This is a genomic window from Sulfitobacter sp. S223 (assembly GCF_025143825.1).
Taxonomy (GTDB): Bacteria; Pseudomonadota; Alphaproteobacteria; order Rhodobacterales; family Rhodobacteraceae; genus Sulfitobacter.
In genome coordinates this window covers 115,343-343,611 of record NZ_CP083560.1, presented here as the reverse complement: position 1 = coordinate 343,611, position 228,269 = coordinate 115,343, and the positions used below count along the sequence as shown (strand labels likewise).

Annotated in this window: 222 protein-coding genes, 3 tRNA genes and 2 riboswitches (2 of these 227 running past the window's edge); of the genes, 108 read left to right on the top strand and 117 right to left on the bottom strand. The window is 55.6% G+C overall.

The genetic code is table 11. The annotated features are described in order from the left end of the window. From K3757_RS01665 to K3757_RS01620, 10 genes are all read right to left on the bottom strand, one after another. A protein-coding gene (locus K3757_RS01665) for an MlaD family protein (protein WP_259998704.1) crosses the window boundary here: on the bottom strand, positions 1–2,073 show its 5' portion. 12 nt of this gene lie to the left of the window's left edge; the window shows 2,073 of its 2,085 coding nt (coding positions 1–2,073); its start codon is at positions 2,071–2,073; its stop codon lies off the left edge, out of view. Further along, positions 2,066–2,716 carry a paraquat-inducible protein A gene (locus tag K3757_RS01660; protein WP_259998702.1) on the bottom strand — a complete coding sequence of 217 codons (651 nt, stop codon included), beginning with the start codon at positions 2,714–2,716 and terminating at the stop codon, positions 2,066–2,068. Before K3757_RS01660 ends, K3757_RS01665 begins: the two co-directional genes overlap by 8 nt. Further along, complete coding sequence (locus K3757_RS01655; protein WP_260001161.1) at positions 2,683–3,327, bottom strand: paraquat-inducible protein A; 645 nt, start codon at positions 3,325–3,327, stop codon at positions 2,683–2,685. The genes K3757_RS01660 and K3757_RS01655 overlap by 34 nt, the downstream gene beginning before the upstream one ends. A gap of 71 nt (positions 3,328–3,398) precedes the next feature. After that, on the bottom strand, positions 3,399–4,502 hold the full coding sequence (locus K3757_RS01650; RefSeq protein ID WP_259998701.1) for a CaiB/BaiF CoA-transferase family protein: 1,104 nt from the start codon (positions 4,500–4,502) through the stop codon (positions 3,399–3,401). Beyond that, positions 4,502–5,473, bottom strand: a complete 972-nt coding sequence (locus K3757_RS01645) for a C45 family autoproteolytic acyltransferase/hydolase (protein ID WP_259998699.1) — start codon at positions 5,471–5,473, stop codon at positions 4,502–4,504. The genes K3757_RS01650 and K3757_RS01645 overlap by 1 nt, the downstream gene beginning before the upstream one ends. Before the next feature lie 24 nt (positions 5,474–5,497). Beyond that, a complete protein-coding gene (locus K3757_RS01640; RefSeq protein WP_259998697.1) occupies positions 5,498–6,955 on the bottom strand; it encodes a biotin carboxylase in 1,458 nt (485 codons plus the stop codon). Positions 6,956–6,978: 23 nt separating this feature from the next. Next, entirely contained in the window at positions 6,979–9,726 is a 2,748-nt protein-coding gene (locus K3757_RS01635; protein WP_259998695.1) for an aminotransferase class I/II-fold pyridoxal phosphate-dependent enzyme, read from the bottom strand. Between the two features lie 83 nt (positions 9,727–9,809). After that, on the bottom strand, positions 9,810–10,931 hold the full coding sequence (locus K3757_RS01630; protein ID WP_259998693.1) for a carbon-nitrogen hydrolase family protein: 1,122 nt from the start codon (positions 10,929–10,931) through the stop codon (positions 9,810–9,812). Between the two features lie 138 nt (positions 10,932–11,069). Then, positions 11,070–13,814: a TRAP transporter permease gene (locus tag K3757_RS01625; protein WP_259998691.1), complete on the bottom strand. Its 2,745-nt coding sequence runs from the start codon at positions 13,812–13,814 to the stop codon at positions 11,070–11,072. Between the two features lie 123 nt (positions 13,815–13,937). Then, positions 13,938–14,903 (bottom strand): TAXI family TRAP transporter solute-binding subunit, encoded by a 966-nt coding sequence (locus K3757_RS01620; RefSeq protein WP_409202574.1) that lies wholly within the window; start codon positions 14,901–14,903, stop codon positions 13,938–13,940. Between the two features lie 415 nt (positions 14,904–15,318). Between K3757_RS01620 and K3757_RS01615 the strand changes: the two genes are divergently transcribed. Beyond that, positions 15,319–16,941, top strand: coding sequence for an FMN-binding glutamate synthase family protein (locus tag K3757_RS01615; protein ID WP_259998688.1), 1,623 nt, complete (start codon positions 15,319–15,321; stop codon positions 16,939–16,941). Here K3757_RS01615 and K3757_RS01610 read toward each other — a convergent pair. Both K3757_RS01610 and gabT read right to left on the bottom strand, forming a co-directional pair. Next, on the bottom strand, positions 16,919–17,764 hold the full coding sequence (locus K3757_RS01610; protein WP_259998686.1) for a hypothetical protein: 846 nt from the start codon (positions 17,762–17,764) through the stop codon (positions 16,919–16,921). The two genes, K3757_RS01615 and K3757_RS01610, sit on opposite strands and share 23 nt — an antisense overlap. Before the next feature lie 105 nt (positions 17,765–17,869). Beyond that, positions 17,870–19,252 carry a 4-aminobutyrate--2-oxoglutarate transaminase gene (gene gabT / locus K3757_RS01605; protein WP_259998684.1) on the bottom strand — a complete coding sequence of 461 codons (1,383 nt, stop codon included), beginning with the start codon at positions 19,250–19,252 and terminating at the stop codon, positions 17,870–17,872. A gap of 184 nt (positions 19,253–19,436) precedes the next feature. Between gabT and K3757_RS01600 the strand changes: the two genes are divergently transcribed. Beyond that, on the top strand, positions 19,437–19,988 hold the full coding sequence (locus K3757_RS01600) for a cupin domain-containing protein (protein ID WP_259998682.1): 552 nt from the start codon (positions 19,437–19,439) through the stop codon (positions 19,986–19,988). Positions 19,989–20,076: 88 nt separating this feature from the next. Here K3757_RS01600 and K3757_RS01595 read toward each other — a convergent pair whose 3' ends face one another. The 4 genes from K3757_RS01595 to K3757_RS01580 all read right to left on the bottom strand — a co-directional run bounded on the left by K3757_RS01595 (position 20,077) and on the right by K3757_RS01580 (position 22,821). Beyond that, entirely contained in the window at positions 20,077–20,241 is a 165-nt protein-coding gene (locus K3757_RS01595) for a hypothetical protein (protein WP_259998680.1), read from the bottom strand. Positions 20,242–20,383: 142 nt separating this feature from the next. Then, positions 20,384–22,105, bottom strand: coding sequence for a histidine kinase dimerization/phosphoacceptor domain -containing protein (locus K3757_RS01590; RefSeq protein WP_259998677.1), 1,722 nt, complete (start codon positions 22,103–22,105; stop codon positions 20,384–20,386). 3 nt (positions 22,106–22,108) lie between these two features. Further along, a complete protein-coding gene (locus tag K3757_RS01585; RefSeq protein ID WP_259998675.1) occupies positions 22,109–22,666 on the bottom strand; it encodes an RNA polymerase sigma factor in 558 nt (185 codons plus the stop codon). Next, complete coding sequence (locus tag K3757_RS01580; RefSeq protein ID WP_259998673.1) at positions 22,663–22,821, bottom strand: NepR family anti-sigma factor; 159 nt, start codon at positions 22,819–22,821, stop codon at positions 22,663–22,665. Before K3757_RS01580 ends, K3757_RS01585 begins: the two co-directional genes overlap by 4 nt. 105 nt (positions 22,822–22,926) lie before the next feature. Between K3757_RS01580 and K3757_RS01575 the strand changes: the two genes are divergently transcribed. The 3 genes from K3757_RS01575 (at position 22,927) to K3757_RS01565 (ending at position 24,507) form a co-directional block, all read left to right on the top strand. Further along, positions 22,927–23,736 (top strand): response regulator, encoded by an 810-nt coding sequence (locus K3757_RS01575; protein ID WP_259998671.1) that lies wholly within the window; start codon positions 22,927–22,929, stop codon positions 23,734–23,736. A 116-nt stretch (positions 23,737–23,852) separates the two neighbouring features. Continuing rightward, positions 23,853–24,161: a YqjD family protein gene (locus K3757_RS01570; protein ID WP_259998669.1), complete on the top strand. Its 309-nt coding sequence runs from the start codon at positions 23,853–23,855 to the stop codon at positions 24,159–24,161. 1 nt (position 24,162) lies between these two features. Further along, positions 24,163–24,507, top strand: coding sequence for a hypothetical protein (locus tag K3757_RS01565; RefSeq protein ID WP_259998667.1), 345 nt, complete (start codon positions 24,163–24,165; stop codon positions 24,505–24,507). Here the strand turns inward: K3757_RS01565 and K3757_RS01560 are convergent. Beyond that, positions 24,467–24,850 (bottom strand): hypothetical protein, encoded by a 384-nt coding sequence (locus tag K3757_RS01560; protein WP_259998665.1) that lies wholly within the window; start codon positions 24,848–24,850, stop codon positions 24,467–24,469. The genes K3757_RS01565 and K3757_RS01560 overlap by 41 nt on opposite strands. A 66-nt stretch (positions 24,851–24,916) precedes the next feature. On the opposite strand from K3757_RS01560, the gene K3757_RS01555 reads away from it, so the two are divergent. Next, the gene (locus K3757_RS01555) at positions 24,917–25,645 is read left to right on the top strand and encodes a Crp/Fnr family transcriptional regulator (RefSeq protein WP_259998663.1); all 729 of its coding nucleotides are present in this window, start codon (positions 24,917–24,919) and stop codon (positions 25,643–25,645) included. Positions 25,646–25,649: 4 nt separating this feature from the next. Here K3757_RS01555 and K3757_RS01550 read toward each other — a convergent pair whose 3' ends face one another. Together K3757_RS01550 and K3757_RS01545 are read right to left on the bottom strand one after the other, a co-directional pair. Next, positions 25,650–26,603, bottom strand: a complete 954-nt coding sequence (locus tag K3757_RS01550) for a YihY/virulence factor BrkB family protein (protein WP_259998661.1) — start codon at positions 26,601–26,603, stop codon at positions 25,650–25,652. 16 nt (positions 26,604–26,619) lie between these two features. Then, positions 26,620–27,456 (bottom strand): formate/nitrite transporter family protein, encoded by an 837-nt coding sequence (locus K3757_RS01545; protein WP_259998659.1) that lies wholly within the window; start codon positions 27,454–27,456, stop codon positions 26,620–26,622. A 146-nt stretch (positions 27,457–27,602) separates the two neighbouring features. Here K3757_RS01545 and K3757_RS01540 point away from each other — a divergent pair, with 146 nt between their 5' ends. After that, on the top strand, positions 27,603–28,886 hold the full coding sequence (locus K3757_RS01540; protein WP_259998657.1) for an acetylornithine deacetylase/succinyl-diaminopimelate desuccinylase family protein: 1,284 nt from the start codon (positions 27,603–27,605) through the stop codon (positions 28,884–28,886). Positions 28,887–28,891: 5 nt separating this feature from the next. Here the strand turns inward: K3757_RS01540 and K3757_RS01535 are convergent, their stop codons facing one another. Continuing rightward, positions 28,892–30,130 carry an Hsp70 family protein gene (locus K3757_RS01535; RefSeq protein ID WP_259998654.1) on the bottom strand — a complete coding sequence of 413 codons (1,239 nt, stop codon included), beginning with the start codon at positions 30,128–30,130 and terminating at the stop codon, positions 28,892–28,894. Positions 30,131–30,256: 126 nt separating this feature from the next. On the opposite strand from K3757_RS01535, the gene K3757_RS01530 reads away from it, so the two are divergent. Together K3757_RS01530 and K3757_RS01525 are read left to right on the top strand one after the other, a co-directional pair. Continuing rightward, the gene (locus K3757_RS01530) at positions 30,257–31,735 is read left to right on the top strand and encodes an ABC transporter substrate-binding protein (RefSeq protein ID WP_259998652.1); all 1,479 of its coding nucleotides are present in this window, start codon (positions 30,257–30,259) and stop codon (positions 31,733–31,735) included. A 95-nt stretch (positions 31,736–31,830) separates the two neighbouring features. Next, positions 31,831–32,250, top strand: coding sequence for a DUF1294 domain-containing protein (locus tag K3757_RS01525; RefSeq protein ID WP_259998650.1), 420 nt, complete (start codon positions 31,831–31,833; stop codon positions 32,248–32,250). Here the strand turns inward: K3757_RS01525 and K3757_RS01520 are convergent. Both K3757_RS01520 and K3757_RS01515 read right to left on the bottom strand, forming a co-directional pair. After that, positions 32,144–33,280: an acetoin utilization protein AcuC gene (locus K3757_RS01520; protein WP_259998648.1), complete on the bottom strand. Its 1,137-nt coding sequence runs from the start codon at positions 33,278–33,280 to the stop codon at positions 32,144–32,146. The two genes, K3757_RS01525 and K3757_RS01520, sit on opposite strands and share 107 nt — an antisense overlap. A gap of 108 nt (positions 33,281–33,388) precedes the next feature. Then, entirely contained in the window at positions 33,389–33,826 is a 438-nt protein-coding gene (locus tag K3757_RS01515) for an HdeA family protein (RefSeq protein ID WP_259998646.1), read from the bottom strand. A gap of 192 nt (positions 33,827–34,018) precedes the next feature. Here K3757_RS01515 and K3757_RS01510 point away from each other — a divergent pair, with 192 nt between their 5' ends. From K3757_RS01510 to K3757_RS01475, 8 genes are all read left to right on the top strand, one after another. Further along, positions 34,019–34,966, top strand: a complete 948-nt coding sequence (locus K3757_RS01510) for an ABC transporter permease (protein WP_259998644.1) — start codon at positions 34,019–34,021, stop codon at positions 34,964–34,966. Beyond that, positions 34,963–35,778, top strand: coding sequence for an ABC transporter permease (locus tag K3757_RS01505; RefSeq protein ID WP_259998642.1), 816 nt, complete (start codon positions 34,963–34,965; stop codon positions 35,776–35,778). Before K3757_RS01510 ends, K3757_RS01505 begins: the two co-directional genes overlap by 4 nt. Continuing rightward, complete coding sequence (locus tag K3757_RS01500; RefSeq protein ID WP_259998640.1) at positions 35,775–37,373, top strand: ABC transporter ATP-binding protein; 1,599 nt, start codon at positions 35,775–35,777, stop codon at positions 37,371–37,373. The genes K3757_RS01505 and K3757_RS01500 overlap by 4 nt, the downstream gene beginning before the upstream one ends. Continuing rightward, positions 37,370–37,720 carry a cupin domain-containing protein gene (locus K3757_RS01495; protein WP_259998638.1) on the top strand — a complete coding sequence of 117 codons (351 nt, stop codon included), beginning with the start codon at positions 37,370–37,372 and terminating at the stop codon, positions 37,718–37,720. The genes K3757_RS01500 and K3757_RS01495 overlap by 4 nt, the downstream gene beginning before the upstream one ends. 3 nt (positions 37,721–37,723) lie before the next feature. After that, positions 37,724–38,719 (top strand): P1 family peptidase, encoded by a 996-nt coding sequence (locus tag K3757_RS01490; RefSeq protein WP_259998636.1) that lies wholly within the window; start codon positions 37,724–37,726, stop codon positions 38,717–38,719. After that, positions 38,706–39,506 carry an alpha/beta fold hydrolase gene (locus K3757_RS01485; RefSeq protein ID WP_259998634.1) on the top strand — a complete coding sequence of 267 codons (801 nt, stop codon included), beginning with the start codon at positions 38,706–38,708 and terminating at the stop codon, positions 39,504–39,506. The genes K3757_RS01490 and K3757_RS01485 overlap by 14 nt, the downstream gene beginning before the upstream one ends. Continuing rightward, positions 39,503–40,882 carry a tetratricopeptide repeat protein gene (locus K3757_RS01480; RefSeq protein ID WP_259998632.1) on the top strand — a complete coding sequence of 460 codons (1,380 nt, stop codon included), beginning with the start codon at positions 39,503–39,505 and terminating at the stop codon, positions 40,880–40,882. Before K3757_RS01485 ends, K3757_RS01480 begins: the two co-directional genes overlap by 4 nt. A 69-nt stretch (positions 40,883–40,951) precedes the next feature. Beyond that, positions 40,952–41,542, top strand: coding sequence for a DUF805 domain-containing protein (locus tag K3757_RS01475; RefSeq protein ID WP_259998630.1), 591 nt, complete (start codon positions 40,952–40,954; stop codon positions 41,540–41,542). Between the two features lie 20 nt (positions 41,543–41,562). Here the strand turns inward: K3757_RS01475 and K3757_RS01470 are convergent, their stop codons facing one another. Together K3757_RS01470 and K3757_RS01465 are read right to left on the bottom strand one after the other, a co-directional pair. Continuing rightward, the gene (locus K3757_RS01470; protein WP_259998628.1) at positions 41,563–42,258 is read right to left on the bottom strand and encodes a fumarylacetoacetate hydrolase family protein; all 696 of its coding nucleotides are present in this window, start codon (positions 42,256–42,258) and stop codon (positions 41,563–41,565) included. Positions 42,259–42,401: 143 nt separating this feature from the next. Next, a complete protein-coding gene (locus tag K3757_RS01465) occupies positions 42,402–43,220 on the bottom strand; it encodes a sulfotransferase family protein (RefSeq protein ID WP_259998625.1) in 819 nt (272 codons plus the stop codon). A gap of 144 nt (positions 43,221–43,364) precedes the next feature. Between K3757_RS01465 and K3757_RS01460 the strand changes: the two genes are divergently transcribed. Together K3757_RS01460 and K3757_RS01455 are read left to right on the top strand one after the other, a co-directional pair. Beyond that, positions 43,365–44,942: a beta-1,6-N-acetylglucosaminyltransferase gene (locus tag K3757_RS01460; protein ID WP_259998623.1), complete on the top strand. Its 1,578-nt coding sequence runs from the start codon at positions 43,365–43,367 to the stop codon at positions 44,940–44,942. Positions 44,943–44,954: 12 nt separating this feature from the next. Continuing rightward, entirely contained in the window at positions 44,955–45,335 is a 381-nt protein-coding gene (locus K3757_RS01455; protein WP_259998621.1) for an HIT domain-containing protein, read from the top strand. 39 nt (positions 45,336–45,374) lie between these two features. Here the strand turns inward: K3757_RS01455 and K3757_RS01450 are convergent, their stop codons facing one another. From K3757_RS01450 to K3757_RS01415, 8 genes are all read right to left on the bottom strand, one after another. Next, positions 45,375–46,007: a DUF1523 family protein gene (locus K3757_RS01450; protein ID WP_259998619.1), complete on the bottom strand. Its 633-nt coding sequence runs from the start codon at positions 46,005–46,007 to the stop codon at positions 45,375–45,377. An 11-nt stretch (positions 46,008–46,018) separates the two neighbouring features. Further along, positions 46,019–46,285, bottom strand: a complete 267-nt coding sequence (locus K3757_RS01445) for a hypothetical protein (protein WP_259998618.1) — start codon at positions 46,283–46,285, stop codon at positions 46,019–46,021. Positions 46,286–46,288: 3 nt separating this feature from the next. Further along, positions 46,289–47,656 (bottom strand): DUF6638 family protein, encoded by a 1,368-nt coding sequence (locus K3757_RS01440; protein ID WP_259998616.1) that lies wholly within the window; start codon positions 47,654–47,656, stop codon positions 46,289–46,291. After that, positions 47,653–48,048, bottom strand: coding sequence for a hypothetical protein (locus K3757_RS01435; protein ID WP_259998615.1), 396 nt, complete (start codon positions 48,046–48,048; stop codon positions 47,653–47,655). The genes K3757_RS01440 and K3757_RS01435 overlap by 4 nt, the downstream gene beginning before the upstream one ends. A gap of 106 nt (positions 48,049–48,154) precedes the next feature. Further along, on the bottom strand, positions 48,155–50,092 hold the full coding sequence (locus tag K3757_RS01430) for an ATP-binding protein (RefSeq protein WP_259998613.1): 1,938 nt from the start codon (positions 50,090–50,092) through the stop codon (positions 48,155–48,157). Positions 50,093–50,176: 84 nt separating this feature from the next. After that, the gene (locus tag K3757_RS01425) at positions 50,177–51,295 is read right to left on the bottom strand and encodes a hypothetical protein (RefSeq protein ID WP_259998611.1); all 1,119 of its coding nucleotides are present in this window, start codon (positions 51,293–51,295) and stop codon (positions 50,177–50,179) included. A gap of 243 nt (positions 51,296–51,538) precedes the next feature. Further along, the gene (locus K3757_RS01420) at positions 51,539–52,615 is read right to left on the bottom strand and encodes a hypothetical protein (RefSeq protein ID WP_259998609.1); all 1,077 of its coding nucleotides are present in this window, start codon (positions 52,613–52,615) and stop codon (positions 51,539–51,541) included. A gap of 146 nt (positions 52,616–52,761) precedes the next feature. Further along, a complete protein-coding gene (locus tag K3757_RS01415; RefSeq protein WP_259998607.1) occupies positions 52,762–53,553 on the bottom strand; it encodes an alpha/beta hydrolase in 792 nt (263 codons plus the stop codon). A gap of 83 nt (positions 53,554–53,636) precedes the next feature. On the opposite strand from K3757_RS01415, the gene K3757_RS01410 reads away from it, so the two are divergent. The 8 genes from K3757_RS01410 to K3757_RS01375 all read left to right on the top strand — a co-directional run bounded on the left by K3757_RS01410 (position 53,637) and on the right by K3757_RS01375 (position 61,877). Further along, positions 53,637–55,109 (top strand): NAD-dependent succinate-semialdehyde dehydrogenase, encoded by a 1,473-nt coding sequence (locus tag K3757_RS01410; RefSeq protein WP_259998605.1) that lies wholly within the window; start codon positions 53,637–53,639, stop codon positions 55,107–55,109. Between the two features lie 269 nt (positions 55,110–55,378). Next, positions 55,379–56,206, top strand: coding sequence for a 3-methyl-2-oxobutanoate hydroxymethyltransferase (gene panB / locus K3757_RS01405; RefSeq protein WP_259998603.1), 828 nt, complete (start codon positions 55,379–55,381; stop codon positions 56,204–56,206). Then, positions 56,203–57,048 (top strand): pantoate--beta-alanine ligase, encoded by an 846-nt coding sequence (gene panC / locus K3757_RS01400; RefSeq protein WP_259998601.1) that lies wholly within the window; start codon positions 56,203–56,205, stop codon positions 57,046–57,048. Before panB ends, panC begins: the two co-directional genes overlap by 4 nt. 190 nt (positions 57,049–57,238) lie before the next feature. After that, on the top strand, positions 57,239–58,042 hold the full coding sequence (gene phnC / locus K3757_RS01395) for a phosphonate ABC transporter ATP-binding protein (RefSeq protein WP_259998599.1): 804 nt from the start codon (positions 57,239–57,241) through the stop codon (positions 58,040–58,042). Between the two features lie 56 nt (positions 58,043–58,098). Next, positions 58,099–59,007, top strand: coding sequence for a phosphonate ABC transporter substrate-binding protein (phnD, locus tag K3757_RS01390; protein WP_259998597.1), 909 nt, complete (start codon positions 58,099–58,101; stop codon positions 59,005–59,007). 73 nt (positions 59,008–59,080) lie between these two features. Then, positions 59,081–59,965 carry a phosphonate ABC transporter, permease protein PhnE gene (gene phnE, locus K3757_RS01385; protein ID WP_259998594.1) on the top strand — a complete coding sequence of 295 codons (885 nt, stop codon included), beginning with the start codon at positions 59,081–59,083 and terminating at the stop codon, positions 59,963–59,965. Beyond that, entirely contained in the window at positions 59,962–61,263 is a 1,302-nt protein-coding gene (phnE, locus tag K3757_RS01380; RefSeq protein ID WP_259998592.1) for a phosphonate ABC transporter, permease protein PhnE, read from the top strand. The genes phnE (K3757_RS01385) and phnE (K3757_RS01380) overlap by 4 nt, the downstream gene beginning before the upstream one ends. Beyond that, a complete protein-coding gene (locus K3757_RS01375) occupies positions 61,263–61,877 on the top strand; it encodes a chloramphenicol acetyltransferase (RefSeq protein WP_259998590.1) in 615 nt (204 codons plus the stop codon). The genes phnE (K3757_RS01380) and K3757_RS01375 overlap by 1 nt, the downstream gene beginning before the upstream one ends. Positions 61,878–61,971: 94 nt before the next feature. On the opposite strand, the gene phnF is transcribed toward K3757_RS01375, so the two are convergent. Further along, positions 61,972–62,685: a phosphonate metabolism transcriptional regulator PhnF gene (phnF, locus tag K3757_RS01370; protein ID WP_259998588.1), complete on the bottom strand. Its 714-nt coding sequence runs from the start codon at positions 62,683–62,685 to the stop codon at positions 61,972–61,974. A gap of 93 nt (positions 62,686–62,778) precedes the next feature. On the opposite strand from phnF, the gene phnG reads away from it, so the two are divergent. From phnG to phnN, 7 genes are read left to right on the top strand one after another with little or no spacing between them, the layout of a single operon-like run. Then, the gene (gene phnG, locus K3757_RS01365) at positions 62,779–63,234 is read left to right on the top strand and encodes a phosphonate C-P lyase system protein PhnG (RefSeq protein ID WP_259998586.1); all 456 of its coding nucleotides are present in this window, start codon (positions 62,779–62,781) and stop codon (positions 63,232–63,234) included. Continuing rightward, complete coding sequence (gene phnH, locus K3757_RS01360; protein WP_259998584.1) at positions 63,234–63,794, top strand: phosphonate C-P lyase system protein PhnH; 561 nt, start codon at positions 63,234–63,236, stop codon at positions 63,792–63,794. The genes phnG and phnH overlap by 1 nt, the downstream gene beginning before the upstream one ends. Then, positions 63,794–64,897: a carbon-phosphorus lyase complex subunit PhnI gene (locus K3757_RS01355; RefSeq protein ID WP_259998582.1), complete on the top strand. Its 1,104-nt coding sequence runs from the start codon at positions 63,794–63,796 to the stop codon at positions 64,895–64,897. The genes phnH and K3757_RS01355 overlap by 1 nt, the downstream gene beginning before the upstream one ends. Beyond that, complete coding sequence (locus K3757_RS01350; protein ID WP_259998580.1) at positions 64,894–65,763, top strand: alpha-D-ribose 1-methylphosphonate 5-phosphate C-P-lyase PhnJ; 870 nt, start codon at positions 64,894–64,896, stop codon at positions 65,761–65,763. Before K3757_RS01355 ends, K3757_RS01350 begins: the two co-directional genes overlap by 4 nt. Beyond that, complete coding sequence (gene phnK, locus K3757_RS01345; RefSeq protein WP_259998578.1) at positions 65,760–66,530, top strand: phosphonate C-P lyase system protein PhnK; 771 nt, start codon at positions 65,760–65,762, stop codon at positions 66,528–66,530. The genes K3757_RS01350 and phnK overlap by 4 nt, the downstream gene beginning before the upstream one ends. A gap of 4 nt (positions 66,531–66,534) precedes the next feature. Then, positions 66,535–67,218, top strand: coding sequence for a phosphonate C-P lyase system protein PhnL (phnL, locus tag K3757_RS01340; protein ID WP_259998576.1), 684 nt, complete (start codon positions 66,535–66,537; stop codon positions 67,216–67,218). Next, a complete protein-coding gene (phnN, locus tag K3757_RS01335) occupies positions 67,215–67,757 on the top strand; it encodes a phosphonate metabolism protein/1,5-bisphosphokinase (PRPP-forming) PhnN (RefSeq protein ID WP_259998574.1) in 543 nt (180 codons plus the stop codon). The genes phnL and phnN overlap by 4 nt, the downstream gene beginning before the upstream one ends. Here phnN and K3757_RS01330 read toward each other — a convergent pair. Continuing rightward, a complete protein-coding gene (locus tag K3757_RS01330) occupies positions 67,739–68,413 on the bottom strand; it encodes a DUF1045 domain-containing protein (protein WP_259998572.1) in 675 nt (224 codons plus the stop codon). The two genes, phnN and K3757_RS01330, sit on opposite strands and share 19 nt — an antisense overlap. 50 nt (positions 68,414–68,463) lie before the next feature. Here K3757_RS01330 and K3757_RS01325 point away from each other — a divergent pair, with 50 nt between their 5' ends. Then, positions 68,464–69,609: an alpha-D-ribose 1-methylphosphonate 5-triphosphate diphosphatase gene (locus K3757_RS01325; protein WP_259998570.1), complete on the top strand. Its 1,146-nt coding sequence runs from the start codon at positions 68,464–68,466 to the stop codon at positions 69,607–69,609. A 134-nt stretch (positions 69,610–69,743) separates the two neighbouring features. Then, positions 69,744–70,016, top strand: coding sequence for a hypothetical protein (locus K3757_RS01320; RefSeq protein WP_259998568.1), 273 nt, complete (start codon positions 69,744–69,746; stop codon positions 70,014–70,016). Between the two features lie 58 nt (positions 70,017–70,074). On the opposite strand, the gene K3757_RS01315 is transcribed toward K3757_RS01320, so the two are convergent. From K3757_RS01315 to K3757_RS01290, 6 genes are all read right to left on the bottom strand, one after another. Beyond that, positions 70,075–70,545, bottom strand: coding sequence for an Hsp20 family protein (locus K3757_RS01315; protein ID WP_259998566.1), 471 nt, complete (start codon positions 70,543–70,545; stop codon positions 70,075–70,077). Positions 70,546–70,693: 148 nt separating this feature from the next. Further along, positions 70,694–71,491: a serine protease gene (locus tag K3757_RS01310; RefSeq protein WP_259998564.1), complete on the bottom strand. Its 798-nt coding sequence runs from the start codon at positions 71,489–71,491 to the stop codon at positions 70,694–70,696. A 91-nt stretch (positions 71,492–71,582) separates the two neighbouring features. Continuing rightward, the gene (gene glcF, locus K3757_RS01305) at positions 71,583–72,974 is read right to left on the bottom strand and encodes a glycolate oxidase subunit GlcF (RefSeq protein ID WP_259998562.1); all 1,392 of its coding nucleotides are present in this window, start codon (positions 72,972–72,974) and stop codon (positions 71,583–71,585) included. A gap of 9 nt (positions 72,975–72,983) precedes the next feature. After that, on the bottom strand, positions 72,984–73,349 hold the full coding sequence (locus K3757_RS01300; RefSeq protein WP_259998560.1) for a hypothetical protein: 366 nt from the start codon (positions 73,347–73,349) through the stop codon (positions 72,984–72,986). Further along, positions 73,346–74,428, bottom strand: coding sequence for an FAD-binding protein (locus K3757_RS01295; RefSeq protein ID WP_259998558.1), 1,083 nt, complete (start codon positions 74,426–74,428; stop codon positions 73,346–73,348). The genes K3757_RS01300 and K3757_RS01295 overlap by 4 nt, the downstream gene beginning before the upstream one ends. A gap of 57 nt (positions 74,429–74,485) precedes the next feature. Beyond that, positions 74,486–75,934 carry an FAD-linked oxidase C-terminal domain-containing protein gene (locus K3757_RS01290; protein ID WP_259998556.1) on the bottom strand — a complete coding sequence of 483 codons (1,449 nt, stop codon included), beginning with the start codon at positions 75,932–75,934 and terminating at the stop codon, positions 74,486–74,488. Positions 75,935–76,232: 298 nt separating this feature from the next. On the opposite strand from K3757_RS01290, the gene K3757_RS01285 reads away from it, so the two are divergent. Together K3757_RS01285 and K3757_RS01280 are read left to right on the top strand one after the other, a co-directional pair. Continuing rightward, positions 76,233–76,931 carry a DUF599 domain-containing protein gene (locus K3757_RS01285; RefSeq protein ID WP_259998554.1) on the top strand — a complete coding sequence of 233 codons (699 nt, stop codon included), beginning with the start codon at positions 76,233–76,235 and terminating at the stop codon, positions 76,929–76,931. Positions 76,932–76,966: 35 nt separating this feature from the next. Beyond that, on the top strand, positions 76,967–77,320 hold the full coding sequence (locus tag K3757_RS01280) for a hypothetical protein (RefSeq protein ID WP_259998552.1): 354 nt from the start codon (positions 76,967–76,969) through the stop codon (positions 77,318–77,320). Between the two features lie 10 nt (positions 77,321–77,330). On the opposite strand, the gene rlmH is transcribed toward K3757_RS01280, so the two are convergent. From rlmH to K3757_RS01260, 4 genes are all read right to left on the bottom strand, one after another. Further along, the gene (gene rlmH, locus K3757_RS01275; protein ID WP_259998550.1) at positions 77,331–77,801 is read right to left on the bottom strand and encodes a 23S rRNA (pseudouridine(1915)-N(3))-methyltransferase RlmH; all 471 of its coding nucleotides are present in this window, start codon (positions 77,799–77,801) and stop codon (positions 77,331–77,333) included. An 8-nt stretch (positions 77,802–77,809) separates the two neighbouring features. Further along, positions 77,810–78,166 (bottom strand): ribosome silencing factor, encoded by a 357-nt coding sequence (gene rsfS, locus K3757_RS01270; RefSeq protein ID WP_259998548.1) that lies wholly within the window; start codon positions 78,164–78,166, stop codon positions 77,810–77,812. A 155-nt stretch (positions 78,167–78,321) separates the two neighbouring features. Then, entirely contained in the window at positions 78,322–78,990 is a 669-nt protein-coding gene (locus K3757_RS01265; protein WP_259998546.1) for an FAD-binding oxidoreductase, read from the bottom strand. 49 nt (positions 78,991–79,039) lie between these two features. Further along, a complete protein-coding gene (locus K3757_RS01260; RefSeq protein ID WP_409202565.1) occupies positions 79,040–80,350 on the bottom strand; it encodes a mechanosensitive ion channel family protein in 1,311 nt (436 codons plus the stop codon). Positions 80,351–80,599: 249 nt separating this feature from the next. On the opposite strand from K3757_RS01260, the gene leuC reads away from it, so the two are divergent. From leuC to K3757_RS01225, 7 genes are all read left to right on the top strand, one after another. After that, entirely contained in the window at positions 80,600–82,006 is a 1,407-nt protein-coding gene (gene leuC, locus K3757_RS01255; RefSeq protein WP_259998544.1) for a 3-isopropylmalate dehydratase large subunit, read from the top strand. Between the two features lie 483 nt (positions 82,007–82,489). Further along, positions 82,490–83,095 carry a 3-isopropylmalate dehydratase small subunit gene (gene leuD, locus K3757_RS01250; RefSeq protein WP_260001159.1) on the top strand — a complete coding sequence of 202 codons (606 nt, stop codon included), beginning with the start codon at positions 82,490–82,492 and terminating at the stop codon, positions 83,093–83,095. Positions 83,096–83,388: 293 nt separating this feature from the next. Further along, positions 83,389–84,237, top strand: a complete 849-nt coding sequence (locus tag K3757_RS01245; protein WP_259998542.1) for a hypothetical protein — start codon at positions 83,389–83,391, stop codon at positions 84,235–84,237. Positions 84,238–84,362: 125 nt separating this feature from the next. Continuing rightward, entirely contained in the window at positions 84,363–85,235 is an 873-nt protein-coding gene (locus tag K3757_RS01240) for an endonuclease/exonuclease/phosphatase family protein (RefSeq protein WP_259998540.1), read from the top strand. A 54-nt stretch (positions 85,236–85,289) separates the two neighbouring features. After that, on the top strand, positions 85,290–86,396 hold the full coding sequence (gene leuB / locus K3757_RS01235; RefSeq protein ID WP_259998538.1) for a 3-isopropylmalate dehydrogenase: 1,107 nt from the start codon (positions 85,290–85,292) through the stop codon (positions 86,394–86,396). 113 nt (positions 86,397–86,509) lie between these two features. Then, positions 86,510–87,505 (top strand): DMT family transporter, encoded by a 996-nt coding sequence (locus K3757_RS01230; RefSeq protein ID WP_259998536.1) that lies wholly within the window; start codon positions 86,510–86,512, stop codon positions 87,503–87,505. A 41-nt stretch (positions 87,506–87,546) separates the two neighbouring features. Next, on the top strand, positions 87,547–88,635 hold the full coding sequence (locus tag K3757_RS01225) for a cupin domain-containing protein (RefSeq protein ID WP_259998534.1): 1,089 nt from the start codon (positions 87,547–87,549) through the stop codon (positions 88,633–88,635). A 190-nt stretch (positions 88,636–88,825) separates the two neighbouring features. Here the strand turns inward: K3757_RS01225 and K3757_RS01220 are convergent, their stop codons facing one another. Continuing rightward, positions 88,826–89,920 carry a tyrosine-type recombinase/integrase gene (locus K3757_RS01220; protein WP_259998532.1) on the bottom strand — a complete coding sequence of 365 codons (1,095 nt, stop codon included), beginning with the start codon at positions 89,918–89,920 and terminating at the stop codon, positions 88,826–88,828. Positions 89,921–90,287: 367 nt separating this feature from the next. Here K3757_RS01220 and K3757_RS01215 point away from each other — a divergent pair, with 367 nt between their 5' ends. From K3757_RS01215 to K3757_RS01190, 6 genes are all read left to right on the top strand, one after another. Then, entirely contained in the window at positions 90,288–90,710 is a 423-nt protein-coding gene (locus tag K3757_RS01215; protein ID WP_259998530.1) for a helix-turn-helix domain-containing protein, read from the top strand. Positions 90,711–90,714: 4 nt separating this feature from the next. Continuing rightward, positions 90,715–91,011: a hypothetical protein gene (locus tag K3757_RS01210; RefSeq protein ID WP_259998529.1), complete on the top strand. Its 297-nt coding sequence runs from the start codon at positions 90,715–90,717 to the stop codon at positions 91,009–91,011. Between the two features lie 102 nt (positions 91,012–91,113). Then, positions 91,114–92,013, top strand: coding sequence for an HNH endonuclease (locus tag K3757_RS01205; RefSeq protein ID WP_259998527.1), 900 nt, complete (start codon positions 91,114–91,116; stop codon positions 92,011–92,013). A gap of 174 nt (positions 92,014–92,187) precedes the next feature. Continuing rightward, a complete protein-coding gene (locus K3757_RS01200; protein WP_259998525.1) occupies positions 92,188–92,901 on the top strand; it encodes a hypothetical protein in 714 nt (237 codons plus the stop codon). Continuing rightward, positions 92,898–95,069 (top strand): ATP-binding protein, encoded by a 2,172-nt coding sequence (locus K3757_RS01195; RefSeq protein WP_259998524.1) that lies wholly within the window; start codon positions 92,898–92,900, stop codon positions 95,067–95,069. Before K3757_RS01200 ends, K3757_RS01195 begins: the two co-directional genes overlap by 4 nt. 132 nt (positions 95,070–95,201) lie before the next feature. Beyond that, positions 95,202–95,492, top strand: coding sequence for a HigA family addiction module antitoxin (locus K3757_RS01190; RefSeq protein ID WP_259998522.1), 291 nt, complete (start codon positions 95,202–95,204; stop codon positions 95,490–95,492). A 124-nt stretch (positions 95,493–95,616) separates the two neighbouring features. Here K3757_RS01190 and K3757_RS01185 read toward each other — a convergent pair whose 3' ends face one another. The 5 genes from K3757_RS01185 to K3757_RS01165 all read right to left on the bottom strand — a co-directional run bounded on the left by K3757_RS01185 (position 95,617) and on the right by K3757_RS01165 (position 99,993). Beyond that, on the bottom strand, positions 95,617–96,747 hold the full coding sequence (locus tag K3757_RS01185) for a Fic family protein (protein ID WP_259998520.1): 1,131 nt from the start codon (positions 96,745–96,747) through the stop codon (positions 95,617–95,619). A 172-nt stretch (positions 96,748–96,919) separates the two neighbouring features. Next, entirely contained in the window at positions 96,920–98,443 is a 1,524-nt protein-coding gene (locus K3757_RS01180) for a relaxase/mobilization nuclease domain-containing protein (RefSeq protein ID WP_259998518.1), read from the bottom strand. Beyond that, on the bottom strand, positions 98,437–98,910 hold the full coding sequence (locus K3757_RS01175; protein ID WP_259998516.1) for a MobC family plasmid mobilization relaxosome protein: 474 nt from the start codon (positions 98,908–98,910) through the stop codon (positions 98,437–98,439). Before K3757_RS01175 ends, K3757_RS01180 begins: the two co-directional genes overlap by 7 nt. Continuing rightward, entirely contained in the window at positions 98,907–99,761 is an 855-nt protein-coding gene (locus K3757_RS01170; protein WP_259998514.1) for a hypothetical protein, read from the bottom strand. The genes K3757_RS01175 and K3757_RS01170 overlap by 4 nt, the downstream gene beginning before the upstream one ends. A 155-nt stretch (positions 99,762–99,916) precedes the next feature. Next, positions 99,917–99,993, bottom strand: a tRNA-Arg gene (locus K3757_RS01165). 198 nt (positions 99,994–100,191) lie between these two features. Here K3757_RS01165 and K3757_RS01160 point away from each other — a divergent pair. After that, positions 100,192–101,229, top strand: coding sequence for a LacI family DNA-binding transcriptional regulator (locus tag K3757_RS01160; RefSeq protein WP_259998512.1), 1,038 nt, complete (start codon positions 100,192–100,194; stop codon positions 101,227–101,229). Further along, on the top strand, positions 101,226–102,455 hold the full coding sequence (locus K3757_RS01155; RefSeq protein ID WP_259998510.1) for a winged helix-turn-helix domain-containing protein: 1,230 nt from the start codon (positions 101,226–101,228) through the stop codon (positions 102,453–102,455). The genes K3757_RS01160 and K3757_RS01155 overlap by 4 nt, the downstream gene beginning before the upstream one ends. Here the strand turns inward: K3757_RS01155 and K3757_RS01150 are convergent. Further along, positions 102,432–103,208, bottom strand: a complete 777-nt coding sequence (locus K3757_RS01150) for an IclR family transcriptional regulator (protein WP_259998508.1) — start codon at positions 103,206–103,208, stop codon at positions 102,432–102,434. The two genes, K3757_RS01155 and K3757_RS01150, sit on opposite strands and share 24 nt — an antisense overlap. A gap of 534 nt (positions 103,209–103,742) precedes the next feature. Between K3757_RS01150 and K3757_RS01145 the strand changes: the two genes are divergently transcribed. Genes K3757_RS01145 through K3757_RS01130 form a run of 4 tightly spaced genes read left to right on the top strand, consistent with a single transcriptional unit; the run spans position 103,743 to position 107,197 of the window. Beyond that, the gene (locus K3757_RS01145) at positions 103,743–104,678 is read left to right on the top strand and encodes a hypothetical protein (RefSeq protein ID WP_259998506.1); all 936 of its coding nucleotides are present in this window, start codon (positions 103,743–103,745) and stop codon (positions 104,676–104,678) included. Continuing rightward, positions 104,671–105,408 carry an allophanate hydrolase subunit 1 gene (locus tag K3757_RS01140; protein WP_259998504.1) on the top strand — a complete coding sequence of 246 codons (738 nt, stop codon included), beginning with the start codon at positions 104,671–104,673 and terminating at the stop codon, positions 105,406–105,408. Before K3757_RS01145 ends, K3757_RS01140 begins: the two co-directional genes overlap by 8 nt. Next, a complete protein-coding gene (locus tag K3757_RS01135; protein WP_259998502.1) occupies positions 105,405–106,433 on the top strand; it encodes a biotin-dependent carboxyltransferase family protein in 1,029 nt (342 codons plus the stop codon). The genes K3757_RS01140 and K3757_RS01135 overlap by 4 nt, the downstream gene beginning before the upstream one ends. Continuing rightward, positions 106,430–107,197 carry a LamB/YcsF family protein gene (locus tag K3757_RS01130; protein ID WP_259998500.1) on the top strand — a complete coding sequence of 256 codons (768 nt, stop codon included), beginning with the start codon at positions 106,430–106,432 and terminating at the stop codon, positions 107,195–107,197. The genes K3757_RS01135 and K3757_RS01130 overlap by 4 nt, the downstream gene beginning before the upstream one ends. Before the next feature lie 62 nt (positions 107,198–107,259). Here K3757_RS01130 and K3757_RS01125 read toward each other — a convergent pair whose 3' ends face one another. Continuing rightward, complete coding sequence (locus K3757_RS01125; protein ID WP_259998498.1) at positions 107,260–108,030, bottom strand: SDR family oxidoreductase; 771 nt, start codon at positions 108,028–108,030, stop codon at positions 107,260–107,262. Between the two features lie 162 nt (positions 108,031–108,192). Here K3757_RS01125 and K3757_RS01120 point away from each other — a divergent pair, with 162 nt between their 5' ends. After that, on the top strand, positions 108,193–109,107 hold the full coding sequence (locus tag K3757_RS01120; protein WP_259998497.1) for an SMP-30/gluconolactonase/LRE family protein: 915 nt from the start codon (positions 108,193–108,195) through the stop codon (positions 109,105–109,107). Positions 109,108–109,179: 72 nt separating this feature from the next. Here K3757_RS01120 and K3757_RS01115 read toward each other — a convergent pair. After that, a tRNA-Lys gene (locus tag K3757_RS01115) sits at positions 109,180–109,255 on the bottom strand. A gap of 96 nt (positions 109,256–109,351) precedes the next feature. On the opposite strand from K3757_RS01115, the gene dapF reads away from it, so the two are divergent. The 3 genes from dapF to K3757_RS01100 are packed head-to-tail and all read left to right on the top strand — an operon-like array spanning position 109,352 to position 112,140. Then, the gene (dapF, locus tag K3757_RS01110; protein WP_259998496.1) at positions 109,352–110,194 is read left to right on the top strand and encodes a diaminopimelate epimerase; all 843 of its coding nucleotides are present in this window, start codon (positions 109,352–109,354) and stop codon (positions 110,192–110,194) included. Beyond that, positions 110,191–111,444 carry a tRNA (N(6)-L-threonylcarbamoyladenosine(37)-C(2))-methylthiotransferase MtaB gene (gene mtaB, locus K3757_RS01105; protein WP_259998495.1) on the top strand — a complete coding sequence of 418 codons (1,254 nt, stop codon included), beginning with the start codon at positions 110,191–110,193 and terminating at the stop codon, positions 111,442–111,444. The genes dapF and mtaB overlap by 4 nt, the downstream gene beginning before the upstream one ends. A gap of 33 nt (positions 111,445–111,477) precedes the next feature. Next, a complete protein-coding gene (locus K3757_RS01100; RefSeq protein ID WP_259998492.1) occupies positions 111,478–112,140 on the top strand; it encodes a Crp/Fnr family transcriptional regulator in 663 nt (220 codons plus the stop codon). 402 nt (positions 112,141–112,542) lie between these two features. Here the strand turns inward: K3757_RS01100 and K3757_RS01095 are convergent, their stop codons facing one another. From K3757_RS01095 to K3757_RS01075, 5 genes are all read right to left on the bottom strand, one after another. Next, on the bottom strand, positions 112,543–113,331 hold the full coding sequence (locus tag K3757_RS01095; RefSeq protein WP_259998490.1) for a cytochrome c1: 789 nt from the start codon (positions 113,329–113,331) through the stop codon (positions 112,543–112,545). Between the two features lie 5 nt (positions 113,332–113,336). Further along, on the bottom strand, positions 113,337–114,680 hold the full coding sequence (gene petB / locus K3757_RS01090; protein ID WP_259998488.1) for a cytochrome b: 1,344 nt from the start codon (positions 114,678–114,680) through the stop codon (positions 113,337–113,339). 12 nt (positions 114,681–114,692) lie between these two features. After that, a complete protein-coding gene (gene petA / locus K3757_RS01085) occupies positions 114,693–115,253 on the bottom strand; it encodes a ubiquinol-cytochrome c reductase iron-sulfur subunit (protein ID WP_259998486.1) in 561 nt (186 codons plus the stop codon). Positions 115,254–115,432: 179 nt separating this feature from the next. Beyond that, positions 115,433–116,044 carry a glutathione S-transferase gene (locus tag K3757_RS01080; RefSeq protein ID WP_259998484.1) on the bottom strand — a complete coding sequence of 204 codons (612 nt, stop codon included), beginning with the start codon at positions 116,042–116,044 and terminating at the stop codon, positions 115,433–115,435. Positions 116,045–116,113: 69 nt separating this feature from the next. After that, the gene (locus K3757_RS01075) at positions 116,114–116,737 is read right to left on the bottom strand and encodes an FMN-binding negative transcriptional regulator (RefSeq protein WP_259998482.1); all 624 of its coding nucleotides are present in this window, start codon (positions 116,735–116,737) and stop codon (positions 116,114–116,116) included. Between the two features lie 64 nt (positions 116,738–116,801). After that, positions 116,802–116,958, top strand: a riboswitch (FMN riboswitch). An 82-nt stretch (positions 116,959–117,040) separates the two neighbouring features. Here K3757_RS01075 and K3757_RS01070 point away from each other — a divergent pair. Then, entirely contained in the window at positions 117,041–117,472 is a 432-nt protein-coding gene (locus K3757_RS01070) for a 6,7-dimethyl-8-ribityllumazine synthase (RefSeq protein WP_259998480.1), read from the top strand. 2 nt (positions 117,473–117,474) lie between these two features. Here K3757_RS01070 and K3757_RS01065 read toward each other — a convergent pair whose 3' ends face one another. From K3757_RS01065 to thiB, 3 genes are read right to left on the bottom strand one after another with little or no spacing between them, the layout of a single operon-like run. After that, on the bottom strand, positions 117,475–118,173 hold the full coding sequence (locus tag K3757_RS01065; RefSeq protein ID WP_259998477.1) for an ATP-binding cassette domain-containing protein: 699 nt from the start codon (positions 118,171–118,173) through the stop codon (positions 117,475–117,477). Continuing rightward, complete coding sequence (locus K3757_RS01060) at positions 118,160–119,731, bottom strand: thiamine/thiamine pyrophosphate ABC transporter permease ThiP (protein WP_409202564.1); 1,572 nt, start codon at positions 119,729–119,731, stop codon at positions 118,160–118,162. Before K3757_RS01060 ends, K3757_RS01065 begins: the two co-directional genes overlap by 14 nt. Next, the gene (thiB, locus tag K3757_RS01055; RefSeq protein ID WP_259998475.1) at positions 119,707–120,684 is read right to left on the bottom strand and encodes a thiamine ABC transporter substrate binding subunit; all 978 of its coding nucleotides are present in this window, start codon (positions 120,682–120,684) and stop codon (positions 119,707–119,709) included. The genes K3757_RS01060 and thiB overlap by 25 nt, the downstream gene beginning before the upstream one ends. A 34-nt stretch (positions 120,685–120,718) precedes the next feature. Beyond that, positions 120,719–120,818: riboswitch (TPP riboswitch) on the bottom strand. Positions 120,819–120,908: 90 nt separating this feature from the next. Between thiB and aroC the strand changes: the two genes are divergently transcribed. The 3 genes from aroC (at position 120,909) to cobO (ending at position 123,679) form a co-directional block, all read left to right on the top strand. Further along, complete coding sequence (gene aroC, locus K3757_RS01050; protein ID WP_259998473.1) at positions 120,909–122,012, top strand: chorismate synthase; 1,104 nt, start codon at positions 120,909–120,911, stop codon at positions 122,010–122,012. Between the two features lie 76 nt (positions 122,013–122,088). Further along, a complete protein-coding gene (locus K3757_RS01045; RefSeq protein ID WP_259998471.1) occupies positions 122,089–123,066 on the top strand; it encodes a DMT family transporter in 978 nt (325 codons plus the stop codon). Positions 123,067–123,079: 13 nt separating this feature from the next. After that, positions 123,080–123,679 carry a cob(I)yrinic acid a,c-diamide adenosyltransferase gene (gene cobO, locus K3757_RS01040; protein WP_259998469.1) on the top strand — a complete coding sequence of 200 codons (600 nt, stop codon included), beginning with the start codon at positions 123,080–123,082 and terminating at the stop codon, positions 123,677–123,679. Positions 123,680–123,700: 21 nt separating this feature from the next. Here the strand turns inward: cobO and K3757_RS01035 are convergent, their stop codons facing one another. Beyond that, positions 123,701–124,852 carry an amidohydrolase gene (locus tag K3757_RS01035; RefSeq protein ID WP_259998467.1) on the bottom strand — a complete coding sequence of 384 codons (1,152 nt, stop codon included), beginning with the start codon at positions 124,850–124,852 and terminating at the stop codon, positions 123,701–123,703. A 223-nt stretch (positions 124,853–125,075) separates the two neighbouring features. Here K3757_RS01035 and K3757_RS01030 point away from each other — a divergent pair, with 223 nt between their 5' ends. Then, positions 125,076–126,023 (top strand): cyclase family protein, encoded by a 948-nt coding sequence (locus K3757_RS01030; RefSeq protein ID WP_259998465.1) that lies wholly within the window; start codon positions 125,076–125,078, stop codon positions 126,021–126,023. A gap of 78 nt (positions 126,024–126,101) precedes the next feature. Here the strand turns inward: K3757_RS01030 and K3757_RS01025 are convergent, their stop codons facing one another. After that, positions 126,102–126,971, bottom strand: a complete 870-nt coding sequence (locus tag K3757_RS01025; RefSeq protein ID WP_259998463.1) for a branched-chain amino acid aminotransferase — start codon at positions 126,969–126,971, stop codon at positions 126,102–126,104. Positions 126,972–127,134: 163 nt separating this feature from the next. On the opposite strand from K3757_RS01025, the gene K3757_RS01020 reads away from it, so the two are divergent. From K3757_RS01020 to dxs, 5 genes are all read left to right on the top strand, one after another. After that, a complete protein-coding gene (locus K3757_RS01020) occupies positions 127,135–127,644 on the top strand; it encodes a MarR family winged helix-turn-helix transcriptional regulator (protein WP_259998461.1) in 510 nt (169 codons plus the stop codon). After that, on the top strand, positions 127,641–128,342 hold the full coding sequence (locus tag K3757_RS01015) for a response regulator (RefSeq protein ID WP_259998459.1): 702 nt from the start codon (positions 127,641–127,643) through the stop codon (positions 128,340–128,342). Before K3757_RS01020 ends, K3757_RS01015 begins: the two co-directional genes overlap by 4 nt. A 160-nt stretch (positions 128,343–128,502) precedes the next feature. Then, positions 128,503–128,745 carry an exodeoxyribonuclease VII small subunit gene (locus K3757_RS01010; protein WP_259998457.1) on the top strand — a complete coding sequence of 81 codons (243 nt, stop codon included), beginning with the start codon at positions 128,503–128,505 and terminating at the stop codon, positions 128,743–128,745. Between the two features lie 2 nt (positions 128,746–128,747). Then, positions 128,748–129,614, top strand: coding sequence for a polyprenyl synthetase family protein (locus K3757_RS01005; RefSeq protein WP_259998455.1), 867 nt, complete (start codon positions 128,748–128,750; stop codon positions 129,612–129,614). Between the two features lie 10 nt (positions 129,615–129,624). Then, positions 129,625–131,553, top strand: coding sequence for a 1-deoxy-D-xylulose-5-phosphate synthase (gene dxs / locus K3757_RS01000; RefSeq protein WP_259998451.1), 1,929 nt, complete (start codon positions 129,625–129,627; stop codon positions 131,551–131,553). Here dxs and K3757_RS00995 read toward each other — a convergent pair. From K3757_RS00995 to K3757_RS00960, 8 genes are all read right to left on the bottom strand, one after another. Beyond that, positions 131,550–132,338: an ion transporter gene (locus K3757_RS00995; RefSeq protein ID WP_259998448.1), complete on the bottom strand. Its 789-nt coding sequence runs from the start codon at positions 132,336–132,338 to the stop codon at positions 131,550–131,552. The two genes, dxs and K3757_RS00995, sit on opposite strands and share 4 nt — an antisense overlap. 65 nt (positions 132,339–132,403) lie before the next feature. Next, the gene (locus K3757_RS00990; protein ID WP_259998446.1) at positions 132,404–132,991 is read right to left on the bottom strand and encodes an exopolysaccharide biosynthesis protein; all 588 of its coding nucleotides are present in this window, start codon (positions 132,989–132,991) and stop codon (positions 132,404–132,406) included. Beyond that, positions 132,992–133,858, bottom strand: a complete 867-nt coding sequence (locus tag K3757_RS00985) for an SDR family oxidoreductase (protein ID WP_259998444.1) — start codon at positions 133,856–133,858, stop codon at positions 132,992–132,994. It abuts the gene before it with no gap. Positions 133,859–133,960: 102 nt separating this feature from the next. Beyond that, a complete protein-coding gene (locus K3757_RS00980) occupies positions 133,961–134,197 on the bottom strand; it encodes a hypothetical protein (RefSeq protein WP_259998443.1) in 237 nt (78 codons plus the stop codon). 137 nt (positions 134,198–134,334) lie between these two features. Further along, positions 134,335–135,045, bottom strand: a complete 711-nt coding sequence (locus tag K3757_RS00975) for a YjbF family lipoprotein (RefSeq protein ID WP_259998440.1) — start codon at positions 135,043–135,045, stop codon at positions 134,335–134,337. Then, complete coding sequence (locus K3757_RS00970; protein ID WP_259998438.1) at positions 135,042–137,204, bottom strand: YjbH domain-containing protein; 2,163 nt, start codon at positions 137,202–137,204, stop codon at positions 135,042–135,044. The genes K3757_RS00975 and K3757_RS00970 overlap by 4 nt, the downstream gene beginning before the upstream one ends. A gap of 121 nt (positions 137,205–137,325) precedes the next feature. Further along, positions 137,326–139,212 carry a nucleoside-diphosphate sugar epimerase/dehydratase gene (locus K3757_RS00965; protein ID WP_259998435.1) on the bottom strand — a complete coding sequence of 629 codons (1,887 nt, stop codon included), beginning with the start codon at positions 139,210–139,212 and terminating at the stop codon, positions 137,326–137,328. Positions 139,213–139,350: 138 nt separating this feature from the next. Beyond that, on the bottom strand, positions 139,351–139,968 hold the full coding sequence (locus tag K3757_RS00960; RefSeq protein ID WP_259998431.1) for a sugar transferase: 618 nt from the start codon (positions 139,966–139,968) through the stop codon (positions 139,351–139,353). A gap of 481 nt (positions 139,969–140,449) precedes the next feature. On the opposite strand from K3757_RS00960, the gene K3757_RS00955 reads away from it, so the two are divergent. After that, entirely contained in the window at positions 140,450–141,559 is a 1,110-nt protein-coding gene (locus K3757_RS00955; protein ID WP_259998429.1) for a polysaccharide biosynthesis/export family protein, read from the top strand. Positions 141,560–141,567: 8 nt separating this feature from the next. Here the strand turns inward: K3757_RS00955 and K3757_RS00950 are convergent, their stop codons facing one another. The 6 genes from K3757_RS00950 to K3757_RS00925 form a co-directional block, all read right to left on the bottom strand. Next, entirely contained in the window at positions 141,568–142,818 is a 1,251-nt protein-coding gene (locus K3757_RS00950; RefSeq protein ID WP_259998427.1) for a glycosyltransferase family 4 protein, read from the bottom strand. A gap of 71 nt (positions 142,819–142,889) precedes the next feature. Beyond that, a complete protein-coding gene (locus tag K3757_RS00945) occupies positions 142,890–143,669 on the bottom strand; it encodes a carnitinyl-CoA dehydratase (protein WP_259998424.1) in 780 nt (259 codons plus the stop codon). Positions 143,670–143,681: 12 nt separating this feature from the next. Next, the gene (locus K3757_RS00940; RefSeq protein WP_259998422.1) at positions 143,682–145,697 is read right to left on the bottom strand and encodes an acetate--CoA ligase family protein; all 2,016 of its coding nucleotides are present in this window, start codon (positions 145,695–145,697) and stop codon (positions 143,682–143,684) included. Positions 145,698–145,838: 141 nt separating this feature from the next. Then, positions 145,839–146,999 (bottom strand): acyl-CoA dehydrogenase family protein, encoded by a 1,161-nt coding sequence (locus K3757_RS00935; RefSeq protein WP_259998420.1) that lies wholly within the window; start codon positions 146,997–146,999, stop codon positions 145,839–145,841. An 83-nt stretch (positions 147,000–147,082) separates the two neighbouring features. Beyond that, positions 147,083–147,838: a class II aldolase and adducin N-terminal domain-containing protein gene (locus K3757_RS00930; RefSeq protein WP_259998418.1), complete on the bottom strand. Its 756-nt coding sequence runs from the start codon at positions 147,836–147,838 to the stop codon at positions 147,083–147,085. Between the two features lie 67 nt (positions 147,839–147,905). Further along, positions 147,906–148,337, bottom strand: a complete 432-nt coding sequence (locus tag K3757_RS00925; RefSeq protein ID WP_259998416.1) for a glyoxalase — start codon at positions 148,335–148,337, stop codon at positions 147,906–147,908. 48 nt (positions 148,338–148,385) lie between these two features. On the opposite strand from K3757_RS00925, the gene ade reads away from it, so the two are divergent. The 7 genes from ade (at position 148,386) to K3757_RS00890 (ending at position 156,138) form a co-directional block, all read left to right on the top strand. Further along, entirely contained in the window at positions 148,386–150,182 is a 1,797-nt protein-coding gene (ade, locus tag K3757_RS00920; RefSeq protein WP_259998414.1) for an adenine deaminase, read from the top strand. Then, the gene (locus K3757_RS00915; protein WP_259998412.1) at positions 150,179–150,985 is read left to right on the top strand and encodes a hypothetical protein; all 807 of its coding nucleotides are present in this window, start codon (positions 150,179–150,181) and stop codon (positions 150,983–150,985) included. Before ade ends, K3757_RS00915 begins: the two co-directional genes overlap by 4 nt. Positions 150,986–150,996: 11 nt before the next feature. Continuing rightward, positions 150,997–152,466: an AMP nucleosidase gene (locus K3757_RS00910; protein ID WP_259998410.1), complete on the top strand. Its 1,470-nt coding sequence runs from the start codon at positions 150,997–150,999 to the stop codon at positions 152,464–152,466. Positions 152,467–152,602: 136 nt separating this feature from the next. After that, positions 152,603–152,893 (top strand): HU family DNA-binding protein, encoded by a 291-nt coding sequence (locus K3757_RS00905; RefSeq protein WP_259998408.1) that lies wholly within the window; start codon positions 152,603–152,605, stop codon positions 152,891–152,893. Positions 152,894–153,043: 150 nt separating this feature from the next. After that, complete coding sequence (locus K3757_RS00900) at positions 153,044–154,138, top strand: histidine kinase dimerization/phosphoacceptor domain -containing protein (RefSeq protein ID WP_259998406.1); 1,095 nt, start codon at positions 153,044–153,046, stop codon at positions 154,136–154,138. A gap of 67 nt (positions 154,139–154,205) precedes the next feature. Next, entirely contained in the window at positions 154,206–155,075 is an 870-nt protein-coding gene (locus K3757_RS00895) for a DMT family transporter (RefSeq protein WP_259998404.1), read from the top strand. Between the two features lie 64 nt (positions 155,076–155,139). Further along, positions 155,140–156,138: a GlxA family transcriptional regulator gene (locus K3757_RS00890; RefSeq protein ID WP_259998402.1), complete on the top strand. Its 999-nt coding sequence runs from the start codon at positions 155,140–155,142 to the stop codon at positions 156,136–156,138. On the opposite strand, the gene K3757_RS00885 is transcribed toward K3757_RS00890, so the two are convergent. Beyond that, positions 156,135–156,653 carry a glutathione peroxidase gene (locus K3757_RS00885; RefSeq protein ID WP_259998399.1) on the bottom strand — a complete coding sequence of 173 codons (519 nt, stop codon included), beginning with the start codon at positions 156,651–156,653 and terminating at the stop codon, positions 156,135–156,137. The genes K3757_RS00890 and K3757_RS00885 overlap by 4 nt on opposite strands. A 134-nt stretch (positions 156,654–156,787) precedes the next feature. Between K3757_RS00885 and msrB the strand changes: the two genes are divergently transcribed. Then, entirely contained in the window at positions 156,788–157,237 is a 450-nt protein-coding gene (gene msrB, locus K3757_RS00880) for a peptide-methionine (R)-S-oxide reductase MsrB (RefSeq protein ID WP_259998397.1), read from the top strand. Further along, positions 157,234–157,743: a peptide-methionine (S)-S-oxide reductase MsrA gene (msrA, locus tag K3757_RS00875; RefSeq protein WP_259998395.1), complete on the top strand. Its 510-nt coding sequence runs from the start codon at positions 157,234–157,236 to the stop codon at positions 157,741–157,743. The genes msrB and msrA overlap by 4 nt, the downstream gene beginning before the upstream one ends. Before the next feature lie 126 nt (positions 157,744–157,869). On the opposite strand, the gene K3757_RS00870 is transcribed toward msrA, so the two are convergent. From K3757_RS00870 to K3757_RS00825, 10 genes are all read right to left on the bottom strand, one after another. After that, positions 157,870–159,573: a BCCT family transporter gene (locus K3757_RS00870; protein ID WP_259998393.1), complete on the bottom strand. Its 1,704-nt coding sequence runs from the start codon at positions 159,571–159,573 to the stop codon at positions 157,870–157,872. Between the two features lie 357 nt (positions 159,574–159,930). After that, the gene (locus K3757_RS00865) at positions 159,931–161,934 is read right to left on the bottom strand and encodes a hydantoinase/oxoprolinase family protein (protein ID WP_259998390.1); all 2,004 of its coding nucleotides are present in this window, start codon (positions 161,932–161,934) and stop codon (positions 159,931–159,933) included. Between the two features lie 67 nt (positions 161,935–162,001). Next, the gene (queG, locus tag K3757_RS00860; protein ID WP_259998388.1) at positions 162,002–163,024 is read right to left on the bottom strand and encodes a tRNA epoxyqueuosine(34) reductase QueG; all 1,023 of its coding nucleotides are present in this window, start codon (positions 163,022–163,024) and stop codon (positions 162,002–162,004) included. A 68-nt stretch (positions 163,025–163,092) separates the two neighbouring features. Further along, positions 163,093–163,758, bottom strand: a complete 666-nt coding sequence (locus K3757_RS00855) for a glutathione S-transferase family protein (RefSeq protein ID WP_259998386.1) — start codon at positions 163,756–163,758, stop codon at positions 163,093–163,095. Positions 163,759–163,812: 54 nt separating this feature from the next. Next, positions 163,813–164,469, bottom strand: coding sequence for a monofunctional biosynthetic peptidoglycan transglycosylase (gene mtgA / locus K3757_RS00850; RefSeq protein WP_259998384.1), 657 nt, complete (start codon positions 164,467–164,469; stop codon positions 163,813–163,815). A gap of 298 nt (positions 164,470–164,767) precedes the next feature. Further along, positions 164,768–169,300, bottom strand: coding sequence for a glutamate synthase large subunit (gene gltB / locus K3757_RS00845; RefSeq protein WP_259998367.1), 4,533 nt, complete (start codon positions 169,298–169,300; stop codon positions 164,768–164,770). After that, positions 169,297–169,725, bottom strand: coding sequence for a GFA family protein (locus K3757_RS00840; protein ID WP_259998365.1), 429 nt, complete (start codon positions 169,723–169,725; stop codon positions 169,297–169,299). The genes gltB and K3757_RS00840 overlap by 4 nt, the downstream gene beginning before the upstream one ends. A gap of 8 nt (positions 169,726–169,733) precedes the next feature. Beyond that, positions 169,734–171,167 (bottom strand): NAD(P)-dependent oxidoreductase, encoded by a 1,434-nt coding sequence (locus K3757_RS00835; RefSeq protein WP_259998363.1) that lies wholly within the window; start codon positions 171,165–171,167, stop codon positions 169,734–169,736. 159 nt (positions 171,168–171,326) lie between these two features. Beyond that, positions 171,327–172,130 carry an undecaprenyl-diphosphate phosphatase gene (locus tag K3757_RS00830; RefSeq protein WP_409202563.1) on the bottom strand — a complete coding sequence of 268 codons (804 nt, stop codon included), beginning with the start codon at positions 172,128–172,130 and terminating at the stop codon, positions 171,327–171,329. Further along, positions 172,130–173,113, bottom strand: a complete 984-nt coding sequence (locus K3757_RS00825) for a complex I NDUFA9 subunit family protein (protein ID WP_259998362.1) — start codon at positions 173,111–173,113, stop codon at positions 172,130–172,132. Before K3757_RS00825 ends, K3757_RS00830 begins: the two co-directional genes overlap by 1 nt. 167 nt (positions 173,114–173,280) lie before the next feature. Here K3757_RS00825 and K3757_RS00820 point away from each other — a divergent pair. Continuing rightward, positions 173,281–173,366 (top strand) — tRNA-Leu (locus K3757_RS00820). A 261-nt stretch (positions 173,367–173,627) separates the two neighbouring features. Next, the gene (locus tag K3757_RS00815) at positions 173,628–174,785 is read left to right on the top strand and encodes a trans-acting enoyl reductase family protein (RefSeq protein ID WP_259998360.1); all 1,158 of its coding nucleotides are present in this window, start codon (positions 173,628–173,630) and stop codon (positions 174,783–174,785) included. A 111-nt stretch (positions 174,786–174,896) separates the two neighbouring features. On the opposite strand, the gene hemE is transcribed toward K3757_RS00815, so the two are convergent. Further along, on the bottom strand, positions 174,897–175,931 hold the full coding sequence (gene hemE, locus K3757_RS00810; protein WP_259998357.1) for a uroporphyrinogen decarboxylase: 1,035 nt from the start codon (positions 175,929–175,931) through the stop codon (positions 174,897–174,899). Positions 175,932–176,032: 101 nt separating this feature from the next. Here hemE and hemC point away from each other — a divergent pair, with 101 nt between their 5' ends. The 3 genes from hemC (at position 176,033) to K3757_RS00795 (ending at position 178,610) form a co-directional block, all read left to right on the top strand. After that, a complete protein-coding gene (gene hemC, locus K3757_RS00805; protein ID WP_259998355.1) occupies positions 176,033–176,977 on the top strand; it encodes a hydroxymethylbilane synthase in 945 nt (314 codons plus the stop codon). Positions 176,978–177,158: 181 nt separating this feature from the next. Further along, positions 177,159–177,920 (top strand): MipA/OmpV family protein, encoded by a 762-nt coding sequence (locus K3757_RS00800; protein WP_259998354.1) that lies wholly within the window; start codon positions 177,159–177,161, stop codon positions 177,918–177,920. Positions 177,921–177,932: 12 nt separating this feature from the next. Next, positions 177,933–178,610 (top strand): nitroreductase, encoded by a 678-nt coding sequence (locus K3757_RS00795; protein ID WP_259998352.1) that lies wholly within the window; start codon positions 177,933–177,935, stop codon positions 178,608–178,610. Positions 178,611–178,613: 3 nt separating this feature from the next. Here the strand turns inward: K3757_RS00795 and K3757_RS00790 are convergent, their stop codons facing one another. Further along, complete coding sequence (locus K3757_RS00790; RefSeq protein WP_259998350.1) at positions 178,614–179,624, bottom strand: NAD-dependent epimerase/dehydratase family protein; 1,011 nt, start codon at positions 179,622–179,624, stop codon at positions 178,614–178,616. A 228-nt stretch (positions 179,625–179,852) separates the two neighbouring features. Here K3757_RS00790 and K3757_RS00785 point away from each other — a divergent pair, with 228 nt between their 5' ends. From K3757_RS00785 to K3757_RS00745, 9 genes are all read left to right on the top strand, one after another. Next, positions 179,853–180,821 (top strand): SIS domain-containing protein, encoded by a 969-nt coding sequence (locus tag K3757_RS00785; RefSeq protein WP_259998348.1) that lies wholly within the window; start codon positions 179,853–179,855, stop codon positions 180,819–180,821. Then, on the top strand, positions 180,821–181,612 hold the full coding sequence (locus tag K3757_RS00780; protein WP_259998346.1) for a 3-deoxy-manno-octulosonate cytidylyltransferase: 792 nt from the start codon (positions 180,821–180,823) through the stop codon (positions 181,610–181,612). Before K3757_RS00785 ends, K3757_RS00780 begins: the two co-directional genes overlap by 1 nt. A 191-nt stretch (positions 181,613–181,803) precedes the next feature. Then, positions 181,804–183,579, top strand: coding sequence for a class I adenylate-forming enzyme family protein (locus tag K3757_RS00775; protein WP_259998345.1), 1,776 nt, complete (start codon positions 181,804–181,806; stop codon positions 183,577–183,579). Continuing rightward, on the top strand, positions 183,576–184,865 hold the full coding sequence (locus K3757_RS00770; RefSeq protein WP_259998344.1) for a 3-hydroxyacyl-CoA dehydrogenase: 1,290 nt from the start codon (positions 183,576–183,578) through the stop codon (positions 184,863–184,865). Before K3757_RS00775 ends, K3757_RS00770 begins: the two co-directional genes overlap by 4 nt. Then, positions 184,862–185,641 carry an enoyl-CoA hydratase-related protein gene (locus tag K3757_RS00765; RefSeq protein ID WP_259998343.1) on the top strand — a complete coding sequence of 260 codons (780 nt, stop codon included), beginning with the start codon at positions 184,862–184,864 and terminating at the stop codon, positions 185,639–185,641. The genes K3757_RS00770 and K3757_RS00765 overlap by 4 nt, the downstream gene beginning before the upstream one ends. Before the next feature lie 86 nt (positions 185,642–185,727). Continuing rightward, positions 185,728–187,014 carry an acyl-CoA dehydrogenase family protein gene (locus K3757_RS00760; protein WP_409202593.1) on the top strand — a complete coding sequence of 429 codons (1,287 nt, stop codon included), beginning with the start codon at positions 185,728–185,730 and terminating at the stop codon, positions 187,012–187,014. Further along, positions 187,011–187,781, top strand: coding sequence for an SDR family NAD(P)-dependent oxidoreductase (locus tag K3757_RS00755; protein WP_259998341.1), 771 nt, complete (start codon positions 187,011–187,013; stop codon positions 187,779–187,781). The genes K3757_RS00760 and K3757_RS00755 overlap by 4 nt, the downstream gene beginning before the upstream one ends. A 1-nt stretch (position 187,782) precedes the next feature. Next, positions 187,783–188,556 (top strand): SDR family oxidoreductase, encoded by a 774-nt coding sequence (locus K3757_RS00750; protein ID WP_259998340.1) that lies wholly within the window; start codon positions 187,783–187,785, stop codon positions 188,554–188,556. Positions 188,557–188,565: 9 nt separating this feature from the next. Further along, a complete protein-coding gene (locus K3757_RS00745; protein ID WP_259998339.1) occupies positions 188,566–188,937 on the top strand; it encodes a VOC family protein in 372 nt (123 codons plus the stop codon). Positions 188,938–188,955: 18 nt separating this feature from the next. Here K3757_RS00745 and K3757_RS00740 read toward each other — a convergent pair whose 3' ends face one another. The 17 genes from K3757_RS00740 to K3757_RS00660 form a co-directional block, all read right to left on the bottom strand. Next, positions 188,956–189,822: an acyl-CoA thioesterase II gene (locus tag K3757_RS00740; protein WP_259998338.1), complete on the bottom strand. Its 867-nt coding sequence runs from the start codon at positions 189,820–189,822 to the stop codon at positions 188,956–188,958. A 10-nt stretch (positions 189,823–189,832) separates the two neighbouring features. Then, positions 189,833–191,785 carry an acetoacetate--CoA ligase gene (locus K3757_RS00735; protein ID WP_259998337.1) on the bottom strand — a complete coding sequence of 651 codons (1,953 nt, stop codon included), beginning with the start codon at positions 191,783–191,785 and terminating at the stop codon, positions 189,833–189,835. Then, positions 191,782–192,987 (bottom strand): serine hydrolase, encoded by a 1,206-nt coding sequence (locus tag K3757_RS00730; protein ID WP_259998336.1) that lies wholly within the window; start codon positions 192,985–192,987, stop codon positions 191,782–191,784. The genes K3757_RS00735 and K3757_RS00730 overlap by 4 nt, the downstream gene beginning before the upstream one ends. After that, entirely contained in the window at positions 192,987–193,670 is a 684-nt protein-coding gene (locus K3757_RS00725) for an ABC transporter ATP-binding protein (RefSeq protein ID WP_311201763.1), read from the bottom strand. The genes K3757_RS00730 and K3757_RS00725 overlap by 1 nt, the downstream gene beginning before the upstream one ends. A gap of 14 nt (positions 193,671–193,684) precedes the next feature. Then, on the bottom strand, positions 193,685–194,446 hold the full coding sequence (locus tag K3757_RS00720) for an ABC transporter ATP-binding protein (RefSeq protein ID WP_259998334.1): 762 nt from the start codon (positions 194,444–194,446) through the stop codon (positions 193,685–193,687). Further along, positions 194,443–195,738 carry a branched-chain amino acid ABC transporter permease gene (locus tag K3757_RS00715; protein ID WP_259998333.1) on the bottom strand — a complete coding sequence of 432 codons (1,296 nt, stop codon included), beginning with the start codon at positions 195,736–195,738 and terminating at the stop codon, positions 194,443–194,445. Before K3757_RS00715 ends, K3757_RS00720 begins: the two co-directional genes overlap by 4 nt. Further along, the gene (locus tag K3757_RS00710) at positions 195,735–196,691 is read right to left on the bottom strand and encodes a branched-chain amino acid ABC transporter permease (RefSeq protein ID WP_259998332.1); all 957 of its coding nucleotides are present in this window, start codon (positions 196,689–196,691) and stop codon (positions 195,735–195,737) included. The genes K3757_RS00715 and K3757_RS00710 overlap by 4 nt, the downstream gene beginning before the upstream one ends. A 76-nt stretch (positions 196,692–196,767) precedes the next feature. Beyond that, complete coding sequence (locus K3757_RS00705; RefSeq protein ID WP_259998331.1) at positions 196,768–198,012, bottom strand: branched-chain amino acid ABC transporter substrate-binding protein; 1,245 nt, start codon at positions 198,010–198,012, stop codon at positions 196,768–196,770. Positions 198,013–198,440: 428 nt separating this feature from the next. After that, positions 198,441–199,232, bottom strand: a complete 792-nt coding sequence (locus K3757_RS00700) for an IclR family transcriptional regulator (protein WP_259998330.1) — start codon at positions 199,230–199,232, stop codon at positions 198,441–198,443. A gap of 2 nt (positions 199,233–199,234) precedes the next feature. After that, positions 199,235–200,263, bottom strand: coding sequence for a phosphotransferase family protein (locus K3757_RS00695; protein ID WP_259998329.1), 1,029 nt, complete (start codon positions 200,261–200,263; stop codon positions 199,235–199,237). Between the two features lie 12 nt (positions 200,264–200,275). Further along, positions 200,276–200,926, bottom strand: coding sequence for a histidine phosphatase family protein (locus K3757_RS00690; protein ID WP_259998328.1), 651 nt, complete (start codon positions 200,924–200,926; stop codon positions 200,276–200,278). A gap of 51 nt (positions 200,927–200,977) precedes the next feature. Then, the gene (locus K3757_RS00685; protein ID WP_259998327.1) at positions 200,978–201,970 is read right to left on the bottom strand and encodes a nitronate monooxygenase family protein; all 993 of its coding nucleotides are present in this window, start codon (positions 201,968–201,970) and stop codon (positions 200,978–200,980) included. Positions 201,971–202,042: 72 nt separating this feature from the next. After that, entirely contained in the window at positions 202,043–203,239 is a 1,197-nt protein-coding gene (locus K3757_RS00680) for an acetyl-CoA C-acyltransferase (RefSeq protein ID WP_259998326.1), read from the bottom strand. Positions 203,240–203,254: 15 nt separating this feature from the next. Then, positions 203,255–204,181, bottom strand: a complete 927-nt coding sequence (locus K3757_RS00675) for an SDR family NAD(P)-dependent oxidoreductase (RefSeq protein WP_259998325.1) — start codon at positions 204,179–204,181, stop codon at positions 203,255–203,257. Beyond that, positions 204,181–205,002, bottom strand: a complete 822-nt coding sequence (locus K3757_RS00670) for an SDR family oxidoreductase (protein WP_259998324.1) — start codon at positions 205,000–205,002, stop codon at positions 204,181–204,183. Before K3757_RS00670 ends, K3757_RS00675 begins: the two co-directional genes overlap by 1 nt. 2 nt (positions 205,003–205,004) lie before the next feature. Next, entirely contained in the window at positions 205,005–206,120 is a 1,116-nt protein-coding gene (locus K3757_RS00665) for an acyl-CoA dehydrogenase family protein (protein WP_259998323.1), read from the bottom strand. Beyond that, the gene (locus K3757_RS00660) at positions 206,117–207,286 is read right to left on the bottom strand and encodes an acyl-CoA dehydrogenase family protein (protein ID WP_259998322.1); all 1,170 of its coding nucleotides are present in this window, start codon (positions 207,284–207,286) and stop codon (positions 206,117–206,119) included. The genes K3757_RS00665 and K3757_RS00660 overlap by 4 nt, the downstream gene beginning before the upstream one ends. A 138-nt stretch (positions 207,287–207,424) precedes the next feature. Here K3757_RS00660 and K3757_RS00655 point away from each other — a divergent pair, with 138 nt between their 5' ends. After that, on the top strand, positions 207,425–208,423 hold the full coding sequence (locus K3757_RS00655; protein ID WP_259998321.1) for an NADPH:quinone oxidoreductase family protein: 999 nt from the start codon (positions 207,425–207,427) through the stop codon (positions 208,421–208,423). A gap of 42 nt (positions 208,424–208,465) precedes the next feature. On the opposite strand, the gene K3757_RS00650 is transcribed toward K3757_RS00655, so the two are convergent. Beyond that, positions 208,466–209,119: a histidine phosphatase family protein gene (locus tag K3757_RS00650; protein WP_259998320.1), complete on the bottom strand. Its 654-nt coding sequence runs from the start codon at positions 209,117–209,119 to the stop codon at positions 208,466–208,468. Between the two features lie 47 nt (positions 209,120–209,166). Between K3757_RS00650 and K3757_RS00645 the strand changes: the two genes are divergently transcribed. Together K3757_RS00645 and K3757_RS00640 are read left to right on the top strand one after the other, a co-directional pair. Continuing rightward, positions 209,167–210,171 carry an NADP-dependent oxidoreductase gene (locus K3757_RS00645; protein ID WP_259998319.1) on the top strand — a complete coding sequence of 335 codons (1,005 nt, stop codon included), beginning with the start codon at positions 209,167–209,169 and terminating at the stop codon, positions 210,169–210,171. Positions 210,172–210,181: 10 nt separating this feature from the next. Beyond that, entirely contained in the window at positions 210,182–210,652 is a 471-nt protein-coding gene (locus K3757_RS00640) for a MaoC family dehydratase (protein WP_259998318.1), read from the top strand. Between the two features lie 137 nt (positions 210,653–210,789). Here K3757_RS00640 and K3757_RS00635 read toward each other — a convergent pair whose 3' ends face one another. Continuing rightward, on the bottom strand, positions 210,790–211,212 hold the full coding sequence (locus tag K3757_RS00635; RefSeq protein WP_260001326.1) for a cytochrome c family protein: 423 nt from the start codon (positions 211,210–211,212) through the stop codon (positions 210,790–210,792). A 326-nt stretch (positions 211,213–211,538) separates the two neighbouring features. Between K3757_RS00635 and idi the strand changes: the two genes are divergently transcribed. Then, entirely contained in the window at positions 211,539–212,066 is a 528-nt protein-coding gene (gene idi / locus K3757_RS00630; protein WP_259998317.1) for an isopentenyl-diphosphate Delta-isomerase, read from the top strand. Positions 212,067–212,166: 100 nt separating this feature from the next. Here the strand turns inward: idi and K3757_RS00625 are convergent, their stop codons facing one another. From K3757_RS00625 to K3757_RS00595, 7 genes are all read right to left on the bottom strand, one after another. Then, the gene (locus K3757_RS00625; protein ID WP_259998316.1) at positions 212,167–212,820 is read right to left on the bottom strand and encodes a MarC family protein; all 654 of its coding nucleotides are present in this window, start codon (positions 212,818–212,820) and stop codon (positions 212,167–212,169) included. 217 nt (positions 212,821–213,037) lie between these two features. Then, on the bottom strand, positions 213,038–213,724 hold the full coding sequence (locus K3757_RS00620) for a D-lyxose/D-mannose family sugar isomerase (protein WP_259998315.1): 687 nt from the start codon (positions 213,722–213,724) through the stop codon (positions 213,038–213,040). Between the two features lie 96 nt (positions 213,725–213,820). Continuing rightward, a complete protein-coding gene (locus tag K3757_RS00615; protein WP_259998314.1) occupies positions 213,821–214,741 on the bottom strand; it encodes a glucokinase in 921 nt (306 codons plus the stop codon). A gap of 3 nt (positions 214,742–214,744) precedes the next feature. After that, the gene (locus tag K3757_RS00610; protein ID WP_259998313.1) at positions 214,745–215,839 is read right to left on the bottom strand and encodes an ABC transporter ATP-binding protein; all 1,095 of its coding nucleotides are present in this window, start codon (positions 215,837–215,839) and stop codon (positions 214,745–214,747) included. A 5-nt stretch (positions 215,840–215,844) separates the two neighbouring features. Then, complete coding sequence (locus K3757_RS00605; RefSeq protein ID WP_259998312.1) at positions 215,845–216,738, bottom strand: carbohydrate ABC transporter permease; 894 nt, start codon at positions 216,736–216,738, stop codon at positions 215,845–215,847. Then, positions 216,731–217,603, bottom strand: a complete 873-nt coding sequence (locus K3757_RS00600) for a carbohydrate ABC transporter permease (protein ID WP_259998311.1) — start codon at positions 217,601–217,603, stop codon at positions 216,731–216,733. The genes K3757_RS00605 and K3757_RS00600 overlap by 8 nt, the downstream gene beginning before the upstream one ends. Before the next feature lie 60 nt (positions 217,604–217,663). After that, positions 217,664–218,908, bottom strand: coding sequence for an ABC transporter substrate-binding protein (locus K3757_RS00595; protein WP_259998310.1), 1,245 nt, complete (start codon positions 218,906–218,908; stop codon positions 217,664–217,666). A gap of 224 nt (positions 218,909–219,132) precedes the next feature. On the opposite strand from K3757_RS00595, the gene K3757_RS00590 reads away from it, so the two are divergent. Next, positions 219,133–219,870 (top strand): response regulator transcription factor, encoded by a 738-nt coding sequence (locus tag K3757_RS00590; protein ID WP_259998309.1) that lies wholly within the window; start codon positions 219,133–219,135, stop codon positions 219,868–219,870. Next, positions 219,867–221,318, top strand: coding sequence for a HAMP domain-containing sensor histidine kinase (locus K3757_RS00585; protein ID WP_259998308.1), 1,452 nt, complete (start codon positions 219,867–219,869; stop codon positions 221,316–221,318). Before K3757_RS00590 ends, K3757_RS00585 begins: the two co-directional genes overlap by 4 nt. A gap of 52 nt (positions 221,319–221,370) precedes the next feature. On the opposite strand, the gene K3757_RS00580 is transcribed toward K3757_RS00585, so the two are convergent. Further along, positions 221,371–222,750: an aspartate aminotransferase family protein gene (locus tag K3757_RS00580; RefSeq protein WP_259998274.1), complete on the bottom strand. Its 1,380-nt coding sequence runs from the start codon at positions 222,748–222,750 to the stop codon at positions 221,371–221,373. Positions 222,751–222,925: 175 nt separating this feature from the next. On the opposite strand from K3757_RS00580, the gene doeA reads away from it, so the two are divergent. From doeA to lptB, 7 genes are all read left to right on the top strand, one after another. Then, positions 222,926–224,110: an ectoine hydrolase DoeA gene (doeA, locus tag K3757_RS00575; protein WP_259998272.1), complete on the top strand. Its 1,185-nt coding sequence runs from the start codon at positions 222,926–222,928 to the stop codon at positions 224,108–224,110. After that, positions 224,107–225,099 carry a N(2)-acetyl-L-2,4-diaminobutanoate deacetylase DoeB gene (gene doeB, locus K3757_RS00570; RefSeq protein WP_259998270.1) on the top strand — a complete coding sequence of 331 codons (993 nt, stop codon included), beginning with the start codon at positions 224,107–224,109 and terminating at the stop codon, positions 225,097–225,099. Before doeA ends, doeB begins: the two co-directional genes overlap by 4 nt. Before the next feature lie 198 nt (positions 225,100–225,297). Further along, positions 225,298–226,074 carry a PaaX family transcriptional regulator C-terminal domain-containing protein gene (locus tag K3757_RS00565; RefSeq protein ID WP_259998268.1) on the top strand — a complete coding sequence of 259 codons (777 nt, stop codon included), beginning with the start codon at positions 225,298–225,300 and terminating at the stop codon, positions 226,072–226,074. A gap of 47 nt (positions 226,075–226,121) precedes the next feature. Then, positions 226,122–226,736, top strand: coding sequence for a ribonuclease D (locus K3757_RS00560; RefSeq protein ID WP_259998266.1), 615 nt, complete (start codon positions 226,122–226,124; stop codon positions 226,734–226,736). A 40-nt stretch (positions 226,737–226,776) separates the two neighbouring features. After that, positions 226,777–227,349 carry an LPS export ABC transporter periplasmic protein LptC gene (gene lptC, locus K3757_RS00555; protein WP_259998264.1) on the top strand — a complete coding sequence of 191 codons (573 nt, stop codon included), beginning with the start codon at positions 226,777–226,779 and terminating at the stop codon, positions 227,347–227,349. Positions 227,350–227,369: 20 nt separating this feature from the next. Beyond that, positions 227,370–227,864 (top strand): LptA/OstA family protein, encoded by a 495-nt coding sequence (locus K3757_RS00550; protein WP_259998262.1) that lies wholly within the window; start codon positions 227,370–227,372, stop codon positions 227,862–227,864. Then, positions 227,861–228,269, top strand: partial view of an LPS export ABC transporter ATP-binding protein gene (lptB, locus tag K3757_RS00545; protein WP_259998260.1) — the 5' portion only. Its footprint extends 350 nt past the window's final position; the window shows 409 of its 759 coding nt (coding positions 1–409); the start codon lies at positions 227,861–227,863; its stop codon lies beyond the right edge, outside the window. The genes K3757_RS00550 and lptB overlap by 4 nt, the downstream gene beginning before the upstream one ends.

The following is a 228,269-nucleotide window of genomic DNA, read 5'->3' as shown; positions in this document are numbered from 1 at the left end:
CAGCAGAGAATTTGGATTTCGTTCAATGGTACGCGCAAGTTTTTCTAGCGCGCTGGCGGCTTGTTGGATATCACGCAGCGTTGTCTCGACAGAACGGCTCAGCTCATCCCCGCGATTGTAGCCTTCGATGGTGCGACCCGCTTGCACAAAAAGCGCATTGAGACGGTCGATCACCTGCGGCAGATCTTTGGAGGAAACAGCAATGCTATCTGCAGCATTACGCGCCGAAGCCAGCGTTTGGTTCACATTCTCGACCGCCCCGCCTTCGCGCAGTTCGCGCAAAGTGGCATTCAACTGATCCAATGCGCCAGACAACGCCACAGGAAGCTGCGCCGTCTCGGGGCTGCTGACCAATGCCTCAGCCGAAGTCGTAAGCGAGGTCAGCTCTTGAATGAGAACATCAAATTCCAGCGATGCGGCCTTAGACGCGACAGCTTGAATATCGGTCACCAGCTCCGGCACACCTTCGACCGATGACGTCACCGCATCTGCTGCATCCGCAGCCGCAGTAAGCGTTTTACCAAGGGATTCGGCGATACGTTGCTGTTCCAGCTCGGCCACCAGCCCCTCAACCCGCGTTAGCGTCGCATTCAGCGCAACAGGAATGTTCTTCACATCATCGGACGTCACAATCCCTGAAATATCACTCAACAATGTGCTGACATCGCCCGGCACCTTTTGCAGGTCACCGTTAGACATCAGCAGCTCCGCCGAATTCATCACGTTTATTGCGCTGTTCAGCAGTTCTTCGATAGGCAGGTTGTTGATCCGCGTGAACACGCCTTCCACTGTTGCAGCGGCATCCGAAGTCTCGCTCTTTGTGGTCGGCATGACGGGCAGATCAAGCCCCTCCGAAATCAACCTCGCAGGCGGCGCATCCTCTACCTCTATCATTTCAACTTTCAGGCCACCTGTCAGCAGGCTGGCAGAAGCCAGTCGGGCGCGCAGACCATTCGCAACCCGATCCTGCAAAAGGCCCAAGGCAGCCGCCGCCGAAACTTCGCCCGGAAGACCAAGACGCGCAGGCTGGATCGACAAGACCACATTCAACCGCACGCGGCTATCGCCGAACTGGTTGAAGTCCACGATGCCGGACAAACTCTCAACCGAACCGATCCGGAATCCGCTCAGCTCCACTGGCGCTCCGACGGCTAGGCCGGAAATATTCTCTTCGAAGATCACGCTCATGCGCAGCGGGTCTACTTCCGAACTGGTGAAAAGACTGTTGCGCGCAACTTCCTTGCTCTCAAAAACCTGAAACACCTCACCGTCGCGGGCAGGCTCACCGCCTGAAACGAAGGTATCAAAGGTTATCCCACCGCCCACCAGCGTTGCCAGCGACGAAAAGTCGATCTCGGCACCAGCAGGACCAACAGAGAAACTAAAACCCGAAGTATCCCAGAAGCGCGTTGAAGAGCTGATCAGATTGCGGTGCTCTTCATAGATCAAACCTTCGGTAATCGCATAGGCACCACTACGCGAAATCTGGGCACGTCCGACCTGCCCCACCTGAATACCGCGAAATAGGATTGGTGCATTGTCTGTCAGCGTTCCGTTCGCCGTGGACCGGAAAGCGATCTGCAGGCCACTTTCACCCGGCTGGATCAAAGGTGCCACATCCGACCCTTTGAAAGTACTGGAAGGCAGACCAATCTCACTATCCCATGAACCTTCGATATAGACGCCACTTAGAACTGTGCTAAGGCCAGTGACACCTTGCGCAGTGACCTCTGGCTGCACGATCCAGAAGACCGAACTTGCATCGACATATTCCGCGACATCCTTGTGGAGGCGAATGTGCACTTCGACCTTGTCCAACCCTTCACCAAAGCCCACCTCTTCGACATCGCCTACTTCAATGTCGCGGTACTTGAGCTTTGTTTCACCCGCGGAAATGCCCGCGCCGTCGGTAAACTTCACGATGATAACCGGTCCGCGCGCGGCGTAGGATTGCCATGCAACGCCAAAGGCGACCACAAGCGCCAGAAGCGGGATAATCCAAATGAAGGAAGCTCCGGAAAGCACGCTTTTGCGTACTGTCGAAATCTCGACGGGAGGAGGAGTGTTAGCCATTGTCTGAAGCCTCGTTGTCATTGGGTTGCGCATCCCAAATCATGCGCGGGTCGAATGCCTGAGCAGACAACATGGTAAAAATCACCGATAAAGCAAAGAAAAACGCCGCAGGACCCGGTGTGATCGTAGCAAGGCCCTTGAGTTGCACCAGCGCCGACAGAATGGCAACGACAAAGATATCAATCATCGACCAGCGCCCGATATACTCGACAACCTCATACATCAGCAAGCGACGATGCGAAGCAAATCCACGATGCTGCCTGACGCTGACAGCCAGAAACGCGATCGCCCAGAATTTCCCAAGCGGGATTACCACAGAGGCAATCAGAATAATGGCCGCAATCCCGTAGGCACCGTGATGCGCCAGATCAACAGCGCCCCCGATGATGGTGCTTTCGTCTACCGAAAACAGCTGACGGCTAAGCAGCATAGGGTACATGTTGGCAGGGAAATAACACATCATCCCAACAATCCACAGCGCCCAAACCCTTTGCAGGCTATGCGCATCACGCGAAACAAGCTTTGCACCACAGCGACCGCAATCCGCTGTTCCCAGCGGCCAGGCACGCCCGCAACGGGTGCACGCGACAAGACCGGCCTCACGGGCGGTCACTGTCTTTTGGGATGTTCCAGAGAGTTCCATACAGACCACTTACACATAAAACTGTCCTGAACGATAACCAGAACCACCAATACACCGAACATCCAGAATGCCGGACCAAAACTGACCGTCGCCAAATCCGCGACTTTCACCAACGCAACCGCACATCCCAGCGCAAAAATCTCGGCCATCGACCATGGGCGCAGTGCTTCGGACAGACGGAAGGCAGGGATTGCATGGCGTGCGGGCGGGCGATCAAGCACAACGGGTACCAAAACATATACCGTCAGCAACATCCGCAAAAGCGGTACAAAAAGGATAAATCCAGCGGTCATCAGCGCCAGCACCAACAGCGGCCCTTCTGTAAAAGACAGTGCTGCATCAATGATGGACACAGAATTGCTGCGCCCCGCCGCAGAGATTTGCAAAAACGGGAATACACTTGCCGCCGTGATCAACACCACAACCGCCACAGCAACCGCGATGATCTGCATCCCCGCCTTGCGCCGCGGCGCGATCAATACCTTGTGGCAACGCGTGCAAACAGCCCGCTCACCATTCTTGGGGCGTTCTAACTGGTAGGTCGCATCGCACACTGGGCAGACAATAAGCTCTTCCAGCGGTGAATGGGAAAGATCGACAGCTTCGGACATGGAAGACATATAGCGTTATTTCCGACAGGGAACACTGTCATTTTCTATAATGGCAGGTTTGCAAAAGAAACTCAGCCCGTGATGCTGCGTCTTTCTGCGACGCTGTAACCAAGCCCCTCTAGCACCGTGTCGGTTTCACCGCCAATAGCTCCGGGCTGCGCGGGCTCACCTGCCTTACTGCGGCTGAACCGTGGCGCAGGCGCGGCCTGAAGCACACCGTTCGGTGCAATAAAGGTTTCGCGTGCCTTCATGTGCGGATGGAACTGCGCCTCAGAGAAAGTCAGAACAGGTGCCACGCAAGCATCGCTGCCTGCAAATATGTCGGCCCATTCATCCCGGCTGCGCTGCGCAAACGCCCGTTCATAAAGCGCGCGCCGCTCAGGCCAGTGTGCTGCGTCATTCTGCGTTTTTGAATGTTCGGCCGGTAGATTTGCCTTTTCCAGTAACAACGCGTGGAACTGCGGCTCTAGCGCGCCTACAGAAATATAGCCGCCACACGCACAAGTATAACACCGATAAAACGGGGCGCCGCCATCAAGCCAATTCGTACCACGTGTTTCGCTCCACGCGCCTTGCGCAAGCATCGCATGGATCAATCCCATCATCGCCGGGACACCATCAACCATGGCAGCATCAACGACCTGCCCTTTTCCCGAAACGCTCCGCTCGATCACAGCGCTCAGAATTCCCAGCAGCAGAAACATCGTACCCCCGCCGTAATCCGCCACCAGATTTAAAGGTGGCACAGGCGCGCGGTCTGCATCGCCCATCGCATGCAACGCACCGGTAAGCGCAAGATAGTTGATGTCATGCCCCGCGGTTTGAGCCAGCGGGCCGTTCTGGCCCCAACCTGTCATCCGCGCATAAATCAATCGCTCCGGGCAGGTCTCGGGGCCCATTCCCAGACGTTCCATCACACCGGGTCGGAACCCTTCAATCAGCACATCACTGGCAGCAATCAGACGCCGCGCGGCCGCCAATCCGGCTTCTGTTTTGAGGTCGAGCACGACAGATTTCTTGCCGCGCCGATTTATGTCAGTCGGATCTGCTACAGCGGCCTTGCGGTCCACTGTGATCACCTCGGCGCCCAAATCAGCAAGCAATTGTCCGGCCAACGGGGCCGGTCCAAGACCCGAGAATTCAACAACTTTCAAGGATGCAAGCGGCCCTGCCATCACAGAACCCCCGGCAGCGCCACGTCCCGCGCACCTTCTTCGAAATCCTTAAGCGATAGGGGCCAGACCACACCGGGCCAACGCAGCTCCATCTCTTTTTTGCGGGGGCGGTAAACGGCCGTGTACAACGTCCCGAACCCGTGACTGAACGCTGTCGAATATAGCGGTGGGCGCATGAATGCGTTGATGAATTTTTCTTCAGGGTCCTGATGCAGGCGCAACCGTTGCAGCAGAAAACGCTCACGTTCAACCGTGGCGGTGAAACGCGCATGACTGATCCATTCCACGTTTTCCTGATGGTTTGTCGCCACTGCGGCATGGGTAATGATCGCCGGTCGGTCCGGCGCCATCATAACAGTCAGATAGTCACGTTTGCGGTCCAGTACAGTGACGTTGTAGCTCATATGCGTAGGCACACGCGCCAACACCTCGCCTGCCTCTTGGGCGGTTTCGCAGGTTTGAAGAACATATCGCAGGATCAACGGCACGCCGAACCCCTCACCCACAACGCGCCTACCGCCGAAAGTAAGCGAGATCGACAATCCCTTGTCATTCACCCCGTCCACAAGCCCCCAAAGCCCGTCAGACGTGCCCATTACAGCGCGCCCCATCCACCGCGTCCGCAACACGAGGCTGTCAAAGGCCTTTGGGTTATAATCATAATTCCGCACCAACACCGGCTGTTTGCCTGCCCAGATTGCCTGAGAGCAGCTCGCCAGATAGGGGGGCGGTGTGTAAAAGCTCAGGAAACGCGCGGCATGATCGCCACCGCCGGCCAGTTCGCACAGTTCCTCGTACAGCGGCACCATCTCAGGCATATGGGTCCGCAGCGCGCGCAGGCTTGCGGCATAGGTCGGGCGGGCAGTCTCACCTTCTTTGAGCCACCACGCCCGATAATCGGACCAATATTCGCGGAAAAGCCCGGCCCATTTCGGGCCGGGCAAATCCTCAGAGATCGCACGCCAGTACATAGCGGCCTTTCTAACGGATTTGTCTTACAGGATCTTGAACGCCGGATCAGACAACTGCGGATCAGCCGAGGCAACCGGCAGCGGCTTGCCGTCTACCGCGCTCTTGATCCCGTGAATCCACTTTTTCGCCCGTTCGTTCAACTGGAAGCTCTTCGTCATTGAACGACCACGCGTCACAAGGATACCGATATCGGCACCTTCATAGCGGTAATCACCCGGCTGCAGGATGCGCAGGAAGAAGGCTTCGTTCTCGCTCTCGACTGCACGGCGGTGATAGTCGAAACGATCCCACACAACAGAGCCGTCTTCACGCATCTTGTAGATGCCTGTCTCGGGTGACTCGGTGCAGATATCAACGCTGTCCTTCGTGTGCTTGATCACCATTTGCGACCAGCTGTCGATGTTCTCCGGATCCGCCCAGCGCGCGTTCAGTTCGTCCACGTTAAGGTTGAACTTCTTCTTCGAGAATTCCAGCAGGTGGAACAGGAACAACGGCGCATCCGCGTGGGCAAAGGCCGCGTGGTTGGTCATTGAGGAGGCACCTGTAATCCGTGGGTTCAGTTCGCCCAGCCAAAGATCGCCGGTCTTCTTGTCGATCAGGAAGTCCAGTTCGAAATATCCGCGATAGCCTTCCTTGCGCAATTGCTCACCAAACTTGAACGTCAGATCACGTGCTTGCTGGCGCACTTTTGGCGGGAAGGCCGTCGAGAGAATCTCGTTCCCGCACCAGCCGCCACGATAAGGTGTCAGTTCGTTAAAACCGACAAGCTCCGTCATCAGAGGGCCAACAATGGTCCCTTCTTTGGTGGCACAGGCTTCGATCGCAGCGCCGCGGCAGTTAATCCGCTTCATGATCTTGATCTCACCCTCGCCGATGATCTCGGACTGGTGACGGCGAAAATCTGCTTCGTTTTTAATGAAGAAGGTGGTGTGACCACTGTCGCCAAAAGCCGATTGCAGAACCAGATCATGCCCGATGCCTGCTTTCTCACAGGTCTCGCGCAGGTTTTCGTACGATGTAACTTCGGCCAGCGTATTCGGCACAGAAGGCACGCCCGCTTTGTTGCCGATGCGCACTGTCTCGATCTTGTTGTCCATGGACTGACGCAGCTTGGCCTTGGGGAACCATACATCCGCGCCCAATTCTTTGGACAGGCGTTCGGTTTCTTCGTCGAACATCAAGAAGACGAACTTGGGTTTGCCGCCCCGCTTTTTGATGAAGTCGATGACTTCCTTATGCTGGAGCAGATAGTTGTTGATGTCCTCGATGGACTGGAACTCTGCATGGGGCTGTTCGGACGGGCAGAACACGTTCGGGTGCTTGCCCCCGTAACAGTCGATGTAGCAGATGTATTTGAAATTCTTCACCCATTCATCAAGACCCAACAGGTTAAAGTTGGTCGCCGAGATGAAATAGACCGGATCTTCGTTGCGGTGAAAGAACCGGCGGATTTCAGAAATGTTTCTCAGAACGGTAGCCATTGGTATGCTCCTTGTCTTGGTAATTAAGCCGAGGCTTTCTTGGATGATTTTGCGGGCGATGCGGTCGCACCTTCAAGCGCTTCTTGTGTAAATACACGCAGGCCCAGATCAGGCCGGTAGCCGTGGATTTCGCTGACGTCGAGTGCGCGCATGAACGATAGGATTTCCTGACTGATCACCTGACCCGGCACCAAAATCGGGAAACCCGGCGGGTAAGGAATGATGAAACTGGCCGAAACGATCGTTTCGCCCCGCGTCATCGCCTCTTTCAGTGATCCGTCAAGCTCCAGATAGTCGCAGTTCTTGTCATTATACGCGAGGAAAAAGGCCTTGCGAATATCGCCTTCGCGGCTGTTACCGCTTTCCAGAAACGCCTTGTGAAAGCGGCTGAAGTCAGGCAGCGGCGGGCAATTTTCCAACAGGTTATTGACCCGTTTATCAAAGGCCAGCTTTTCCATGCCGGAGGCGTCGTCGTTCAATTCGTCCAGCGACTTGGCGATCTCAACCAACACCTCGATCAGGTAAGCAACGCTGGACCGTGTCGTCCCGATGTTGGTCATGAACAGAACCGTGTTGCGTGATGTCTTGTTGATCTGGATGCCGTATTTATCCATCAACACCTTGTTCTTAAAGGTATCACCATCCCAACCGGTACCGCCAACCAGCAGCGTTACGCGGCTTGCATCCAGAACGAATTCGTCTCGTTCCCAGCAATCCCACAGATCCGTCCAGCCCTGTTCCGCATCATAGTAGCTGGTCACGCCGCTTTCGCGATGCTCTTCGGGAATCATGTCTCCCGCAGTGAGTACCTTGAAATACTTCTTCAACAATGGGTGGTCAGAAATCGCGCGCCGCATGGACATGGCCGCTTCGATCTGACGCTGAACAAACTCAAACCCTTCCAATTCAACCTGACGTCGGCCCACATCCAGCGATGCAATGATCTGGTAGTTCGGTGAGGTAGAGGTGTGGGTCATGTAAGCTTCGTGGAAGCTCTGCTCTACCTCGCCTTTGAAATCCTGATCATTGACATGGATCATCGACCCCTGACGCAAAGATGTCAGCGTCTTATGCGTAGATTGCGTTGAATAGGCCCGCACCCGCGCAGTTGGCGACGGGATAAGGCGTGTTCTCAGCAGGGTTTCGTGATCCGCATCTTTCAGCTCTTCCTGCTGCGCCTCATAGGCTTCGCGGTGCGCCTCGCTTTTGAATTTGGCACGCAGGACGTTCGCGGCGTTCATCGCAGTTCGTTGGCGGTACGTGGGATTGAAACGGGCAAAAGCGAACCATGCCTCGTCCCACAGGAATATAAGGTCTGGTTTGATCGCCAAACATTCCTGCATCACGCGTTCTACATTGTACACCAGACCGTCGAAGGTACAGTTCGTCAGCAGCAGCATCCGCACGCGGTCCAGCTTACCCTGCGCCTTCATCTCCAGCAGGCGTTCCTTGATCTCTGACAAAGGCACCGCGCCGTACATCGAGTATTTGCTGAGCGGATAGCTATCAAGGTAGCTTACCTGTGCCCCGGCCAGCACCATGCCGTAATGATGGGATTTGTGGCAATCACGGTCCACCAACACAATATCGCCCGGCTGCAACAGCGCCTGCACAACGATCTTGTTACAGGTCGAAGTACCGTTGGTCGCAAAGAACGTCTGTTTCGATCCAAACGCACGGGAGGCAAGCTCTTGCGCCTCTTTGATCGGGCCTTGCGGCTCAAGCAGACTATCCAGCCCGCCGGACGTAGCCGAAGTTTCAGCAAGGAAGATGTTAGGGCCGTAGAACGCCCCCATATCCTGAATCCAGTGTGAGCGGGTGATAGATTTCCCGCGACTGATGGGCATGGCATGGAACACGCCTGTTGGCTGTTTCGAATATTCGACCAGCGCCGTGAAGAAAGGCGATTTATTCCGCGCCTGCACACCGCGCAAGATATTCAGGTGCAGCTCCATAAAGTCTTCGGAGTTGTAGAAGACCCGTCGGCAAATCCCCAGATCAAGGCCCGCGATATCTTCGACCGACCGCTCCGTTACCAGATAGGCGTCCAGTTCGGGACGGACCTTTGCAATCATACGGCACAACTCTGGGCCGTAGTTTTCCGGCGGTATCGCGTCGATCTCGTCGCGGCCACCTGCACGGGCCAGATAGCGGGTCAGAATTTCCTCTACCTTGTCCGATTGCAGCACCAATCCGGGACGCACGACGATGGCCTGAATGTTGTGATTAAACAGCACGGCAATCAGCGCATCTTCAATCGACGGAACAACAACGGCTTCGTAGATAAAGGGATCTTCGGGGCGGCGCATGCTGATCACATTGGATTTCAGCCAACGTTCCTGATGCTCGTTCACATTATCAACGATCAGCACTTCGAAATAGGGTTTAGATAGCGCCCGCATTTCAAGGCTCTGATGCGCTTCGTCGTCTTGTTCATCCTGATCGACACTATCGCGCTCAAGCGGGATGTGGCGGCGGCGGTATGCGCCTGTGGTTAGCGCCCGCGTGATCCGATTGACGGCAAAACTGACATCATCAAGCTTTCCCTGTTCGAAATGACGCCGGATCAACGAAAAGGCGTGTTTGCCCGGAAAGGCCCAATAGGCCTCCATCATTCCTAACGAGTCAAAGAGGTTTTCAATTGCGCCGCGCAGCTGTGAAGCTTCGCCTGCACTAGGACTGCGCGTCAGTGCGCTTGTCGCTTCGCGCAGGGCACTCCATCGGTCGGATCGCAGCTGTATCGCTGACGAATAATCTCTCATCGCATGCATCGGTCGTTCTCCGCTTAGTAAGCGCGGCCGGGTGTGCGATGAGGGTGGGACAGGTTTCGCGCCTGTCCCGCCTGCATACAGCCCTAGCCGCTGGTTGTGTCATTTCCCGAAGACCCGGTCAGAATACCGGGTTTAACGGGAGGATTTGGCATCGCCGCCACAGGGGCGCCGGTAGGTGTTGTTTCCCCCTCAGGCACAGCGGTGCCTGCGGAGGGGTTTGGCAAAGGTTCGTCAGGGAAGGCAGGCGGCACTTTATAAGCAAAGCCTGGCAGGCTGTCTTGCCCGCTTGTTGAAGGCGCGTACGGCACCCGCATTGCCGGTGCCATCGTGTCAAGACCGGCTGTTGTTCCCTTTTGCGGGATTGCAAGTGGCCCCAACGTCTTGAGAAACTCGTCAGTGCCGCTGGCACGATCATAGACCGAAAAGTCCACTGACCGGTCACGGAAAGATTTCAGGACCTGGCCCAAACCTTTCATGCCGGTTTCGCGCTGACGGCGCACCATATCGAGGTCAACTTCGATCGGGAACATGTCTTCCTGACCGGCAGACTGGTGAAGCACCATCGAGGTCGGATCGACGACGCAGGATTTACCGACCCCGCCCGCGCCAAGACCGTTGACGTCAATGACGTAGCACTGGAACTGCGCCGCCGTGGCCCGTGCAATCGCAAGCTCGGCGTCGCGGTCCGTTGTCCCTGTGAGAACGGGGTGCAGCAGTACTTCGACACCTTGGCTGGTCAACTGGCGCGTGGTTTCAGGGAACCACATGTCATAACAGATCGACAGGCCGAACCGACCGACTTCTGGTACGTCGAACACGCAGAAATCGGTGCCCGCAGCAATACCGGATTCGTATGGCCGGAACGGGAACATCTTAGCATAGCGGCGGATGATCTCACCCTGCGGGTTGATCACCACAGAGGTATTATAGATGCGACCGTCTTCAGGATCAGTGATGAACATCGAACCCGGGATCAGCCACACGTGGTGCTTGAGCGCTGCGGCCTGAAATTTCTCCAGCGCATCGTTTTGGGGGGGCAAGGCGTATTGGTCCAGTGGGCCAAATGGCGCAAGCTCCGAGAAGAGGACCATCTGGGTCCACGGGAAACGGGCCATCAGGATATCAAGCCGCTGGATCATGCCATCGACGTTGGGCTGCAGCGCGTTGACGTACATTTGTACGCCTGCAATTGCGAAAGGTGTCATATCTGTTCACTCCGGAAACAACGGCTCTGGCCGTTTGAATTGGTCCATACGCCCTTTGTATAGGGAGTGGAACCATTCAAACTGGCATATTCCGTAACGGAGCAAATCTTAGCATATGTCATCTTCAAGTAGGTGATTTTATGCCGCCGCCGTCTTGCGCGGAGTGCGCGAATTCCGGCCCCGCTGTAACATCACCACCACGCCAAGCAACAAAAGCGCCGGAAGGAACATCAGATATTTGCTTGGCTGCGGTTCCGGTTTGAGCACACGAAGCACTTCCTGATCCCAATCAAGCCCCGCGCTCTGTGCTGCAGAGTTGTAGGCCACATCATCAATGATCAGCTTGTCACCATCCTGCCGGAAAACTAGTCCTGCATTATCAAGCCGTTCTGCGCCGGTCGCACCCTCACCCATGGGCAGCAGCGCCACGAATTCCAGTGGATCACCCAGATCATTCACTCCAGACACCCGCAGACGCAATGTCTCACCTGCCGGTGTTCCCTCAGCGGCCTGCGCGATCTCGCTTGAGGCGACTTCGGAGTAAGGAGGTGCAACCATATCCATCCAGAACCCCGGACGGAACAGAGTGAAGGCAATCAACAACAGGGCAATCGTCTCATAAAAGCGATTCTTGGCAAGAAACCAGCCTTGGGTCGCTGCTGCAAAAAGCAGCATAGCCACTGTGGCCACGATAAAGACGAATATCCCCTGCGCCCAGGTAACGTTGATCAACAATAGTTCGGTGTTGAAGATGAACAGGAACGGCAATGCCGCCGTGCGCAGCGAATAGAAGAACGCAACCACGCCCGTCTTGATCGGATCACCGCCCGACACAGCAGCCGCCGCAAAAGACGCAAGCCCCACCGGTGGCGTAACATCTGCCATGATACCAAAATAGAAAACAAACAAGTGCACGGCAATCAGCGGCACAATCAGGCCGTTTTGTTGGCCGAGTGTGACAATCACAGGCGCAAGCAGCGCCGACACAACAATATAGTTGGCCGTTGTTGGCAGCCCCATTCCGAGGATCAGCGACAGCACAGCAGTCAGCGCAAGGATGGCAAGGATATTGCCGCCAGAAAGAACCTCGACCACATCTGCAAGGGCCGCTCCAACGCCAGTCTGGCTTACTGCGCCAACGATAATACCGGCAGTCGCGGTTGCGATACCGATCCCGATCATGTTGCGTGCGCCAGTGACCAATCCGTCAATCAAGTCCAGCAGCCCGTCTTTGATGTCGTTGCCAAGCTGGCTTTGACCACGGAAAATCGCCATGAGCGGGCGCTGTGTTACCAGAATAAACACCATGTAGGATGTCGCCCAGAAGGCAGACAGGCCCGGCGACAGACGGTCAACCATCAACGCCCAGACCAGCACCACGACCGGTAGGATGAAATGCAAACCGGAGCGGATCGTCGGACCGGGCAGCGGCAATGTTGTGACCGGTGCATTCGGATCATCCAGCTCAAGCGGCTTTTCCTTCGACGCAACATAGAGAAGTCCCGCATATACCGCCGTCAGGAAGACGAAAATGATGTATCCCGCTGTTTCGGGGAACACAGGACGGATCCAGCCCATCAGGTAGTAGACGCCAAAGCTCAGCGCGCAGATCACAGCAATGGTAAAGGCGATTGACATCAGCCATGCGACCCAGGGCTTGGGCACAGTCGCGCGCGGCAGGCCTTCCATGCCGGCCTTCAGCGCCTCAAGGTGCACGATATAGACTAATGCGATATAAGAGATGACGGCAGGCAGGAACGCGTGCTTGACCACATCGAAATAGGGAATTCCCACATATTCGACCATCAAGAACGCTGCCGCACCCATAACCGGTGGCATGATCTGACCATTGACCGATGAGGCCACCTCGACCGCGCCGGCCTTTTCAGAACTAAAGCCCACCTTTTTCATCAGCGGAATGGTGAACGTCCCCGTTGTCACCACGTTCGCAATGGAGGAACCAGAGATCAGACCCGTCATGGCAGAGGAAACAACAGCCGCCTTGGCCGGTCCACCCTTCATATGCCCCATCAAGCTAAACGCCACCTGAATGAAATAGTTGCCCGCGCCTGCACGGTCCAACAACGAGCCGAAGAGCACAAACAGGAACACGAATGATGTCGAAACACCAAGCGCGATACCAAAGACACCCTCGGTGGTGATCCACTGGTGGTTCACAATTTCTGACAGACTGTTGCCTTTATGGGCGATGATGCTGGGCATATTCGGCCCCAGCACAGTGTACATCAAAAAGACGGATGCCACGATCATCAGCGCGGGTCCCAGCGCGCGACGCGTCGCTTCCAGAAGGATCATGATGCCGATCACAGCGACCACATAGTCCTGCATGATTGGCGCACCGACGCGGTCTGCAATGTCACGGTAGAAGAAGAACAAATAAAGCGCCGCAAGTGCGCCGGCAATGGCGAGCGCCCATTCCCAGACGGGAATGCGTGACTTGGGCGACCCAAGGACAACAGTAGCGGCAACAGCGATGGCGGGGATCGGAATCCACCAGACGGCAACACCGTCTTTGGCAGCGATCATAAACAGGGCCGCAAGGGCCAGAGGCACCACGATGCCCAGAATGATCTGGAATTTCGTGCGTGCGGCAGGGAAGGCAAGAATGCCAAGAAAGACGGCAAATCCAAGATGGATAGAACGCGCCAACGTGTCGTTAAACAGACCGAAGGGGGATGCGATATATAGCTGGAACAAGGACCACGCCAGCGCAGTCAGCATCAGCAGGACACCGACAGGTCCTCCGACAGATCGACCGCCCGTGTCAGAGGAAGCGACCAGTTCGTCAAGCTCGGTCTGGTCCAGTCCGCCGCGCCCTGCTGCTTCTGCTTCTACAGCCGCTGCTTGTTGTTGGTCCGTCATGGCAATGTCCCCTGTTGAATGCCGCACCTTTCAAGGCGCGTGCTGGTCTTCGCGTTTTTACGCGAAGCCGTCAGAGCGGCAGACAAATCCATCTGCCGCTCCGCTTGACATCAGTCGCGGTGTTTAGTCGATCCAGCCACGTTCTTTGTAGTACTTCGCGGCACCGTCATGCAGCGGTGCGGACAGACCAGCAGAGATCATATCCTCTTCTTTCAGGTTCGCGAACGCTGGGTGAAGACCCTTGAAACGGTCAAAGTTATCAAACACAGCTTTAACAGTCTGATAGATGGTCTCTTCGTCCACATCCGCTGAGGAAACGAACGTCGCCTTAACGCCGAAGGTGTTCACATCGGCGTCCGTGCCTTTGTACATGCCGCCGGGAACAGTGGCTGCCGCATAGAACGGGTTGTCGTTGATCAGACCGTCAATCTCTGGACCAGCAACAGTGACCAGCTCGGCGTCGATTGTGGATACCGCTTCCTGAATGGAACCATTCGGGTGGCCAACCGTGTAGATGATCGCATCTACTTTGTTATCGCCCAAAGCTGCGGCCTGCTCGGCTGGCTTCAGTTCGGATGCCAGTGCAAAGTCATCCAATGTCCAGCCTTTGGCTGCCATGACAACTTCCATTGTGGCGCGCTGACCCGAACCGGGGTTACCGATGTTGACGCGCTTGCCCTTGAGGTCATCGAACGTCTTAATGCCGCTGTCCTTACGGGCGATCACGTTGAACGGCTCACCATGAACAGAGAACACAGCGCGCAGGTTTTCGAATTTGTCGCCCTCAAACTTGGACGTGCCATTGTAGGCGTGATACTGCCAGTCAGACTGCGCCACACCCATGTCCATATCACCGGCTTTGATCGCGTTGATGTTAGCAATCGAACCACCTGTCGATGGCGCGGTACATTTCAGGCCGTGATCGGCAGAACCGCGGTTGACCAAACGACAGATCGACTGCCCTACCACAAAGTAAACACCGGTCTGACCGCCAGTGCCGATGGTGATAAACTTGTCTTGTGCGAAGGACGCAGTGCCCGCGAGCATAGCGCCGGCAAAGGCCCCTGCTACGGTCATCGTCTTGAACATTTTCATAGTGAAATCTCCCGTTTTCATACTAGAGCGCGGCGAGATCCGCCGCCTTGTTTTGCTGGAAACTCGGTTAAACTTTTCCACCCGCAGCAATGCAGGCTGGCTTTGTTTTCGCCAAATTTCCGTTTCGGTTCAAAAGCGCTATTTTAAGCGCTTCATCCGAAATCTTTCTCAAGCCTAGGCAGCTTTTAGAAAATGAGCAAGCATTCCCTAGAACCAAGCTCACTTTCCCTGCACATGACTGATTTCAATGCGTTTTCCCGCATGTATTGTGCAAAATAATTACGCAAATAGAATCGGAATGACCCAAATAGCAGTCACGTCAACTGCTCTGCTTACCCTTGCCAAGCAGCCGCGTAATACGCTCTAAACTTCTGCACGCTATCAAACCCAGATTATTCCGGAGACCTCCATGCAAGATTTGTCCAATCTCACCCGTTTCAGTACGTTTGCAGGGGTAGTGGTTCTTGCGGCTTTCAGCCTCATCGCGATGCTTGTCTGGTCGGGCTGGTTCGTGCTCCCGCTTGTGTTTTTCGGGGCTCTTTCGGCTTTGGGTTTTCAAGACATCCGGCAGCCGTCCCATTCGATATTGCGCAATTATCCAGTGCTGGGCCACATGCGCTTTTTGTTCGAAGGTATCCGCCCGGAAATTCGCCAATATCTGCTGGAAAACGATCAGGACGAAGAGCCGTTTAGCCGTGATGCGCGCTCGCTTGTCTATCAACGCGCCAAAGGGCAGGAAGACGCCCGCCCCTTCGGGACGCGTATGCGGGTCTATGATGCCGGTTACAGCTGGGTCACCCATTCCGTTCAGCCGACCCACATCACCGATACCGATTTTCGCATTACGATTGGCGGAAAGGACTGCAAGCAACCTTATCTGGCCTCTATCTATAACATCTCCGCAATGAGCTTTGGGTCACTTTCGGCCAATGCGATTTCTGCGCTGAATAAAGGGGCAGCAAAAGGTGGGTTTGCCCATGATACCGGTGAGGGCGGGATAAGCCGCTATCATCGCGAAGCGGGTGGCGATCTGATCTATGAAATCGGATCGGGTTATTTCGGTTGCCGGACAGAAGATGGTCAATTCAGCCCCGAAAAATTCACGACGCAGGCGGCCAATGACCAGATCAAGATGATCGAGCTCAAACTGTCACAAGGCGCCAAGCCCGGACATGGCGGGATGCTACCTGCCGCGAAAATCACCCAGGAAATATCGGATGCGCGTGGCGTACCGATGGGGCAGGACTGTGTTTCACCCGCGTCACACTCTGCCTTTTCAACACCGATCGAGATGATGGAGTTTCTGGGCAAACTTCGGGATCTATCAGGCGGCAAGCCCGTCGGGTTCAAGCTTTGCATCGGTCACCAACGCGAATTCATGTGCATGGTCAAAGCAATGCTTGCCACAAACATCATCCCTGACTTTATCGTCGTTGACGGTACTGAGGGGGGCACAGGCGCGGCCCCGCTTGAGTTTGCCAATCACGTGGGAATGCCAATGGTTGAAGGCCTGACATTCGTGCACAACACCCTGCGCGGCGCGGGTATCCGCGACCAGATCAAACTGGGCGCAGCAGGCAAGATCGTTTCAGCATTTGATATTGCACGCGCTTTGGCGCTTGGGGCGGACTGGTGCAATTCGGCGCGCGGATTTATGTTCGCTGTGGGCTGCATTCAGGCACAGGCCTGCCACACAAACCACTGCCCTGTTGGGGTCGCTACGCAAGATCCGCTGCGCGCCCGCGCGCTTGATCCAGAACATAAATCGGTGCGTGTCGCGCGTTTCCACCGCAACACACTAAAGGCATTGGGCGAGATGACAGGCGCCGCTGGCCTGTCCAAGCCAAGTGATTTTCTTCCCCACCACCTGATGCAACGACAGTCAGACCGGTCAATGGTGCAAGGCAATCAGGCATTTCCTTACCTGCCCGAAGGCTTTCTGGTCGACGATCACGCAGCCGATCACATGGGCTATAAGGAACGCTGGTCGCGCGCCAGTGCGGAGACCTTTAATCCGCCGGAATATGTCTAAGGCAATCCAGCGCAGCGAAAGCAGTCTCAAACCCTTCAGGTGCGGCGGTCACCACACGCCCCTCCTGTGCGCAGCGGGTGACAAGAATGCCGGGTTTTGGCATCTGTGCATCGCGCGCCATTCCCACAACACCCGAGCCATGGAGCATATAGGTTTGTGAGGCAATCGGCAGCGATGCATAGCCTTGCCACAATGCCAGATCCACCGGACCACCGAACAAGCCTTTTGCCATCAACCGTACCCGCAATTGCGCGCCTTCCGGCGCACCGCTCAATATCCAGATATGGTCGCCGAAACCATCTTGGGGCACTTCTGCCCCCACTATTCCGGTCATACCAATTTGCAAAGCTCCGGCTTCCTCAAACGCCCCAACCAGCTGGCCAAAACCCTGCCATTCGATCCGCCTCAACTTGGTCGTGATGAGCTGCCCACCGCTCCAAAATCCGCTGACCGCAACGGCTTGCCCTGCTTTCACTTTGACGTTCGGGGGTAGATGCACCTGGGTCCCCATAACGTTGGCCGAAGCATCCGAAACATCCCGCATCGGTCCTACAATCGGAAATACCTCCAAAATCCGCGAGGCCACAAGCTGCCCGCCCACGGGACGCACCACAACCGCAAGAGTATCTCCCACTGCAATCTCGTGTCCCGGTCCAAGGGGGCTGATCACCGGTACACCCTGCGGGACAGAGATTTCGCGACCGGCAACTTTCAGTGGGGAGACACCCTCGACCACACCGGAAATGCCCAGTCGCACGGCTTCTTCAGCCTGCGCGGCAAGGCCCAGCATCGTCACAAGCGAAAGCAGCAAAACACGCATCATGCGATCCCCCTTCGCAACGCTTACCCAAAATTGCGGGCCAGCGAAAAGCAAAAACGCGCGGAGGTTTCCCTCCGCGCGCCAAAGTCTCAATAGTGAAGTGGATGCTTACCGCGCTGTCTCGTTGACCGCCGCAACCAGCGCCTCTTCGAAGATCGCCAGACCTTCGTCAACAATCTCCTCGGAGGCTGTCAGCGGGACCATCACGCGAATGGCGTTACCATGCATGCCACAGCTCAACAGCAGCAGACCACGATCCAGAGCATGTGCAATCACACGTTTTGTCAGGGCCCCGTCAGATTTGATGGTTTCGAAATCCGTCACGAACTCAACTGCGACCATCGCGCCGAGGCCGCGAATGTCCCACATCCGGTAGGGGGCAGCACGCGCACCAATCTCGGCGAAACGCGCCTTGAGCTTGTCACCCATCGCGATTGACTTGGCCAGCAGACCTTCGTCTTCAATCGCTGTGATCGCGGCGAGCGCTGCGGCACAGGCAACAGGGTTGCCACCATAGGTGCCGCCCAATCCGCCCGGATCCATCGCATCCATCACGTCGGCACGACCGATCACACCAGCCAGCGGATAACCACCCGCCATTGATTTCGCTACAGTGATCAGATCGGGTACAACGCCAGAGTGCTCAATCGCGAACCATTTGCCGGTCCGGCCAAAGCCTGCCTGCACTTCATCCGCAATCAGCATGATGCCATGCTCGTCACAAATGTCACGCAGCGCAGTCAGCATTTCGAACGGCACTGGTGTGTAGCCGCCTTCACCCAGAACCGGCTCGATGATGATCGCCGCGATGCGGGAAGGATCGGCATCGGTCAGGAAGAGGTTTTGAAGGCCTGTCAGTGCGTCCTGAACGGTGATGCCGTCGCGCACATTCGGGAACGGCGCACGGAAAACATCAGCAGGGAACGGTCCGACGCCCTTTTTGTAAGGGGACACTTTGCCGGTCATGCCAAGCGTCAGCAGCGTGCGGCCATGATAGGCGCCGGTAAAGGCGATGACGCCGGGACGGCCGGTCGCAGCACGCGCAATTTTCACAGCGTTCTCGACAGCTTCTGCACCGGTTGTGACCAGCAGTGTTTTCTTGGGCGCATCCCCGGGGGCCAGTGCGTTCAGTTTCTCTGCCAGTTCCACGTAGGGTGCGTAAGGCACAACCTGAAAGGACGTATGCGTGTACTGATCTTCCTGCGCTTTCGCAGCAGCAATAACGCCAGGGTGACGGTGGCCCGTGTTAAGAACACCAATACCGCCGACGAAATCGATGTACCGCTTACCTTCGACATCCCAAAGCTCAGCATTTTCTGCATAGGATGCATAGACTGGCGTAGCAGAGGCAACGCCACGTGGCACAGCAGCTTCACGGCGCGCCACCAGTTCGGCGTTTGTATACGTCACTGGAACCGCAGGTTCGACAATAGCGATCTGGGGCTTCTTCTTTGCGCTCTTTGCAGAGCCACGTTTTGCAGTGCTGGCCATGGACATAATCCTATATGAGTGAAAACCAGACGCGGCAGACCCGCGTTTAATAAATCCTTTTGCCCTGTTTAATTTAATTGTCAATCAGGATAATTCGGGCACTTGTACTTTTCGCTGAGGGGTGGTCATTTCAGGCAAATCGCCGCCGACGCGGACCACCGTTACAACATCAGGAAACGCCCCCTTGGACATTGGCCAAAGACTGAAAGAAATCCGCATGCAACGCGGTCTGTCCCAGCGGGAGCTTGCCACCCGTGCGGGCCTGACAAACGGAACGATCTCATTGATCGAAACAGATAAAACGTCCCCCTCAGTGGCGTCACTCAAGAGCTTGCTTGACGCTATCCCGATATCGATGGCCGAATTTTTCGGTTCGATCGAAGAACCAGATAGCCCAAAGATTTTCTTTCGCGCCGATGAGCTGACGCAGGTCGCACCTGTTGGTCCCGGTCAGGTGTCACTGCGGCAATTGGGCAACTCCCGACAACACACGCTTCAAGTCCTCCATGAGACTTATCCGCCCGGCGCCGATACAGGCCCTGAATTTCTGGCCCATGAGGGCGAGGAAGCGGGAATCATTACTCAGGGGCAGATCGAATTGACCGTCGGCGATAGTGTTGCCTTGCTTGGCCAAGGTGACGGATACATTTTCGACAGCCGCCAGCCACACCGGTTCAGGAACATCGGCACAGAGCCATGCGAAATTGTAAGCGCACTAACGCCGCCGGTGTTCTAGCGCGGCAACCATCAAAACCGCGCCTATTCAGATAGAAAAAAGGCCCTCCCGCACTGGGAGGGCCTATGGACCTCTAAACTGACAATACCTAACCTTGGCCGTTGTGCCGTTGGTTGTCGCGGCCATTGCGAGGGGAATTATCCTCGTCAAAGCGGTTGCTGTCAGAAGAATTGCGCGTTGAAGTCATCGCAATCACTATACCAGCGACCATCGTCAGGATCATGAGGCCGCCGAGAAACATCTCAGTCGTCATTTGCGCCTCCTTTTCCTAAGCGTTCACAAAAAGAACAGCCCCGGAGCCGCATCGTTCCCAAATTGTTTGAGATTCATAGCATCTGATCATGCGACATTCTGCTGCACCATGCATTGTCATACAGCCGCGCGATGCGAAGATTTTAATAATCGTAGGCCATTTTGTCCGTCAGCGGCACCGGGAAATCCAGCTCGAGGCGATACAGGTCCTCATCTTCTTGGAGGCTCAACGTCCCGTTCAGCTGCCGCGCGAATGCCTGAATAAGCTTTGATCCAAGGCCCGTGCCGCCTTCTACTTTGTCGCCTGCGGCTGTATTCTCGATAGCCAGCAACGCCCGCTCTTCTCCGACATATCTAAGACTGACGAGGATCTGTTTTTTACCAGACGTATTGCGGGCGACATACTTGAGCGCGTTTGTCACAGCTTCGGACACCAAAAGCGTTATTGGCGCCGCATCATCGGGACCAATCATGATATCGTCGTATTCCTCAACCAGCTTGATTCCGGAATGCGGCGCCATGCCCACAGCAAGGTTCTGCGCAACAATCTCGCGCAGAAGAACACCCGCGTTCACACGGGTCATTTCGTTATCCTGATACATGCTCTTGTGAACAGTCGCGAGGCTTAGGATTCGGTCCTGCAAGCGTTGCAGGACACGACGGTTTGCATCCGTAGGCGCCTGTCGGATCTGCATATTCATGATTGATGAAATAAGCTGAAGATTGTTCTTCACGCGGTGATGCACTTCTTTGAGAAGAATATTCTTCTCGCGCAAACTGTCCTCTAGGCGCGCCTCATCCTGCAAAATAGAATTCGCCATACCAAGGAACGACGCCTCCATGGCCTGAATTTCCATCGGAACGCGGTTACCCAACGGCACGCGCGGCAGCGTCCTGTTCAAAGCAAAGTGGCGCATCTGGCGGCCCAGCTTTCGTATGTGGCCAATCGCCAATCGATTCAACGCCCAGAATGCCACAACAAGGCTTGCCAACCACATGACGATTGGCAGCAGCGTGGACACGCGGCCCGAGAAATCTGTCTTTAATAGAGGTGTATCAATGGGCCAGACGCTCATGGCGTAAACCGTGTCTTGCAGCATGGGTATCAAGGCATAAACACGCTGCTGTCCGCCGACGCTTTGGGCAGTAAAGACTTGCCGACCTGTGCCTGAAAATTGCTCAAGATCATAGACTGCAGGCAACTCCTCCTGCGCAACTTCGGCTCCTTGCTCTGCCACAATCATTTCGCCAACATTATTAAATATCAGCAGCGCTTTAGGAGAAGCATCACGCTCCTCCGGCTCCTGATCTTTAAGAACATTCTGGTCTATCGAAATGAAAACAAAGCCGGTCATAACGCCTTCTTCGATGAGAGGCACGGTAACGACAACAACCGCAGCGCCGGATATGGCTCCTTTGGCGACAGAGGAAACCATTACCTCTTTCCGCTCCATAACCGCCTTGTAAACGGCGCTAGAGTTCAGCTTGTACTGCGATCCGGTTGAGGAACAATTCATCACACCGTCTGCCTGCACATACCCCACAAGCCGATACTGCGATGTACCCTCTTTGTAGCTTTTGAGGAACGCCGAACACCGCGCCGGATCATCCCGCGCAAGCGCCACAATAGCCGCAAGAGCACGTCCGGCACCTAGGGCTTCTTGTAGGACAGTCCGCTCAACGGCAGCGGCCTGATCTGTCACTGCAAGCAATGACAGCTCTGCCGTTCGCTGACTTTGCTCTGCGATTTGACGCGTCTGTTGGACGGCAATCAAACCGATAGGCAGCAAAGCCAGCGATAGAAACAGGAGAACCCGAAAGGCCAGGCCGCCAAAGAAGCTATTGCGCAAAAAGCCAGAAGTCATGATTTAGAAACTTGCGACCTTCGAAGCCGAGAGCACGGACATTGTCGCATCGTCCGTCATCTCCATCGCTTCGTCCTCATTCAAGCCCATCAACTCAGCCAGTTGCGCACGCGCACGATTGGTCCGGCTTTTGATGGTGCCGACTGCGACACCGCACATCTCGGCCGCTTCTTCGTATGAGAAACCCGATGCACCGATCAACAGCAACGCCTCGCGCTGCTCTACCTTGAGCTTACCCAAGGCGACCCTAAAGTCGTTCATCTGCAGGTGACCGTCATGTGCCGGTTTTTCTGCCAAGCTTTCGGTAAACACGCCATCTACGTCGGAGACTTCACGTTTAGCCTTCCGCCGGGACGAGTAATATGTGTTCCGCAGAATCGTAAACAGCCAAGCGCGCATATTTGTGCCTACTTGAAATTTGTCGATGTTTGTCCAAGCTTTCACCAGAGTATCCTGAACCATGTCATCCGCGACAGAACCGTTGCGTGTCAGCGATATTGCAAACGCACGCATTGCTGGCAGGTGTTCTACCAACTCGTCACGGGGGTCAGAGCCGCTCATTCGCGTTTACCCTGTTCTTCATCCTGCTGTTTAAGTTGGTCCAATAGCGATTTGAAGCGGTCCGGAACCCCTTCATCAACGGCTTCCTGATAAACACGGCGTAGGTTTTCATCGATTACCCCGTGCTGCTCCTTGCTGTGGCTCTGTCCTGACATCTTACCTCGATCACACAAAAAATTCAAAAATACATCCTGCTTTCGGAACCAAACGCGTGTTGAGTGCGTTTGGTTCCCGAAAAGATTAAAAAAAGGACTGCACGAATGACGGATGCAACATCAACCCAAAGCGTCAGCGATCAGCTTGGAATGTTTATCCCCTATTTGCGGCGTTATGCGCGCGCTCTTACCGGTAGCCAAACCAGCGGGGATAACTTTGCCGCAGCTTCGCTTGAGGCCATTCTGACAGATCGCTCTGTATTGGATGGAACTGATGTGAAAACAGGATTGTTCCGGGTCCTTTACGGAATTTGGTCCAGCGCGGGCGCGCCTGTTGAAGATGGTGAATCTGGCGCGCGCGCGCGCGCTCAGCGCCATCTGGCCAAGCTTACAAACAACAGCCGCGAAGCTTTGCTGCTGTTTACGATCGAAGGATTCTCCTACGAAAGCATTGGTACAATCATCGGCGTTGAAACCAGCGAAGCAGAAGAGCTCGTTGCAATCGCCCGTCGTGAGATGGCTGATAGTGTGACTGGCTCCGTCATGATTATCGAAGACGAAGCTATCATTGCGATGGATATCGAAAGCATCGTCGCAGACATGGGTCACCGCGTCACGGGCGTTGCGCGGACGCGCGATGAGGCGGTCCAGCTAGGTCGCGCCGATGTGCCTGACCTAATTCTTGCGGATATCCAGCTGGCCGACAATTCCTCTGGGATTGACGCGGTGAACGATCTTCTGGCCGAGTTCGGCCAGCGTCCGGTTATCTTTATTACCGCATTCCCGGAACGCCTGCTGACCGGCGACAAGCCTGAACCGGCCTTCCTGATCTCCAAGCCCTATACTGAAGATCAGGTTATCTCCGCAGTGAGCCAAGCGATGTTCTTCTCTTCTACAGAGACACTTCACGCCTGATTTCAACTGAATCCAGACAAAAGCCCTGCCGCATCGTCGGCGGGGCTTTTTTGTTGGAACATTGGTGTGCGCGGCGCGTTGGGCCAGTGAAACATAACACACCAAGGAGATACACCATGGCCAAAGCAAACCTTTCCCTCACAGGCAACGACGTATCAGTTGAAGACCTGTCCGCCCAAATCACCACTCTGAAAAACGATCTGGCAACTTTGACCCAGACGATGGCTGATCTTGGCGCTGCCAAGACGAACGAAGCCAAAAAAGCCGCGGCGAAGACAGCTGAAGACCTGCACAGCGCCGGTCGCGACAAGATTCTCGAAGCTCAACTTCAGGCCGAAGATTTTGTGCAAAAGCAGCCGGCAACATCGCTGGGTCTTGCAGCGGGCCTTGGCTTTCTGGTCGGCATCCTGACGGCACGTCGCTAATATGCTGTCCCACCTTGTAGCAAGAGTACGCGTACAGGTGGAACAATCGGCGCAAACAGCTGCAATCGGGCTGTTTGCGTTTATTGCTCTGTCTGTGGGGCTGGTGTTTTGGACGATGGCAGGTTGGCTTTTCCTGCTGACAGTCACAACGCCACTGAACGCCGCTGTCATCTTAGCAGCTGTCTATACCGGCATAGGACTTATCGCCCTCGCAATGGCGTCGGTTCGCCGCAAGAAGCCGGTTGTTCGCCCTGAACCTGTCGCCGCTGCGCCTGACGCCTCGCTTGAAGGGCTATTAGCTGCCTTTATGACCGGGATGAACGCAGGTGCGCGAACGCGCTCTTGATACTGTCCAGCAAGCTATCGGACGAGAAGGGCGAGGAAAGGACGTTAACACCTGTCGGGAAATCGTCTTTCGGCGTATCGCTTTCCGACAACAAAACAGCCGCAGATGACGTGTTGTGCGCGTCTGTTGCATGAACTGTTTTGACATACTCGGCAGGATCGCAAGAACCGATGATGATTGCCGGGCCGTCGATTTCTCTCAGAAGGTCCACCAGTCCTTCTAGCGCATCGACACACAAGGCTAGGCGCTCAAACTCATGTAAAATGAGGTCGCGAAGATCCATGAGCACGATCGGATCGTTCTCAATGATAATAAACTCAGGCATGATTTCACTAATGTTCATCGAAGTTCACTAACCCAACGTTTTGGTTCACTCCATTAACTATGACACATCGGAGCATATTTTTTTATGACAACGCAATGCAAATTCTGTCCACTGAACCGCAAGGATGCATTTGTTAATATGTCAGCCGAAGAAGTGGGTTTCATGCAAAAATTCAAGGTGGGCGAACTGACGGTGGATCCTGGCACGCCCATCCTGATGCAGGGTTCTAACGCACCCCAATTGTTCACAGCACTTTCCGGGATGGGCATACGCGAAAGACATCTTCAGAATGGCGCACGTCAGGTCATCAATTTTGTTTTTCCCGGAGATTTCATTGGGCTACAGGCCGGGCTCTTGGGGGAAATGGGACATAGCGTCGAGGCACGTACGCAGATGCGACTGTGCGTCTTCAACCGGTCAGAGCTATGGAATTTTTTCAAGTCCCACCCCGAACGCTCCTTTGACGTGACATGGCTTGCCGCAATGGAAGAGAATTTTCTTGGTGAAAGCCTGTCCAGCGTTGGCCAGCGCACGGCAGTCGAAGCGATCGCTTGGGCCATGGTCAAGATTTTTCAGCGCGGCCAGTCTCTTGGTTTTGTCACGAACAACACGATGGATTTGCCGTTCACACAGCGTGATGTAGCGGATGCTATGGGTTTGTCGCTTGTTCACACGAACAAAACCATCTCGCGCCTCAAACAGCAGCAGCTGGCGTCTTGGTCAGACGGACAACTTCAGATCAACAGCCTCGAAGCGCTTGCAGAGATCGCAATGACCGAACTACGCCCGCTTGCCAGACGGCCCCTGATCTAACGGATCATGGCAATGGCTCTGCCGGTGTCGCATCAACAATTTCCTCAGCGGGTGCATCAGGCTGTTCCTCAAAAGGGGATGCGACTTCGGGGATGGCGACACCAAAAACATGCTTTTCAACCTGCGCATTTACGACGGCCCCCAGCAGGATCAAAAAACTGCTGAGCCAAAGCCAGACCAGCATCGCGATCACGGCCCCGATTGATCCGTAAACCTGATTATAGTTGCCGAAATTGGCAACGTAGTAGGAAAACAGGATCGACAAACCCGCCCAGCTTGCTACTGCAACGACAGCGCCCGCTCTGACAGAGCGACGATGCGGTTTGCCCCGATTTGGACCGTAGCGATAAAGCATACTTACCCCCGCCAGAAGCACACCAATCGCAATTGCCCAGCGCAAGGCCTCGACGACCAGACCTGTGATTCCGCCCAATGGAAAGAACGCCAACACCACAGGCGCCACCACCAGCGTTACCAGCGCCACAAAGCCGACAGCGACCAAAGCAAGCGTCAATAACAACGCCCGCACATAATGCCGGATGGTGGCACGGTCTTTTTCGCCGTGCACAGCGTTAAGCCCCGTCATCATCGCCGCAACCCCTGCCCGCGCAGACCACATCGCAGCAGCGATGGATATGATACCCGCCCAGCCCAAAGTCTCGGGGCTGGTCATCACAAGGCTCACAATCTGCGCATAGAAAATCTGATAAACATCTTCTGGCAGAAACCCTTTCATGTCCTCCAGCTGCGAAAGCACCACCACAGGATCAGAAAACAGGCTCAATAATGCAATCAGCGCTGCAATAGCAGGGAACAGCGATAGCATTCCGAAAAATCCAACCCCGGCCGAGACCAGCGCAAGGTTCGTCTCACCTATCTGTAAAAAGCCGCCCCGAAGGGCGGCCCAGAACGTGCCGAAGAATCCTCTGGGCATCTCTGCCACTTGTGTGTCGCTCATAGCGTCCCCGTTCCAGCTATTCTTCGTCTTCTACCTCATCGCGGACCTGACCCCATGCCGCCAGCGTAAAGATCAACGTACCGCCGATGATGTTACCGGCAAGCACGGGCAGAAAGAACCCCAACAGTGCGTCTTGAATGCCCAGGCTGCCTTGCAGTATCAGCACAGCCATCTCTACCGATCCGGCCACCACGTGGGTGAAATCACCGGCTGCAATCAGCCAGGTAAACGCCATTATCAACAGAAATCCGGCTTCAGCAGCCTGTGGCATCATCCAGACAATCAACGCAACGATGATACCCGCAGGGATGGCACGCCAAAAGCCCTGCAACGGTGGCATGCCGGTCGCGTGCTCTGACAAGGATACAATGGCGGGTAAAATCTCGGGCGAAATCGCCGGAGTAAAGACAAACAGGGCCGCAGCAGCAAATGCACCCAGCACATTCGCTCCCAACACGATGCCCCACAATCTTAGCATACAACCAAACGCAACAAGCGTCCTTTTCCGCATAATCGGGAGAACTGTTGTGATGGTGTTTTCAGTAAACAGCTGCATCCGCCCCATGATAACGGCAAGAAAGCCGAGAGAATATCCAAGGTTCTCAATCAGGTGGCGCCAAGGAGCGTCAGGCAAATAGGTTCGAAAGACAGCCTCGCCCAGAACCGAAAGGCTGATCAGAATACCTGCCGCAATGCCGGACCAGAACAATGACCGCTTGGTGCGCAGCAGTTCTTCTTCACCATCCCGGCGGATCACCTCATAGATCATATGAGGTGACAGCGCTGCCGCTTCCTCAACCGATTGTTCTTCTGCCTCACGGCGCATGTTGGTATGGCTACTTTGCGATGTCATCTTTGTATCTGGCTCCTGAGTATGCCCCGAGGGGCCAAATTCAGGTCTTGCACTCCCGCATTGTTCCGCAATGATACGGATCGAAAGTTCAGACCTGACACGGGTGAACGCACAACCCCACCCTTTCGTTCAAAAAAGGTTACCTGATGAAAACGCCCCTGATGCAAGCCATTTCCGCCAAGCGCGACGATTTGATTGCGCTGACGCAAGATCTCATCCGGATTCCCACGCTGAACCCTCCCGGTCAGGACTATCTTGCTATCTGCGAATATCTGGACAAAAGGCTGAAGGCGCATGGGTTTGAGACGCAGATGATCCGCGCCCATGGCACTCCGGGTGACAGCACCAAATACCCGCGCTGGAACATCATCGCCCGCCGCGAAGGCACCATTGCAGGCGAATGCGTACACTTCAACAGCCATACCGACGTCGTCGAAGTCGGGGCTGGCTGGACGACCGATCCATTTGGCGGGGAGCTGAAGGACGGCAAAATCTATGGCCGCGGTTCTTGTGATATGAAAGGCGGTCTTGCGTCGTCCATTATTGCCGCCGAAACCTTCATTGAGACCTACCCTGACTTCGCCGGTGCGATTGAAATTTCAGGCACTGCTGATGAGGAATCCGGTGGCTATGGCGGTGTCGCCTATCTGGCCGAGAAAGGCTATTTCGCGGCCGAACGCGTCCAGCACGTGATCATCCCCGAACCGCTGAACAAGGACCGCATCTGCCTCGGGCATCGTGGCGGCTGGTGGGCCGAGATAGAGACCAAAGGCGAGATCGCACACGGCTCCATGCCGTTCTTGGGCGATTGCGCGGTACGCCACATGGGCGCCGTCCTGTCAGAGTTCGAGGACAAACTTTTCCCCGCGATGGCTGCGCGATACACCGATATGCCCGTCGTTCCCGAAGGCGCGCGCAGCTCGACGATGAACATCAATTCGATACACGGCGGCCAAAAGGAACAAGACCCGGATTTTGACGGCCTGCCCGCCCACTGCGTCCCCGACAGCTGCCGCATCACCATTGACCGCCGCTTTCTTGTTGAAGAGCCGCTTGATCAGGTCCGCGGCGAAGTCACTGCTTTGCTCGAAGGGCTGCGCGCCACGCGCGCCGACTTTGAGTATGAGCTGACGGAGCTCAACTCGGTCCTACCTTCTATGACGGACCGTGATGCGCCCGTGGTGCGGACCGTCGCAAAGGCCATTGAAGACGTTATGGGGCGCGCCCCCGAATATGTGGCCTCTCCCGGTTCATACGATCAAAAGCATATCGACCGCATCGGTAAGATGAAAAACTGCATCGCTTACGGGCCTGGCGTGTTGGAGCTGGCCCATAAACCCGATGAATGGATCGGCGTGGATGACATGATCGACAGCGCCTGCGTCATGGGCGCTACGCTGGAAACCCTCCTGCTTCCACCAGGCTCATAAGTTTCTCAACCAAACGCCTCCTCGGCAGCAAGGCCAAGCCCATCCACAATCGCCGTCAGGGCAGAGCCGTGGTGCACCTGCGCCTGTTCGAATGCCCCGCTGAGGGTGGCTTGCGTGACCCGCATCAGACTGGATCCCCCGACGAAGACCAGATGTGTCACAGCCTCAGGTGCGACACCGGCCTGCGCGACAGTCGCTCGCGCGGCGGTGGCCATTTCACCCGTCATGCCAGACAGCAGCGCCTCTAACCGCGCATCGGTCAGCTCGGCGGTTAACTTACGTTCAACCACGCCCAGATCAATTTTACCCGTGCCACTGGTGTTTGCACCAATTTTACCGGCCTCCACTGCGAATGCGATGTCATGCCCCAACTCATCCTCAAGCACGGATGTCAGCCGTTCGAATTTCTCCGGCTCGACCGCATATTGCAGCAAATCCTTCGCCAGACGTCGGCTGTCAGGCGCGTAAAGGAATTGAATTTTCTGCCAGGTCGCCAGATCGTTAAAGATCGTCGACGGGGCCGTATGAGTCTCATTCCCAAAGGCATGGCGAATTTCACTACCGCGCCCCAACAGCGGCATCACAGTCTCAAGGCTGAGGACGCGGTCAAAATCTGTCCCACCAAGACGCACACCGTGGCTTGCCAGAATATCAATCCCATCGGCCTCGTTACGAAAGAGCGTGAAATCGGACGTACCCCCGCCAATATCCACGATCAGGCCCAGATCGCCCTCCCCCAACACGGCACGGTTGGCCAAGGCCGCCGCTTCGGGCTCATACATAAATGCGACATCGGAAAAGCCCGCCCGCTCATACGCCTCACGCAGATCCACTTCTGCCTGCGCGTTGCGCGCGTCATCGCCGTGAAACCGCACCGGACGCCCTGACAGCGCGCGGTCAAACTCCACGCCCGTCTGCGCCTGTGCTGCCGCTTTCACCTGCGCCAGAAACCGTGCCACGATGTCGATAAAGTCTAGTTTTTCCCCAAGGTAGTTCCGCCGCTCACGCATCAGCGGCGCGCCCAGCAGGCTTTTGAGCGCGCGCATATACCGGCCTTCATCGCCCGCCAGCAACGCTGACCCGGCCGCCGCACCGATCCGCATTTTGCGGGCGTCAAAGTCGAAAAACACCGCTGTGGGCAGCGTTGTCTCATCCGCCTCCAACGTGATCAGATGCGCACGGCCATCCACTGCCACAGCCGCCGCCGAATTCGACGTTCCAAAATCCACGCCTAAAACAGCCATGCCCGATCCTCTCCGTAAATTGAGGCTCAGGCCATAACGCTGGTCATTAGTTGCCGCAAGGTTTCTCCTAGCCATAACGCCAATCGTCGCCTAGTCTTTCTGCATAACTCAATGAGGAAGCCACACATGTTCCATCTCCGTACGCTTTTACTGGGTGTCAGCACGGCTGCCCTTATGGTCGGTGCAGCCGCTGCAAAAGACGATATCACAATCGCCATCCAGCTTGAGCCACCGCACCTTGACCCGACCAGTGCTGCCGCTGGCGCGATTGATTCCGTGCTTTATTCCAACGTGTTCGAAGGTCTCACCCGCTTTGATAGCGCAGGTGCGGTAATCCCCGGACTGGCCAAAAGCTGGGAGATTTCCGAAGACGGTTTGACCTACACTTTCACGCTCAACGAAGGTGTTACATTCCACGACGGCTCCTCCATGGACGCGGAAGACGTGAAGTTCTCGCTTGACCGGATTGGTGCAGAAGACAGCGCAAACGCGCAAAAAGCACTTTATGCAGCCATCTCCGAAGTTAACGTGATTGACCCCGCAACGGTCGAAATCAAACTATCCGAGGCAAACGGCAACATGCTGTTCAACCTTGCCTGGGGCGATGCAGTGATTGTAGCGCCCGAAAGCATTGAGGGCATCAAACAGACTCCTGTCGGGACCGGCGCGTTCAAATTCGACAGCTGGACCCAAGGCGACAAGATCGAGCTGAGCCGCAACGAGACCTATTGGGGCACACCTGCCGTGCTGACCAAAGCCACGTTCAAATTCATCTCCGATCCAACGGCTGCGTTCTCGTCGATGATGGCAGAAGACATCGACGTCTTTTCCGGGTTCCCGGCCCCCGAAAACCTGCCCCAATTCGAAGCTGATCCGCGCTTTCAGGTGCTTGTCGGCTCCACCGAAGGGGAAACGATCCTGTCCACCAACAACAAGATGCCGCCCTTTGACAACGTGAAGGTGCGCGAAGCGTTGGCCCATGCGATTGATCGCCAATCCATCATCGACGGCGCCATGTTCGGCTACGGCACACCCATCGGCACACATTTCGCGCCACACAATCCCGCCTATGTCGACCTGACCGGCATGAGCACCTATGACCCTGAAAAATCCAAGACCCTCTTGGCCGAAGCGGGCTATCCAGACGGGTTCGAGACAACACTCTTCCTGCCACCCCCTTCCTACGCGCGCCGCGGCGGCGAGATCATCGCATCGCAATTGGCCGCTGTTGGCATCAAGGCAGAGATCACAAACGTAGAATGGGCGCAGTGGCTGGAGTCTGTGTTCAAGGGCAAGAACTTTGGCCTGACCATCGTTAGCCACACAGAACCGATGGACATCGGCATCTATGCGAACCCTGACTACTACTTCCAATATGACAATCCAGCGTTTCAGGAGCTGATGACAAGACTCAACAGCACCACAGATCCCGACATGCGCACAGCGATGCTGGCTGAAGCGCAAAAGATGATCTCAAGCGATTACGTCAACGGCTACCTTTTCCAGCTTGCAGCCTTGTCCGTGGCAAAAGCGGGCCTGCAAGGGCTCTGGGCCAACGCGCCTACGCAAGCCAATGATCTTACTGCCGTAAGCTGGGCTGACTAAACTTTCTATTGTCTTGAAATTACCACCAAAAGGCCCCGCGATGCGGGGTCTTTTTTGCTTATACTGTCTGATATTATTTGACCCGGCACAGACTCATGATTTTTTCAGTATTCATAATTGCGATTGCCTATCTTGGCTTCATTAATCTAAAGACCTACCGCGCCTTTGCTGCAGACAAGCGGTTTGCGATCAATAAGGAACAGCGCACACCAGAAGCCACACTGCTGCACCTTGCACGCATCGGGGGCTGGGGTGGCGCAAAGCTTGCCCAGAAAAGGTTGCGCCACAAGTCGTACAAACAACCCTTCGGACATCAGCTTAACGTCATCGGCGCGCTGCAAGCAGCATCTGTCACTACTTTCGTGCTGGTACTGGGCCTGTTGTCTCTTGTGCCACCGGCGGCGCCCGTTACCAAACATGCCGTTTTGGAAACGGGCGCCGCGCAAGAGTTGCCACACGTTGCCGGACAACTGGTGATGTCCCTGCGTCCTCCTGCGGGGCGTCCCGCAAGGTAGTGAACCAATGCTCGGGTGGATTGCGCCCACGGCTGTTGCCATGGAACGTTAAGGCCCGCAGCACTTCCTCGCCTGCTTTGGTCAAATCCTCTCCCGGAGTGTGACCGTTGAGAATGCCCCAAACGCCTGTCCACATCCGCCCCACCGTCCACGGGTTATATCCCCCACCGCCCAATACCAGCAGCCGCGGCACACCAAGCGCCATAAGCCCGCGCAAAATATCCCAGTGGGCATTATTACTCAGCGAAAGATGCGCGAGCGGATCGTCTTCGACCGCGTCGGCACCACATAGGAAAACAATCGCATCAGGCGCAAACTCGGCCACTTTCGGCAGGATCAGCGCATCGCGGATATGCGCCATTTCGCTGTCCCTAAGCCCACGCGGCACCGGTAGATTGATAGCGTTGCCGCCTGCATCATCATCGATGACCCCCGTACGCGGCCAAAGCCCTTCTTCATGAACAGAGATCATCAGGCAGTCCGGATCACCGGCAAATCCTGCTGCCACACCATCGCAATGGTGCGCATCAATATCCACATAGGCAATCCGCTGAACCCCATGATGGCGCAACGACAACATCGCCAGAACCGGATCGTTGAGATAGCAGAACCCGTTCGCCCGTGCGGGTAACCCGTGATGTGTGCCACCCGCCGGATTATAGATCACGCCCCCCTGCGCCAAAAGCTCTCCGGCAAGGATCGAACCGCCCGCAGCTGTTGCAGGCCGACGGAAAATTTCAGGGAACACAGGATTGGTCACGCTCCCGATACCATAGCGCGCAAGATCGTCTGATTGCGTCTGCTGTGCTGCTTCTACCCGTTGCAGCGCAGCGATATAGTCAGGGTCGTGCCATGCATGCAACGCTTTAGGCTTGGCACGAGGTGCCGTCACATATTGCGCGCGGGGCAACCAACCCATCGCACGGCTCAGATCTATTACAGTAGACACCCGAGGCACACGCAAGGGATGTTTGGGCCCGTAACTGGAGCCGCGAAAAATCTCGTGTCCTATGAAAAGCGGTTTGTCCACGCCCAAGACTTAGCGGGAAATGGACAAAAAGAAATACGTAGCAACCAATGAAAAAAGGGGCCGCAAACTGCGACCCCTTGATACTAGTTATATTTACTGACTAGCGGCTTAGCGTGTGCCTTCCATGCCAGCAGCAGCTTCGGTCACCATAGCGTCGATGTTACGCTCACATGTGAGGTTCAGCAGTTCTACGTTTTCAGCGAACTCTGTCATGTCGTCACCGGCTGGGACAGTGCTTGTGGCTGTCTCTTCACCATTGTTGTCGGCAACTGTGGTTGAGCTGCCTGTTTCGCTTTCGGCTGCGGCTTCACCTTCAAGTGGCGCGGTCGCTGTTGCGACACCATCGTTCTCTTCGATAGTTTCGCCTGTTGCACCGCTGATTTCAGCGACGGCCATTACGGCGACCTTGTTTTTGTCCTCAGCGGACAGCTCATTGTACTGAGCGCATGTCATCGAGTTTACGTCGAGGTGTGCTGCGGCGAAGGCCGGCATCGCCGTGGACATTGCAAGTGCTGCGATTGCTGTGGTTTTGAGAAAACGTGTCATTTTGTATTCCTTAATCCTAGTACGCAAGATTGCGTTGCTTCGTTGGTAATACAATGCTGAGGTCCTACAATTCGTTCCCACTTTTTCGCAGAAGATTGTTTGGAACCAATACGCTACTTAAGCGTTCCAAAGCCCCTCAAAACGCGCAATACGCGCTGGACCCCTGTATGAACTGAGCATACGCTTCGGACAATGTTGCGCTATACCTTCAAACGAATTCTATCCTTGGTGATCAGCCTTGCTGTCGCCTCTTTGGTGATTTTCACCGTGATCGAAATAGCCCCCGGAGATCCTGCTTCATTCATGTTGGGTATCAATGCCCAAGCTGAAACGCTGGCCGCCTTGCGCACGGAACTCGGTCTGGATGCCTCCAAAGTTGAGCGGTACGTGACCTGGGTCACCGGCATGTTAACGGGGGATTTCGGCACCTCCTATACTTACCGCACGCCAGTCGCTGATATGGTTGCGCAGCGCATTTGGGTATCTCTGCCACTGGCACTTTATGCGCTTACTCTTTCAACTGTCATCGCCTTTCCCGCAGGTATCTTTGCCGCTGCACGGCGTGGGCGGGCGGGGGACATTGGCGTCATGGGTGCGACGCAACTTGGTGTGGCGATCCCGAATTTCTGGTTTGCCATGATGTTGGTGCTGTTGTTTGCGATAAAACTGCGCTGGTTCGCAGCGGGCGGATTTGTTGGTTGGGATAAAGGGGTGTGGGCGGGCCTGCACTCACTCACTCTGCCTGCAATTGCGCTTGCCCTGCCGCAAGCGGCGATTCTGGCACGCGTTATGCGCTCTGCGCTGCTGGACGTACTGGGCGAAGATTTCATGCGCACCGCACGGGCGAAGGGTCTGACAGCACGACAAGCATTGTGGCGACACGGGCTGCGTAATGCGATGATCCCTGTGCTCACCATCATCGGCTTACAGTTCTCCTTTCTGTTGGCAGGCGGCATTATCATCGAACAGGTTTTCTATCTGCCCGGCCTTGGACGCCTTATCTTCCAGTCAATCTCGGCGAGAGATTTGATCGTGGTTGAAAGCGTGACAATGCTGCTGGTCTTTGCTGTGATCTTTGTCAATTTCTGCGTTGATCTTGCCTATGCTGCCGTTGATCCCCGCCTGAGGGCCCGCGCATGATCCGCAACCTTCTTCTTGGCTGCACATTGTGCGCCATCTTCATCGGCGCAGCGCTGCTCTCGTTTGTCTGGACACCGTTTGACCATGCCGCGCTTGATATCCCGGGCCGCTTTCAGACCCCTGACGCTGAACATCTGTTGGGGACGGACCACTTCGGCCGCGATATCCTGAGCCTGCTTATGGTCGGGGCGCGCACCTCACTTGCCGTCGCGCTGGTGGCAGTGGGCATAGGCATGTGCATTGGCATCCCTCTTGGCCTCTGGGCTGCTGCACGGCGCGGCAGCTTGGTGGATGAGATCATCATGCGCGGCAATGATCTTGTATTTGCCTTCCCCAGTCTGGTGATTGCAATCCTTATCACAGCCGTCTTCGGTGCGGGCGCCATTAACGCCATCATCGCCATCGGCATTTTCAACATCCCCGTTTTCGCGCGCATCACCCGTGGCGCCGCACTCAGCCTGTGGGAGCGGGAGTTCATCCTTGCTGCGCGCGTTGCCGGCAAATCCGCCGCACGCATCTCGGTGGAGCATATACTGCCCAACGTCACCAACCTGCTTATCGTGCAGGGCACCATCCAGTTCTCATTGGGCATTCTGGCCGAAGCAGGGCTAAGCTATGTTGGCCTAGGCGCGCAGCCACCTACCCCCTCATGGGGCAGGATGCTGGCTGATGCGCAAACAATGGTCAGCATCGCGCCGCATCTGGCGTTGATGCCCGGCTTTGCAATTATCCTCACGGTGCTGGGTCTGAACCTGATGGGGGATGGCTTGCGCGATTATCTCGACCCTCGCCTGCGGGTGACCCGCACATGAGCTTGCTGTCCATCCAAAACCTGAACCTGTCTATTCACAGCTTTGACATCCTGCGCGATGTAACACTGGCCATCGACACAGGTGAAATCGTAGCAATCACAGGCGAAAGCGGGTCCGGAAAATCCATGACCGCGCTGGCCACCATGCAGCTGTTGCCGCAGGGCGCCCACACATCCGGCCACATCATGCTGGAGGACATCGACCTAACCACGCTTGATGAAGCTGCCCTTTGCGACATGCGCGGCAATGACATCGGCATGGTATTCCAAGAGCCGATGACCGCGCTCAACCCCGTCAAAACTATTGGTGATCAAGTTTCCGAAACGATCCTCATACACGAAGAAACTTCGCGATCCGAGGCAATGGAACGGGCCGCGAAGACGCTTGAGCGGGTGGGCCTGCCACAAGACCGCTTTCCGCTATCGCGCTTTCCGCATGAGCTGTCGGGGGGACAACGCCAGCGCGTCGTGATTGCCATGGCAATTGCCCTGCGCCCCCGCCTGCTGATTGCAGATGAACCAACAACCGCCCTTGATGTCACGACACAAGCGCAAATCCTGACTCTATTGGGAAAACTCGCGCGCGAGGACGGCATGGGTCTGATGATGATCACCCACGACCTTGCTGTCGTCGCGGACATGGCAGACCGCATCATCGTGATGCGCAATGGCCAGGTGGTGGAACAGGGGCGGACAAACGCGTTGTTACAGAACATGCAGCACCCGTACACGCGCATGTTGTTTTCTGCATCATCCCACAAAGTCACGCTGCCCGACACCGTCACGTCCGCGCCGCTGCTGGAGGTCAAAAGCGTCAGCCGCGACTACCGCACCCCGCGTAAAACGCTGTTTGGAAAGCCGGGGCTTTTCCGCGCAGTGAACAACGTAAGCTTCACCTTGGGACGGGGAGAACGGCTAGGGCTTGTCGGAGAAAGCGGCTGTGGAAAATCCACCCTCACCCGCGCGTTGCTGGGACTGGAGCAGGTGCAAGAGGGCACTATCACGCTCAATGGTGAGCCCGTGTTCACTGGCAACAAGCCCAACCTTGCCGTGCGCCGCTGCATGCAGGTTGTGTTCCAGGACCCCTACGGCAGCTTTAACCCGCGCCACCGTGTCGCCCGCCAGATCACCGAACCGTTTCACCTGCTTGAAACGCCCCCCACCGGGGCCGCGCGCCAAAAGGCGATAGACGAGGCGCTGACTGCCGTGGGACTGACACCGGCAGATGCGCATAAATACATTCATGAGTTTTCCGGTGGCCAGCGTCAACGCATCGCCATTGCCCGCGCTCTGATCATCCGTCCCGATCTGATCGTCTTTGACGAAGCGGTCAGCGCACTTGATGTATCAGTACGAGCGCAGATACTTGATCTACTGGCGGAACTCTGCGCGACCTATAACCTGAGCTATCTGTTCATCTCCCATGACCTCAGCGTCGTGCGCACCATCACGGACCGCGTATTGGTGATGAAGTCCGGCGAGATCGTAGAGAAAGGCGCGACCGAAGCCGTATTTACCGCCCCGCAACACCCCTACACGAAATCCCTGATCGCTGCAGCCCCCGTGCTGCCAGAGCTGAAAGGCCCCATCTCATGAAACCGATAAACCTGCTGGAAAAACTTAACCAGTTCACAAGCTATTGGGACCCGCATATCGTGGCGGATTACAACGACAACGATATCATGGTCGCCAAATTCTCTGGCGAGTTTCCCTTTCATTTGCATGAGGATACCGATGACTTCTTTCTGGTCCTGCAAGGCGAATTCACGATGGATTTCAACGGGGAATCGCACGTTGTCAAAGAGGGTGAAGTATTTGTCGTGCCGCGCGGCGTCACACATCGCCCCCGCGCCGCAGAAGAATGTCACGTTCTCCTGATAGAGCCCAAAGGAACGCCCAACACAGGCGATCCCGAGACAGCCAGCGATAAACCAAGGATCTGACCGATGCAGCCTGGCCCGACAAACAGTCTTACTGATATCGCTGGCCTGCGTGTGGGCAATGCGCAGGATGGCACGCTTAAATCCGGGGCCACTGTGGTGGTTGGCGACGCGCCCTTTGTCGCCTCCGTGGCAGTGATGGGCGGCGCACCCGGCACGCGCGAAACAGATCTGTTAGCCCCTGACAAATCAGTGGCAGAAGTGGACGCGCTGGTGCTTTCGGGCGGATCGGCATTCGGGCTTGATGCCTGTTCGGGCGTGGTGGACGGGCTGCGCGCAGACGGTCGTGGCTTTCGCATAGGGCCAGCGCAGATCCCGCTGGTACCCGGCGCGATCCTGTTTGATCTGCTCAACGGCGGTGACAAAGACTGGGCAGACAATCCCTACCGCGCCCTTGGCCTAGCGGCCTACCGCGCAGCGCGGGCAGAGTTCGAGATTGGAACAGTTGGCGCAGGTACCGGCGCGCTAACAGCCATGCTCAAAGGCGGGCTTGGCACCGCCTCCTTGCAATTGCCGGACGGCAGCACAGTTGCCGCCTTGGTCGCGGCCAATCCGGTGGGTGCTGTCACCACTCCGGGGGACCGTTATTTTTATGCGGCGCCGTTCGAGATGGGCCAAGAGTTTGGTGGGCTTGGCCCTGATCCCGCCAGCGGCCTTGGCCTTAGTCGCGAAAGCCGTAAGATGAATGCAATGTCCGCGCGCGCGAATACCACCATCGCCATTGTCGCCACCGATGCCACCCTCACGAAGGCACAATGCCACCGTGTTGCTGTGGCAGCGCATGACGGTATCGCCCGCGCATGCGTGCCCGCCCACACCCCGAACGACGGCGATCTGGTCTTTGCCCTGACCACAGGGGCGAAACCGGCCGCCGACGTCTTGATGACCGGCCACGCCGCCGCACTTTGCCTGAGCCGCGCGATTGCCCGCGCAGTATATGCCGCAACCCCGCAAGAGGGCGACGTGATCCCATGCTGGAGAACTGCCAATGCCGATCTTTGAGCATGACGGAATAGCCCTGCACTACGAGCGGTCAGGCAACGGCCCAACGCTGTTGCTGATCGCCGGTATGATGAGCGATAGCGCCAGTTGGGCGCCCCTGATCCCGTTGCTAGAGCCGCATTTCAACATCATCCGCCCTGATAACCGCACGACTGGCCAGACCACCCCATGGGACGCGCCTGCATCGGTTACGCATTTCGCAAATGATTGCGCAGCTTTGCTAACGCATTTGAACGTTGGGTCTGCGCACGTCATGGGTCATTCGCTGGGCGGCATGATCGGCATGCGGCTTGCCTGCACTGCGCCCGAGCGGGTCAAGACGCTCACCCTCGCGGCGTCTGCGCCTTTGCGGCTAGAACGTAACGTCCTGTTGTTCAAAACACTGCTGGCAATCAGACAAAGCAACGCCGCACCGGAAATGTGGCTGCACGCGCTATTTCCATGGCTCTTTGGCCCATCACTCTTTGAGACGCCCGGCATGGTGGAACAGACAGTGGCCCTGTCGCTGGCGTATCCCCACGCGCAAAGCGCCGAAGCGATGGGCCACCAGATAGCCGCTCTTGATGGGTACACGCCCGATGCAACAACAGACTTACGCTGCCCCGCGCAAGCGCTTTTGGCAGCCGATGACCTGCTTCTACCTGTAGAGCTTGCGCGAGCAACACTCGGCGATCTTCCTGCCGTTTTAATTGAAGCGGCCGGTCACTCCATTCATTGGGATGCGCCTGATGCGGTTGCGGCAAATCTGTTGCGCTTTACGAAACTGCATGAGGAGGCCAAACCATGACCAAAGACCTGTACGGCCTCTCCCTCACCTGCCCCAACGCCGCGACATTGAGCGGGATCAATGACTTTATCCACGGATTTCTAAGCTATCAGCCCAAGGCGACAAACATCATCGCAGCAGCAGATGCCGATCCGGATTGCGCCTTGGCCAATGCCTATGCCGCCATGCTGTGGATGTTTCTGGAAGCTCCTGTCGCCCCGCAAAAAGCAGCCCCGTATCTGGCGCGCGCACAAACAGCAGCGAAAGCGGGTGTGACTTCGCGCGAAACACGTGTCGTTGCTGCGACCGAAGCGTGGGTTAACAACGACATCCCTGAACTGCTCAAGATTTGCGACCAGATCATAACAGATTTTCCGCGCGATATGGCCATGCTCAAGCTGGCGCAATACCATCTATTCAATCTGGGCGATGCGGCAGGGATGCTGCGCATGGCGCTGAAAGCGCTGCCAGAGGCAGAAGACATCGCCTATGCCCACGGCATGATTGCCTTTGGTTATGAGCAATGTCACCTGCTGGATCGCGCCGAAGATGCCGCGCGCCACGCGATGTCCCTGCAACATGATGATGCTTGGGCCCACCATGCCATCGCCCACGTGATGCTGACCCAAGGGCGCGTGGCCGAGGGCGCCGCGTTTATGGAAAGCGTCGCCGAGACTTGGAACGGGCTCAACAGCTTTATGCGCAGCCACAACTGGTGGCATCTGGCGCTGTTCTACCTGAGCCTTGGCCGCCACGATGATGTTCGTACAGCCTATGACACCCATGTCTGGGGGCTGGCCAAGGAGTATTCTCAGGATCAGGTCGGCGCGACCTCACTGTTGGCTCGGATGGAGTTTGCAGGTGTGGACGTTGGCCCGCGCTGGGCCGATGTGGCAGATCATGTGGCCCTGCGCGGTGCAGATACCGTCAACCCGTTCCTCACTCTGCAATACCTTTATGCCCTCGCCCGGACGGCGCACAGCGAAGCAAATGACCTGATGCAGGCCATTGAGGAACGCGCCGCCGATCAAAGCCAGCACGACCACGTTGCATGGCGCGATGTCGCCTTGCCTGCCGCTATAGGAATCATGGCGCATGCACAGGGCAACTGGGACGCCGCGATACACAACCTCTCCCGCGCCTTGCCGCGTATGGCCGAATGTGGTGGCAGCCACGCCCAGCGCGATCTGTTCGAACAAATCCATCTGGACGCACTGGTCCGCGATGGACGGGCCTCTAGCGCGCAGCAAGTGTTGGAGATGCGCCGCACATACGATCCCGACGGCGTGCCGCTGAACCTGATGCTGGGCGACGTGTACGCCAAATCCGGCTTGCCGGAACTGGCAGAAGAAGCGCGTGCACGCGCGGCGCGAACATTGGCAGCCCAGCAGGGCTGAGACCGTTGCGGCATAGCCCAAGCACAGCTAGGTTGCCCACATTGATTTTAAGAAAAGGTTCGGCCTGATATGAGCACTGAATGGTATTATGCGACTGAAGGGGCGTCCAACGGCCCCATAACCCAGAGCGAATTTGACGCTCTCGTAGAAACCGGCACGATCCGCAGCGATACGCTGGTCTGGCAAGAGGGCATGGATGACTGGCTGCCCTATGGCAGGGCCGGCGGCGCCGAAAAAATGGCCGCATTGCCGCCGCGCGCCCCGATGGGAGACCACGAAGACCCGGCCCGTGCGGACGCCAATACATTTCTTGGTGCCCTCAAAGACGGCTTTGCCCGCTACGTGGATTTCAGAACCCGCTCCACCCGCTCTCAATACTGGTGGTGGACCCTTTGGATGATTGTGCTGAGCTTTGGCGCAGCGCTTATCGACGGGATGCTCACTTTGGGTGACAGCGGGCCTGTCAATCTGCTGCTTTCTCTCGCTACGTTCCTACCGTCCATTGCCGTGGGAATCCGGCGCCTGCATGACATCGGGCGCACCGGCTGGTGGTTCCTGATTGTACTGGTACCCGTCATCGGCTGGATTGTGCTGATCGTGTTCTACTGCACGAAATCGCAGGAAGGTCCGAACAATTGGGGCCCGGAACCTCGCCACTGAAGGCCAAGTGCCTGCGCGCCTTACGCGCGCGGGCCGATGGTAACTTGAAGCTCTCCGATGCCTTCAACACCGCCGGTCATCACGTCCCCTTCACCTACGGCTGCCACACCGGCGGGCGTACCAGTCATGACCAAATCTCCTGGGGCCAGTGTCATACCTTCGCTTAAGGTGGCGATGTGGTCGACAACCGACCAAATCAGATCAGCGATATCAGCATCCTGCCGAACCTCTCCATTAACCGCGAGCCAGATGCGGCCCTGCGTCAGGCTGGGCACATCAGCGATGGGTTTGATCGGTGCGATGGGCGCAGAGAGATCGAATGCCTTGGACCAGTCCCACGGACGGCGCGTCTGTTTGGCATCGGCCTGCAAATCACGACGGGTCAAATCAATGCCCACTGATGCGCCCCAGATATGATCCATCACATCAGCCGGAGCGATGTTCGAACCGCCTTTGCTGATCGCAATCACCAATTCAATCTCATGATGCAGATCGTTGGTCAGTGACGGGTAAGGCAGCGTGCAGGGCGTATCACAGGCTGCATCGGCCGGCTTGGTAAAGAAGAAAGGGGGCTCGCGGTCTGGATCATTGCCCATCTCGCGCGCGTGCGCCTCATAGTTGCGACCAACGCAGAAAATCCGGCGCACGGGAAAGCGTGCATCGCTGCCCTGCACAGCAAGGCTTGCCTGGGGAGGGGCGGGGAAAACATAATCCATAAGGCGTATCTTTCGCGGTGGTTAATTATCTGCGCCGACTAGAGCGAAGAGCACCGCAATTGTCCAGACACGCCAAACAGGATGTTTCGCGCACGAAACATCCCATTGAATTTTAGTGGAAAAATTAACCAGCTGGTAACAGATCAATCGCCGAGCTTGGCGTGAACCTCATCAAGGTCGATCTCGCCAATAGGCATTTTGTTGGCGGGGTTTTCGAAGTCGTATTTGAAGAGATTGAAATCACGTTTGTAGATTTCATAGACCAGATGCATCGATAGATCGTCGAAGTAATCCTCGACCGGATGAGCGCGCTTTGGTCCGTGCCCTTCGCTTTCGTTAAAACGGGGGATCTTTGTCAGGTCGATAGAATGAGGCGTTTCAACCGCATCCAGCACATCGCGCATGCCCTCGTTAAAGGCTTCGGTCCACACGATCTTATCATAGGTGCCACCATTCACGATGAAGGTGCTGACGTGGCCCGCCATGGCTGACCAGTGGATGTCCGGATCCATCGGGCGACGCCAGCGGATGGTATCACGGGTGAACAGTAAGAAACGGCGGAAGCTTGCGATTTGGTCGAACTCTTGCTTTCCGTCCTCTCCGCCAACCTCAATCCCGTATTTCTGGATCAGAAGTGGGACCAAATTGCCACGGTACCGTTTACCATTGCGCTGGATACCGCAGATTTTATCGAAGAAAGAACTTAGAATTCGAGTGTAGGGATTGCGGACGCAGGTGAAAGAATAAGAGCTGTGGTTCTGTACGTTCCGCGCGATGGCGTCCTGACTTTCGTCCAAGGCCCATTTGTGCATACCACCCTTAGCATCATGGATATCGCCGTCGAAAAACTCACCATGATCAGAATAATACATGATCTGGCCGATGGTCGAACACGCGCATTTGGGCACCACGCGGTACACGACACTTTCGCTTTCGGTCATCCATGTTCCGGGAAAACCCATCTTGCACCACTCCTGCTCATACTGCTCGGGCCGCTTCTTGGAGCAGCTTTTGATCTACAAAAGCAAATAATTGCTGTTTATTCAATGAGTGTTCATCATTATCTATATAAACAATCGAGCATAAATACGGTGAATGGTTCCTGAATGGCAAAAATTGCCTATATACTTCTGTGTCACAAAGACCCGGACGCCATCATCAAGCAGGCGGAGCGGCTGACAGCTGTGGGTGACTATATGTCCATCCACTTTGACGCGAGCGCCGATCCGGCCCACTACAAAGCTATCATCAAAGCGCTTGAGAACAATCCCAATGTCACTTACGCCACCAAACGTATCCGCTGTGGCTGGGGGGAATGGTCCTTGGTGCAGGCAACCCTCTACGCGGTTGAGGCCGCTGAACAGGCGTTCCCGCGTGCAACGCACTTTTACATGCTGTCAGGCGATTGCATGGCCATCAAATCGGCCGAATACACCCACCGCTTTCTCGATGATAATGACGCCGATTTCATCGAGAGCTTCGATTATTTTGAAAGTGACTGGATCAAGACAGGCTGGACTGAAGAACGACTGATCTACCGCCATTGGTTCAATGAGCGAACCCAAAAGAAACTATTCTACGCGATGTTCGAGTTCCAGAAACGCTTTGGTCTCACCCGCGAAATTCCGAAAGATATTCAGGTCCAGATCGGCAGTCAGTGGTGGTGCCTGCGCCGCCAGACGATCGAAGCGCTTTTGGACTTTTGCAAAAAACGCCGCGATGTGATCCGGTTCTTCCGGAGCACCTGGATACCAGATGAGACCTTTTTCCAAACCCTTGTGCGCCATCTGGTACCCGAGACTGAAATCCGTCCGCGCACCTTAACCTTCCTGATGTTCACAGACTACGGAATGCCGGTGACATTCTACAATGATCACTATGATCTGCTGCTAAGTCAGGACTATCTGTTCGCGCGCAAAATCAGCCCTGATGCACTGGACCTCAAGCGCCGATTGGGTTTGCTTTATTCCGCACAGGGCGTGCGGTTTCAGATCAGCAACGAGGGTCGGAGCCTGTTCAAATTCTTGACGGGACGCGGGCGCATCGGGCGCCGCTTTTCGACACGTTTTTGGGAAACCGAAAGCACATTGGGACGTGAGCGGGAATTGCTGATTGTCGTATGTAAAAAATGGCACGTGGCCAAACGTGTGCTGGAACGCATTCGCCAGACCACAAATGTACCCGCAATCGAATACGTCTTTAACGAAGAAGACACCCCCCTGCCCGCCCTTGGTGGCATTGAAAAGACGCTAGGAAAGCGAACGCGCCACCGCCGCGCGCTGATGCGCATGCTGTTTGACTATTTTGAGACAGATCGCCTGATTGTCTGCATGGACCCAAGCAACCTCGACCTACTGGAAGACTTCGCCGCCGACCGGTCGACCACACGCATCCTAGAGATCGAGTGTGGCTTCACGGACGAATACCTGACCGGTCACGCCATGCGTGTTGGCCTTGCAGGTGAGCAGACTTCACAAGAGACGCTGGACCGGTTGCTCCCGACCATTCGCAACGACATGGTTTTTGAAAGCGATGCCATCCGTGACGCCCAGTTTGAGAACCACTGCCGCATCCGCGAGACGGCCTCAAGCGAGGAAAATGCCGGAGAGTTGGCAAAGTTTCTTGGCGTGAGCGGCGAGAAGGCGCATGAAATCACCAGCACCGATTACCTCTTTTCCGATTAAGGAGCCTACAAGATGGCTTACGCCTACGACGATCAAAATATCTTTGCCAAAATCCTGCGCGGCGAGATCCCGAATAACACCGTGTTAGAGACAGAGCATGCGCTGGCCTTCCGCGACCTTTATCCGCAAGCACCCACACATGTACTGGTCATCCCCAAAGGCCCCTACGTGAGCTACGACCACTTTGCTGTCGAAGCATCTGACGCCGAGATTGTCGATTACACCCGCGCCATCGCACAAGTTTGCAAGATGGAAGGTGTGTCACTGGATGCTGGCGAAGGATTTCGCATGATCAGCAACGCAGGCGATCATGGCGTGCAGGAAGTGCCACACTTGCATGTACATATACTGGGTGGTCGCCGTATGGGGCGGATGGTTCAGCCACAAAGCTGAACCTCACCAATCAGGCGCGGCACATCCGCTGCGCCTGCCTCAGGGCTTTTTGCGCCATGATCCGAACCAGCCCTTTACGGCACCCGTGGCATCGGAAAAATCATCTTCGATTGCTTCCATCGTCGGATCAATTCGCGCCATACGGAACCGGCGCCAGCGCACCCAGATGCCGTAAATCAGCGCAACAAACAGCGTCAGAATGATGATATTCAGCCACGGAATACCCTTTGATGCATCTGGCCCGTCCACAGCGCGTACAGAGATGGCATTGGGGAAGATCGTCAGAAACTCGTTCCGCCAGCCGTAATGCTTTATCGCGACATAGCGTGGCGCGGCTTCGGTTGAGGCCAGATCGCCAGCCTCGGCTTGCAGGTTGGACGTGTCGAACTTGAAGTACGGAGGCCAGCCCCAACCCGTATCTTCGTTGCGGTACACCATCACATCGCCTTTCACGCGGCGCGACTGAATGAAGAACACATCGCGGTTGGACAGTGTGCCATCGGTCCCCACATCCGCCTGCGCCCAGAACAGCGCATTCTCACCCGGATCAATCCGCTTTTCATAAGTATCAGTGATCCGCACGATATCGACCTGCGGTAGGGTATAATGGAAGAACGCAGCAACGATCACCCAAACGGTGATCCAGAATGTCCAACGAAGAAGACCAAGCATGTAAAACCCTCTCAGGCGAAATTTGTAAGGTAGATGACCACTGACACAAGGATCACAGGAATAACATAGACCGACAGGATCAATTTGCGCCGCAAGGATTTGTCATATTCCTCCAGCCCTTCATCCAAAAACGCATCAAGCGTCTGGTCTTGGGGGCCTTCAAGCCATTCACGCCGCAGCTTTCCCTTGCGCACAGAGCGGGAATAGAGCGACAGGCAGACATAGATCACCGTCAAAACGATAAATCCGACGACCATGAGGCGGGCAAGTGCCAGCATTTCCTATCTCCTCTTCACTGCGCCCCAGGGACCCACCGCCGCAATACGGTCCGGGACGGGGGGCGGTTTCTTCCCTCTGCGCGGCAGAGGCGGCACCTCTAGCGCGGGCTCATGTCCGAAAAGCGCATCCCGCACACCAGCCTTGTCCATAAGGTACTCGCGTTCAAGAAAATCAGCAACATAGGCCTTTTTCGCATCCGGCCAACGCGCATAGGTCGCGTAGAACAGCTCCTTGTGGCAGATGAACAGCTGGCGGATGTCCTTGGGCGCAAGTTCGGCCAGCAGCATATTCACCAGCTCTGCGTCGGGCGTCTCAGCCGCGCGCAGAGTGTAGAAATAAACTGGATTGGCGCTGGTGATATTCGGGAACGCGCCGCCGTTTTCGGCCCAGTTGACCAGTTGACCCAGCGTGTGAAATTCTGCCGGCAACTTGTCACTGTGCTGGCGCGCAAGGCGGCGCAGATCACCACGGGTGAGACCCGTCAGGTCCACTCCCTGATCCGCCACCGCGTCAATCAGAATGAAATCCATCTTTTGCCGCAGAATAGTGGCGGATTTGATCCCCCGCGCCTCCAGGATCGTTTCGGTCAAACCGTTCAGCTGAAAGAACTTGGCGATGTGATTGCGCTGCTTGGCATTGAACACATGCTCAAGCGGCAAATCGTCCAGACCGTCCTTACCCGCAGGGGCGATAACCGCAGGATGCTCAACGTCCTGGAACACATAAAGGCCGCCGAAATGCGCCGTCCAGAAATTGCGCTGATCAAAGCTCATGGTTTTGAGGCTGACCGGATTGCGCACCACATCGCCGGTTTTACCTGCCAGCGCGATCATATCGGCGATCAGCACATCGTCGTACCAGCCATCTTCCGTCTCGCGGAAGCGGTCGACCATATCCGCCAGCTTGGCCGCGTCCTTGGCCGTGCCGCCAGTGGTGTCGGCATCAATGGTGATGCGCCGGATATCGAACAGCCGCGCAGGGGTGGAGACATCATAGACGGAATTCACCAACTCCCCCGCCACGGCATCCTTGGCCGTCAGCGCAAAAAGCGCCGCCTCGTTCTGCGCGATGAAGTCTTGCAAGATCGTCTTGGAGGTCGAGAATTGCGCGTTCAACAGGGGCGACATGCGTTGTTCAACACTCAGCAAGATAAACTGCCGGTTCACGCCCTTGTGGTTGAGGTAGAGCGGGTCCTCCATCTCATCCCCGATCTCGGGCGAGTAGCCGGAGATGTCGATGTAAAAGTCCGTGAGTTTGGTGCGCTTCTCCGTCAGGTGATGCAGCGCACGGTTATACCGTTCCACCAAAGCGGGCGAGGAGACATGGAAAAGGTTGCCGAACATCAGGCCGGCGCGGATGAGGCGGTTCATGGTATAAGCAACTCACAATTTTTATCTCGGAATTCACTTGCTGCGTTCGCTTCCTGCAATTCCTGCTGACTGTCAAAATCAGGCTTCTCAAGTTCAACCCATGTTTTTTCATACGCAGCTTCGGCAAACTTTGACCACATATATCCAAGCGAAAAATCCCGACTTGGCCCTGAGACATAGTAAAATGATAGTCCAATCGGAACACGATTAGTGTTCTCATTAGTCAAGTGCCCATCGTTCTTGGCATCCAAAAAGTGGCTTAATTTCTCGTAGCCTGCCTCGAACAACTTTGTAGCTGAGGGAGGCGCCTCCTTCAAAAGAAATCCATAAGAAGCACAGTCCCAGTAGACGTAACCTAGTCGGCCCATGGAGTTATAATCGCCCTCAGCCATGGCTCGACCCACTGAGCCAAATGCAGCAAAGTAAAAACAGCAAACAAAGGTTGCGCTTTGAGATATCCGACCAATTACACGGAAAACGCTAAACTGGAGCCTTTCTTTATCCACGCTCACCCCCCAAATACCGCTTCTTAGCCTCTTCATTCCGGCCAAAGTCGCGGACCATATTCTCAATCGCCACCTCATCCGACTTATCAGCATAGCGGAACTCTGAATCCGCGTAGCGGTTGATCTCTTGCACGACCATCTCCACCGTGATGGGCTGGCGCATGTCTTCGATCATCGCTTTCTTGGTGTCGTAGTCTTTGAATAGGAACAGGTCCGGCTGCTCCATCCATTCATCGGGCAGCTCGAAATCCATTGCGCGGACTTTGACCGCGTCGGTGATGTTCTTGATCGCGCGGCCTGTGAAACGCGGGTCGGCCTCTTGGATCGCTTTCAGGTACGTGCCCAGTTTGTTGATCGTGTCCAGCGCGCCGATCTTGGATTGCACGGCGTTATAGACCTCCAGCAGCCCCGCTTCGTGCGGTTTGGCGTGGCCTGCAAAGCTGGCGGCGACGGCCTTTTTGATCGCTTGCGCTTCGAACGCTTGGTGATCACCCAGCGGGATGTCGTGGTTTTTGCCCATCAGCAGGTACAGGATATCAACGTAATCCTCCCGCGTTTGCGGCCCGTCGACAAGGAACCGCGCACCGGCGCGTTGGCGCAGGGCATCGTCCACATTCTCGGGGTAGTTGGAGAACATGCCGAAGGTGCAGTTCCCGCGAACGACCGTATTCGCGCCAGCAAAGCTTTCCATCAGCACAGCGGTGATTTCCAGCTGACCGGCAGAGGACTGGCGATCGCCGCGCTTGCCCGCAAGCTGGTCAATGTCGTCGATGGTGCCAAAGCCGATGACAGACGGGTCGATGATGTTGTTGATAAACGCCTTGGCGTTCTGGCCGGATTTGCCCTGATAACTGTCGATGTTATCCGTGCTCAGGTTCTGGTAGCGGAACGGATAGCCCGCGTTGCGGCAGTATTCCGAGATCAGTCCAGCCATCATCTGGATCAGCGTGGTTTTACCCGTGCCCGGTGCGCCATCACCCATGAAGGTAAAGATGAACCCGCCCAGATCGGCAAAGGGGTTCAGGCGCCGATCAAAATCATACGCCATGAGCATCTTCGCCAGCTTCATGGATTGGTATTTCGCGATGTGGTTACCCACCACCTCGTTGGGTTTTTTGAAGCTCATCGTCAGGGTCGTCGATTTCGCCTTGGACGCAGGAGAGAACCCGCGCACCGTGAAATCATCTGCATCAACGTGCCATGCAGCAGCGGCAAACGCCTCTAGCCGCGGCGCGGTGGTGGCCCGCAGCGCAACCTTTTCCATTAGGCTTTCGGCAAAGGCGCAGACGGTTGCCACCAGACGCGCATCATCGCTGGCGTGGGCGGCAATGTCGCTGTCCAGCTCCCACAATGCGCCGTGCAGGGCAACCTGTCCGTTGTCGGTCAGCATCTCATCGAAATCGCCCACCTCAACCGTCACTTCCGTGAGGTGCGAGGACAGCAGGTAGGCGGTGGCATTGCCGAACACATACAGCGTGACCAAGGCTTCGGCGGCCAACAACTCGCTGAACTCGGTCTTGCGGGCGGGGGGCAGCGCGCCTTCCAGATTGGAACGTTTCAGATCGGCAAGACCCGCGTGATCCGCGAAATTCTCGGCCACGGCCAAAGCGATCGCAATCGCGCGGCGCAGGTCATGCAGGACGGTGGCTTGCAGTGGCGACATCAGCGCATCATCGCCGTCCGCCGCCTCGACCCGCGCAATCAGTTGCACCGCCCCGGTCACCGTCCGCCGCTGAGTTACCAAACCGGGCGTGGTGGAACGAAACCGCCGCCGTGTACCGATACCTGAGGACCGCTCGGGCGTTGCGTCATCTACTGCCTTGCCGATCCGAGGCGCGTGGTCAAACCCTTCGATCAGGGACTGCGCCATGGCTACATGCTTCGCGATATCCTCTTCACGCATTTCCATCTGGTCGGACGTCTGGCTCATGATCGTTCCTCTCTAAATTCTGCGGCGGCCTCTATTTCTTTTGGCCATAAATATCCAAATCCGCGGTCGCAGCGGGTGCGCTGCTCAATACTGCAGCACACGGCCCGCACTGCTCACCACAAACTTACGCACACCGGCAAAGCCCGGCGGATTTTGCTCTTCCAGCACCTGATAAGGTCGCTGGGGCAAAATGATGCTGCGTTGCGTACTGGTCGCCCCCATGTCGGGCATCTGCCCGCCCATGGGATCAAGCGCGAAAATCTCGCGCTCCACGGTCGAGAACCAACCGGCCTTCTGCTCGATCACGCGGTCCGACAGTAGATCTTCTTCAGTCCAGACCATCGCCCAATCCTGACCTTCTGGCGCTTTGGCTTGGGCCAGAACATCGCGCAGCGGGCCGTTCTGGCGGGTATAAGCGTGACTGTACATCGGACCAAGATGGAAGCGGCGCAGTCGTTTGGGGTGCAAATCGTCAAAGTCCTCGTCAAAGCCGCGCGCGATGGTGACCAGCTTTAACCCGCCCAGCGCCTGCGCGCTCAGATGCGCCTGTACCTGCGCCCAACGGCGGGTATCACGGGGCAGCGCCTCACGACCTGAATCCTCGACTTCCATCATATAGATAACTGGCAGGTTCACCTGACTGTCATAGGTCGCCCAGTGTAGCCTGTAGGAGCGCCGGCCATGCTCCTCGCCTATCCATTCGGCCTGCGGATCGTTGCGCACCCAAAACAAGTCGCCCTTTAGCAATTCCTCATAATAGAGCCTTTGTGAGAGACTGAATTGCAGCTTTGTCGGAATGTTGCGGTCGCTCAGAATCGCCTGGACCATCTGGTCTTTATGCGCCTCGACCGATGGCATCGCAGACAGATGCGCCTGCGCATTCTGCGCATCATTGGCCATTGTCATCAGCTCTGCCGCGACGGGAAAGCCGCTGTCGCGTCCGTCCACGGTGAGGGAACCAAAGAAGCGCCCTGTTTCACGGCCTACCAACAGATATTTCCAGCTAAGCGCCTGAAATGTGTGGGTGAGGCTGACGGCATAGCGCGCGAGTATTGTGACCTCATCACGGGTCAAATGCCCCTCGGCCTCCATCACACCAGCCACACGCAGCATGTGCTGCATGATGCCTTGGAATTTGGCAAAATACCTGCGGCTGGCGAAGGTGTCTTTCAGATCATAATGATCAGCAGCAGGGTCTGTCATGAAATCAACCCCAACTTACGCCATACCGGCATCAAGAACCCTCGAAGGAAATACTTTTCGCAGATACGCAACCATCCGACAAACAAGAGCGGAGCAAGCCATAAAAACAGTCCGCAGCCTACCGCAGTGCTAAAGGTTGATCCGCCTACGGTAGTGAGCGAAATGCAAAGACCCGCAATGGCCCCAAGCACAAACGTGGAGAGCCCGAATTTGATGTGATCGAAGCGGCTCCAGCGCTGTCGGTCACTCCCCATAAGCATTGCTGTCGTGCTTCTCGATGATCTTCTGGAAACGGCGCGCAAAGCGTTCGTCTGCTTTGGCCTTCTGTTCCAGCACGTCACGCGCGAACACCATGTGGTCTTCATGCTTTTCCATCATCTCCGCCATGCGGGCGTTGGTGGCTGACCCGATACCGGCCATGGCGGACTGGGCTTCTTGGTCCGTCTTCACGCCGATTTCGTTGATGCGGTGGGCGACGTCTTGTTGTTGCGCCGTCTTCAGCGATTTGGTGAGTGCATCATACAGGACCACACGCTGCTTGGTGTCTGTTTGCAGCTTATTGATCAGCACCATCTGCGTGGCCGCCTGGTTCTGCAGACTGTCTACCCACGTCTTGCCCTTGTCGATATAGCGCTCAAGCGTCTGGGACTTGGCCAGCTTGACCTGCTCCTCTTGCACCATGGCATTGTAGCGGCTGTTTGCCTCTGCCAGCTGGCTTTCCAGCGCGGTGCGCTTTGCCGCGTCCGTCTCTGACGCGATGGCGTTTTCCAGCTTGATGATCTCGGGGTCCATATCCGCGATGTCATTGCGCAGGGCTTCAAGCTCGGCCACGGTCATTTCGCGGTCGCTTAAGGTTTCAGTCAGGTTGCCTTCGACTTTGGTTTTCTGTTCTTCCAAAACGGCCAACTGACCTTCCAGAAGTTGCACAATGGTATCAGACTTGGCGATCAGGTCCTGCAGCTTGTCGTCAATGGATGCCGACCGGACCCGCTCTTGGCGCATGCTGTCGGCCTTCGCAGATGAGAAGATGCCCACGACGCTTTCCCAGCCGGTCTTTGATCGCATCTCGTCGAAGTCACGCGAAAAGCCTGCCGTCACATCATCCAGCCCCATGATCAGCTCTGCAATGTTGGCGTTCATCACCTCTGTGTGGGCATGAACATCTTCAAGCGAAGCGTTTTCAATGTCGATCTCGGCTGCATCTCCGGTCTTCAGCTTGGCGCGAGCCGTTTCGATACGGCTGGTCAGCTCGGCGATCTTGCTTTGTGCTTCCGCCACCTGTTCCTGGGATTCGCGTACCTGCGCGTCGAGATTGGCCATTGGATACTCCGTGTGAATGGGTCTTTGTCTGAATATATGGAATGTAAATCGAATTTACATCCCCTGAGCCTGTCTATTGCCAGAGTTTTACAAAACACTGCCCTAAAGGAAAGGCTGAACAGCCCACACCGCTGTATGGCAGGCCTCTATTTAAGACCCAAGAGCGCCTTAACCATCGGGCCTTCGGGGTCCATCAAGCCATCAATCACGTCAAAATGGTGTTTGCCTTCCTCCACCACACGCCGCGCGCCCCAGCCACGGGCCAATTGCTCGGCTTGTTCCAGAAACACCGGCCGCTCATCGGCGCCAACCCAAATGGTCAGATCAAGGCCGTGAGGGGGCTGCATATTCACAGGGCTTTCTGCCTGCGCTTCTGCCGCATCAATGCGCAGCACCTCATTCATGGATGTATCCATGAGCGGGGCCAGATCCGCGACCGGAGAAATTGCGACAATCTGTTTGATCCGTTCGCGGATTTCGGAGGGCAGAATCAGCGGATCGGTCATGCGGCACACCAGATGGCCACCAGCAGAATGGCCCGCCAACGCCAATGGCCCGAAGGTACGATCGGCAATTCGTGTCACAGCCGCCGCGATCTGCCGTGTGATTTCTGAGATACGCACATCAGGGCAAAGATCATAGCTTGGCATTGCAACGGCCCACCCCCGCGCAAGCGCTCCGGCAGCCAAGTGCGACCAGATTGATCGATCAAAGGCCTTCCAGTAACCACCATGCACAAAGATCATTGTGCCACGCGCAACCCCTTCGGGTTGAAAGAAATCAAAGGCCTGACGTTCTGACGGACCATAAGAGACCCCTTCTTGTGCCCGCGCACCAAGGCTGTCGCGGAAAGATTTCGCGGCCTCCTCCCAACGCTGTGGATAGGCGTCAGCGTCCTTGATATAAGCTGCGTTGGCATAGGCATCATCCAGCTTCATGATGTCGTTCCTTTCAATGTGAACTGGACAATCATACTGGGAGTTGGTTTGGGTGCCACTAAGAAATTCTAGGAGAACGCATCATGACTGCTTCGACAACCGATCTGAAATCCATTCTTAAAGACCCCAGCCTGCTGGAAACCCGTGCCTATATTGGCGGAAAATGGGTGGACGGTGACGACGGGACATTCGATGTGACCAACCCGTCCCGCGGTGACGTTGTGGCAAAAGTCGCCAACCTGAGCCGCGCACAGGTGGCTGGAGCCATCGCACAGGCCGAAGCCGCCCAGAAAGAATGGGCAAGCTGGACCGGCAAGGAACGCGCTGCCGTGATGCGCAAATGGTTCGACCTGATGATGGAGAACCAGGACGATCTGGGCGCCATCCTGACCGCCGAGCAGGGCAAACCGCTGGCCGAAGCAAAGGGCGAGGTCGCCTATGGCGCGTCCTTCATCGAATTCTTTGGTGAGCAAGCCAAACGCGTCTACGGTGAAACAATCCCCGGCCATCAGCGCGACAAGCGCATTACCGTGATCAAACAGCCGATCGGCGTTGCCGCATCCATCACGCCGTGGAACTTTCCCAACGCGATGATCACACGCAAAGCCGCACCAGCGCTGGCCGCTGGTTGCTCCTTCGTCGCGCGCCCTGCAGCAGAAACTCCGCTGAGCGCGATTGTAATGGGCGTTCTGGCCGAACGTGCCGGCATTCCTGCGGGCGTGTTCAACGTGGTGCCTTCCAGCTCTTCCTCTGCTGTTGGCAAGGAATTCTGCGAGAACCCTGCCGTGCGCAAGCTGACCTTCACAGGCTCGACCGAAGTGGGCCGCATCCTGATGAAGCAGGCTGCCGATCAGGTCATGAAATGCTCGATGGAGCTGGGCGGCAACGCGCCCTTCATCGTGTTTGACGATGCCGATCTGGATGCCGCTGTCGAAGGCGCGATCCTGTGCAAGTTCCGTAACAACGGCCAGACCTGCGTCTGCGCAAACCGTATCTACGTGCAGGCCGGCGTCTATGACGCTTTTGCAGAAAAGCTGACCGCCGCCGTGCAGAAAATGAAAGTCGGTGACGGCTTTGAATCCGGTGTGGACCTTGGCCCGCTGATCAACCCCGCCGCAGGCGAGAAGGTCAAAGAACATATCGACGACGCGGTGTCCCACGGTGCGACCGTTGTGCTGGGCGCCAATGGCGCGATGGACGGCAACTTCCTCCCGCCCACCATCATCACCGGCGTTACGCAAAAGATGAAAGTGGCGCAGGAAGAGACATTCGGCCCCCTCGCCCCGCTATTCAAATTCGATACTGTTGATGACGTCATCGAAATGGCAAATGACACGATCTTTGGTCTGGCGAGCTATTTCTACGCCAACGATCTAAGCCGCGTCTACAAAGTCGCCGAGGCGCTGGAATACGGGATCGTCGGTGTGAACACCGGCCTGATCTCAACCGAAGTCGCACCCTTTGGCGGTGTCAAACAATCCGGTCTGGGCCGCGAAGGCAGCCACCACGGGATCGAAGACTATCTGGAGATGAAGTACATCTGCATGAGCGTCTAAACCGCTTTTCGCGGCCAAAGCTGATTTGGCCGAAAAAATATGATTGCCCGCCGGTTCCATTGGAATTCAGGCGGGCATTTCTTTTGATGGTTCCGGCATGTTGCGCCGGTCTGGTATGCGCAGAAAGCCGACATTCGCTTTTTGTGAATGAACGGCTGCTTGATGCGGGCTGTGCCATCCGCCAGTCCAAGCTTTCACAGATTGAATCTATCTTATAAGAGACGTCACTGATATTCAGGTCCGGTTATAAAATTGCAGAGAGACAGCTGATGAGTGCTACGGCAAAGAAACGCGCCCTGATGGCGGATGACATCCGCGCGGCAAAGGGCGGTGCTCCGCTGGTCAGCCTGACCGCATATACAACTCCGATGGCGCAAATGATGGACGCTCATTGTGATTTCGTTCTGGTGGGCGACAGCGTGGGAATGGTGCTGCACGGATTGCCATCAACTCTGGGTGTCACGATGGAGATGATGATCCTGCACGGGCAGGCTGTCGCACGTGGATTAAGCTCTGCGATGATGGTCATCGATATGCCGTTCGGGTCCTATGAGGAAAGCCCTGAACAGGCATTTCGAAACGCAGCACGTCTGATGTCTGAGACAGGCGCAGGAGCTGTAAAGCTTGAAGGCGGTGTTTCCATGGCCGACACGATTGCATTCCTAGTCGCTCGCGGCATTCCCGTAATGGCCCATATCGGTCTGACGCCACAGTCAACAAACACGCTTGGCGGGTACAAGGTGCAAGGTCGGGGAGATGCCCGTGATGCCCTGATTGCAGATGCACATGCGGTCACTCAGGCGGGTGCTTTTGCCGTCGTGTTGGAAAAGGTGCCGGCAACTCTGGCTGATGACGTGACCGCTGCGGTGGATATCCCAACCATCGGCATCGGCGCGAGTGCGGGCTGTGACGGTCAAATTCTTGTGGTGGACGACATGCTAGGGTTGTTCACAGCATTCAAAGCCAAGTTCGTGAAACGCTACGCCCATTTAGGTGAAACCGCAGAGGCTGCAATCGCGAGCTACGCCGAAGAAGTTCGCAATAGGTCGTTCCCGTCAGCGGAACATGTCTTTGCCGATGAAGTACCCAACAAATGATAGCGCCGATTGAACCAACATTGGCAGGTCTGCGCGTGCGCACGGCTGCATGGCGCAATGCGGGCGAAACGATTGGGGTTGTGCCAACGATGGGGGCTTTGCATCAGGGGCATTTGTCACTGGCCCGTGCCGCACGTGACACATGTGACCGCGTCATCGTCACTATTTTTGTGAATCCCAAGCAATTCAACAACCCTGAGGATCTCGAAAACTATCCTCGAACCGAACAGGATGACGCCAGAAAGCTCGAATCCATCGGTGTGGATGTGATTTATGTGCCTGATGGCGCACAGATGTACCCCGATGGCTTTGCCACGAATGTATCCGTTGGCGGCCTGACAGATATGTTGTGCGGCGCACATCGGCCGGGGCATTTCGATGGCGTGGCGACTGTCGTGTCAAAGCTGTTCTTGCAGACCTCTGCCGATAAGGCCTTCTTTGGTGAAAAAGACTACCAACAGCTACAGATCGTGCGCCGGATGGCCGCCGATCTTGATATCCCGATCGAAGTCGTTGGATGCCCCACAATCCGCGAAATGGACGGGCTGGCCATGTCTTCGCGTAATTTGTTACTTTCAGACCGGGCGCGGGCCAAGGCGGCGGCGTTGGCAGACGTGATGGAGGACATGCGGATTGCTTTGGTAGACGGCGCCTTGATGTCGGATATCGTTGATGCCGCCAAAGCAAAAATCATCGCTGCCGGTTTCCACGAAATTGAGTATTTGGAGCTGCGAGACAGCCAACAGCTAAAGCTTCTAAACGAGGCAGGTTCCAGTTCGAGGTTGTTCGCGGCAGCGTGGCTGGCGGGTGTTCGTTTAATCGATAATATCGGCGTAGAATAAATCAAATCTGACATTGGCGCGCATCATGGCGTATGTGAAAAACTGCACACCTACCCGCTATGCGGATCGTACGTAGTTTGATTTTCGCCGCTATCAGCACCAAACAGGCGTTGTTACAAAACCTTCTTGAATTGGAAACAAACGCGTAGTGAATGACCAGTAGGTCACCCCCAATCAAGGGGGTCGCGATATGTTGCGTTTCGACAGTGTCACAAAATCATTTGGTGCCAATACGGCTGTAGAAGCCGCAAGCTTTACCGTCGACAAGCCGATGATGATCGGGATTATCGGACGATCCGGCGCGGGTAAATCCACGCTGCTGCGGATGCTCAATCGTCTGACCGATGCGACTTCGGGTGAGATCGAATTTGACGGCACCAACGTCACGGCCCTGCGCGGCGCGGCCAAGCGTACGTGGCAGTCGCAATGCGCGATGATCTTTCAGCAGTTCAATCTGGTGCCACGGCTGGATGTGGTCTCCAACGTGTTGCACGGCACGCTGAACCGCCGCTCTACTTTCTCGACAATGTTCAATCTGTATCCGGACGAAGACATCCACCGCGCGATCGACATTCTGGAGCGCCTCGGCATTGCTGAACATGCGCCCAAGCGCGCTGAAGCCCTATCGGGTGGCCAGCAACAGCGTGTCGCGATTGCGCGCGCCCTGATGCAGGACCCGCGGATCATTCTGGCGGATGAGCCCATCGCCTCGCTGGACCCGATGAACGCCCAAGTCGTGATGCAATCGCTGCGTGACATTCATGAACAGGACGGCCGCATGGTGATTGCCAATCTACACACGCTTGATACCGCGCGCCGCTATTGCGACCGCGTCATCGGCATGCGCGCGGGCAAGATCGTGTTCGACGGCACGCCCTTTGAGCTGACCACAGACACAGCGCGCGAGATTTACGGCGCGGACGCGTCCTTTTCCGAAGCGACGACATCGACCGAGATCGAAACCATTACCGCCGCGCCCATCGCGGCCCAGTAAACGATTGCTTTCCCCGCACCCTTCGCGGGGTGCTATCCAACTGAAGAGAGACCAAGATGAAAAAAATCATCGCAGCTGCCCTTATGTCCACCGCCCTGACAAGCGCGGCCCATGCCGATGCCCATGCCATCAGCGAATTCCGCATTGGTATTCTGGGTGGCGAAAACGCTCAGGACCGTATGAACAGCAACGAATGTCTGCGCAGCGCTGTTGAGGATGCACTGGGCGTTCCGACAAAGCTGTTCGCACCTGCGGATTATAACGGCGTGATCCAGGGCCTGCTAGGCGGCACGATTGATCTGTCGCTGATGGGCCCGTCTTCCTACGCGGCTGTGCATATCGCTGATCCCGAAGCGACCTCCCCCATTCTTGTGAAGGTCAACGCGGACGGCTCCACCGGCTATTATTCCATCGGGTTTGCACGGGCTGACAGCGGTGTGACATCTCTTGAGGATCTGAAGGGCAAAGTGTTCGGTTTTGGTGATCCGAACTCCACGTCCGGCTACCTGATCCCGTCCATCGAGATCCCGACAATGACCGGTGCCAGCATGGAAAGCGGCGCGTACTTTGGTGAAGTGAAATTCACTGGCGGCCATGAGCAGACCATCGTTGCAGTAAACAACGGCGACGTGGCCGCTGGCGTCACATGGACCGATGGCCAAGGGAACTGGGAAGACGGCTATACCTTCGGTGCTTTGCGCAAAGCGGTTGATGCTGGTCTGGTCGATATGAACGATCTGGTGGAGATCTGGCGCTCCAAATTGATCCCGGGTGAACCAGTGGTTCTGCGCAACGCGCTGCCCGAAGACGTGCGCGCCAAGGTGACTGCAATCATCGACACCATGGGCGAAACCGACCCAGAATGCGCATCCGCGATTGCAGGCGGTGAAGTGCTTGGTTTCGACCCGATCACGCATGAGGCCTACGACTCAATCGTCGCGGCACGTCTGGCGAAATCAAATTAAACGATACGATTTTAGAACGATCTGCTGGCTCCGGTCTAACCGGGGCCAGCAATTTGACGTGTGGGGATAGATCATGGCGGATAAAGTGACAGGGGACGGTAACAGCGCAGAATTGGGCAAGGCCTATCTGGCGCAGGTGAAAGCCAAACGGTTGATGAATTTCATCATGCTGGTGCTGTTTCTAGCCCTGCTTGGTGCCGGTTTTGCAACGGCTGACAGCCGCAATGCCGGCGGGTTCTGGGACGGGCTTGGCAATGTGTTCGATTTTCCGGCCGCGCTTATTAGCGAAGCGATAGAGCGGGCGCATTTGATGCCGGGTTACCTGATCAAATACTTCCCGTCCTTGATTGAGACGATCAACATCGCTGCCGCCTCAACGTTGCTGGGGGCCATGATCGGATTGGTAATGTCACTATTGGTAACGCGGGGACTGGCACCTGTACCGTGGCTGGTTGGCCCTTTGCGGCGTGTCCTAGATATCCTGCGCGCCTTGCCCGAAATCGTGATCGCGCTGGTCCTCATCTTTATGCTTGGCGGCGGCCCTGTGCCTGCGATGATCGCGATTGCGCTGCACACGATCGGCGCCTTGGGCAAGCTGTTCTCGGAGGTGAACGAGAACGCCTCGCTGAAACCTGTCGAGGGGTTGGCATCGGTCGGGGCAAACTGGACGCAACGGATGTGGCTGGGCGTTGTGCCGCAAGTCGCCCCGAACTACCTCAGCTATGCGCTGCTGCGGTTCGAGATCAACATTCGCGCTTCAGCGATCCTTGGCTTTGTCGGTGCTGGCGGTATCGGCTATGACCTGCGCAACACGATGAGTTGGGGCGTCGGCAAGTACGACGAAGCCGCAGCGATCTTCATTCTGCTCTTCCTCACAATTGTTATTGTTGATCAGCTATCGAGCATGATGCGCAACCGCCTGACACATGGCATTCCCAGTGCGGAGGTCATGCTATGAACACCGCAACGCTGCATGCACAGACCGTCACACAGTTTAGCCGTAAGAAGCTGACCGCCGTCGCGGTGCCGATGATCATATGCGCCTATTTCGCATATATCTTCGTGTCCTTCGACATGGCTGGATTGGGGGACCGGATCAACCTTAACAACGCCCGTACGCTGGTCTCTGATACCTACAGCTACAAAACCCATGTCGCGCAGGATAACCGTGACGGTACGGTCAAAATAGCGATCGAGGGGGAGCGCAAAGCGCAGTACCCCGATGGCATGCGTCCCGATTGGATAAGCCAAAGCGAAGATGTCACAACGGTTGATCTGGGCCGAGGTCATACGATCACTTTGGGGGCAGAGGTCCGCTATGACATTCCGGGCTATGGCACGGTAACAGCGCGCCCGGATGGAAGCGGGGTAAATGCGGTATTCCCGCAAGGCGATTTGCCAGAGTACATCAATGCCTCGAAAAACCGGATGATGATCGCGACCGAAGCAGGCCGCCTAACGGTGACCCGGGCCCGCGCCGAAGTGTTCAAATACGACTATGGCTGGGAACTGTTCTTCTTCACGCTCGACAGCCCCTATTACGGGATTGGGCCAGCACAGCTTGCATCAGAGGCCCTGAGCGGAGAGGCTACCGCCATCTGGAATGATTTCTGGACCAATAAGATGTGGCGCCATGGTGATGTCTTCTGGGCCCTGCTTGAAACATTACTAATGGCATTTCTGGGTACTTTCGGCGCCGCAATCATCGCGCTACCGCTCGCATTTCTTGCGGCGCGGAATTTCACACCGCTGGGCGTTCTGCGCTTTACCGCGAGACGGGTGTTCGATTTCCTGCGTGGCGTAGACGGGCTGATCTGGACGATCGTGTTGAGCCGCGCGTTCGGCCCCGGCCCATTGACTGGCGCCCTTGCCATACTGCTGACCGATACGGGTTCATTCGGGAAAATGTTTTCCGAAGCCCTAGAAAACGTCGATGAAAAGCAAATCGAAGGCATCGCCTCAACCGGTGCAAAGCCATTGCAGCGCTACCGCTTTGGTGTGATCCCGCAGATCACACCGGTCTTGCTGAGCCAGATACTCTATTATCTGGAATCCAACACCCGTTCTGCCACGATCATTGGCGCCATCACCGGCGGTGGCATCGGATTGCTGCTGACGCAGGCCATTGCGACGCAAAAGGACTGGGAAGAAGTGAGCTACTACATCGTGCTGATCATCTTGCTGGTGATGTCGATGGACACGCTGTCAGGCTGGCTACGGCGCAAGCTGATCAAGGGCGACGGAGGCGGGCATTGATGGCAAGGCTGACCGAAGACAAACCCTTTTTGCACCCCGACTGCGAGATCACTGATGCAAGTTTTGGCAGATACACAGAAATCGGACGCGGCAGCCGACTTGCTCACAGTCACATCGGCGATTATTCCTACTGTGACCGGTTCGCCGACATTGCCAACACCACCGTGGGCAAATTCTCCAACATCGCTGCTTACGTGCGGATCGGAGCAACCGATCACCCGATGGAAAAGGCCAGCTTGCATCACTTTCACTATCGGTCGGCGGACTATTTTGACGATGAATCTGACGACGCAGACTGGTTCAAACACCGACGCACACGCCGCACCACAATCGGTCATGACACGTGGTTGGGCAACGGCGCACAGGTGCGACCGGAAGTGACCATAGGACATGGCGCAATCGTGGCTGGCGGCGCTATCGTCACCAAGGATGTGGCCCCCTATATGATTGTCGCCGGCATACCGGCTGTCTCTCTCAGGGCGCGGTTTGCGCCTGACGTGGCTGAACGCCTGCTGGCGTTGGCATGGTGGGATTGGCCGCATCCACGTCTGCGCGCGGCGTTAGAGGATTTCCGTACCTTGCGTGCCGAAGAATTTTTGGACCGCTATGAATAGCTATCCCTTCGGATGGAGGACAAGCAGCAGCAATCGGCTGATCCGTTGTGATCGGAAAAGCCTCAGCTGCCTTCTAGACAAGCTTTGTGAAATCCTAGGTGTCGGACAAAGTAAGCGTCACCTTGTCTCCTGCAAACCATGTTCGGCCAACTTCGATCGGTGTGCCATCTGGCTCTATGTTAACGCCAATCGTCCGAAGGATCGGCGCATGCTCGGCTATTTGCAGATGCAAGGCCTGTGTTGCTGTGGCCAGCTTGGCATTCACGCGCGTTGAGGCACGGGTGTAGTCGTGCACCCCGCATTTCGCCAGCGCCTCGGTCACCGATGGGTTGTTACCAAGGTGTTCCAGAATTCCTGTGCAACGTGTTGCTGGAAATGCGCTGCGAAAAAGGGCAATGGGGCGTCCTTCGGCCAATGACAGCCCCTCATAGACATGGACCTGCGCACCGTAGGGCAATTGAAGGGCTTCCGCTTCACTGGCAGAAGCCGTGCGGGTTTCCAGCAACAGCACCTTTTTTGCCGGGGAACGCCCCGCTGCGCGCAAATTCTGGTGGAACCTGACCCGACGCCCGATTGGATAGTCAGTAGGTGTGGTGGCGACAAAAACGCCCGCCCCGCGCCGGGAATGGACAAGGCTCTCTTCGGCGAGCGCGGCAATGGCGTGGCGCACTGTATGGCGGTTGACGCCAAATCTTTGCGCAAGGGCTGCCTCGGTCGGCAACTTATCACCCGCTCCATAAATCCCTTCGGCGATGTCGTGCCGGATCGAGGCAGCGATTGCTTTCCAAATTGGTGTGCGCGGGGTCATGTCACTAAATCTTCACACTTCGGGGGATTGGCAGTGATCTGCACCACCGTTATGATTTGTCTAGTTGTATAGACAACTCCGAAAGGTGTCTAGATGAATATCATGAGCGATCCAAACGCAGCGCGCAAAGACTGGCTGGGTCTGTTGGCAAAATCTCCTGCGGATGACGTTACGCGGCTTTGGGCAGCGCTGCCGGTAAAGTCCGACCATACCGTCCTGCGCGCACCAGAGATTGGCGGCGTCATGGTGCGTGGCCGTGCGGGCGCGGTGGGTGCTGCCTTTAATCTGGGTGAAATGACTGTCACGCGCGCGTCGGTGAAATTGGCCGACGGAACTGTTGGCCATGGCTATGTACAAGGCCGTAGCAAAGAGCATGCGCTATGCGCCGCCCTTGCAGATGCCCTGCTGCAAACCGGCGCAGCGGAGGCTGTTGAAGCTGGCCTTCTGACACCTTTGCGCACAGCGATGGCTGCGCGCAAAGAAGCCCGCGCTGCCAAGGCAGCGACGACAAAAGTTGATTTCTTTACCATGGTGCGAGGAGAAGACTGATGCATACCCCTATCCTTGAGGGCGGTTTTGCCGATAAACCCGTCGATGCAGCCCATGCATTCCGCGCAGTGATGACCGCTATGGCGCGGCCCGGTGACATTCTTGACGTTACCGGCGCGCAGCCGCCCGCCCCACTTTCGATTGCCGCAGGAGCTCTCATCCTGACTTTGTGGGACCCTGAAACCCCTGTATTTCTGGCCAACAGCCATAACACGGCTGAAATACGCAACTGGATCACATTTCACACCGGCGCACCCCTTGTCGATCCGCGAGACGCTGCATTTGCAATCGGCACTTGGAACACCTTGCCGGTGGCCAGCTTTTCGCGTGGCACGTCAGAATACCCTGACCGCTCCGCCACGCTGATTATCGAGTTGAATCAATTGACGAACTCCGGCGCGGTGCTGCGCGGACCGGGGATCAAGGATCAAGCAGAACTGTCTTTGCCGGAGGCAGATGCCTTTCAGGAAAACGCACGCCTGTTCCCGCTGGGACTGGACTTTATATTCACCAGTGGCGCGCGCCTTGCCGCGTTGCCGCGTAGCACCAAGGTGTCCTGATGTATGTTGCAGTAAAAGGTGGCGAACGCGCCATTGATAACGCGCACGCATGGCTAGCCGAGGAACGACGCGGCGATACCGCCGTGCGGGAATTAAGCGTGGCGCAGATTCGCGAACAGATGACATTGGCAGTTAATCGCGTGATGGCCGAAGGGTCACTATACGATCCCGATCTTGCCGCGTTGGCGATCAAACAGGCACGCGGCGACCTGATCGAAGCGATCTTTCTGATCCGCGCCTATCGCACCACCCTGCCCCGTTTTGGTGGATCAACTCCGGTCGAGACTGAAAGCATGGCTTGTGACAGGCGCGTCTCTGCCACCTTCAAGGATGCCCCTGGGGGACAAGTTCTGGGGCCGACATTCGACTACAGCCACCGCCTGCTGGACTTCAAACTGGCTGCCGATGGTGAAGCAGCCGAAGTGCCTCACGCCGAACCGACGCAAGCCGCAACGCCACACATCATGTCATTTCTCGACCGGGAAAATCTGATCCAAAGCGAACCAGAGGGCGCACAAACACCGCCCGACCTGACACGAACGCCGCTGGAACTGCCCGCAAGTCGTGCCTTACGTCTTCAGTCGCTGACACGCGGAGATGAAGGGTTCATCCTTGGCATGGCCTACTCAACTCAACGGGGCTATGCCCGCAACCATGCTTTTGTGGCAGAGCTGCGGATCGGCACGGTTGCCGTTGAGATGGACATCCCCGAGCTTGGCTTTGCGATCGACATCGGGGAAATCACCGTCACCGAATGTGAGACAGTCAACCAGTTCAAAGGCTCCAGATCGGAGCCACCGCAATTTACACGCGGCTATGGATTGGTCTTTGGCATGACCGAACGCAAGGCAATTTCGATGGCTTTGGTAGACCGCGCCCTGCGCTGGAAAGAGCTGGGCGAAGACAACTTGGGCGCGCCTGCGCAGGATGAGGAATTCGTTCTCTACCATTCCGACAACATTCAGGCGACGGGATTTCTGGAGCATATCAAGCTGCCTCACTATGTCGATTTCCAGTCAGAACTGGAGCTGATCCGCAAGCTGCGCCGCGAGGCACAAGATGCAAACGCATCCGTCAAAGTCAAAGAAGGGGCGATGCAATGAGCGCGTATAACTTCGCATATCTGGACGAACAGACCAAACGGATGATCCGCCGTGCGATTCTCAAAGGGCTTGCGATTCCCGGTTATCAGGTGCCTTTCGCCAGCCGCGAAATGCCGATGCCTTACGGTTGGGGCACCGGTGGCGTGCAGGTGTCAGCCGCCGTGCTGACGCCGGATGATACGTTCAAAGTCATTGATCAAGGGGCGGATGACACCACAAATGCAGTCTCTATCAGGCGCTTTTTCCAGAAAACGGCTGGTGTGGCAGTCACCGAAGCAACAGCCGAGGCCAGCATCATCCAGACCCGTCACCGCATCCCGGAACAAGACCTGCGGCCAGACCAGATTTTAGTCTACCAGGTGCCTATCCCCGAGCCGCTACGTTTTCTAGAGCCGTCAGAGATTGAGACCCGCAAGATGCACAGTCTGGAGGAATACGGCCTGATGCACGTCAAACTATACGAAGACATCAGCCAGCACGGCGACATCGCCACGGCCTATGCCTATCCTGTTAAGGTTGAAGGGCGGTATGTGATGGACCCTTCCCCGATCCCGAAGTTCGACAACCCCAAGCTTGAGATGGCTGGCATCCAACTGTTCGGTGCAGGGCGCGAACAGCGCATCTATGCGATCCCGCCCTACACTCAGGTTGTCAGCCTTGATTTCGAGGACTACCCGTTCCAGCCAACCAAGGCCGATCATGCCTGCGATCTATGCGGCGCTGATGACAGCTATCTGGACGAGTTAATCGTGGATGACACGGGCGGGCGCATGTTTATGTGCTCTGACACGGATTATTGCAGCACGCGGCGCAAGCAGGGTCATACCGGCACGCAAGGCGTTCCATTTGCGGAGGATGCAGCATGACTCCGCTTTTGCAGGTTGAGAATATCGCGAAAAAATACGGGACGCGGATTGGCTGCACCGATGTGTCGTTTGACCTTTATCCCGGTGAAGTGATGGGGATCGTAGGGGAAAGCGGCTCGGGTAAATCCACGCTCCTCAATTGTCTGGCAGGGCATCTGACGCCGGATCGCGGCGCTGTGCGCTTTGATACCCGCGCGGGCGGGTTGCGGGATACCGTAACAATGAGTGAGCCTGAGCGGCGGATGCTAAGCCGCACGGATTGGGCGTTTGTCCATCAGCACGCCCGCGACGGTCTGCGCATGAATGTCAGCGCAGGCGGCAATGTCGGTGAACGGCTCATGGCGGTCAACGCGCGGCACTACGGTGATATTCGCGCCTCAGCGATTGACTGGCTGGGACGGGTGGAGATCACGGAGGATCGGATAGATGACCGCCCCACAGCGTTTTCGGGCGGAATGCAGCAACGACTACAAATCGCACGCAATCTTGTGACTGGGCCGCGGCTGGTGTTCATGGATGAGCCAACTGGCGGCCTTGATGTTTCTGTTCAGGCGCGGTTGCTGGACCTCTTGCGCGGCCTTGTCCGGGAGATGAACCTGAGCGCCATCATCGTGACCCATGATCTGGCCGTTGTGCGCCTGCTTGCTGACCGATTGATGGTGATGAAAGGTGGGCATGTGATCGAAACCGGCCTGACGGATCAGGTGCTGGACGATCCGCAGCACGCCTATACCCAGCTTCTTGTTTCTTCTGTTTTGCAGGTTTGATCCCATGATAACGATAGAAAACGTATCCAAGTCATTCACCCTGCACAATCAGGGTGCCGCTGAAATTTCGGTGATGCAGAATGCTTCCCTGAATGTCGCAGCAGGAGAGTGTGTCGCGCTGGTGGGCGCGTCAGGAGCGGGCAAATCGACCCTGATGCGGATGATCTACGGGAACTACCTGACGGCGTCAGGTAACATCCTGATCGGAGACATAGACGTCGCTACAGCCGCGCCCCGAAAGATCATTCAGTTGCGTCGTCACACATTGGGCTATGTCAGCCAGTTCTTGCGGGTGGTGCCGCGCGTTTCTACACTTGATGTGGTCGCAGAGCCACTGCTGGCCACTGGGGCAAATCGTACAGAGGCAACCGCCAAGGCCCAAGCCCTGCTTGCACGGCTCAACATACCGGAGCGGCTGTGGTCCCTCAGCCCAACCACATTTTCGGGTGGAGAACAGCAGCGGGTCAACATCGCGCGCGGTTTTGCCTACCCCTATCCTGCGTTGCTGTTGGATGAACCAACAGCCAGCCTTGACCCGGCAAACCGCGCGACCGTGCTTGCCATGATCGGCGAAGCAAAAGCGCGGGGCGCTGCAATCATCGGGATATTCCACGACCACGCCGCACGGGACGAAATCTGCGACCGGCAGTTGGACGTCACAGGCTTCACACCGGGTCTGGCATCATGAATGGCCGTTTCATTGCGGTCGTCGGCCCGTCAGGGGTTGGCAAGGACAGCGTCATGGAGGCCTTAGCCGCCGCCGACCCGCGCATCGTTCTCGCGCGCCGTGTGATCACGCGGGCCAGTGCGCTGGGCGGAGAATACTTTGAAGAGGTCACGCAATCAGAGTTTCGCGCGCGCTCTGCTTCGGGTGAATTTGCGGTCAGTTGGTCGGCGCACGGACTGCACTACGCGATACCAGCCTCGGTCGAGGCACACCTGCATGACGGAAAGGATGTTCTAGCGAACCTTTCTCGCGCGGCCCTGACCAATGCTAAAGATCGCTTTGCCAGTTTTGAGGTGATCAATCTTACGGCAAGCTCTGACATCCTTGCCGCGCGCCTCGCGTCCCGCGGTAGGGAGACTGTAGCGCAAATAGGAAGCAGGCTGGCTCGCGCGTCAACGGCACTGCCTGACGGCATCTCAGCCCGTGTGATCGACAATAGCGGTGCGATTGATCAAACAGTACAGGTTATATTGGCTCACCTTTATCCGGTGAGGGTGTAGCGATGGATCTGATGAAACATCCCGCTTTCATCCTGCCCCATCAGCGTGATCGCATCGATGTCAAATGGCACGGGTACAACGGGGTCAAGCCGCGGCTTCAAGGCGGAAATAACCTTGTTCGCCTGATCCGCAGACACACGGCCGGTAAGCGTGAGATGAAAATGAAAGTCATCAAAGACGAAGGGGTAGCCCCAGTCGAGCAGTTGCTGGTCTTGTCGTGCGCTCAGCCGCGATTTCCGGCGGCGCGCGATGTCGGCATCGCTGAGCGGAGCGCGATACAGATCAAATTCCTTTACCGCCTCGGCAGCCAAATCTTGCAGCTTGGATGTTTGCCCGACAGGACGCAAAGCGACAAAACCGTTTTCGTGCCGCAGCTCCAGCTCCCCGATGACAAATGCCTTGTGGCACATCGCAAACGCGGCAGCAGCGCTTTCCAATTGGGATTGATCAATGTCTTGATCCAGACGGAATGGTGCTTTCAACGTGCCATGCAATCCGTATTTGCGCGGTGTTCGCGTCAACGTGGCCACATCGATATCTTTGATATCAAGGTGCGGCATCACGCAGCCCAGCGCACCATCCCACCCCAGCCAAGCGGCACCGAAGTCCGCCAATTCACCGGTTGGGGTATAAAAAATTGCGTAGCGTTCAAACATCTATTTTCCTTCGCAGAGCGTCCACTCTGCCAAACTTGCGTGACACTGATATGACAGAACAGACGATATTCGCCAACGCGAGCCTGATACTGAACGATGAAGTCGTACGCGGGTTATTGGCAATCAAAGACGGCATAATTACCCGAGTTGATCACGGAAGCCACGTGCCCAAGGGTGCTGTCGATCTGGGCGGTGATTTCCTTGCCCCGGGTCTGGTGGAGCTACATACAGACAATCTGGAGCGTCATCTGTCTCCGCGTCCGAAGGTAGACTGGCCCTACCGCGCCGCAATTTTGGCCCATGACCGCGAGCTTGCAGGCACAGGTATCACAACCGTTTTTGATGCGATCCGCGTCGGTTCTATCGTATCGGGAACCAGCAAACGGTACGGAAAATATGCACGACGCATGGCGGATGAAATCCTTGGCATGCGCGCGGCTGGCCTGCTGCGGATCAGCCACCACATTCACTTGCGCGCCGAAATCTGTTCGGAGACGTTGGTGGACGAATTTGCAGAGTTCACGCCAAAGGACCGGATCGGCATCGTCTCTATGATGGACCACACACCGGGCCAGCGGCAATTCTCGGACCTGTCGAAGTTCGAAACCTATGTGCGCGGCAAATACACGTTTGGCGATCAAGAGTACCTTGATTACGTCGATTTCCTGTATGGCCTTCAGGCGAAATTCGGAACCAGACATGAGGCCGCAACGGTTGAAGCCGCCAAGCATCTGGGCGCTGCTTTAGCGAGCCATGATGACACCACGCCTGAACAAGTCATAGCCAGCCAGGCATATGGCGTCACAATAGCGGAGTTCCCAACCACGGTCGCCGCCGCCGATGCCTGCCATGCGCATGGCATCGCTACAATCATGGGGGCCCCAAATCTTATTCGCGGCGGATCACATTCAGGCAATGTGGCCGCTGCCGAATTGGCCGATCTTGATCGGCTGGATATCCTGTCGTCCGATTATGTACCGGCCGGATTGCTGATGGCGGCTGTTCAACTGGGTGATCTTTGGGATGATCTGCCACGCGGCATTGCGACTGTGACCTCACAGCCTGCAAAGGTGGTCGGGCTGACCGATCGCGGTTCCTTGCAGGAAGGGCAGCGCGCTGACTTGATCCGGTTTGCGACACTTGATGGAACACCTGTTCTTAAAGAAACATGGTGCGGCGGCACACGGGTATCCTAAGGTTGCGCGAATTTGATCGTGCAATCAGATGATGACAAGACCGACTTGGACAAGTTGGATTGTGACCGCCCAATCGAAGTATGATCGGTAGAATTCGCTTGGTGAAACAGGGACCGCATTTCCTGAGCGGCATCATGAAACATATCAGCGCATTCATCGCCATCATCAACCCCGACCATGAGCCACATCAACGTATCGCAGCACCACGTCCGGTGCGGCATAACGCGCCCGACACGCCAATAACCCCACTCACGTGGCCCACCAAAGCTGTCGGTCAATCTACTGGAGTTGATGTCAGCGAGCGGTGGTACGCTATTGGCCGTGAAGCCGTCGTTAAAGACCTAAAAATGGAAAGCCTAGGCTTCCTGTCTCAGTCAATGAGATCGGAAAACATGCCAGAAGTATAAGCAAAAAAGGTCCGACGCTGAAATGCGCCGGACCTTTCAAACATCCAGTAGCCGTTAATTAATTGACGGCAGCTGTGTCCACGACATCCTTACCGATCGCGCGCGGGTTAGACGCAATCTGGATCTGGCGCGGCTTCAACGCATCAGGAACCTGAAGCTCCAGTTCGATGTGAAGCATACCGTCAGTATGGGTAGCTCCGGTCACCACGACATGGTCAGCCAGATGGAATCGACGCTCAAAAGCGCGCGTTGCAATACCACGGTGCAGGTACGTCTTGCCGTCTTCATCGTCTGCTTTGCGGGCAGAAACGATCAGCGACTTCTCACGCACCTCAACGCTTAGATCAGCTTCGGAGAAGCCTGCCACCGCAATGGAAATACGGTAGGCGTCATCCTCAAGCTTTTCGATGTTGTAAGGTGGATAGCTAGGCTGGGTTGTCTCGGCAGTTAGCACGCGGTCCATCAGGTTGGCGATCTGGTCAAATCCGACCGTGGAGCGGTAAAGTGGTGCAAAATCAAAATTACGCATATGTTCATCCTCATAAGTGAGCGATTGTCGTACCGAGCCTTCCATCATTGGACAGGCCCGCATTTGTAGGCGCCAGAACCCTGTATAGGCATCCTGACCCGACAAATGTGGGCATTGGTTTTCGAGGTTTCAAGGGGCGGCTTGCCCCTTAGGGGCGCACGAATTTTGCGCCGGTATTCGCCCTGTCGTCACCCACGCGAACGCGCCGTTCACCTGGTTTTGCGCCAAGGTAAACAGCACGGCCTGCAACCAGTTCTGCGCGCAATTCAGCCAATGGTTGACCTAACGCAGTCCCGAGCGAAACTTGATCCCCGTGCACTTCGGCCTTTGCAGAAACGACGGAGACAATATGTGCCTCACCATCCTCGACGATAAAAATTGGCGCGCCGCTTGAACCGAAATCAACGGAACATGAGGTCACAAGAACCCCGTCCTGTCGGGCCAGAACCGCGCAGACTTCTTGCAAAGAGGGTGCTTCGGAGCGGTCCAGCGCGTAGCTGACAACGCCAACACTATCCCCTGTCCGCGGGCGGGCGGCCGTTTTGAACGGTCTGATCGAAGCATTGCGGATAGGTTGCTCAAGCTCCAGCAGAGCCAGATCGTTGCGCACACGTTCGGACGACAGGGTTTCAGTGTAGACATAGTCAGGATGGACGACCACGCGCGACACATCACGGTAGGCATCCGCACGTCCATTGCGCCAACCTGCCAAAAATTCGATGTGCCCACTATCGATACGCTCACCCGTATCGCTTTTGTACATGCAATGGGCCGCCGTCAGCACCAGCCTTGGCGCGATCAACGTACCCGTGCAAAATCCCTTGCCATCAATATCCAAACGGCCAACGGCTTCCCAAGCTTTGGCATCATCACCGTTATCAAGGCGTTTAAGACGTGAATCCTGGGCCGCTGCACCAGAGGCGAGCAACAGTCCAAAAACAATCATAGCCAGCCAGCGATGCAAAACCAAATCCCCCGATAAGTGCCTCAGCCTCTTTCATCTACCGATTACTTAAGGCGAAAGTTGGGCAATTATATCAGCGCAAACGGGGGATGCTGTCTCTTTCCGTAACGTCACGATCAAGCGCCGGCGGCTTTGGGCCACCCCATGCCCAATCAAGCAGTTCGACGGAGTGAACGATGGGGGTTTTCGACGCTGAGCCGATCTGCATCATGCAGCCGATATTCCCCGCTGCAATGATATCAGGGTTTTTCGCCTCTAATGTTTTGACTTTACGCTCTTTTAACTGGGCAGAGATCTCTGGCTGCATCAGGTTATAGGTACCCGCGGAGCCACAACATAGATGCGGGTCCGAAGGCTCTACAACGGTGAAACCGGCCTTTTTCAGCAGAGTTTTTGGATGCGTTTTGATCTGTTGGCCGTGCTGCAACGAACATGCTGCATGATAGGCTACAACCATTCCTTCAACCGAGCGGCCCGTGCGGGGTGCAGCATCGGTCCCAGCAATCCACTCGCGCGCCGGTTGCCAGGCGCGACCCTCGGCATCTGTGCCCGTCAGCTCGACCAGAACTTCGGAGACATCGCGCGCAATTGCGGCAACCCGTTCTGCGTCTGCCGCTAGCGGATCGTTGCGGAACATGTGGCCATAGTCTTTGACCGTGGTGCCGCAGCCCGACGTGTTAATCACAATTGCATCCAACCCGCCTGCATCCATCTCGCGTGTCCACGCACGGATGTTCTTGGCAGCGGTTTCGTGGCTTTCGCTGGTTTTGCCCATATGGTGGGTCAATGCCCCGCAGCAGCCCGCACCTTCGGCGACGACCACTTCTGCGCCCAAGCGGGTCAGCAGCCGGATGGTGGCATCATTAATATCCGTATTCAGGGCCTTTTGCGCACATCCTGTCATCAGCGCAACGCGCATACGTTTCGGTGCAGCAGGCGCGAATGTTTGGGGGTCGTCATTCCGGCTGACTGGCGGGATATGCTTAGGTGCCATTTCCAGCATAGCCCGCAAGCGGGCGTCCGGCATGAAACGCGCAAAAGGCCGCCCTATTTTGGCGCCCAAAAGCGCCACACGGAACCGCATTGGATAAGGCAGGATGCGCGCCAGTACCCAGCGCAGGGCGCGGTCACTAAAGGGGCGCTTGTAGCGCTGCTCAATATAGTCACGTGCGTGATCCACCAAATGCATATAATGCACACCAGAAGGGCAGGTTGTCATACAGGCCAGACAGCTGAGGCAGCGGTCAATATGTTTGACGGTCTTTGCGTCGGGCACACGCTCGTTCTCAAGCATGTCCTTGATCAGGTAAATGCGCCCTCTCGGACTATCAAGCTCATCCCCAAGCACCTGATACGTCGGACAGGTTGCCGTGCAAAAACCGCAATGGACGCAAGCGCGCAATATCTCGTTCGCACGTCTGGTACCGGGGTCCTTAAGCTGGTCATCGGTGAATGTCGTCTGCATGTTATCCCCTTAACTGGCAAGCAGGCTGGCGCTGGCCAGCCCAAACCACGGAACTGTTGTACCAACAGAACCCATTACACCTGTCCAGCGCCGCATGCGGATACCTGGCTCCATCCGCCGCAGGGCTTGGGCGCCGTAGGCCAGCACACCGATCCAGCCACCCCAGATAAACGCGATACCCGCGCCCGTTACCAACAAGTTTTGCCCCCAAAGATCGGCAAAGCCATAGCGCAGGGTCAGGCCGGTCGCAGCGCAGACCGCTGTAAAGAAAGCCAACCGTCTAAAGGCAGCAGCAGAGGTCCGCCCCGGCGTTAGCGCACGAAATGCCAACGGCCCTCCGACGAAAACGATCAAAAACAGAATAAGCAGACTCATCCCATCAACCCCTTGTTCAGGATACCGCGCGGATCGAACCGCGCGCGCAAACCCGCGTTAATCCGGCCAACTCCAGGGGTTTCAGGTTCGAACATCGCCTGCCCCTCGCCACGGATCAGCGTTGCATGACCTTCATATCTGCCCAATGCCGCGCGCAAGGCATGGCCGGTTGGCGCACGCATCCAGATCAGGCCGCCAGCCCAGTCATACCGCACCGCTGTAGCACCGGATCTGGCGGCGAGCGCCGGCGCATCAGATGGCTTACATGAAACCCGCCAGATGTCTTCAGTCGCGTTGGAAAATCCGGCAACATCGCGCCATGCGGCCCAACGCGCCTTGCTTTCCTGCTCAATAGTGCTTTCACCACCCAGCAATTTTTGAAGCGCGCCGATGCGGTAACGCACAGAATCCTCAAAGCCCTCCACGCGCAGCAATGTCTGCTGCTCAGCGGGGTCGTGCCCGGCGGCAGACACCTCGAACGGGCTGCCCAGCGCTTTGGCCAAAGCAGAGATCGCAGATGTTTCGTCAAGCCCGTGCAGGACCAGTGTTGCCTCTGTCTCGGGGCAGGGAAGCACCTTGAACGACACCTCGGTCAGAACACCCAATGTGCCGTGCGCCCCAGCCATGAGTTTCACCAGATCGTAGCCAGTGACATTTTTCATCACACGGCCACCGTTTTTAACGATGCTGCCCATGCCGTCCACATACCGCACGCCAAGCAGAAAATCCCGCGCAGCCCCGACAGAGATGCGGCGCGGGCCACTAATGTTCGCAGCCATGACGCCGCCTATTGTAGGCTCTCCCGTCTTGCCCAACAGCGTCCGGTGGTCCATCGGCTCGAACGCAAGTCGCTGGTTCTCGGCGGCAAGTTTTTCCTCGATCTTGGATACGGGCGTCCCTGCCTGTGCAACCACAGTCATCGCACCTGGTTCATACAAGGTAATCCCTGACAGGTTCGATGTGCTCAGGGGCGCACCGGTAGCATCTATCCCTCGGGTGCCGCCGCCACGTACAGCTAAAGGGCCATCTGCATCGCGAATGATCTCGGCCAGCTCAGCCTCGGTAGAAGGAGTGTACATATGTTGCGCCTCAAATATCTCGAAGGGCTTAGAAGGCGGACCTTCCAAGTTTGTTTACTATTCCGCAGCCACAGCCATCTGTCGGCGCGTATCAGACGCATCAAGCGGGAATACTTTCGCTGGATTCAGCAGCCATTGCGGATCAAACACATCCTTCACTGCCATCTGCGCTTCAAGATCAGCAGGCGCATATTGCACATGCATCAAATCACGCTTTTCAATCCCGACGCCATGCTCCCCTGTCAGGCAGCCACCCACTTCGACACAAAGTTTGAGGATATCGGCACCGAATGCTTCGCAGAGCTCAAGATCACCGGGCTTATTGGCATCAAACAGGATCAGGGGGTGCATATTGCCGTCACCTGCGTGGAACACATTTCCCACCTTCAGCCCATACTCTTTCGACATTTCGCCAATACGGCGCAGCACGTGCGGCAGGCTTGAAACAGGGATCGTGCCATCCAGACACATATAATCATTGATCTGCCCCATAGCGCCAAAGGCGCTTTTGCGACCAAGCCAGATCGCGGCACTCTCTTCAGGAGACTTGCTTTGACGCAGTTCAACGGGATTGTGACGGCGCGCTATATCCATGATGAGGTCCAGTTGGTGGTCTATCTCGGCGTCTGATCCTTCCACCTCCACGATCAACAGCGCCTCACACATGGGATAGCCGGCTTTTGCAAAAGCTTCAGTTGCCTCAATGCAGGGGCGGTCCATGAATTCGATCGCGACAGGCAGCACACCCGCTTTGATGATGTCAGAGACACATTCACCGGCTACTTCGTTGTCGTCAAATCCCATCAGAACGGGGCGCGCGCCTTCGGGTTTATGAAGGATGCGCAACGTCGCCTCAGTCACAACGCCCAACTGCCCTTCGGAGCCGCAGATCACGCCCAGTAGATCCAGCCCGCCTGCATCCAGATAGGCGCCGCCGATATCGACAATCTCGCCATCCATCAGGACCATCTTTACACCCATCAGGTTGTTGGTGGTTACGCCGTACTTGAGGCAATGCGCACCGCCGGAGTTCATGGCGATGTTACCGGCAATCGCGCAGGCAAGCTGGCTTGAAGGGTCTGGTGCGTAAAAGAAACCTTCTTCTTCCACCGCGCCAGTCACGCTGAGGTTGGTGCGGCCTGTTTGCACGCGGATGAAACGATTTTCATAGTCGGTTTCAATCACATCATTCATGCGCGCCACGCCCAGGATCACGCAATCCGCAGTCGGAAGCGCACCACCGGCCAAAGATGTACCCGATCCGCGCGGGACCACTGGCACACCTTCTTCATGGCAGATGCGCAGCACGGCCGAGACCTGTTCGGTATTGGACGGAAGAACAGCAACCATAGGAGCGCAGCGGTATGCCGTTAATGCATCACATTCATAGGCGCGCGTTTCTCGTTCATCGTGGATAACAGCGTCAGCGGGCAGAACCGCGCTTAACCGCTCAACGACCCGCGCTTTGCGCGACAACACAGCAGGGTTCGGAACAGGCATTTCCATAGCTGACACTCCGTTGGTACAAGAATTTATCTATTGGTACGCAAATTTGGTAAAATAATATTACCAATTTATGATTAACACAAGCATCTTCCCTTCCATGCTGCGCGCCCGCCAGATTGTGCCTGATTCCCGCCCAAGAGAAATCGCGGGGACACGGCGGCTAACAATCTGTCATAGCCATGAGAAATGTAGATCCCGTAAAAGAGCTTACGCCGGAAATGCATAGCGCCTTCTCAGGCACTATATCGCAATCGCAATCCGTGCTGGCATTGCCGAACGCCGCCGCCTAAAAGCGATTATGTTCACATCTTTCATGCCTTCAGTTCTGTCTGCCTTGGATGCTGCCGCCGTTCTTGTTCTGCTTGTCTTGTGGATAGGCATTGGCTGGTGGGTAGAGCATTCCAGTGTAAAGCGGCCCTCCACGTCAAGCATCATGGCCGACTACCGCCGACAGTGGATGACCCAGATGACGCGGCGCGACGTCCGCATTTTTGACGCTCAAACCATAGGGTCCTTGCGCCAAAGCACGGCCTTCTTCGCGTCGACCTGCGTCATTGCCATTGGCGGAGCGCTGGCGCTGATCGGCAACGCCGAACAAGTAGCAGGTGTTGCCGAGGACCTCACCGAAGAGAACATTCCAGCGATCGTCTGGGAATTGAAACTTCTCGTGATCGTCGGCTTTCTGACCAACGCCTTCCTGAAGTTCGTCTGGTCCAACCGCCTTTTTGGCTATTGTTCGGTCATGATGGGGGCCACCCCGAATGGATCTAGTGACCCGACATCGGTATCTTTTGCGCGCAAAGCGGCAGAATTGAACATCGCCGCAGCGCGGGGATTCAATCGCGGACTACGGGCCGTTTACTTTGGTTTGGCGACTGTCGCGTGGTTGGCTGGACCGGAATTTCTGATCGCAGCGGCGATTGTTACATTTCTTGTCATTTGGCGGCGGGAATTCGCTTCACAGTCTCGTCAGGTGCTCTTGGAAACAGACGGTTGAACGCCTATCTTTAGCTTCAACTCTGGGTAAAGATTATGATCAAGCATTCACTTTCAACTCTCATCATTCTGGCATCTCCTGCTTTTGCAGATCCCGCTACAGTTGAGAATGTCAACGTCACCAAAAACGGCAGCGGTTATACCTTCAACGTAACTGTCTTGCATACAGACACAGGCTGGGACGACTACGTCGACGTTTGGCGTATCAAAGGCATGAACGGTGAGGTTCTGGGTGAGCGCCAACTGGCGCATCCCCACGTGGACGAGCAGCCTTTTACACGATCTTTGTCAGGTGTGAAAATTCCGGCGGGCGTCGAGTCTGTTGTGATCGAAGCGCATAACACCGTGAACGGGTGGTCCTCGAATGCAAAGACAGTAAAGCTACCGTAAGGGTTCCGTTCTATACCCTGTGGTAAGGGCCGCCTGAGAGGATCGAAGCCGCGCGATACAATTGTTCAGCGAGCATCACGCGCACCATCATATGCGGCCATACCATTGATCCGAATGACAGAAGATAATGCGCCTCATTACGCAGGGTCGGATCAATACCGTCGGCACCGCCTATGACAAAGGCAAGATCGCCGCGCCCTGCATCCCGCCATCCTGCGATGCGATTGGCAAATTTCGGTGACGTTTCCACCGTGCCACGTTCATCCAAAGCACAGATCACCGCACCCTGCGGTAACGCCTTGCGCAGCAGTGCGGCCTCGGCTGCCATACCGCCGCCTTTGCGGTCATCTACCTCCAGCACAGACACCGGCCCTAGGGATAGCCCCCGGCCGGTTCTGTCAAAACGTTTGAGATAGTCGTCAAGCAGCGTTTTCTCTGGCCCGGCACGTAGCCGACCCACGGCACAAATATGTACCTTCATCGTCCGCTTTAGGAGGCAGCTTCGCCTTGCGGCAGCCACATCTTCTCAAGCTGGTAGAATTCACGGACTTCGGGGCGGAAAACATGGACGATAACATCGCCCGTATCGATCAGCACCCAATCGCCTGATTCTTTACCTTCGGTACGAACTGCATGGCCGTACTCGTCCTTGATCCGCTGTGCCAATTTCTCGGAAATAGCGGACACCTGACGTGTGGACCGGCCCGAGCAGATGATCATGTGATCAGCAATCTCGGTTTTACCGCGCAGGTCAATCTGCACGATATCTTCGGCTTTATCGTCATTCAGCGAGGAAAGAACGGTTTCCAACAGCAGGTCACTGGTGGCTTGCTTCTGGCCAGCCATCACGACTGCACCGTTAGTCGCAGGCGAACCTGCGTAAGTTTGCGTAGACAGGACATTGTCCTCCTTTTGTCGCGCCGCCGGGCCCCCGGCGCTGGGGTTGCTGCTAAATTAACAACCCCAACGCGACAATTCAATGACAGCCAGCAATTGAGCGATTACCAGCCTTCTTCTGTGATGATTTTATCCGCATCAGCGCCAAGGTCTTTCAGCGCGTCCCGAACAGAGTCCACAAAACCCTCTGGCCCGCAAATGTAGAATGTCTGGTCAAAGCGGGTCAAATTCTTCTTCAGAAACGCCTTGTCGACCCTTTCCTCCTGCACATCCGTGGCTTTGTCGTCGGTGACAGTAAAGACGGTCTTCAACCCTTCCATCTTTTCCCACTTCTCACGCAGGATGATGTCTGCCTCGGACTGGTTGGTGAAAATCAGGGTGCAGTCCATCTTTCCAGCGGCATCATGTTTGTCCAGAATCGGGATGAAGGGGGTGATACCCGCACCAGCGGCGATAAAGACCCCCGGCCCGTGGTCAGTGATTGCGCCGAAGGGCGAGACTATTTCAACTTTTTCGCCCGGTTCAATCTTTGCCAACTGCTCTGTCATGCCGTTGTGGTCGGGATAGCTTTTGATGACAAACTCCAGCGTGTTGTCATCGGGCTGGGACACAAAGGTAAATGGACGCGACTCATCGCGCCAACCATCCTTTAGCAACGTCATTTCGGTTGCCTGTCCCGGTTCGAACTCAAGACCCTCAGGTCTGTTAAAAACGTAGTGGCGGGTATCCGGCGTGACGTTTTCCTTGCTCTGCAATGTCAGCTCATAGCTCATGTTGTATCTCCTTTAGAGACACAACACCCGCACGCCGCCATGCGTTCCGTCAGCTATCTTCCAGCATCCGCACTTCGCGCTGCGGGAACGGGATAGATATCTTGTTTTTCTGAAAGCTATCCCAGAGTGCCAGATAGACATTCCCGCGAATATTGGTCAGCCCGCCAGTAGGATCCTTAATCCAGAACCGCAGGATATAATCGACCGAGCTGTCTCCGAAGCCGACAATATGGCACACAGGCGCTTTATCTATCAACACGCGGTCAACAGATGCCGCCGCCTCAATGGCCAACTTGCGAACAAGGTGCGGGTCATCGCCATACGCCGTTCCAAAAAAGATATCGAGACGTACAAAGTCATTTGAGTGGGACCAGTTCACCACCTGCCCTGTGATGAGGTCTTCGTTAGGAATCAGGTATTCCTTACCATCCCGCGTCACCACAGACGCATATCGTGCGCCAAGCGTCTGTATCCAGCCAAATGTCTCACCGAGCGATATAACGTCACCCGGCTTGATCGATTTATCCAGCAAGATGATCACACCGGAGACAAGGTTCGACACCACCTTCTGCAAACCAAAACCAAGACCAACACCGATCGCACCCGACAGCACCGCAAGACCGGTAAGGTCAATCCCCACCGCCTTGACGCCCATGTAAAAGGCGATGCCGTACATCAGTAGTTGCACACCTTTGACAGCAAGAACCTGCATAGACGGGCTGATGTCTTCGTTGCGGCGGATGGTTCCTGCGGTCGCCTGCGATCCGATACGCGCCAGCGTCAAAAGAAGGCCGATCACAACTATGGCCACGATCAGAGACAGAACGGACAGCCGGAATTCCCCTATTTCCAGCGCAAGACCTTCAAGAAACGCCGCAGCTTCTTCGGATACATCAAGCAGGTAAAGTGTTGCATAGACCCACAAGGACCACGTCACGATGCGTCTCATCGGACGGTTGCGCACCAGTTGGGCTGCAAATGCGATGAATATCCATGCAAAGACAAGTTCGGCAGCGACGCCGATCAGATAGGACCGCGACGGCCAGGTGATGCTTTGCATAATGCCGTAAGTTACGGCGAGCATAAGCAGCAACCAGATTAGTCCCAATCTGCGTCTGATCTGAACAATCACACGCAGCTGCCATTTTTCCCAACCCTCGCGCGAACGGACCCAGTTTTGCAGCGCGGTGCCGCTTCTGCGGTGCAAAGCCCAGGCGACAAGCGCCAGCACTACAACGATCAGAACCTGATTCTGCCGCCAACCCGGCTCGACCACTCCGGAGAAAAATCCCATCACATTGGCCCATATGACCTGCATAGAGATCAGAAAATCAGCGAAGGGATCGACAGGATCTTGCATAATAACTCCTTGCGCAGAAAGCGTCGCATGAAGCAGCAGCCCCCGCAACCCTTGCAGCATTTGGCAATGCGATGTATCTGCTTGGGAATGAAACACCTGCTCAACAAGACCGACCGCGCACGCCTGCGCGAACGTTTTTTCGGCGCCACGCATACTGCGCTGGCCCGACTATAAGCTTGCACTGCGCCCTTATTGCGCAGCCTGATACAGCATTCAAAAACCACCATATCATTCAAGGGAGAGGACCCTATGTCCCCCAAAACGCTCTATGACAAAATCTGGGACGCTCACGTGGCCCATGAGGCCGAAGATGGCACCTGCTTGCTTTATATCGACCGCCATTTGGTCCACGAAGTGACCAGCCCGCAGGCCTTTGAAGGGCTGCGCATGACAGGTCGTACAGTGCGCGCACCGGATAAAACGATTGCCGTGCCCGACCACAACGTGCCAACGACACTGGATCGCGCCAACGCCGCGACCATGACCGAGGACAGCCGTATTCAGGTTGATGCGCTTGACAAAAATGCCAAGGACTTCGGCATCCACTATTATCCCGTGTCAGACGTCCGTCAGGGCATCGTGCACATCGTCGGCCCGGAACAGGGTTGGACCCTGCCGGGTATGACCGTTGTCTGCGGCGACAGCCACACAGCCACCCACGGTGCCTTCGGTGCTCTGGCCCACGGCATCGGCACATCAGAAGTCGAGCATGTGCTCGCCACCCAGACACTGATCCAGAAAAAATCCAAGAACATGAAGGTCGAAATCACGGGCAAACTGCGCCCGGGTGTGACAGCAAAGGACATTACCCTGTCCGTAATCGGTGAGACCGGCACGGCTGGCGGCACCGGATATGTGATTGAATATTGCGGCGAAGCGATCCGCGATCTGTCCATGGAAGGCCGAATGACCGTCTGCAACATGGCCATTGAGGGCGGCGCGCGCGCCGGTCTTATCGCACCTGACGAGAAAACCTACGAATACTGCATGGGCCGCCCCCACGCGCCAAAAGGCGCACAGTGGGAAGCAGCACTTGCATGGTGGAAGACGCTTTATTCCGATGACGATGCGCATTGGGACAAAGTTATCACCCTGAAAGGTGAAGACATCGCGCCGGTGGTCACATGGGGCACATCGCCCGAGGATGTCCTGCCAATCACAGCCAACGTACCAGCCGCTTCCGACTTCGCGGGCGGTAAGGTTGGCGCGGCGCAGCGGTCGCTTGATTATATGGGCCTGACCTCTGGCACGCCTCTGACTGACGTTGAAATCGACACAGTCTTTATCGGGTCTTGCACCAACGGACGGATCGAAGATCTTCGCGCTGCCGCTGCGATCCTGAAAGGGAAAAAGATCAAAGAGGGCATGCGGGCAATGGTTGTTCCCGGTTCTGGTCTTGTCCGCGCGCAAGCCGAGGAAGAGGGTCTGGCGGACATCTTCAAAGAGGCGGGTTTTGAATGGCGCCTTGCAGGGTGTTCCATGTGTCTGGCGATGAATCCTGACCAGCTGAGCCCGGGCGAGCGTTGTGCAGCAACATCCAACCGTAACTTCGAAGGCCGTCAGGGCCGCGGCGGACGCACACACCTCATGTCACCGGCGATGGCTGCGGCTGCGGCTGTGACCGGCAAGCTCACCGATGTACGTGAGATGATGTAAAGACGTTCACCGCATCCCTTCGGGACCTCTGGGCTGGCGTAATATCAGCACCGAGAGACTGAAGGGAGCGGCGAGCGGCTGATGGAGGCTACAATGAAACGACGCAATTTTCTGACGATGATGGGGGCTGCAACACTGGCCCCTGCGTTGCCAGCCTTTGGTGCGCCCGTTTCTGTGGCTGCTGGCGGCTACAACCGCTATCAATACGGTCTTGCCGTATTCCACGCACGCACGCGTGCAAACATCAGCGCAGCAGGCATTGCGTATCGGCTGAAAGTTTCCATGCCGCAAGCCGAAGCGATGATCGGAGAGATGATCGAGAGCAACTACGTGAAGCCAGTTCTCGGCGGCTCGAAGGTCAAAGCCATCAGCAACATCACCAAACCCGATTTTCTGGGATTCGAGCGGGCGGCACGCCAGACCAAAGCTGCCGCAAAAACCGTCACTCCCCGTATTCAGTCTCCTTCCGAAAGGACCACTCCAATGAATAAATTCACGACCCTGAGCGGCATTGCCGCCCCCATGCCGCTGATCAACATCGACACCGATATGATCATCCCCAAGCAGTTTCTTAAAACCATCAAGCGCTCTGGCCTTGGCGTGAACCTGTTTGACGAAATGCGTTATGATGACGACCGCAACGAGATTCCCGACTTTGTCCTGAACAAACCGCAATACCGTGATGCGCAGATTCTTGTTGCAGGCGACAACTTCGGCTGTGGATCTTCACGTGAACATGCGCCTTGGGCGATCGCCGATTTCGGCATCACCTGCGTCATCGCACCTAGCTATGCTGACATCTTCTATAACAACTGTTTCAAGAACGGCATCCTGCCTATCGTGCTGCCACAAGAGCAGGTGGATGTGCTGATGAAAGACGCAGAAAAAGGCGCGAATGCCCGGATCGAGATTGATCTTGAGAACCAGTCCATCACTTCTTCTGACGGCGATGTTTTCACTTTCGACGTTGATCCATTCAAAAAACATTGCTTGATGAATGGCTTAGACGATATCGGCCTGACTATGGAAAAAGCGGCGTCTATCGATTCCTTTGAGGCTTCTGCCACGCAAAGCCGTCCTTGGGTTTAACCTCGAATTAAGTTGTACCTAAACTTTCAATGATTTTCTTGTGGGCGTGCGAGCCCCGCCCACAAGATGTTGCGACCGCCTTATTCACGCCACTGAAATGATGCAAGATCGCACCACCCCCTCCCTCAAAACGCCCAATCTTCCTGCTCAACTAACGCAATAGTCTTGAGAACTAAGGCGAAAGAAGGCACAAATATGACAATAATGAGGCAGGCCTTCCAAACCCGAGGGCATCAAGTTGGGACAAGTACGCGGCATTGTATCGTGTCTGGCCAGTTTGAAGGGATAGAACGTTGATAGTACGTATGACCAGCGCTGTGGCGCGTGGACTTTTGGTTGCGACCTTAATCTTGACGCCGGCGCTTGTTCTGCCGGGTCTTGGAAGTGACTCGACTCAGATCGTTTTGCTAGTCGCTTTGCTGGCCGCGGTTCTGACGTTCACAGAATATAACTCAGTTTTCCCCAGTATCGTCGAATTCCGCGACGCCGCTCCGTTCAACCGACTTCGATTTATTTCGCTTTTTGCGACCGTTTTCATGCTTAGCGCGATTTTGAGAGGGCTCTCTGATCCAACTTTGATGACAAATGCGATGACATCGTTGGGAATGATCGTAGGTAATGCGATTGATTTCCCTTATTCGCCTGTACGCCTTGTTGTGCTGATGCTTCCGGTTGATTCATCCCCGGAGACAGTCAGTTTTGTGCGCACTGCCGCAGGGCTGTCTTATATGGTGTCGCTGATCGCAATGACCGCTTTCCTTGTGCTTGTCCGCATCCTTAACTGGCCTAGCCGATCTGGCGCTTTCAATGTCTGGGTGAACCTTCCCCTGTTTGACCCGACTGCCGGCGGTGACGTGCTGGAGCGTTTGCAGCGCGATGCACGGATCAACATTGCGCTTGGCTTCCTGCTGCCATTCCTTGTCCCCGCAGTGGTCAAACTGGCCGCTGATCTGCTAGACCCGATTACATTGCAGAATCCGCAAACCCTTATCTGGACAATTTCGGCATGGGCCTTCCTTCCGGCAAGCATCATCATGCGTGGTATCGCCATGGGCAAGATCGCCGACATGATCGAAGAAAAGCGCAAACGGACATATGCCGAAGCCGCATCAGAAAGCGGGCTACAAGCAGCCTTATCCTAAAGTTATTGGCGGCAGCGATTGTTCTTTTCAACGCTGCTGTCTGCGCGCAAGCCCAGAGCGTGCGCATCGCCACCTACAATGCAGAACTAACCCGGAAAGGTCCCGGCCTGTTACTGCGGGATATAATGCGCGGCGAAGACGACCAGATTGCCGCATTTAGACAGCTCCTAATTGATGTGTCTCCCGATATTGTCGCGCTTCAGGGCATCGACTTTGACCTGCGGCGGACAACGCTCGAAGCACTTGCAGACGATCTCGCATCAAGCGGACTAAACTATCCTTACCGCTTTGCAAATCCGCCGAATGCAGGGCTGGCAAGCGGGCTTGATCTTAACGGCAACGGCAGACTGGGCGACGCGGACGATGCCCACGGATTTGGCCGTTTTAACGGCATGGGCGGCATGGCCGTTTTGTCGCGCTTTCCAATCACGCTGGATGCTATCAAGGATTACTCGGCCCTGCTTTGGCGCAATCTGCCAAAAAATATCTATCCCATGAATGGGAACATCCCCTTTGGCGGCAAAGACGTTTTGGCATCGCACCGCCTATCCTCTCGTGGCCATTGGATTGTGCCAGTGCAGATTCCGGACGTTGGCACACTTAACCTGATGACCTTTCATGCAACGCCGCCAATTTATGACGGCGAAGAAGACCGCAATGGCAGACGCAATCATGATGAGGTCGCCTTTTGGCTCAACTACCTAAAAAACGCTACGGCTACGTCGCCCTTTGTGCTGACAGGCACGGCCAACGTAGATCCTGATCGCGGTAGCGGGCGCAAAGATGCGATAAATGCACTATTGGCTCACCCCTCTCTGCAAGACCCGTTCGATGACACGCCCACCGCCGATTTTGCTGAACCCCTGCCCGGCGATCTGCGTGTAGATTACTTGCTGCCATCCAAAGGCTGGCGCGTGCTGGACCACGGAATGGTTCACCGACCTGACGCCAGCCGCCATAGTCTTCTTTGGGCCGATATCGCTCCGCGCAATCCTTGACGCGCAAAGCGCCGCGCGCTACGCCAATTTGAACCAATTTCAGGAGCATTTCCCATGGCAAACCCTTCCCTTTTGATCCTCGCCGGTGACGGCATCGGCCCTGAGGTCATGGGCCAAGTGACCCGCATCATTGACTGGTTCGGCGCCAAGCGGGATATGGCCTTTGACGTAGAGCACGATTTGGTCGGCGGCGCCGCCTATGACAAGCACGGCACACCGTTGCACGACGACACGATGGCCCGCGCGCTGGAAGTGGACGCTGTTCTGCTCGGTGCCGTCGGCGGCCCAAAATACGACAATCTGGATTTCAGCGTAAAGCCAGAGCGCGGCCTGCTGCGGCTGCGCAAAGAAATGGATCTCTACTCGAACCTGCGCCCAGCGCAGTGCTTTGACGCGCTAGCCGATTTTTCATCGCTCAAGAAGGACATCGTTGCCGGCCTTGATATCATGATCGTGCGCGAACTGACCTCCGGCGTATACTTTGGTGAGCCGCGCGGCATCTTCGAAGAAGGCAACGAGCGTGTGGGCATCAACACCCAGCGTTACACCGAAAGCGAGATTGACCGCGTTGCGCGCTCCGCATTCGAGCTGGCCCGTCGTCGCGGCAACAAAGTCTGCTCGATGGAGAAGGCCAACGTTATGGAGAGCGGCATTCTGTGGCGCGAAGTTGTACAAAAAGTACATGACGAAGATTACCCTGATGTCGAGCTGTCACACATGTACGCGGACAACGGCGCGATGCAGCTGGTGCGCGCACCCAAGCAGTTTGACGTTATCCTCACCGACAACCTTTTCGGCGATATCTTGTCCGATTGCGCGGCGATGCTGACAGGTTCACTTGGAATGCTGCCATCTGCCTCGCTTGGTGCACCAAACGCGGACGGTCGCCCCAAAGCACTGTATGAACCAGTACACGGCTCTGCCCCTGACATCACCGGCCAAGGCAAGGCGAACCCAATCGCCTGTATCCTGAGCTTTGCCATGGCCCTGCGCTATTCCTTTGACCAAGGCGAAGAGGCGACCCGCCTTGAGAAAGCCGTGGAAAAAGTACTGGCTGATGGCGCACGTACCGCTGATCTGATGGGCGAAGAAGGCGGCACGCCAATTTCGACTTCAGAAATGGGTGATGCAATTCTGGCTGCACTGGATGCGAGCCTCTGAAACCGGATGGGGGCGCCTCTTAATCAGGCGCCCCGTCTTCCTACGGTGAAAACCGGCACGCCATACGGCGCTGAAGACTTTTCGCAGCAACCCCGACAGTTTAAGGTCATGTCATGACCAGCAGCGAAAGCACCCCATCCGACACGCCAACCAGCAGCCTGAGGGGGATCGGTCTCGCGCTGTTGGCGTTTGCGCTTTATGCCACCCACGATGCTGCGATTAAGCGGTTGGGCGCTACCTACTCTCCGTTTCAGATCGTGTTTTTCGTTGTTCTGATGGGTTTTCCTGTTGTGACTCTCATGTTGCTGCGCAGTGATACAGCAGACACTCTGCGTCCCCGTGTCCCGGTTTGGAGCGCGCTGCGCACCGTGAGTGTGGTCATCACCGGGTTCTCTGCCTTTTACGCATTCTCGGTTCTACCGTTGGCAGACACCTATGCGATTTTGTTTACCACGCCTTTGCTCATTACGGTGTTGTCGGTGCCCCTATTGGGAGAAGTCGTGCGCAGCCATCGCTGGATAGCAGTATTCATCGGCCTGATCGGCGTTCTGGTTGTATTGCGCCCGGGCTCTTCCGATTTGGGGCTGGGGCATATCGCAGCCTTGGTATCCGCGACTTGCGGCGCATTTGTCGCTGTGATTATGCGCAAAATAGGAGGCATTGAGCGGCGCGAGGTCCTATTACTATATCCCTTGCTAGCGAACTTTGTCGTGATGCTATGCGCTTTGCCTTTCGTCTACGTCCCCATGCCGATTGAGGATCTGGGGCTGGTACTATTAATTTCGGTTTTGTCTGTGGCCGCGATGACCCTGATGATCCGCGCATATACCCTTGCCGATGCAGCCTTGGTTGCCCCTATGCAGTACAGCCAGATCATCTGGGCGACCCTGTTTGGCTGGCTATTTTTCGATGAAACATCTGACATGATGACATTTCTGGGCGCAGGAATAATTATTCTCAGCGGCGCCTATGTGGTGATCCGCGAAAGCAGCGGGTCTGTTTCTGGAAACCAGCCAGTCTTAAGAACACTGAGCCGCCGACCCGAGATGGGCGCTACGCCGCGCCTCAGCGTTGCCATGCAAGATACCGTTGAGCAGAACGGCACTTGATGGCAGGCTACCTCTCTCACGCAGAAAAAAGGCCCTAAAAAATGAGCGACAAAATTCTAGCAGAATTTCTGCTGCCCACGTCAGAGCTGCGAGATGACCTGCCCTTCTACACAAAAACGTTGGGCATGCGGCTTGAGAATATCTTCCCCGCCGATGATCCATCCGTCGCAAGCTTTAGTGGTCATGGTATTCGCCTTCGAATCGAAAAAGGCGCTGACGTCCCTCCGGGCCACTTGCGTATCCTGACGGACGATGTGGACGGCTTTGCAGAAGGTGCGCGTGAATTGACTGCGCCCAATGGCACACGTATTTCTATCGCGCCGCTTACACCAAGCGTGGAGCATATTGCCCCACATCGCGAATTTGCCGTGCGCAGGCTAGCCGACGAAGCCCCTTGGGTGATCGGGCGCGCGGGCATGCACTACCGTGACCTCATACCCTCACGGCTGGGCGGCTCAATTATCGCAAGCCATATTCGGATACCTGACGGCGGCCCCGTCCCTGACATGGTTCATTATCATACGGTCGGCTTCCAGCTTATCTTTTGCTATCGAGGCTGGGTTGATGTTTTGTACGAAGACCAAGGCGATGTGATCCGCTTGCATGCAGGTGATTGCGTTACCCAACCACCCGGTATTCGCCACCGCGTGGTAGAGGCATCCCCCAACATCGAAGTCATAGAGATTGGCGTACCGGCAGAGCATGTAACGACCATCGATCACGACTTCACCCTACCCAATGGTGTTGGAGATCCGGAACGCGAATGGGATGGTCAACGGTTTGTGCATCATATTAAAGACACCGCGGTTTGGCAGCCTTCTCCTATCGACGGCTTCATCTTGCGTGATACGGGCATCTGCGAAGGTACAAAAGGCGTTGCCGGCATTCAGGTGTTGCGCCGCGGCCAAGGCCAATCACCAGCCTTCACTCATGATGCCGACATCCATTTTACCTTCGTGATGGAGGGTACTATGACTCTGCACGCCGAGGGCCAGAACGACAGCGCGTTGCAGGCTGGGGACGGCTTCGTCATACCGCCGGATATGATTGTTCAATACCAGGATGCCTCTGACAATATCGAACTTTTGCAGGTTGCACTGCGCGGTGACTTCATCACAAAACCTTTCTGAAATAGCGCTATCCTACAGTTCCGAAGGCCATGAAAGGGCATGGCCTTCCCCTGCTGCTTAACCAATATTTTCTTTGAATAACCAGCGGCTGGACCCAATTAGTTATACTCGGTTATCTGGATGAGAAGGTGGTGATCCCGATTGGATTCGAACCAATAACCTGCCCCTTATGAGGGAACCGTTCATAGCGTTATTCCTTCTTTGGTTTCGAGGGTTTGGATGTTTGTACAGGGTCTTCCTGTACATGGTTTGTACGAAAACGGGCCCTAACGTCGGCCTCATCCGTCTCTGCGTGGGCATAGATACGCATTGGCAAATTAGGGTCAGCCCAGCGACCGGCTTTGGCCGCAGTAACGGGATCGACACCCTGCCGGACAACCAGCTCAGTGAAGAACCCATGACGCCCTGCTTGGTGCGCGGATAGGTATTGGATACCAGCCCGCTTGCAGATGGTCTTCCAGCGTGTGTTGTACCCGGTCGAGCTGCCATAGCCAAAAACGCGCGGCTTCATGAATTTACCGGTCTTGCGGTTCTTGGGTCGCTTCGGTGGCAAGGCTAGCAGTTCGTCCATCATCTCTGGCGATACCGTGATCCAGCTCTCGGGGTGCCCCTTCTGGGCCTTCACCCTGACCTTGTTCTCGGCGGACCGCAGATCATGAGGCTCTAACGAAACAGCCTGATCGATCCGCGCCGCCGTCTCGAACATGAACCGAACCAGCGCCGCGTTGTATGGATCAGCTGCGCTACAGAACGCCTCGATCCACTCCTTGTCCGCAGGGGTACGCTCAACGCGGCTCGGCTTGTCGCGCAGTTTGTCCTGCGAAATGCGTTCAAATTTATCATAGGGCTTTACGCGGATCAGAGGCGTCCCCAATAACTGGTGTGCATTATTGATGACGGCGCTTGTTGGAACAATAATTTCCCTCCACCAAGTATCGGTCGATGCCATCGGTTTCCATTCTGGCCCAAACCCCTTCAACAAAGCGCCTGTGATGGCCGTCAGCGGCATGGCCCCAATCTCTTTAACAATTGGAATGAGTCGCTCAGCGTCTTCTTTGGAGGCGTTGTAGAGCAGGATCGCGTCAGAAAAGGTCTTGCTGATCTCGTCGCCGACGACATGCCGACGTATCTGCATTTCAGTTTCAATCGCTACCCAATCCCGTGCGCCCGCCTCTGAAGATGCCTTAGTGCTTCGCCGGTATGGGCCTGCGATGCGCCTGCCGTTGTACTCGACCCAGCCCTTAACCCAGTAGAAGCGACCCCTCTTGTAGATTTGGAGCGGCATGACTGACCTCCTTCAAAAATCGTGTCGATTTGCGCGGGTGTGATCAGCATGGTCCGCCCAAGCCGATAAAATGCGCCTGTATCATTCGCTCGTTCGCGAAGCGTCCGCTCGGAAATCTCGATGCCTAAGCCCGCCATGACTTCGACCCATTGAGCGGGCGTCTTTCCAAGCCCGAGGATTTGCGAGCTGTCTGTTTTGTCGATTTCCGCCATTTCAGTCATCCTTATCCGTTCGGGTTGAAATTTCTGTACGCATGGAATCGCTTGTTATGCACCTTCTGACGTGGTCAGATGGATTGAAACGTAAATGTACGTCATTTTGTGCTATGTTTATACAAAAGTGCGCAATGGTCAATTAGGAAACTTGCATGCCGCGAGAAGATGCCGAATTGTTTGCTGAGATAGGCGCACGCCTAGCGATCTGTCGCAGCGAAATAGGGGTCTCTCAGGCCGCGATGGCCGAAGCCATTGGCGTCTCGCATAGAGCTTACCACAGCTACGAAAAAGGAAAGCGCGGCGTCCCTGTCGAAGCCCTGGTCAAGATGCAGGACAAGTACGAGGTTGACGTCGCTTGGTTGCTTCTCGGCACGAAATCAATCCGCGTCGGCCATGATTTCGAGGCACTCAAAGACATTGAAAGCTCGCTGGATCAGCACCTCAACGCAGAGGGTATCAAGATCAAAAGCGAAAAACGCGGGGCCATTGTCGCCCGCTGGTATCAGTCACACGTCGAAGGGCGCGAAGTGATCGACGATGACGTTCACACATGGATCGAGCTTGTAAGGGAGTAGAGAAATGAAGAAACCGAGCGAAAATTGGAAGCGTATCCGTCGGGCGGCCTTGGAGCGTGCGCAACGAACCGCAATCGATCCGCTGTCGTCGCTATACAACATATATTCGGGCGTCTGTGCCCTGTATCTAGCGGGCTTTCTTCATTTCAAATTCTTCGACTACAGCACCGATTTCAGTTGGTTCACAGCATGCCTAATCATCTGTGTTGCCGTGGCCGGCGCTCTTGTTCCTGTGCTGACAGGCTCAGTTCTGACCTTGCATTTCGCGAGCAAGAAATTGGAACGTTTGATTGCTGAGTGAGCAAAGCACAAAGTGCAGTTTCACAGCTCTTCGGAAATACGGGGAACTATCCAATACGATTAAGGCTTGGCTCCAACTTGTCTGCCGGGGAGGCCAATTCGCGTGACGTTTGGAGTGTTCATTCACCGGACAGATTCAGTCTACGATGACGTCCCATCGGAACGATACCAGTTCCCAAAAAAATACCTGACGCGTGTGCAGCAGTGTGAAGGCGACTGGATCGTCTACCTTGAACCTACCAAGGTGAAAAACACCAAAGGCTACTTCGCTGTCGCCAAGGTTCAAGAGATCATCGCAGACCCCAGCAGCGCTGACATGTATTTGGCTGTCATCGAACCTGGGACCTATCTCGACTTTGGCGATCCGGTTCCATTCCGCGATACTGACGGCATTGTCGAGCAAGGCGTCTTAAACGATCTTGGAAACATTTCCGGCCGTGCTCAAGCTGCAGTAAGGCCACTAGCGGCAGTGGGTTTCGCCCGGATTGTGGAGCGCGGGCTTGGGCAAGACGATGATTTTCTACCGCGTGTCGATCAGGCCAGCCAGATGCCTGGCTTCCATGACCCACAAGTACCCTTCCAGCATCTCACAGCGCGGCAGCGTGTCGACCAGTTGACCAATCGCGCTGTGCGCGACCGCAACTTCAGAAAGAATGTTTTACGGGCTTATGGCGAACGTTGCGCGATTACAGGGCTACGGCTGATCAATGGCGGCGGACGCGCGGAGGTTGAGGCTGCCCATATCAAACCGGTGGAACGTGACGGCCCTGATATCGTGAGCAATGGGCTAGCGTTGTCTGGAACAGCACACTGGATGTTTGACCGAGGCCTGGTCGGGCTTGCCGATGATCTTTCTATTCTAGTGTCGAGGCAAAGCAACGATCTGGAAGCCGTGACAGCGATGATCAACTCCTCCGGAAGGCTTTTGGCACCAGAACGTCCAGCCAACCAGCCACGGAAAGAATTTGTCGAATGGCATAGATCTCATTGTTTCAAGCACTAGGGCTGACAGCTAGTTCCAAAGCACGGCTATCCTAGAACCGGAGTGTAAATTGACGAAGAAATGCGGCTTATCACAACACTTGCGAACCAATCGCTAATGAGCTGAAAGGCTTATTGCGTTGAGAAATCAATCATGTAGATTTACGGCGTAGGGACATGCCAGTCAGGAGTTGCCATGCAGACGCGACGGTGCGTTGTTCTAGTAGACTGGTGGGGCCAGGCAAGGGCGGAGTTTCTCGCAAACAAAAAGCCATCTCCTGGGCAGAACAGTGAACAAGCGCTTCGCAAAGTTGAAAAGTTTGTTGAAGATAGGCTAAAGCACGAAAAATTGCAGCCTAAACGTTGGGAGATCTCGTTTAGGCTTTATGCTGGATGGATGCGAGGTGCCGCCGCAACTGCAGCCCTTGTAGACTACAAACAACTCGAGGCTGGATATGCAAAGCGGCGGAGAACCGGCACAGAGCTAAAGTCCATTTTGTTTTTGCCTTCAACAATTGGATTGGCGCGTGGAGATCGCCTGCTGGCAGATACGTCAGGAAGGCGGTTGGAAAAGCGGCTAGGGGTCCATTTTCCTTTTACCTCCCGGGTCGAGTGCAACTGTAAGCTATGCAGTCATTTGGGCCAAAAAGGTCCAGACGGCTTTGTTTGTGATCGGGTCATGGAAAAACAAGTAGATACAGCGATCGTAGCCGATGCGTTATCTCTCTCGGTTGATCCCGAAGGGATAAAGATTCTAATCGTTAGCAATGATGATGATATTCTTCCCGCGTTGGTAGCTGGAGAAGCTCTTGGTGGCGACATAACGCTTATAAACACTGTCAAAAAGAGACATACTCACGCTAAACACCTACTCGACCTTATACATGGACCGGAGGAAAATTCCCAATGAGTACAGATCAGGAAGAACTGTCCGACCTAAAGCTGTTTCACGACCCTTTTTCTGAGTCCGTGTTTCGAACTAACGAAAGCGGGGGCTGGTTAGCGGAGTTCGAAAGGCACGGTACTCCAATTTCGCTCAGAAAAGAGCAGAATGGGAAAATCTTCTGCAACAGATCGGGTGATGTAGTCGCTGGCAACTTTAAGTCGCTATTAGCGGGTAAGAACTTTGCTAATCTGGAATACCTAGCTCGGTCTCTCGAACACGAATATCGAGATGCCCTAGATAATTGGATGGAAGTACCATTCTCGATTGATCGTACTGACGAAATACTGTCTTCGTTCGCTGAAGTGGACAGCTTCTTGCAGGGCTTATGGAGCGGAGGCGTGGTTGGATTGGAAGGGCCCGCTGGTGCGGGGAAAACTCACTTTATTGAGCGCTTAACTGCATTGCGAGCGCAGCAATTCTTAAAACGCGATAGTGTTGGCCCCATTCTTATACCAGTCACAAGTGCTGGAAAAGTATTGTCGGCCGTGGACGACAGGATCGACGGAGCTTTTTCGGCTCTTCGAGCCAGTTTTAATAGATCTGAGATGCCAGTACTGATGAGGCACGGTTTAATTTCGTTGGCAATTGACGGCTTTGATGAGCTTTCTGATAGTCGGGGCTATGACAACTCTTGGTCAGCACTAAGGGACTTGTTCCAAGATATCGGTGGCTCAGGGCTAGTACTACTATCAGGTCGGGACTCATTCATAAGCGCTGAAGAGCTCAAGAAACTAATTGGCCAATCAGTTGCGCTAGTAGGAGCGGATCTCCATTCCATCCGCATCGACTTTCCTAGCTCTACTGAAGCATGCAATTGGATTTGTGTCAAAAATTCTCAATGGAATGCGCGAAAAACAGAGCTAGAGGTGCGGCTGGATGACTATTATTGGTTGCGCCGCCCTTTCTTTGTTTCTCAAGTTTCTGCGATGCAGCCTGATGCTTTCCTGGAAAGTGGAGACGAACCGATTGTGGCCTTATGCGACTCAATCGTTGAACGAGAAGTTCACAAACTAGGCTTGCCGGCCAAAGTTCCGACAGCAAACGGAAAGAAATTAGTCTACTCGATTTTGACTGAGGCGGCCCGTACAATGATGGACTATGAGGTGGGTTTCGTTGACGCATCACTGCTAGAAATCGCCGTCGAAATTGCTTGCGAAGAAATTTTGCCGGGAGAAGAGGACTTCGCGCGGGCTCTTTCTGCACGAGCCAAGACGCTCACACTGTTGGAGCCTGCGCATGGCAGTGGCGATCGTGACAATAGAATGTTTGCACATGAAAAAATAAAAGCATTTTTCTATGCGCGGCATCTTTTGAATGAGTTTCTCAAGGACGGACCTGCCCCAACTGGACTTCGCCGAAATCAGCTGACTCTATCGGATTTATCTGTCTTTTCTGCTCTTTCGTTGGCAACTAATAGTTTGCCTACAGTACAAATATTGAAATCTATCAGGCTGAAATCAAAAGATGAAGTTTCCGGCAGCGTGTTGTCATCAAACTTCGCTGCCTTGGAAATCGCTTGTTTTTCTTCAGATGAACTAAAGCTTAGTTTGTTTTCAAATATCACTATAGTTGATGCGTTTTTCCCTGATCAAACGAGTGCAATATTCCGCGATGTGTATATAAATCGCCTCGACGCTTCAGACGCCGATCTTAGTGGATGTGAATTTTCTTCCTGCAGTGCTGGGGAGGTTATCGTAAGTGAAGCAACGCGTTTTGGAAAATCTGCTCCAAAGGCACTGAAGTTGATAAAAAGGGGCTTTGACGGGAGAGAAACTCATTTTCACGACAGCACTGTTATCGCCACGGAACTAGAGGCTCTATCTGCGGTAGATGTATCGTCACTTGCTCCAGTCGTACCAAAGACCCTCAACATTCTTGCGCGGTTAATGCTGAAAGGCCATTGGGTGCGGCTAGAGCAGGACGACCACCGTGGCAAGAGGTTATTGGAAAGGGAGGATTGGGCACTCGTTTCACAGAAACTAACGGAAGCAGGTTTTCTGGAAACACGAAACATTGGTGCAGGCGGTGGTCCAGGCGATTTTGTGCATCTAAAAAATGCTGAGGATTTCTTAACGGGCAAGTCAACTATTCCGGCTGTGCATAAAGCTTTACAGGAATTGAGATCTTTGTGACGATCATCCATTTCGAACGTATCGTGCAGCGTTGCTGCACCTATTAACGGGCAACGGGGCATCTGCTTTGTCTGGATGCCGAACCGCCCTGCCTATATTGCGATTGTCGGTTACCCTTGAGAGGATGAGATCATGCGCATGCTTGAAGAACCAATGCACCCCGGTGAAGTCCTGAAAGAACTTTACTTTGATCCTTTAAAGCTGGAGGCAATCGCGTTTGCGCGGCGTCTAGATGTGCCTCGGACGCGGATAGAGCGATTGATAAAGGGCGCGACGGACATCACGCCCGATACGGCGCTGAGGCTCGCCCGCGTTTTCAACACGACCCCAGCTTATTGGGTAAATTTGCAGACGAATTACGACTTGGCGGTCGCGTTCAGAGAAATTGACGTTTCTAATATCGAGCCAATCATAACCGATTAGCACGTCAGTCCGAGCGCCACCTCGACTTACAGCGCTCCTTTTTTATCAAAACTGTTTTTGGCCGCTGTTAGCTGCTTCTTGCCACAATCAAGTGGTATTTGTGACTAAATATTTTATTAACAGTCTAGCGTGACGCAGAGCCATTTTGTGAAAGCAACCGAACAAGCGGTGCGTTGATATAATAGTTGCTTTGGGCAACTTTCACTTTCTCCAAAAGACCTGACTGGTTAAGTTGGTCGAGATACCGGCCTGCAGTCTGTCGGCCCACACCTACTTCTTCGATGACATATTCAATGCGGGTGTATGGGTGGCGGAATAAGTTATTGACGAGTTCATGTGAGTATAATTTGGGATGATCACGCTTAATGCGGTTCTTGTACTCCGACATTAACTGTTTGATTCCAAAAACAAGTTCAGTAGTCTCTTTAGCCGTCTCTGAGACCGCTTTGACCATGTAAAGCAACCACGGTTCCCACTCCAAAGTGTCGCGCGTGTGCTGAAGCAGTCTGTAGTATTCACCTTTGTTTCGGGTGATATAGCGACTGATGTATAATATCGGAATCTCGAGGAGTTCGACCCTGCATAGGTAGAGCACGTTCAAAATGCGCCCAATGCGTCCATTCCCATCTGAAAACGGATGAATGCTTTCAAATTGATGATGAATAAGGGCCATCGAAACGAGTGGATCTAGGTCCGTTTCCTCTTTTGTGTTAATGAAGTGCTCAAGCGCTCGCATCTGATCCAATATATCACTGTGAGATTGTGGTGGAACATATACTATTTCGCCAGAACTTTCGTTCTTAAGCGCGGTCCCAGGCATCTTTCGGAATTCATCCGTACTGCCCTTAAGAGTTTGAAAGAGGGCAATGATTTGGTTGCTGCTGATCATGCCATCTTTCTCAATCAACTGGGAATATCCCAGCCTTAATGCCTCTCCGTACATGCCTACTTCTTTAGCTTCAGGAGATGGGTAAATTCCTTTCCGGCTATCGATTTGAAACAACTCATCTTGAGTTGTAACAATGTTTTCAATCTCCGAACTCGCAGCAGCCTCTTGAAGCATTAGGGTATCAATGAGTATGCCTTGGTTAGGGATGCTACCCGCGCGACCTTTCAGCTCAGCAAGGTTTTTGTGAGCGATCGTCAATGCCTTCAGAACCTTCCGCGTTTCTAGATCAGAATGTGGTGGCAGCGGCGGTATTTGGTATCGTTCAACGAGGGTTTCTCTAGTTATGGTAGTTGTCTTGGCGCTCATGTAATCATACCAATCATCGTATGTCTAAAAAATTCATTTTTTACAACATACAGAGCTTCGTATGTCGACAAAAGTGCAATTTTTGAATCACACGAGTTAGCAGTCGCCGCTGTCTACTCATGAACTCGGGCTTGTTGTCACAATGACAAAGGCAGCAAACATCATCCCACCGTCAATGCGTCATCCCTCGGTCCATCTCGACCTCCCGCTCCTCTAGCTCTGTTTCAACCTCTCTTCGGCGGCTTTCACTAATTTCAAGCTGGTCTCGAGTTGCGTGCGCAGCCTCCCGTAGTTCGAGCCCTCGTTCAACAAGCCGTGCAACGCAGCCACGGACGCTGTTTGCGATTGAATGAGCACCGACACGCAAGCGGCCAATCCATCCATCTGGCTCTGCATCCTGGTCGTCGAGAGTGCCTCTAACCCGCTCAATTCCTTTGCTGAGGTTTCGCAGGCCGTCACCAACCGCTCGACGCAGGCGAGCAAGTCGCGTTCCAAGGCTGTCAGGGGTGTCATCATCTAATCCTCCTCGATCTTGATGCAGGTCACTGACCTGTCGCCCAGTGTGCAGGTCCTCAGCCGCGTCTTTGTCGGGTCCAACACCAGCCATGTCGCGTCCTCCCTGTCGATCCGCGTCAGGCCCAGTTCCGTCAATTCCGAGCTCGTCAGCATCAGCGTCCAAAGCAAGCTCGCGGCCATCATCGAGACGATCCCCACCAAGAATGTCCCCGTGATCAGCCAGGGCGAGATCGTCAGCCAGCTCTTGTTCTGTCGCAGAAAGGTACGGGTATCGATCTCGATTGTACGATGCGCGATGGTCGCAACTTTGCTCAAATCGGTCCTGAAGCTCTCGAGCTGGGATGCCATCGAGGCGGCGTAGTCCTGCCGGATCGTGTCCAGTTCCGCGTTCAGCTTCTCGCTCAGCCGGGTCGGCTTGCCAGTTTTCATGGAAAATTTCTCCTTTCAAACGCCAGCGCTCGCCGGTGTCGGGGTCTTGGGCGGTCAGGTAAGCTTTGCCCGCTCGCGGGATGTCGAAGCCCGCATCAGTCAGGGCGTCGAGCATGCTTGCGCGGTCGGTGACGTAGCCAACGCTGATCTGGTCCTGCAGCCACGCATGTAGCTCGTCGCGGCCTTGGGCGCGGGTTGGGGTCTCAATGGTGTCGCGGACCTCTTGGACCCGCTCCAACTCCATCGGGTCGGCCCAGCTGTAACGCTGGTTCATCACGTCGCGGAGACTATCGAAGGCCTTCTCATAGCCGGGCGGCGCGATGTTCAGGCTTCGGCCCGAGGTCAGCTCCAAGCGCGGTGTACAGAAGTGAAGCTCAACGCGGTCTTCGTGGGTATGTCGGACCCAGAGCATGTCATATTGCGTCGGGTCCAGCCCCGCGAAGGCCAGACGCTCGAAGTGGTCCATGACCTCGGCCTGCTGTTCCTCGGTCGGGGCATCGGCTGCGGCAAAGCTGATCACGCCCGCGCGGTAGGTCCACTGGTGGCGACTGGCGTCGATCAAGGCTTCAGTGCGGTCGGGGTTGCCACGCAAGACCTCGGGCAAGGGCTCCCGCGTAACGGTAACAGGCTGGCCGTCTGCATCGCGGATCAGGTCGCGGTTGTCGTCGTAGGCCAGCACCTTGTCAGCGACAAGGTACCCGACCGGACCCGCACCCGCGCCTTTGCCGTTGCGGAAAAACTTGATCAGCATCGGCGGGCTGCCTCGACGATCTGGGACAGCTGGCGTTCGATGGTCAACAGGCGGCGGGCAACAGTCAGCGCGTCGAGGTCCACGCGGCCCGCCAGCATCGCGCTGTTCAGCCAGCGGGCGATCTGGTTGAGGTTGCCGCCGATGCGCCCGACGGCGAGCACTAGCGCCGGATCGACGCGGGGGATGGGCTTGCGACGGCGGGCCTCGGTCAGGCCAAGCGCCTCGCGCAGCAAGGTCGCAGCGGGCAAGCCAGCAGCGTTTGCCTTGGCGCGCAACTGGGCCTTCTCTGCCGCTGTGCACCGGAAGACGAACGTCTCGGTGAGCGGCTCTTTGGTGCGGGCTTTGCCAGCACCGGTGGGGTTCGAAGGGGAGGCTTGCCGCCCCTCGCAAGGTCCCGTGTCAGCAGCGCCAGCGTATGACATGGGTCGCCTTGCTGTTTGCTCTTCGGTGAGATCGGTAGCGGTCATGATCTGAGGCCTGCGGCGTGGATTTGGGCCTGTGTCACCAACTTTGAGGCAAGCAAAGCCGTCACTTGGGTGCCCGTGATGTGTTTGCACATCGGGCTGCGATCACTGATCCAGCAGGCCAGCCGTTTGTGGTGATCGGCTTCCAAAGCAGCCGCCTTTTCTCGGTCCTCCGCTTGCTTCTCGACATAGGCCTGCCAGCGCCGTGACTGGAACCAGTTGTCGGAAAAGCACACCTTGGAGCGGGTGAACCCTGCACTGTCGGTGGCATAGGCTTGGACCGCCTGCAACAAGCTCTCCGGTGCGATCCCTTCCTTGATGGCCTCTTCGATTTTGGCAAAGCAGGCCGCTTTGCCCCGCAGTCGGTCGGGTGGATAGGCTCCCAAAGTCTTCTCAGCTTCTTCATCCTCCGCCGCCTCGCGCCTGCGCGTAGGTGGTTTATGGATGGTTTTAGGATGGTTTGGGGGCCGTGGTGGCCCCGGTACCCCGGCCACAGTGGCCCCCGTACCGGGGCCAGACTGGACGGGGGCCACTGTGGACCCCGTCTCGATCTCGGGTTCAAGCGTGGGCTCCAGCGCTTCGACCTTGGTCAGATCAATCCGGTAGACAACGGTGAAACCGTTCTTGCAGGTCCGTGCGCCAGTCTCGACTAGGATGCCTTCCTTCAAGAACTCGCGGACGGTTCGTTTGACCGTGGTCTCGCCTAGCTCCGTATGCCGCTGAATCGTTCCCTTGGAACACCAGATGCCAGAACCGTCATCGCTCGCCTTGTCGGCCAAGAACATGATGATCTGCTTGCGCGTTGCGCTGCCGAACTTCCGTTCCGCGCATGTGTTTGCAACCCGCCAGCTCATTGGAAGGCCCCAAGATGCGCAAGTACGTGCGAATTTTGTACAGGTTTTGTACGAGATTTCCGCCGTTTCAGCAGAATTCGGCGCGAAAGCTCACGGGTGTTTCTGCACGCTTCTACAGAACCCCTTGCAAATAAGCCATATTTTTCAGGCGGTTTTGGTGACCCCGGCAGGATTCGAACCTGCAACCTGCCCCTTAGGAGGGGGCTGCTCTATCCAGTTGAGCCACGGGACCACGGCGTTGTGTTAGCCTAAAGTGGAGAGCTGATCCAGAGGCGAGACACGTAGGAGACATGTTCCTGCCGCATCATGTGAAGTCATTTGGGCTTATGCCGCCACAAAAAGCTAAATCACGTAGCGCACATCGCCGATTGCCTGTCTCCCTCCGACCGATTACGCTGGAACCAACCTAAGTTACCGTAGGATAAATATAGTGTCTCAGCCTCCCAAACGCCCCCTCACGCTGCGCGACGTATCAGAGGCCTGTGGCGTCTCGGAGATGACGGTAAGCCGCGTTTTGCGCAAAAGCGGCGATGTTTCTGCAACAACGCGCGAACGCGTTCTCGCTGCAGCCAAAGAGCTTGGCTATGTGCCAAACCAGATCGCAGGGTCGCTTGCGTCCCAACGGGTCAATCTGGTGGCGGTTATCATTCCGTCCCTCAGCAACATGGTCTTCCCCGAAGTGCTTAACGGAATCAATGCGGCGTTTGATGACACACCGTTACAGCCTGTTGTTGGCGTGACCGATTACCGCCCCGAAAAAGAGGAGCAGGTCCTTTACGAAATGCTGTCTTGGCGTCCCTCGGGCGTTATCATTGCTGGTCTTGAACATTCAGAGGCGACGCGTGCGATGTTGCTTAACGCGGGCATTCCTGTGGTTGAGATTATGGATGTTGACGGAAATCCGGTGGATGCAGTTGTTGGCATTTCTCACCGTCAGGCGGGGCGCGATATGGCGCGGGCGATCCTGCGCGAAGGCTATGAGCGGATCGGTTTTCTGGGAACCAAGATGCCGCTGGACCACCGCGCACGCAAACGGTTCGAAGGCTTCACCGAAGCCTTGGCTAAAGAAGGGATCGAAATTGAAGACCGCGCCTTTTATTCCGGCGGCTCTGCGCTTCTGAAGGGGCGTGAGATGACGCAGGAAATGCTAGAGCGATCTCCCGATCTGGATTTCCTTTATTACTCTAATGATATGATTGGGGCCGGTGGCCTATTGCACTTGCTAGACAAAGGGATTGACGTTCCCGGACAGATTGGCCTTGCGGGGTTTAACGGGGTGGAATTGTTGGCAGGCCTTCCACGTCAGCTGGCAACGACAGATGCTTGCCGCCGCGAGATTGGCGTTGCAGCTGCAAAGATCATCTTAAACGCCTCCAGCTCCGATCCTGACCCTGACATGCCGACCAGCGTAACGATGAAGCCGACGCTATCCTTGGGAGATACCTTAAGCCGCCGCAGTCGCGGATGAGCCTGCCGCGCCTGCAGAATACTGCCGCGCGGCGGATATTTCTGGATCGGCACGCTCTGTTGGAGCCCCCCCAAGGCGCAGCCCATGGCTCTGATCTGCTCAAGTTGATTGAGCGGCTGGGCTTTGTGCAACTCGACAGCATCAATACTGTTGCGCGTGCGCATGACCTGATTCTGTTTGCCCGCAAACCTCGTTATCGCCCGCAACATCTCAAACAGCTTTACGAACGCGACAAAGATCTGTTCGAGCATTGGACCCACGACGCTGCAGTAATTCCGCTGCAGTTCTATCCACAGTGGCACATGCGGCGCACGCGCGACGCGGCAAAGCTGCGCAAGCAATGGCGCAACTGGCGGCGTGGCGGATTCGAAGAGCAGTTGCAAGCCGTGCTGGATCACATCCGTGATGCAGGTGCATGTGGCTCTTCAGATGTCGGCAGAGGGGAGGCCCGCGGCTCTGGCGGCTGGTGGGATTGGCACCCGTCAAAGACAGCGCTGGAATATCTGTGGCGCAGTGGTGCATTGCATGTGGTTGGCCGCGAGGGGTTTCAAAAACGCTACGATCTGACATCACGATCACTGGACACCGACCTCTGGTCTTCAGATGTCGCACCTACGGAGACAGAAACGATAGACTGGAGCTGTTCCGGTGCGCTGGACAGGCTCGGTTTTGCAACTTCCGGTGAAATCGCGGCGTTCTGGGGGCATGCCACCTCAGCCGAGGTCAAGGCATGGTGTGCAAACGCGCTGCAGAAAGGTGCGATAGAAGAGATCGAAATTGTCGGTGCCGATGGCAGCTTAAAGCGCGCTTTTGCGCGGCCCGGTATATTGGATGATCCCGCGGCCGATACTGTGGCCCCTGCCCGCTTACGTGTGCTTAGCCCTTTTGATCCTGCGTTGCGTGATCGCAAACGCGCCAACTTCCTGTTCGGCTTTGACTACAGGATCGAAGTTTTCGTGCCCGAAGCCAAACGCATTTTTGGCTACTACGTGTTTCCTTTACTGCAAGGTGAACGATTGGTCGGGCGCGTCGACATGAAGGCTTTTCGCGGGAAAGACACCTTGCGGGTTCGCGCACTCTGGCCAGAGCACGGGGTGCAGTGGGGAAAGGGCAGGCAATCTGCACTAGAGGCCGAACTGGACAGGATCAAGCGGCTTGCTGGTGTATCCGAGATCCGGTTTGAACCCGATTGGCTCAAACCGTCAATGCAGCACCAATTCGGTTAGCTCTGCCGCTGCTGCCTTCAGCCTTGGCAAAAAGGAAATCAGGTCTTCGACAGTCGTCCGCAGCGCCGGTGCTTGAATAGACAGGATCGATAACAGGCGATCCTGCTTGTCCTTTAGCGGCACAGCAATGGCGACCAATCCGTCCATGTATTCCTGATTATTAATCCCGTATCCGCGTTTGCGTGTCTGCGCGATTTCGGATGCCAGCGTTTCCGGGCAGGTCAACGTATGGCGCGTATGCTCCTCCAACGAGGCTGAGCGAACATACTTTTCAAACAAGCGCGGATTAAGCGAGCTGAGATAGAGCTTTCCAGAAGCGCTGCTATGGAAAGGCATCTTATTGCCCTGCGGAAGCTGAATCCTCAGCGGCCGGTGCGTTTCCGCTTGTTCAAGCCGGACCATAGCGTGCTTTTCCGGCACTATGATGGCACAAGACTCCCCCACATCGCGCGCCAATGCCTCAAGCACTGTTTTGCGCACCATCCGAACCTGTGAGGAAGAAAGAACCGATGCTGCAAAATTGCGCAGCCGCGGCGCCGGAGAGTAAGAGCGGCCATCAATGTTCCGCTGTAAGAAACCCTCTTCTTCCAGGGTATGAAATAGTCTGTGGATAGTAGGCTTTGGCAGGCCCAGAATTTCATTTGCAGCCGTTGGTGTCGTCGGTGTGCCGATGCGCGCCAGTTCTTCCAACAGTAAAAGCAATCTCAGGTTTGTCGGGATTGTCTTTTCTATCGGACTGGGATCACTTTTCATCGAGCACTATTTCCTAAATTCACAGATCAAAAATTAAAACTTTAGTAGGCAAGTCGTTACGATAAGCAGGAATCTAGGCAAAGCAACACGTTAGTATCGGTTTCATATCAATTTTAGGTTGCGTAAAAGCTTTGTTCTAATTTTCCGAAAAAACTCAATAATAATTGAGACTTTTAGTTTTAATACTGGGAGTTCCAGAAAAGCAGAGCGAACCACACCTTCAAATAGCACCAAAAGAAAACGAATATTTTCAACTTCCGGTAAACCAAGCGTAAGCATCTTCAACTATTCAGGTTTCATGCTTCGAATCGAAAGATATGGCCCCTTTCTTACCCATAGGACGTGCTGTCCCGAAGTCATCTCCACACCCAAATCAGACTACGCCCAATGCTATGATCTGAAAAGATTAAACAACGATTGAAGTCAGCCGATTTTTACTGTGTCGCGCAGGGCATTGCGTTTGTTGAGTTGCTCTGGTCTGTTCTCCGGACAGGAGACCCCAATGCACCGCTATGTTACACGCAGTGACGACTGATGGCCGACTTTTTTCGCCTTGTTTCCCGTCATGCGCGCGCTTGTCTTGTGATAGGATTGGCGACTGGTCTCTTGTTTCCAACGTTGGCCAAATGGCTGGCCCCTTGGCTACCTGTTATGGTGGCTGCTCTTCTGACGATCACGGCATTGCGCATCGGACACAGAGCGGCGCGTGGCGCCGTACGGGACCTGCGGTGGGGACTGACCGCCATTGCCTTGCTGCAACTCATCCTTCCACTTGCGTGCCTTGGCGTACTGCACGTGCTGGGACTGGCGCAGACACCCGCTGCATTTGCACTGGTTCTTGTTACTGCTGCGCCGGCAATTTCAGGCAGCACCAATCTGGCGCTTTTGTTGGGGTTGGATGCAGGGCGGATGATGCAAATCATGGTGTTAGGAACTGCGGTTTTTCCAATCACCGCGCTGCCCATCCTTTTACTATTTCCGCAAATGGGCACACCATCTGACGTGCTTTGCTCGGCTGGTTTGGTGCTGCTGGTAATCTTGGCGGCCACCGTAGCGGGATTTGCCCTGCGTGCTAAATTTTACCCAGCCCCATCAGCAGAACAGGTGCAGTCCCTCGACGGAGCGTCGGTGCTCGCTTTTTGTGTGATCGTGATCGCGCTAATGGCCCCCCTGAATGGCGCATTACGCACTGCTCCTTTGCAGGTGGTTCTTTGGGCTGTTCTTGCGTTCTCAATAAGCTATGGATTGCAGACGGCTACACTGCTGTCCCTGCGGAAAACACGATTGCATGCTGTTGCCGGTCCTTTGGCAATCGGGGCCGGCAATAGAAACGTCGCTCTTTTTCTGGTTGCCTTGCCGCCCGATGCATTGGCCCCTATTCTGATTTTCATAGGTTGCTGGCAGTTACCAATGTACCTAACTCCTATTCTACTCCCACCGCTCTACCGAAAGGCACTACATGATGGCTGAATTTCCGCGCATCAGGATTGTTGGTCTGTCGGGTTTGCTGATCCAGTTCGGCAATGAAATGAGCGAGCCAGCGAACCGTGCTGCAATCGCCTTTCGCGCGGCTGTTGAAGCACAAGTTTGGCCAGAGGTACGTGAAACATCGACATCACTTGTGTCCACGTTTGTCAGTGTTGATCTGGCAGCCAATGCCCCCCAAGAGCTGATTGAAAAGCTTCAAGCGCTTATCGGGACAACCGACTGGTTCAGCGCTCCCTTACCAGCAGGCCGTACTCTATGGGAGATCCCTACGCTCTATGGCACCGAGGCAGCACCGCAGCTAGAAGAGGCCGCTGAAGCTGCGGGAGTCTCCGCCGAGACTGCGATACAAGAGCTATCATCAGCGCGTGTGCGTGTCCTCACCATCGGCTTTGCCCCTGGTCAGCCCTATACCGGAGAGCTCCCCCCGCACTGGAACATTCCGCGCCAACAGGCGCTGACCAAATCTGTACCCGCTGGCGCGCTGGTGGTGGCAATTCGTCAGTTGATCATCTTCACCAATGCTTCCCCCACTGGCTGGCGTCACGTGGGGCAAACGGCGTTCCGCACCTTCCGGCCTGATCACACCACACCCTTTCCGCTTTCGCCCGGGGACGAACTACAGTTTCCATCGGTTACTGCGGCCGAGTATGAAGGCATCGTGCAAGGCGACACGTCCGGCAACGGCGGCGCGCAGCGGCAGGTGCTCGCATGAGCGGCGTTTTGGAAGTTCTGTCATGCGGTCCCGCCGTGACCGTGCAAGATATGGGGCGGACAGGGTACCTTGCGCAAGGTTTGACACAGGGCGGCGCCGCAGACCGGCTAGCGCTTTATGAAGGAGCAGCTTTGCTGGGTCAGCCTGCCAATCTGGCGGCGTTGGAAATGGTGGGCATGGGTGGCAGCTTTCGGGCCAGCGCGGATATGCGCATTGCTCTGACTGGTGCGCCGATGACTGCCACGCTGGATGATGCGCCCCTTGTCTGGAACGCAAGCCACCTTCTGACGGCAGGCGCTACGTTAAAGATCGGTGGCGCGCGCAGCGGGACATATGGCTATCTCCATGTTGGCGGGGGCATTGACACACCAGTGATGATGGGTGCACGCGGGGCCCATCTGAGCGCTGGACTGGGGGCTGCTCTTGTCGCTGGTGACACCCTCCCAACAGGCAAGGACAAAGGGTCGGAGACCGGCCTTACGCTACCTGTCGAAAACCGGTTTGATGGCGGGCGCATTCGCATCACGGCCTCGATGCAGACCGATCAATTTGACACTGGCACCCAAGAACGCTTTGCGCAGACCGCCTTTCGCCGCGACCCACGTGGCAACCGGATGGGCGTGCGCATGGATCACGATGGCGCCCCTTTCGTGGCGGCCGACCAACTGACCATCCTTTCGGACGTCATCGTCACCGGTGATATTCAGATCGCTGGTGACGGTGCCCCGTTCGTTCTGATGTGCGAATCCCAGACGACGGGCGGTTACCCCCGCATCGCCACAGTGCTTCCATCCGATCTGGGCCGTGTCGCACAAGCACCCGCCGGTGCGATCTTATCCTTTGAGTTTATAGCGTTGGAAGACGCCCGCACGATCGAGCAGAGAGCAGCCTCCAGCCGCGCAAGCCTTGCCGCGACAGTCGTGCCACTATTGCGTGACCCCGCCAGCATTCGTGATCTGCTATCCTATCAATTAATCAGCGGCGCGATCTCTGCCACCACTAACCACTTAACAATCGAGGAATGACCATGCGCGTAGACCTGAATGCAGATATGGGAGAAAGCTTTGGACCATGGCGCATGGGCGATGATGCTGCCCTTCTGCGCACAGTGACCTCTGCCAATATCGCCTGCGGTGGCCACGCTGGCGACGCCGACGTGATGTCAGCGACCATGACGCTGGCCCATACGAACGGTGTGGGCATCGGTGCGCATCCGGGGTTCATGGACTTGGCGGGTTTCGGGCGCAACCGGATGTCCGTCCCTCGCGCTACTTTGCAAAACCAGATCCGCTATCAGGTCGCCGCGAGCATCGGCATGGCGCGCAGCATCGGTGCAAAGGTGCGTCACCTCAAACTGCACGGCGCATTGTCAAACATGGCATCCGAAGATCCGGTGCTGGCCCGCGATCTCTATGAGGCCGCTCTGTCGGTTGATCCTGACCTTATCGTCATGATTCTTGCCGCAACGGCACATCAACAAGCGGTGGAAGAACTGGGATGTGGCTGGGCCGGAGAGATCTTCGCTGATCGCGCGTATAACGATGACGCGACTTTGGTAGACCGCAGCATTGAAGGTGCCGTTATCCATGACCCAGCCATCGCGGGCGCGCGAATGGTGGAAATGGTTAAGGCGCGTGCCATCATCACCGATAGCGGCAAACACATCCCCGCCTCTATTGATACAATCTGCCTGCACGGAGACACACCTACAGCGGTAGAGATCGCCCGGTCCGTTCGTTCAGCCCTTGAGAGTGCAGGCATCACTGTGCAGACGTTTGACAAACGATGAGCATGAGCAAAATACTACCCGTGTTATCTGCACTCCAAGTCTGACCGGGCGGTCACAAAGTCTCACAATTTGATGCCACCCATTTCAGCCACCCCTACAAAGCTGCGGTTCCATGTGGGGCTTATCAACACTTCATTCACGCAGACATGTGGCGGAGCTTCGGCGATATACCGGACCATTGCGCCCAAATCCTCAGCCGTAAGCATCTTTGCCATATCCTCTTTGGAGGGGGGCTTGGGGCGTGAGTTCATGATGGGCGTGGCAACCTCACCTGGCATCAACGCTGTACACCGAATGCCGTTTACGCCTTCATCCTGATTGATAGAATGGCTCAGCGCCACGACTGCGTGCTTAGAGGCACTATACGCCGGTCCTGTCAGGCGCGATGGATGACGGCCCGCCCAAGACGAGGTCAGGATAAGCGTTCCAGCCCCCTTCTCACGCATATGCGGTAGCACCGCGAGGACACCGTTCATCACACCGTTCAGATTCACATCAACCACTTTGGCAAAATCCATGGCAGTCACCGCGCCGACAGATCGGTTCGGGATGTTGATACCCGCATTTGCCATAAAAATATCGACACCGCCAAACCGCGCAGCCAGATCATCTGCGATTGCTTGCGTCGCTTCAGCGTTGACCACGTCAAGCTGTGCTGTTTCTGCCTTTCCACCAGCAGATTCGATCTCTGACATCACCCGCTGCAGTTCGTCTTCACGGCGACCGGACAGAACAACATAGGCGCCGCTCTGGGCCAATGCTTTTGCCGACGCTTCGCCGATGCCACCACCGGCACCCGTGATCCACGCAATCTTTCCCGCAAGCGTTCCCATATCAGCTCTCCCTGTTGCTATCATCTCAGGGGAAAGAAACTCACACAAACGGGTGTTTGTCCATCATGCGCAACCAGAGGCTCCAGCTGCCATAAGAAGTTTTGTGCCGCGGGTTTTGGCTGCTAACGTTCCATTCGGGATGGATCAATCGGGAGAACTATCATGAAACTGACAAAGATATGTGGCGGACTGGGCTTTCCAGAAGGGCCGATTGCCATGGCAGATGGTTCAATCATCCTTGTGGAAATCCGGCGAAAGACTTTATCCCGGGTGCATCCGGATGGCCGCATTGATGTCATCGCCGATCTTGGTGGCGGCCCTAACGGCGCAGCGATTGGTCCGGATGGCATGATCTACGTCTGTAATAATGGCGGATTCGTCTGGACCGAAACAGATGGCATTGCGCGCCCTATCGGCACCCCACCCGACTATGTAAGCGGCTCCATCCAACGCGTTGACCCTACAACTGGAAGCTTCGAAACGCTCTATGACAGCTGTGACGGCCAGCCGTTACGAGGCCCGAACGACATTGTCTTTGATGCCGAAGGGGGATTCTATTTCACTGATCTGGGCAAATCGACGTCAGAGTATGTCCACCACGGTGCCTTCTATTATGCCAAGCCAGATGGAAGCGACATCCGGCGTGTGCATGGCCCTATGATTACGCCCAACGGGATTGGACTGTCCCCTGACGGCAAGACTGTACACGTGGCTGAGACCCGAACTAGCCGCATCTGGAGCTATGATCTAATCGCGCCCGGTGAAATTGCCGCTTTGCCTTTCACGATGCCGGGACGGTTGACCGCAACGCTGCCCGACTATCAGCTGCTGGATAGCCTCGCCGTGCAAGCAGACGGGCAGATTTGCGTGGCAACATTGATGCGTGGGGGAATCAGCGTGGTGCCGACGGATGGCGGTCCTGTCACTTTCATCGAAGTTCCGGGAGATCCTTACACCACCAACATCTGTTTTGGCGGACCTGACATGCAGGACGCCTACATCACGGCTTCGGGTACGGGTTGCCTGTATCATGCACGTTGGCCATCGCCGGGGCTTCGACTCAGCTTTAATGGATAGATCACCAACGATACCATGCCCCGAAGGGCGTGGCTGATCGCCACCTTTTCAACGTCACTATATTTGAAAAAGTGGTGAGCCCTGTTGGGTTCGAACCAACGACCTACTGATTAAAAGTCAGTTGCTCTACCAACTGAGCTAAGGGCCCACTGACGCGGTGTTTAGAAAGCTCCACCGAAAGGGTCAACCCCATAAAGCACTAATTTTCATCGCACTGCTGGAATAAACGATACGCTCCCGCTATATGCCCATAATGACCAGAGCCACAGCCACTTCGTTACCCTTCATGAAAATGCACGGGCTCGGAAACGACTTCGTCGTTTTTGATGCGCGGACGCGTGATTTTCCGCTGTCAGAGGCACTTGTGCGGGCCATTGCGGACCGACACACGGGAATCGGCTTTGACCAGATTGCTGTTATCACTCAGGGAACGGGTGATGCGCATTTGACCTTTTATAATGCGGATGGATCTACGTCAGCGGCCTGCGGGAACGCGACTCGTTGCATTGCCCGCCACCTGATGGACGAAAGTGGCAAGGAGCAGTTGCACCTGACGACAGACCGTGGAGATTTGATCGCCCGCGACGCTGGCGAAGGGCTGACTTCGGTGAACATGGGGCACCCGCAAATGGCGTGGGATGAAATTCCGCTGACAAAGGCATTGGACACACTTTCTCTTCCAATTGACGGCGCACCGGTTGCGACAGGTATGGGGAACCCGCACTGCACCTTCTTTGTAGATGACGTCATGGCCGTTGATCTGGACGCCTTCGGCGCCACATACGAACACCACCCACTGTACCCCCAGAGGACCAATGTGCAGGTCGCGCAGGTTGTCGGGAAGGACCACATTCGCATGCGCGTATGGGAGCGGGGCGTGGGAATCACCCTAGCTTCCGGATCATCTTCCTGTGCCACAGCAGTCGCTGCGGCCCGTAGGGGCCTGACGGGGCGCACAGTGCGAATTGATCTTGACGGCGGTAGCCTTCAGATCGATTGGCGCGATGATGGCGTCTGGATGACCGGAGAAACGATGCATGTGGCCGACGGCACACTGACACGTCAATTCATCGAGAAGCATCAATGAGCGCGCCTGTATTCTCAAACCACGGGTGCCGCCTGAACCAGTATGAACTGGAGGCCATGAAAGAACTGGCCACTGATGCCGGTCTGCGCGATGCAGTGGTCGTCAACACCTGCGCTGTCACCGCGGAAGCGGTGCGCAAAGCGCGCCAGGATATCCGCAAACTGCGCAAAGCGAATCCCAACGCAAGGCTTATCGTGACGGGCTGCGCCGCCCAGACAGAGCCTGCGACCTTCACCGCCATGCCCGAAGTCGATGCCGTCATCGGGAATACAGAAAAAATGTTAGGCGCGACTTGGCAGGGGCTCGCTGCGGATTTTATTGGCGAGACAGAAGCGCTTCAGGTGGACGATATCATGTCCGTAACCGAAACAGCAGGCCATCTGATCGATGGCTTTGGGACGCGTAGCCGCGCCTATGTTCAGGTGCAAAACGGCTGCGATCACCGCTGTACTTTTTGCATCATCCCTTACGGTCGCGGCAATTCACGCTCCGTGCCTGCCGGTGTCGTGGTCGAGCAGATCAAACGGCTTGTCGGGAAAGGTTATAATGAAGTTGTGCTGACCGGCGTTGACCTCACCTCGTGGGGCGCTGACCTGCCGGCCACTCCGCGCTTGGGCGATCTGGTAATGCGGATTCTCAAGCTGGTGCCTGATTTGCCACGTCTGCGCATCAGCTCTATCGATTCGATCGAAGTGGATCAAAACCTGATGCAGGCCATCGCAACCGAACCACGGTTGATGCCGCATCTACACCTGTCGCTGCAACACGGCGACGATATGATTCTCAAACGGATGAAGCGCCGCCACTTGCGCGATGACGCGATCAACTTTTGCACCGAAGCCCGCAAGTTGCGGCCTGAGATGACTTTCGGTGCTGATATCATCGCTGGCTTCCCCACTGAAACAGACGCGATGTTTGAAAACTCACTCAAACTCGTGACAGAGTGCAACCTAACCTGGTTGCACGTCTTTCCCTATTCGGCCCGTGAAGGCACCCCAGCGGCACGCATGCCTGCTGTAAACGGGGCAACAATCAAAACGCGTGCGGCCCGGTTGCGCGCAGAGGGCGAAGCGCAAGTACACGCACATTTGTCAGCGCAGATTGGCCGAACCCATTCGGTGCTGATGGAGAACCCGCATATGGGCCGGACCGAACAATTTGCCGAGGTCAGGTTTGAGTCGCCACAAACCGAGGGCTCAATCGTACAAACACAAATTCAGGGGCAGACAGGCACCGGATTGCACGCGTAAGCTGAAACCTCCTCTAGTGCCGGGCTTAATCTCTTGACGACATCCCTATCTGACATCGGCTTTCTCGCGACGGCCTCTCCGGAATTACGCAATATGGTGTCCGCCCTCGCTGTGCGTCGCCGTCTGGCCGCTGGTGAAATATTATTTGAACAGGGTGATCAGGGCGATTCGCTTTTTGCTGTGATATCGGGCGAGCTCGAAGTCAGTGTCACATCAGCAGGGGGAAAAAAGCTCGGCCTCGATATGATGCATGCGGGCGAACTGCTGGGTGAAATCGCGTTTTTCGCACCCGGTCCGCGCACTGCAACGCTGACCGCGACCAAACCAACAGAAGTCTGGGGATTGAGAAACGAAGATGTGCATGATGCACTGCGCGCCCAGCCCGACCTCTACATTGATCTGATCGAGTTGGCAGGACTGCGCATGCGGTGGATGTCGACCCAGTATCACGAACAAGTCTTTATGGATGTGACAACGCGTTTGGCCCGAAAAATCCTGCATCTATCGGGCTCTAGTCCAAATGCACTGAACATGTCCCACGCCGATCTCGGGGCTTTTGTCGGCGCCACGCGCGAGACCGTCTCGAAGACGCTCTCGATGTGGAAACGTGAGGGCCTGATCCAGCTTGGGCGCAGCACAATCACAGTGGTTGATCCTGAGGGATTGAAAATGGTAGCCGACGCGGAAAATTTTTGACGCCAGTGTGATCTAATTCACAGACACATCGTGCAAACAGCGGGCATTATGGTTTCATAGAGAGACCGGCCCCTGAGGCAAAAGCGCTTTTATACTCGAAGCGTCTCACGGCCAGATAGAACGATGGGTTTTGGGCATGCGGCTAGGGGGGCTAAGCCTTCTGACCCGGGGCCTTGTGAAAGCAAGCGCCTCCCAACCATATTTAATATATTTATTATACGACACGCTGGCGGCCACATTTTTTGGTTTACGGCAGCTGCGTCCCTTCAGATTTAGCGATCTGGAGGGACGATTTTTTTGGATCTCATCTATTGAACGACGTTATCGCCCTAGAGCAAAAACCAAAAAGAAACGCCCGCAGGCAAAACCTGCGGGCGTTTGAATCTCACGCTTAAGAACTGGTCAGTCTTTACGTTTGACCGACGCCCAAAGACGCTTGTTTGTGAGGTACAGCAGAACTGACAGCAGGGTAAGGAAAACAACACCCGCAAAACCGGCTTGCTTACGCGCGCCCATCTTTGGTTCAGCCGTCCACATCAGGAACGCTGCAACATCCTCAGACATCGCTTCGAGGCTGTTATCGTGGCCGTCCTGAAACTCTACCGCTTCATCATAAAGCGGTGGTGCCATGGAAATCCAACCACCAGGGAAGTAGTGGTTTTCGTAGAAGGTTGTGCCGGCCTGCTCTTTTTCCTCACCAGTGTAACCGTGCATCAGGGCTGCGATGTACTCGGCGCCGCCTGTGCCTTTCATCAACTGGTTGATACCCAGACCGTAAGGGCCGTGGAACGCCGCGCGTTTCTTGGCCATCAGGGACAGGTCAGGTGCATTGGACAATGCCGACTGTGGAAAGTGATCAACAGGCGTCGCAGGACGGAAATCATCCAGTTCAGCGTCGAATACTTCAAACTGCTTTGAATACTCGATCACCTGATCTTCGGGCATGTGTGGACCGCCCTCATCACCGAGTGTGCGCAATGGCACAAACTTCAACCCGTGACAGGCCGAGCATACTTCGGTGTAGATTTGCAGACCGCGTTGCAGCTGGTTCACGTCATAGGAGCCGAAAGGACCATCAAACGAAAAGTCGATGTTGTCGATCTTGTGGCTGCTTTCCGCACCCGCTGCAAAGGCAGCAGGTGCAGTCAATGCCAATACGGCGGAGACGAGTGTTGCTTTAATAATGTTCATCTCAGTTACTCCGCTGGGTTCACGATTGTGGTCGTGCCGCCGACTTTTGGCGCATAGTGCGCGTCAAAGTCCGCTTCGATCGTTTCAGGCTCTGCCAACGGTTTCTCGATCACACCAAGCAGAGGTAGGATAACGAGGAAATAGGCGAACCAATATGTGGAAGCAATCAACGAGAAGCTCGCGTAGGGCTCTTCCGCTGGCATCGCACCCAGCCACATCAGGGCGAAGAAATCGACAACCAACAGCCAGAACCACCACTTGAACATCGGGCGATAGCGGCCAGAGCGGACGCGGCTTGTATCAAGCCATGGCACAGCGGCCATAACAGCGATCGCACCGAACATCGCAAGCACACCGAAGAATTTCGCATCCACGATACCGCCGGTCAGCGTCTCGGCAATGATCACGACCCACACTTCGGACGTGAAGGCACGCAGGATCGCGTAGAACGGTAGGAAGTACCATTCGGGCACGATGTGCGCTGGTGTCGCCAGCGGGTTCGCTTCGATGTAGTTGTCAGGGTGACCAAGGTAGTTCGGCATGAAACCGACGACTGCAAAAAATACTACCAGAATCACGGCCAGTGCGAACAGGTCCTTGATTACAAAGTAGGGCCAGAACGGCAGCGTGTCTTTCGCTGCATCTTCCTTGGACGTGCGGCGCACATCAACACCCGTAGGGTTGTTGTTGCCTGTCGTGTGGAAGGCCCAGATGTGCAGGATCACAAGACCGGCAATCACGAAGGGCAGCAGGTAATGCAGCGAGAAGAAGCGGTTCAATGTCGCGTTATCAACAGCAGGACCACCCAAAAGCAGTGTCTGGATCGGTTCACCAATCAACGGGATCGCCCCAAACAGGCCGGTGATAACGGTAGCGCCCCAGAAGGACATCTGCCCCCAAGGAAGCACATAGCCCATGAACGCGGTACCCATCATTAGCAGATAGATCAGCATGCCGATGATCCACGTGATTTCACGCGGCGCTTTATATGAACCATAGTACAGGCCGCGGAAGATGTGGGCGTACACGGCGATAAAGAACAAAGACGCACCGTTGGCGTGCATATACCGCAGCATGTAGCCGCCGTTCACGTTGCGCATGATGTGCTCGACCGAAGCGAACGCCTCATCGACGTGAGGCGTATAGTGCATGGCTAGCACGATGCCGGTCACGATTTGCAACGCAAGACAGAAGGTCAGAACGATGCCCCAAATCCACATCCAGTTCAGGTTCTTGGGTGTAGGGATCATCAACGTGTCATAGGCGAGGCCAACAACAGGCAGGCGGCTGTGCAGCCACTTTTCGCCGTTTGACTTCGGTTCGTAATGGTCGTGAGGAATTCCAGACATAAGTTGTTTCCTTTAACCGAGTTTCAATGTGGATTCGTCGAGGAATTCTGCGACGGGAACGGGAAGGTTCGTCGGCGCTGGCCCTTTACGGATTCGGCCAGCGGTATCGTAATGCGACCCGTGGCAAGGGCAGAACCAACCGTCGAAATCGCCGGCGTCACCAAGAGGCACACAACCAAGGTGCGTACACACACCCATCATGACCAGCCATTCGCCGGCTTCATCCATTGTGCGGTTCTCGTCGGTGGCAAGCGCGTCAGCGGCGATATTCTCGTTCTCGGCGTTTTGGTCCGGCAGATCGGACAGTTCAACCGCGCGACCCTTTTCAATATCTTCTTCTGTCCGGCGACGGATGAATACCGGCTTACCGAGCCATTTGACGGTCAACTGCGTGCCAGGCTCAACGCCACTGACATCGACGCGGATGGAGGACAGAGCCCGCACATCAGCAGAAGGGTTCATCTGGTTGACCAGCGGCCAAACAGCGGCACCTACAGCTACAGCGCCTGTACCTGCAGTAGCGTAATAGAGGAAATCCCTCCGGTTGCCTTCGATATCATCAGCTTGTGACACGTCGGTTTCTCCGTAATTGGGCCAATTGAGGCCAACAGGTATTAAGACGCACTTGTCCCAATGCGCCGGATATTGGTGCGGTATCTAACTTGCAGTATCGTTGTCGTCCAGATGGTTTAAACGCGCAAAGGGTCGCAGTGACCTAAAATAAACACTGAATTGATCCGCTTTAACGCTAATTACGCGGCAGGCGGCACTGTCGACTGCATTGATGGCCGCGATTCGAATGCCTTGAACCACGCCGCCAGTCCGTCATTTCCTTTGCGCCAACCGCGTGCGTCATGCCGGAAATCGACATAGGCCAGCCCACAGGCCACAGCGATCTGCCCCATGTCTAACGGACCGTTCAAATGGCTCATCCAGCGGGTATTAAGCGCAGAAACACTGCGCGCGATCTTATCCCACTGGCCATCAACCCATTCCGGCATCCGCTTGTCTTCGGGACGCAGGCGCGTCTCATAGGTCATCAATAGCGCCGCATCCAGAATACCATCCGCAGTCGCTTCTAGCGTCAATGTATCCCAACGCCGCGCCCCCGAAGGATAAAGCGTGTCTCCGCCGCGGGCATCAAGATAGGCTGTGATGACACGGCTATCATATAACGTCGGCCCATCGGGCCGTTCCAAAGCGGGCACTTTGGCCAATGGGTTTTTTGACAAAAGCGCAGGGTCCGCAGCGACAGGCGTTGTCGCGACATTGATCAGTTCAACATCGTCAAGCTGCCCCGTCTCTTCGAGAAGAATCATGACTTTGCGGACATAGGGCGATGTCGGAGCGTAATAGAGCTTCATGCGGGTAATCCTTTGCCAAGCGCTTTTGCCCACACTCTTTACCTGAACGGCCCTCAACGCAACCGCCTGTTAGGTGTGATCAAGATTCCGCATCATGGCCGCAAGGCTCTCTGCCTCGCTGCCGATGCCGTATTCTTCCATCTGCTCTGCGGCCGCCGTCCTTGCCGCCTCAGGCTTGTTTTGGCCCAACTTCCATGTCCCATCTACGCCTGTAATGGCGAACCGGAATGGCACGATCATACGCATCATCTTTTCCAGTACTTCAGGCGTCATCTTCTGCGTCGTCCATTGGGTTTTGGGAAGTAGCTGTGATTCATACGCGTCAGACTGTCGGTCCAGCATCTCTTGCATGGCTTCGTGTGGCAGCTGCTTCAACGTTCCGGTCAGATGCACCGCGACGTAGTTCCATGTTGGCACCTGATCCGGCAGGTCATACCAATCCGGGGAAACATAGCTGTCAGGGCCAGACACGATGATCTTGGCTGAATGCGGCCCCTCGCCCATACGCGCAATAGGATTAGAACGCACCAAGTGCAGATCAGCGCTGGTTGCGTCCTTATTCAATAAAAACGGTACATGGCTGACATGCGGCGCTCCGTCGGCTGCCACTGCCAACACGCCGAATGCCCGCTTCCGCGCAAAAGCAATATTGCGAGACACGCTCGCATCATGAAAAACCGGATTGGGATGCATCGGATGCTCCTGCGTAAATAGACAGATAAGCTATTGCAGAGGTTCGCCTTGCTTGGCAATCTGCACCTATTCTCAGGGCGGGGTGAAATTCCCCACCGGCGGTATGGAGGTCACCTCCGAGCCCGCGAGCGCACTGCGCCCCGTAACAGGGGAGTATTGGACAAGCAGATCCGGTGAGATGCCGGAGCCGACGGTTAAAGTCCGGATGGAAGAGAATGCAGGGTTTTGGACACATCTTCCGAGGTGCGACCAAAGGCTTGTGATCGCCTTGGGTGGACGTGTTTGAACCTGAAGGAGATCAATATGACAGACACCCCCGCCCGCTTCGCCTTTGTCAAAGCACAATGGCATGCAGATATCGTGGACCGCGCTTTGGAAGGCTTCGCCAACCTTATCGATTCCGCACAAATTGACGTCTTTGATGTGCCCGGCGCCTTCGAGATGCCGCTTAAGGCCCAGCAGCTCGCTAAGACTGGAAAATACGACGCGGTGATCTGCGCGGCCTTCGTCGTTGATGGCGGGATATACCGCCACGATTTCGTGGCCGCTGCGGTGGTCGACGGGTTGATGCGTGTTGGTCTGGATACTGGCGTGCCAGTGCTGTCGGTATCATTGACGCCGCACCATTATCACGAGACCGAGCACCACAATGCGATCTATCGCGCACATTTCGTCGAAAAGGGGCGCGAGGCTGCGCGCGCCGCTTTGACCATCGTGACACCAGCGGCTGCCTGATATTATTCTTGGCCTAGATAAGCACGCAACTCCGGCGGTGGATCATCCATCAAAGCTGCCGCCGGACGGGGCGCGTGGGCACGCCCTCCTTCGACAAATATGACCTCATCGGCAATGCGCCGCACATCCTCGGGTGAGTGGGTCACCATAACCAGCGCCGCACCCGTCTGCGCAGCCATCACACGTACTAAATCCAGCATTTCGTTGCGCAGTGCCGGTCCGAGCGCAGCAAAAGGCTCATCCAGCAGTACCAGTGGCCGCGCCTGCACCAACACACGGGCCAGTGCGACCCGGCTTTGCTGTCCTCCCGACAACGCGCCCGGCTTGGCCTGAAGATGATCCGACAGGTCCACCCGCGCCAACGCGTCCATCACCACGGTCTTCTCTGTTGCGCTGATCCGGCCATCTGGCCGCAGGCCAAGCGCGACGTTTTGCAAAACGCTGAGGTGAGGGAAAAGGTTATTGTCTTGAAACAGCATCGTCATGGGGCGTGCGCCGGGCGCTGCGGTAGTGATATCTGTCCCGTTCCAAAGCATGCGCCCCTTCGACAGAGGGATAAAACCACATAAAGCCGCCAGCAGCGTTGACTTGCCTGACCCAGATGGGCCAATCACCGCGTAATTCCGCGCTGGCTCCAAGGTGAAATCGGCGCTCAGTCGAAAATTGCCTTGGGTGATTTGCGCATTTTCAAGCTTCAGCACGCCAGCGCCCTCCTTTATCGCATATCCAGAATATCCCAAGGCTGAGCCCCAGTAACAGCAAGGCCGCACCCGCTGCGGCATCCATACGATACGCGCCCATTAACCGTACCATTTGCAAAGGCAGCGTCACCCGTTCTGGATCAGCAAACAGCGCAATAACGCCCAGATCGCCCATGGAAAGAGCACCGGTCAACCCTGCAGAAAAGCCGATTTGCGCGCGCAATCGAGGCAGCAACAACACCCGCCACAAAGCCCACCCGCGCAAGCCCAGCATCGCGCTTAGCCGACCATAGCGTTGCACTGTATCACGCATCGGCGGCACCAGAATTCGTAGGGCAAAGGGCAGCGCCATCATCGCATTGACCAAGACGGTCACAGGCAAGGCAAAATCAAAAGGGTCCGCATAAGGATTAATCACAATGAACCATCCGGTCCCGATCATCAGCGGAGATGCCGACAATCCCAGTAGACCCACCGCCTCAACGCCCCCTGCCCTTCGGCCAACAATCCAGCCTGCCATTGGCAATGCCAGCGCCAATAGAACAAAGATGCTTGCCACTGCGACAATAACGGAAATACCAGCAGCGTGGTAAACTGTCGGCGGCATTGACGGCAGCCCCATCAGCCCGCGCAGCACCACAGCAGCCAGAGGTACCAGCAAGAAAAGAGCGGCAACTGTGATCACAAAGCCATCGCCCAAACGCTGCATCCCCCCCCGCGCATCCCAACGCGGCATAACGCGGTCCAATCCACCGCCGACAGAAATCGACGGGACAAACCGCAAAGCGATAAGCGCCATACTACCGGCCAATACCAACTGGACCACCGACAGCAACGCCGCCCGCCCCAGATCGAAATCAAACCGGAAGGCCTGATAGATCGCCAGCTCAATCGTCGTCGCGCGCGGCCCGCCACCCAGCGTCAGTGCCACGGCAAAACTGGTGAGGCAGATTACAAAAACCAGCGCCAGCGCGCCGGGGATGACTTGGACCAGCATCGGCCATTCAACCGCACGAAACATTGATGAGGGCGTCAAACGCAGTTGTGCGGCCAGACGAAAGCGTTCTGACGGAATAGTCTGCCAGCCTTGCAACAAAAGCCGGGTTGCCAGCGGCATGTTAAAAAAGACATGCGCCAGCACGACTCCGTGGAACCCGTAGATCGAGACCGTCGGAAAGCCCAGAAATTCCAAGCCGACATTCAGCCAACCGCTCCGGCCAAAGACAGTCAGCAGTCCCAAAACCGCAACAATAACGGGCAATATAAATGGCGCGCCTAGAAGCGTGACCAGCGCCACACGCCCGGCAAACCGACGCCGGGCCAAAGCCCGCGCAACAGGCACCGCAAAGAGAACTGAAAGGAGCGCAGAGCACAACGCCTGCGTAACTGTAAAGCGGATCGCGGCCCAGTCTCCGGCGCCCAGTCCGGTGCCCGCCTCTGCACGGCTTAGCACAGCGATCAACGCCAAAAGGATCAGCGCCAGCACCAGAAATGCGGCGCTGATCCCAGTCTTACGGCTCAGAATGACCGGATTTATCGGGACAACGCTTTGAGCCACTCGGCCAAAGCTTCCTCACGGATTTCGGGCACTTCGTCCGCTGGTGTCAGCAGTGCTTTTGTCGGCACAGTCAACGTCTCAAAGCCCTCTGGCAAACCTGCAGCAGGGGTGACGGCAGGGTACATCCAGTTTGTTGTTGGCAAGATCGCTTGGGCGGCATCCGACACCATGAAATTCAGAAACTTTTCAGCCAGTTCTGGCTGATCGCTACCCGCAAGTGTTCCAACAACTTCGATCTGCATGTAGTGACCTTCATCGAATTCAGCAGCAGCCTTGCTGTCGTCTTCTTCAGCGATCAGGTGATAGGCAGGCGATGTTGTGTAGCTGAGAACCATGTCGGCCTCACCTTCCAGAAACAGGCCGTACGCCTCGGACCAGCCTTTGGTCACTGTAACCACGTTGTCTGCCAGTGCATCCCAGATTGCAGGTGCTTCGTCCCCATAGGCCGCTTTGACCCACATTAGCAGACCAAGACCCGGTGTTGAGGACCGAGGGTCTTGAATGACGATCTTCAGATCGCTGTCGCCCAGCGCCTTGAAGTTCGCCGGTGGTGTCAAATCCTTGTTGTGAACGAAGGCGAAGTATCCCCAGTCATAAGGTGCGAAAACCGTATCATTCCACTCCACGGGCAACGTGTACTCTGCGTTCACTGCTGTTTCAGTAAACAGACCCGTTTCTTTGGCCGCCGCGATCAGAGACGTATCAAGCCCCATCACCACATCCGCGTCCGAGCGTGCGCCTTCCAGCTTTAACCGGGCCAGCAAAGCCGCGCCATCACCCAAACCGACAAGCTTGAGATCGCAGGCGCATGCTTCTTCGAACGACTTTTCGATTGCGGGGCCAGGGCCCCAATCGGATGTAAAACTGTCATAGGTATAAACGATGAGTTCGGGTGTTTCAGCCCATGCCGCTGTGGCAGCAAGCGTTGCAGTCGCAAACGTGAGATACTTCATAGCATCCTCCAAATTGCGGCGTCAGAAAGCGTTGGATAGATTTCCAGACCTTCCCTCCGCCGGTGTTAACCGGTTCAGGTTCAACGGGTCCGTATCTACATACATCTCAGCCTATGGCCCCCCGAGGTGGGGCTACTGCTAAGTTGCCTCTTGCGTTTTAGCAAGTCAAAACCACTTGAGACACCGCCGCGCGACCGCTAAGGCAGGGGACAAAGGAGCACCACATGTCGATCAACAGCTTTGGCCATCTTTTCCGCGTGACCACTTGGGGCGAAAGCCACGGGCCGGCCTTGGGTGCCACCGTTGACGGCTGTCCTCCGGGCGTGACGATCACGCCGGAAATGATTCAGCACTGGCTCGACAAGCGCAAGCCGGGGCAGAACAAATACACCACCCAGCGCCGCGAAGCGGATGAGGTGCGGATTCTGTCCGGTGTGTTTGAGGGTGTCACCACAGGCACGCCGATCCAGCTGATGATCGAAAACACCGATCAACGCTCCAAAGATTACGGCGATATCAAAGAGAAATTCCGTCCGGGTCACGCCGATATCACCTACTTCCAGAAATACGGTATCCGTGACTATCGCGGCGGCGGCCGATCTTCAGCGCGCGAAACCGCGTCACGCGTGGCGGCAGGCGGCCTTGCACGCGAAGCGATCAAAGCTATCGCCCCGAATGTGGAAATCACCGGCTACATGGTCCAGATGGGCCCGCACCAGATTAACCGCGAAGCATTTGACTGGGACCAGATCGAACAGAACCCGTTCTGGGTGCCGGATGCTAAAGCTGCGACTGACTGGGCCGCTTATTTGGACGGGCTGCGCAAGTCAGGCTCGTCAGTGGGCGCGATCATTGAAGTCACCGCGCGGGGCGTCCCTGCGGGCATCGGCGCACCGGTTTACGGCAAGCTCGATACTGATCTGGCCGCCGCAATGATGAGCATCAATGCCGTCAAAGGTGTCGAGATTGGCGAAGGCATGTCAGCGGCCATGCTCACCGGAGAGTTGAACGCAGATGAAATTTCTATGGGGCCAGACGGTCAGCCATCTTACTCCTCCAACCACTCTGGTGGCATCCTTGGAGGGATCAGCACAGGCCAAGACATCGTCGTGCGCTTTGCGGTCAAGCCAACGTCATCCATCCTGACCACCCGCAAGACGATCACGAAATCAGGCGAAGATACCGAGATTATCACCAAAGGCCGCCACGATCCATGCGTGGGCATTCGCGCCGTTCCGGTGGGCGAAGCGATGATGGCTTGCGTCATTCTGGATCATTTGCTGCTGCACCGAGGCCAGGTTGGCGAAAACCGCGGCGTCATCGGCTAAGGGCACGAAACCACCAAAAACTCCGGCGTTTCAATCACCTGCTTGATCTTTGGCTTTTGAAGGCGCAAACAAAGTCATGCCTCAGGATATGACTCAGAACAGGCCGGGCACGGCCATTGCCCTTCGGCTGTCATCCCTCTTTTTATTCATGGTAATGGCAGCGCTTATCAAAGCCGCGTCCGAGACTGTCCCCCCCCCGCAGGCTGTCTTTTTTCGATCGTTCTTTGCGTTTCCGGTGATCCTGATCTGGCTCTGGCAAAAGCATGATCTGCGCCGGGGCCTGATTGCTCAAAACTTTATGGGTCACGTCTGGCGCGGTCTTTTCGGAACCACAGCGATGGCGCTTACCTTTGGCGGGCTTGGGCTACTGCCGCTGCCAGAAGTGACTGCAATCGGTTATGCGACACCCATGTTCACGGTTCTCTTCGCCGCGCTGCTATTGGGTGAGCGGGTGCGCCTGTTTCGCCTCTCTGCAGTAGCGCTTGGCCTGATTGGCGTGATGATTGTCTTGGCGCCGCGCCTGTCCCTCGACAGCGACGCCGTCACGCGCACAGCAACCATCGGCGCGCTTATGGTGGTGGGTGCCTCGATCCTGCGGGCGTTGGTCCAGATACATGTCAGAAAATTGGTTCAAACTGAGAACACTGCAGCAATTGTGTTCTACTTTTCGCTTACCGCGACATGCCTGTCCCTGCTGACCTACCCCTTGGGCGAATTGACGGGTTGGGCCGGGCTTGACTGGGTCACACCAAGCTGGCGTGTCACGGGCTTTATGATCTCTGCTGGCCTCATTGGCGGGGTTGCACAAATTCTGGTCACCTCTTCACTGCGTTTCGGGCCGGCCTCGATGCTGGCGCCTTTCGATTATTCATCAATGATCTTTGCCAGCTTCATTGGCTGGGTCGTTTTTGGAGAGCTTCCCACACCAGCAATTCTAAGCGGTGCGGCACTTGTTATTGCGGGCGGAGTCCTCATTATCTGGCGAGAACGGCAGTTGGGGCTGGACAGGAGCAAATCAAAAGCCAATGTGCCGCCCCAAGGAACCCCCGAATAACTGGAGACCCTCAATGACCGATAGCAACGACCACAAGCAAAAGATGCAAGAGCGTCAAGCAGAGCAGCGCAAGCGCGTTTCCGAGCTGCAAGACCCCGAAAAAGGTCTGGTGCTGGTGCACACTGGCGCTGGTAAAGGAAAATCCTCTTCCGCGTTCGGCGTGGTCGTGCGCGCCTTGGGTTGGAAACAGAAAGTCGGCGTCGTCCAGTTTATCAAAGGCAAATGGAAAACCGGCGAACGACAGTTTTTTGACCGGCTGGGCGAAGTGACGTGGCACACTATGGGCGAAGGTTTCACTTGGGACACCCAAGACAAGGAACGCGATATTGCAGCAGCACAAGCCGCATTCGCCAAGGGCCGCGAGATGATGGAAAGCGGTGACTACGACCTGATCGTCATGGACGAAATCAACATCGCGATGCGCTATGACTACCTGTCAGTGGAAGACGTGATTGCCGGCCTGAACGCCCGCGACAAACGTACTGGTGTTATTCTGACGGGCCGCGACGCCAAACCTGAACTGTGTGAATTTGCGGATCTTGTCACTGAAATGACCGAAGTAAAGCACCCGTTCAAAGCCGGGATCAAAGCCCAGCGCGGTGTCGATTTCTAAGAAAAGAGCGTGACGCAAAAGTCAGGCTTTACCTAGCAGATCACGCGCGATCCGCTCGAATATGGCGGAACCGATCGGGATTAGATCGTCGGCAAAATCGTAGTCGGGGTTATGAAGCGCGGCAAAATCCTCGCCTGGTCCAAGGCACAGCATTGCTGCCTTGGCACCCCACCCGAATACACCGAAATCCTCGGACGCCCGCATCGGAACGCCGGTGTCTCCGTGAGGTACGTTGATGGCATCCATCGCTGCTGCTGCGACATGATATGCTTTAGGGTGATTGATCGACGCCGCGAAATTGTCCTGAACATCAAACTCTACGCCCAGTTCGAATTCGTCAGCAACAGCGGTAGCAATCGAGCGTGCATCCGCTTCGATCTGCGCCATTCCTTTATCCATTGAAGTGCGCAGCGTTGCGTAAACCACTGCCTCTCCCGGTGCCACGCCAAAGGAAGGTTCTCCAATCCTTGTATGCGTGATTGTGACCAACCGGAAATCGTCGTCCAGCTTCCCCCCATGCCCGAGCGCATCAAGAGCCGGCAACAGCTTTGCAACCGCCAGTGCGGGTGAAACGCCATCTTCGGGATCCGCCGCATGGGCCGTCTTACCGACCAGCTTGATCAGCAAGCCGAGCGAAGCGCAGTTGATCAACCCGGGACATGTCGAAACATATCCGAACGGCCGTCCGGGTTCGATGTGGATAGCAAAGGCCCAATCGCCCTGAATGTCTTTATACGCCGGGTCAGCGACCACTGCTTTGGCACCACTGCCGTCTTCCTCTGCGGGTTGGAACATCAACACAACACGCCCCTTAGCAACCGGCTGCCGCGATATCATACGCCCCAGCGCAAGCAGCATTGTCATGTGACCGTCATGGCCGCACACATGGCTTTTCCCAGGTCTTTGTGACGCCCAGGGAATATTGTTGATCTCGGCGATTGGCAACGCATCAAGCTCGGCACGAAATAGAACGGTCGGCCCCTCAACGCCACTGTCGAAAACGGCGGCAACGCCGTGGCCACCAAGCCCCGTGATAATGCGGGTCGGGGCCAGTTGCTTTAGCGCGGAAGCGATAGTGCGGGCGGTCTCCACCTCTTCACCGGACAATTCGGGATTGCGATGCAGATCGCGTCGAAATGCGGTTAGCTCCATAAGGTCAAGATTTGTAAGCATGCTGCCCCCAATTGCTAAGTTCTGTATGGCGGCGGACCTGCCAAACGCTGATTATCAGGTCGAAGCGGAAAACCATATCAATATTCATCTCGGACGGTTCTGGCCCCGAACAGAGACGAAATGAAAAATTCCCGCAACGCGAGTACCTCGTGTTAGCGTGGCTCCACCGGCAGGGAGAATCGTCCCACAAGATGACAGCCCTGTCTAAAAGTGGAGGATTAAAATGCATTTTAGAAAAATTACTGCTCTTTGTCTCGGGCTCACGTTTGGCTCTGGGGCCGCTTTAGCTGATTGTAGTTCAACCAGCCAATGGGGTGCAGAGGATACGCTTGGATCTGCCAACCTTGTATCACCCGAACGAACGCTGGAAGCAGCCAAGTTGATTAAACAAGGCAAGTCTATGCCATTGGGTATCGCGATAGGCCCGAATACACCGGCATTCCCGCCACGCTCGCTTAGTCTGCAAATTGTGCAGCCCAATCAGCAGGGCGGCCAAAAACTGTCGGGTTTCGGATACGAAGGAAACTACAACGACGATATCTTGCAAACGTGGATTGGCATTGGATCCCAGTTGGATGGATTGGGACACCTTGGCGAAGGCGGACACTATTACAACTGTCTGGACGAGAAAGAGATCAGCGCGATCACGGGCCTGACAAAGCTGGGCACACATGCGGTGCCACCACTGGTCGGTCGCGCGGTAATTCTGGATATGGCCGCGCATGCTGGCGTTGAAGTAATGGCTGCTGGCCAGCATTTCGGATCAGAAGATATCAAAGCAGCCGCAGAAGCGCAGAACGTGACCATGGGTGAAGGTGACATCATCCTGTTTCACACCGGTTGGACCGAAGGAATGCTGGAAAGCGACCCCGCAGCGTGGGGCGGAACCGAGCCGGGCCTGAACAACGAGGGCGCCGTCTACATCGCCTCACTCAACCCGATGGCCGTTGGTGCAGATACATGGGGCTTAGAGCCAATCCCCGCACCGCAAGGAGACAAAGTTTTCTACGGGCACGTCACCCTGCTGAAGGAAAACGGTATCTACATTCTGGAAACGATGAACGTTGGTCCCTTGCTGCGCGAAGGCGTGAACGAATTCATGTTCGTTCTGGGACAGCCCCGGATCGTTGGCACAGTACAAGCCATGATCAATCCGGTTGCGTTGTATTAGATAAAGGGTTTGCGCGGCCTGACGGCCGCGCCACGCCCCAAGCCGGAGCTACGCTCCGGCTTGGGGCCGCATTCAAGTTCAGGCACGGACCAGCTTTTCGTAGCTTTCAGCGATGTCACGGGTCAGTGCACCCACTTCGAAGGTAAAGTCTCCGATCTGACCAACGGGAGTGACTTCTGCCGCAGTGCCGGTAAGCCAGCACTGCTCAAACCCAGCAAGCTCTTCCGGCATGATGTGACGTTCGTGCACAGTGATCCCGCGTTCTTTCAACATGCCGATCACAGTTTGACGCGTGATGCCGTTGAGAAAACAATCGGGGTCAGGCGTATGCACTTCGCCATCTTTTACAAAGAAGATGTTGGCGCCCGTCGCCTCGGCCACATAGCCACGGTAATCATACATCATCGCGTCAGAGCAACCTTTCGCCTCTGCCGCGTGCTTGGACATGGTGCAGATCATATAAAGACCCGCGGCCTTTGCATGGCTCGGGATGGTCTCCGGCGACGGGCGTTTCCACTTGGAGATATCAAGCTTTGCACCTTTCATCTTGGCGTCGCCATAATACGCGCCCCATTCCCATGCTGCGATCGCCATACGCACAGGGTTGCGTGATGATGCGACACCCATGTCTTCACCAGCACCCCGCCAAGCAACAGCACGCACATAGGCGTCTTGCAAACCGGATGCCTTCAGAACCTCAGCCTTCGCAGCCTCAATCTCGTCTATGGAATAGGGGATTTCGAAATCAATCATTTGCGCAGAACGCTTGAGGCGTTCTGAGTGTTCACGGCTTTTGAAAATCTTGCCGTTATATGCCCGCTCACCTTCAAAAACAGAGGAAGCATAGTGCATCGCGTGGGTCAGGATATGCACATTGGCATCCCGCCATGGGATCATCTTCCCGTCCATCCAGATGTGCCCGTCACGGTCATCATATCCGCCAGCCATACTATTTCCTTTCGAAATGTGTCGATATTTTCCACATATTGCGCAAAAGTCCGATTTATAGACATATAGTTACGCAAAACTATGAATGGCCTAGCCTTTCAGGGTTGGAGTGTCAACAACACTGACATAAAGTCACCCGCACAACACTCCAAGGAGACGACCCATGGACAGGCGAACATCCAGCCCCTCTAGCGGGGAAGCACTGCTGTTTCTGACTGATGAACAACTCAGGCAGGGGATTGAAGCGATGTTTTTTGCATACCGTGGATTTACCGCAGATCCTGACCGGATTTTGGCAGACATGGCCTATGGGCGCGCCCACCACCGTGCGATCCACTTTATCGGCCGTGCGCCGGGAACAACTGTGAACAACCTGCTCAACATCCTCGGGGTTACAAAGCAATCGCTGAACCGTGTATTGCGCACTTTGATTGCCGATGGTCTGGTAGAGAGCAAGGTGGGACGCCAAGATAAACGTGAGCGGCATCTCAACCTCACAGAGGCGGGACGGACATTGGAACAAACCCTATCAGACGCACAGCGTGCACGAATGCGTTCGGCATTCCGCGATGCAGGCCCCGAAGCCGTTGCAGGATTTCGCACCGTGCTGGAGGCGATGATGGATAGCGAAATGCGCAGCAGCTACGGACGCCTCAAGGACGGTTCACCATGAGCGCTCATGACGCTCATCTGCTGATCGTCGATGATGATGAGCGTATCCGCACCCTGTTGCAGAAATTCCTGATGCGCCACGGCTTCTTAGTAACTGCCGCACGGGATGCCGCCCATGCGCGGCGCCTGCTATCCGGGCTGGAATTCGATTTGATTGTTCTTGATGTGATGATGCCCGGTGAGGATGGTCTAAGCCTGACCCGCGCCTTACGAGAAACCATGACAACGCCCATATTGCTGCTGACTGCCAAAGGCGACACCGACAACCGTATCGAAGGATTAGAAGCCGGGGCCGACGACTACCTTGGCAAACCGTTCGAGCCGAAAGAGCTGTTGCTACGGATCAACGCAATCTTGCGGCGGGTGCCAGAGCCCGCTTCCCATGACACAGCACCAAAAGTGCTTACGTTAGGCCCGATCCGCTATGACATCGAGCGGGGCGAGATGTGGGAAGGTGAAGAGCTGGTAAGACTGACAGCAACAGAAATCCAGCTGATGAAAATATTTGCCGCCAAACCGGGTGAAGCCCTAAGCCGGTCCAATCTAGTGGAAGAACTGGGACGCGACCGCGGACAGGCGCAGGAACGTGCAGTGGATGTCCAAATCACCCGCTTGCGCCGTAAAATTGAGCCTGATCCAAAGCAGCCACGCTATCTGCAAACAGTACGAGGCGCTGGATACATGCTTGCACCTGATTAACAATATCAAAAGGGGGCCAGCCCCCACCGCCCCCATTCGGGGTCGGCTCCCCCGGGATATTTACAGCCAAAGAAAATAGGCGGATTGAAGCCAACCCTGCGCTGGTCATGGGAGGGTTCGCGCACTATGGTCTGCGCGACATCAGACAAGTGAGATTTCTATGAGCGATACACCGGTTAACGAGATGAGCTTCGAGGCTGCGATGGCGGAGCTTGAGACGGTTCTGGGCAAGCTGGAGCGTGGCGATGTGGCGCTGGACGAAAGCATCACGCTGTATGAGCGTGGCGCGCTTTTGAAAGCACGCTGCGAGGCTAAGCTGAAAGAAGCTGAAGAGAAGGTGGCAGCAATTACGCTCGACAGCGACGGGAACCCGGCGGGATTAAAACCGGTCGAGGGTCTCTAGGAATGGGGCTTTTTAGCCAATCACTACAAGAGGCCGGTGCACTAGCGACACGGGAGATTTCTGCCGCGCTTGAGGGAACCGACGGGCCAATCCGCGATGCCATGTTGTATGCCTCTACTGGCGGCAAAGGTTTGCGTGCGTTTCTGGTCTTGGAGAGTGCCCGGCTGCACGGCGTAGATGTGCTAGACGCAGCACCAGCGGCTGCGGCAATTGAAGCGCTGCACGCCTATTCGCTCGTGCATGATGACCTACCATGTATGGATGATGATGCTTTGCGGCGCGGTCAACCGACAGTTCATCGCAAATGGGACGAAGCCACCGCAGTGTTGGCTGGTGATGCGCTACAAACGCTTGCCTTTGAGTTGGTAACGCGAGTCGGCTGCACGGATGCAGCGCGCCTCGCATTGGTGCGCGGCCTTGCGTCAGCGTCCGGCATACGTGGCATGGTCGGCGGCCAATCGCTGGATATCGCGGCGGAAACGTCACCTAAACCTTTGACGCTGCCCCAAATCACCGAACTTCAGGCTGGCAAGACCGGTGCGCTGATTGAATGGTCAACCACCGTGGGACCGCATATGGCGGGGGATGACGCAACCGTCTTGGGGCTTTACGCGCGCGATCTTGGTCTCGCCTTCCAGATTGCAGACGATATTCTGGATGTGGAAGGTGATGCCGCGATGGTTGGCAAAGCCGTTGGAAAGGACGCAAATGCAGGCAAGGCCACATTTGTGTCGCTGCTCGGACTCGATGGAGCAAAAGCGCGGGCGCAAACCCTCGTGACGTCAGCCTGTGACGTGCTATCTGTTTATGGCACGCAGGCCGATAGGCTGCGCGAAGCGGCCCAATTTGTGGTTGCGCGAAAAAGCTAGGGACGATGATATGACTGACCAACCGAAGACTCCCTTGCTGGACCGGATTAATCGCCCTGCGGATATGAAAAGTCTTTCTGATCACGAATTGACGCAGCTTGCGTGCGAAGTGCGCGATGAGACTGTTTCAGCGGTTTCCGAAACGGGCGGGCATCTGGGCGCTGGTTTAGGCGTGGTTGAGTTGACGGTCGCATTGCATGCGGTATTCGACACCCCACGCGATAAAATCATCTGGGACGTCGGACACCAATGCTATCCCCACAAAATTCTGACGGAACGGCGCGACCGTATCCGCACGCTGCGGATGAAGGACGGCCTGAGCGGCTTCACCAAACGCTCCGAAAGCCCTTATGATCCCTTTGGCGCGGCGCATAGCTCGACCTCTATTTCTGCTGCACTCGGCTTTGCCGTGGCACGTGATTTGGGCGGTGTGGTGCCAGAAGGCCTTGGCGATGCGATTGCGGTCATTGGTGACGGATCAATGTCTGCCGGCATGGCATACGAAGCGATGAACAACGCGGGCCACCTGAAAAAACGACTGATTGTTATTCTAAATGATAATGAGATGAGCATCGCCCCGCCTGTAGGCGCCATGTCTGCCTATCTCAGTCGACTTTACGCCGAGGAGCCATTTCAGGAACTGAAGTCCGCAGCGAAGGGCGCTGTTAGCCTGTTGCCCTACCCGTTCCGTGAAGGCGCCAAGCGCGCCAAGGATATGCTGAAAGGCATGGCCGTCGGCGGCACTTTGTTCGAGCAATTGGGCTTTAGCTATCTTGGGCCAATAGACGGACATGACATGGACCAGTTGCTGCCAGTGTTGCGCACCGTCAAGGCGCGCGCGACGGGGCCTATCCTGATCCACGTTCTGACGAAAAAGGGCAAGGGCTATGGCCCGGCCGAGGCCGCGCGGGATAAGGGCCACGCCACCGCTAAGTTCAACGTTATCACGGGTGAACAGAAGAAAGCGCCTAGCAATGCGCCAAGTTACACAAACGTCTTTGCCGATAGCCTGCTGCAACTGGCAGCCGAAGACGACAAGATTTGTGCAATCACTGCAGCGATGCCCGATGGCACCGGCCTGAACCTGTTTATGGAACGCTACCCCTCTCGGTGTTTTGATGTCGGCATTGCCGAACAGCATGGCGTGACGTTCTCCGCAGCGTTGGCCGCTGGCGGGATGAAACCGTTCTGCGCGATGTACTCCACATTCCTGCAACGCGGGTACGATCAGGTCGTGCACGATGTGGCGATCCAACGATTACCAGTCCGCTTCGCGATTGATCGCGCTGGCTTGGTGGGTGCCGATGGCGCAACGCACGCGGGATCATTTGATGTGGCCTTCCTTGCCAATCTTCCCGGATTCGTAGTGATGGCTGCCGCCGATGAAGCAGAGCTGAAACACATGGTTGCCACCGCCGCCGCTTATGACGATGGGCCGATCGCCTTCCGTTTCCCGCGCGGCGAAGGACGTGGCGTAGATATGCCTGAACGCGGCATTCCACTGGAGATCGGAAAGGGCAGGATGATCCGCGAAGGCAAACGCGTCGCCCTGTTGTCCTTTGGTACTCGTCTGGAAGAAGTCGAAAAGGCCGCCGAAGCTCTTGAGGCAAAAGGGATCACGCCAACCGTCGCCGATGCGCGTTTTGCGAAACCTCTCGATAAGGACCTGATTTTGTCTCTCGCGCGCAACCACGAAGCGCTCATTACAGTTGAGGAAGGTGCGGTCGGCGGATTCGGAAGCCACGTAGCGCAGCTTCTAGCCGAAGAGGGGGTCTTTGACAGCGGACTGAAGTATCGCTCAATGGTGCTGCCAGACATCTTTATCGATCAGGCAAGTCCGGCAGACATGTATGCAGTCGCTGGCATGAACGCAGAAGACATCGTGGCAAAAGTGCTGAAGACGCTAGGTATCGGACAGATTGGTGCCCAACGCGCCTAGCCTTTTTGTGCGGCAATCAATGCATCTAACTTTGCCTCAAGCGCGCTAAGCTTGTCGGTCACTTCGAGGCGGTAAGCATCCGTGCTTGCCACTGATTCCTCTTGGTGCGCGTCCTGCATGGAGTTCACGATAAGACCAACCAAAAGGTTCACCACAGCAAAGGTTGTGACCATAATGAACGGCACAAAGAACAACCATGCTTGCGGGTAAACCTCCATCACTGGCCGGACGATGCCCATGGACCAACTCTCAAGCGTCATAATCTGAAACAGCGAATACCCCGACCGGCCCAGCGTGCCGAACCATTCATCGAACGCACCTCCGAACAGCTTGGTCGCCATCACGGCCGCAATGTAAAAGATCAGCGCCATGAGCAGAAAAACCGAAGCCATGCCGGGCAATGCCGTCACAAACCCTTCCACCACGCGGCGCAAACGCGGTGCCACCGATACAACCCGCAGTACCCGCAAGATCCGCAAAGCGCGCAACGCAGAGAAACCCTGTGCCACCGGCACAAGCGAAATACCCACAATGACAAAGTCAAAGATATTCCAGCCGTCACGAAAGAACCGCGCGCGATAGGCAATCAGCTTTGCCAGCAGTTCAGCCACGAAAATAGCGAGGCAAATCTTGTCCAAGACTACGATCAGATCACCGGCCCGTTCCATGATCGGCTTTGATGTTTCCATCCCCAAAATCACAGCGTTAAACAGAATAACGCCAAGAATCACATTCCGTACCCGGTCAGATTCAAGATAAGTGATAAGTTTGTTCGTGAAGGTCATGGGGGCTCCGTCGTCCGCAGGTTATGGCCTATATGGCGCGTCACCGGCACTGGAACAAGGCAGTCCTACAATAGAAAATATGATGCAACACCAAGCGTCAGCGTGATCATGCCGTAGCCCGCCAGCACATAGAGGCCGTCACGCGTAAAGAGCCCGAAAACAAGCAGCGCAATCGTAAGGGCCCCCGTAGACGACACGAGCGGCAAGACCTCTAGAAAAGGCCAACCGATCGGGATGATCGCGCAGGCGGACAGCGTGATAAACCGCATGCCTCCCTTCGTAAAAACCTTTAGTCGCGGCCTGGTGTGCCGATCTACGAGGCGGGAGGGCCCGCGCAGCCAGTCCACCATTGATGACAGGCGTTTGCCTGATACTTCGCGGCGCAAAAGTACATCTGGCAGCCACAGATGCCGTCGGCCTGCAAGCGCTTGAACTGCCAAAATGATGATAAGACCCGCTGAGATACTTGGAACACCTGGAATGCCGGATATCGGTGAAATCAGGATTACAGCAACAACAAGAATGACCGGCGTAATGGATCTGTCGCCCAATTCGTTCAGCACGTCTCTGATGCTGACCCGATCTGTTCCTTGCGCCGCAGTCGCAACTCGGTCGAGAAGATCATTCAGATCACGGTGGCGTGGGTTGTTCATTCAGCTTTCGGTTTTGCCGCTCTGCGCCAGCATGGCAGCTAGACCGCTCCGATAATCAGCGTAGGAGGGTTCCCAGCCCAACGCGCGCTTAATGTGATCGTTCCGAACACGTTTGCTTTCGGCGTAAAAGCTGCGTGCCATTGGCGTCAGATCGGCCGTCTCGAATGCCACTGCTGGCGGCGTTGGTAATCCGAGCAGCTCTGCGGCATGGCCAATCACATCCTGCGGTGGCGCTGGATCATCGTCACACATGTTAAAGATCGCTCCCGGCATGGGCGATGCCAGAGACAACTCAAGCCCATGCGCAATATCGTCTACATGGATACGGCTGAACACTTGACCGTCCTTGATGATACGCCGCGCTGTGCCTTTGCGAACCTTTTCAAATGGCCCCCGGCCCGGCCCATAGATACCGGCCAAACGAAAGATATGCAGCGGTAGATTGCTAATAGACTGCCATGCGCTTTCGGCCTCTACCCGAGCCTGACCTCGTTTTGTAGAGGGGGAAAGCGGTGTCTGCTCATCGACCCAGCCCCCCGCATGATCTCCGTACACACCTGTGGTGGACAGGTAACCGATCCATCTCATACCGTCCGCGGCTTGCTCAAAAGACGCGTGCAGAGCCGCGAGGACAGGGTCCCCGTCAGGCCCAGGGCCAGCGGAAATCAGAATGTTCGGAAACTCTTGGATCAGGGGCCGTAGATCACTCCCCGGCCACAATACGGGTTCAACACCAGTAGCGGCAATCCCGTCCATCTTGTCAGCGCTTCGGGTGGTGCCTACGATATGCCAGCCTTCGGGGACCAACCGCTTTGCCAACGCCCGCGCGCTGAAACCATGACCGATCGACAAAAGACGTTTGTCCATATGCGCTCCACCCTCAGTGTGGACCCTATCCAAACTGTAGGCCCAAAATGGAAACGGCCCCCCGATATGGGAGGCCGCTTACAAATTCGATTAGACTAAGACTTAGTCTTCTACTGGGTGATCTGGTGCAGAATCGTTGTCGTCGTCGTTTGCAATCAGAGCGCCAACAGCTGCCAGAGCAACCAAGCCACCGATGATAGCTGGTGCGCCGATGCCGGAACCGGCTACTGGCAGAACTGGTGCTACAGGCTCTGCTTCGTATGTTGTGTTCAAAGAACCAGCGAAAGAAGCTGTTGCGGACGCCAGCACGAGAGCTGCGATGGATACTGTTTTCATCATTATCGAATTCCTTTTAAAGTTTGGTCGGGAATACACCCTTTGGTCGTTTGATAGTAGAACTATGTTTTTTTAACAATGATATTTAAGAGTTCTGGGGTAAAAATCAGGCGCACTATCGCCTACCGTTGCAACTTTGCCTAGTTTCTAATCACGATGATCTCAAAAAAGCCGGCGGATGGACTTACCCACTGCCGAGACTTCCTTACCAAACCAGAGCCAGGCTGCACCCAATAATCATTGCTAAGTCGCACTGCCTGCTGCGGGCCACCGACACAGTCCTCACGCATGTGGCGCGTATCAAATAATTGATTTGCAACACTAATTCTTTCGCCACCCATGTTGCGAACATTGCAACTAAACACGTAGTCGGTTGTCGTCACATCGCCATCAGAAATCGTGTAGCGGCGCGTACCGCTGGTTGTAGCCCCGGCCTGCAAAGCCCTGATCGTCATGTCAGCATCTGCTGCAATTATGTCACTACCTATGCCACGAGTCCCCACAAGCACACCATTCCGCAGAATAATTTGCGCGTTATCAGTGGAGTTCCACACCTCTACAGTCCCGAGCCCCGAATCGCGACGCGAAGTTGCTCGTGTAAGGAAATCGCTGCCGCCGAAAACCTCTGGATTGATCTGAACCACCGGCACAGTAATCTTCGAAAGGATATCGGCAGTTACCTCGGTTTTTGCTGGGGGACCTGCCCGGCGAGACGACAAAATCTGCGCCCCGACAGCACGCAACTGGTCGACTGAACTGGGCTGCTCATCGTTCCGAGAAGAGTAGCTACAGCCAAGCAGCAAAGATGAGACAAGAACTGCACCTGTCAGGCGTCGTACAACGTTGATCATTCCCATACTCCAGACCAGTTACCGACCAATCCTGCGCGATGCCCGCTGCGGACCTGCTCATACAAACGACCTGGCGTGCTCAGACGCGCGCCCCCGTCCCGCTCGAAAGGTCGAACTGTGATCGACCTTGTATCTTTGGTAGGTCGGCCAATGAACCAGCTTGCGGGGATTGTCAGCTTTACGCCTTTATCGAAGGATCCGACGCCGAATTCTTCTTTTGAGACATCGGTGAGCGTAAAGAATCCGCCAAGCCGCCAACCGTTCGAAAATTCACGTTCCAGCGTGACCGTAGCCCCGACATCTCCGGCAAGGTAGCGCCCGACATCAAGCTGACCTGTAAACCCGTTCTTGAACTCGTAGTAGGCAGAAGCATGCCCTGTTGCGACTGTATAGTCTTGAAAACCAAGCAAATCGTCGAAGGCACGCTGTTTCACATAGTTGGCTTCGACCCCAAGCGCGAGCCTACTTGCAACAGGCTTCCACAAGACCTCACCGGAAATGCCGCCGTACATCCGCTCAAGATAGCCGCCGGTGACGCGTGCATAGATATCAGGCGAAATCTTCCATTGCCTGCTAAGATAGAGGTTCGTGACAGTCGTTCTGCCGCCTCGGTCATATGCGGCCGCGTTTGAACGAACACGGGGCAACAGGAACTCACCGGAAGTCTCTGAATCTTCCAGATTGCCCGTCAGTCGGTGCTGTAGACGACCAGCCAACTTCCAGCCAGGAGCAGGCTCGAACGAAGCAGTGATATCAACGCCCAGATCGAAACGTACTGGCTCATTGGCATCGAAATAGCGCTGCTTCAGGTAGGGTCCGATTGACCAGTTGTAAGCGGGATACAAAGCTTCGTTGCGCGCGCTACCGATCAATGTCGGCGCGGCACCTTCAAATCCGGTGACTGCCAAAAGTGCGGCCGGCGCATCGGAGGAGAACTCCAATGCTTCCAGATCGGAGCGGCGGAAGACAACAGCAGATTGCGCCAGATTTCCAACAACGGGTACAATTCGGAAAGTTTCAACCGAGTCAGGCAACAGGCGCGCAAGCACACGCGCAACGCGCCCCACGGAAACGGCCGTCGCGCCATAGCGCCCGTTGGTATAGCGCACTTCGGTCTCGGAAGTGCTTGTGCGCACTTCGATCAACGTAAGGCCCTCGGCCTCTAGCAATGGTATCAGCGCATCACGGATGAGGACTGAACCACCCTCTTGGGACGCATACCAATCGGTAGTGTAGGACTCAGGGTTTTCGCGGCGGCTAGGCCGTATGTAATAGGGACGCGGAGCCGGCAAACGCATGTTTGTGATAGGCCGGTTCGGGTGCAATTGCATCTGCAAGTTCACACCGAATTCAGAGCCAAACAGATAGTAGCCACCAACACGCAGACGCTCGGAAACCTGATACTCGGTCGCAAAGTTAAATCGGGACTCGCGGTCAAAACTTCCGTTGCTTGTCTCCAACGTGTACGCATCCGAGCTATACTCGGCTTTTACGCCCCATTTATCATTGATTTGCCACTCTAGGCCTGCAAACGGTGCCATCTCTCCGCGGAACCACTGGTCAGTTGAGAAATCTCCGCCGGTGTCACCCGGTGTGAAGGACGGGCGATCAGAGCCAAACGGCGACCCAATACCACCAGAACTACCAAGACGCCCCCAGCCCAGACCGACTGTCGCTTTGATCGTGCCCGGAATGCGGTCACCGGAAAAGTTCTTGGTCGCCGCAATAAACTCACCCGCATAAATGCCTGTACCTGCGAAATCCTGAAGCCCGACAGTCACTGCGGGCAAATAACGGCTTTCGCGGTTAAGAAGGAACCGCACGTCAAAGCTCCGATCCCGATAGGTATCAAAGCTGCTGAAGCCCGCGTCCTTGATCCCGGAGTAACGGAAACTGGCCTGAATACGCGGAAGCGCCTGAAACGTCAGGGTGGTGCGGGTTTGACCGGCAAAGTTGGACACTGCGACAGCGACCTGCCCATCGGGCAATGCCTCTGCAGATGGCATGTCGATCAATCCCGGCACACCATAAAAGTTGAGTGTTGGACGCCCTGCCAAATTGAAAAACGCATCTTCGTCCTGAGCAAACGTAGCAACAGGCCAGAATGCGGCGCAGCCCAACAGGGACGCACCAAGGACGGTTATCTTAGGAAAACGCATTGATTTTGCTCTCTGCCCGAAAATATTTTGAGGGAGTAATGCACGCCAGCCAGACGAGCGCAATAATACCGAAGTAAAACCGGCAGGATTACGGCCTGACGTGACAAATCTGCGCCCTGTCTCAGGACACATCGGCTTTGACCATCACGTCATCAAATCCTTCGACCCAGCGGCGGACAACGTCCCGCGCCATATCCTCGTCGCTTGCAACGAATGCTTCTCTCAAACGCCTTAAAGCCCCGGCAATCTCAATCTGGGAAAGCCCGTTTTCACGGGTCATAAAGATTTTGGGATAGGTTGTTCCGTATAGCTCATTCGACAACGTCAGTTCTTCGGACATCTTTTCGCCCGGCCGCAAACCCGTGATCTGGATTTCGATATCACCGTCAGGATTATCTGCGTCCCGCACTTCATAGCCGGCACTCTCGATTACCTGACGGGCAAGCTGAAGGATCGGCACAGGCTGGCCCATGTCCAGCACAAACACCTCTGCACCGCGACTGATTGAACAGGCTTGCAGAACCAGCTGAACAGCCTCCTGCACCGTCATGAAATACCTTTCGACCCCTTTATCAGTCACCGTAAGAGGGCCGCCTCGGCTCAACTGCTCTTGAAAAAGCGGCACGACAGAGCCGGAAGATCCCAACACATTGCCAAACCGCACCATCGAAAACACGGTACCATCCGGTCCTTGACGCTTTGCCAGATCCTGCAACACCAACTCTGCCAATCGCTTGGACGCCCCCATAACATTCGTGGGGCGCACAGCCTTATCCGAAGAGACAAGCATGAACCGCTCCACCCCTGCGTTGACAGCTTGCTCGGCCAACGTCTGCGTGCCGAAGACGTTGTTGACCAATCCCGTAAGCGGGTTCGCCTCAACCAGCGGCACGTGCTTATATGCTGCCGCGTGCAGAACGACATTGACGTTGTGAGTAGCCATCAATTTGCGCACTTGGCGACTATCGGTGATCGACCCCAGAACGGGGATCAACTCGATCGATAGGCCCTCTTGCTCGATCATGGCGGTCAATTCCATATCGATGTTGTACAGCCCTAGCTCGCTCAGCTCGAACAGGATCAATTTTGACGGTTTGCATTCCATAACCTGGCGGCTCAGCTCGGACCCGATTGACCCACCAGCCCCGGATATAAGCACAACCTTGTCTTTGAAGCTCAGACTGGCATCGCCCAACGGGTGGGCGACCTCAGCGCGGCCAAGGAAACTGCGCGCTGACACCGGTGTCAGCTTGTTGACCAGCGCCTCCTCTCCGATCAATACCGAAAACGAAGGAAGGGTTTGAACCTCCAGCCCCATCCGCTCCAGCTTGCGCGCGATTTGCGCTTGCTTGGGCCGGCTTAACGAAGGCACGGCCAAAAGTACGCGGTCAATCTGTTTGTCCTTCACCACCGCTTCGATGCTTATCGACGGGTAGACTGGCAAACGCTGCACACGCATGCCCTGCAAACCCTTATTGTCATCAATAAAGGCCACAGCATCGATGGTTTTATGTCCACGCAGCGCGTTCACAAGATGGAGGCCGGTTGTTCCTGCCCCGTAGATCAATACACGCGTCCGCTTGCTGGAATAACGATAGGCAGCCAGAACCAATTGCAGCAGGACAGCCCGGCTAACAACGGCAAGGCAGAAGAACACCAGTCCGAAAACCAGATGCAGACCAAACGAAAGGTTCAGCCCGGCAACGTCCGAAAAGGCAACCGAGGCAACAGTCAGAAGGAAGGCATGGATCGCGGTCAGACCAACCGAAGTGCCGTCATAGGTACTTACCTGAATATCGTTGATGCCAAACCAGACCGACACACCTACAGCAATGACCAGCATGTAGGGCATCAAAAACATGTAGCTGCCAAGATTACCCATGACGCCGCCGGGCAAGGCCTGCGCTTCAAATGCAATCACCAGCGCCACAAGCACCAAAGCACCGTCAAGGACCAACATGATCCGGCGCTTGCTCACCTTGCTGAGAGACTTAATCCAGTTCAACATAACCCGACCTATTTAATTCACCACACAGACGGCAAATGGACGCAACATCCGTCACACCAAAACAATCGCGCCTTGTATGCCCGCTATACTAACTGAATCTCGTAGAGTTTCATATCGTTTCATCCGATTCCAAAGGGTTTAGCCCTTTGTCCGCCGAAAGAGGTTTCCTATCGTCTGAAAAACCAGATCGAAATCGTAGCAAACATTCTGATGGCGCTGATAGATCAGATCCAGCTTAGCCTTACGCGGCACGCAGATACGGCAATAGACATCATCGGTCTGCGCTGCTGTTTTGCATCGGGACAAAAGCCGCTCTTCGTGTTTGTGAAACCTTATCGTCGCCAACCCGGTCACACCCGGCCGTGATTTTAAAACCTCGCCATAGATGTCTGGAAAGCGCTCGACATATTCCCGCAAAGGCGGGCGCGGGCCAACGAAAGACAGGTCCCCTTTCAGAATATTCCAAAGCTGGGGAAATTCGTCCAACCTCTTGGAACGCAATCGGGCACCCAACGGCGTCACACGAGACGCCTTGTTAGCGCCCGATACGCCTTGATCCTCTTCCACAACCGTCATCGTCCGGAACTTTATCAGCCCGAATGGCTGGGTGGGCGTCTTCATACGCTCGGCCACATAGAACAAAGGGCGGCCCTGTTTGAGATATATGTAAATCACAAGCAGGAGGATCACGGGTCCGAGAATAACCACCAACAGGCTAGCAAAGAACAAATCGAATATGCGTTTGCGCAGGGTCATGGTGGACCGGCTCCTTGAGTGGGTGTCGCATCGCACTGCCTACTGCGGCGCTGGGGGAAAGACGCCGATCTATTTCGGGTCACAGCCAAGGTGGCTGTTATCAGACTTGCAAAAACAGATGCGAACGGCTGCGCCATGGAGCGCATGAAACTTGAATAACTGTGGCGGTTCTGCCGCACTTTTTGCCCGAACAAAAGGAGAATGCAAACACATGCGACCTCCTCTCACGGGGAAACCGGTATGCGCGGCGCAGAAGCGCGCAGTCATGCTAAGAGAGCTGCCAGCGATAAATGCTGGGCGCGTTTCTCCAAAGGCCTTCCTTGCAACGGCAATCATAGCGGAATATGGGAAACATAATGCTGAATAGATTGACGTTGAGGCGTCATCCAGTATCGTAGCGATCGGAAATAACCGACCTGAATCCGCCAGACACAAGGCGCAAGATTGAGGTTGGATCAGGAAAAAGTGAGCGGTGGCGCAAATGATCAAGTTGACCAAACACATCCTTTGGATTGTGCTTTGCCTCACAGTGACGGCTTGCGGGCCCCTACCACGCGGTGCAGCAATTCAGTCCGAAATCACAAAAGGCGCTGACAAAGCCGAAGCTGATTTCGCGGTCTATCCGATCACCAAAGCTTTCCTGCCCAGCCTGCGCGAATGGCCTAAGACCGGTGAGCGTAGCTATAGCTGGCTTTCCCATAGCAGCGGGTCGAATGCTCAGATAATCCGTGCAGGAGATACCCTTGATGTTGTGATCTGGGACAGCTCGGAAAACTCGCTTTTGCTTAGCCCTGGCGCACGTAGTACAAATCTGTCGGCGGTCCGCGTCTCAGCGAACGGCACAATATTTGTTCCTTACGTGGGCAAAATACGTGTAGCAGATCGCACCCCAGACAGCGCACGTGAGTTACTGCAGCGCCAGCTTGAAGCGGTTGCACCGGGTTCACAGGTTCAATTGTCGATGGCCGAAGGCCGCATCAACTCGGTTGATGTGGTTAGTGGCGTACGATCACCCGGCAACCTTAAGATGCCGGATCAAAATTTTTCAGTGCTTGCGGCAATTTCGGCCTCTGGCGGCGTCAACGAAGGGCTGACTAACCCTCAGGTCAGACTAGTCCGCGGACATACAACATATCGCACCTCTCTCGAACGGCTGTTCGAAAATCCCAAGCTTGATACCCGTTTGAATGGTGGCGACAGGATCATTATCGAAGCAGACGATCGCTATTTCCTCACGCTTGGGGCCGCTGGTAAGGAAAGCCAATTCGATTTCAACCGCGACAAGGTATCGGCGCTTGATGCGCTGTCCATCATGGGTGGTGTAGCTGACAACCGCGCCAACCCTAAAGGCGTGCTTATCCTGCGTGAATACCCCGCGTCAGCGCTAAGCGCCGGACAGCGCGGCCCGCGAAAGCAACGTGTCGTCTTTACCATCGATTTGACCAATTCTGATGGACTGTTCTCAGCCCGCAACTTCCACATCCACTCCGGTGATCTTGTTCTAGCGAGCGAAAGCCCGATTTCGAGTGTTGGAGTCATATTCGGACTTGTCGGCTCCGCCTTTGGCCTGATCAATATAGCTACAAACTAAACAAGGCCTTACGGCATTCTGATATGCTTGCTCTGCGGCAGCAGGGCATTCATCTCTGCAATATGCTCTGGCAGGCATTTGGTCAAAAAATCGTAATGTTTGACCACATGGCGGCGGGCAGCAGGTCCAAGATGAGCAAAGTCCTGCGGACGCTCCAACACCTCGACCACCTGCCGCGCCAGCGCTTTGTGATCGTGAAAATCAACAAGCAATCCAGTTTCTCCATGCGTCATTGCCTCACGGACAGGCGCAACATCCGAGGCGACGATAGTGGCTTCCATGGACATCGTTTCAAGCAATGACCACGAAAGGACAAATGGCATCGTCATATAGATGTGGCATCTGCTGATCTGAATTATTTTCTGATAATCTGCGTAGGGCACCTGCCCCAGAAAATGCACTCGGCTCCAATCCACGCGATCACCAACCTCGGCTTCCATTTCTCCCCTTAGGCCGCCCGGGTTTTTGCTTTTTGATCCGTAAGATACCTCGTTCCCGCCAATGACCAGAACGCGGGCGTTGGGCCTTGCTTCAAGAATGTCGGGCAACGCGCGCATGAACTTATGAAAACCGCGCATCCGTTCCAGGTTGCGCGCCATATATGTGACGATCTCGTCTCCGCGCCCGACAGGTGACTCAATCCGTCCAAGTTTGACTCGCGCTTCGTGATCCGGCTTTAGCTTGTCTGTTCGAATCCCGTCATGACAAACGTAAATCTTGCTGTGCATTTCAACTGGAAAACAGTCTCTTTGCCATTTGGTCGGGCTTAGACCGCGATCCACTGTGGTTATGTTCAGCGCCGGGACAGTATTACGCGCCTGAAGCAAAAAAGGCGTATGAACATTAACAGGCTCTTCTTCGTCAAAGTTCACGGGCCCGCCAAAAAGGCGGTAGTAGTATTCAAAAAAGCCGATAATCGGCACGTCTGGCCACACTTGTTTCAGGAACGTCAGTTCTCCCCAACCAACATGACCGACCACAAGATCGGGTTTGAACCCCTCCTCAGCTTCGATTTTCTGACAGGCAAGCGCTGCACCAAAGCCTGCGCCGCTTGCCTCTTCCCAAACTTTGCTCAGACCATAGGCTTCTTTTTTCGGGCCGTGGTGGGGGGCGTAGATGCGCGTTTCTACACCAGCAATCTTGGCAGGGTTCTTGCGCTGGGTCAGGAAATAGATCCGATGCTCACCTTGTTCAGCCAGCCACTGCACCAGTTCGCGGTATTGCCCCGGCATGTTCTGGTGCACAAACAAAATATTCATCAGGTCAAACAGCCTTTTATGGTCTCAAAGAGAATACAGATAACCCACTGAATCCGATCTTGGCAAATATCCTATTTGCCCGTCCAGACAGGGTCCCGTTTTTCTGCAAAGGCCCGCGCGCCCTCCATCTGATCATCAGAGGCATAAAGCGTATCGACGCTGCGCAGTTGTCGCCGCGTGATCCGGTTCATCGTGTCCTGAAATTTGGCATCTTCAGCATCCCGCACAATTTCCTTGATCGCCGCATAAACCAGCGGTGGGCCAGAGGCCAACAGCCGCGCCAGTTCCCATGTACGATCCATCAAGTCACCCGCCGGAACGATCTCGTTGATCAGCCCCCATCCTTTACCCTCTTGTGCATCAAACCAGCGCCCGGTCAGCAACAGCTCCATTGCGATGTGGTACGGAATACGCTTGGGCAGCTTTACACTTGCGGCATCCGCTACAGTACCTGATCTGATCTCGGGAAGAGCAAATGTCGCATGATCTGCAGCAAGGATCATGTCTGCGCTCAAAGCGAGCTCTAGCCCCCCGCCACAACAGATACCGTTCACAGCCGCAATCACTGGCTTGTTCAAGCCGGGCAACTCCTGAAGTCCACCGAATCCACCGACACCGTAATCTCCGTCAACGGCGTCACCGTCAGCCGCTGCCTTAAGATCCCAACCCGGGCAAAAGAACTTGTCACCACCGCCGGTAATTATCGCCACACGTAACTCTGGATCATCCCTGAACTCAGCAAAAACCTCTCCCATCCGACGCGATGTGAGCAAATCAATGGCGTTGGCTTTGGGTCGGTCCAGCGTCACTTCCAGAATAGCGCCTTCACGGCGGAGTTTGATAGGGTCCATAGTCTTTTCTCCTCAGGCTTTGCGCAGCAATGCATCCACTGCGACGGCCGCGTCAGGTGTACACATCAGCGGGTTGATCTCTACCTCGCTGACAGAGGCAGCACTGGCAATGACATATTCCTGAACAGCCATGACTGCGGCAATAATCGCGTCCAGATCAGCGCCGGGTTTGCCGCGATAGCCCTCGATCATCGGCCATATGCGCAAAGACCGCAACGCTTCCTCAACGGCTTGTGCATGCACTGGTATCAGTAGGGATACGGTATCTTGCCACAATTCGGTCAAGACGCCTCCGGCCCCAAGCGTCAGAACAAATCCGTGCGCAGGATCACGCAGGACGCCGACCAACAGCTCTGCCACGGCCCCTTGTACCATTTCTTCAACAAGATACCCCCCGTCCGGCATATCGTCGGCCGCCTTCGCGACATCTTCTGACCCTAGGCCAAGCCGGACACCACCGGACTCCGACTTATGCGCAAGACCCGTCACCTTGAGAACCAGCGGCCCCTGCAACGAAGCAGCCGCTGCCTTCAGGCCATCCCGCAGTTCCACCGCAACGCCCTTTGGGACAGGCACACCGAAGGCACCCAAAGCCGCTTTTGCCTCAGCTTCCGGCACCAAAGCGGCCTCTCGGTCAGGGCCGGGTAAAAGCACGGGCAATTCTTCGGGTTTTCGCATCGTAGCGGCCACAGTTGCCGCAGCAATCGCCTCGCTGAGGCCCCTCATCGGGACAACGCCCCCTGCGGCCAGCTGGGCGGCAACATCCAAGGGCATCAGCTCAGGCAGCGTGGCGACAACGGCCACCGGCCTGTCGCTTTGCGCGCGCACAGCCAACGCAGCTTCGGTCGCGCAAACCCAATCCGTGGCGTCGGTATGCGGGTAGTCCACAATGATCATTGTCAGACCAATGTGGGGGGCCGCCATCGCCAACCATGCTGCCGTCATCTTTTTTACGTCGCGCCAAATATACGTGTGGTAGTCTAGCGGATTGCTCAGCGCGACCATTGGACCAAGTGCGGCTGATAAATCAGCACGCTGGGATTCCGTGAGCGGTGGTAACGAAATTCCTGAACCGACAGCCGAATCTGCGGCAAGGCTGGCTTCGCCTCCGGAACAGCTGATCGAGGACACTGTCGGCGCATCAAGCCGCCCCACCATATGCAACAGCTTTAATGTTTCGAGAAATACCGGCAGGCTCGCGACGCGGCCTATGCCCAGCCGTGCCAGCAGCGCGGCTGCGCCTGCATCGCTGCCTGCCAGCGAAGCTGTATGCGATATAGCGGCCTGCTGTGCTTGATCCGATCGTCCTACCTTCAGCGCAATCAATGGCACACCTTTTTCATACGCCTTACTTGCCAACGCATGCCAGTCGGCCAAATCGCCAAACCCTTCGATGTGAAGTCCGATTGCGGTAACGCGTGGATCATCCAAGAGCTCACAAGCAATCTGCGCTTGTGTCGTCTGCGCCATGTTCCCACAGGCGACCACATAAGCGATGGGCAATCCTCCAAGCTGCATGGACAGGTTTATCGCTATGTTGGAAGATTGCGTCAGGATCGCCACCCCGCTTTCCACGCGTGTACAGCCGTGCTGATCCGGCCACAAAAGAGCACCGTCCAATGCATTTATGAAACCATAGCAGTTCGGCCCCAAAACGGTCATGTTCCCTGCGGCCTCAACCAAAGCGGCCTGCAAATCAGTCCCGCGACCATCCTCAGCCGCCGCTTCCGAAAAACCCGAAGCAAAACAAACCGCCCCACCCGCCCCCATTTCAGAGAGCTGACGGATTATCTCGATAGAAGCTATCCGGTTCACACCAACGAAGACCGCATCAGGAACATGAGCAAGCGAACTAAATGACGAAATAGATTGCACGCCCTCAATAACTTCCGAACGCGGGTGAATAACATCAATCCGACCCGCAAAATTCATGGCGCGAGACTGCCTGACAATCTGGGCACACCAAGCGCCACCACCTATCACAACAATCGATCTAGGGCGCAGCAAGCGCGATAGGTTACGCGACATAGTGAACTCTGACCAAAAAAAGAGTTTTGCCTTCGGCAAGGATATTTCTTTTGGCCATAAATATCCCAGGGGGACGCGGCCGCAGGCCGAGGGGGGACTGGTCCCCCACTCCGTTGTCGCAACTACGCGCCAAAATTTCTGTCACGCGCCCAACGCCCGTAGCATCTCACGGCTAATAATGTGCCGCTGTATCTCGGATGTTCCGTCCCAAATCCGCTCTACCCGCGCATCACGCCAAAACCGCTCTAGTGGATAATCGTCCATTAACCCCATGCCGCCATGGATCTGTATCGCTTTGTCCGTGACACGGGCGAGCATTTCACTTGCATAGAGCTTTGCGCTTGCGATCTCGCGATTTGCGGGCAGACCTTTATCAAGCCGATCTGCTGCAGCCAGTGTCAGCAAATCTGCAGCATCAATCTCGGTAACCATATCCGCCAGTTGGAAAGACACCCCCTGAAACTTGCCGATCTTTTGGCCGAATTGTTCCCGCTCTGCGGCATAGCTAAGCGCGTAGTCGAGCACCCGCCTAGCCCTGCCAACGCTCATAGTCGCTACGGTGATACGTGTCGCATAGAGCCATGTGTTCATCACATCGAATCCGCTATCAACTTCGCCCAAAACCTGCGCATCCGGCAAACGGCAATCGTCAAATTCGAGAATCATATTTTTGTAGCCGCGGTGGCTCACCGACTTGTAGCCGTCACGGATCGTGAACCCTGGCGTGCCTCGATCGACGAGAAACGCAGTAATACGTTTTTTCGGGCCTTTTGGTGTCTGGTCTTCACCTGTTGCGATAAACACAATGACAAAATCCGCGTGTTCTGCGCCGGAAATGAAATGCTTCGTACCGTTGACGATCCAATCGCCACCATCACGTACTGCACTGCACTTCATACCGCGCACATCCGAACCAGCACCCGGCTCTGTCATGGCAAGTGCATCCATGCGTTCACCTCTTACGGCGGGCATCAGATAGCGCTCTATCTGCTGCCCTTCGCAAGCCATCAGAATATTTTGTGGCCGACCGAAGAAGTGATTCAACGCCATGGAGCCACGCCCCAACTCTCGTTCCACCAGTGCAAATTCGACATGGGAAAGCCCAGCACAACCGACACTTTCGGGAAATTTGCAGGCGTAAAAGCCAAGATCTATTGTCTTTTGTTTGATCTGCTGAGCGATCTCGGCAGGGACTTCGCCAGTGCGTTCCACCAGTTCTTCGTGAGGGTAGATTTCTTTTTCAACGAACGTGCGCACCGTGTCCGCAATCATCTGGTGTTCTTCAGTCAGCCCATAAATCATAGTTGGCTCTTTCTGTTCAGTCGGAATTTGAACGGCTGTGCCGCATGCCGGATAGTTAAGTTCAGCCGAGCATCTTGTTCGCGCTAGTTTGCATAGTCGCTTCCTTCAGCGTCCAAAATTGCCTTCAATTCTGCCAGATGCCGCGCATCTTGCTCTGGATAATCTTCCAGCTCTTGTGCGGTCTTTTCCGCGATCTCGTCACTGATCCGCCGCAGGGGCAAACCGGTTTGCAGTGCGCGGATATATGTCTCGGCGGCGCGCTCGAAATAATAAAGGCGATTGAACGTTTCTGCGACCGTATCGCCAATGACCATCACCCCATGACTGCCCATGACCATGACCTTTTGCTTGGGGTCCGTCAGCAGCGCGGCACAGCGAGCGCCTTCATCTTCGAAAGCCAGACCACCATAATCCTCGTCGATCACAACGCGGTTGAAAAAGGTACAGCAGTTCTGATCGATTGGCGGTAACCGACTGTCTTGCAAACAGGCCAGCACGGTCGCGAAGATCGAATGCACGTGCATGACACAACGTGCATGTCCGCAAGCGGCATGAACCCCGCCATGCAAGCCCCACGCCGTTGGATCAGGTGCATTTGGACCCTCATAGGTTTCCGGGTCATCCGCATCTATCAACAGCAGATCGCTTGCCTTCACTCTGCTGAAATGCACCTGGTTCGGGTTCATCAAAAACTGTGATCCGCTACCATTTACCGCGAGTGAGAAGTGGTTCGCCACGCCTTCATGCATATTCAGCCGCGCCGTCCATCGGAAGGCAGCCGCCAGATCGACTCGTTCCTGCCAGTGATCCATATTCGGTTTCATCTGCGGCACATTCATTTGCTTGTTCCCTCTTGTTGGTTCACAGGACCATCCCGGGAATGGCCTGTCCGTCTTTTTTGCGACATCAAGCGTCCGTTAATAACAGTTGGCTTGGCACCCATGCATAGCCGTTTTCACACAGAATATATGCTTCACGCAGACCATGCGGCTTGTCCGTTGGATTTTGCAAGATCATGCCACCTGCCGCTTCTGCCACAGCACAGGCCCGTTCAGGGTCTGTGTCATATAGCCGGATTTCGATTCCCGCACCGCGTGGCGGCGTTTCCGGCAGCAGGCCCAACAGCGAATTGGAATGATATGTACGATCAGAATGCAATTGGAATACTTGATCCGCATACGTGATGATTGCAAAGTCAGCTGTAGGTTGGTGTGACTTCATCCCGAAAACAGTCTCTAAAAAGGTGATTTGAGATGATACATCGCGGACAAGCAGGTTCAGCCCAAGACCATGCAAGCTGCTACCGAATTCGGCTGCGCTGACCTTATCGTAATCCATCTAGCCACTCCCGCTTGAACCCGCCCCGACCCTGTGAAAGATTGCGACATGACACAAGCAATATTTCCTTCATGGCCCGATGTGGCCGCAGATCTGGTCAACGTCGCAGCAGGTCGCGCGCATGCTGACACGATCATCACAGGTGGTATTTGGGTGAACGTCCACACCCGCGAAGCGCTGCCAAATCACGACATCGCAATTGTACAGGGCCGCATCGCCTTTGTCGGCTCTTCAGCTGAACATTGTCGCGGTCCGAACACCCGGATAATCGAAGCGCAGGGGCGCTATATGATTCCTGGCCTTTGCGACGGACACATGCACATCGAATCCGGCATGCTTACCCCCGCAGAGTTCGCGCGCGCAGTGATCCCACACGGGACGACCTCAATGTTCACCGATCCTCATGAGATCGCCAACGTTTTGGGTTTGGAAGGCGTGCGCATGATGCACGACGAAGCTTTGATGCAGCCCGTCAACATTTTCACGCAGATGCCGTCCTGCGCACCTTCGGCACCGGGCATGGAAACCACCGGTTTTGAAATCAGTGCCGAGGATGTGGCAGAAGCGATGGCTTGGCCCGGCATCATCGGTCTGGGGGAAATGATGAACTTCCCCGGTGTCTCCAATGCCGATCCGCAAATGCTGGCAGAGATTGCCGCCACCCAACGGGCGGGCAAGACTGTCGGGGGGCACTATGCGTCACCTGATCTAGGATCTGCCTTTGCCGCTTATGTGGCTGGTGGGCCTGCTGACGACCATGAAGGCACCTGCGAGGCGGACGCGATTGCGCGGATGCGGCAGGGGATGCGTTCTATGATCCGTCTAGGTTCTGCTTGGTATGACGTAGAAAGCCAGATTACCGCGATAACCGAGCAGGGCCTTGACCCGCGCAACATGATCCTGTGCACGGATGATTGCCACTCAGGGACGCTGGTCAATGATGGTCATATGAATCGTGCAGTTCGCCATGCGATCGATTGCGGCTGTGATCCGTTGGTTGCGATCCAAATGGCGACAATCAACACTGCCACTCATTTCGGACTAGAGCGCGATATCGGGTCGCTCACCCCCGGCCGCCGCGCCGATGTGATCCTCAGCTCTGACCTTAAAACCCTCCCGATAGAGACTGTTATTGCCCGTGGTCAGGTGGTGGCACAGGATGGTGTCTGCCTTGTGGATTGCCCACACTACAACTGGCCGAAACACGCACGGCAGACCGTCAATATGGCGCGTGACCTGAATGCAGATGACTTTACAATCAGCGCACCTGCAGGTGCCAATGCAGTGACTGCAAATGTAATAGGCGTGGTGGAAAATCAGGCCCCCACCCGCGCCCTTCAATTCGAACTTCCGGTAACCGAAGGCCGCGTAACCGCGCATGGCGATGTGGCCCAAATTGCGCTGGTAGAGCGGCACCGCGCGACAGGTGGCGTCGTCAATGCGCTTGTGTCGGGGTTTGGGTATACTGGCCACATGGCCATGGCTTCCACCGTCGCACATGACAGTCATCATATGATCGTTGTCGGCACAGATACTGAACAAATGGCGCTGGCAGCAAATCACCTGCGTGCCCTTGGCGGCGGCATTACGATTTTCAAGGATGGCGTAGAACTGGCCACCATCGATCTGCCAATTGCCGGGCTAATGTCAGACAGCCCGGCTGCAGAAGTTGCTGCAAAAACCGATGAGATGATGCAGGCAATGCGGGACTGCGGCTGCACGCTCAATAATGCTTACATGCAGCATTCGCTGTTGGCGCTTGTCGTGATACCAGAGTTGCGGATTTCCGATCTAGGCCTTGTCGATGTGCGGAGCTTTGAATTTATGGACGTCATCGTTTCATGAAATCCTTCGCGCAAAACCTTGCTGCCTTGATGCCGGATGGCATCACGCTGCCGGGTGCGCTGATTGAAGCATTCGACTGGCTTGAAGATCAAGGCTGGCACAACATACGCGGGACTGGACAGCCAGAGGACCACTGGCTGTCGATCTACCCACCAGAACTGCTGAACCATCCGGTCAGCAGCCATGTTATCTTTGGCGGCACAACGCTGCCCTACACTGGTCACTGGGCCGCGCCCGACCCCGCCATTGACGCCCGTATCGCTGAAATTGGCGAAACCTCGGGCGATGGCGGGCGCGTTGCGATATGGCGCGACGACGCAGGCACACTCCGGTTTGTGCACATCGGCCACGACAGCCTTGGCGTCATTACAGATGATCCGCTGGTGCTTTTGCAATTCCTCGCCATGGGCTACCCCGAACCAGGCGCGCTGGAGCGAACGGATGTTACCCCTGCTGAGGCTATTCTTGAGCATCACGGAATTACTGACCGCACTGCGCTGGGGCCTGACGACCAGCCAGCGGCCCCACAGGCGTTTCAAGCTTTTCTGAAACAACGCTTCGATCTTGATATTCCGGCGAGGGCCAGCGATCTGGGGATCAACGATTTCGCACAGTACGGTGACACTGACGCAACCGATCCTTTTGCACGCTGGATTGCGGCCGCCACACCGGAACCGACCGACGCAGATCTTGCCTATGAGATGGAGTTGATGTGCACGGTCGAAGCGCTTGATATTAAAGACACTGACAGTACAGACATAATCATGGGCAAAATCGGCTCCCTCTTCCAAAGTAAAGACTAGAAAGCAGTGACATGCAGCACCACCAAATCCTGATCCCTGATGCGCCCTCCGCCGAAGCCTTTACCGATGCAACCGCCGCCGTTGACAGGCTAACCAGTCTATATACCGAGGCAGTCGAATTTCTGCGCACCCATTTCACCGCAGCTATGGCCAAAGAAGCGCCTGATTCCCGCATACGGGCATTCTACCCCGAGGTGCGCTTTACAACGTCTTCCTATGCGCAGGTGGACACACGTCTAAGCTTTGGTCACGTTTCCGCGCCCGGTACATATGCTTCGACGATCACGCGTCCGGATCTGTTCCGGAACTACCTGATCCAGCAGGTCGGCCTCCTGATCAAAAATCACGGACAACCTGTTTATATCGGCCCTTCGGAAACGCCAATTCCCGTGCATTTTGCGATGGCAAGTGATTCAGGGATCACCGTTCCACAACAAGGTGCCGCAGATTTCACCCTACGCGATGTGTTTGATGTGCCGGATCTTAGCACAACCAATGATGACATTGTGAACGGCACCTATGCGCCTACCGATGGCGTAGGGCCGCTGGCACCTTTTACGGCTCAGCGCGTTGACTACTCGCTGGCGCGACTGGCGCATTATACTGCCACGGACCCCGATCACTTCCAATGTCACGTCCTGTTCACCAACTATCAGTTCTACGTAAGCGAATTCGAAGAATACGCCCGTCTGCAGCTACGTGATCCAAACAGCGGCTATACCTCCTTCGTCTCTACAGGCAATCAGGAGATCACCGATCCGGATGCGCCGATCTTGGCCTCTGCGAAACTGCCACAAATGCCCACGTATCACCTCAAGCGTGCAGATGGTTCTGGCATCACTCTCGTCAACATCGGTGTGGGCCCTTCAAACGCAAAGACCGCCACCGATCATATAGCCGTGCTGCGCCCTCATGCCTGGCTGATGGTTGGTCACTGCGCCGGACTACGCAACACACAGGAGCTGGGTGATTTCGTCCTCGCCCATGCGTATCTGCGCGAAGACCACGTGCTGGATGACGACCTGCCTGTCTGGATTCCGATCCCCGCATTGGCCGAGATACAGATCGCACTGGAAAGCGCCGTGGCACAGGTGACCCAGCTGGAGGGGTATGAGCTGAAGCGGGTCATGCGCACTGGTACCGTTGCTACCATCGATAACCGCAACTGGGAGCTACGCGACCAGTCCGGCCCTGTGCAGCGCCTCAGCCAATCACGCGCCATCGCGCTGGATATGGAAAGTGCGACCATCGCCGCCAATGGCTACAGGTTCCGCGTCCCTTACGGCACGCTTCTGTGTGTCTCAGACAAACCTCTGCACGGGGAGCTCAAGCTGCCGGGCATGGCATCAGATTTCTACAAATCACAAGTTTCACGCCATTTGATGATTGGTATTCGCGCCATGGAACAGCTTCGAGGCATGCCTCTGGAGCGGATTCATAGTCGAAAATTGCGGTCGTTTGACGAAACCGCCTTCCTCTGACCCTTTCAGCAACGGAAAAAGCACAAAAAACCTGATATTTCGCAGGAAATGTTGCCACTATTCGTTGTGTTTGCCGACTACATACCGTTACATTCCGCGCATGAGGCCCAACATTCGGGCAGCCGAGGAGAATAAAATGGCGACCAAACCAATGACAAAGACCCAACTCGTAGCCGCACTGGCAGAAGAAATGGGCACCGACAAGAAAAACGCAAGCGCGGCTCTGGACGCAGTGTGCGCGCTGATCACCAAAGAAGTTTCCGGCGGTGGCGCTGTGACACTGCCTGGCGTTGGCAAAATTTACTGCCGTGAGCGCCCCGAGCGTATGGTTCGCAACCCTGCGACAGGCGAACAGTTCAAAAAAGAAGCCGACAAGGTTGTTAAGATGACAATCGCAAAAGCGCTGAAAGACAGCGTAAACGGCTAAGACAGCAACAGCTGTTTTTTATTAAAGGGGGACGCCTGTTTGGCTGCCCCCTTTTCTTTTTTGCAACATAAACTATTTTACCAGAGTCTGCTTGAAACAGCGCAGAATCACGTTCACGACCAGCCTTCGCGCTGTCACCCGGAGACTGCAATGAGAGCGGCATCACATCCCGAAAATGAAAAGCGCATCGCGGCGCTGCGTAGCTACGGCATCCTCGACACCCCGCGCGAAAGCGACTTTGACGAGATTGTCGCCCTTGCAGCCCGTATCTGCGAGACCCCGATTTCCGTCGTAAACCTGATCGACAATGACCGTCAGTGGTTCAAAGCCGAAGTAGGTCTTAATGCCCGTGAGACACCGCTTGAGACGTCGATCTGTTCACATATCATTCTTGAGGACGGGTTCGTAGAAATCCCCGACACGCTGGACGATCCACGTATGGCAGACAACCCGCTGTGTCAGGATAATCCGGGGTTGCGGTTTTACGCGGGTGCGCCGTTGGTTACTGATTCCGGGCTGCCGCTGGGAACCTTATGTGTTCTAGGAAATGAACCACGCGAATTGAATGAGCTTCAGCGGGAAACGCTGAGGGTTCTTTCACGTCAGGTAATGCACCAGTTGGATCTACGTCGCGCCCTTCAGAACGAACAAACCCTGCGCGCCGAGATGGATCACCGGATCAAAAACTCGCTCCAGGCGACCTCTTCTCTTGTGCGGATCTATACGCGCGCTGTAAACGATGACACCGCGCGCGAAGCGCTTGATGCCGTCCGCCGCCGTATTGACGGCATGTCGGCTCTGCATGAACATCTCCAACGATCCAGCACGCGTGGAAATGTAGGCATGCCCGGATATCTTGAAGATATGATCGCAAGCCTTCGCGAGACCACGCCCGAAAACATCACACTGTCCCTGCAGGTTGCGGACATCTCCTTGCCATTCAATTTCGCCACAGACCTCGGCGTCATTCTGTCAGAGTTTGTCGCCAACACGATCAAATACGGCTATCCGGATGGCGCTGAAGGCACGGTGAAAATCTCATTGAACGAAACTGACGATGGGATGCTGATTCTGCACGCTGCCGACAATGGCCTCGGCTCTGCCGCACCGCCCCCCGATCCCAACCGCGTCAGTGGAATTGGCAACAAAATCGTTGCTGCTGCTGCATCGAATCTAGGCGGTACGCTGAACCAGAATCTCACCGAAAGCGGTGCCGAACTTACTTTGATGTTTGAAGCGCAGTAAGCGCGGTTGTGCTTTGCCTGCTTCTGCCCGATTGTCGGGCTGAACACGCAATCACAGGACTAAGCCCATGGAACTACGCGCAATCGGACTTGGCCTTGCTTTTGCGCTTATGTGGTCTTCTGCCTTCACGTCAGCCCGCATCATTGTGGCCGACGCTTCGCCCCTGTTTGCGCTTTCCATGCGATATCTCGTCTCTGGATTGATTGGTGTCGTTATTGCGCGGGCGCTGGGCCAAAACTGGCACCTTACGCGCGCGCAATGGCGCGCAACGATCATCTTTGGCATTTTACAGAATGCTGTCTATCTCGGGCTTTTCTTTATCGCCATGCAAACGATAGAAGCATCATTCGCTGCCATTATCGCCTCTACGATGCCGCTGATGGTCGCTTTGGCCGCTTGGGTCTTCATGGGGGATCGGCTCGGACCGTTGGGCATTGCCGGTCTGGTGGCAGGTCTGGCCGGTGTTGCGCTTATTATGGGCAGCAGGATCACTCAAGGGGCCGATCTGGCCAGCGTTGCGATCTGCATTGTCGGGGTACTGGCACTGACCATCGCCACCCTCACCGTGCGGGGCGCGTCCACAGGGGGAAACCTGCTGATGGTGGTAGGTCTACAAATGCTTGTGGGCTTTGCCACCCTCAGCATCGCAACACTGCTGTTTGAAACACCGCAGGTAAATCCAAGCTGGTCGCTGGGATTGGCCTTTATCTATACCTGTCTTGTACCGGGGCTTATGGCAACGTGGGTCTGGTTCCAACTGGTAGGACGTATCGGTGCCACCCGCGCTGCCACCTTCCACTTCCTTAATCCGTTCTTTGGTGTTGCCATCGCAGCCATCTTACTGGGAGAGGCCATTGGCTCACGCGATATTTTGGGTGTTGTCATTATCGCTGTCGGCATTCTGGCAGTGCAGATATCGCGCCAGACAAAGGCCTGAATCCGACACCGATGCGCCGCAGAAAGCCCAGCAATCCTGCTTTTTGGGCATTACCGTATTGTCTATGACCGACACAGACACGTCACCGTCCAAGGCATATGCCTTTCTGCTGGTCCCCGGCTTTTCCACGCTGGGGTTTGCCTGCGCGCTCGACTCCCTGTCGCTTGCCAATCATCATCCTTCCGGTCGAAAATTTTACCGATGGCGGCTCATGTCCGAAACCGGCGCGCCGGTAGAGGCCTACAATGGCGTCAAGGTTGCGGTCGACAGCGCACTTGCCCCGCTTGAGCGCGGCGAGACGTTAATCGTCTGCGCGGGCGAAAATGCCGGTCAATCCAGCTCCAAGACTATCCTTAGCTGGTTACGGCGCGAAGCACGGCGCGGCGGAGACATAGGCGCGCTTTCATCGGGGACATATATCCTCGCCCTAGCGGGATTAATCGGCGGCAAACGCGTAACAACCCATTGGGAATACAAAATCGCGCTGGCAGAAATGCTACCAGACGTCATCATGGAAGATACCATTTTTTCCGCAGACGGGCGCATCTTCACATCTGCGGGCGGGGCCGCGTCTATGGACATGATGCTTCACCGGTTGCGGGATGACTATGGCCCCGATCTTGCCACCTGGGTGGCTGACCAGATGGTCTATACTGTGCCGCGGCTGCACTCTGACGCACAGCGCGCCTCGCTCCAATCCCGACCGGAAGTGCGCAACCCCAAACTGTTGATGGCCATGCGGGTGATGGAGAACAACATCGAAGACCCACTTACACCGGATGAGATTGCCGATGTTGTCGGGCTATCCACCCGCCAGCTGGAACGGCTCTTTGCGAAGTATCTGAGCATTTCACCCAAACGGCATTACCTGCGCATCCGGCTTGAAAAAGGGCGGAACCTGCTCCGCCAAACGGATCTTTCTGTTACGGATGTCTGCGTTGCTTGCGGGTTTAAATCGCTTTCACATTTCTCAAAAAGCTACCGTGCAAACTACGGCATTCCACCGGGTCTTGAGGCCAGCGATGGCAAAGTGCTTTGGTCAGATAGGTCTGTGAAAGTCTAATTCAGCAATGCTTCAATGGCGCGCGGGATTGCGCCGCTGTCAGGTTTTGCGTTGGAGCCCCATGTTTCGACAACCCGACCGTTTTTACCAATCAGAACTTTGTTAAAGTTCCAACGCGGCGTAAATCCGGTCTCAGCTTTTACATCTTTATAGAACGTATGCGCTCGCCCGCCGCGAACATGCGTGACGTCCGTCATTGGCAGTGTGAGATTAAAGTTGATTTCGCAGAACTCCTTGACCTCTTCGGCGCTTTCCAGCTCTTGATTGAAGTCGTCTGAAGGAACGGCCAAAACAACCAGCCCTTGCTCACGATAGCGGTTATACAACGCTTGAAGGCCGTCATACTGATAGGTGAAACCGCACTGCGACGCTGTGTTTACGACCAGCACAGGCCGACCGGCAAAATCCCTAAGCGCAATGTTGCCACCATCAATAGATGGAAACACCGCATCAAGCGGCGCCGCAGCAGCAGCGCTGATCCAAATGGAGAAAAGTAATCCTGAAATCAGCCGCATTTTACATCCCCCTACATCTAATACGCTCCAGGCACGAAAGAAGTTCACAATGAGTTTCATCAAATGCATGCGGCCCTTTGATTTTTCAATAAAAGCACCATCTAATACAGCAACAACAGCGCAAGGAGCATCCCATGCCAGAGTACACCAAAAACCCCGACGTCCTAGCGACTCTGTCGGAAGAAGAATTTTATGTAACGCAGCAAAGCGGGACAGAGCGCCCAGGTACAGGCAAGCTGCTTCACAACAAAGAGCCGGGCATTTACGTTGATATCGTGTCAGGAGAGCCCCTGTTTGCATCCGGCGCCAAATACGAGAGCGGATGCGGCTGGCCCAGCTTTACCAAGCCCATAGAGCCAGCCAACGTGCAGGAACTTAGCGATTCCACCCTTGGAATGGTCCGCACCGAAGTGCGCAGCACATACGGCGATAGCCACCTTGGCCACGTTTTCCCCGATGGACCACAGGATCGTGGCGGCTTGCGCTACTGCATCAATTCGGCGTCTTTGCGGTTTGTCCACCGCGATGACATGGATGCCGAAGGATACGGACAATACATTGATCAAGTAGAGGACGTAGCATGAGCAACGAACGCGCAGTACTGGCAGGTGGATGCTTCTGGGGTATGCAGGACCTGATCCGCAAACGCAAAGGCGTGGTAAGCACACGCGTCGGCTATTCCGGCGGCGACGTGCCCAACGCGACCTACCGCAACCACGGCACCCACGCGGAAGCGATTGAGGTTATCATTGACCCCGACCAAATTAGCTATCGTGAGTTGTTGGAACTGTTTTTCCAAATTCATGACCCCACCACCGCAAACCGGCAGGGCAACGATATAGGCATGAGCTATCGCTCTGCGATCTATTATGTGGACGAAGATCAAAAAGCCGTCGCGCTGGATACGATCGCAGATGTCGAAGCCTCCGGTCTCTGGCCTGGTAAGGTAATCACCGAAGTGGAACCAGTATCTGATTTCTGGGAAGCAGAGCCCGAGCACCAAGATTACCTTGAGCGTATTCCCAATGGCTACACCTGCCACTTCCCGCGCCCGGATTGGGTTCTGCCCAAGCGCGCAGCAGCAGAGTAGATTTTCCGGTCTGCCCATGCGTATGGGCAGAACTTTGCAGCAGATTACTCCTTATTGCAGAGCAGCAACCACAATAGATAAGGGGCGCCCACTTGGAGCGCCCCTTTTTCATTCGTTTGGGTGATTTTATTCTGCAGGGGCACCAAGGCCCGCTGCAATGCCATTTCCAGTGGCGCCCTCGATGTTGTCATGCGTTGTGGGTACGCCTGCTTTTTCGCGACGCGTGTCGTTGTAGATTGCTTTAAGCAACGCAACTGCCATCAGCGCCATGACAATTGAGAACGGCAATGCCCCGATGACCATCGCGGTCTGGATGGCTGTGGTCCCTCCGGAGATCAAGAGTCCGGCCACAACGAGGGCCAGGGCCACACCCCAGAACAAGATATGAGGGCGCGACTTGGGGCCTTCATCGCCTGCTGCGTTGATCGTATTCACAATCAGAACAGCAGAGTCTGCCGAGGTGACAAGAAACGTCATCAGCAATACCACGATGAGCAAGGCCATACCCCATGCCAGCCATTCGCTAACAGGGCTGAGCATGAATTCAGTCATTGCAAAGATCTTATCGCCATTGGCTGCGTCGAAGATCACGCCATCAGCACCGCCGTTAAGCTCAAGATCAATTGCCGTGCCGCCAGCCCATGCAAACCATACGAAACACATCAGCGCTGGTACAATCAAAGCGCCAAGCACGAACTCACGAATGGTCCGACCGCGTGAAATACGGGCAAGAAACAGACCTACAAAGGGTGCAAAAGCGATCCACCAAGCCCAGTAAAACACGGGCCACCAACCTTGCCACTGTGCGAGCAGGAAGGATTCTGATCCTTCAACACCATCTGAACGGAAAACGTTAAAGCTCATCTCTGGCAAAGCGAGGACATAATCCCACAGGCCTACGAACATTGCGTTGAAGCCGAACCATGTGGCACCGAAAATAATGAAGAAGCCCAGCAGGACAATCGACAGCGCCATGTTGATGTTAGACAGCCATTTGATGCCTTTCCCAACACCGGACAATGCAGACAGTGTCGACAAACCCATGATAACAAGAAGAGCGATAATGATGCCGGTTGTAGTGGCAGCACCCTCCGCATCGGCAAGGCCACCGATACCAATCCGGCCAAGGCCAGCAACGAACTGATCAACGCCGAAGCCCAAAGTCTGCGCCACACCAAGGATAGTTGCGACCACGGCCACAACGTCGATAACGTGCCCAAGCACACCAGCAAGGCTCTGCCCGAAGAGAGGCGTAAGGCCGGACCGGATCGTCAGCGGCAGACCGCGGCGGTAGCTGAAGAATGCCAAAGACAGGCCGCAGATCGCGTAGCAGGCCCAAGCGCTAAAACCCCAATGGAGGAATGACCATTTGTAAGCCATTCTGACGTTGTCAGCCGAACCGCCTTGGGTCATGCCCATGATCGTTTCTGGGTTGCTACCAAAGTGAGACACCGGTTCCGCCACAGCCCAAGTCAGCATGCCAACGCCGATCCCGGCGCCGAACATCATGGAAAACCATGAGAAATTGTTGAACTCTGGTTTTTCATGTTCAAGGCCAAGGTTCAGACGCCCTGCCGCAGGCCAAACGGCCAGTATGAAGCAAACGATAATAAAGAACGCGACAACCCAGATGTACCAAGCAGCAAAGTTCTGAAGGATAAAGGCATTAAAGCCATTCAGGACGGCACCCGACTGGATCGGCCAGAAAATCGCCCAGACAACGAGGATTGAGATAATAATTTTCGCAGGCACGGCGACAGCAGTCGAAAAGCCGTTGTAAAAACCGCCGTTCTGCGTGTTGATGTCCAGCTCCGTAAGCGGTGGACTCATCTTCGAATTTTCTGACACTGTATTCTCCTCTGCTTTCTGGTTGCGCCAGCCTTCTTATCGCTTTCGGCGGACTAGCTTTATTGCAACATTTGGACTGCACTAGCAGTTGGACCATTGTTACAGCAACTCAATGTTGTTCAATTATCGCGTTTATAGCATTAATTATTCAGAAGTCGTTTCTATTTTCTGTCAGTCTAGAGCGCTATCAGTTTTGGCATCGCCGAAATCTGGGGCGAATACCTGAACGAACAATAATTCGAACTTCGCCACCAAACATTTACCGGATGGTCCCCTGTGCCGATGATTGATCAACGGCCAGAATATTCAAAACCAAACTATGGACATTAAAGTTAGTCTCTAGTTCGCGACGCGCGGTCGTCCTGATGCCTCTACGATAAGCTCGGCCTCTACAAAAACCTCGCGGCTCTCCACGCCTGCGGTTCGAATATCGCGCAGGACGTTAACTTGGATGTCCATCGCTCCGGCTGCTTCTGCTGCACTTATGGCTCTGTCACGCAGGACTTCTTCCAGCAGCGCCAGCGCGCTTTCTGCATCTGCAAAATCGCGCGGCCCTTCGTGCAAGTGGACGCGGAATTTACCCTCACTGGGCGAAGTGATTGTCCCCGCTTCGCGCATCGTGACCCTTCCGACCACCGCGCCAATCGCATTGGCCACACCCGCGTGTTCGGGCAAGATCATTTTGCACCCCAGCCGATTGCCAACTGCCGGATAATAGGTGGCGGCCGAGGCACCCAACCCGATCACAGGCACTGCCAGCCCTGTTTCCAACCGCACCAATCCGCGGTGGCCGCCGAGACCCCGCTGCATCAGAACGTGCCGCGCCAGCACGGCCGGATCCTCACCAAAGCCTACTTCTTCTTCGGCGAAAGCAGTCTCTAACAAGGCCAAAGCCGTTTGTTGCTCCAACTGGGCGATAATCATCCGCGCCATATCTTTCGGCTCCGGCGCAAGCCGGTCACCCGCGCCCGTACGCCGCCGCCCGAACAGCGCCAATGCCTTATGCGCTGCCTCGCTGTCCCAACTTTCCGCAAGACCCAGCACGTGGCTGGCGTCCGACGGTGTCACGCCTGCGATTTGTACCAAGCCCCGTTCCACCAAACGCTTAAGCGCACCTGTCTCTATTCTTGAACGCAGGACATTGCCCAACGGATGCACCGCGTCACCGATCCGTTCCAACAACTGCTCTTCGCGCGGGCCGATACCTTCCATCGTTTGACCAGCCACCGCGCGTACAAACCGCCCGTCATATTCACCGGGCAGTGAACTACGGAGCTGCGCATCCAGCGTGGCGTGCACCACCTCCGGCGCGTCCATCGCTATCAATGAAACAGGCAGCAGTCGGCGTGGTCCAAGACTGACCCCACCGGCCAGACCGTCTGTCAGGAAATGCACCTCACTATCACCGCCAAGACCCGTTGTCCGCATCGCGACCGCCTCAACCATAGTCCGGTACGGTCCGACCCGCGCACCCGCTGGATCAATCGCCGGCCGCCCGTCTTTGAGCAAAGCAACATCTGTGGTTGTCCCGCCGATATCCGAAACCAGCGCATGGTCCGCCCCCGTCATCCAGCGCGCCCCAACAATTGAGGCCGCAGGCCCACTGAGGATTGTTTCGATCGGTCTCTCGCGGGCCTGCGCGGATGAGATCAGGGCACCGTCGCCACGCACCACCATCAGCGGGGCAGAGATACCCAAGTCTTTTAGCGTGTCTTCTGCACGACCGATCAGCCTGTCGATCATACCGATCAGCCGCGCATTCAGGACTGCCGTCATCGCGCGCTTGGGGCCGTTTAGCTTGGCCGACAACTGGTGTGATGCGGATACCGGCCGACCGGTCAGCTCAGATACCAAAGCCATCGCCCGCAATTCATGCGCCGGATTGCGTGTTGCAAACTGCGCGGCTACTGCAAAACCACCCACGTTGGCGCCATGCTCTTGCAGAAACGCGCGCAAGCCTTCTTCGTCAAATGGAACAGCTTCACCGCCGGCATGATTGTGCCCTCCGGCCAGCACCACATGCGGATCACCCTTGAGCGCTTCGAGCAGGCCGTGGGTCTCAAGATCACGTTCCTTGAACCCGATATAGATCAAAGCAACACGACCGCCCTGCCCCTCGACCAACGCGTTGGTCGCCAAAGTTGTGGACAAAGACGCCAGCGCGATCTCTCCGGCGGACACGCCGGATTGTTCAAGAACCGCGCTCACAGCACCCCCGACTCCGATCGCAAGATCAGCTCGGGTGGTCAGCGCTTTGGCGCTTGCGATCACTTCCTGCTCGTCCCGGATGATCACCGCATCCGTATAGGTCCCGCCGGTATCAACGCCCAAAAGCAACGCCATCCGTCTCTCCTCAAAACTGTTGGGAAATTCCTACCTCAAGAAGGCCCTAAATCCAGCCCCAATAGCGTCAAATCGCGACCAGACGCGCCACAGCCCAGCGCGCAGCATCTGTCACGGTCGGGTCTGGATCGTCACACAAAGCGCGCGCAGCATCGATCAACGACATATCACCCGAGTTTCCGATAGCATAAAGTACATTGCGCACAAACCGGTCCCGCCCAATTCGTTTGATGGGAGAGCCTGAAAATCGCAAACGGAATGCGGCATCATCCAAGGCCACAAGCTCTGCCAACGATCCACCTGCTGCTCCATGATAGCGCATGTCGCTTGCCGCGACGGCGAACTTGTTCCATGGGCAAGCCGCGAGGCAATCATCACAACCATAAATCCGGTTACCTAACGCTGACCGCAAATCTTCTTCTACGGGGCCCTTATGTTCAATTGTGAGATAAGAAATACAGCGCCGCGCATCCAGCTGGTAAGGTTCCGGAAACGCAGCCGTTGGGCAGATATCCTGACAGGCCGTACAACTGCCGCAGTGATCCACTTCAGGTGTATCTGGTTCCAGCTCTAACGTTGTAAAAACAGACCCTAAAAAGGCCCAATTCCCCCAGTCGCGACTAAGCACATTGGTATGTTTGCCCTGCCAGCCCAGACCAGCAGCCTGCGCCAGAGCCTTTTCAGGTACAGGCGCCGTATCCACGAACACCTTGACCGAACACGGTTCTTGTTCGATCAACCAACGCGCTAGCCGCTTGAGCCGCTTTTTGACGATATCGTGGTAATCACGCCCCTGCGCATAGACGGAAACAGCGCCTTGATCCGGCTGCTTCAATATTGCCAGCGGATCATGTTCAGGCGCATAGCTTTCTGCCAGCATGATAACTGAACGGGCTTCTGGCCACAGCACAGACGGGTTTCCGCGCCAATTGACGCGCTCTTCCATCCACCCCATCTGGCCATGATATCCCGCAGCCAGAAAAGCATCCAAACGCTCTGGCACATGTGGCACATCATCCGGCCTACATGTCCGGCACGCCACAAACCCCTCTTCAAGAGCCTGACGGACCAGCCGCGCCTTAATATCCATTATTCACTTCGCCTCTCAAGGCGACCCTGCACACGCTAACGGCAGAGACTGCATTTGATAAATCGGGCTTAGAAATCCAGATCATTGTAATGCTTCGGCGGTGTAAAACCCGGAACCTGATCGGCCAGCAAAGAGCGGAACGCAGGGCGCGATTTGATCTTCGCATACCAGTCTTTGACTTCGGGACAACTGTTCCAATCCACGTCCGAGATATAGTCCAACGCGGACAAGTGCGCCGCAGCCGCAAAATCAGCCAGCGTCATGACATCACCTGCCAACCAGCGGCGCTGATCCAACAGCCATGTCATATAGCCCAGATGAAACTTGATCGCCTTCGCACCCGCTTTGACATTCTTGCTGTCAGGGTAGCCCGACTTCATCATTTTTTTGTTCACCCGCTCATAAAGCAGTTTTGACGTTACATCATGATGGAACTTGTCATCGAACCAACTGACCAAGCGACGGACTTCTAGCTTTTGCACCGAATCCGACGGCAGCAAAGAAGGCTCCGGGCGGGTCTCTTCGATGTATTCGCAAATCGCTGCGCTTTCGGACATCATGATGCCGTCCAACCGTAGTACCGGTACTTTTCCAGCTGGATTGCGACGCAGGAAATCAGGGTCCTGTTCCCAATAACGTTCTTCGACCAGCTCCACTTCGATCTTCTTTTCCGCAAGACTCAGTCGAACTTTTCGACAATGGGGCGATAGGGGAACGTGGAACAAACGGGCCATGATAAATCCGGAAATTTGGGTGTAATACCTCAATGCCTTGTGACGGATGATTATTCAACTCTCGAAACAGGCTGCCCGTCCGTCTGCGCGGATTGTAGCGGCACCAGAGCGAATTTGCGCTGCGCGTTTTTTCACTCTTGCGCTGGGGCGTGACGCACTACGCGTTTTGGGCGACGGCAATACCGCAGCCAATTGCGAGGCCTGCCGTTCGGTAAGTGCCTCTGGCCCTACCTTGAAATAGTGGCGCGCGGCCGCTTCGACACCGAACACCCCTTCGTCGAACTCCGCAACGTTCAGATACACTTCGAGTATACGCCGCTTGGGCCACAATGCCTCGACCAATGGCGTGATCCCCGCTTCAAGCGCTTTGCGGAACCATGTTCTCCCGTGCCACAGATAGACGTTTTTCACCGTCTGTTGGCTAAGCGTGGACGCACCCCGATTTGAACCCTGAGCGATCGCCAATTTAATCGCCTTAAGATCGAACCCCCAATGCTGGCAAAAGTTGGCGTCTTCTGCCGCAACCACTGCCCGCGCCATGACAGGCGCAATCTCTCGCAGGGGGACCCATTCATGATCTACACCGCCCAAGCGTCGCGATTCCGAAAACATGTAAGGAGTGGTGGGAGGATTCACCACGCGCCCCAGCAGGACCGCGCCCAGTACAACCAGCAGCGCGATCGCCAAAACGCGCCAGACCGTGCGCCGCATGCGTTTGCGCAAAGGCAACGTTTGCAACTTGTCTGAAACGGGCTTCGCCTTGGTTTTGGGTTTCGCTTTGGGTTTTGTCGTTCGCTTTACCATATCCGAGCTATAAGCGCGCAAGCCCTGCTTGTGAACGACCCTCGCCGCCATTGATCATAACATCGCGCAGAGTGCCCCGAATGGCACGCCACCACGGGCGGCTTGCAGCGAAATTATCAAAATTAGGCGCTATACGGGTTTTGACAAAGATCTGTGGTGTCAGCGAAACGCTCTGATTGTTTCGCCGACACGGTTGTTGCGTTGTCTACTCGGCTGGGACGGCCTTGGCTTCGATGCCCAAAGGCACGTCGATCCGGCTTAGCATTTCCTTCGGACAAATCTGCACAAAGTTGGACTTTTCAAGATCCCAGTGCTGCAAGATATCGCGTGCCTTGCGGCTGTTGGTTTCTTCCGCGTGCCGTTCAATCAATGACCTGAGCTGTTGTTCCCAATGATCCTGTGTGACAGGGCAATGCACCAGTGTTTCATGGTTCATTCGGTCAAGTGCTTTGCCCTCAGGATCATACAGATAAGCCATGCCACCTGTCATACCGGCACCAAAGTTTGCCCCGATCTCACCCAGAATGACCGCCACACCACCGGTCATGTATTCACACCCGTTGGAGCCACAGCCCTCAATCACCACCTTCGCGCCGGAATTGCGAACGGCAAAGCGTTCACCAGCACGACCGGCAGCAAACAGGTAGCCATCCGTTGCGCCATACAGGACCGTGTTGCCGATGATCGTATTCTCGGAGGCAACGATTGACGACTTCATCTGAGGCCGCACGACGATTGTACCACCTGACAGGCCCTTACCGACGTAGTCATTGGCATCCCCTGCAACGACCAGCTTCAGGCCAGGTGCCGCAAATGCACCCAGTGACTGTCCCGCAGAGCCGCTTAAGTTGATCGTCAGGTGGTTTGGCTGCAAATCATTGCGCATACCAAAACGCTTGACGATGTGGCTGGAAACCCGTGTGCCGACAGTGCGGTGGGTGTTCTGTACAGCATAGCTCAGCTGCATTTTTTCACCGTCCTCAAGGAAGCGTACTGCGTCCTTAACGATCTGCGCGTCCAACGTATCCAAAACGGCATTACGCGGCTTATTGCGGTCATAGATCGCATCCATTTCCGCATCGACCGAAATCAGCAGCGGGTTAAGATCCAGATCGTCCAGATGCGCCGAGCCACGCGAAACCTGCGCGAGCAAGTCCGCACGCCCGATCACTTCGTCCAGCGACCGAGCACCGATGCTTGCAAGGATTTCGCGTACTTCTGTCGCATAGAAGGTGATGAGGTTCACAACCTTGTCCGCGGTACCCGTGAATTTGTCGCGCAGCGCCTGATCCTGCGTACAGACACCTACCGGACATGTGTTCGACTGGCACTGACGCACCATGATACAGCCCATCGCGATTAGTGCCGCGGTGCCGATACCGTATTCTTCGGCCCCAAGCATCGCTGCCATCACTATGTCACGTCCTGTGCGCAATCCACCATCGGTCCGCAGGGTCACACGACCGCGCAGGTTGTTCATCGACAGAACCTGATGTGCCTCTGTCAGGCCCATCTCCCACGGCAGACCTGCGTATTTGATCGAGGTCGCAGGTGATGCACCCGTGCCGCCGTTGTGGCCAGAGATCAGGATGATGTCCGCCTTCGCCTTGGCCACACCCGCCGCGATTGTGCCCACACCACTGGATGCCACCAGCTTGACGGTCACTTTACAGCGCGGGTTGATCTGTTTGAGATCGTAGATCAGCTGGGCCAAATCTTCGATGGAATAGATATCGTGGTGCGGCGGAGGCGAAATCAACGTCACACCAGGCGTCGAGTGACGCAAGCGTGCAATCAGCTCGGTCACTTTCATACCGGGCAGCTGGCCGCCTTCACCGGGCTTGGCGCCCTGCGCGACTTTGATCTCCAGCTCTTCGCACTGGTTCAGATATTCTGCAGTGACGCCAAAACGTCCCGATGCAACCTGTTTGATCTTGGCTGACGGATTGTCACCATTAGCTTCGGGGAAGAAGTGTGCGGGGTCTTCACCACCTTCACCACTGTCCGATTTTGCACCAATCCGGTTCATCGCCACGTTAAGTGTCTTGTGTGCCTCGGGGCTTAGCGCACCCAAGCTCATACCCGGTGTGACAAAGCGTTTGCGGATCGCTGTGATGCTTTCAACTTCCTCCAGCGGCACAGGGGCGCCAAGCGGCTTTAGCTCGAGCAGATCGCGCAGGTGGATCGGCGGGTTGCTTTGCATCTTGGCGCTATATTGCTTCCACATTTCGTAAGAGGCGCGATTGCACGCCGCCTGCAACATGTGCATCGACGTCGCTTCCCATGCATGGGTTTCGCCCGATTTGCGCGCTTTGTAGAAGCCGCCGATAGGCAGGACAGTGTCTGTGCCAGACCAACCTGTTGCATGCACTTCTTCCGCTTTGCGTTGGATACCGCTTACACCGATGCCGCTGATGCGGCTGGTCATACCGGGGAAGTATTCGGCGCACATCGCGCGGCTTAGGCCAACAGCTTCATAGTTCAGGCCACCGCGATAGGATGAAACGACGGAAATACCCATCTTTGCCATAATCTTCAGCAGACCTTGGTCAATCGCTTCGCGATAGCGGGCGATGGCGGTGGTCAGGTCCACGTCCAACAAGCCCCGCTCGATACGGTCGGCCAGTGAATCTTCGGCCAGATAGGCGTTCACCACAGTGGCACCACAACCGATCAGCACGGCGAAATAATGTGGATCGATACATTCGGCAGAGCGGACATTCAGCGAGGTGAACGTGCGCAGACCCTTACGGATCAAATGCGAGTGGATGGCAGATGTCGCAAGGATCATCGGCATTGCCACTTTGCCCTCGCCGCTCATTTGATCGGTGAGCACGATATGCCCGGCACCGGAACGCACGGCGTCTTCGGCTTCGGCCCGGATGCGCATCAGCTCCGTATTCAGATTGCCTGAGCCGGGCTCAAACGTACAATCTAGCGTCACGGTATCGGCGTTGAAATGGCTCATCAGTTCTTCGAACTGCGCGTTGCCAACAAACGGACTATCAAGCACCAGAATTTCGGTTTGGCTGCTATCTTCGTCCAACACGTTCTTGAGGTTGCCAAAGCGCGTCTTGAGGCTCATCACGCGGAATTCACGCAGACTGTCGATTGGCGGGTTGGTCACCTGAGAAAAGTTCTGGCGGAAGAAGTGGCTCAGTGGGCGATACTTGCCCGAAAGCACAGCAGAGGGAGTGTCATCGCCCATAGAAGCGAGTGTTTCTTTCCCGTCCTCTGCCATCGGCGCGAGGATTTGTTCAAGTTCTTCGATCGTATAACCGGCCGCGATCTGGCGACGGCGCAACTCGTTGCCGCTGAACAGCGGTGCTTCTGTGATACCGGCCAGCGCTTCGTCCAGTTCGTTGATTTTGCCAACCCATTCCCCAAAGGGACGCGCGGCGGACAATTTGTCTTTGATCTCGGTATCGCCGAACAGCTTGCCTTCTTTCATGTCGACGGCCAGCAACTGACCTGGCCCAAGCGCGCCCTTGCGGATAACCCGCGCCTCATCAAGCGGGACCATGCCTGCCTCGGAACCGGCGATCAGCATCCCGTCGCTGGTCACAACAAAACGCATGGGACGCAGGCCGTTGCGATCCAGACCCGCACAGACCCAACGACCATCAGTCATGGCAAGCGCTGCTGGACCGTCCCACGGTTCCATCACGGAGTTGCAATAAGAATACATATCGCGCCATGCCTGCGGCAGCTCCACCGCCTGCTTGGACCAGGATTCAGGGACCAGCATGGTTTTCGCCATCGGCGCTGAACGCCCGGCCCGCACAAGCACCTCAAACACGGAATCCAGCGCCGCGCTGTCCGAAGAACCCGCAGCAACGATCGGTTTAATGTCCTCCGCCAAGTCACCGAATGTCGATGACGCCATGCGGATTTCATGGCTTTTCATCCAGTTCAGGTTGCCCTTAAGTGTGTTGATCTCACCATTATGCGCAAGCATGCGGAAAGGTTGTGCCAGCCACCACTGCGGGAAGGTGTTGGTGGAATAGCGCTGGTGATAGATCGCAAAGGCGCTTTCGAATCGAGGGTCCATCAGGTCGGGGTAGAACTCCGCTACCTGCTCGGCCAGCATCATGCCTTTGTAGATGATGGAACGGCAGGACATGGACGCGATATAAAGTGTTGGCACCTGAGCGGCGATTGCAGCCTTTTCGATACGGCGACGGATCACATAAAGCTCGCGTTCGAAAGTGTCCTCATCAACGCCCTTCGCGTTGGAGATAAGAATCTGCTCAATCTCGGGACGGGTTGCGTTCGCCTTTTCGCCCAGACACTGGACGTTCACAGGCACATGTCGCCAGCCATAGATATAGTAGCCCATGCGCAGCACTTCAGTCTCAACGATGGTCCGGCATGTTTCCTGCGCGGCAAAGTTGGTGCGCGGCAGAAAGACCTGACCAACGGCGATCATTTCGTCCATGCGGGGTTTGTGACCGGTACGACCGATCTGATCGTAGAAAAACGGCACGGGAATTTGCACGTGGATGCCTGCGCCATCACCAGTCTTACCGTCGGCGTCAACCGCGCCGCGGTGCCAGATCGCTTTCAACGCTTTGATACCGTTCTCAACCACTTCGCGGCTGCGCGATCCATCAATATTCACCACAAGGCCAACGCCGCAGGAAGAATGCTCTTCCTCGGGGGAATAGAGACCCTTTTCGGCCATAAATGCGCGCTTGGCTTCTTCACGTGCCACCCATGCTTCATCATACTTGGTCATTTGGCGTCTCCTTCGGTGGGCGCAAACAGCGCGATTGTCTCTTTAGTCATAAGTTTTTTGTGATTTCCAGCGAGCGCATATCCTTGCGGACACTTGTCTGCGAAAAACTCGATCTTGAGGGTTCCATTACCGGCATTATCGAATAGTCCGGCCGCAAGGTGGCGACTGCCATCGCCGGTCGTCCCGTACCAAAGCGTTGATCCGCAAGCTCCGCAGAAACCCCTCTCCGCCCAATCCGAAGACTGAAAACTTTGTGTAGGTCCCGTGACAGTCACGCTGTCGGGCAAAGTCTCGATCGAGAAGAAAATACCGGAAGTATGGCGGCGGCACATGTCACAGTGGCAGGCGCGCAGACGCGGACTATCGACCGCTGCAGTCACCTGCACTGCGCCACATAAACATTGGCCTGTGATCTGCTCCGCCATTCTTCGCCTTACTCGGCAGCCACAGCAGACACGCCGCTGAACTGCTCAAGTATCGCCTCGGCACAGTCGCGACCATCTTTGATCGCCCAAACGACCAAGGAAGCTCCACGCACAATGTCGCCGACCGCGTAAACACCCTCAGCCTCGGTGCGGCCAGTAATATAATCAGCCTTCACTGTTCCCCAGCGGTTCACTGGCAGATCAGGACAATCCCACAAGGTCGGCAGGTCTTCTGCCTCAAACCCAAGGGCCATGATCACAAGATCGGCCTCTTCGACATAGTCGGAACCTTCGATCAACTCGGGTGCCTGACGGCCTGTCGCATCGGGTTGACCCAGACGCATTTTCTGAACCATCACACCATTCACCGGCTCACCGATGAAACCCTTTGGCGCGCTCAGCCATTCAAACACAACGCCCTCTTCTTCAGCGTTGGCGACTTCGCGCTGGCTGCCGGGCATGTTGGCACGGTCACGGCGATAGAGACACTTAACTGAGGTCGCGCCCTGACGGATCGAAGTCCGGACACAGTCCATTGCCGTATCGCCACCGCCGATCACAACCACCTTCTTACCTTCGGCATTCAAGCTGCCATCGGAAAATTCAGGAACATCGTCGCCAAAGCTTTTTTTGTTGCTGACCGTCAGGAAATCAAGCGCGCGCACCACACCGTCCGCACCCACACCCGGCGCTTGCAGATCGCGGCTTTTGTAAACGCCTGTCGCAATAATGACGGCGTCATGGGCCGCGCGGATATCGGCGAAAGAGATGTCTTTGCCGACTTCACAGTCAAGCTTGAAGGTAACCCCACCCTGTTCAAGCTGTTCGTTGCGGCGCATGACCACGTCTTTCTCAAGCTTGAAGCCCGGAATACCATACGTCAGCAGGCCGCCCGCGCGGTCATAGCGATCATATACCGTGACCTGAACGCCGGCACGGCGCAGGAAGTCTGCGGCAGCAAGACCACCGGGGCCTGCACCGATGATGCCCACGCTTTCGGTACGTTCCTGCGCTGGGACAATCGGCTTTACCCAGCCCTTTTCCCAAGCGGTATCTGTGATGTACTTTTCAACAGAGCCGATAGTAACAGTGCCATGGCCTGACTGTTCAATCACACAGTTGCCTTCACACAGGCGATCCTGAGGGCAAATACGGCCACAGATTTCCGGAAAAGTGTTTGTCGCCTGCGAAATCTCGTAGGCTTCCTCGAGCCGACCTTCGGCAGTAAGGCGGAGCCAATCAGGGATGTTGTTATGTAGCGGACAATGCGTCTGGCAATATGGCACCCCGCATTGACTACATCGGCTGGATTGCTCCTTTGCCTTTGCATCAGCGTATTCTGCGTAAATCTCGTTGAAGTCTTCACGGCGCAGGTTCGGGGGCCGCTTTTCCGGCATATCCCGCTGAACACTGGTAAATTTCAACATAGGTTGCTTGGCCATGGTGCCCTAATCCTCAAATCCGCTCTGGAGCCTTCGAATAAACGAACCTCAGAGAGAATAAAAGGCAGCAATACTGACCTATATGTTGATTTTATTTTGCCGCGCCGCAGAAAGGGCGCGGCCTTATCGGTTTATTAAATCCGCTTCGGACCTAAAATATCAGAAGCCATTGTAAAGAAATATAAATGCCAAACTGCCTACAACGATCCGCCACCACCCGAACAAAGCATACCCATGACGACTAACGTAACCAAGCAACCACTTTACCACAAAAACCGCACTGATGAATGCCATGGCAAAGCCTATAGCGATCTCTCCCATCGCTGAAACGTCTAGGACATCGCGATTCTTGTAGAGGTCATAGGCAAATGCGCCTGCCATAGTAGGCATAGACAAAAAGAACGAAAACTCAGCTGCTGCGCGCTTACTTGCGCCCAACATCAGCGCACCCACGATCGTCGCGCCCGATCGGGACACACCGGGTATCATGGCAAGGCACTGTATAAAGCCGATCACGATGGCCATCGGAATAGGCAGCTTCATCGCATCATCATGAATTGGCTCGGGGGCGATACGGTCCACGAAAACCAAAACAATCCCACCAAGTATCAGCATGACCGCAATCAGCATCGGAGTCTCGAATAGCACGGTCTTGATAATATCATGCGCCAGAACGCCGATAAAAACCGCAGGCAAGAACGCCAATAGCACCGACCAAATGAACCGCCGCGCTTGCGGATCAGAGGGCACCGCAGCAAATACCGCGATCAGCCGCGCAGAATATAGCGTAAGAATCGCCAAAACTGCGCCCAGCTGAATGACCACTTCAAAGGTCTTACCAGCCGACTCAAATCCAAGAAAGTGGCCTGCCAGCAGAATGTGGCCGGTCGAAGAGACCGGAATAAATTCCGTAAGCCCCTCCAGCAACCCCAGAAAGGCCGCGACGATCGTGCTGTATTCCATCAGCTGGAGCGCAGGTTTTGTGCCGATTCTTTAATGGCGTCATACTGGCCCGACGGGCGGAACCGCCAAAGATATTCAGGAAGAACAGAGATCATCGCCACAGGTTCGATGCTCAGATCCGCAAAGCCACGCGCACCCTCCGAAACCACATTGTCATTGCGCAGGTTCTTAACCTGATCACGGGTGATCATGCTGTTTTTGACCAGACCAAGCGTCACCGCCTGAAGCATGTCGAACCCGAACGCCATGACCCGCGCAACGAAGAATGGAATATTCAAAACCAGACGACGGCGACGGATCACATCCAGCATGACCGCCATAAGCTCACGGAAGGTCATCTTTACCGGACCGCCCAGCTCATAAACTCCGGTAGCGTCACCCAGCACACCCATCACAGCAGCCTTAGCCACATCATCAACATAGACAGGCTGGAATTGGGTATTCGCGCCCACGACCGGAAGCACCGGCCCAAAACGCGCCATGCTTGCAAAACGGTTAAAGAATTCATCTTCAGGACCGAACACTATGGACGGGCGCAAGATGACGGCATCGGGCTGATGCTTCAGCACGCCCGCCTCGCCTTCGGCCTTGGTGCGGGCATAATTGCTTTCGCTGTCCATATCGGCACCAATGGCAGAAATATGGACCATGCGCGTGATACCATGCTCTTGCGCAATCCGCGCGATGCGCTCGGGCCCTTCAGACTGGACTGCTTCAAACGTATTCTTGCCTGTCTCGGCCAGAACGCCCACACAATTCACGACCGCATCAGCGCCCATCATCACGGAAGCCACCGACGCATCATCGCGGATATTGCACAAAACAGGTTCTACCTGCCCGACAACGCCATATGTCTTGACGAACAACGCCTCATTAGGACGCCGCACAGCAACGCGCACGCGCCAGCCTTCTTTAGCCATCCGACGCGCGATATATCGCCCGACAAAGCCCGATCCGCCGTAAATCGTAACCAGTTTAGACATGGTGCAGTCCCTCAACGATTGTCCGGATTTGGTGTAACCCTGCGAAGCCTTGCAAACAAGGCGCAAAAATCCACTTGGCTGCTTGCCGCAAAAGAACTTTGCAAACGGGCCAGAAATGCAATTGACAGCTTAAGTATTGCACCTTAGATGCAGCTCTCACGATACGTGCCCAGGTGGCGGAATGGTAGACGCGCTAGCTTCAGGTGCTAGTACTGGCAACGGTGTGGAGGTTCGAGTCCTCTCCTGGGCACCAATATTCCCCGAAAATTTATGCAACGAATTGCAGTTAGAAAAATCTAACACATTTTCGGTCCCCGTCACAAAATTCACATTTGATAATGACACCAAGCCTGCAAAACCGCACCAAGCGTTCGTTCGATTACTGTCAGCGCGTGCAGATTTTTCGTCACCCACCATCCCGACGTAGCGTTTTCAAACTCGACGATAGCAATTTCTGCCTGCTCTCCCGCATAGTTCATCCAAACACATGCAACCAATCGGGAGGAGCGGCATCATGGCCGAATTCGATATCATCATCTACGGCGCTACAGGTTTTACAGGGCGGCTTGTTGCGGAATACATGCACGCAACTTACCCAGACCGTCCTTGGGCCATGGCCGGTCGAAGCGCGACAAAGCTTGCTGCGGTGCGCGATGAAATGGGCCTTCCTGCTGACACACCACTGATTGAGGCCGATGCCTCTGACCCGGCATCCCTCGACGCAATGGTTGCCCGTGCCCGCGTGATCATCACCACTGTCGGGCCTTATCTTCTGCATGGCGAACCACTTGTTGCGGCATGTGCCAAATCCGGCACCGACTACGTCGATCTCTCGGGTGAGCCTCCCTTTATGTGGAATATGATCGAAAAATATAACGACACTGCCAAGGAAAGCGGTGCGCGGATTGTACATTCCTGCGGCTTTGACAGCATCCCTTTCGATATGGGCGTCTATTTCTTGCAGCAAGAAGCCCAAAAACGCTTTGGAGCGCCCATCAAAGACGTCAAAGGCCGTGTGCGCGGCATGAAGGGCACCTTCTCGGGCGGGACAGCAGCATCAGGCAAGGAAACAATGAAGCTGGCAATGAGCGATCCGGAAACCATGAAACGACTGGTGTCTTCCTTCGCTCTGACTCCCGGTTTTGAGGGACCAAAGCAGCCGTATGGCAACAAGCCTTACGAAGATTCGGAGTTCGGTATGTGGGTTGCCCCCTTTGTCATGGCGTCCATCAATACCAAGAACGTACACCGCTCCAACATGCTGATGGGCCACCCCTACGGCACAGATTTCACGTACGAAGAGATGATTTTTACCGGCAAGGGTGAAAAAGGCGAAGCAATCGCCAATGGCATCGCCAAATCCAATCCGATGGGCGACGACGACATCAAACCGGGCGAAGGCCCTTCGAAAGAAGAACGCGACAACGGCAGTTATGACCTGATGTTTACAGGCACCTCTGCAAGCGGCGAACGCCTGACCGTAGGGGTAAAAGGAGATCGCGATCCGGGATACGGATCTACGTCAAAAATGCTAACCGAAGCCGCCATCTGCCTGATCGAAGAAGCAGCTGACGCCCCCGGCGGTGTTCTTACCGCGGCCCCCGTCTTTGGCGCGGCCATCATCGACCGACTTACGGCTAATGCCGGCCTGACATTTGAAGTCGAAAGCTAAGCGCTGGCCCGCAGCGCAGATTCATGCGCTGCGGGAATTACTATGTAGACGGTGCATACCTCCCACATGGAGGAGGTTTCCAATCATATTCGGAGCAAACTCAAATAGAGTTTAGCCGTTGCGCACAGTGTCGATCATCAACTGAACATTCTCGGGATCTGCATCCGGCGTAATGCCGTGTCCGAGGTTGAAGATGTGTGGCCCTTTCGAAAAGGCTTGGACTGTGCGCCGCGTTTCTGCCACCAGAGCATCCCCGCCAGTGACCATATGAGAAGATTTCAGATTGCCCTGCACGCAGCCGTCCGGCTGGACATGCTCGGCGGCCCACTCGGCCGTCACACCATCATCGACGGCAATGCAATCGGCGCCCGTGGCGGCATGCGCACCAATGTACCTTTCACCCGCGCCACGTGGGAAGGCAATGACAGGTATCCCGGGGTGCTTTTCCTTGAGCGCCGATGTTATCCGCGCCATCGGCTTGATCGAGTAGTTCATGAAGTCGTCGCCCTGTAGCGACCCCGCCCAGCTATCAAAGATTTTAACAACTTCTGCACCGGCTTCGATTTGCTTCGACATATAGTGAATCGTCGCTTCGGTAATGCGATCCATTAGCCCGTCGAACACGGCGCGGTTCTCGGCCTTAAGCTTATGCGCCGGACCTTGATCAGGGGTGCCCTGACCAGCAATCATATAGGTAGCAACGGTCCACGGAGCGCCTGCAAACCCGATAAGCGTTGTTTCGGAAGGCAACTCGTTCGAGAGGATTTTCACCGTCTCGTAGATTGGCGCAAGATGGCCGTGAATTGCGTCTGCCGGTACCAATTTGTCCAACTCGGCCTGAGTTGTGATGGTAGACAGGCGTGGCCCCTCACCAGTGACAAACCACAAATCGGCGCCAAGCGCTTGGGGGACAAGCAGAATATCGGCAAACAGAATGGCCGCATCAAAACCGTAGCGGCGAATAGGTTGCAACGTGACCTCTGCCGCCAGATCAGGATTGTAACATAGTTTGAGAAAATCACCGGCCTCGGCGCGGGTTGCGCGGTATTCGGGCAGATAGCGGCCTGCCTGGCGCATCATCCAGATCGGTGGTGTGGGAAGAGTCTCTCCCGCAAGCGCGCGAAGAATAGTTTTCTGGGGGGCCATATGCTGTCTCTACCATTGTATTTTGTTCGGGGCATCATGCGTTAAACCATGCAGGGGATACAAGAGTTGTCAGGTTTTGGTTACACCGATAGAGAGGGTTCATGACATTAAATCTGCCCTCCCCCGCCCAACCGCTGATGATCGGCACCCGTGGATCGCCTTTGGCCTTGGCGCAAGCCCATGAAACGCGGGAGCGTTTGGCAAAAGCCTTTGATCTGCCGTTTGAAGCATTCACAATCGTCGTGATCAAAACCACAGGCGATAAGATCATTGACCGCCCACTCAAAGAGATCGGCGGCAAGGGTCTGTTCACACGCGAAATAGAAGCCGACATGCTTTCTGGCAAGATCGACATCGCGGTCCATTCAATGAAGGACATGCCGACGCTGCAACCCGAAGGCTTGGTGCTTGATACATACCTGCCCCGAGAAGACGTGCGCGATGCCTTTATCTCTCCGACAGCAAAAGGCTTGACGGAACTGCCCGCCGGTACAGTTGTTGGCACCTCTAGCTTACGGCGGCGCGCGCAGCTGATGCTCAAACGGCCTGACCTTGAAGTGGTTGAATTCCGCGGCAACCTCCAAACCAGATTGATGAAGTTGGACCAAGGCGTGGCAGCAGCAACGTTCCTTGCTATGGCCGGCCTTAACCGACTGCGCATGGATGAAGTACCTGCAACCGCGATTGAAACCGACGTCATGCTTCCAGCAGTCGCACAAGGCGCAATCGGAATTGAACGGCGCGTGGATGATACAAACGTTGCACAGATGCTTGCCGCAATCCATGACGCACCGACAGGCCAGCGGCTGACAGCCGAACGCGCCTTCTTGCTTGAGCTTGACGGATCTTGCGAAACGCCGATCGCAGGCCTGGCAGAGCTGGATGGTGGGACATTGCACCTGCGCGGCGAAGTCCTGCGCCCCGATGGATCAGAAGCGATTTCCGATGCAATGAGTTGCCCCATCGAAGACGGCGCGCTTGTTGGCAAAGAGATGGCACGAAAACTTCTGTCACAAGCCGCCCCCAACTTTTTCGACTGGCGGTGAATACCACAATGCACGTCGGTAAAACACGGCCTTGCCCGAAAATGACCTGCCGCGCACTAAGCCAGCCATAGCAATAATTTATCTTCGTTTCCCCATATACTTTAAGCGGGCACGTCTCTAAATTATTGAAAACCCCTTACAGGACCGGTTTGTCGGCTCCTGATTTTATTGGAGCATCTTAATGCGCGTTCTCTCGGTTATAGCTGTTTCTGCTCTGGCACTGGGCGCTGCCCTTCCCGCAGCGGCGCAAGAGCGGTCTTTCAACTTTGCGCTCGGGCTCGGTGTTGGTGCCGCACCTGACTATTTGGGTGCTGATTCCACCTCGGCTGTTGCAGCGCCAACATTCACGTTCGGGTCCCTCAAATGGGGCGCGATTGACACGGGAAACGGCGTACGTGGCATTCCGGACAATGGCGTGTCACTCAATGCAGCCTTCCGCGTTCTTGGTGATCGCACAGCCGATGATAACCCAGAGCTTGCCGGTCTGGACGACATTGATATCGCCGTAGAACTGGGCTTTGGCCTAGCATACCAGCAAACAAACTGGATGGCATTTGGTGAAGTACGCAAAGGTGTGACAGGCCATAGCGGTGTGACCGGTACAATTGGGGCCGACCTTATCATGCGTCCAAATGACCGCTTCGTGATCAAGGCTGGTCCACGGGTGAACTTTGGCAACGACGAATTTGCCGAGACTTATTTCAGCGTGCCAACTGGCGGGACGTCAAGCTTTGCCGCCTATGACGCTGCAGGCGGTGCGCTGGGTGCGGGCATTCAGGTTACGGGCACATATTTCCTTGACGATAAATGGTCACTGGAAGGCGGCGTGAGCTATGAAAAGCTTTTGGGCGATGCGGCAGACAGCCCCATCACCATGAACGGGTCAGAGGATCAGTGGCGCATCCAGATCGGCCTCAGCCGTCAGTTTACACTTAATTTCTAGGAAGACACATACATGCAAGTTGACGAGGCAATGAATGGCCGCCGCAGTATTCGGGGCTTTTTGAACAAACCTGTGCCACGCACTTTGATCGAAGAAGTGATTGCGTTGGCCAATCGGGCGCCATCGTCAATGAACACCCAACCATGGCATTTGCATGTGTTAACAGGCGAGCCATTGGAGCGCGTGCGCGAAGGAAATTCTACCCGCATGCTCAACGGGGTGCCGCCCGTCCGTGAGATCGTGGATCACGGCGCCTATGACGGACCGCATCGCGACCGTCAGGTGGGCATTGCCAAACAACTTTTTGCCGCCATGGGAATTGAGCGGGATGACAAAGCGATGCGGCAGGATTGGGTCATGCGCGGTTTCCGCCAGTTTGATGCGCCTGTGTCGATCGTTGTGACCTTCGACAAGTCGCTCGAAGGGGGCACGATTGCCCATTTCGATCTGGGCGCGGTAACTTACGGACTGACGCTCGCCGCGTGGTCACGCGGCCTGGGGTGCGTGATCAACGGCCAAGGGATTATGCAGTCTCCCGTCGTCCGCGAGCATGCGCAGATTCCAGAAGATCAGGTTATCATGACGTGTGTCGCGATGGGCTGGCCGGATGAAACTTTCTCAGCAAACGCTGTTGTGTCAGAGCGCCGCGAAGTTGCCGAGGTCGCGCGGTTTGTCGGCTTCGAAGACTGATCCTCAGATGCTGTAATAGTCGCGGTACCAATTCACGAATTGGGCAACGCCATCGCGCACAGATGTGTGCGGCACATAGCCCGTGAGCGATTGAAGCAGGCTTGTGTCCGCCCACGTGGCAGGCACATCACCGGGCTGCATCGGCATAAGGTTCATCTGAGCCTCGGTGCCAGTCGCCTCCTCAATCGCTTTGATGAAATCCAAAAGAGGGATCGCATCGGCATTGCCGATATTCACCACACGGTGAGGGGCCACAGGTGACAGACTGTCCCCGACAAATTTGCCCTGCTGGGTAAGGTGGTCCGGCACCGCATCAACCAACATTAAGATCGCCTGAACCAGATCAGTGACATAGGTAAAGTCGCGGCGCATCTGGCCGTGATTATAGACATCAATCGCCCGCCCTTCGAGGATGCGCGAAGTAAACTTGTGCGGTGCCATGTCGGGGCGGCCCCACGGACCGTAAACTGTAAAGAACCGGAACATGGTGATCGGCAGGCCAAACAGGTGGGAATAGCTGTGCGCGATGTTTTCGGTCGACTTTTTGGTCGCAGCATAAAGCGACATCTGATGATCGGCCTTCATATTTTCCTGATAGGGCATTTCTGTATTTGCCCCGTAGGCCGATGAACTAGAGGCCAAAAGCATATGTTTGGGCGGATGCGCGCGTGCGGCCTCAAGCAGTTGCAGCGTCCCACCAAGGTTCGTCTCAAAGTAAGACATCGGATTTTCCAGCGAATACCGGACACCGGCCTGCGCGGCCAAATGGATAACGATCTCGGGTTGGTACTGCCCGAACAACTCCGTCAACAGACCCGGTTGTTCAACTTTGCTTTTTACATTGGTGAAGCCTTCATGTGCCTCAAGAAGATCAAGGCGGGACTGCTTGAGGCTGACATCGTAATAGTCGCTCATGCTATCAACCCCGACGACCCACCAACCCGCCGCCAAAAGCGCGTCTGCAACGAAATAGCCGATGAAGCCGGAAGAGCCGGTCACAAGTGCTGTTTTCATCGGATGATCCTTTTCTACCTGAGGCGGTCTGACTGTGCGCTTACACTTCCAAGGGATGCCGCCTCAACCACCAATGCGGTTTCATATCCACTCTTCCGTTCACATTACAGATAGGGTGGTAGCACACGCTTACATCGGGCTTGCTTTAAAAACATGTCGATCACTTGCGGCAAGAGGCTGCTATGCGTACATCTTCATAAAGCGCCCTGATCAGCGGAAAGAGTATTTATGTCAGACACCAACGCACCGCGTGAAACGATTTTGGCCACAGCGGCGCAGGTTCTGGAGCATGAGGGAAGCGCACTTATGCGAATGGCCCAAAATCTGCCAATGGATTTCGCGCCAGCGGTTGAACGCATTCTAAAGATTAAAGGCCGCATCATTCTGTCAGGCATTGGCAAATCCGGCCATATCGCGCGCAAGATCGCGTCGACCCTCGCATCGACCGGCACGCCCGCCTATTTCGTGCATCCGGCAGAGGCGAGCCATGGTGATCTGGGCATGATCACGCAGGAAGATTTGTGCATTTTATTGTCCAATTCTGGCGAAACGTCAGAACTCGGCGATTTGATCAACCATACGCGACGGTTTTCCATCCCCATGATCGGGATGAGCAGCAAACCCGAAAGTACCTTGATGCGGGCCGCAGATCTTTGCCTGACACTGCCTCAAGAACCCGAAGCGGGCAGCGGCATCGCGCCCACCACCTCCACTACAATGGCGCTGGCATTGGGTGACGCGCTGGCCATGGCGCTTATGGAGCAACGCGGTTTTCTGTCAGAGCATTTTCGTACCTACCATCCCGGCGGCAAGCTTGGCGCGCAGTTGGCCCTTGTGCATCAGCTGATGCACGGAACTGAAGCGATGGCCGTCGTCACGCCGGATGCGGGGATGCAAGAAACCCTGCTAAAGATGAGCGAAAAGGGTTTTGGTATCGCGTGTGTGGTAGAAGACGGCAAACTGGTTGGTGTGATTTCAGACGGGGATTTGCGCCGCAATAGCGAACACCTTGGCAGCAAACGTGCCAGCGAAGTTGCCACACCGACACCAAAGACTGTCCCGCCTGACATGATGGCCGCGACCGCCCTCGCCGTTATGAACGAAAACAAAATCACTGTGCTGGTGGTTGTCGATGCCGAAGGAGCGCCGGTGGGCCTGTTGCGCATCCATGATTGTCTGCGTGCAGGAGTAGCATAATGAAAACCGTTATTGTCATCCCCGCGCGCTACGCTTCGACGCGCTATCCCGGTAAACCGCTGGTGATGCTCCGCGAACGCGACGGCACAGCAAAGTCTCTGATCCAGCGCAGCTGGGAAGCGGCCATGGCCGTGAACGGCGTTGATGCCGTTTTTGTCGCAACCGACGATGCGCGGATCAAAGAGGCGTCAGAGGCATTTGGTGCGCAGGTCATCATGACTTCGGAAACTTGTGAGAATGGCACAGCGCGCTGCGCTGAAGCTGCGACAGCCGGCGTGTTTGATGCTGATCTGGTTGTAAACTTGCAGGGTGATGCGCCGCTGACGCCCGCATGGTTTGTCGAGGATCTGATTGCCGCAATGGCTGCACGCCCTGAAGCACCTGTTGCGACACCCGTCGTGCGCTGTGATGCGCAAACCTACGCCCATTTCCGCGCTGACCGCGCCGCCGGACTGGTCGGCGGTACAACCGCCGTCTTTGATCGCTCAAACCGCGCGCTGTATTTCAGCAAAGAAGTCCTGCCGTACATCGCACCTGCCAAGGAGGCAGAAGCCGAAGGTGAAGTCTTCCATCATGTTGGCCTTTACGCATATCGGCCCGCAGCCCTGGCGCAATATGCAAGCTGGCCTGAAGGCCGTCTTGAGCGGCATGAAGGCCTGGAGCAACTACGCTTTCTTGAAAACGGCACCAACATTCTTTGTGTAGAGGTAGAAGGCAAAGGCCGGGTGTTCTGGGAATTGAACAATCCGGGCGACGTAGAGCGCATTGAATCTATCCTGAACGCTGAATAATTCATGCGATTTAGAAGATTATGTTAATTTCGCCGCGCAATTTCCAACATTGCGCGGCCTAAGATACGTAAGGTTTGTTAGCCACTGGCATTAAATGGCCATTTGCGAAACGAAGTTCCGTACTGCGGTATTGGCAGCCCCCAACTTTCCCCCTAGTCTGCTCTCAAAGAGAGTCGCCCGCCCTCGGGAGGATGAGGAAAGGCGACCCGCCGACTTGGGAGGGTCACAATGACAAGCTTGCAAATCGTATCGGGTTTAACCTTATGAACCCGATGTCGCCGGAAGACGCTGTAGCCCATGTGCTCAGCACCAACCCCACCTTCGCCGTAGCGCCAACCGTTGTGCGGGGCGTCACCTACAAAGCATTTCAAAACATTCCGCCCACTGTCCACGGATTGATCGATGCCGGAATGGCACAACATGATAACGGCGCAGCAGACTATCTTCTTTACGAAGGGGAGCGTTGGACATTCGGTGAATTTGCCGCCGAAGTACGGCGCGTGGCACAGGTATTGCGCACAAAGTTCAACATCGGGCGCGGGGACCGCGTAGCCATTGCCATGCGGAATTATCCCGAGCTGATGACCCTGGTCTTGGCGATTTCCGCGACGGGCGCGACTGTTGTCTTCGTAAATGCCTGGTGGACAACCGAAGAGCTTGACTATGCTTTGCGCGATAGTGAGGCAAAACTGGTGTTTGCAGATGGTCCGCGCATCGAACGGTTGCAGCCTCTGGAAGCCGATTTAAACCTTCAACTGGTCGGCGTGCGGGACGGCGAGGGGATGGTCGCACACAACTACACTTCTCTTCAGACTGCTGCATCTGACGCGCCATTGGCCGTCGACATTGACACCGATGATGATTTTGCCGTGATGTATTCCTCAGGAACCACAGGTCATCCAAAAGGCGTCGTACAAACCCATCGCAGCGCTGTGAGTGCTGTGTTCAGCTGGTTAATGCAGGCCGTCGTCGCTCCTTTGGTCACACCACCGGAAGAGGGAGCGCCCGAGCCTTTGCCGCCCTCTGCCCTAGTCGTCACGCCGCTGTTTCACGTGACGGCAACGCATCCTCTATTTCTACTTAGCCTTGTCGCAGGCGCACGGGTTACCTTGATGCGCAAATGGGATGCAGACGAGGCCGTGCGCCTGATCCAAGCCGAAAAAATCACACGCTTTCTCGGCGTACCAACGCAGTCGGCTGACCTGATGGCCGCCGCACGCAAGTCCGGTGTTAAGCTGGAAACGCTCGACTATCTCGGGTCTGGCGGTGCTAAACGGCCCGGAGCGCAGGTTGCTCAACTGGCCAAAACGTTCCCGAATGCAGGTATCGCCACAGGCTGGGGCATGACCGAAACCAACGCGCTTGGAATCGGGATGATCGGAGATGACTATATCGACCGTCCCGAAAGCGCAGGCAAACTACACCCACCGGTGCAAGAGCTTCGTCTGCTTGATGACGCCGGCAATGAGGTGCCTCTTGGCCAGTTGGGTGAAATCACTGTGAAAAGCCCTGCCAATATGCGGTGCTACCTCAACAAACCCGAAGCGACAGCCGAGACACTGCAAGACGGATGGCTCCGCACCGGCGATTTGGCGGTAATGGACGAAGACGGTTTTGTCACAATTCTGGATCGCAAGAAAAACATCATTATCCGTGGTGGTGAAAACATCGCCTGTCTTGATGTCGAAGGTGCGCTTCACCGTCTGCCCGATGTGATCGAAGCCTGCGCGTTCTCTGTACCTGACGAACGGTTGGGCGAGATTGTAGGCGCCTGTGTGCAGCTACGCGAAGGCGCAGCGTTGGACCAAAAGCAGATGGCTCAGGCTTTGGAAGGCCATACCGCGAGCTATAAAATACCCCAGCATCTTTGGACGCAAACAGTCCCTTTGATGCGCGGTGCAACCGACAAGATTGACAGGCGCGGCTTGCGCGCCGCTTGTTTAGAGACTGAAAAGGCAAAAACATGACACCAACAACAGAAGAAATTGGCGACTATATCGCGACAGCAGGCAAAGCGGCTTGGGAAGTACCCGATCTGGATGCTGCCACACCGCAACGCGACATCAAAATCGTTGGGATCATCGGTGCCGGGACAATGGGTGGCGGCATCGCAATGAATTTTGCGACAGCAGGCTATGATGTGAAAATCGTCGAAACCACGCAAGAGGCGCTGGACCGTGGCCTCAAGGTGGTTCGTGGCAACTACCAACGCTCAGCTGACAAGGGACGTTTCCCGCAAGAAGAAGTCGAGGCACGCATGAACCGGTTCGATGGCCGCCTTGCCATTGCGGATTTGGCCGATTGCGATCTGGTGATCGAAGCTGTGTTCGAAAACATGGATCTAAAGCGCAAGATATTCACCGAACTTGATGCTTTGATGAAGCCGGGCGCAATCCTTGCCACCAATACATCTGCGTTGGACATCAACGAAATCGCTGCAATGACACGGCGCCCCGAAGACGTAATCGGCCTGCACTTTTTCTCACCTGCGAACGTGATGAAGCTGCTAGAGATTGTCCGGGCAAAACATACAGCTGACGATGTTGTCGCCACCTCGATGGCGCTGGCGCAGAAGATCAACAAGATTGCAGCCCTTGTGGGTGTCTGCCCCGGGTTTGTCGGCAACCGCATTCTGTTTGCGCGCCAAATTCAGGCGAACAAGCTGCTGGCGAAGGGATTGATGCCTTGGGACGTGGATGCCGCATTAAACAGCTTCGGCTTCAAAATGGGCCCCTTCCAGATGAGCGATCTTGCCGGTCTCGACATTGGTTGGTCCAAAGGTGCAACAACTGACAACCCGATCCGCGACATGTTGTGCGAAATGGATCGCCGCGGGCAAAAAACCCAAGCCGGTTTTTATGACTACGATGAAAACCGCCGTCCGATTCCGTCCGATGTAACTGCGGGCATCATCAAGAATGTGACCGGTGCCGAGCCGACCACGATGAGCCCTGAAGAGATCATCGAAATCTGTATTTACCCTATGATCAACGAGGCTGTGAAAATTCTCGAAGAGAACAAGGCGCAGCGCCCCTCTGACATCGATGTCGTCTGGCTGAACGGCTATGGCTGGCCTGCCGACAAGGGTGGGCCAATGTTCTATGGCGATATGGTAGGCGCGCAGGCCGTGCTTGATCGGATGGAGAAGCTGGGTGCTGACGATCCGGCCTTCGCCCCTGCCGATCTTTTGCGTCACCTCGCCGCAACAGGTGGCAAATTCACTGAAATCGATACCGGAGGTCTGAAGGTATGAGCTACGAATTTATCACAACCGAAAAGAAGGGTCACATTCTTGTCGTCACGATGAACAGGCCTGACGTCTATAACGCCGTTCACGTGGACATGCATAACGAGATGGCCGCATGCTGGGATGACTTCGCCGCCGACCAAGACCTTTGGGTCGCGGTTCTGACGGGCGCGGGTGACAAAGCGTTTTCTGCAGGCAACGACCTGAAGGCAACTGCCTCAGGCGGGTCAAAGGCAAAGATGACGCCAACTGGTTTCGCGGGCCTTTCCTCACGCTTTGACCTTGAGAAACCGATCATTGCTGCGGTGAACGGCTTTGCGATGGGTGGCGGGTTTGAAACAGCGCTGTCGTGCGACATCATCCTTGCATCCGAGAACGCCAAGTTCGCGCTGCCAGAAGTTAAGGTCGGTTTCTTTGCGGCTGCATCGGGTGTGCAGCGCCTGTCGCGCTACATCGGCCGTCTGGCCGCACAGGAAATGATGTACACAGGTCGCACCATCATGGCGGACGAAGCGCTTGCGATGGGCTGCGTCAATGAGGTGCATCCCCATGACCAACTAATGGCCAAGGCAATGGAGAAGGCTGAGCAGCTTTGCACGGTGTCCCCATCAGCTGTGAAAGCAACGAAACGGGTTCTCAATGACATGTATGCCCGTGACGGCATGCAAGACAGTGTTGCTTATTCCCGCGAAGTTATCGCGGATCTATCCAAGACCGAAGATTTCAAAGAGGGCGTGAATGCCTTTGTCGAAAAACGCAAACCCAATTGGGTCAACAAATAGCCTCACCCGCCGGGTGAAGAAACAACCTCACCTCTTGGGTGAAAAATAACTAAGGGAGGCATTTTATGTCCGATACACCGATGGAAATGAACAATCTTGGCATGTCCGAGAAAAACAAGCCGCTGCTTGCGGCCGTGATCAAGCACATCCGCGAAAACGTGGATCCGATCACCGAAGAGTTTTATGCACTGGGGGAAGGTCGCGCTGATCGCTGGTCCTACGCACCCGGTCAGCTTGAGTTGCTGGAAACAGTAAAGCAAAAAGCGCGCGATGCAGGCCTGTGGAATTTCTTCCTGCCCAACGCCGAAACCGGTGAAGGCCTGAGCAACCTCGACTATGCCTATATCGCTGCTGAACTGGGCAAGAGCCCGCTCGCGTCAGAGTCGCTGAACTGCTCCGCACCTGACACTGGCAACATGGAAGTGCTAGAGCGTATCGGCACGCCCGAGCAAAAAGAAACGTGGCTCAAGCCGCTGCTGGCTGGCAAAATCCGTTCTGCTTTTGCCATGACAGAGCCTGATATGGCATCTTCGGATGCGAAAAATATCTCCACCTCCGCTGTGCTGGAAGACGGTGAATGGGTCATCAACGGAGAGAAATACTATATCTCCGGTGCGGGCGATCCGCGCTGCAAAATCATGATCACGATGGTGAAAACATCCCCCGATGCAGAGCCTTTCCGCCAGCAGTCCCAGATTCTTGTGCCGATCGATACTCCCGGTGTGGAAATTGTGGGTCCGATGCATGTGTTCGGTCATGACGATGCACCGCACGGCCACATGCACATCAAATTCACCAATGTCCGCGTGCCGGAATCAAATATTCTTTGGGGCGAAGGTCGTGGTTTTGAGATCTCGCAAGTACGTCTTGGACCTGGCCGCATCCACCACTGCATGCGCTCTATCGGTGCCGCAGAAAAGGCTCTGGACCTGATGATCGAGCGTGGCCTGTCACGTGAAGCCTTCGGTAAGAAAATCATTGATCTGGGCAAGAACATGGAGACCATTTCGCGTGCGAAGATCGAGATCGAAGCCATGCGTTTGATGGTTCTAAAAGCGGCCAAGGCGATGGATACACTGGGCAACAAAGAGGCCCGTATCTGGGTGTCGATGATCAAAGCGATGGTGCCGGAAAAAGTCTGCAACATCATTGATGAAGCGATGCAGGTACACGGTGCCACGGGTATTTCCCAATGGTCTCCGCTGTCCGGCATGTACACGGCTCAGCGCACGCTGCGTTACGCAGATGGCCCTGATGAAGTACACCACCACGTTATCGCGCGCGCAGAGGTCAAAGACTATCAGGCGTCCAATTCGCGTACCGATCGTGCCCGCGGCGAAATCGCAACAGGCCGGACACGGGGCGGCGTATGAGTGCGCTGTTTGACCTGACTGGTAAAGTCGCCCTGCTGACCGGTGCCTCCAAGGGCATGGGTCTGGCAATGGCGACGGCACTGGCGGAGCATGGCGCGACTGTCGTGATCTCTGCCCGTAAGCAGGACCAACTGGACGCCGCAGCCGAGGGCATTAATGCCCTCGGTAAAGGCAAGGCATATGGCGTGAGCTGTAATGTGGGCTACAAAGAACAGCTTCAAGCGCTGGTCGATAAAACACACGAACTTGCCGGTCCGATTGATTGTGTGATCGGCAATGCGGGGGTTAATCCCTATTATGGGAAAACATCCGAGATCCCTGATGATGCCTATCAGAAAACCATGAATGCCAACGTGCTGTCCAACCTCTGGCTGGCACAAATTGTTGCCCCTGACATGGTGGCAAAGGGCTCTGGATCGATGGCGTTCACCTCTTCCATCGGGGCGTTCAAGCCTTCCGTCATGCTTGGCACCTACGGGATGTCAAAGCTGGCGCTGATCGGTCTTGTACGCAACCTTGCAGCGGAATTCGGGCCAAAAGGGCTTCGCTTTAATGCGATCTGTCCCGGTCTGGTTAAAACGGAATTCGCACGTGAACTGTGGGACAATCCCGAAGTCGCCAAGCGGATCGAGAACGAAATCCCGCTGCGTCGCTTGGGCGATCCAGAAGATTTTGCGGGTCTTGCCGTTTTCCTCGCGTCTGACGCTTCCAAATACATGACCGGACAGGCGCTTACCGTCTGTGGCGGCTCCAATATGTGGACATAATATGGAACTCAAAGACAAGATTATCGTCGTGACCGGTGCTGCCTCTGGCATCGGTCGTGCCATGTGCGTGCGTTTTGCTGAAGAAGGCGCAAAGCATATCGCCTGCGTGGACCGTGATTTGGCTGGTGCCGAGGAAACCGCGAAAATGATGGGCGGCAAAGCCTATCAGGTGGATGTCGCCATCAAAGACCAGATCACCGGAATGATCGATGCTGTTGAGGCAGATGCAGGTCCGATTGACCTGTTCTGCTCTAACGCAGGTATCTCTGTCGCCGGTGGCGTCGAGGTCGAAGATGACGACTGGCAACGCATCTGGGAGATCAACGTGATGTCCCATGTCTGGGCAGCGCGGCACCTGGTCCCGCTCATGTCAGAGCGTGGCGGCGGCTACCTGCTTAACACTGCGTCGGCGGCTGGCCTACTGAACCAAATAGGCAGCGCGCCCTACGGGGTGACGAAACACGCAGCTGTCGGTCTCGCTGAATGGCTTGCGCTTACGTATGGCGATCAGGGTATCAAGGTATCGGTTCTGTGTCCTCAAGCGGTCCGTACTGAAATGACCCGCGGCCACGAAGACCACGTCGCCGCAATTAACGGCATGATGGAACCCGGTCCCGTCGCAGAAGCCTGCGTAGAGACGATCCGCGCAGAGACATTCCTTGTGCTGCCGCACAAAGAGGTCGAACAATACATGCGCAACAAGACCGACAACTACGACCGCTGGATCGGCGGCATGCGCAAACTTAACCGCCGTTTTGGCAACTTTGACAGTTAGGACAAACAGATGATCGGCTACACCACCATCGGCGTGAGCGATATGGAACGCGCCAAAAAGTTCTATTGTGACCTTTTCGCTGACAAAGGCGCAAAAGTTGTTATTGACGCAGGGCGTATTGCCTTCATAGGAACCAAACGCGGTGAGCCTATGCTTGCTGTTTGTGAACCTTATGACAAAGAGGCACCAACACCGGGCAACGGCGTGATGATTGCCTTCACAATAGATGAAAAAGAAGAGGCTGACCGCCTACATGCCCGGGCGCTGGAATTAGGCGGCACATGTGACGGTGCGCCAGGCCAGCGGATACCTGATCGGTTCTACGGCTCTTACGTTCGTGACCCTGACGGCAACAAGCTGTGTTTTTTCACATTCTCATAAGGTGACAATGGAAGCGCCTTAGCGCTTCTTGAGCGGCCGCACGAGACCTTCTTGTGCGACGCTCGCCACCAACGTCCCGTCTGCACTGTAGATTGACCCGCGGTTAAAGCCGCGGGCTTTTCCTGTCCACGGGGCATCCAGATCATACAAATGCCAGTCCGAAAATTCGATCGGGCCGTGGAACCACATGGCGTGATCCAAGCTGGCACTCATGACGTTACCTTGGAACCAGGTCAGCCCGTGTGGGCGCAGAGATGATCCAAGAAGATTCATGTCAGACGCATAGGCAAGCAAGCAGTGCTGCATCTGTGGCCCTTGGCCCTTAGCAGCTTCCATCCGGAACCACAGGTGGTTGCGATCTGATGCTTTTTCCGGCGTGAAGAAGTCGCGCGGCGCAACCTCGCGCAGCTCAATCGGGCGCTGGCGCAGAAAATCATCGTGAAATTTCTCGGGGATTTTCGCGACATGCGCCTCGCGTAGCTCATCGCGGTTTGGCCAGTCTTCGGGGCTACCAACCTGCGGCATCTCATGCTGGTAGTTCCAGCCTTCTTCATCAATGTGAAAAGACGCAGAGAGGTTGAATATTTGTTTCCCGTGCTGGATCGCCACCACGCGCCGCGTCGTAAAGCTGCCGCCGTCGCGGGCGCGGTCCACCTGATAGATTACCGGAATTTTGGGATCGCCGGGGCGGATGAAATAGGCGTGCAGCGAATGGCAAAGCCGATCAGGCACCGTCCGGTAAGCGGCCATCAAGGCCTGAGCGATAACATGGCCGCCAAAAATGCGGGTCGTCGTCTCTCCACCAGAACCAACGCCACGGAACAGATCGACCTCCAGCTGTTCGATATCCAAAAGTTCAATCAGTTCGTCGGCAACGTTGTTCATAGGAGCAACCTCAGGCGCTGGCCCGTGCTGCTGCATAGGCAATGAAGAAATCGAAGCTCGCGGGGTTGGCCATACTGTCACGGTTTACCACGCGGGCGGGGTCACCCCCCAACAACAGCTTTTTGACAGGAACCTCAAGCTTTTTACCCGAAAGAGTACGCGGGATTTCTGCCACTTGCACGATCTCGTTCGGGATAAAGCGGGCTGAAACGCCTGAACGTATGGCCTGATTGATCTTGTCCTTCAAAGCGTCATCAAAGGCGACGCCTTCAGCCGGTACAACAAAAAGCGGCATAAAACTTTCGCGTCCGAGAAATTCCAGATCAACGACAAGACTATCAAGAACGTCGTCCAAGCCTTCAACCGCTTGATAGATTTCAGCTGAACCCAGCCGCAGCCCCTTGCGGTTGATCGTGGCATCAGAGCGACCATAGATCACGCTCGCGCCGGTCTCATCAATACTGATCCAGTCACCATGCCGCCAGACACCGGGGTAAGTATCATAATAGCTTTCGAACAGGCGCGTACCGTCTTCGTCACCCCAAAAGAAAAGCGGCATAGAGGGTAGCGGTTCGGTACAGACCAACTCTCCCACTTCGCCGGTCAGTTCATTGCCAAGCGCATCATAGGCACGGACTGCATTGCCAAGGGCGCGGCATTGCATCTCTCCGGCGCGGACAGGCATGGCCGGATGGCCCAGTACAAAGGCCCCTGCCAAATCTGTTCCGCCCGAGATCGGGGCAAGCCAGACGTCTTCCTTCACATCACGGTAAATCCAGTCGTAAGCATCCGCGCTCAGCGGCGAACCCGTAGAACCAAGAGATCGCAGGGCAGACAGATCAACAGCAGTTCGCGGCGTCACACCCGCCTTGAGACACCCCGCAAAAAACGCAGCACCCGCGCCGAAATAGGTCAGCTTTTCATCTGCCACAAAGCGCCAGACCGCAAGCATATCAGGATGGTTGGGCGCCCCGTCATATAGACACACAGTCGCCCCCTGCCCAAGAGCAGTCCACTGCGCGTTCCACATGATCCAGCCAGAGGAAGTGAGCCAGCAGAACCGGTCCTTTGCTGTCAGATCATGATGGAGGGATTGTTTGGCCGCTTCCAGAATGATGCCACCGTGGCCATGCACAATGGGTTTAGGGTTACCGGTTGTCCCAGAAGAATACACGATCCAGAGCGGTTGATCGAAGGGCACTTGCGTCGCTTCAAATGGCACATCGTCGTGCAACAGGGTGTCCCATGCCACGTGTCCTTCAGGCAGATCACCGACAATTGGCAGCGTGACGAACTGGGCGACACTGGGTAACTCGGCACTGATTTGCGCTAGCACCTCACGGCGGTCTATCGTTTTGCCCGCGTGAACGTAACCATCCTGCGCGATGAATACCTTCGGCGCGATTTGTTTAAAGCGATCTACGATCGCGACCTGCCCCATGTCCGGAGCGCATAGCGACCACGCGGCACCAATACTCGCCGTGGCCAGTAACGAAATCAATGCAACTTCGGTATTGGGCAGAACAGCCACCACGCGGTCACCTTGCACCACTCCCATCCGGCGCAGATTTGCCGCAAGCGATGCCACTTGCGCGCGTAACTCTCCCCATGTCAGTTCCTTACGCCCCAATGTCTCGGAGAAGCTGACAATAGCAGTCTCGTCTGTCCGGCCCTCGGCGTGGCGCAATATGTTATCGGCGTAATTGAGCATGGCACCCGGGCACCATTGCGCCCCCGGCATAGCGCGGTCCGCCAAGATGCGGCTATAAGGCTCAGAGGCGCGGACGTCGAAGAACTCCCAGATTGACGCCCAGAAACCTTCAAGGTCTGAAACACTCCACCGCCACATGTCATTGTAATCTTCGAAGGTCAGACCGCACTTTTTTTCAACAAACCGTTCAAAGGCAGCCATGGTCGATGCCTCTGCCCGTTCCTGCGTTGGGCTCCATAGAATTCGGCTCATGTCATGGCTCCGTGCACCAATGCCTTGAGTTGCGGACGCGCGGGATAAGCGCTCGACGGGATGAGTTGTGTAAAGAATATAGCAGACAGCTCAGCCACCGGATCAATCCAGAAAAACGTTGAGGCCATGCCGCCCCAGCTGAAGTCACCGACGTGGCCAGCAGAACGGGCGCGACCGGAGTCTAGCAAGACAGCACCGCCAAGGCCAAAACCCATGCCCTCCATCGGCTGCTCTGCAAAACTGCTAGGCCCCATGGATGCAATATCTCCGGCAAGATGGTTCTGCATCATGAATGAAAGTGTTTTGGGCCCGATCAGGCCTGCACCACCAGTGCGCATCATCTCGGTAAACTTGAGATAGTCGTCGATAGTCCCGACCAGTCCGCCGCCACCCGATTGCATCTGGGCATCCAAGAAAGGCGATTCCACAGGATCATCTATCAAGCGCAAAGTCTCGGGCGCGGTGTCGACTTTGCCCACCGAAAACGCATCCCCTGCCAGCGGTGTGTAGCAAGCGGCGAACCTGTCGCGCGCTGTTGCTGGTACGGAAAACCGAGTCTCGGACACGCCAAGGGGCTCAAAAATCTCATCCACGAAAAACTGTTCCAGCGTTTTGCCACTGACCACTTCGACAACGCGACCCAGAATATCGATCGCGACCGAATACTCCCAACGATTGCCGGGCGCAAAGGCCAAGGGCAACGCCGCAACCCGATCACACATCTGAGCCAGAGAGCCTTGGTCCGCGCGAAATACGATGTCTTGATCCGCCATTTCCTGCCCCAGAACACCGGGGTTGAATGGATAACTAAGGCCGGCAGTATGGGTTAGCAGCTGATGCAGGGTTGGTGTGGCGCAGCGTTGCACCTGATCAATCGACGTGGCCCCATCCAATAGGCACTGCATATCGGTAAAGGCAGGAATAAACTCTGACACCGGCGCATCCAGATGAAACAAGCCGCGTTCTGCCAGCATCATGAGCGCGACAGACGTCACCGGCTTTGTCATTGAGTAGATGCGCGCAACTGTATCACGCTCCCACTGCGCGCCACGTGCGACATCACGTAAACCACATTGGTGGTAGTAGATTTCCTTTCCACCTTGAGAAAGCAAGACAGAAGCGCCCGCCAAACGGCGGGCGTCAATATAGGTTTTCATCCAGTCGCCAATGCGACCAAGGCGGTCAATATCAAAGGACGTCATTAGACTTCCAGCCACTCCTTGCGCACATCTTCACGTTCTTTCAGCTCGGCTGGCGTGCCCTCAAAAACAACTTGTCCGTGGCCCATCACATAGACACGGTCAGCAATGTCCATTGCGATGCTCAGCTTTTGCTCCACCAGCAATGTCGAAATGCCCTTTTCGGCAATCGCCTTGAGCACCTCGGCAACCTTTTGCACCATCTGTGGCGAAAGGCCTTCTGTCGGCTCGTCGATCATAACGAAATCTGGATCGCCCATCAGCGTGCGGCACATGGTGAGCATTTGCTGTTCACCACCTGACAGTACAGACGCTTCTACGTCAGCACGCCGGTCAAGGTTTTCGAACATATCAAACATCATCTGCATCGACCAACGTCCAACGCCATCTTTCTGACCGGGCTTGAGACCTAGTGTCAGGTTCTGGCGCGTTGTTAGGCCCGGAAAGATATCGCGGTTCTCGGGGACATACCCGATGCCCATATTGGCAACTTCATAGGCCTTTTTGCCCGCGATTTCCTGACCTCGGAATTTGACGGACCCATGCGGAACAACCTCTCCCATGATTGCCTTACAGGTGGTTGAACGCCCCACACCGTTGCGGCCCAGAAGGGCGACAATTTCCCCTTCCTGAACGTTCAGGGTGACGCCCTGAAGGATATGGGATTTGCCGTAATAGGCGTGCATGTCGGTGACTTCGATCAATGTTCTGCCTCCAGTGCTGCGCCCAGATAGGCTTCTTGAACTTTCGGGTCCCCGCGCACGTCTTCGGGTTTGCCCGTTGCGATGATTTCGCCGTAGACCAGCACGCTGATCCGGTCGGCCAGGCCGAACACCACGCCCATATCATGCTCCACCATCACCAGCGTTTTGCCTTCGGTGACTTTCATGATCAGGTCGGTGATGTAGTCGGTTTCGGAGTGGCTCATGCCCGCTGTCGGTTCATCCAGCATGATGACATCAGCACCGCCTGCGATGGTGATACCAATTTCCAACGCGCGCTGTTCAGCATAGCTGAGCGTGCCTGCCGGCAGATTGCGCCGTTCAAGCAGGTTGATCTGGTCAAGGATCGCTTCTGCGCCCTCGGTCAGATCACGCTTGCGGTTCACCAGATCCCAGAAGCTGTATTTATAACCCTGCGACCACAAAAGCGCACAGCGTACGTTTTCGAAAACGGTCATCGCCGGAAAGATATTCGTGATCTGGAAGGAGCGGCTAAGCCCCTTTCGGTTGATCTGATACGGCTCCAGTCCGGCAAGGTTCTCACCGTGCAGCTTTACCGATCCCGCTGTGGCCGGAAAGCGCGCGGTGATCAGGTTGAACAGGGTCGACTTACCGGCACCGTTCGGGCCGATAATCGCGTGACGTTCGGCTTTGCCGATACTCAGATCGATGCCGCGGATAATCTCGGCTTTGCCAAAGCTTTTCTTCAGGCCGCTTAATTCAAGGGCTGGCGTGCTCATGATGCGCCTCCTGCTGTATTGGCTTCGTTCCATGCTTCCTTGAGAGACGGAGCAGTGGCCCGCGCAATCCCCAACCCGATCAACGTGATCGCGCCCGCAATGATCCAAGGTAGAACGTCGTGACTGTTGAATGTGGTCCAGAAGATCGTCATTTCGTCATCGCCGGTCGCGGCATGACGGAAGTGGAACGTCATCTCAACCAGTGCCGCAGCCCCAAGCAACCCGATTGCCCCCGGCAGCAGCGTCTTGAGATAGGGTACGATCAATTGGCTGGCTTTACCCAGTTTGAACGCTGGGACATGCATCATAATCAATCCGGCAAGGCCACCAGGAAAGAACATCACCGTCGCAAGGAACAGCGTACCTGCGTAGAATGCCCAAAGCTCGGTCGAAAGGCTCAGCACGGTTTGTAGCAACGTAAAGGCAATGGCCCCGATGATCGGCCCGAAGAAGAATCCGACACCACCAAGGAAGGTCACCAGCAGGATTACACCAGAAGACGCCGTGTTGAGGTTTTCCTCGGTCAGAATCTCATAGTTGATCGCAAAAAGACCACCTGCGACACCTGCAAAAAATCCGGACGCAACAAAGCTGTAGTAACGTACCCAGCGCGCGGAATATCCAAGGAATTCGGCCCGCTCCGGGTTGTCGCGAACCGCGTTGGCCATACGGCCTACCGGTGTACGGCTCCACAGGTACATCAGCGCTGCTGAAATGATGACCCACGCAGCAGTCAGGTAATAGACCTCAATCTGCTGGAGGAACTCTACCCCAAAGAAGGGCTGCGCATAGGTGCGGTCACCACTGATACCTTCTTCGCCTCCGAAGAATGCCACGATGATAACCGAACATGCAGCGATCAGCTCACCCACACCCAGCGAGATCATGGCGAACACGGTCCCCGCTGAACGGGTCGAGAATGAACCGACAATCAGGGCAAGTCCCATCCCGAACAACCCGCCAAACACAGGCAGGATAACCAGTGGGATCGATTCAAAGAAATCCGACATATTCATGATGTGCATGCAGGCGAACCCACCCACACCAGCATAGACGGCATGACCAAAGGAAAGCATCCCGCCCTGCCCAAGCAGCATGTTATACGCCAGAGCAAAAATGATCGTGATCGACATCTGGTTCATGATCGTCAGCGCGGAGTTGTTGGTGAACACCAGCGGCATCACCATCATCGCGACGGCCGCGATGATCCAGGGCGCAAGCGAGAGTGTCATGGAACCGGCACGCATACGCTGTGCGGGCTTAGACGGGTCGGTTGTCAACTGATCTGTCATGAAGTGCGCTTTCCGAACAGTCCTGCGGGGCGGAAGATAAGGATCAACACCATCAGGATATAGGGGAGGATGTCAGCGATCTGCGGGCTTGTTAGGCTCCAGAAATCGCGGAAGATATTGTCATCCAGATTTTCCGGCGTTGCGATGCCAATGGCGTTCAGGACGCTTTCCATCTCGATGTTGTAAGACTTGGCAAAAGTGGTGATCCAACCGATCAACAGCGATGCCACCAAAGCCCCCCAAAGCGACCCAAGCCCACCAATCACGATCGTCACAAACACGATTGATCCAAGAACAAAGGCCATACCGGGGAAGGTGCCAAGCACCGGTCCGGCTATCACGCCCGCCACACCGGCCAACGCAGTGCCGACACCGAAAACACCCATAAAGATAAGCGGCACATTGTGACCCAGCGCTTCGACAGTTCGCGGATAACTGAGTGCGGCCTGAATAATCATACCCACGCGTGTCTTCGTCAGAACATAAAGAAGCCCGATGAAAATACCGACTGAGATGAAGATCATAAAGATTTTATAGGCGGGGATAGAGTTGCCGGAGATCGCAAACGCCGTGAAATTCAAGATGTCTGGAACGTCATAGGGCATCTGGTTCTTGCCCCAGATGAACTGGACCAATTCCTCAATCAGCAGCGCCAGACCGAAGGTGAAGATCAGCTCTGGCACGTGGCCATATTGGTGTACACGCCTAAGTCCGTAACGCTCAACCCCGGCGCCAAGCACGCCGACAATAAGCGGCGCAATGAGAAGGCCCATCCAGAACCCCAGCGCAATGCTGATCTGATAGGCAAAGTAAGCGCCCAGCATATAGAAGCTGGCATGGGCAAAGTTCAGCACACCCATCATCGAGAAAATAAGGGTCAGGCCGGCGGACAGCATAAACAGTAGCAGTCCTGTCACCAGCCCGTCGATCAGATTGACGAGAATGAGGTCCATTAGGCCCCTCCGGTAAAATTTGAATCAGAGACGTAAAGGCCCGCCCGATACGATCGGGCGGGCCGATAAGCGCGGCTTAAGGGCGCTTCATATCGCAAGTTGTTGGGCTGTCCATGGAAGCCATCTCAACCGTGGATTCTGTCACCACACCAAAACCCGAGTTGTCGTAATCGAACTCAACGTTTTCGTTGGTGTGTACACCCACGTTCATGTTCTGGATCAGCTGGTGATCCTGTGGACGCATGAACAATTTGCCACCCCACATGCTCTCGTACTCCATGCCTTCCAGCTTGGACGCGATAGCGACAACATCATCTGCTGTACCCGCTTCTGTGATCGCATCGGAAAGCATACCAATCACGTTGAAGATACGGCTTTGGTCAATGTTGCCATCGGGGTATTTGGCTTTGAAAGCCTTATACAGCTCACGCGCTTCATCGGAACCAATCGGGTTGATGTCACCCTGAGAAACCAGACGGATACGGCCTTTACCACTTTCGCCGAAGGCAGCCGTGATACCGGAGCCCGCTGCGTAGTAAGTATAAATCGGGCCCTCGAAACCGTTTTCGATAACGGATTTACCAAGACCCAGCATGTCTGCGCCCCAGTTACCCGTGATAACCGCATCCGCACCGGACGCGACGATCTTGCGGCTGTAGGGTGTGAAGTCTTTCACTTTGCCAATCGGGTGCAGTTCATTGCCAACGATTTCAACATCGGGGCGCTTTTTGCCCAGCATATCTACGGCGGCAGCAGCCACAGCTTTACCAAAGGAATAATCCTGACCGATGATATAAACCTTCTTGAGGTCCTCATCTGCAGCCATAACGTCTGTCAGCGCGTCCATCTTGATGTCAGCGTTGGCATCGAAACGGAAGTGCCAGAAGTTACACTTGTCGTTGGTCAGCGCCGGATCAACAGCAGCATAGTTCAGGAAGAGCACACGACTGTCAGGGTTACGACGGTTGTGCTTGTCGATTGCTTCGGTCAGCGCGTTCGCAACCCCAGAGGAGTTACCCTGCACGATAAAGCGGACACCTTGGTCGATAGCGACCTGCAGCTGGATCAGCGATTCTTTCGGGCTGATTTTGTTGTCGAAACCGATGACTTCCATCTGCTGGCCGTCAAGCAATCCGCCCTGCTGGTTCACCATGTAGTCAGCGGCGAACTCAAACTGGTGCAGACCGTTTGTGCCTGTGCTTGCGAAAGGGCCGGACAGCGGGTCAATGAATGCGACCTTGATGTTCTCGGCAAATGCGGCGCTTGCGCCGATGATGAGTGACAGCGCGGAGACCGCACCAAGCTTAGTGATATTCTTCATTTCATTCCTCCCTAGGAAAGCCCGCCGCTGTTTGCGATCTTTATAAATGGGCTATGACGAGAGACTTACACACCCCCGCCGTAAGTCAAGCGCTCACATGCGGGTGTCGGCGCGGTTTTTTCAGGCATTACGTTGGGGAAATTTAATCATTCCGCATGGAGAAGGGTGCGTTGCACGCAAGAATACTGCACCTAAGAACCTGATTATAAATCATTTTTGGTATAGATTATCTTTACCGCAATCACAGCCTAGCTGATCACACACCCCATATCGGCTGGAAAATATTCTTAAAATATTTGCCCTGCATTGGGTAACTTAGCGAAAAATCATGTAATTTGTACGGCCTGTGAAATGCGAATGTGTACCGCATAGCGGAACAACCCCCCGCACAATATTTGTGCAAGAATTCGATTCCGGTTGGCTGACCGCTATTCTTTTGCGCTAAGGTCTTGGGCCACTTTTAGCAGCTTTGGCGCGTAGACAGTTTCAAGCTGTTTCGGTTTTACATGGTATGAAGGCCCGCCGACATTCATGCCGTACACGCGACCGTCACTGAGCGAATGAATGGGCACCGCGATCCCGTTTACGTCAGAACGCCAATCGCCATAGCAGGTACAAAATCCGTTCGCCTCATACTCAGCCACCGCCTGCTTATAGCAAGCACGGGCATCTTGCTCTACGTCCTCACCCTCGGCGCGGGCGAAACCAAATATCTGTTCAACGCGGTCTTCTGGCGTTACCGCCAGGATCGCCTTGCCCATAGCTGAATGGAACAATGGCAGCCGAGAGCCGACCCGTACAATCAGCGTAACACCCTCATTAGAGCTGTCTGTCGCCAAATAGATCACCTCGGTACGGTGCTGTTCACCAAGCGCAACGGTAACGTAGGAATTAGGCCCTTTCAGGCGTAGCGCGTTCATCTCGTGCTTGGCACGGTCACGCATATCCATCGCCGCAAGGCGGCTAAATCCCAGCCGCAGCACACCCGCCGACAACCGGTACGTGCCAACGCGACTGTCAGCCACCAGATAATCCAACTCACACAAAGTGTGTGTCAAACGTGAGATTGTCGCCTTGGGAAGACCGGTGCGTTCGGAAAAATCACTATTCGTCAGCGTTTGATCTCCGCGCCTGAAACATCGCAGCAGTTCCAGCCCACGCGCCAATGCCGTGACAAAATTGCGGTCCTTGCTTTCCAGATCGGGATCAAATTGCTCCATACTCAACCCCGCTTTAGGGCATCAAGCCCGTGCTGTGCAAACACCGGAACAAAGGCGCCTACCTTCATGGCCCGCTCTGGATTTGACGCATTGCCGTCGAGCGCGCGTTTCAGCACACCCTGAATAATCGCCGCCATGCGGAAAAAGGTGAACCCAAGATAGTAACCAAAGTTGTCGATACCGCTGAGCCCGCGCCGCGCGCAATATTCCGCGATAAATTCTTCATCGCTTGGCAGGCCAAGTGCCGCGCGATCCAGCCCACCCATGCCACGTCCTTCGGAACCTGCGGGCAATTGCCACTGCATGATGACAGCCGCCAAATCGGCAAAGGGATGGCCGATGGTGGATAGTTCCCAATCCAATACGGCACAACAATCTGTACCCGTTGCATCGAAGATCATGTTGTCGATTCGGTAGTCACCATGCACAAGCGTGCGTTGGCCATCATCTGCGGGCCGTTCGCCCACCAGTGCATCCATCAATTGGTCCATCGCCGGAATGCTCTGCGTCTCCGAAGCGCGATACTGCTTTGACCACCGCCCCACTTGTCGTTCGAAATAGTTGCCCTCTGGCCCGTAATCGGACAGACCAACTGCATCAATGTCTACTGAATGAAGGGCGGCCAAAACGCGGTTCATCTCGGAGATAACCTTGCTCCGGTCTGCCTTCGTCAGATCGGGCATCGCCGGTTCATTGAAGTTGCGGCCTTGGACGTGGTCCATGATGTAGAACATCGAACCGATTACGCTGTCGTCCTCACATAGCAGGTGCATCTTGGAGACCGGCACGTCCGATCCCTCCAGTGCCTTCTGCACGCGAAACTCACGATCAACCGCGTGTGCGGATTTCAACAGCACACCAGGCGGCTTGCGCCGCAACACATAGGAATGCGCAGGTGTTTTAAGCATGAATGTCGGGTTCGATTGACCACCCTGAAATTTGGTAACTTCCATCGGACCTTCAAAGCCGGGAAGGTTTTGGGTCAAGTAAGCGCTTACCGCCGCTTCATCGAGAGTTTGCGTATCCGTCATTTTTGGCCGTCCCTAACTGTAACTCATCAATTTGATGCCATCCGGTGTGGCGTAATGCGGTGTCGCGTTGAACTCATTCAAGGAGAACAGGCTACCCGAAAACATAAACCGTGTCATAGCAGCGTTTTTGATCTGGAGGTTGAGGTTCATCATGTGTTGCGCTGGTGCATGCAAGGATGCCGCAGTGAGCTGCCCGATTACGCCACCAGAACTGACCATCAGCACCCGCTTGGCATCTGTATCAACGGCAAAGGCACGCGCCGCTTCGACACGCTCTGCGAAGGCAGCCCAGGTTTCGTAGGGTTTTTCGATCTCGTCTTTCTGCCAGGCAAAGACTGTTTCCCGCAATGTACGGAAGTGCACCTTGCGGTCGCCCTTTACCAAATCAGGCACTTCACCACCAAACCGTGAATCCAGCAGGCTACCGAAATCATACTCGTTCAGGCCGGCATGCTCTTCACGCGAGGGCGCAAAGCCCATCTCGGTCGCGGTATCGATCTGACGGTTAAGCGTGCCGGTAACAACACGATCAGGCTCCCACCCCATTTCGCGCAGCCACGCACCAGCGGCCCGCGCCTGCGCCCGTCCCAGATCGGACAGCACATCATAATTCTCAGCCCCGAAAGAGGCCTGCCCGTGGCGGATGACCAATAGCTCAGCCACAGGTCCAAGCCTTATCGAAGAAGCGGCCGGTAAGATGAACCCGTTTGGACATCAGGAAAACTCTGCCGCCAGCTTTTTGCCCGCGGCCTCGTATTCCGCTGCCATCCGATCTACGATCGCGGCCGCCGGACCAACAGATTTGATCGCACCAATCCCCTGACCCGAGCCCCAGATGGTTTTCCACGCTTTTGGTTTTTCGCGGTCCGATCCGAAGTTCATCGAAGACGCATCGGCAGTCGGCAGGTTGTCGGGGTCCATGCCAGCGTTCTTGACCGATCCCTTGAGGTAGTTACCCCATACGCCGGTAAACAACGAGGAATAGACAATATCCTCAGCGCCGGATTCAACGATCATGTCTTTGTACGCCTGATCGGCATTGGCCTCATCTGTGGCGATAAACGGGGATCCTGTGTAACCCAGATCTGCGCCCATTGCCCGCGCTGCCAGCAGGCTTTCGCCAGTCGCGATTGAGCCTGACAGGGCAACAGGACCGTCAAACCATTCACGGATTTCGCGCATCAAAGCAAACGGGGACTGCTGGCCTGCATGTCCACCTGCGCCGGCAGCTACGGCAACAAGACCATCAGCGCCTTTTTCAATCGCCTTCTTCGCGAACCGGTTGTTGATGATGTCATGCATCACGATGCCGCCGCACGAATGCGCGGCTTCGTTCACCTCTACCCGTGCGCCAAGTGAGGTGATCCAAACCGGCACCTCATGCTTAACACAGATTTCCAGATCACGGTCCAAACGCGTGTTGGAGCGGTGAACGATCTGGTTGACCGCGTAGGGTGCGGCAGGATTGTCCGGATTGGCCTGATTGTGGCGGTCCAGTTCTTCCTTGATCTGTGTCAGCCATGTGTCGAGCAGCGGATGCTCGCCTTCTGCTTCACGCGCGTTCAGCGCAGGGAAAGAACCGATGATACCGGCCTTGCACTGTGCGATCACCAGTTCCGGCACCGAGATGATGAACAACGGTGAAGCGATCAACGGGATGCGCAGACCTTGCAGCGCTTTCGGCAGGTGGGAGTCGTCACGTGGCATAGGATATCCTGAATTCATGTTGACGGTGAGGGGGCGACTAAAGCCGCCCCTCTTGTTCGCAAATCGCAAAGTTTACAGAACCTCGAACAGGCCCGCAGCGCCCATGCCGCCGCCCACACACATGGTGCAGACAACATATTTCGCACCGCGACGTTTGCCTTCGATCAGCGCGTGGCCGACCATACGTGCCCCAGACATGCCGTAAGGGTGACCGATAGAGATCGCGCCACCGTTTACGTTCAACAGCTCGTCCGGAATGCCAAGTACGTCACGTGACTGGATCACCTGCACAGCGAAAGCTTCGTTCAGCTCCCACAGGCCGATGTCGTCCATGGTCAGACCGTGAGCTTTCAGCAGTGGTGGCACAGCATAGATGGGGCCAATACCCATCTCATCCGGCTCACAACCAGCCGCCATCACGCCCATGTATCGGCCCAGTGGCGCAAGGCCCATCTGCTCGGCCTTTTTGGCTTCCATGATCACGGTTGCAGAAGCACCGTCAGACAACTGTGATGCATTGCCCGCAGTGATGTATTTGCCTTCTTTGATGACAAGCCCGTCTTTGAACACCGGCTGAAGACCGGACAGCATCTCTGCGCTTGTGCCCGGGCGGTTGCCTTCGTCCTTGGACAGGGTCACTTCGTGCTCTGTGATCTCCTTGGTTTCTTTGTTCTGGACCATCATCTTGGTGGTCATCGGGACGATCTCGTCGTCGAACTTGCCTGCTTCTTGCGCCTGATGGGTGTTCTCTTGGCTGCGTGCGGCGTACTCGTCCTGACGCTCACGGCTAACGTTGTAACGCTCGGCGACTGTCTCGGCTGTTTCCAGCATGGACATGTAGATTTCGGGCTTGTGCTCTTTCAGCCAGCCGTCAGCTTTGACGCGCATCTCAGGTGTCTGCACCATAGAGATACTCTCGACACCGCCACCGATGACCACATCCATACCGTCTGTAATAACCTGCTTGGCCGCTGTCGCAATCGCCATCATGCCCGAGGCGCACTGACGATCCAGCGACATGCCGGCAACAGTCACGGGCAGACCTGCACGGATCGCCGCCTGACGCGCGATGTTGCCACCGGAGTGGCCCTGCTGCAGGGCGGCACCCATGATGCAATCCTGAATTTCGGACACATCAACACCGGCGCGCTTGACCGCGTTTTCAATGGCGTGGGCCGCCAAAGCCTGAGGTGTCGTATTGTTGAATGCACCGCGATAGGCTTTGCCGATCGGGGTACGTGCTGTGGATACGATTACTGCGTCACGCATGGGTAGTCTCCTATATTACCAGTCGAGCTTCAGGCCACGGGCCTTGGCTGCATTAAGGGCGTATTTCTTGGTCTGGCCGAAAGCATCGCCCAGTTGTTGTTGGTCTGTGTCGTCTCTGATTTCCGCAAACCGTGCTGCGACGGCTTCGGGGGTGTTGTCATCTCCCATCAGGGTGATGCCTTGGGTCTCGTAAACCCTCGTCTCGGCAAAGCTGCCCGCACCTGCGCCAAGGATCACTTGACTAGGCGCGTCCTCGCTTACCAGATACAGCAGGCCGGGTGTGATTGTTTCAGGGGCAAGCAGTTCTTGCGCTTCAGCGGGCAATAGATCTGCTGTCATGCGTGTAGCTGCCGTGGGGGCCAGCGTGTTGACGCGGATATTGTCGCGCGCGCCTTCCATATGCAGCACATTCATCAACCCCAACATCGCAGCTTTCGCTGCACCATAGTTGGACTGGCCAAAGTTGCCATAAAGCCCCGAAGCAGAAGAGGTCAGTACGATACGGCCATACTTTTGTTCACGCATGATCGGCCAGCAGGCATGGGCAACATTGGCAGAGCCGATCAGGTGTACGTCCACCACCTTGCGAAAGGCGGCCATGTCCATTTTGGCAAAGGTTTTATCCATCAAGATGCCAGCATTGTTGACGCAAATATCAATGCGCCCCCATGCGTCCATCGCTTGCGCGACCATATCCTTGACGGCTGCCTCATCGCTCACGTCCGCGCCGTGGCTCATCGCCTCGCCGCCCATCGCCTTGATTTCAGCTACGACCGCTTCGGCAGCTTCCGAAGATTTACCCGTCCCGTCACGCGCCACGCCCAGATCGTTTACAACAACCTTCGCGCCCCGCGCGGCCAAGCCCAAAGCGTGGGAGCGGCCAAGACCGACCCCTGCGCCTGTAACAATCGCCACACGTCCATCAAACCGGATATCAGCCATCAGTGCAGCGCCTGTTCAAAAATGTTCGGGCCAGACATGACATTGATACCGCCAGATACGGGGATCACAGCACCCGTGATGTAGGCCCCGCCCCGTCCGCACAGGAACAACATGCAGCCGCCGATATCTTCATCGCGACCAACACGTTTCATCGGCACGTCCTCACCAACCTTGCTACGCATACCTTCGTCGTGCGTGGCGAAAGCAGTCATGCGGGACACGAACGGACCCGGTGCAATGCTGTTAACCGTGATATGATCGCCCGCCAGTTCTTTCGCCAAAATTTTGCTGATGTGGATCACAGCAGCCTTGGATGTAGCATAGCTATAGGCGCCATCGCCCATTTCACGTTCGCCCATAACCGAAGCCACGTTCACAACACGCGCAGGATCATCCACTGTGCCGGAGGCCTTGAGCATCGGCAACAGCTTCTGCGTCAGGTCGAACAGTCCGGCGACATTTACGTCCATTACTTTTGACCACGCTTTGAACGGGAAGTCGCCCAGCGGCGCGCCCCAGGTGATCCCCGCATTGTTCATCAGGATATCAAGCTTATCCGTCCGTTCTTTCACAGCGGCAACTAGCGCGTCGACGCCTTCCTCGGTTCCAACGTCTCCGGCGAAACCGATGGCCTTGCCGCTGGCACCCAATGCGTTCAGCTCTTTTGCGACGGCTTCACAGGCGTCACCTTTGCGGCTGGCGATCAGAACGGTGGCGCCCGCGCGCATCAGAGATTCCGCAGCCATGCGTCCAATACCGGTGGCACCACCAGTAACCAACGCAACTTTTCCATCCAATCCGAATAGCGTTTGAATATCCATCTTCAGAATCCTCTCAGTGCCGCGACTTTTTCGGCGTGATAGCTGTAATCACCCAGCCATTCCGCCCCAACGCGTGCACGTTTCATATAAAAACCCATGTCATAAGCATCGGTCATACCAATACCGCCATGCATCTGCACACCCTCCTGCACCGCCAAGGTCGCGGTGGATGTCGCTTTGGCCTTGGCCAACGAAACAGCGAGTTCGGCGTTCTCAGGATCGTTATCCAGCATACGACCAGCGTTTAAAATCGCCGATGCGGTCACTTCGGTCTCACACCACAGATGCGCGGCGCGATGTTGAAGCGCCTGAAAGCGACCAATCTCAATTCCGAATTGCTTACGCTCTTTGAGGTAGCCGACTGTCATGTCAAAGGCACCCGCAGCAAGGCCCGTCATTTCTGCGGCCAACGCTGCCTGACCTGCCTGCAAGGCCGGCTTAAGAATGGTCATGGCCGAATCAACCTGACCCAGAACATCCTCACCGGTCGCCTCGACATTATCAAAGTCGATTTTTGCCGCATCGCGCGCGTCGATCATGTTCGATTTGCTGCGTGTGATGCCCGCGCGGTCTGCAGGGATATCAAACAACGTCAGCCCATCGGCAGTACGCGCCAGAACGAGCAATCGGTCAGCCATCGCGCCATCCACAACGAAAGTCTTCTTGCCCGTCAGGCGGAAGCCATTTCCATCTGCTTTAGCTTCAAGCGTTGTTGCATCAGGGTCGTGCTTGACCCCTTCATCCACCGCCAAAGCGTAGGTAACATCGCCACTTGCGATCTTGGCCAGCGCCGCCTTGGCGCGTTCATCGCTGACCTGACGCAGCGCGGTTGCTGCCATTACAGCCGTGCTTAAAAACGGCGAAACGACAAGCGTCTTACCCATTTCCTGCGCCAGCACATTCGCCGCCGCAAAACCCATATCAGAGCCGCCAGCATCTTCAGGCACCAGAACTCCGGCCCAGCCCATCCCGGCCATCTCTTTCCACAATTTGGCATCGTGGGTTTCACCAGCATCGCGCATTTTGCGGAATGCAGAAACGGGGGCAGCGCCATCCAGAAAACCCCGCGCCATATCGGCCAGCATGGTTTCTTCTTCGCTCAGTACAAGTTTGCTCATGCCGGTAATCCCAATACACGTCGTGACACGATGGAAAGCATCACCTCGGAGGTGCCTCCCTCAATCGAGTTTGCCTTGGTGCGCAGCCAGTCGCCTGCGCGATTGCCAACATCACCATCCCATTCCAAGGCAGCCGAACCGCCCGCTGTCATCATCAATTCATGACGCTGCTTATTCAATTCGGTGCCCATATATTTCAGCATGGCCGACGCATCGCCAGCGCCCTGCCCAGCCTCCGCTTGGTCCTTATACCGCTCAAGCGTGAGACCAATCGTCAACGCGTCAATTTCGCAGCGCATGGCATCAGCACGCAATGTGGTATCCAGCACCTCAAGCGTATCAGTCAGCACAGCACCCAAAGCGCGTCCGCCACCAGACAATCCTGCACCACCACCCGAGATCATCTCGCGCTCGTGCGTTAGCAGATATTTGGCCACGTCCCAGCCGCGGTTTTCTTCACCTACAATGCGATGCTTTGGCACTTTTACATCGGTAAAGAACGTCTCACAGAACGGTGAAATACCCGAGATCATCTTGATCGGTCGCGTCTCTACGCCTGCGTCATCCATATCAATCAGCAGAAAGGAAATGCCTTTATGCTTGGGCGCATCGCGGTCCGTGCGGACTAACGCAAAAATCTGATCCGCTTTGTCAGCATAGGAAGTCCAGATTTTCTGACCGTTTACCAGCCAGTGGTCACCCATATCTGCGCCGTGCGTTTGTACGTTTGCCAGATCGGAACCCGCGCCCGGCTCTGAATACCCCTGACACCAACGGACTTCGCCGCGTGCGATAGGTGGCAAATATTCCAGCTTTTGTTCGTGACTGCCAAAGTGCAGCAGCGCGGGGCCAAGCATCCAGATGCCAAAGCTTTGAAGGGGATTACGAGCGTTGATCCGGTCCATTTCAGAATGGAAAATCTTTTCCTGATCGCGGGACAGACCCGCGCCGCCGTATTCAACGGGCCATGTCGGAACAGTATAGCCTTTTGCGGCGCAACGCTCTAACCACTGCTTTTGCGCGTCAGAGGTAAAAACCCAATCCTTGCCACCCCAGCAAATGCCATCTTCTTTCATGCCACCATCGCGCATTTCGGCGGGGCAGTTTGCCTCCAGCCAGCCGCGCAGCTCCATGCGGAAATCTTCCGCAGACAATGCCTCAGCCATCCATCTTCCTCCCGGTTAACGCATGCGGCCTCTTGCGGGCCGCCATTCCGCACAGCAGAATTGCATTTCGAAATTCGATTGACAAGCATGAGTTGCACAGGCCCATTACAGGCCAAATGAGATGGAGGAGAACCCGAGATGAAAGCGATGCTAAGCCACGAGCCCGGCGGGCCGGAAACACTGAAGCTGACCGAGATGGAAGCACCAGAACCGAAGAAAAAGCAGGTGCGCATACGCGTCCGCGCTGCGGGCCTTAACTTCCCAGATACCCTGATTATCAAGGATATGTACCAAATGAAACCACCGCGCCCTTTCGCGCCTGGTGGGGAAATCGCGGGCGAGATCGAAGCGCTGGGCGAGGGTGTTGAAGGGCTCGCTGTTGGTGATCGTGTGCTGGCTATGTCCGGCTTTGGCGGCTTCGCGACTCATCTGTGTATCGACGCGGCGCGGGTCATGAAAATCCCTGACGCGATGCCGTTTGACGAAGCGTCATGTTTGGTTCTGACCTATGGAACTTCCCATCATGCGCTGAAAAATCGCGCTGAAATCCAGCCCGGCGAATCGCTTTTGATTCTCGGGGCCGCTGGTGGTGTTGGTGCTGCCGCGATTGAGTTGGGCAAAGCGGCAGGTGCGCGTGTAATTGCCGCCGTATCATCCGAGGAAAAAGCGCAGTTCTGCCGTGAACTGGGCGCGGATGAGACGCTGATCTACACCCGTGACATGGACGATCGGGACGCGCAAAAGGCATTTTCAGCCAAGATCAAAGAACTTGCAGGCGGGGACGGCGTGGACGTTGTCTATGACGCCGTTGGCGGTGCTTACGCCGAACCAGCCGTCCGCGCGCTTGCTTGGAAAGGCCGCTTCCTTGTGGTGGGTTTCCCTGCCGGTATCCCGAAAATTCCGCTTAACCTGACGCTGCTGAAAGGCACGCAGATTGTTGGCGTGTTCTGGGGCGCACACACCCTCCGCGAGCCGGAAATGCATGCTGAAAACATGGCCGAACTGTTCGCCATGTATAAGGACGGAAAGATCAAGCCGCGCATCTCGGCGCGTTTCCCGCTTGAGAAAGCCGCCGATGCGTTGAACCTGATGATGGACCGCAAGGTGTTGGGCAAAGTCGTATTGGACGTCGACTAGGCTCTCATGCCCTGTGATGCCATCATACACACGTGGCGCGCCCTAAAGGTGCGCCACGTCATTGAACCCCCGCAGGATCATTTGTTCGCCATGGATCACAACGCGGCTGATGGACCCGTTATCGGCACCGTTAAATCCGAAATTACGCGAACCTGTCGCAGCGGCCAAAGCTGCGCCGACAACGCCTCCGTGCACGACCACCGCGACCAACTGGTCGGGATGCGCGGTGGCAATGCGCCGCAGACCGCGCACGACACGCGATTGCAGGGCAATAAATGTCTCCGCCCCCGGAAGCTCGCCCCAACACTCTTTTTCACGCGCACGCAGGATCGCCGGATCATTCTCGGCCGCGCGAAAGCGGAATTCACCACCATCCCAGTCACCCAAAAAGACTTCTCGCAGATCAGGCTCGACAAGTGGCGTGATGCCCAAAGCGGTCGCCAACGGCGCAGCGGTCTGATGGGTCCGCTGCATGGTGGTCACATAGATCGCGTCAATCGCTTCAAGCTTCAGCCGTGCAGCAACGGCATGGGCCTGCGCCTCACCTTCGGGCCGCAACGGCGGATCGCCTTGGCCGTCTACCATCGGAAAACTTTGCCCACGGACCGCAGCCTGAGTTTCACCATGCCGTATCAACAAAATGTCCGTAGCCCCTTGCGGCGGGGTGAACCTGTGCTGTCGTGCTTCGCTACTCATCAAATATCCCTTCACGTTTCCAACACACTAGCCTCAAGGAACCCAGTATGACAAATCGCCAAATCGTCGTTGCCGAATTACCAAAAGGCGAACTGACGCCGGAAAACTTCAAACTGACCGAAACCGCTATGCCCACGCCTGGCGAAGGAGAGGTCCTGCTGCGCGTTATCCTCATGTCCATAGATGCGGCCAATCGGTCTTGGATGCAGGGCGCGACCTACCGCGCGGCGGTAAAGGCAGGCGATGCGATGCCAACCTATGCTATTTGCGAAGTCACGGAGTCCAACTCTACCAAAATTGCCGTCGGTGACATAGTATCGGCAGAAGCGACATGGTCTGACTATGTGACCGCGCCCGCGCACAAAGTCACCAAGCTACCAAAAGTGCCGCAGCTTTCAAATCTGATGTCGGTCTTCGGGATTGCAGGCAAGACAGCCTATCACGGCCTGATCTCCGTTGGTCAGCCCCAACCGGGTGAGACTGTTCTGGTATCTGCGGCTGCTGGTTCGGTTGGCGGTTATGTAGGTCAAATCGCCAAGTCACTCGGCTGTCGCGTTGTCGGAATCGCTGGCGGGCAAGAGAAATGCGACTGGGTGATGGAGCAGTTCGGCTTTGACGCTTGTATCGATTACCGCGCCGACGGGCTGTTCAAGGCCCTACGCACCGCCTGCCCTGAAGGGGTAGACGTGTATTTCGACAACGTTGGTGGTGAGATTCTTGAGACTGCGCTTAACCTGATGAATGAGCGCGGCCGTGTCGTTTGCTGCGGTGCCATCAGCCAATATCAAAGCACGTCACCAACCGGTCCGCGCAATTTGCCCGGCGCAATCGTGGTAAAGCGTTTGCGGATGGAGGGATTTATCGTGATGGATTTCGCCCATAACGACGCAAAGGCCATCCGCGCTATGCAGGGCATGATGGAACGTGGCCAACTGAAAGTAACAGAAGACATCGTTGAAGGTCTTGAGAATGCGCCATCCGCGCTGATCGGGCTTCTCAACGGCGACAACAAGGGCAAGCGCATGGTGCGTGTGTCCGCTGATCCATCATAAGGAGATTCCCATGTCAGCACGCGATACAGCCTTTGCCGAAGCTGAAAAGCTCATCGGTACAGAAGTTGGAGTTTCAAACTGGATCACCGTTGATCAGGCAATGATCGACGAATTCGCAAAGACCACGCGCGATGAACAGTGGATTCACGTCGATCCGGAACGCGCAGCGGCGGAAACACCTTTTGGTGGCTCCATTGCGCACGGCTTCCTCACGCTCTCTCTTGCCAGCCGATTTGCCTATGATTGCTTTAACATGCTGCCCGGTCAGGTGATGGGCATCAACTATGGCATGAACAAATTGCGGTTCCTGAAACCAGTACTCGCTGGTTCGCGCCTGCGCGGGCGCTTCATGCTGCAAAAAGTGACGCCCAAAGGTCCAGTAAATATGCTGCGAGAGAACCTTTTGACCATCGAGATCGAGGGTGAGAAAACACCAGCCCTTATCGCTGAATGGCTGGGTATGGCCGTTTTCGAAGACTGAACAATGAACGCTCGCCCACGCCCCCCGTGCGCGAGCGTTATAGTTACTTGCGCGATGCCGCCTCTTCCCTCCGTAGGCCAAAACGAAAATGGCGGCCCTGCTAAGGACCGCCATTTCAATTCAACCGGATCGCAAGCTTAGCCTTCCGGCTTCACCTCCGGGCCGACAGAAACAAGGTAGGCCCAAACATCAGCTGCTTCGTCCGCTTTTCTCAGCTTGAAAGACATCTTGGATTTTGCGCGCTTGTCGTCGTTATATTCGGCGAGGTATTTCTTGGGGTCAGCGACATAGCCGATGAACGCTTCTTCATCCCATGCCAACCCAGCTTCGCCAGCCTCCACGAGGGAATCGCCATATTTGAAGTCTGCGGAACCCGCAGTGCGAGTGTAAATGCCATAAAGGTTGGGCCCGGTACGGCCACCTTTGACGATATCATTACCATCAGCATCCTGAATCATGTGGCAAGCTTTACACTTGTTGAATACCTTTTCACCGGCCTCAGCATCACCTGATGCATGGCCGTCTGCGAAAACGGGCGCGCTGAACAGCGCCATACCCATTGCTGTGACTGCGAGTAGTTTCACGGTAGTCCTCCTAAAAGTTCTTTACCTTACCTAGCCCGTAGGCCTTTCAGGTAAAGGTCTGATAGAGGAACCTCGCATAGTTTCCAAGGAAGACCAAGGTGCCGAAGGACACCTGCGTCAAACTGAGGCAACTCAAACGCCGGCGGACGGTGAAGGGCAAAATTTCTTAAAACACGGGTATGAATGCCAAATGCATAAAAGCGGAACACTTGGCACAGTGCGGTATTGGCGCTAAGAACCCTACGCATCTGAAATGGCTGGTACGAAAACGCGGGATTAATCCCCTACTTGACGGAGACACGATGACCGCGATCATGATTCCAGCCTGGATTGACGGAGAAATGCAGCCTGTCGAAAAGCTTGATGCGCATGTCCGCGGATTGCGCCACAAGGCTGTTTCAGTCTTTCTAATGGCAGGTGGCTCTTTGCTGATCCAGCGTCGTGCTTTGGGGAAATACCATACGCCCGGCCTTTGGGCGAACACCTGTTGCACGCATCCCGAATGGAATGAACCGGACGCCGATTGCGCGGTACGTCGTCTTGCCGAAGAGTTGGGCATTACCAACGTCCATGTAGAACACCGCGGCCAAGTCGAATATCGCGCGGACGTGGGCAACGGGTTAACCGAGCATGAAGTTGTGGAAATTTTCGTTGTAGAAACCGACGCAGATGTAATGATCCGTCAGAACCCCGACGAGGTCATGGAAATCCGCTGGATCACACTGGATGATCTTCACGCAGAAATCGCAGCCACGCCTGAAATATTCACGCCTTGGCTTCGGATTTACATGGCAAAATACAGCAAGCTTATCTTCGGCTCGGAAACGTAAAACAACTACTGAAGAAAACCCTGATAATATCAGCAAATTAGGGACACGCGTACCTTCGGTACAGCCGTGCGGCCCTGTCTATACCACAGGCCTCCGCTGTCTAACCAAGCGGCGTTTCAACAGCTGTTGGCACAACATCAAGCAACCCCAGCGCCTCTAACCCTCCAACGACTGAATCAACAGCAATCGTGGCAAGAACAATGCCCATGACGCGACTGATGACGCTGGCTCCGGTATTACCGATAACCCTGTGAACATAGCTAGCGGCCAAAAGCGCGGCCAATGTTAGCAGAAGAACGACCAACAAAAGCCCCGCAGTGATGGCCTGATCTGCAATAGATTCCGTGTGATTGTCAGTCAGGATAACAATGGCCAACATTGCACCAGGTGATGCGATTGACGGCATGGCAAGCGGGAACACAGCACCCGCAAGATGATCTCGCTCAGCTTCCTCGATCTCACGCGATGGTTTGGAGTCGCCGAAGATCATAGTCATGGCAAAAATGAAAAGGATCACCCCGCCGGCGATCTGAAACGATCCCAACCGCAGACCCAAGGTCTCTAGCAGTAGTTGGCCCCCTACAAGAAACGCAAGCAGCACGATCGCCGATATCGCAACGGCTTTTAGAGCAAAGCGGCGATGCAGATGCTGAGGGACCGTTTGCACAGCAAATAGAAAAACAGGGATAGTACCCACAGGGTCGATGACGACCAAGAGGATGATGAACTCCTTTAGGAGAGCAGCCAAATCCATTATATGCAGGCTTTCTATTTAATAGTTCAGGGGCGGACGCGCCGGATATAGCAGCCCGCCACCTGATTAACGAATACTAAGTGTGTCAAACTCTTAAACGCCAGCCATGTTCCATTCTAAATCGTCAAACACGACTTAAACGATTGCAGGTGGGGCAAACTGCGTATGTTTTGTTCTGATGAAACCACTATCCAAAAGCCAAGGCTGGCGGCATGGTTCAGGCAAGCCAACGCGCGTAGTCACTGACCAGAAGATGGGTTGGCGCAACATCCTCTTCGATTGTCGCGAAACGACCGATGGGTTCGCGGAAGATGTTGTCAGTCTCGTCATCATTCACAGTCGAAACTTCACCTATCAATACATCACCACCCTCTCCCCAGAACGCATGCCAGTCGCCCGGCATCAGCGTCACGCTTTCACCCGGAGCGAGGCGCAATTTTTCACCAGGGGTGAAATCGCGCGGGATGCCGTCACACAGAACCGTGCCGCCCCTGTCCTCGGCAAAGCGGCCCTGATCATCGGAACCATAAAGCTCAACCATCAATGTCGCACCACCGCGGTTGATGATGTCTTCGGCTTTAATCGCATGGGTATGCATCGGACTAAGCTGATCCTGACGGGAGATCAGCAGCTTTTCAGCATAGCACATCCCGCCACCACGCTTCAGGTCGGCCAATCGGCCATTCCGCAAGGTGAACAGGAACAAGCCTGTCTTGTCATAATCACCGGCGCCATAGTCTGTGATATCCCAACCGCACCGCGCATCGATCACATTGCGGGCCATTTCCTTTCGTGAAACGAAATCGTCAGGCGTCCAAAAAGCGAAGGGCGGCAAAACAAACCCGTATTTGCAAATAAGGTCACCGGCCTCAGCCATAATTGCATTTATGGTTGAGCGTTTCATTCAGCTATCTCCTGCCTAGAACAGATATGACCACCCCACGCAGATGCATATGTGAATTGGTCTCTACCGCGATCTCTCAATTTGGCCACGACCGGACTAGAAAATCTCAAACTGCGCGCAGCCTGACAACGCCGCCAGATCATCCTGTATCATCCAGACGGGCGCATCATTTACCGTTTGAATGTTGAATGGCTGCCGAAGGACATCAATGCACACGGCGGGCGCCATTGTCATGATCGCCCGCGCGACACTGCCCGCAAAATAGATTCCGGCAGACGGCATATAAGCCAACGTCAGATCCCGAAGCAGATGCCCTAGAAGAGCCGCATACTGATCGACTGCAGCTGTAAGCTTTGCTTCAGACGGAATACCATAAGCTGAGACGATTGTCGTTCCTTCCAGCGCCCGATCACCTGTGAGGCTGCTGCAAAACGAGATGAAACCGCGACCGGAAAAGAGCGCCTCAATCGTAGAAAACCGGTCAGGCGCAAACCCCAGGTCCTGAAGCAGCAAAGTGATGCTACTTGGCATCGACAAGTGACCGGCTTCGACTGCAGGACAAAGGACAGAGCCTGCGTGCTCAAAAACAGGACTGACATTGAACCCCGTGCCAATCCCAACGACCAGCGACTGAGCGGGTCCGCTTATCTTTGGCTTGTCCGCGCTCACCACCCGCAACTGATCTGCCGCCAGATGCGGCACTGCATACCCCAATGCAGAGAGATCATTTAGCAGTCCGGCCGAAGTGACTCCGGAGACTTCCTTCAGTCTGCCAGTTTCAACCTCCCAATCCCGATTTGTCAGTGCCGCACGATTACCCTGGACCGGACCTGCCACTGCAACGACCAGTTCATTGGGCGCAACAATTCCGTCACGCGATAGATAATCAGCTATGATCGCATAAAGACTATCCCACTCCTTGTTGGCGTAGGTCTTTATCGTTGCCGTCTGAATCGTACCTGACAGGCTAAGCGCCAAGCGCGAATTCGTACCGCCAATATCTGCTACCAGTCGCATTTCCTAGTTCAACCGCAGACCAGTATCAGGCGAGAAGTAGGAGACCTTCGCCAGGTCAAATGCCAGCTTTTGCGCTACACCGGCGGTTGCGTTGGTGTCCGATGACAGACGTGCGGTAACGTGCTTACCGCCAAGCTGCATAACGGCAAAAGTATCAGCACCGGCTGGCTCCACAATATCAATAAGACACTCGGCTGCTTGCATATCTTCGTTCTGGCCATTCACGTCGCCAATATGTTCCGGACGCACACCAATGATAACATCCTGCGGCAGATCGCGATTTTTAGTGTCGGTCAGAATGATCGGCTCTTTGTTCTGGCGGGTGATTTCGATTTGAACCTCATCGCCCTTCGTACGGGTCTTGGCTGGAATAAGGTTCATCGCGGGGCTTCCCATGAAGTCGGCGACAAAAAGATTGGCAGGGCGGTTATAGATTTCTGCAGGTGTTCCCATCTGCTGGATCACACCGCCCTTCATCACAACGATTTTGGTGGCAAGTGTCATCGCTTCGATTTGGTCATGGGTCACATAAACCATTGACGCATCAAGCCGCTGGTGCAGCGCCTTAAGCTCTGTGCGCATCTCCACGCGCAGCTTGGCGTCAAGGTTGGACAGCGGTTCGTCAAAAAGAAACAGCTTTGGATCGCGCACAAGTGCGCGCCCCATCGCTACGCGCTGACGCTGACCGCCCGACAATTGGCCGGGCTTACGCTTTAGCAGCGGTTCGATTTGCAATTGCTGCGCGACATAGGACAGCTTTTCATCTTGGGTCGCCTGATCGACGCCCCGAACTTTCATCCCAAAAGTGATGTTCTTTGCCACTGTCATGGTCGGATAGAGTGCGTAGGATTGGAAAACCATCGCGATATCACGGTCTTTCGGGCTGACATTTGTCATGTTGCGCCCGTCGATGTGCAAATCGCCGCCGGTGATCGGCTCCAGCCCTGCGATGCAGTTCAGCAGCGTGGATTTACCGCACCCTGACGGCCCGACAAGCACGAGGAAATCACCCTGCTCAATCGAGACATTCACGTCTTTCAGGATCTCCGTATTGCCGTAGCTTTTATAGAGATTATTTATTTCAAGGATCGGAGACATGTGAGTTATCCTTTCACGGAGCCGGCGGTCAGACCCCGGACAAAGTATTTACCAGCAACGACATAGACAAAGAGGGTCGGAAGCGCTGCGATGATCGCTGCGGCCATATCCACGTTGTATTCCTTAACGCCTGTGGTCGAATTTACGATATTGTTGAGCGCCACAGTGACGGGCTGTGTGCCTGCTTGACTAAAGGACACCCCAAACAGGAAGTCATTCCAGATTTGTGTGAACTGCCAGATGACCGTCACCACGATGATCGGGATAGAAAGCGGCAGGAAAATGGACCAGAAGATGCGGAAGAAACCAGCGCCGTCTACCTTGGCCGCTTTGGTCAGTTCAGACGGGATCGTGACATAGTAATTCCGGAAAAACAGCGTCGTGAAGCCAAGACCGTAGATCACGTGCACGAAGATCAAACCAGGGATTGTTCCTGCGATTCCCATCATGCCAAGAACCCGTGCCATAGGCAGCAGAACCACCTGAAACGGAATGAAGCAACCGAACAGCATCAGCGAAAAGATGATATTCGCGCCACGGAAATTCCACTGCGAAATCACATAGCCGTTCATTGCCCCTAACAAGGTTGAGATCAGCACCCCGGGAATAGCGATCAGGACAGAGTTCCAGAAGTAGGGCCGCATGCCCTCGCACTGGATTCCGGTACAGGCACCGGACCACGCAGTACGCCACGCATCCAGAGTTACTGCCCGCGGCAGTGAGATCAGATCACCGGTACGAATTTCATCAAGGCTTTTGAGTGAGGTCATCACCATCACAAATAGCGGCATCAGGTAGAAGATCGCAAACACGCCAAGCATAAGGTACAGCCCCCAGCGGAGTGCCTGTTTACCAACCTGATTTTGACCCATGCCTGAGTGTGTTGAAGAATTAGCCATCTTTGGACCTCAATTCTGAATAGAGGTACGGAACCACAATCGTGAAAACCACCATCATCATGACCATCGCAGAGCTTGCCGCCTGACCAATATCCCCGCGCGAAAACGCCATGGCATACATGTAAGTTGCCGGCAGATCCGTCGCATAGCCCGGCCCGCCACCAGTCAACGCAATGACCAGATCAAAGCTTTTGATTGCAAGATGGGAAAGCACGATGAAGGCAGACAGAAATATCGGAGCCATCGAAGGAATAATAATGGCCGTATAGACGCGCCATGTGGGAATACCATCGACTTGCGCCGCTTTGATGATCTCACCATCCACAGACCGCAGGCCCGCAAGAAAAAGCGCCATCACAAACCCACTGCTTTGCCAGATCGCCGCGATAACAATCGCATAGATTGCCATGTCGGGGTTGATCAGCCAATCAAAGGTAAAGTCTTCAAAACCCCAACCGCGAACTGTCGCTTCCAACCCCAGACCGGGGTTCAGAATCCACTTCCATGCTGTCCCTGTGACAATCATCGAAAGGGCCATTGGATAAAGATAGATCGTGCGCAGCGCCCCTTCGGTCCGGATGTTCTGATCCAGTAGAATAGCCAAAACCAGCCCTAGAACCATCGCAATGACGATAAACAGGATGCCAAAAACAAACAGGTTCCCGAATGCGGTATCCCAGCGCGGCGATGCAAACAGGCGTTCATACTGGATGAAGCCTTCGATTTCGTATTTTGGCAGCAGGCGCGACCGCGTCAATGAAACCCAGGCCGTCCACGCAATGAAGCCATAGACGAAAATCAGGATCGCAATGAACGAAGGCGCCAGAACCATTTTGGGCATATTATCTTCAAGCCACTTGGTCATGGTATCAGTCCCTAATAGGAGGTTCTGCCCCCATCACATGGAGGGGGCAGAGTTGGGCATTTACATGCTGTTGGCGACTGCTGTTGCCAACTGCTGCACTGCATCCTCGGAGGACAAGTCAGAGTTAAAGTGTGCTGTCACAACATCTGTGATCGCACCGGCCTGCGCACCGCGCAGCGCCATCCCGTGGGCATAGCTTGGCAGCAAAGAGCCGTTGGAAGAGCTTGCCGCCATGTCGTCTGACGACAGCGTCGCGCAGCTGTCGAATTTATCAAGCGCTACATCTGTACGGGCTGGAATAGAGCCTTTGTTCAGATTGAACACTTCCTGAAAGTTCTTACCCACGACAAGCTTCGCCAGAAGGTCCTGACCCTGCTTCTTGTCATCGCCATCAACCGCGAACATCGCAAAGCTGTCTACGTTATACAGGAACCCGTCACCCGGTGTGGACATACACAAGAAGTCCTCGCCCGGAACTTTACCTGCCGCCATAAACTCACCCTTGGCCCAGTCACCCATGATCTGAAAGGCTGCTTCGCCGTTCATGACCATCGCTGTTGCCAGATTCCAGTCACGACCGGAGAAATTGGGATCAACATAGCCGCGCATCAAACGCATCTGGTCGAAAACCTTGACCATACCGTCGGACGTCAGCGTCTCTTTGTCGAGATCGACAAAGGCTTTGCGGAAGCCGTCTGGCCCCAGAATGCCCAGCGCCACTGCTTCGAACACTGTTGCGTCCTGCCATGACTGACCACCGTGCGCGAGCGGGATAATCCCTGCCGCAGACAGTTTTTCCGCCGCCGCATTGAATTCGTCCCACGTTGTCGGCATTTCGATGCCGTTGGCTTTCAGGACTTCGGCGTTTGCCCAGATCCAGTCAACGCGGTGGACGTTTACGGGTGCGGCACACCATGTACCTTCACACTTCATGTGGTTGGCGATTGATTCCGGCAGAACATCTGCCCACCCGTTTGCGTCTGCAACAGCGGAAATATCAGCCAGCACGCCTTCGTCATACCATTCCTGAATGGCAGGGCCTTTCAACTGGACAGCCGTGGGCGCGTTGCCTGCAAGAACACGGGCGCGCAGAGCTGTCATTGCAGCATCGCCCCCACCGCCAGCAACAGGCATGTCTGTCCAGGTGCCGCCGTTATCTGCGAACTCTTGCTGCAGAACAGCCACGGATTTGGCTTCGCCGCCGGATGTCCAATAATGCAGAACTTCTACCTGTGGCTCTGCCTGAACTGCGCCTGCAACCAACAATGCGATGCCGGACACCGCGCCAGTAATATACGATTTCATTTCGAATTCCTCCCAGAAAATGCCGTTTTAAGCGGCTTCGATCGAGTAAGAGTGCAGAAGCTTTCGCAACTACGCAATGGATGCAACGCGGCCAAATCCGCCCCAAGATGAAATAAATGACGTGACCGTTACAGGTTGTTACAAAGGCATCGATTTTGCTGCCTGTTATTACGTAAGAAGTGTGAAGCGCGCCGCATCGGGAGATTTACAAGGGAGGTATCTAAGTGGCGATTCCCAGAATACTCATCGTCGATGACGACAAAGAAGTCCGCCAGATGATGACCCAGTTCTTCCAGCAGAACGGGGCCATTGCCCTGCCTGCAGCGACCGAAAGTGAAGTGCGCGCGCATCTTGAGAACGGGCGCGTCGATCTTATCTTGCTCGATGTCATGTTGGGCGATGAGAACGGTTTGGAAATTTGCAGCCGTCTGCGCGATGAGCAGGACATCCCGATTATCATGGTATCGGCCCTTTCAGCCGACCATCAGCGCATGGAAGGTTACCTTGTTGGCGCAGATGATTACGTGGCCAAACCGTTCAACCCTGAACTTCTCTTGGTACGGGTGAAGGCGGTTCTGGCACGTGCGCGCAGGTCATCGTCGCTTATCCACCGTCGACACACAAAGGTGTTCCAGTTCGCTGGCTGGACCTATGACGCAAAGCGCGAAGAGGTAATTTCACCCAACCAAGTCCAAGTAGCACTTTCACGGCGTGAGACAGCATTGCTTCAGGTCCTAATCGCCAACCCGCATATCCCACTTACCCGCGAAGAAATTGCCTCTGCTTTGGACGTCACTGGCGAAGCCCCGCAAACCGGCGACGCTGTAGGCAGGTCTATTGATGTCTTGATCGGTCGCCTTCGCAGCAAGATAGAAACAAACCCGAAAGACCCGAAACTTCTGAAGACAGAGCGCGGCGTCGGATATGTCCTTGCTACGGATGTCGAGGCGGTCATGTCTTGACCAATCCCTTGCGTAGCCTGTGGGGGCTGACCAGTATCTTGGTGATCAGCGCCTTCATCGCCGGCGGTATTGTTGTCTGGCTATGGGCAAAGTCGAACTTCGACTGGCGCCAATACCAAAGCGAAGCCTACATAACAGGCACTGCGGTCCATAGGGCCCTGAAGGACAATGCCCTGCCCCCTCAAGGCGTTCAGTTCGAAGTTCTGTCAGAGCAAGATCAGGTCTTGGCCACCACAGGGGATTTCCAGCAGGTAACCGGCGCGCCCCGTGCCGCCCGAGAAACCAACATTCCAATTTCCGCAGACACTGCGAATCCACAGTCAGACGCGCCTCTCGCGCTCGTAATCCTGTCTCCTGATCTGGTGTACAGCCTTGCTGAACTGACCGTCGAAGAAGGTCAAACAGCGGCAGATAAGACCGGAAATGTCTTTCGGCTGCTTGCTTCCTATTGCAGTGATCCTCTTGTACTTGCGCGCTTTGGCGATGCGCCGTGGATGCGGATAGATGGTGCAAGCGTTTGGGGATGTGATGCGGCACCATCCGACAGGCGCCTGCTGGCCGTCCTTTTGACCGCTATCGTTATTGCAACTGTGATGACGATCTCTCTCAACCTGTCATCGGAGTTCACTCTTTTTGCAACGCAGCTGCGCAACCGGAGGCGCGTTGGTGGCCCCGCGAGCTATGACATTCAGGGCCCGCAAGAACTGCAAGACATCGTCGCTTCTGTAAACTCATATCTTGAGACAGAGCGTGCGCAGCTTGAAGGGCGCGCTGCGGTACTATCAGGCGTCAGTCACGATCTGGGCACGCCTGCGACACGGCTACGCCTAAGGGCAGCTTTGATCAAAGACCCGACCCTGCGCGGAAAACTAGAGGCCGACATCGATAGCATGACGGATATGATCGAAAGCGTCCTGACGTACACGCGCGCGGAAATGAACGTCGAAAGCCCCCGCAAAATTTCCCTGACATCTCTCTTGGATGCGATTGTTTCAAACTACGAAGACATGGGGCATGCTGTGTCCCTCCAACCTGCAAAAGACGTGATCGTGAAGGGGGCCAGTTCCGTTTTCATGTCCCGTCAGGGTCAAACCGTGGTGGCAGGCGAAAGAGAGGTGACAATCATCGGGCGCCCGATATCGCTGGAACGTGCCTTGACCAATTTGATCGATAACGCGCTCAAATACGGGCGACGTGCGACGGTATCATTGGAGACGGACGCGGAAACCGCGACCATTGTCGTTGAAGATGAAGGGTCAGATAATCTTGCCGCTGACATAGAAGCGTTGATGGCGCCTTTTCAACGGGGCGATAACACCAAGACGATCAAAGGCTATGGATTAGGCTTGACCATCGTTGCCACCATCGCAAACCTGCACGGTGGTTCGCTCACTTTTGAAGATGGCGCCACAGGCGTATTGGCCCGGCTGCGGATTCAGCGCGGCTGACCAGTGGGCCAGCCGCCAATTTTCACCGAACTTCAAGGTTACGCCCGATAGTTTAGCCCAGCACTTCTTCTACAGCTGCTTTTGTCACGCCCACAACCTCATCAGCCTGTTCCCGCGTCAACGGGAAAGGCGGTGCAAAGCCAATGATATCGCCTTGCGGCATGGCACGAGCAATCACGCCACGTTCGAACATTGCTGCAACGATACGGGGGCCGACCTTCTCTGATGCGTCAAAGAAGACACGGTCATCGCGATCACGCACCAGTTCGACCGCGCAAAGCATCCCTTCGCCGCGCACATCGCCGACATTTACATGGTCGCCCAGCGCCTGAAGCATTGCTGCGTTCAGGTACCCACCGACAGCGCCTGCGTTGCTCACGAGATCAAGACTGTCGAGCAGTTTGAGATTGGCCACACCCGCCGCCGCACCGATAGGATGCGCAGAGTACGTCCAGCCGTGGCCGATCGGACCAAATTCGTCCGTTCCCTGTTCAAGAACTTTCCACATCCGGTCCGACACGATCGAGCCAGACAAAGGCGCATAAGCCGAGGTGAGACCTTTGGCGATCGTGATCAGGTCGGGTTTCATCCCGTAGTGTTCAGATCCCATCATGGTACCCAGACGGCCAAAACCTGTCACAACCTCATCCGCAATCAACAGGATGTCATATTTGTCCAACACCGCCTGAATGGCAGCCCAATACCCTTCTGGTGGCGGAACAATACCGCCTGTGCCCAACACAGGTTCCCCGATAAACGCGGCGATCGTATCAGGTCCTTCGCGCTGGATAAGCGCCTCTAGCTTTGCCGCGCAATCGGCGCTGAATGCGGCTTCTGTCATGTCGCGGTCAGCACGGCGGAAATAGTAGGGCGCATCGGTATGCACCACATGGCTAAGGGGCAGATCGAACTTTTTGTGGAACAACTCTAACCCGGTGAGCGAGCCTGTCACCAAACCCGATCCGTGATACCCGCGCCAGCGCGAGATGATCTTTTTCTTCTGAGGACGACCCAGCACATTGTTGTAGTACCAGACCAGCTTGACGTTGGTCTCGTTCGCGTCCGAACCGCTCATCCCGTAGTAGACATGGTTCATGCCCTCGGGCGCGCGTTCTGCGATCATGCGTGACAATGTGATCGACGCTTCTGTGCCGTGACCAACGTAAGAATGGTAATATGCCAATTCATGCGCTTGCGCGGCGATCGCTTCTGAAATTTCGGTCTGTCCGTAGCCGACGTTCACGCAATAAAGTCCCGCAAAGGCATCCAGATGGCTGCGCCCTTCACGATCAGTAATGTGCACGCCTTTGGCCGTTTGAATAATCCGGTTCCCCATTTCACGGCGGGCAAACTGGCCCAGATGGGTGGAGGGGTGAAAGAAATGATCGTGGTCCCATTGGCTCAGCACATCATTGGTCAGCGGCTTGTTCATCGCATTCTCCTAATAGAGTCCTGCGTCAGTGGTATGGGGTCCGTGCCCGATCCGCTACCCTGCTACGCGACTTTTTGTGTCGGAAAGCGGCAAGAGATGCCGCTTACGTTGCTAGCCAAAAGCCGAAAAACAAACCAGCTTTACCCTATCGCATCGCCAAAGCCGGAGACAGCCCATGCATGACCCAGCGCCAAATTTCACCACCGGTGAATACCTGACCCGAATCGAAAAGACACGCAAAGCGATGGATGCCGCAGGTCTTGATGCGATATTTGTTACCGATCCATCCAACATGTCCTGGCTTTCAGGGTACGATGGTTGGTCTTTCTACGTGCATCAGGGTGTCCTGCTCACGCAGCAGGGTGAGCCTGTTTGGTGGGGCCGTGCGATGGATGCTGTAGGTGCAGGCCTTACTGTATTCATGGAGCATGCCGACAGTATTTGCGGCTATGACGATACCTTTGTGCAGAACCCTGAAAAGCACCCGATGCAAGAACTGGCCAAGCTTATGGCAGCACATGGGCTGGAAGGGGCGCACATCGGGGTCGAGCTGGACAACTACTATTACACCGCAGCCGCCCACATGAGCCTGACCAATGCACTGCCCAGCGCCAAGTTTTCGGATGCCACCGGCCTTGTGAACTGGCAACGTGCTGTCAAATCAGCGCAAGAGATCGAATACATGCGCCGCGCTGCAAGGATTGTAGAAACCATGCACGCGCGCATCCTTGATGTAGCAGAAGTGGGCATGCGCAAGAATGATCTGGTGGCAGAAATCTATTCTACTGCCATTCGGGGGGCCGACGGGCACTGGGGCGATTACCCTGCGATTGTACCGATGGCACCCTCTGGCATGGATGCCACAGCACCGCACCTTACTTGGGACGACAAGCCGATGAAAACCGGTGAGGCGACATTTTTCGAGATCGCAGGCGCACATAAGCGTTATCAATGCCCGCAATCGCGTACTCTGTTTTTAGGGGCCGCACCGCAAAAGTATCTGGACGCCGAAGCCGCGGTACTGGACGCCATGGAGGCCGGATTAGAGCATGCAAAACCCGGCAATCAAGCCCAAGACATCGCAAATGCCTTTAACAAAACGCTCAACGATGCAGGATTCGAAAAGGAAGGGCGCTGTGGCTATGCCATCGGGATAAGCTATCCACCAGATTGGGGCGAACGGACGATCTCTTTCCGTCGTGGGGATACAACTATTTTGGAGCCCGGCATGACATTCCATTTCATGCCCGCGCTTTGGCTGGACGATGGCGGGCTAGAGATTACTGAACCTATTCTGATCACCGAGACGGGCCATGAGTGCCTGTGCACAACACCGCGCAAGCTTTCGGTGAAGGCATGAGCCGGAACCCGATTAGCCCTACAATCCCGCTGGATGCGGACGGCGTTCACCACGGCTTTCTCAAGCTACCACATAGCCGCGATGACAGCGCATGGGGGTCGGTCATGGTGCCGATCACAGTGATCTCGAATGGCGCTGGGCCAACTGCCTTGCTGACGGGTGCCAATCACGGTGACGAATACGAGGGGCCGATTGCCCTGCAAGAGCTTGCTCTAGCGCTCAAACCTGAAGATATCACAGGTCGTGTCATCATCCTGCCCGCGATGAACCTACCTGCCTTTTCTGCCGGCCTGCGCTGCTCCCCTATCGATGGGGCGAATATGAACCGCAGCTTTCCGGGCCGCCCCGATGGGACCGTGACCCAAAAGCTGTGCCACTACATTGCCACCAATTTGGTTCCACAGGCTGATATCGTGCTCGACTTCCACTCGGGCGGTCGCACTTTGGATTTTCTGCCCTTCGCCGCCGCGCATATTCTTGATGACAAGATCCAAGAGGCCGCTTGCATGGCCGCAATGCAAGCCTTCAACGCACCTTACTCCGTCCGGATGCTTGAAATTGACAACGTCGGAATGTTTGACACCGAGGTTGAGAGTCAGGGCAAGGTCTTTGTAACCACCGAACTGGGCGGCGCGGGCAGCTCCACGCCTCGAACAGTCGCCGTTGCGCGCAAGGGCATTCGCAATCTGCTCATCCACGCAGGTATCATGACCGGAGAGGTGTCCCTGGACCCTACCCAGCAGCTGGATATGCCGGATGGGAATTGTTTTCTATTCTCTCAACAGTCGGGAATCATTGAATATCTTGTTGAGTTAGGAGAGCAGGTGGCAACAGGACAAGCGGTTGCACGGGTTTGGCCTGCCGACCGAACCGGTGTGGCGCCCACGGAATGTTGCGCCCTACGTTCCGGTATCCTCACCGCACGACATGTGCCCGGTCTCGTGAAGATGGGTGACTTCGTCAGCCTTATCGCGGCCGAGATTGCATAAGCGTTTCTTCGGAAAGGCTGGTCGATGAAAACAATGGATGGGCAATCATACCCCAGCGGTAAGCCTGAAGCTGCGTTTTTCACAACCAAATGAGCACACGAAAGCTGTTGCTATCGTATCCAGCCGCTAAACCGTCAGGCTGGTGTCGGGACTGTATAGCGCTATAGTTAGCGCAATGAGACTTAACGGACCTTCGTGATGCCCAGTGACGCCTTCGATCAGACCAAAACAGCCCTTTTGACGCTGGGCGGACAGCGTGTCTGGTCCTTAATGGTAACGTTATTCGGTGACTTGGCTCAAGCCGATGGAAGTTCTATCGACGGGCCGGTTTTGTCGGCAGTGATGACAGAGATGGATGTGCGGCCTGAAGCAGTGCGTGTTGCCCTCCACCGGCTGCGAAATGATGGGTGGATTGTTTCACAAAAGCAGGGCCGAACACGACGACACGCGCTTACACCAACCAGCAGACAAGAAACACTGCGTGCAAGCGCGCGCATCTACTCAAGCCCGAATGCGCAAGAACCCGGCTGGCAGCTGCTTGTGCTTGAAGACAGCGGCACGGTCCCTCGTGAGGAAATGGCCGAGCAAGGATTCGCACCCTTGGTGCCGCGTGTCTTTCTAGGTAGCGCAGCTTCACGCCCACCAAAGAATGCTTTGGTACTAAGCGGCGGACAAACGCCGGACTGGCTGCGTGAACAGATCGGCGCGCAGATGCTGGAAGCTGAATACAGCGCCCTCCTGCCAATCCTGAAACATGCCAGCACTTCTCTGGACAGCGGCACTCTGGATGCGCTTCAGACAACAGTTTTGCGCTGCTTAATCGTTCACAACTGGCGCCGGATTGTCCTGCGGCACCCAACCTTGCCCCGTGCACTTTTGCCAAAAGACTGGCCGGGACACAGTTGCCACGTTTTAGTCGATACGCTGCTAAACAGCTTTCCGCGACCATCGCCCGACGAGATCCTGCCCAGCTAGCGGCGGCGCGCTTTCCCCTTCTTCTCCCTGCCTGTATAGATCGAGCCATGACAAACAAAGTATACCAGAATGATCTCCCTGACGGGCTGGACCTTGGGCCGGTCGTCGCTATCGATTGTGAAACCATGGGTCTGCACCCGCAACGCGACAGGCTGTGCGTTGTGCAGCTTTCGTCTGGGGATGGGCATGCCCATCTGATCCAGATTGCACGCGGCCAGACAGAAGCGCCAAATCTGTGTCGCCTGCTGGCTGATCCAGACGTGCTTAAGCTGTTTCACTTCGGCCGCTTCGACATTGCCGCGATGTTTAAAGCTTTTGGCACCGTGGCAGCGCCCGTCTATTGCACGAAAATTGCCAGCCGGTTGGTCCGCACCTATACGGACAGACACGGGTTGGCCAAGCTTCTGCAAGAGCTTCTGAGTGTAGACATCTCGAAGCAACAGCAATCCAGCGACTGGGGTGCGCCCACCCTGACAAAAGCGCAAATCGACTATGCTGCTTCCGACGTCCTTTATCTGCACAGGCTGCGCGATGTCCTGAACGGTATGTTGGAGCGAGAGGGGCGTATGGAAATGGCCCAAGCCTGCTATGATTTCCTGCCCATGCGCGCACAGCTTGATCTGGCTGGTTGGCCGGATACAGATATTTTCGCCCATGCGTGACGCCTCAGCGCCCAGAATCAGGCGCGACCGGTATTCGCGCATGGTTGCGCTGCTAAAGGTGGCGTTCCCGTTGGCGGCACTTGCCTTGCTATCTACATTGTTCCTGCTGTCACGGGCACTGGACACAGACACTCCCATTCCGTTTGCCGACGTCGAAATTCAGGAACGTCTGCGCGATCAGCAAATCACCGGGCCATTCTTTTCAGGGGCCACCACCGGTGGTGACCAGATGTCATTCTCTGCCGAAAAACTTGTTACGCTGCCCGGGCGTGTGGGGGGCAACCGTGCAGAAAATGTGTTAGCCACCCTCGAAGCCGTCGATGGAGCCACATTCAAACTGCAGGCAGATGTGGCCGAACTGGATATCGGTGCGAACACCGCCGTGCTGAATGGTGACGTGATCATGGACACATCGACCGGTTACCATATCAACACAGCGCGCCTCACCGCGATGATTTCCGATCTTGATGTTGCGACCGACGGAGAGGTGCTCGCATCAGGTCCATTGGGTGAGTTGACTGCGGGGAAAATGCGGGTGTTCAAGCCAAATCCGACCGATTCAACGCAAATGCTTTTCAGTGACGGGGTGAAGCTGGTATACACCCCCAACTGAGCAAGAAAGTGTTTCTAATTATGGGCCTTCGTTTACTGCTGATCGCGCTGTTTTCAGCTCTCTTTTCAATGCAGGCCGCAGCGCAAGGCGCAAGCGTCGCGTTTGGCACCATCGCACAAGACACCAGCCTTCCGGTGGAGGTGAGTTCGGATGAGCTTGCTGTCGACCAAGAAACTGGCACAGCGATATTCACTGGAAACGTTGTGATCGGACAAGGCGAGATGCGTCTATCTGCACAGCGTGTGCTGGTCGTTTATCGTGCCACAGCGGATGGAATAGCCAAATTGGAGGCTACCGGCGGCGTTACGCTTGTGTCGGGGCCAGATGCCGCTGAAGCGCAACGCGCGGATTACAGTATTGATGACGGCACCATCGTGATGAGCGGCAATGTACTGCTTGCCCAAGGTGCCAGCGCGCTAAGCGCCGATACCATGACCATCAGACTAGAGGATGGAACTGCGCGGATGTCCGGCAATGTGCGGACAAGTTTGCAGACCGGTAGCAAAAACGAATGAGCGCCCCTGACCTAACGGTACAAGACGGCAACGCCGGCCTTCGGATTTCGCATTTGCGAAAATCTTACCGGAAGAAAGTCGTCATCCGCGATTTTTCGATGGAGCTGATGCGTGGGGAAGTTGTCGCCCTACTGGGACCAAACGGATCTGGTAAAACAACCACATTCTACTCCATCGCGGGCCTTGTAACTGCGGAAAGCGGTTCCGTCACAATTGATGGTAAAGACGTAACAACGCTGCCGATGTATCGCCGCGCACAGCTTGGCATCGGATACCTCCCGCAGGAAATGAGCATTTTCCGTGGCCTTTCGGTACAGGATAACATCCTTGCCGTGCTTGATATTGTCGAGCGGGACCGCCGGAAAAAGATGCTGCGGCTGGATGAATTACTTAGTGAATTTTCCA

What these genes read in the sequence shown, in the direction of transcription:
- K3757_RS00610 (WP_259998313.1), bottom strand. Translation starts at nt 215,839, where the DNA reads ATGTCTCCGATCCTTGAAATAAATAATCTCTATAAAAGCTACGGCAAT.
- leuD (WP_260001159.1), top strand. Translation starts at nt 82,490, where the DNA reads ATGAATAAATTCACGACCCTGAGCGGCATTGCCGCCCCCATGCCGCTG.
- K3757_RS01445 (WP_259998618.1), bottom strand. Translation starts at nt 46,285, where the DNA reads ATGCTGGCACTTGCCCGCCTCATGGTCGTCGGATTTATCGTTTTGACG.
- K3757_RS00560 (WP_259998266.1), top strand. Translation starts at nt 226,122, where the DNA reads ATGACAAACAAAGTATACCAGAATGATCTCCCTGACGGGCTGGACCTT.
- K3757_RS00840 (WP_259998365.1), bottom strand. Translation starts at nt 169,725, where the DNA reads ATGGCGGAGCAGATCACAGGCCAATGTTTATGTGGCGCAGTGCAGGTG.
- K3757_RS01035 (WP_259998467.1), bottom strand. Translation starts at nt 124,852, where the DNA reads ATGCTTACAAATCTTGACCTTATGGAGCTAACCGCATTTCGACGCGAT.
- K3757_RS00945 (WP_259998424.1), bottom strand. Translation starts at nt 143,669, where the DNA reads ATGGACCCTATCAAACTCCGCCGTGAAGGCGCTATTCTGGAAGTGACG.
- K3757_RS01155 (WP_259998510.1), top strand. Translation starts at nt 101,226, where the DNA reads ATGAGCCTGCCGCGCCTGCAGAATACTGCCGCGCGGCGGATATTTCTG.
- K3757_RS01265 (WP_259998546.1), bottom strand. Translation starts at nt 78,990, where the DNA reads ATGAGCTATGAGCTGACATTGCAGAGCAAGGAAAACGTCACGCCGGAT.
- K3757_RS01140 (WP_259998504.1), top strand. Translation starts at nt 104,671, where the DNA reads ATGGCTGAATTTCCGCGCATCAGGATTGTTGGTCTGTCGGGTTTGCTG.
- K3757_RS01135 (WP_259998502.1), top strand. Translation starts at nt 105,405, where the DNA reads ATGAGCGGCGTTTTGGAAGTTCTGTCATGCGGTCCCGCCGTGACCGTG.
- K3757_RS01330 (WP_259998572.1), bottom strand. Translation starts at nt 68,413, where the DNA reads ATGTTTGAACGCTACGCAATTTTTTATACCCCAACCGGTGAATTGGCG.
- K3757_RS01350 (WP_259998580.1), top strand. Translation starts at nt 64,894, where the DNA reads ATGAGCGCGTATAACTTCGCATATCTGGACGAACAGACCAAACGGATG.
- doeB (WP_259998270.1), top strand. Translation starts at nt 224,107, where the DNA reads ATGAGCCGGAACCCGATTAGCCCTACAATCCCGCTGGATGCGGACGGC.
- K3757_RS00770 (WP_259998344.1), top strand. Translation starts at nt 183,576, where the DNA reads ATGACACCAACAACAGAAGAAATTGGCGACTATATCGCGACAGCAGGC.
- K3757_RS00550 (WP_259998262.1), top strand. Translation starts at nt 227,370, where the DNA reads ATGGGCCTTCGTTTACTGCTGATCGCGCTGTTTTCAGCTCTCTTTTCA.
- K3757_RS00775 (WP_259998345.1), top strand. Translation starts at nt 181,804, where the DNA reads ATGAGGAAAGGCGACCCGCCGACTTGGGAGGGTCACAATGACAAGCTT.
- K3757_RS01175 (WP_259998516.1), bottom strand. Translation starts at nt 98,910, where the DNA reads ATGACCGCTACCGATCTCACCGAAGAGCAAACAGCAAGGCGACCCATG.
- K3757_RS00735 (WP_259998337.1), bottom strand. Translation starts at nt 191,785, where the DNA reads ATGAGCCGAATTCTATGGAGCCCAACGCAGGAACGGGCAGAGGCATCG.
- K3757_RS00940 (WP_259998422.1), bottom strand. Translation starts at nt 145,697, where the DNA reads ATGTCGCGTAACCTATCGCGCTTGCTGCGCCCTAGATCGATTGTTGTG.
- K3757_RS00655 (WP_259998321.1), top strand. Translation starts at nt 207,425, where the DNA reads ATGAAAGCGATGCTAAGCCACGAGCCCGGCGGGCCGGAAACACTGAAG.
- K3757_RS00890 (WP_259998402.1), top strand. Translation starts at nt 155,140, where the DNA reads ATGACCGACACAGACACGTCACCGTCCAAGGCATATGCCTTTCTGCTG.
- phnF (WP_259998588.1), bottom strand. Translation starts at nt 62,685, where the DNA reads ATGACCCCGCGCACACCAATTTGGAAAGCAATCGCTGCCTCGATCCGG.
- K3757_RS00895 (WP_259998404.1), top strand. Translation starts at nt 154,206, where the DNA reads ATGGAACTACGCGCAATCGGACTTGGCCTTGCTTTTGCGCTTATGTGG.
- phnL (WP_259998576.1), top strand. Translation starts at nt 66,535, where the DNA reads ATGATAACGATAGAAAACGTATCCAAGTCATTCACCCTGCACAATCAG.
- K3757_RS01215 (WP_259998530.1), top strand. Translation starts at nt 90,288, where the DNA reads ATGCCGCGAGAAGATGCCGAATTGTTTGCTGAGATAGGCGCACGCCTA.
- K3757_RS01630 (WP_259998693.1), bottom strand. Translation starts at nt 10,931, where the DNA reads ATGACACCTTTCGCAATTGCAGGCGTACAAATGTACGTCAACGCGCTG.
- K3757_RS00960 (WP_259998431.1), bottom strand. Translation starts at nt 139,968, where the DNA reads ATGACCCTGCGCAAACGCATATTCGATTTGTTCTTTGCTAGCCTGTTG.
- phnN (WP_259998574.1), top strand. Translation starts at nt 67,215, where the DNA reads ATGAATGGCCGTTTCATTGCGGTCGTCGGCCCGTCAGGGGTTGGCAAG.
- K3757_RS00665 (WP_259998323.1), bottom strand. Translation starts at nt 206,120, where the DNA reads ATGAGCAAACTTGTACTGAGCGAAGAAGAAACCATGCTGGCCGATATG.
- gabT (WP_259998684.1), bottom strand. Translation starts at nt 19,252, where the DNA reads ATGGCCAGCACTGCAAAACGTGGCTCTGCAAAGAGCGCAAAGAAGAAG.
- K3757_RS00965 (WP_259998435.1), bottom strand. Translation starts at nt 139,212, where the DNA reads ATGTTGAACTGGATTAAGTCTCTCAGCAAGGTGAGCAAGCGCCGGATC.
- K3757_RS00685 (WP_259998327.1), bottom strand. Translation starts at nt 201,970, where the DNA reads ATGCCACGTGACGACTCCCACCTGCCGAAAGCGCTGCAAGGTCTGCGC.
- leuC (WP_259998544.1), top strand. Translation starts at nt 80,600, where the DNA reads ATGTCCCCCAAAACGCTCTATGACAAAATCTGGGACGCTCACGTGGCC.
- K3757_RS00990 (WP_259998446.1), bottom strand. Translation starts at nt 132,991, where the DNA reads ATGAACAACCCACGCCACCGTGATCTGAATGATCTTCTCGACCGAGTT.
- rlmH (WP_259998550.1), bottom strand. Translation starts at nt 77,801, where the DNA reads ATGAAGGTACATATTTGTGCCGTGGGTCGGCTACGTGCCGGGCCAGAG.
- mtgA (WP_259998384.1), bottom strand. Translation starts at nt 164,469, where the DNA reads ATGCGGCGCACGGTCTGGCGCGTTTTGGCGATCGCGCTGCTGGTTGTA.
- K3757_RS01225 (WP_259998534.1), top strand. Translation starts at nt 87,547, where the DNA reads ATGAGCGACAAAATTCTAGCAGAATTTCTGCTGCCCACGTCAGAGCTG.
- K3757_RS00825 (WP_259998362.1), bottom strand. Translation starts at nt 173,113, where the DNA reads ATGTCTAAACTGGTTACGATTTACGGCGGATCGGGCTTTGTCGGGCGA.
- K3757_RS01650 (WP_259998701.1), bottom strand. Translation starts at nt 4,502, where the DNA reads ATGGCAGGGCCGCTTGCATCCTTGAAAGTTGTTGAATTCTCGGGTCTT.
- K3757_RS00800 (WP_259998354.1), top strand. Translation starts at nt 177,159, where the DNA reads ATGCGCGTTCTCTCGGTTATAGCTGTTTCTGCTCTGGCACTGGGCGCT.
- K3757_RS01075 (WP_259998482.1), bottom strand. Translation starts at nt 116,737, where the DNA reads ATGCATCCCAATCCGGTTTTTCATGATGCGAGCGTGTCTCGCAATATT.
- K3757_RS01190 (WP_259998522.1), top strand. Translation starts at nt 95,202, where the DNA reads ATGCGCATGCTTGAAGAACCAATGCACCCCGGTGAAGTCCTGAAAGAA.
- K3757_RS00705 (WP_259998331.1), bottom strand. Translation starts at nt 198,012, where the DNA reads ATGAAGAATATCACTAAGCTTGGTGCGGTCTCCGCGCTGTCACTCATC.
- doeA (WP_259998272.1), top strand. Translation starts at nt 222,926, where the DNA reads ATGCATGACCCAGCGCCAAATTTCACCACCGGTGAATACCTGACCCGA.
- K3757_RS01500 (WP_259998640.1), top strand. Translation starts at nt 35,775, where the DNA reads ATGAGCTTGCTGTCCATCCAAAACCTGAACCTGTCTATTCACAGCTTT.
- K3757_RS01005 (WP_259998455.1), top strand. Translation starts at nt 128,748, where the DNA reads ATGGGGCTTTTTAGCCAATCACTACAAGAGGCCGGTGCACTAGCGACA.
- K3757_RS00725 (WP_311201763.1), bottom strand. Translation starts at nt 193,670, where the DNA reads ATGCACGCCTATTACGGCAAATCCCATATCCTTCAGGGCGTCACCCTG.
- msrA (WP_259998395.1), top strand. Translation starts at nt 157,234, where the DNA reads ATGAGCAACGAACGCGCAGTACTGGCAGGTGGATGCTTCTGGGGTATG.
- K3757_RS01200 (WP_259998525.1), top strand. Translation starts at nt 92,188, where the DNA reads ATGCAGACGCGACGGTGCGTTGTTCTAGTAGACTGGTGGGGCCAGGCA.
- K3757_RS00995 (WP_259998448.1), bottom strand. Translation starts at nt 132,338, where the DNA reads ATGACCTTCACGAACAAACTTATCACTTATCTTGAATCTGACCGGGTA.
- K3757_RS01185 (WP_259998520.1), bottom strand. Translation starts at nt 96,747, where the DNA reads ATGAGCGCCAAGACAACTACCATAACTAGAGAAACCCTCGTTGAACGA.
- K3757_RS01615 (WP_259998688.1), top strand. Translation starts at nt 15,319, where the DNA reads ATGCAAGATTTGTCCAATCTCACCCGTTTCAGTACGTTTGCAGGGGTA.
- K3757_RS01515 (WP_259998646.1), bottom strand. Translation starts at nt 33,826, where the DNA reads ATGACACGTTTTCTCAAAACCACAGCAATCGCAGCACTTGCAATGTCC.
- phnG (WP_259998586.1), top strand. Translation starts at nt 62,779, where the DNA reads ATGAATATCATGAGCGATCCAAACGCAGCGCGCAAAGACTGGCTGGGT.
- K3757_RS00595 (WP_259998310.1), bottom strand. Translation starts at nt 218,908, where the DNA reads ATGAAATCGTATATTACTGGCGCGGTGTCCGGCATCGCATTGTTGGTT.
- K3757_RS00930 (WP_259998418.1), bottom strand. Translation starts at nt 147,838, where the DNA reads ATGAATGTGCCGCAGATGAAACCGAATATGGATCACTGGCAGGAACGA.
- K3757_RS00715 (WP_259998333.1), bottom strand. Translation starts at nt 195,738, where the DNA reads ATGACAGATCAGTTGACAACCGACCCGTCTAAGCCCGCACAGCGTATG.
- K3757_RS01575 (WP_259998671.1), top strand. Translation starts at nt 22,927, where the DNA reads ATGACGGATGCAACATCAACCCAAAGCGTCAGCGATCAGCTTGGAATG.
- petB (WP_259998488.1), bottom strand. Translation starts at nt 114,680, where the DNA reads ATGTCTGGAATTCCTCACGACCATTACGAACCGAAGTCAAACGGCGAA.
- K3757_RS01015 (WP_259998459.1), top strand. Translation starts at nt 127,641, where the DNA reads ATGAGCGCTCATGACGCTCATCTGCTGATCGTCGATGATGATGAGCGT.
- phnD (WP_259998597.1), top strand. Translation starts at nt 58,099, where the DNA reads ATGAAAAAAATCATCGCAGCTGCCCTTATGTCCACCGCCCTGACAAGC.
- K3757_RS01285 (WP_259998554.1), top strand. Translation starts at nt 76,233, where the DNA reads ATGTTCACATCTTTCATGCCTTCAGTTCTGTCTGCCTTGGATGCTGCC.
- K3757_RS00765 (WP_259998343.1), top strand. Translation starts at nt 184,862, where the DNA reads ATGAGCTACGAATTTATCACAACCGAAAAGAAGGGTCACATTCTTGTC.
- K3757_RS01130 (WP_259998500.1), top strand. Translation starts at nt 106,430, where the DNA reads ATGACCATGCGCGTAGACCTGAATGCAGATATGGGAGAAAGCTTTGGA.
- K3757_RS00915 (WP_259998412.1), top strand. Translation starts at nt 150,179, where the DNA reads ATGAAATCCTTCGCGCAAAACCTTGCTGCCTTGATGCCGGATGGCATC.
- K3757_RS01425 (WP_259998611.1), bottom strand. Translation starts at nt 51,295, where the DNA reads ATGACAGACCCTGCTGCTGATCATTATGATCTGAAAGACACCTTCGCC.
- K3757_RS00790 (WP_259998350.1), bottom strand. Translation starts at nt 179,624, where the DNA reads ATGAAAACAGCACTTGTGACCGGCTCTTCCGGCTTCATCGGCTATTTC.
- K3757_RS01145 (WP_259998506.1), top strand. Translation starts at nt 103,743, where the DNA reads ATGGCCGACTTTTTTCGCCTTGTTTCCCGTCATGCGCGCGCTTGTCTT.
- mtaB (WP_259998495.1), top strand. Translation starts at nt 110,191, where the DNA reads ATGAGCGCGCCTGTATTCTCAAACCACGGGTGCCGCCTGAACCAGTAT.
- K3757_RS00865 (WP_259998390.1), bottom strand. Translation starts at nt 161,934, where the DNA reads ATGGCGTTGCTTTTGGGCGTTGATACCGGCGGGACCTATACGGATGCG.
- K3757_RS01640 (WP_259998697.1), bottom strand. Translation starts at nt 6,955, where the DNA reads ATGGCTACCGTTCTGAGAAACATTTCTGAAATCCGCCGGTTCTTTCAC.
- K3757_RS00645 (WP_259998319.1), top strand. Translation starts at nt 209,167, where the DNA reads ATGACAAATCGCCAAATCGTCGTTGCCGAATTACCAAAAGGCGAACTG.
- K3757_RS01095 (WP_259998490.1), bottom strand. Translation starts at nt 113,331, where the DNA reads ATGAACATTATTAAAGCAACACTCGTCTCCGCCGTATTGGCATTGACT.
- K3757_RS01480 (WP_259998632.1), top strand. Translation starts at nt 39,503, where the DNA reads ATGACCAAAGACCTGTACGGCCTCTCCCTCACCTGCCCCAACGCCGCG.
- K3757_RS00955 (WP_259998429.1), top strand. Translation starts at nt 140,450, where the DNA reads ATGATCAAGTTGACCAAACACATCCTTTGGATTGTGCTTTGCCTCACA.
- panB (WP_259998603.1), top strand. Translation starts at nt 55,379, where the DNA reads ATGAGTGCTACGGCAAAGAAACGCGCCCTGATGGCGGATGACATCCGC.
- K3757_RS01540 (WP_259998657.1), top strand. Translation starts at nt 27,603, where the DNA reads ATGAAAACGCCCCTGATGCAAGCCATTTCCGCCAAGCGCGACGATTTG.
- K3757_RS00730 (WP_259998336.1), bottom strand. Translation starts at nt 192,987, where the DNA reads ATGACGTCCTTTGATATTGACCGCCTTGGTCGCATTGGCGACTGGATG.
- hemE (WP_259998357.1), bottom strand. Translation starts at nt 175,931, where the DNA reads ATGGCCCCCCAGAAAACTATTCTTCGCGCGCTTGCGGGAGAGACTCTT.
- rsfS (WP_259998548.1), bottom strand. Translation starts at nt 78,166, where the DNA reads ATGGCTGGCCAGAAGCAAGCCACCAGTGACCTGCTGTTGGAAACCGTT.
- K3757_RS01550 (WP_259998661.1), bottom strand. Translation starts at nt 26,603, where the DNA reads ATGAGCGACACACAAGTGGCAGAGATGCCCAGAGGATTCTTCGGCACG.
- K3757_RS01455 (WP_259998621.1), top strand. Translation starts at nt 44,955, where the DNA reads ATGGCTTACGCCTACGACGATCAAAATATCTTTGCCAAAATCCTGCGC.
- K3757_RS01485 (WP_259998634.1), top strand. Translation starts at nt 38,706, where the DNA reads ATGCCGATCTTTGAGCATGACGGAATAGCCCTGCACTACGAGCGGTCA.
- phnE (WP_259998594.1), top strand. Translation starts at nt 59,081, where the DNA reads ATGGCGGATAAAGTGACAGGGGACGGTAACAGCGCAGAATTGGGCAAG.
- gltB (WP_259998367.1), bottom strand. Translation starts at nt 169,300, where the DNA reads ATGACCAAGTATGATGAAGCATGGGTGGCACGTGAAGAAGCCAAGCGC.
- K3757_RS00780 (WP_259998346.1), top strand. Translation starts at nt 180,821, where the DNA reads ATGAAAACCGTTATTGTCATCCCCGCGCGCTACGCTTCGACGCGCTAT.
- K3757_RS00600 (WP_259998311.1), bottom strand. Translation starts at nt 217,603, where the DNA reads ATGACCAAGTGGCTTGAAGATAATATGCCCAAAATGGTTCTGGCGCCT.
- K3757_RS00605 (WP_259998312.1), bottom strand. Translation starts at nt 216,738, where the DNA reads ATGGCTAATTCTTCAACACACTCAGGCATGGGTCAAAATCAGGTTGGT.
- K3757_RS00970 (WP_259998438.1), bottom strand. Translation starts at nt 137,204, where the DNA reads ATGCGTTTTCCTAAGATAACCGTCCTTGGTGCGTCCCTGTTGGGCTGC.
- K3757_RS01545 (WP_259998659.1), bottom strand. Translation starts at nt 27,456, where the DNA reads ATGACATCGCAAAGTAGCCATACCAACATGCGCCGTGAGGCAGAAGAA.
- K3757_RS00755 (WP_259998341.1), top strand. Translation starts at nt 187,011, where the DNA reads ATGAGTGCGCTGTTTGACCTGACTGGTAAAGTCGCCCTGCTGACCGGT.
- K3757_RS00870 (WP_259998393.1), bottom strand. Translation starts at nt 159,573, where the DNA reads ATGAGTCCACCGCTTACGGAGCTGGACATCAACACGCAGAACGGCGGT.
- K3757_RS01525 (WP_259998650.1), top strand. Translation starts at nt 31,831, where the DNA reads ATGATTTTTTCAGTATTCATAATTGCGATTGCCTATCTTGGCTTCATT.
- K3757_RS01070 (WP_259998480.1), top strand. Translation starts at nt 117,041, where the DNA reads ATGACAGACACCCCCGCCCGCTTCGCCTTTGTCAAAGCACAATGGCAT.
- K3757_RS01530 (WP_259998652.1), top strand. Translation starts at nt 30,257, where the DNA reads ATGTTCCATCTCCGTACGCTTTTACTGGGTGTCAGCACGGCTGCCCTT.
- K3757_RS01220 (WP_259998532.1), bottom strand. Translation starts at nt 89,920, where the DNA reads ATGCCGCTCCAAATCTACAAGAGGGGTCGCTTCTACTGGGTTAAGGGC.
- K3757_RS00795 (WP_259998352.1), top strand. Translation starts at nt 177,933, where the DNA reads ATGCAAGTTGACGAGGCAATGAATGGCCGCCGCAGTATTCGGGGCTTT.
- K3757_RS01580 (WP_259998673.1), bottom strand. Translation starts at nt 22,821, where the DNA reads ATGTCAGGACAGAGCCACAGCAAGGAGCAGCACGGGGTAATCGATGAA.
- idi (WP_259998317.1), top strand. Translation starts at nt 211,539, where the DNA reads ATGACCGCGATCATGATTCCAGCCTGGATTGACGGAGAAATGCAGCCT.
- K3757_RS00855 (WP_259998386.1), bottom strand. Translation starts at nt 163,758, where the DNA reads ATGGCCCGTTTGTTCCACGTTCCCCTATCGCCCCATTGTCGAAAAGTT.
- K3757_RS00580 (WP_259998274.1), bottom strand. Translation starts at nt 222,750, where the DNA reads ATGAACAAGCCGCTGACCAATGATGTGCTGAGCCAATGGGACCACGAT.
- K3757_RS00910 (WP_259998410.1), top strand. Translation starts at nt 150,997, where the DNA reads ATGCAGCACCACCAAATCCTGATCCCTGATGCGCCCTCCGCCGAAGCC.
- K3757_RS01290 (WP_259998556.1), bottom strand. Translation starts at nt 75,934, where the DNA reads ATGGAAATGCCTGTTCCGAACCCTGCTGTGTTGTCGCGCAAAGCGCGG.
- K3757_RS00620 (WP_259998315.1), bottom strand. Translation starts at nt 213,724, where the DNA reads ATGAAACGCTCAACCATAAATGCAATTATGGCTGAGGCCGGTGACCTT.
- K3757_RS00660 (WP_259998322.1), bottom strand. Translation starts at nt 207,286, where the DNA reads ATGGCTGAGGCATTGTCTGCGGAAGATTTCCGCATGGAGCTGCGCGGC.
- K3757_RS01415 (WP_259998607.1), bottom strand. Translation starts at nt 53,553, where the DNA reads ATGAAGCTGGATGATGCCTATGCCAACGCAGCTTATATCAAGGACGCT.
- K3757_RS00830 (WP_409202563.1), bottom strand. Translation starts at nt 172,130, where the DNA reads ATGGAATACAGCACGATCGTCGCGGCCTTTCTGGGGTTGCTGGAGGGG.
- K3757_RS00675 (WP_259998325.1), bottom strand. Translation starts at nt 204,181, where the DNA reads ATGGCTGATATCCGGTTTGATGGACGTGTGGCGATTGTTACAGGCGCA.
- K3757_RS01655 (WP_260001161.1), bottom strand. Translation starts at nt 3,327, where the DNA reads ATGTCCGAAGCTGTCGATCTTTCCCATTCACCGCTGGAAGAGCTTATT.
- K3757_RS01570 (WP_259998669.1), top strand. Translation starts at nt 23,853, where the DNA reads ATGGCCAAAGCAAACCTTTCCCTCACAGGCAACGACGTATCAGTTGAA.
- K3757_RS01465 (WP_259998625.1), bottom strand. Translation starts at nt 43,220, where the DNA reads ATGGGTTTTCCCGGAACATGGATGACCGAAAGCGAAAGTGTCGTGTAC.
- K3757_RS00615 (WP_259998314.1), bottom strand. Translation starts at nt 214,741, where the DNA reads ATGCGACTGGTAGCAGATATTGGCGGTACGAATTCGCGCTTGGCGCTT.
- thiB (WP_259998475.1), bottom strand. Translation starts at nt 120,684, where the DNA reads ATGAAGTATCTCACGTTTGCGACTGCAACGCTTGCTGCCACAGCGGCA.
- K3757_RS00980 (WP_259998443.1), bottom strand. Translation starts at nt 134,197, where the DNA reads ATGATGAAAACAGTATCCATCGCAGCTCTCGTGCTGGCGTCCGCAACA.
- K3757_RS01375 (WP_259998590.1), top strand. Translation starts at nt 61,263, where the DNA reads ATGGCAAGGCTGACCGAAGACAAACCCTTTTTGCACCCCGACTGCGAG.
- K3757_RS01410 (WP_259998605.1), top strand. Translation starts at nt 53,637, where the DNA reads ATGACTGCTTCGACAACCGATCTGAAATCCATTCTTAAAGACCCCAGC.
- K3757_RS00935 (WP_259998420.1), bottom strand. Translation starts at nt 146,999, where the DNA reads ATGATTTATGGGCTGACTGAAGAACACCAGATGATTGCGGACACGGTG.
- K3757_RS01475 (WP_259998630.1), top strand. Translation starts at nt 40,952, where the DNA reads ATGAGCACTGAATGGTATTATGCGACTGAAGGGGCGTCCAACGGCCCC.
- K3757_RS00720 (WP_259998334.1), bottom strand. Translation starts at nt 194,446, where the DNA reads ATGAGCACGCCAGCCCTTGAATTAAGCGGCCTGAAGAAAAGCTTTGGC.
- K3757_RS00905 (WP_259998408.1), top strand. Translation starts at nt 152,603, where the DNA reads ATGGCGACCAAACCAATGACAAAGACCCAACTCGTAGCCGCACTGGCA.
- K3757_RS01625 (WP_259998691.1), bottom strand. Translation starts at nt 13,814, where the DNA reads ATGACGGACCAACAACAAGCAGCGGCTGTAGAAGCAGAAGCAGCAGGG.
- K3757_RS01645 (WP_259998699.1), bottom strand. Translation starts at nt 5,473, where the DNA reads ATGTACTGGCGTGCGATCTCTGAGGATTTGCCCGGCCCGAAATGGGCC.
- K3757_RS00650 (WP_259998320.1), bottom strand. Translation starts at nt 209,119, where the DNA reads ATGAGTAGCGAAGCACGACAGCACAGGTTCACCCCGCCGCAAGGGGCT.
- phnE (WP_259998592.1), top strand. Translation starts at nt 59,962, where the DNA reads ATGAACACCGCAACGCTGCATGCACAGACCGTCACACAGTTTAGCCGT.
- K3757_RS00640 (WP_259998318.1), top strand. Translation starts at nt 210,182, where the DNA reads ATGTCAGCACGCGATACAGCCTTTGCCGAAGCTGAAAAGCTCATCGGT.
- dxs (WP_259998451.1), top strand. Translation starts at nt 129,625, where the DNA reads ATGACTGACCAACCGAAGACTCCCTTGCTGGACCGGATTAATCGCCCT.
- hemC (WP_259998355.1), top strand. Translation starts at nt 176,033, where the DNA reads ATGACATTAAATCTGCCCTCCCCCGCCCAACCGCTGATGATCGGCACC.
- K3757_RS01150 (WP_259998508.1), bottom strand. Translation starts at nt 103,208, where the DNA reads ATGAAAAGTGATCCCAGTCCGATAGAAAAGACAATCCCGACAAACCTG.
- K3757_RS01510 (WP_259998644.1), top strand. Translation starts at nt 34,019, where the DNA reads ATGTTGCGCTATACCTTCAAACGAATTCTATCCTTGGTGATCAGCCTT.
- K3757_RS00785 (WP_259998348.1), top strand. Translation starts at nt 179,853, where the DNA reads ATGTCAGACACCAACGCACCGCGTGAAACGATTTTGGCCACAGCGGCG.
- K3757_RS01080 (WP_259998484.1), bottom strand. Translation starts at nt 116,044, where the DNA reads ATGAAGCTCTATTACGCTCCGACATCGCCCTATGTCCGCAAAGTCATG.
- K3757_RS01295 (WP_259998558.1), bottom strand. Translation starts at nt 74,428, where the DNA reads ATGTACACTCCTTCTACCGAGGCTGAGCTGGCCGAGATCATTCGCGAT.
- K3757_RS01595 (WP_259998680.1), bottom strand. Translation starts at nt 20,241, where the DNA reads ATGACGACTGAGATGTTTCTCGGCGGCCTCATGATCCTGACGATGGTC.
- K3757_RS01495 (WP_259998638.1), top strand. Translation starts at nt 37,370, where the DNA reads ATGAAACCGATAAACCTGCTGGAAAAACTTAACCAGTTCACAAGCTAT.
- K3757_RS00680 (WP_259998326.1), bottom strand. Translation starts at nt 203,239, where the DNA reads ATGCGTGACGCAGTAATCGTATCCACAGCACGTACCCCGATCGGCAAA.
- phnC (WP_259998599.1), top strand. Translation starts at nt 57,239, where the DNA reads ATGTTGCGTTTCGACAGTGTCACAAAATCATTTGGTGCCAATACGGCT.
- K3757_RS01195 (WP_259998524.1), top strand. Translation starts at nt 92,898, where the DNA reads ATGAGTACAGATCAGGAAGAACTGTCCGACCTAAAGCTGTTTCACGAC.
- dapF (WP_259998496.1), top strand. Translation starts at nt 109,352, where the DNA reads ATGCCCATAATGACCAGAGCCACAGCCACTTCGTTACCCTTCATGAAA.
- K3757_RS01590 (WP_259998677.1), bottom strand. Translation starts at nt 22,105, where the DNA reads ATGACTTCTGGCTTTTTGCGCAATAGCTTCTTTGGCGGCCTGGCCTTT.
- K3757_RS01420 (WP_259998609.1), bottom strand. Translation starts at nt 52,615, where the DNA reads ATGGCCAATCTCGACGCGCAGGTACGCGAATCCCAGGAACAGGTGGCG.
- K3757_RS00815 (WP_259998360.1), top strand. Translation starts at nt 173,628, where the DNA reads ATGGCCGAATTCGATATCATCATCTACGGCGCTACAGGTTTTACAGGG.
- K3757_RS01610 (WP_259998686.1), bottom strand. Translation starts at nt 17,764, where the DNA reads ATGATGCGTGTTTTGCTGCTTTCGCTTGTGACGATGCTGGGCCTTGCC.
- ade (WP_259998414.1), top strand. Translation starts at nt 148,386, where the DNA reads ATGACACAAGCAATATTTCCTTCATGGCCCGATGTGGCCGCAGATCTG.
- K3757_RS01180 (WP_259998518.1), bottom strand. Translation starts at nt 98,443, where the DNA reads ATGCTGATCAAGTTTTTCCGCAACGGCAAAGGCGCGGGTGCGGGTCCG.
- K3757_RS00670 (WP_259998324.1), bottom strand. Translation starts at nt 205,002, where the DNA reads ATGGATATTCAAACGCTATTCGGATTGGATGGAAAAGTTGCGTTGGTT.
- K3757_RS01450 (WP_259998619.1), bottom strand. Translation starts at nt 46,007, where the DNA reads ATGCTTGGTCTTCTTCGTTGGACATTCTGGATCACCGTTTGGGTGATC.
- K3757_RS01435 (WP_259998615.1), bottom strand. Translation starts at nt 48,048, where the DNA reads ATGGCTGAGGGCGATTATAACTCCATGGGCCGACTAGGTTACGTCTAC.
- K3757_RS01470 (WP_259998628.1), bottom strand. Translation starts at nt 42,258, where the DNA reads ATGGATTATGTTTTCCCCGCCCCTCCCCAGGCAAGCCTTGCTGTGCAG.
- K3757_RS01565 (WP_259998667.1), top strand. Translation starts at nt 24,163, where the DNA reads ATGCTGTCCCACCTTGTAGCAAGAGTACGCGTACAGGTGGAACAATCG.
- K3757_RS01585 (WP_259998675.1), bottom strand. Translation starts at nt 22,666, where the DNA reads ATGAGCGGCTCTGACCCCCGTGACGAGTTGGTAGAACACCTGCCAGCA.
- K3757_RS01260 (WP_409202565.1), bottom strand. Translation starts at nt 80,350, where the DNA reads ATGCAAGATCCTGTCGATCCCTTCGCTGATTTTCTGATCTCTATGCAG.
- msrB (WP_259998397.1), top strand. Translation starts at nt 156,788, where the DNA reads ATGCCAGAGTACACCAAAAACCCCGACGTCCTAGCGACTCTGTCGGAA.
- K3757_RS00985 (WP_259998444.1), bottom strand. Translation starts at nt 133,858, where the DNA reads ATGGACAAACGTCTTTTGTCGATCGGTCATGGTTTCAGCGCGCGGGCG.
- K3757_RS01230 (WP_259998536.1), top strand. Translation starts at nt 86,510, where the DNA reads ATGACCAGCAGCGAAAGCACCCCATCCGACACGCCAACCAGCAGCCTG.
- K3757_RS00835 (WP_259998363.1), bottom strand. Translation starts at nt 171,167, where the DNA reads ATGGCCAAGCAACCTATGTTGAAATTTACCAGTGTTCAGCGGGATATG.
- lptC (WP_259998264.1), top strand. Translation starts at nt 226,777, where the DNA reads ATGGTTGCGCTGCTAAAGGTGGCGTTCCCGTTGGCGGCACTTGCCTTG.
- K3757_RS01240 (WP_259998540.1), top strand. Translation starts at nt 84,363, where the DNA reads ATGCGCGGCGAAGACGACCAGATTGCCGCATTTAGACAGCTCCTAATT.
- K3757_RS01170 (WP_259998514.1), bottom strand. Translation starts at nt 99,761, where the DNA reads ATGAGCTGGCGGGTTGCAAACACATGCGCGGAACGGAAGTTCGGCAGC.
- K3757_RS00635 (WP_260001326.1), bottom strand. Translation starts at nt 211,212, where the DNA reads ATGGGTATGGCGCTGTTCAGCGCGCCCGTTTTCGCAGACGGCCATGCA.
- K3757_RS00750 (WP_259998340.1), top strand. Translation starts at nt 187,783, where the DNA reads ATGGAACTCAAAGACAAGATTATCGTCGTGACCGGTGCTGCCTCTGGC.
- K3757_RS01030 (WP_259998465.1), top strand. Translation starts at nt 125,076, where the DNA reads ATGCATTTTAGAAAAATTACTGCTCTTTGTCTCGGGCTCACGTTTGGC.
- K3757_RS01025 (WP_259998463.1), bottom strand. Translation starts at nt 126,971, where the DNA reads ATGGCTGGCGGATATGATGACCGTGACGGGCACATCTGGATGGACGGG.
- cobO (WP_259998469.1), top strand. Translation starts at nt 123,080, where the DNA reads ATGACCGATAGCAACGACCACAAGCAAAAGATGCAAGAGCGTCAAGCA.
- K3757_RS01430 (WP_259998613.1), bottom strand. Translation starts at nt 50,092, where the DNA reads ATGAGCCAGACGTCCGACCAGATGGAAATGCGTGAAGAGGATATCGCG.
- K3757_RS01560 (WP_259998665.1), bottom strand. Translation starts at nt 24,850, where the DNA reads ATGAACATTAGTGAAATCATGCCTGAGTTTATTATCATTGAGAACGAT.
- K3757_RS01010 (WP_259998457.1), top strand. Translation starts at nt 128,503, where the DNA reads ATGAGCGATACACCGGTTAACGAGATGAGCTTCGAGGCTGCGATGGCG.
- K3757_RS00760 (WP_409202593.1), top strand. Translation starts at nt 185,728, where the DNA reads ATGAACAATCTTGGCATGTCCGAGAAAAACAAGCCGCTGCTTGCGGCC.
- K3757_RS01210 (WP_259998529.1), top strand. Translation starts at nt 90,715, where the DNA reads ATGAAGAAACCGAGCGAAAATTGGAAGCGTATCCGTCGGGCGGCCTTG.
- aroC (WP_259998473.1), top strand. Translation starts at nt 120,909, where the DNA reads ATGTCGATCAACAGCTTTGGCCATCTTTTCCGCGTGACCACTTGGGGC.
- queG (WP_259998388.1), bottom strand. Translation starts at nt 163,024, where the DNA reads ATGGATATTAAGGCGCGGCTGGTCCGTCAGGCTCTTGAAGAGGGGTTT.
- K3757_RS01320 (WP_259998568.1), top strand. Translation starts at nt 69,744, where the DNA reads ATGAAACATATCAGCGCATTCATCGCCATCATCAACCCCGACCATGAG.
- K3757_RS01555 (WP_259998663.1), top strand. Translation starts at nt 24,917, where the DNA reads ATGACAACGCAATGCAAATTCTGTCCACTGAACCGCAAGGATGCATTT.
- K3757_RS00885 (WP_259998399.1), bottom strand. Translation starts at nt 156,653, where the DNA reads ATGCGGCTGATTTCAGGATTACTTTTCTCCATTTGGATCAGCGCTGCT.
- K3757_RS01440 (WP_259998616.1), bottom strand. Translation starts at nt 47,656, where the DNA reads ATGAACCGCCTCATCCGCGCCGGCCTGATGTTCGGCAACCTTTTCCAT.
- K3757_RS01310 (WP_259998564.1), bottom strand. Translation starts at nt 71,491, where the DNA reads ATGATTGTTTTTGGACTGTTGCTCGCCTCTGGTGCAGCGGCCCAGGAT.
- K3757_RS00625 (WP_259998316.1), bottom strand. Translation starts at nt 212,820, where the DNA reads ATGGATTTGGCTGCTCTCCTAAAGGAGTTCATCATCCTCTTGGTCGTC.
- K3757_RS01660 (WP_259998702.1), bottom strand. Translation starts at nt 2,716, where the DNA reads ATGGAACTCTCTGGAACATCCCAAAAGACAGTGACCGCCCGTGAGGCC.
- K3757_RS01535 (WP_259998654.1), bottom strand. Translation starts at nt 30,130, where the DNA reads ATGGCTGTTTTAGGCGTGGATTTTGGAACGTCGAATTCGGCGGCGGCT.
- K3757_RS01300 (WP_259998560.1), bottom strand. Translation starts at nt 73,349, where the DNA reads ATGAGTCTGCTTATTCTGTTTTTGATCGTTTTCGTCGGAGGGCCGTTG.
- leuB (WP_259998538.1), top strand. Translation starts at nt 85,290, where the DNA reads ATGGCAAACCCTTCCCTTTTGATCCTCGCCGGTGACGGCATCGGCCCT.
- K3757_RS01125 (WP_259998498.1), bottom strand. Translation starts at nt 108,030, where the DNA reads ATGGGAACGCTTGCGGGAAAGATTGCGTGGATCACGGGTGCCGGTGGT.
- K3757_RS01045 (WP_259998471.1), top strand. Translation starts at nt 122,089, where the DNA reads ATGCCTCAGGATATGACTCAGAACAGGCCGGGCACGGCCATTGCCCTT.
- glcF (WP_259998562.1), bottom strand. Translation starts at nt 72,974, where the DNA reads ATGCAGACGACATTCACCGATGACCAGCTTAAGGACCCCGGTACCAGA.
- K3757_RS00950 (WP_259998427.1), bottom strand. Translation starts at nt 142,818, where the DNA reads ATGAATATTTTGTTTGTGCACCAGAACATGCCGGGGCAATACCGCGAA.
- phnK (WP_259998578.1), top strand. Translation starts at nt 65,760, where the DNA reads ATGACTCCGCTTTTGCAGGTTGAGAATATCGCGAAAAAATACGGGACG.
- K3757_RS00710 (WP_259998332.1), bottom strand. Translation starts at nt 196,691, where the DNA reads ATGGACCTCATTCTCGTCAATCTGATCGACGGGCTGGTGACAGGACTG.
- K3757_RS01120 (WP_259998497.1), top strand. Translation starts at nt 108,193, where the DNA reads ATGAAACTGACAAAGATATGTGGCGGACTGGGCTTTCCAGAAGGGCCG.
- K3757_RS01460 (WP_259998623.1), top strand. Translation starts at nt 43,365, where the DNA reads ATGGCAAAAATTGCCTATATACTTCTGTGTCACAAAGACCCGGACGCC.
- K3757_RS00925 (WP_259998416.1), bottom strand. Translation starts at nt 148,337, where the DNA reads ATGGATTACGATAAGGTCAGCGCAGCCGAATTCGGTAGCAGCTTGCAT.
- panC (WP_259998601.1), top strand. Translation starts at nt 56,203, where the DNA reads ATGATAGCGCCGATTGAACCAACATTGGCAGGTCTGCGCGTGCGCACG.
- K3757_RS01620 (WP_409202574.1), bottom strand. Translation starts at nt 14,903, where the DNA reads ATGTTCAAGACGATGACCGTAGCAGGGGCCTTTGCCGGCGCTATGCTC.
- K3757_RS00900 (WP_259998406.1), top strand. Translation starts at nt 153,044, where the DNA reads ATGAGAGCGGCATCACATCCCGAAAATGAAAAGCGCATCGCGGCGCTG.
- K3757_RS00700 (WP_259998330.1), bottom strand. Translation starts at nt 199,232, where the DNA reads ATGGAGCAATTTGATCCCGATCTGGAAAGCAAGGACCGCAATTTTGTC.
- K3757_RS00745 (WP_259998339.1), top strand. Translation starts at nt 188,566, where the DNA reads ATGATCGGCTACACCACCATCGGCGTGAGCGATATGGAACGCGCCAAA.
- K3757_RS01325 (WP_259998570.1), top strand. Translation starts at nt 68,464, where the DNA reads ATGACAGAACAGACGATATTCGCCAACGCGAGCCTGATACTGAACGAT.
- K3757_RS00565 (WP_259998268.1), top strand. Translation starts at nt 225,298, where the DNA reads ATGCCCAGTGACGCCTTCGATCAGACCAAAACAGCCCTTTTGACGCTG.
- K3757_RS01505 (WP_259998642.1), top strand. Translation starts at nt 34,963, where the DNA reads ATGATCCGCAACCTTCTTCTTGGCTGCACATTGTGCGCCATCTTCATC.
- K3757_RS00740 (WP_259998338.1), bottom strand. Translation starts at nt 189,822, where the DNA reads ATGAACAACGTTGCCGACGAACTGATTGAACTTTTGGATATCGAACAG.
- K3757_RS00975 (WP_259998440.1), bottom strand. Translation starts at nt 135,045, where the DNA reads ATGATCAACGTTGTACGACGCCTGACAGGTGCAGTTCTTGTCTCATCT.
- K3757_RS00695 (WP_259998329.1), bottom strand. Translation starts at nt 200,263, where the DNA reads ATGACGGATACGCAAACTCTCGATGAAGCGGCGGTAAGCGCTTACTTG.
- K3757_RS01280 (WP_259998552.1), top strand. Translation starts at nt 76,967, where the DNA reads ATGATCAAGCATTCACTTTCAACTCTCATCATTCTGGCATCTCCTGCT.
- K3757_RS01315 (WP_259998566.1), bottom strand. Translation starts at nt 70,545, where the DNA reads ATGCGTAATTTTGATTTTGCACCACTTTACCGCTCCACGGTCGGATTT.
- phnH (WP_259998584.1), top strand. Translation starts at nt 63,234, where the DNA reads ATGCATACCCCTATCCTTGAGGGCGGTTTTGCCGATAAACCCGTCGAT.
- K3757_RS01635 (WP_259998695.1), bottom strand. Translation starts at nt 9,726, where the DNA reads ATGCATGCGATGAGAGATTATTCGTCAGCGATACAGCTGCGATCCGAC.
- K3757_RS01490 (WP_259998636.1), top strand. Translation starts at nt 37,724, where the DNA reads ATGCAGCCTGGCCCGACAAACAGTCTTACTGATATCGCTGGCCTGCGT.
- K3757_RS01355 (WP_259998582.1), top strand. Translation starts at nt 63,794, where the DNA reads ATGTATGTTGCAGTAAAAGGTGGCGAACGCGCCATTGATAACGCGCAC.
- K3757_RS01020 (WP_259998461.1), top strand. Translation starts at nt 127,135, where the DNA reads ATGGACAGGCGAACATCCAGCCCCTCTAGCGGGGAAGCACTGCTGTTT.